Source organism: Pyrinomonadaceae bacterium (assembly GCA_036277115.1).
GTDB lineage: Bacteria > Acidobacteriota > Blastocatellia > Pyrinomonadales > Pyrinomonadaceae > UBA11740.
This window is the reverse complement of sequence record DASUNM010000024.1, coordinates 345,506-576,191: the sequence shown is the minus strand read 5'-3', so window position 1 is coordinate 576,191 and position 230,686 is coordinate 345,506. Positions and strand designations below refer to the sequence as shown.

Annotated in this window: 201 protein-coding genes, 2 tRNA genes and 1 riboswitch (1 of these 204 only partly in view); of the genes, 95 read left to right on the top strand and 108 right to left on the bottom strand. The window is 56.2% G+C overall.

All coding sequences use genetic code 11. The annotated features are described in order from the left end of the window. From VFX97_16025 to VFX97_16015, 3 genes are all read right to left on the bottom strand, one after another. On the bottom strand, positions 1-428 hold the 5' portion of the coding sequence (locus VFX97_16025; GenBank protein ID HEX5704709.1) for a cell division protein FtsL. Its footprint begins 31 nt before the window's first position; only the first 428 of its 459 coding nucleotides appear in the window; its start codon is at positions 426-428; its stop codon lies off the left edge, out of view. Positions 429-472: 44 nt separating this feature from the next. Further along, the gene (gene rsmH, locus VFX97_16020) at positions 473-1,432 is read right to left on the bottom strand and encodes a 16S rRNA (cytosine(1402)-N(4))-methyltransferase RsmH (GenBank protein HEX5704708.1); all 960 of its coding nucleotides are present in this window, start codon (positions 1,430-1,432) and stop codon (positions 473-475) included. Positions 1,433-1,584: 152 nt separating this feature from the next. After that, positions 1,585-2,025: a hypothetical protein gene (locus tag VFX97_16015; protein HEX5704707.1), complete on the bottom strand. Its 441-nt coding sequence runs from the start codon at positions 2,023-2,025 to the stop codon at positions 1,585-1,587. 191 nt (positions 2,026-2,216) lie between these two features. On the opposite strand from VFX97_16015, the gene VFX97_16010 reads away from it, so the two are divergent. Then, positions 2,217-3,005, top strand: coding sequence for a ZIP family metal transporter (locus VFX97_16010; GenBank protein HEX5704706.1), 789 nt, complete (start codon positions 2,217-2,219; stop codon positions 3,003-3,005). A 61-nt stretch (positions 3,006-3,066) separates the two neighbouring features. On the opposite strand, the gene VFX97_16005 is transcribed toward VFX97_16010, so the two are convergent. The 9 genes from VFX97_16005 to VFX97_15965 form a co-directional block, all read right to left on the bottom strand. Next, entirely contained in the window at positions 3,067-4,563 is a 1,497-nt protein-coding gene (locus tag VFX97_16005; protein HEX5704705.1) for a hypothetical protein, read from the bottom strand. A gap of 18 nt (positions 4,564-4,581) precedes the next feature. Next, a complete protein-coding gene (locus VFX97_16000) occupies positions 4,582-5,247 on the bottom strand; it encodes a TlpA disulfide reductase family protein (GenBank protein HEX5704704.1) in 666 nt (221 codons plus the stop codon). A gap of 421 nt (positions 5,248-5,668) precedes the next feature. Then, positions 5,669-6,187, bottom strand: coding sequence for a hypothetical protein (locus VFX97_15995; protein HEX5704703.1), 519 nt, complete (start codon positions 6,185-6,187; stop codon positions 5,669-5,671). Beyond that, positions 6,187-6,465 carry a EutN/CcmL family microcompartment protein gene (locus VFX97_15990; GenBank protein HEX5704702.1) on the bottom strand — a complete coding sequence of 93 codons (279 nt, stop codon included), beginning with the start codon at positions 6,463-6,465 and terminating at the stop codon, positions 6,187-6,189. The genes VFX97_15995 and VFX97_15990 overlap by 1 nt, the downstream gene beginning before the upstream one ends. 78 nt (positions 6,466-6,543) lie before the next feature. Further along, a complete protein-coding gene (locus VFX97_15985; protein HEX5704701.1) occupies positions 6,544-6,819 on the bottom strand; it encodes a EutN/CcmL family microcompartment protein in 276 nt (91 codons plus the stop codon). Between the two features lies 1 nt (position 6,820). Beyond that, positions 6,821-7,099: a EutN/CcmL family microcompartment protein gene (locus VFX97_15980; GenBank protein ID HEX5704700.1), complete on the bottom strand. Its 279-nt coding sequence runs from the start codon at positions 7,097-7,099 to the stop codon at positions 6,821-6,823. After that, positions 7,096-7,383 carry an ethanolamine utilization microcompartment protein EutM gene (gene eutM / locus VFX97_15975; protein HEX5704699.1) on the bottom strand — a complete coding sequence of 96 codons (288 nt, stop codon included), beginning with the start codon at positions 7,381-7,383 and terminating at the stop codon, positions 7,096-7,098. The genes VFX97_15980 and eutM overlap by 4 nt, the downstream gene beginning before the upstream one ends. A 98-nt stretch (positions 7,384-7,481) precedes the next feature. Further along, the gene (locus VFX97_15970; protein HEX5704698.1) at positions 7,482-8,303 is read right to left on the bottom strand and encodes a class II aldolase/adducin family protein; all 822 of its coding nucleotides are present in this window, start codon (positions 8,301-8,303) and stop codon (positions 7,482-7,484) included. 1 nt (position 8,304) lies between these two features. Next, positions 8,305-9,144: a redox-sensing transcriptional repressor Rex gene (locus VFX97_15965; GenBank protein HEX5704697.1), complete on the bottom strand. Its 840-nt coding sequence runs from the start codon at positions 9,142-9,144 to the stop codon at positions 8,305-8,307. On the opposite strand from VFX97_15965, the gene ruvA reads away from it, so the two are divergent. From ruvA to VFX97_15940, 5 genes are all read left to right on the top strand, one after another. Continuing rightward, positions 9,143-9,769: a Holliday junction branch migration protein RuvA gene (gene ruvA, locus VFX97_15960; GenBank protein ID HEX5704696.1), complete on the top strand. Its 627-nt coding sequence runs from the start codon at positions 9,143-9,145 to the stop codon at positions 9,767-9,769. The two genes, VFX97_15965 and ruvA, sit on opposite strands and share 2 nt — an antisense overlap. Positions 9,770-9,871: 102 nt before the next feature. Beyond that, positions 9,872-10,915: a Holliday junction branch migration DNA helicase RuvB gene (gene ruvB / locus VFX97_15955; protein HEX5704695.1), complete on the top strand. Its 1,044-nt coding sequence runs from the start codon at positions 9,872-9,874 to the stop codon at positions 10,913-10,915. A 70-nt stretch (positions 10,916-10,985) separates the two neighbouring features. Further along, positions 10,986-11,927: a YihY/virulence factor BrkB family protein gene (locus VFX97_15950; protein HEX5704694.1), complete on the top strand. Its 942-nt coding sequence runs from the start codon at positions 10,986-10,988 to the stop codon at positions 11,925-11,927. A gap of 15 nt (positions 11,928-11,942) precedes the next feature. Next, entirely contained in the window at positions 11,943-12,980 is a 1,038-nt protein-coding gene (gene queA / locus VFX97_15945; protein HEX5704693.1) for a tRNA preQ1(34) S-adenosylmethionine ribosyltransferase-isomerase QueA, read from the top strand. Positions 12,981-13,187: 207 nt separating this feature from the next. Beyond that, positions 13,188-13,739, top strand: coding sequence for an N-acetyltransferase (locus tag VFX97_15940; protein HEX5704692.1), 552 nt, complete (start codon positions 13,188-13,190; stop codon positions 13,737-13,739). 2 nt (positions 13,740-13,741) lie between these two features. Here VFX97_15940 and VFX97_15935 read toward each other — a convergent pair whose 3' ends face one another. Together VFX97_15935 and VFX97_15930 are read right to left on the bottom strand one after the other, a co-directional pair. Next, on the bottom strand, positions 13,742-14,326 hold the full coding sequence (locus tag VFX97_15935; GenBank protein HEX5704691.1) for a GTPase domain-containing protein: 585 nt from the start codon (positions 14,324-14,326) through the stop codon (positions 13,742-13,744). A gap of 12 nt (positions 14,327-14,338) precedes the next feature. After that, positions 14,339-14,818, bottom strand: a complete 480-nt coding sequence (locus VFX97_15930) for a roadblock/LC7 domain-containing protein (GenBank protein HEX5704690.1) — start codon at positions 14,816-14,818, stop codon at positions 14,339-14,341. A gap of 334 nt (positions 14,819-15,152) precedes the next feature. Between VFX97_15930 and VFX97_15925 the strand changes: the two genes are divergently transcribed. The 4 genes from VFX97_15925 to glmS all read left to right on the top strand — a co-directional run bounded on the left by VFX97_15925 (position 15,153) and on the right by glmS (position 20,462). Further along, positions 15,153-15,980 carry a tetratricopeptide repeat protein gene (locus VFX97_15925; GenBank protein HEX5704689.1) on the top strand — a complete coding sequence of 276 codons (828 nt, stop codon included), beginning with the start codon at positions 15,153-15,155 and terminating at the stop codon, positions 15,978-15,980. 91 nt (positions 15,981-16,071) lie between these two features. Beyond that, positions 16,072-17,100, top strand: a complete 1,029-nt coding sequence (locus tag VFX97_15920; GenBank protein HEX5704688.1) for a gluconeogenesis factor YvcK family protein — start codon at positions 16,072-16,074, stop codon at positions 17,098-17,100. 16 nt (positions 17,101-17,116) lie between these two features. Beyond that, positions 17,117-18,538, top strand: a complete 1,422-nt coding sequence (glmU, locus tag VFX97_15915; protein ID HEX5704687.1) for a bifunctional UDP-N-acetylglucosamine diphosphorylase/glucosamine-1-phosphate N-acetyltransferase GlmU — start codon at positions 17,117-17,119, stop codon at positions 18,536-18,538. Between the two features lie 61 nt (positions 18,539-18,599). Then, positions 18,600-20,462 (top strand): glutamine--fructose-6-phosphate transaminase (isomerizing), encoded by a 1,863-nt coding sequence (glmS, locus tag VFX97_15910; protein ID HEX5704686.1) that lies wholly within the window; start codon positions 18,600-18,602, stop codon positions 20,460-20,462. On the opposite strand, the gene VFX97_15905 is transcribed toward glmS, so the two are convergent. The 3 genes from VFX97_15905 to VFX97_15895 form a co-directional block, all read right to left on the bottom strand. After that, on the bottom strand, positions 20,463-21,302 hold the full coding sequence (locus tag VFX97_15905; protein HEX5704685.1) for a phytanoyl-CoA dioxygenase family protein: 840 nt from the start codon (positions 21,300-21,302) through the stop codon (positions 20,463-20,465). A 99-nt stretch (positions 21,303-21,401) separates the two neighbouring features. Then, complete coding sequence (locus tag VFX97_15900) at positions 21,402-22,529, bottom strand: hypothetical protein (protein HEX5704684.1); 1,128 nt, start codon at positions 22,527-22,529, stop codon at positions 21,402-21,404. A 334-nt stretch (positions 22,530-22,863) separates the two neighbouring features. Further along, positions 22,864-24,105 (bottom strand): hypothetical protein, encoded by a 1,242-nt coding sequence (locus tag VFX97_15895; protein ID HEX5704683.1) that lies wholly within the window; start codon positions 24,103-24,105, stop codon positions 22,864-22,866. A gap of 445 nt (positions 24,106-24,550) precedes the next feature. On the opposite strand from VFX97_15895, the gene VFX97_15890 reads away from it, so the two are divergent. Continuing rightward, on the top strand, positions 24,551-27,391 hold the full coding sequence (locus VFX97_15890; protein ID HEX5704682.1) for an insulinase family protein: 2,841 nt from the start codon (positions 24,551-24,553) through the stop codon (positions 27,389-27,391). A 19-nt stretch (positions 27,392-27,410) separates the two neighbouring features. Further along, positions 27,411-28,034: a hypothetical protein gene (locus VFX97_15885; GenBank protein HEX5704681.1), complete on the top strand. Its 624-nt coding sequence runs from the start codon at positions 27,411-27,413 to the stop codon at positions 28,032-28,034. A 69-nt stretch (positions 28,035-28,103) separates the two neighbouring features. Here VFX97_15885 and VFX97_15880 read toward each other — a convergent pair. Next, positions 28,104-28,179 (bottom strand) — tRNA-Thr (locus VFX97_15880). 243 nt (positions 28,180-28,422) lie between these two features. On the opposite strand from VFX97_15880, the gene trmFO reads away from it, so the two are divergent. The 6 genes from trmFO to VFX97_15850 all read left to right on the top strand — a co-directional run bounded on the left by trmFO (position 28,423) and on the right by VFX97_15850 (position 35,015). Continuing rightward, on the top strand, positions 28,423-29,772 hold the full coding sequence (gene trmFO, locus VFX97_15875; protein HEX5704680.1) for a methylenetetrahydrofolate--tRNA-(uracil(54)-C(5))-methyltransferase (FADH(2)-oxidizing) TrmFO: 1,350 nt from the start codon (positions 28,423-28,425) through the stop codon (positions 29,770-29,772). A gap of 5 nt (positions 29,773-29,777) precedes the next feature. After that, positions 29,778-30,827, top strand: a complete 1,050-nt coding sequence (locus VFX97_15870; GenBank protein ID HEX5704679.1) for a VWA domain-containing protein — start codon at positions 29,778-29,780, stop codon at positions 30,825-30,827. A 61-nt stretch (positions 30,828-30,888) separates the two neighbouring features. Next, positions 30,889-31,836, top strand: coding sequence for a tyrosine recombinase XerC (gene xerC / locus VFX97_15865; protein ID HEX5704678.1), 948 nt, complete (start codon positions 30,889-30,891; stop codon positions 31,834-31,836). Positions 31,837-31,915: 79 nt separating this feature from the next. Then, entirely contained in the window at positions 31,916-33,370 is a 1,455-nt protein-coding gene (locus VFX97_15860) for a DnaJ domain-containing protein (protein ID HEX5704677.1), read from the top strand. Positions 33,371-33,382: 12 nt separating this feature from the next. Then, positions 33,383-34,063, top strand: a complete 681-nt coding sequence (locus VFX97_15855) for an HD domain-containing phosphohydrolase (GenBank protein HEX5704676.1) — start codon at positions 33,383-33,385, stop codon at positions 34,061-34,063. Positions 34,064-34,097: 34 nt separating this feature from the next. Continuing rightward, the gene (locus VFX97_15850) at positions 34,098-35,015 is read left to right on the top strand and encodes a hypothetical protein (GenBank protein HEX5704675.1); all 918 of its coding nucleotides are present in this window, start codon (positions 34,098-34,100) and stop codon (positions 35,013-35,015) included. 99 nt (positions 35,016-35,114) lie between these two features. On the opposite strand, the gene VFX97_15845 is transcribed toward VFX97_15850, so the two are convergent. From VFX97_15845 to VFX97_15835, 3 genes are all read right to left on the bottom strand, one after another. Continuing rightward, positions 35,115-35,426: a zinc-ribbon domain containing protein gene (locus VFX97_15845; protein ID HEX5704674.1), complete on the bottom strand. Its 312-nt coding sequence runs from the start codon at positions 35,424-35,426 to the stop codon at positions 35,115-35,117. A gap of 84 nt (positions 35,427-35,510) precedes the next feature. Next, on the bottom strand, positions 35,511-36,455 hold the full coding sequence (locus VFX97_15840; protein ID HEX5704673.1) for a histone deacetylase: 945 nt from the start codon (positions 36,453-36,455) through the stop codon (positions 35,511-35,513). 111 nt (positions 36,456-36,566) lie between these two features. Next, on the bottom strand, positions 36,567-38,033 hold the full coding sequence (locus VFX97_15835; GenBank protein ID HEX5704672.1) for a tetratricopeptide repeat protein: 1,467 nt from the start codon (positions 38,031-38,033) through the stop codon (positions 36,567-36,569). 85 nt (positions 38,034-38,118) lie between these two features. Between VFX97_15835 and VFX97_15830 the strand changes: the two genes are divergently transcribed. Beyond that, positions 38,119-38,454, top strand: a complete 336-nt coding sequence (locus VFX97_15830) for a PilZ domain-containing protein (protein HEX5704671.1) — start codon at positions 38,119-38,121, stop codon at positions 38,452-38,454. Positions 38,455-38,494: 40 nt separating this feature from the next. Next, a tRNA-Glu gene (locus VFX97_15825) sits at positions 38,495-38,570 on the top strand. 206 nt (positions 38,571-38,776) lie between these two features. Here VFX97_15825 and VFX97_15820 read toward each other — a convergent pair. The 5 genes from VFX97_15820 to VFX97_15800 all read right to left on the bottom strand — a co-directional run bounded on the left by VFX97_15820 (position 38,777) and on the right by VFX97_15800 (position 43,503). After that, positions 38,777-39,469, bottom strand: a complete 693-nt coding sequence (locus VFX97_15820; GenBank protein HEX5704670.1) for a PEP-CTERM sorting domain-containing protein — start codon at positions 39,467-39,469, stop codon at positions 38,777-38,779. 267 nt (positions 39,470-39,736) lie between these two features. Continuing rightward, positions 39,737-40,810 (bottom strand): phosphotransferase family protein, encoded by a 1,074-nt coding sequence (locus tag VFX97_15815; protein HEX5704669.1) that lies wholly within the window; start codon positions 40,808-40,810, stop codon positions 39,737-39,739. Between the two features lie 5 nt (positions 40,811-40,815). Beyond that, a complete protein-coding gene (locus tag VFX97_15810) occupies positions 40,816-42,018 on the bottom strand; it encodes an acyl-CoA dehydrogenase family protein (GenBank protein ID HEX5704668.1) in 1,203 nt (400 codons plus the stop codon). A 139-nt stretch (positions 42,019-42,157) separates the two neighbouring features. Next, positions 42,158-43,150 (bottom strand): MvdC family ATP-grasp ribosomal peptide maturase, encoded by a 993-nt coding sequence (locus VFX97_15805; GenBank protein HEX5704667.1) that lies wholly within the window; start codon positions 43,148-43,150, stop codon positions 42,158-42,160. 176 nt (positions 43,151-43,326) lie between these two features. Next, positions 43,327-43,503 carry a microviridin/marinostatin family tricyclic proteinase inhibitor gene (locus tag VFX97_15800; GenBank protein HEX5704666.1) on the bottom strand — a complete coding sequence of 59 codons (177 nt, stop codon included), beginning with the start codon at positions 43,501-43,503 and terminating at the stop codon, positions 43,327-43,329. Positions 43,504-43,953: 450 nt separating this feature from the next. Between VFX97_15800 and VFX97_15795 the strand changes: the two genes are divergently transcribed. Further along, positions 43,954-44,736, top strand: coding sequence for a hypothetical protein (locus VFX97_15795; GenBank protein ID HEX5704665.1), 783 nt, complete (start codon positions 43,954-43,956; stop codon positions 44,734-44,736). Positions 44,737-44,856: 120 nt separating this feature from the next. Here VFX97_15795 and VFX97_15790 read toward each other — a convergent pair whose 3' ends face one another. The 12 genes from VFX97_15790 to VFX97_15735 form a co-directional block, all read right to left on the bottom strand. Continuing rightward, complete coding sequence (locus tag VFX97_15790) at positions 44,857-45,699, bottom strand: alpha/beta hydrolase (protein HEX5704664.1); 843 nt, start codon at positions 45,697-45,699, stop codon at positions 44,857-44,859. Positions 45,700-45,722: 23 nt separating this feature from the next. Then, on the bottom strand, positions 45,723-46,598 hold the full coding sequence (locus VFX97_15785) for a PhzF family phenazine biosynthesis protein (GenBank protein ID HEX5704663.1): 876 nt from the start codon (positions 46,596-46,598) through the stop codon (positions 45,723-45,725). Positions 46,599-46,748: 150 nt separating this feature from the next. Then, positions 46,749-47,204 carry a RidA family protein gene (locus VFX97_15780; protein HEX5704662.1) on the bottom strand — a complete coding sequence of 152 codons (456 nt, stop codon included), beginning with the start codon at positions 47,202-47,204 and terminating at the stop codon, positions 46,749-46,751. 235 nt (positions 47,205-47,439) lie between these two features. Then, complete coding sequence (locus tag VFX97_15775) at positions 47,440-48,240, bottom strand: PhzF family phenazine biosynthesis isomerase (GenBank protein HEX5704661.1); 801 nt, start codon at positions 48,238-48,240, stop codon at positions 47,440-47,442. 74 nt (positions 48,241-48,314) lie between these two features. After that, positions 48,315-48,722 (bottom strand): Rid family detoxifying hydrolase, encoded by a 408-nt coding sequence (locus tag VFX97_15770; protein HEX5704660.1) that lies wholly within the window; start codon positions 48,720-48,722, stop codon positions 48,315-48,317. A gap of 159 nt (positions 48,723-48,881) precedes the next feature. Further along, the gene (locus VFX97_15765) at positions 48,882-49,802 is read right to left on the bottom strand and encodes a 2-dehydropantoate 2-reductase (GenBank protein HEX5704659.1); all 921 of its coding nucleotides are present in this window, start codon (positions 49,800-49,802) and stop codon (positions 48,882-48,884) included. Further along, the gene (locus VFX97_15760; protein ID HEX5704658.1) at positions 49,803-50,606 is read right to left on the bottom strand and encodes an MOSC domain-containing protein; all 804 of its coding nucleotides are present in this window, start codon (positions 50,604-50,606) and stop codon (positions 49,803-49,805) included. Between the two features lie 120 nt (positions 50,607-50,726). Then, a complete protein-coding gene (locus VFX97_15755) occupies positions 50,727-51,980 on the bottom strand; it encodes a hypothetical protein (protein HEX5704657.1) in 1,254 nt (417 codons plus the stop codon). A gap of 22 nt (positions 51,981-52,002) precedes the next feature. Beyond that, positions 52,003-52,446: a gamma-glutamylcyclotransferase family protein gene (locus VFX97_15750; protein HEX5704656.1), complete on the bottom strand. Its 444-nt coding sequence runs from the start codon at positions 52,444-52,446 to the stop codon at positions 52,003-52,005. A gap of 404 nt (positions 52,447-52,850) precedes the next feature. Continuing rightward, positions 52,851-54,161: a hypothetical protein gene (locus VFX97_15745; GenBank protein ID HEX5704655.1), complete on the bottom strand. Its 1,311-nt coding sequence runs from the start codon at positions 54,159-54,161 to the stop codon at positions 52,851-52,853. 55 nt (positions 54,162-54,216) lie between these two features. Continuing rightward, on the bottom strand, positions 54,217-57,684 hold the full coding sequence (locus VFX97_15740) for a hypothetical protein (GenBank protein ID HEX5704654.1): 3,468 nt from the start codon (positions 57,682-57,684) through the stop codon (positions 54,217-54,219). Positions 57,685-57,746: 62 nt separating this feature from the next. Further along, on the bottom strand, positions 57,747-59,507 hold the full coding sequence (locus VFX97_15735) for a hypothetical protein (protein HEX5704653.1): 1,761 nt from the start codon (positions 59,505-59,507) through the stop codon (positions 57,747-57,749). 205 nt (positions 59,508-59,712) lie between these two features. On the opposite strand from VFX97_15735, the gene VFX97_15730 reads away from it, so the two are divergent. From VFX97_15730 to VFX97_15715, 4 genes are all read left to right on the top strand, one after another. Then, positions 59,713-61,680 (top strand): winged helix-turn-helix domain-containing protein, encoded by a 1,968-nt coding sequence (locus tag VFX97_15730; GenBank protein HEX5704652.1) that lies wholly within the window; start codon positions 59,713-59,715, stop codon positions 61,678-61,680. A gap of 44 nt (positions 61,681-61,724) precedes the next feature. Further along, positions 61,725-62,543 (top strand): helix-turn-helix transcriptional regulator, encoded by an 819-nt coding sequence (locus tag VFX97_15725; protein HEX5704651.1) that lies wholly within the window; start codon positions 61,725-61,727, stop codon positions 62,541-62,543. Between the two features lie 92 nt (positions 62,544-62,635). Next, positions 62,636-65,950 (top strand): PDZ domain-containing protein, encoded by a 3,315-nt coding sequence (locus VFX97_15720; protein ID HEX5704650.1) that lies wholly within the window; start codon positions 62,636-62,638, stop codon positions 65,948-65,950. 67 nt (positions 65,951-66,017) lie between these two features. After that, the gene (locus VFX97_15715) at positions 66,018-66,359 is read left to right on the top strand and encodes a hypothetical protein (GenBank protein ID HEX5704649.1); all 342 of its coding nucleotides are present in this window, start codon (positions 66,018-66,020) and stop codon (positions 66,357-66,359) included. 1 nt (position 66,360) lies between these two features. Here the strand turns inward: VFX97_15715 and VFX97_15710 are convergent, their stop codons facing one another. Beyond that, a complete protein-coding gene (locus VFX97_15710) occupies positions 66,361-66,729 on the bottom strand; it encodes a DUF4345 family protein (GenBank protein ID HEX5704648.1) in 369 nt (122 codons plus the stop codon). A 337-nt stretch (positions 66,730-67,066) separates the two neighbouring features. Between VFX97_15710 and VFX97_15705 the strand changes: the two genes are divergently transcribed. Then, the gene (locus VFX97_15705; GenBank protein HEX5704647.1) at positions 67,067-67,957 is read left to right on the top strand and encodes an FTR1 family protein; all 891 of its coding nucleotides are present in this window, start codon (positions 67,067-67,069) and stop codon (positions 67,955-67,957) included. Between the two features lie 93 nt (positions 67,958-68,050). Here VFX97_15705 and VFX97_15700 read toward each other — a convergent pair whose 3' ends face one another. Beyond that, positions 68,051-69,610: a long-chain-fatty-acid--CoA ligase gene (locus tag VFX97_15700; GenBank protein HEX5704646.1), complete on the bottom strand. Its 1,560-nt coding sequence runs from the start codon at positions 69,608-69,610 to the stop codon at positions 68,051-68,053. A 136-nt stretch (positions 69,611-69,746) separates the two neighbouring features. Between VFX97_15700 and VFX97_15695 the strand changes: the two genes are divergently transcribed. The 21 genes from VFX97_15695 to VFX97_15595 all read left to right on the top strand — a co-directional run bounded on the left by VFX97_15695 (position 69,747) and on the right by VFX97_15595 (position 92,741). Beyond that, positions 69,747-71,225, top strand: a complete 1,479-nt coding sequence (locus VFX97_15695) for an aldehyde dehydrogenase family protein (protein HEX5704645.1) — start codon at positions 69,747-69,749, stop codon at positions 71,223-71,225. 17 nt (positions 71,226-71,242) lie between these two features. After that, a complete protein-coding gene (locus VFX97_15690; protein ID HEX5704644.1) occupies positions 71,243-72,346 on the top strand; it encodes a tetratricopeptide repeat protein in 1,104 nt (367 codons plus the stop codon). A 1-nt stretch (position 72,347) separates the two neighbouring features. Next, positions 72,348-72,713, top strand: a complete 366-nt coding sequence (locus VFX97_15685) for a hypothetical protein (protein ID HEX5704643.1) — start codon at positions 72,348-72,350, stop codon at positions 72,711-72,713. 76 nt (positions 72,714-72,789) lie between these two features. Continuing rightward, the gene (locus VFX97_15680) at positions 72,790-73,470 is read left to right on the top strand and encodes a hypothetical protein (GenBank protein HEX5704642.1); all 681 of its coding nucleotides are present in this window, start codon (positions 72,790-72,792) and stop codon (positions 73,468-73,470) included. Between the two features lie 66 nt (positions 73,471-73,536). Further along, positions 73,537-74,079 (top strand): hypothetical protein, encoded by a 543-nt coding sequence (locus tag VFX97_15675; protein ID HEX5704641.1) that lies wholly within the window; start codon positions 73,537-73,539, stop codon positions 74,077-74,079. Positions 74,080-74,091: 12 nt separating this feature from the next. Next, complete coding sequence (locus VFX97_15670; protein ID HEX5704640.1) at positions 74,092-75,396, top strand: aspartate aminotransferase family protein; 1,305 nt, start codon at positions 74,092-74,094, stop codon at positions 75,394-75,396. A gap of 41 nt (positions 75,397-75,437) precedes the next feature. Further along, entirely contained in the window at positions 75,438-78,218 is a 2,781-nt protein-coding gene (locus VFX97_15665) for a pitrilysin family protein (GenBank protein ID HEX5704639.1), read from the top strand. 320 nt (positions 78,219-78,538) lie between these two features. Beyond that, positions 78,539-81,235 (top strand): prolyl oligopeptidase family serine peptidase, encoded by a 2,697-nt coding sequence (locus VFX97_15660; protein ID HEX5704638.1) that lies wholly within the window; start codon positions 78,539-78,541, stop codon positions 81,233-81,235. 212 nt (positions 81,236-81,447) lie between these two features. Continuing rightward, a complete protein-coding gene (gene hydA / locus VFX97_15655) occupies positions 81,448-82,824 on the top strand; it encodes a dihydropyrimidinase (GenBank protein HEX5704637.1) in 1,377 nt (458 codons plus the stop codon). Between the two features lie 107 nt (positions 82,825-82,931). Then, positions 82,932-83,621, top strand: coding sequence for a hypothetical protein (locus tag VFX97_15650; GenBank protein HEX5704636.1), 690 nt, complete (start codon positions 82,932-82,934; stop codon positions 83,619-83,621). Between the two features lie 195 nt (positions 83,622-83,816). Beyond that, a complete protein-coding gene (locus VFX97_15645) occupies positions 83,817-84,257 on the top strand; it encodes a hypothetical protein (protein HEX5704635.1) in 441 nt (146 codons plus the stop codon). A gap of 202 nt (positions 84,258-84,459) precedes the next feature. Continuing rightward, positions 84,460-86,034: a hypothetical protein gene (locus tag VFX97_15640; protein HEX5704634.1), complete on the top strand. Its 1,575-nt coding sequence runs from the start codon at positions 84,460-84,462 to the stop codon at positions 86,032-86,034. 10 nt (positions 86,035-86,044) lie between these two features. Then, positions 86,045-86,473, top strand: coding sequence for a hypothetical protein (locus VFX97_15635; protein ID HEX5704633.1), 429 nt, complete (start codon positions 86,045-86,047; stop codon positions 86,471-86,473). A 28-nt stretch (positions 86,474-86,501) separates the two neighbouring features. Then, positions 86,502-87,227, top strand: a complete 726-nt coding sequence (locus VFX97_15630) for an SIMPL domain-containing protein (GenBank protein ID HEX5704632.1) — start codon at positions 86,502-86,504, stop codon at positions 87,225-87,227. A gap of 3 nt (positions 87,228-87,230) precedes the next feature. Beyond that, entirely contained in the window at positions 87,231-88,754 is a 1,524-nt protein-coding gene (locus VFX97_15625; GenBank protein HEX5704631.1) for an NCS1 family nucleobase:cation symporter-1, read from the top strand. Positions 88,755-88,813: 59 nt separating this feature from the next. Beyond that, a complete protein-coding gene (locus tag VFX97_15620) occupies positions 88,814-89,683 on the top strand; it encodes a nitrilase-related carbon-nitrogen hydrolase (GenBank protein HEX5704630.1) in 870 nt (289 codons plus the stop codon). 23 nt (positions 89,684-89,706) lie between these two features. Next, complete coding sequence (locus VFX97_15615) at positions 89,707-90,015, top strand: nucleotidyltransferase family protein (protein HEX5704629.1); 309 nt, start codon at positions 89,707-89,709, stop codon at positions 90,013-90,015. Beyond that, positions 89,996-90,346, top strand: a complete 351-nt coding sequence (locus VFX97_15610) for a DUF86 domain-containing protein (GenBank protein ID HEX5704628.1) — start codon at positions 89,996-89,998, stop codon at positions 90,344-90,346. Before VFX97_15615 ends, VFX97_15610 begins: the two co-directional genes overlap by 20 nt. Then, a complete protein-coding gene (locus VFX97_15605; GenBank protein ID HEX5704627.1) occupies positions 90,343-90,729 on the top strand; it encodes a RidA family protein in 387 nt (128 codons plus the stop codon). Before VFX97_15610 ends, VFX97_15605 begins: the two co-directional genes overlap by 4 nt. Positions 90,730-90,804: 75 nt before the next feature. Continuing rightward, positions 90,805-91,905: an NAD-dependent dihydropyrimidine dehydrogenase subunit PreA gene (gene preA, locus VFX97_15600; protein ID HEX5704626.1), complete on the top strand. Its 1,101-nt coding sequence runs from the start codon at positions 90,805-90,807 to the stop codon at positions 91,903-91,905. Positions 91,906-92,471: 566 nt separating this feature from the next. Beyond that, on the top strand, positions 92,472-92,741 hold the full coding sequence (locus VFX97_15595) for a hypothetical protein (GenBank protein HEX5704625.1): 270 nt from the start codon (positions 92,472-92,474) through the stop codon (positions 92,739-92,741). A 191-nt stretch (positions 92,742-92,932) separates the two neighbouring features. Here VFX97_15595 and xth read toward each other — a convergent pair whose 3' ends face one another. From xth to VFX97_15560, 7 genes are all read right to left on the bottom strand, one after another. After that, positions 92,933-93,700 carry an exodeoxyribonuclease III gene (gene xth, locus VFX97_15590; GenBank protein ID HEX5704624.1) on the bottom strand — a complete coding sequence of 256 codons (768 nt, stop codon included), beginning with the start codon at positions 93,698-93,700 and terminating at the stop codon, positions 92,933-92,935. A gap of 67 nt (positions 93,701-93,767) precedes the next feature. Then, positions 93,768-94,952, bottom strand: coding sequence for a M20 family metallopeptidase (locus VFX97_15585; GenBank protein HEX5704623.1), 1,185 nt, complete (start codon positions 94,950-94,952; stop codon positions 93,768-93,770). A gap of 98 nt (positions 94,953-95,050) precedes the next feature. Further along, positions 95,051-96,163: an o-succinylbenzoate synthase gene (menC, locus tag VFX97_15580; GenBank protein ID HEX5704622.1), complete on the bottom strand. Its 1,113-nt coding sequence runs from the start codon at positions 96,161-96,163 to the stop codon at positions 95,051-95,053. A 169-nt stretch (positions 96,164-96,332) separates the two neighbouring features. After that, a complete protein-coding gene (locus VFX97_15575) occupies positions 96,333-100,580 on the bottom strand; it encodes a hypothetical protein (GenBank protein ID HEX5704621.1) in 4,248 nt (1,415 codons plus the stop codon). Positions 100,581-100,585: 5 nt separating this feature from the next. Next, entirely contained in the window at positions 100,586-102,118 is a 1,533-nt protein-coding gene (locus tag VFX97_15570) for a toll/interleukin-1 receptor domain-containing protein (protein ID HEX5704620.1), read from the bottom strand. A 148-nt stretch (positions 102,119-102,266) separates the two neighbouring features. Next, positions 102,267-102,737, bottom strand: coding sequence for a hypothetical protein (locus VFX97_15565; protein ID HEX5704619.1), 471 nt, complete (start codon positions 102,735-102,737; stop codon positions 102,267-102,269). 139 nt (positions 102,738-102,876) lie between these two features. Continuing rightward, the gene (locus VFX97_15560; protein ID HEX5704618.1) at positions 102,877-103,710 is read right to left on the bottom strand and encodes a DUF4190 domain-containing protein; all 834 of its coding nucleotides are present in this window, start codon (positions 103,708-103,710) and stop codon (positions 102,877-102,879) included. A 289-nt stretch (positions 103,711-103,999) separates the two neighbouring features. Between VFX97_15560 and VFX97_15555 the strand changes: the two genes are divergently transcribed. Beyond that, a complete protein-coding gene (locus tag VFX97_15555; protein HEX5704617.1) occupies positions 104,000-106,303 on the top strand; it encodes a TRAFs-binding domain-containing protein in 2,304 nt (767 codons plus the stop codon). After that, positions 106,300-108,153 carry a toll/interleukin-1 receptor domain-containing protein gene (locus VFX97_15550; GenBank protein HEX5704616.1) on the top strand — a complete coding sequence of 618 codons (1,854 nt, stop codon included), beginning with the start codon at positions 106,300-106,302 and terminating at the stop codon, positions 108,151-108,153. The genes VFX97_15555 and VFX97_15550 overlap by 4 nt, the downstream gene beginning before the upstream one ends. A gap of 15 nt (positions 108,154-108,168) precedes the next feature. On the opposite strand, the gene VFX97_15545 is transcribed toward VFX97_15550, so the two are convergent. The 7 genes from VFX97_15545 to VFX97_15515 all read right to left on the bottom strand — a co-directional run bounded on the left by VFX97_15545 (position 108,169) and on the right by VFX97_15515 (position 114,641). After that, complete coding sequence (locus VFX97_15545) at positions 108,169-108,618, bottom strand: SUF system NifU family Fe-S cluster assembly protein (protein HEX5704615.1); 450 nt, start codon at positions 108,616-108,618, stop codon at positions 108,169-108,171. A gap of 12 nt (positions 108,619-108,630) precedes the next feature. Further along, on the bottom strand, positions 108,631-109,212 hold the full coding sequence (locus VFX97_15540; protein HEX5704614.1) for a hypothetical protein: 582 nt from the start codon (positions 109,210-109,212) through the stop codon (positions 108,631-108,633). After that, positions 109,212-110,477: a cysteine desulfurase gene (locus tag VFX97_15535; GenBank protein HEX5704613.1), complete on the bottom strand. Its 1,266-nt coding sequence runs from the start codon at positions 110,475-110,477 to the stop codon at positions 109,212-109,214. The genes VFX97_15540 and VFX97_15535 overlap by 1 nt, the downstream gene beginning before the upstream one ends. Before the next feature lie 20 nt (positions 110,478-110,497). Continuing rightward, the gene (sufD, locus tag VFX97_15530) at positions 110,498-111,862 is read right to left on the bottom strand and encodes a Fe-S cluster assembly protein SufD (GenBank protein HEX5704612.1); all 1,365 of its coding nucleotides are present in this window, start codon (positions 111,860-111,862) and stop codon (positions 110,498-110,500) included. After that, on the bottom strand, positions 111,825-112,604 hold the full coding sequence (sufC, locus tag VFX97_15525) for a Fe-S cluster assembly ATPase SufC (protein ID HEX5704611.1): 780 nt from the start codon (positions 112,602-112,604) through the stop codon (positions 111,825-111,827). Before sufC ends, sufD begins: the two co-directional genes overlap by 38 nt. An 81-nt stretch (positions 112,605-112,685) precedes the next feature. After that, positions 112,686-114,122, bottom strand: coding sequence for a Fe-S cluster assembly protein SufB (sufB, locus tag VFX97_15520; protein HEX5704610.1), 1,437 nt, complete (start codon positions 114,120-114,122; stop codon positions 112,686-112,688). 30 nt (positions 114,123-114,152) lie between these two features. After that, the gene (locus VFX97_15515; protein HEX5704609.1) at positions 114,153-114,641 is read right to left on the bottom strand and encodes an Rrf2 family transcriptional regulator; all 489 of its coding nucleotides are present in this window, start codon (positions 114,639-114,641) and stop codon (positions 114,153-114,155) included. 163 nt (positions 114,642-114,804) lie between these two features. Here VFX97_15515 and VFX97_15510 point away from each other — a divergent pair, with 163 nt between their 5' ends. The 7 genes from VFX97_15510 to VFX97_15480 all read left to right on the top strand — a co-directional run bounded on the left by VFX97_15510 (position 114,805) and on the right by VFX97_15480 (position 122,624). Next, on the top strand, positions 114,805-115,656 hold the full coding sequence (locus tag VFX97_15510; protein HEX5704608.1) for a hypothetical protein: 852 nt from the start codon (positions 114,805-114,807) through the stop codon (positions 115,654-115,656). 303 nt (positions 115,657-115,959) lie between these two features. Beyond that, entirely contained in the window at positions 115,960-117,924 is a 1,965-nt protein-coding gene (locus tag VFX97_15505; protein HEX5704607.1) for a hypothetical protein, read from the top strand. 11 nt (positions 117,925-117,935) lie between these two features. Beyond that, positions 117,936-118,784 carry an ion transporter gene (locus tag VFX97_15500; GenBank protein ID HEX5704606.1) on the top strand — a complete coding sequence of 283 codons (849 nt, stop codon included), beginning with the start codon at positions 117,936-117,938 and terminating at the stop codon, positions 118,782-118,784. Positions 118,785-118,964: 180 nt separating this feature from the next. Continuing rightward, on the top strand, positions 118,965-119,093 hold the full coding sequence (locus tag VFX97_15495) for a hypothetical protein (protein ID HEX5704605.1): 129 nt from the start codon (positions 118,965-118,967) through the stop codon (positions 119,091-119,093). 147 nt (positions 119,094-119,240) lie between these two features. Then, the gene (locus tag VFX97_15490) at positions 119,241-119,864 is read left to right on the top strand and encodes a hypothetical protein (GenBank protein ID HEX5704604.1); all 624 of its coding nucleotides are present in this window, start codon (positions 119,241-119,243) and stop codon (positions 119,862-119,864) included. Positions 119,865-119,897: 33 nt separating this feature from the next. After that, positions 119,898-122,111 (top strand): catalase, encoded by a 2,214-nt coding sequence (locus tag VFX97_15485; protein HEX5704603.1) that lies wholly within the window; start codon positions 119,898-119,900, stop codon positions 122,109-122,111. A gap of 63 nt (positions 122,112-122,174) precedes the next feature. Then, the gene (locus VFX97_15480; GenBank protein ID HEX5704602.1) at positions 122,175-122,624 is read left to right on the top strand and encodes a CHRD domain-containing protein; all 450 of its coding nucleotides are present in this window, start codon (positions 122,175-122,177) and stop codon (positions 122,622-122,624) included. Between the two features lie 62 nt (positions 122,625-122,686). On the opposite strand, the gene VFX97_15475 is transcribed toward VFX97_15480, so the two are convergent. Both VFX97_15475 and VFX97_15470 read right to left on the bottom strand, forming a co-directional pair. Further along, positions 122,687-122,983, bottom strand: coding sequence for a hypothetical protein (locus VFX97_15475; GenBank protein ID HEX5704601.1), 297 nt, complete (start codon positions 122,981-122,983; stop codon positions 122,687-122,689). 48 nt (positions 122,984-123,031) lie between these two features. Beyond that, positions 123,032-123,493 carry a hypothetical protein gene (locus tag VFX97_15470; protein HEX5704600.1) on the bottom strand — a complete coding sequence of 154 codons (462 nt, stop codon included), beginning with the start codon at positions 123,491-123,493 and terminating at the stop codon, positions 123,032-123,034. A gap of 716 nt (positions 123,494-124,209) precedes the next feature. Here VFX97_15470 and VFX97_15465 point away from each other — a divergent pair. Genes VFX97_15465 through VFX97_15455 form a run of 3 tightly spaced genes read left to right on the top strand, consistent with a single transcriptional unit; the run spans position 124,210 to position 127,159 of the window. Beyond that, the gene (locus VFX97_15465) at positions 124,210-125,358 is read left to right on the top strand and encodes a hypothetical protein (GenBank protein HEX5704599.1); all 1,149 of its coding nucleotides are present in this window, start codon (positions 124,210-124,212) and stop codon (positions 125,356-125,358) included. A gap of 9 nt (positions 125,359-125,367) precedes the next feature. Continuing rightward, a complete protein-coding gene (locus VFX97_15460; GenBank protein ID HEX5704598.1) occupies positions 125,368-126,123 on the top strand; it encodes a zinc-dependent metalloprotease family protein in 756 nt (251 codons plus the stop codon). A 1-nt stretch (position 126,124) separates the two neighbouring features. Further along, the gene (locus tag VFX97_15455; protein HEX5704597.1) at positions 126,125-127,159 is read left to right on the top strand and encodes a hypothetical protein; all 1,035 of its coding nucleotides are present in this window, start codon (positions 126,125-126,127) and stop codon (positions 127,157-127,159) included. Positions 127,160-127,221: 62 nt separating this feature from the next. On the opposite strand, the gene VFX97_15450 is transcribed toward VFX97_15455, so the two are convergent. The 12 genes from VFX97_15450 to VFX97_15395 form a co-directional block, all read right to left on the bottom strand. Further along, positions 127,222-128,556, bottom strand: a complete 1,335-nt coding sequence (locus VFX97_15450) for an amidohydrolase (GenBank protein HEX5704596.1) — start codon at positions 128,554-128,556, stop codon at positions 127,222-127,224. Positions 128,557-128,790: 234 nt separating this feature from the next. Next, a complete protein-coding gene (locus tag VFX97_15445; GenBank protein HEX5704595.1) occupies positions 128,791-129,207 on the bottom strand; it encodes a cytidine deaminase in 417 nt (138 codons plus the stop codon). After that, positions 129,204-129,836 (bottom strand): uridine kinase, encoded by a 633-nt coding sequence (gene udk / locus VFX97_15440; protein HEX5704594.1) that lies wholly within the window; start codon positions 129,834-129,836, stop codon positions 129,204-129,206. The genes VFX97_15445 and udk overlap by 4 nt, the downstream gene beginning before the upstream one ends. 107 nt (positions 129,837-129,943) lie before the next feature. Then, positions 129,944-130,786 carry a purine-nucleoside phosphorylase gene (locus VFX97_15435; GenBank protein HEX5704593.1) on the bottom strand — a complete coding sequence of 281 codons (843 nt, stop codon included), beginning with the start codon at positions 130,784-130,786 and terminating at the stop codon, positions 129,944-129,946. Between the two features lie 98 nt (positions 130,787-130,884). Continuing rightward, complete coding sequence (locus tag VFX97_15430) at positions 130,885-131,832, bottom strand: ABC transporter permease (protein HEX5704592.1); 948 nt, start codon at positions 131,830-131,832, stop codon at positions 130,885-130,887. A 478-nt stretch (positions 131,833-132,310) separates the two neighbouring features. Beyond that, positions 132,311-133,417 (bottom strand): ABC transporter permease, encoded by a 1,107-nt coding sequence (locus VFX97_15425; GenBank protein HEX5704591.1) that lies wholly within the window; start codon positions 133,415-133,417, stop codon positions 132,311-132,313. Between the two features lie 97 nt (positions 133,418-133,514). Further along, the gene (locus VFX97_15420) at positions 133,515-135,032 is read right to left on the bottom strand and encodes an ABC transporter ATP-binding protein (GenBank protein HEX5704590.1); all 1,518 of its coding nucleotides are present in this window, start codon (positions 135,030-135,032) and stop codon (positions 133,515-133,517) included. A 120-nt stretch (positions 135,033-135,152) separates the two neighbouring features. Then, positions 135,153-136,262, bottom strand: coding sequence for a BMP family ABC transporter substrate-binding protein (locus tag VFX97_15415; protein HEX5704589.1), 1,110 nt, complete (start codon positions 136,260-136,262; stop codon positions 135,153-135,155). Next, positions 136,262-137,578: a thymidine phosphorylase gene (locus VFX97_15410; GenBank protein ID HEX5704588.1), complete on the bottom strand. Its 1,317-nt coding sequence runs from the start codon at positions 137,576-137,578 to the stop codon at positions 136,262-136,264. The genes VFX97_15415 and VFX97_15410 overlap by 1 nt, the downstream gene beginning before the upstream one ends. Before the next feature lie 54 nt (positions 137,579-137,632). Then, complete coding sequence (gene ispF / locus VFX97_15405) at positions 137,633-138,115, bottom strand: 2-C-methyl-D-erythritol 2,4-cyclodiphosphate synthase (GenBank protein HEX5704587.1); 483 nt, start codon at positions 138,113-138,115, stop codon at positions 137,633-137,635. A gap of 55 nt (positions 138,116-138,170) precedes the next feature. After that, complete coding sequence (gene ispD, locus VFX97_15400) at positions 138,171-138,866, bottom strand: 2-C-methyl-D-erythritol 4-phosphate cytidylyltransferase (protein ID HEX5704586.1); 696 nt, start codon at positions 138,864-138,866, stop codon at positions 138,171-138,173. Between the two features lie 4 nt (positions 138,867-138,870). Then, positions 138,871-140,001, bottom strand: a complete 1,131-nt coding sequence (locus VFX97_15395; GenBank protein HEX5704585.1) for a TRAM domain-containing protein — start codon at positions 139,999-140,001, stop codon at positions 138,871-138,873. Between the two features lie 96 nt (positions 140,002-140,097). On the opposite strand from VFX97_15395, the gene VFX97_15390 reads away from it, so the two are divergent. Together VFX97_15390 and VFX97_15385 are read left to right on the top strand one after the other, a co-directional pair. Beyond that, positions 140,098-140,514 carry a hypothetical protein gene (locus tag VFX97_15390; GenBank protein HEX5704584.1) on the top strand — a complete coding sequence of 139 codons (417 nt, stop codon included), beginning with the start codon at positions 140,098-140,100 and terminating at the stop codon, positions 140,512-140,514. 137 nt (positions 140,515-140,651) lie between these two features. Then, on the top strand, positions 140,652-141,587 hold the full coding sequence (locus VFX97_15385) for a polysaccharide deacetylase family protein (protein ID HEX5704583.1): 936 nt from the start codon (positions 140,652-140,654) through the stop codon (positions 141,585-141,587). Positions 141,588-141,640: 53 nt separating this feature from the next. Here the strand turns inward: VFX97_15385 and VFX97_15380 are convergent, their stop codons facing one another. The 8 genes from VFX97_15380 to VFX97_15345 form a co-directional block, all read right to left on the bottom strand. Continuing rightward, positions 141,641-142,453 (bottom strand): metallophosphoesterase family protein, encoded by an 813-nt coding sequence (locus tag VFX97_15380; protein ID HEX5704582.1) that lies wholly within the window; start codon positions 142,451-142,453, stop codon positions 141,641-141,643. A gap of 11 nt (positions 142,454-142,464) precedes the next feature. Then, positions 142,465-143,370: a diacylglycerol kinase family protein gene (locus VFX97_15375; protein ID HEX5704581.1), complete on the bottom strand. Its 906-nt coding sequence runs from the start codon at positions 143,368-143,370 to the stop codon at positions 142,465-142,467. 10 nt (positions 143,371-143,380) lie between these two features. Further along, positions 143,381-146,620 carry a hypothetical protein gene (locus VFX97_15370; protein ID HEX5704580.1) on the bottom strand — a complete coding sequence of 1,080 codons (3,240 nt, stop codon included), beginning with the start codon at positions 146,618-146,620 and terminating at the stop codon, positions 143,381-143,383. A 275-nt stretch (positions 146,621-146,895) separates the two neighbouring features. Then, positions 146,896-147,603, bottom strand: coding sequence for a hypothetical protein (locus VFX97_15365; protein ID HEX5704579.1), 708 nt, complete (start codon positions 147,601-147,603; stop codon positions 146,896-146,898). A gap of 239 nt (positions 147,604-147,842) precedes the next feature. Continuing rightward, positions 147,843-149,210, bottom strand: coding sequence for a DNA repair protein RadA (gene radA / locus VFX97_15360; protein ID HEX5704578.1), 1,368 nt, complete (start codon positions 149,208-149,210; stop codon positions 147,843-147,845). After that, positions 149,207-149,941 (bottom strand): alpha/beta hydrolase-fold protein, encoded by a 735-nt coding sequence (locus VFX97_15355; GenBank protein ID HEX5704577.1) that lies wholly within the window; start codon positions 149,939-149,941, stop codon positions 149,207-149,209. The genes radA and VFX97_15355 overlap by 4 nt, the downstream gene beginning before the upstream one ends. A gap of 11 nt (positions 149,942-149,952) precedes the next feature. Continuing rightward, a complete protein-coding gene (locus tag VFX97_15350) occupies positions 149,953-150,306 on the bottom strand; it encodes an arsenate reductase family protein (protein ID HEX5704576.1) in 354 nt (117 codons plus the stop codon). A gap of 115 nt (positions 150,307-150,421) precedes the next feature. Continuing rightward, positions 150,422-151,687 (bottom strand): Glu/Leu/Phe/Val dehydrogenase, encoded by a 1,266-nt coding sequence (locus tag VFX97_15345; protein ID HEX5704575.1) that lies wholly within the window; start codon positions 151,685-151,687, stop codon positions 150,422-150,424. 283 nt (positions 151,688-151,970) lie between these two features. On the opposite strand from VFX97_15345, the gene VFX97_15340 reads away from it, so the two are divergent. Continuing rightward, positions 151,971-152,780: an energy transducer TonB gene (locus tag VFX97_15340; GenBank protein HEX5704574.1), complete on the top strand. Its 810-nt coding sequence runs from the start codon at positions 151,971-151,973 to the stop codon at positions 152,778-152,780. Positions 152,781-152,862: 82 nt separating this feature from the next. Then, positions 152,863-153,033, top strand: coding sequence for a hypothetical protein (locus tag VFX97_15335; protein HEX5704573.1), 171 nt, complete (start codon positions 152,863-152,865; stop codon positions 153,031-153,033). 77 nt (positions 153,034-153,110) lie between these two features. Here the strand turns inward: VFX97_15335 and VFX97_15330 are convergent, their stop codons facing one another. From VFX97_15330 to ligD, 4 genes are all read right to left on the bottom strand, one after another. After that, positions 153,111-155,360, bottom strand: a complete 2,250-nt coding sequence (locus VFX97_15330) for an exo-alpha-sialidase (GenBank protein HEX5704572.1) — start codon at positions 155,358-155,360, stop codon at positions 153,111-153,113. A 174-nt stretch (positions 155,361-155,534) separates the two neighbouring features. Beyond that, positions 155,535-156,533: an ATP-dependent DNA ligase gene (locus VFX97_15325; GenBank protein ID HEX5704571.1), complete on the bottom strand. Its 999-nt coding sequence runs from the start codon at positions 156,531-156,533 to the stop codon at positions 155,535-155,537. A 148-nt stretch (positions 156,534-156,681) separates the two neighbouring features. Then, positions 156,682-157,347, bottom strand: coding sequence for a class I SAM-dependent methyltransferase (locus tag VFX97_15320; GenBank protein ID HEX5704570.1), 666 nt, complete (start codon positions 157,345-157,347; stop codon positions 156,682-156,684). Between the two features lie 74 nt (positions 157,348-157,421). Then, positions 157,422-158,420 carry a non-homologous end-joining DNA ligase gene (gene ligD / locus VFX97_15315; protein HEX5704569.1) on the bottom strand — a complete coding sequence of 333 codons (999 nt, stop codon included), beginning with the start codon at positions 158,418-158,420 and terminating at the stop codon, positions 157,422-157,424. A gap of 295 nt (positions 158,421-158,715) precedes the next feature. Between ligD and VFX97_15310 the strand changes: the two genes are divergently transcribed. The 3 genes from VFX97_15310 (at position 158,716) to VFX97_15300 (ending at position 164,476) form a co-directional block, all read left to right on the top strand. Then, the gene (locus tag VFX97_15310) at positions 158,716-163,437 is read left to right on the top strand and encodes a DEAD/DEAH box helicase (GenBank protein HEX5704568.1); all 4,722 of its coding nucleotides are present in this window, start codon (positions 158,716-158,718) and stop codon (positions 163,435-163,437) included. A 448-nt stretch (positions 163,438-163,885) separates the two neighbouring features. Beyond that, positions 163,886-164,086: a hypothetical protein gene (locus VFX97_15305; protein ID HEX5704567.1), complete on the top strand. Its 201-nt coding sequence runs from the start codon at positions 163,886-163,888 to the stop codon at positions 164,084-164,086. Between the two features lie 39 nt (positions 164,087-164,125). Then, entirely contained in the window at positions 164,126-164,476 is a 351-nt protein-coding gene (locus tag VFX97_15300) for a YtxH domain-containing protein (GenBank protein HEX5704566.1), read from the top strand. A gap of 8 nt (positions 164,477-164,484) precedes the next feature. Here VFX97_15300 and VFX97_15295 read toward each other — a convergent pair whose 3' ends face one another. After that, positions 164,485-164,859, bottom strand: coding sequence for a hypothetical protein (locus VFX97_15295; GenBank protein ID HEX5704565.1), 375 nt, complete (start codon positions 164,857-164,859; stop codon positions 164,485-164,487). 70 nt (positions 164,860-164,929) lie between these two features. Here VFX97_15295 and VFX97_15290 point away from each other — a divergent pair, with 70 nt between their 5' ends. Continuing rightward, a complete protein-coding gene (locus VFX97_15290; GenBank protein ID HEX5704564.1) occupies positions 164,930-165,199 on the top strand; it encodes a hypothetical protein in 270 nt (89 codons plus the stop codon). 30 nt (positions 165,200-165,229) lie between these two features. Here the strand turns inward: VFX97_15290 and VFX97_15285 are convergent, their stop codons facing one another. The 5 genes from VFX97_15285 to VFX97_15265 all read right to left on the bottom strand — a co-directional run bounded on the left by VFX97_15285 (position 165,230) and on the right by VFX97_15265 (position 169,938). Beyond that, positions 165,230-166,327 (bottom strand): type IV pilus twitching motility protein PilT, encoded by a 1,098-nt coding sequence (locus VFX97_15285; protein HEX5704563.1) that lies wholly within the window; start codon positions 166,325-166,327, stop codon positions 165,230-165,232. Positions 166,328-166,435: 108 nt separating this feature from the next. Beyond that, positions 166,436-167,662 (bottom strand): pilus assembly PilX N-terminal domain-containing protein, encoded by a 1,227-nt coding sequence (locus VFX97_15280; GenBank protein ID HEX5704562.1) that lies wholly within the window; start codon positions 167,660-167,662, stop codon positions 166,436-166,438. Positions 167,663-167,674: 12 nt separating this feature from the next. Then, a complete protein-coding gene (locus VFX97_15275) occupies positions 167,675-168,418 on the bottom strand; it encodes a prepilin-type N-terminal cleavage/methylation domain-containing protein (protein HEX5704561.1) in 744 nt (247 codons plus the stop codon). A gap of 15 nt (positions 168,419-168,433) precedes the next feature. Next, positions 168,434-168,928 carry a prepilin-type N-terminal cleavage/methylation domain-containing protein gene (locus tag VFX97_15270; GenBank protein HEX5704560.1) on the bottom strand — a complete coding sequence of 165 codons (495 nt, stop codon included), beginning with the start codon at positions 168,926-168,928 and terminating at the stop codon, positions 168,434-168,436. A gap of 14 nt (positions 168,929-168,942) precedes the next feature. Then, positions 168,943-169,938, bottom strand: coding sequence for a hypothetical protein (locus tag VFX97_15265; GenBank protein ID HEX5704559.1), 996 nt, complete (start codon positions 169,936-169,938; stop codon positions 168,943-168,945). A 421-nt stretch (positions 169,939-170,359) separates the two neighbouring features. Between VFX97_15265 and gcvT the strand changes: the two genes are divergently transcribed. From gcvT to VFX97_15225, 8 genes are all read left to right on the top strand, one after another. Further along, on the top strand, positions 170,360-171,481 hold the full coding sequence (gene gcvT / locus VFX97_15260; GenBank protein ID HEX5704558.1) for a glycine cleavage system aminomethyltransferase GcvT: 1,122 nt from the start codon (positions 170,360-170,362) through the stop codon (positions 171,479-171,481). Between the two features lie 57 nt (positions 171,482-171,538). Next, entirely contained in the window at positions 171,539-171,928 is a 390-nt protein-coding gene (gene gcvH / locus VFX97_15255; GenBank protein ID HEX5704557.1) for a glycine cleavage system protein GcvH, read from the top strand. A gap of 4 nt (positions 171,929-171,932) precedes the next feature. Next, on the top strand, positions 171,933-173,279 hold the full coding sequence (gene gcvPA / locus VFX97_15250) for an aminomethyl-transferring glycine dehydrogenase subunit GcvPA (GenBank protein HEX5704556.1): 1,347 nt from the start codon (positions 171,933-171,935) through the stop codon (positions 173,277-173,279). A 67-nt stretch (positions 173,280-173,346) separates the two neighbouring features. Next, complete coding sequence (gene gcvPB / locus VFX97_15245) at positions 173,347-174,915, top strand: aminomethyl-transferring glycine dehydrogenase subunit GcvPB (GenBank protein ID HEX5704555.1); 1,569 nt, start codon at positions 173,347-173,349, stop codon at positions 174,913-174,915. 15 nt (positions 174,916-174,930) lie between these two features. Further along, positions 174,931-175,254, top strand: a complete 324-nt coding sequence (locus VFX97_15240) for a hypothetical protein (protein HEX5704554.1) — start codon at positions 174,931-174,933, stop codon at positions 175,252-175,254. Between the two features lie 12 nt (positions 175,255-175,266). Next, positions 175,267-175,836 (top strand): zf-TFIIB domain-containing protein, encoded by a 570-nt coding sequence (locus tag VFX97_15235; GenBank protein HEX5704553.1) that lies wholly within the window; start codon positions 175,267-175,269, stop codon positions 175,834-175,836. A gap of 157 nt (positions 175,837-175,993) precedes the next feature. Then, positions 175,994-176,362: a hypothetical protein gene (locus VFX97_15230; GenBank protein ID HEX5704552.1), complete on the top strand. Its 369-nt coding sequence runs from the start codon at positions 175,994-175,996 to the stop codon at positions 176,360-176,362. After that, the gene (locus tag VFX97_15225) at positions 176,359-177,060 is read left to right on the top strand and encodes a hypothetical protein (GenBank protein ID HEX5704551.1); all 702 of its coding nucleotides are present in this window, start codon (positions 176,359-176,361) and stop codon (positions 177,058-177,060) included. The genes VFX97_15230 and VFX97_15225 overlap by 4 nt, the downstream gene beginning before the upstream one ends. Here the strand turns inward: VFX97_15225 and VFX97_15220 are convergent. The 11 genes from VFX97_15220 to VFX97_15170 all read right to left on the bottom strand — a co-directional run bounded on the left by VFX97_15220 (position 176,960) and on the right by VFX97_15170 (position 191,273). Continuing rightward, on the bottom strand, positions 176,960-178,861 hold the full coding sequence (locus tag VFX97_15220; GenBank protein ID HEX5704550.1) for a PQQ-binding-like beta-propeller repeat protein: 1,902 nt from the start codon (positions 178,859-178,861) through the stop codon (positions 176,960-176,962). The genes VFX97_15225 and VFX97_15220 overlap by 101 nt on opposite strands. A 290-nt stretch (positions 178,862-179,151) precedes the next feature. Continuing rightward, positions 179,152-179,568, bottom strand: a complete 417-nt coding sequence (locus tag VFX97_15215; protein ID HEX5704549.1) for a carbonic anhydrase — start codon at positions 179,566-179,568, stop codon at positions 179,152-179,154. Positions 179,569-179,640: 72 nt separating this feature from the next. Beyond that, positions 179,641-180,261, bottom strand: coding sequence for a hypothetical protein (locus VFX97_15210; GenBank protein ID HEX5704548.1), 621 nt, complete (start codon positions 180,259-180,261; stop codon positions 179,641-179,643). After that, on the bottom strand, positions 180,258-180,734 hold the full coding sequence (locus tag VFX97_15205) for a hypothetical protein (GenBank protein HEX5704547.1): 477 nt from the start codon (positions 180,732-180,734) through the stop codon (positions 180,258-180,260). Before VFX97_15205 ends, VFX97_15210 begins: the two co-directional genes overlap by 4 nt. A 45-nt stretch (positions 180,735-180,779) precedes the next feature. Beyond that, positions 180,780-181,232: a hypothetical protein gene (locus VFX97_15200; protein HEX5704546.1), complete on the bottom strand. Its 453-nt coding sequence runs from the start codon at positions 181,230-181,232 to the stop codon at positions 180,780-180,782. A gap of 127 nt (positions 181,233-181,359) precedes the next feature. Beyond that, complete coding sequence (locus VFX97_15195; protein ID HEX5704545.1) at positions 181,360-181,710, bottom strand: glyoxalase superfamily protein; 351 nt, start codon at positions 181,708-181,710, stop codon at positions 181,360-181,362. Positions 181,711-181,799: 89 nt separating this feature from the next. Beyond that, complete coding sequence (locus VFX97_15190; GenBank protein HEX5704544.1) at positions 181,800-182,063, bottom strand: DUF3303 family protein; 264 nt, start codon at positions 182,061-182,063, stop codon at positions 181,800-181,802. 147 nt (positions 182,064-182,210) lie between these two features. Next, entirely contained in the window at positions 182,211-184,361 is a 2,151-nt protein-coding gene (locus tag VFX97_15185; protein ID HEX5704543.1) for a lysylphosphatidylglycerol synthase domain-containing protein, read from the bottom strand. A 122-nt stretch (positions 184,362-184,483) separates the two neighbouring features. Beyond that, positions 184,484-187,192 carry an alkaline phosphatase family protein gene (locus tag VFX97_15180; protein ID HEX5704542.1) on the bottom strand — a complete coding sequence of 903 codons (2,709 nt, stop codon included), beginning with the start codon at positions 187,190-187,192 and terminating at the stop codon, positions 184,484-184,486. Positions 187,193-187,293: 101 nt separating this feature from the next. Further along, positions 187,294-189,504, bottom strand: a complete 2,211-nt coding sequence (locus VFX97_15175; GenBank protein ID HEX5704541.1) for a hypothetical protein — start codon at positions 189,502-189,504, stop codon at positions 187,294-187,296. Between the two features lie 140 nt (positions 189,505-189,644). Continuing rightward, on the bottom strand, positions 189,645-191,273 hold the full coding sequence (locus VFX97_15170; GenBank protein HEX5704540.1) for a trypsin-like peptidase domain-containing protein: 1,629 nt from the start codon (positions 191,271-191,273) through the stop codon (positions 189,645-189,647). Positions 191,274-191,466: 193 nt separating this feature from the next. Here VFX97_15170 and VFX97_15165 point away from each other — a divergent pair, with 193 nt between their 5' ends. The 9 genes from VFX97_15165 to VFX97_15125 all read left to right on the top strand — a co-directional run bounded on the left by VFX97_15165 (position 191,467) and on the right by VFX97_15125 (position 198,535). Next, a complete protein-coding gene (locus tag VFX97_15165; GenBank protein HEX5704539.1) occupies positions 191,467-191,910 on the top strand; it encodes a (2Fe-2S) ferredoxin domain-containing protein in 444 nt (147 codons plus the stop codon). Positions 191,911-192,028: 118 nt separating this feature from the next. Continuing rightward, complete coding sequence (locus VFX97_15160) at positions 192,029-192,484, top strand: hypothetical protein (protein ID HEX5704538.1); 456 nt, start codon at positions 192,029-192,031, stop codon at positions 192,482-192,484. Positions 192,485-192,507: 23 nt separating this feature from the next. Then, positions 192,508-192,831: a hypothetical protein gene (locus tag VFX97_15155; protein ID HEX5704537.1), complete on the top strand. Its 324-nt coding sequence runs from the start codon at positions 192,508-192,510 to the stop codon at positions 192,829-192,831. Between the two features lie 184 nt (positions 192,832-193,015). Beyond that, entirely contained in the window at positions 193,016-193,486 is a 471-nt protein-coding gene (locus tag VFX97_15150; GenBank protein HEX5704536.1) for a (2Fe-2S)-binding protein, read from the top strand. Positions 193,487-193,488: 2 nt separating this feature from the next. Next, positions 193,489-195,900, top strand: coding sequence for a xanthine dehydrogenase family protein molybdopterin-binding subunit (locus tag VFX97_15145; protein HEX5704535.1), 2,412 nt, complete (start codon positions 193,489-193,491; stop codon positions 195,898-195,900). Positions 195,901-195,981: 81 nt separating this feature from the next. After that, positions 195,982-196,851, top strand: coding sequence for a xanthine dehydrogenase family protein subunit M (locus tag VFX97_15140; GenBank protein HEX5704534.1), 870 nt, complete (start codon positions 195,982-195,984; stop codon positions 196,849-196,851). Between the two features lie 120 nt (positions 196,852-196,971). Beyond that, entirely contained in the window at positions 196,972-197,415 is a 444-nt protein-coding gene (locus tag VFX97_15135) for a carbon monoxide dehydrogenase subunit G (GenBank protein ID HEX5704533.1), read from the top strand. Positions 197,416-197,489: 74 nt separating this feature from the next. Then, positions 197,490-197,897 (top strand): hypothetical protein, encoded by a 408-nt coding sequence (locus tag VFX97_15130; protein HEX5704532.1) that lies wholly within the window; start codon positions 197,490-197,492, stop codon positions 197,895-197,897. A gap of 80 nt (positions 197,898-197,977) precedes the next feature. After that, a complete protein-coding gene (locus tag VFX97_15125; protein HEX5704531.1) occupies positions 197,978-198,535 on the top strand; it encodes a Uma2 family endonuclease in 558 nt (185 codons plus the stop codon). A gap of 5 nt (positions 198,536-198,540) precedes the next feature. Here the strand turns inward: VFX97_15125 and VFX97_15120 are convergent, their stop codons facing one another. The 3 genes from VFX97_15120 to VFX97_15110 all read right to left on the bottom strand — a co-directional run bounded on the left by VFX97_15120 (position 198,541) and on the right by VFX97_15110 (position 202,631). Further along, complete coding sequence (locus tag VFX97_15120; protein HEX5704530.1) at positions 198,541-199,350, bottom strand: 5'-nucleotidase, lipoprotein e(P4) family; 810 nt, start codon at positions 199,348-199,350, stop codon at positions 198,541-198,543. A gap of 73 nt (positions 199,351-199,423) precedes the next feature. Then, positions 199,424-201,019: an aminopeptidase P family protein gene (locus VFX97_15115; protein HEX5704529.1), complete on the bottom strand. Its 1,596-nt coding sequence runs from the start codon at positions 201,017-201,019 to the stop codon at positions 199,424-199,426. A gap of 55 nt (positions 201,020-201,074) precedes the next feature. Next, a complete protein-coding gene (locus VFX97_15110) occupies positions 201,075-202,631 on the bottom strand; it encodes a protein kinase (GenBank protein HEX5704528.1) in 1,557 nt (518 codons plus the stop codon). A 182-nt stretch (positions 202,632-202,813) separates the two neighbouring features. On the opposite strand from VFX97_15110, the gene VFX97_15105 reads away from it, so the two are divergent. After that, positions 202,814-205,684, top strand: a complete 2,871-nt coding sequence (locus tag VFX97_15105) for a UPF0182 family protein (GenBank protein ID HEX5704527.1) — start codon at positions 202,814-202,816, stop codon at positions 205,682-205,684. Here the strand turns inward: VFX97_15105 and VFX97_15100 are convergent, their stop codons facing one another. Continuing rightward, positions 205,685-206,515, bottom strand: a complete 831-nt coding sequence (locus VFX97_15100; protein HEX5704526.1) for a TRAP transporter TatT component family protein — start codon at positions 206,513-206,515, stop codon at positions 205,685-205,687. A gap of 82 nt (positions 206,516-206,597) precedes the next feature. Between VFX97_15100 and VFX97_15095 the strand changes: the two genes are divergently transcribed. From VFX97_15095 to VFX97_15075, 5 genes are all read left to right on the top strand, one after another. Continuing rightward, positions 206,598-207,260, top strand: a complete 663-nt coding sequence (locus VFX97_15095; GenBank protein HEX5704525.1) for an HAD family phosphatase — start codon at positions 206,598-206,600, stop codon at positions 207,258-207,260. 88 nt (positions 207,261-207,348) lie between these two features. Then, positions 207,349-208,947, top strand: coding sequence for a lactate racemase domain-containing protein (locus VFX97_15090; GenBank protein HEX5704524.1), 1,599 nt, complete (start codon positions 207,349-207,351; stop codon positions 208,945-208,947). A 4-nt stretch (positions 208,948-208,951) separates the two neighbouring features. Further along, positions 208,952-209,461 carry an ankyrin repeat domain-containing protein gene (locus tag VFX97_15085; GenBank protein ID HEX5704523.1) on the top strand — a complete coding sequence of 170 codons (510 nt, stop codon included), beginning with the start codon at positions 208,952-208,954 and terminating at the stop codon, positions 209,459-209,461. Between the two features lie 16 nt (positions 209,462-209,477). After that, on the top strand, positions 209,478-213,905 hold the full coding sequence (locus VFX97_15080; GenBank protein HEX5704522.1) for an AMP-binding protein: 4,428 nt from the start codon (positions 209,478-209,480) through the stop codon (positions 213,903-213,905). A 107-nt stretch (positions 213,906-214,012) separates the two neighbouring features. Next, positions 214,013-215,095 carry an NAD-dependent epimerase/dehydratase family protein gene (locus VFX97_15075; protein ID HEX5704521.1) on the top strand — a complete coding sequence of 361 codons (1,083 nt, stop codon included), beginning with the start codon at positions 214,013-214,015 and terminating at the stop codon, positions 215,093-215,095. Positions 215,096-215,862: 767 nt separating this feature from the next. On the opposite strand, the gene VFX97_15070 is transcribed toward VFX97_15075, so the two are convergent. Then, on the bottom strand, positions 215,863-216,291 hold the full coding sequence (locus VFX97_15070; protein ID HEX5704520.1) for an ester cyclase: 429 nt from the start codon (positions 216,289-216,291) through the stop codon (positions 215,863-215,865). A gap of 89 nt (positions 216,292-216,380) precedes the next feature. Then, positions 216,381-217,334 carry a diacylglycerol kinase family protein gene (locus VFX97_15065; GenBank protein ID HEX5704519.1) on the bottom strand — a complete coding sequence of 318 codons (954 nt, stop codon included), beginning with the start codon at positions 217,332-217,334 and terminating at the stop codon, positions 216,381-216,383. Positions 217,335-217,462: 128 nt separating this feature from the next. Between VFX97_15065 and VFX97_15060 the strand changes: the two genes are divergently transcribed. Next, positions 217,463-217,921 (top strand): hypothetical protein, encoded by a 459-nt coding sequence (locus tag VFX97_15060; GenBank protein HEX5704518.1) that lies wholly within the window; start codon positions 217,463-217,465, stop codon positions 217,919-217,921. A 32-nt stretch (positions 217,922-217,953) separates the two neighbouring features. Here the strand turns inward: VFX97_15060 and VFX97_15055 are convergent, their stop codons facing one another. From VFX97_15055 to VFX97_15045, 3 genes are all read right to left on the bottom strand, one after another. Then, complete coding sequence (locus VFX97_15055; protein HEX5704517.1) at positions 217,954-218,907, bottom strand: lysophospholipid acyltransferase family protein; 954 nt, start codon at positions 218,905-218,907, stop codon at positions 217,954-217,956. Beyond that, positions 218,904-222,428 carry a methionine synthase gene (metH, locus tag VFX97_15050; protein ID HEX5704516.1) on the bottom strand — a complete coding sequence of 1,175 codons (3,525 nt, stop codon included), beginning with the start codon at positions 222,426-222,428 and terminating at the stop codon, positions 218,904-218,906. The genes VFX97_15055 and metH overlap by 4 nt, the downstream gene beginning before the upstream one ends. A gap of 156 nt (positions 222,429-222,584) precedes the next feature. Then, a riboswitch (SAM riboswitch) is annotated at positions 222,585-222,660 on the bottom strand. 73 nt (positions 222,661-222,733) lie between these two features. Then, positions 222,734-223,546 carry a hypothetical protein gene (locus VFX97_15045; GenBank protein HEX5704515.1) on the bottom strand — a complete coding sequence of 271 codons (813 nt, stop codon included), beginning with the start codon at positions 223,544-223,546 and terminating at the stop codon, positions 222,734-222,736. Positions 223,547-223,717: 171 nt separating this feature from the next. Here VFX97_15045 and coaD point away from each other — a divergent pair, with 171 nt between their 5' ends. Both coaD and VFX97_15035 read left to right on the top strand, forming a co-directional pair. Beyond that, complete coding sequence (coaD, locus tag VFX97_15040) at positions 223,718-224,293, top strand: pantetheine-phosphate adenylyltransferase (GenBank protein ID HEX5704514.1); 576 nt, start codon at positions 223,718-223,720, stop codon at positions 224,291-224,293. Positions 224,294-224,296: 3 nt separating this feature from the next. Then, complete coding sequence (locus tag VFX97_15035) at positions 224,297-225,499, top strand: pyridoxal phosphate-dependent aminotransferase (protein HEX5704513.1); 1,203 nt, start codon at positions 224,297-224,299, stop codon at positions 225,497-225,499. Between the two features lie 161 nt (positions 225,500-225,660). Here VFX97_15035 and VFX97_15030 read toward each other — a convergent pair whose 3' ends face one another. Together VFX97_15030 and VFX97_15025 are read right to left on the bottom strand one after the other, a co-directional pair. Continuing rightward, entirely contained in the window at positions 225,661-227,196 is a 1,536-nt protein-coding gene (locus VFX97_15030; GenBank protein HEX5704512.1) for an energy transducer TonB, read from the bottom strand. Between the two features lie 223 nt (positions 227,197-227,419). Continuing rightward, positions 227,420-227,995, bottom strand: a complete 576-nt coding sequence (locus tag VFX97_15025) for a sigma-70 family RNA polymerase sigma factor (protein ID HEX5704511.1) — start codon at positions 227,993-227,995, stop codon at positions 227,420-227,422. Between the two features lie 368 nt (positions 227,996-228,363). Here VFX97_15025 and VFX97_15020 point away from each other — a divergent pair, with 368 nt between their 5' ends. Next, the gene (locus VFX97_15020; GenBank protein HEX5704510.1) at positions 228,364-229,755 is read left to right on the top strand and encodes an insulinase family protein; all 1,392 of its coding nucleotides are present in this window, start codon (positions 228,364-228,366) and stop codon (positions 229,753-229,755) included. A gap of 50 nt (positions 229,756-229,805) precedes the next feature. Further along, the gene (gene ubiE, locus VFX97_15015; GenBank protein HEX5704509.1) at positions 229,806-230,522 is read left to right on the top strand and encodes a bifunctional demethylmenaquinone methyltransferase/2-methoxy-6-polyprenyl-1,4-benzoquinol methylase UbiE; all 717 of its coding nucleotides are present in this window, start codon (positions 229,806-229,808) and stop codon (positions 230,520-230,522) included. Positions 230,523-230,686 lie beyond the last annotated feature (164 nt).

The window sequence follows — 230,686 nt, the reverse complement described above, 5'->3', positions numbered from 1 at the left end:
GGCTTGGCGACGGCTTTCGGGTTCTTTTCCGTTTCTCGCTTCCCCGGCTTCGCGTCCTTACGAACCGTCAGCGTCTCAACCGTCTGCGAGTTGTTCGCTCCCTGTCGCAAAGGATCGACTTGCGCCGGTTGCAGCGTCTGCATTCCGAGTTGCTTTGCTAACTGTTCCAAACGCGCCGGGTTCGCGGCTTCTTCGCGTTGCAAAGTCAGTCGCCGCTTGTCCTCGGCCAGCTGATCACGCTTACGACGCAGGTTCTCAGTTTCATAACCGAACTTGAGCGCTGCGAAGTGTTGTCGCCCGGCGTAAACAAAACCGCATGTCAGGGCGAGACCAACCACAAGCAGTAAACCAAGTCGGAAGAATGCATCTTTGTCCTTCTCGCGACCGACGGGTGCATTTCGATGTTTTGAGGGTAAGCGCCGAACCATATCCGGGTCTCCTGAATTGGCCTGGCTCCAGCAAAGGGAAGGAACTAAAGCCTGGCCGCTACTCTTAATTTCGCGCTGCGAGCTCGGGGGTTCTCAGCAATTTCATCTTCGGCCGGGGCCAGGGGGCGTCGAGTCAAAATCTCGATCGCCTGGCGCGCTCCGCAAACGCATTGCGGCAGACGCGGCGGACACTGGCAACGACCGGACAGCTTTAAAAGCGTTCGCTTGATAATGCGATCTTCAAGCGAGTGAAAACTGATTACCGCGAGACGGCCGTGCGGCTCTAAAGCATCAAACGCGTCAGCTACGAATTGGTCGAGGCCTTCGAGCTCGCGATTGACTGCGATGCGCAACGCTTGAAACGTGCGCGTGGCAGGGTGGATCCTCCGCTTTTTACCTCCGATTGCGCGTTCGACCAGCTTCGCAAGTTCCGTGGTCGAGGTTACCGGCTCGCCGGCTTCTCGTCTTTCGACGATGCGCCGCGCGATGCGTCGTGAGTGACGCTCTTCACCGTATTCAAAGATGAGGTGCGCAATTTCTACTTCAGAAAGACGACCGAGCAACTCTGCCGCCGTTTCGCCGCTCGACATATCCATACGCATGTCGAGTGGCGCTTCGTGCCGGAAGCTGAATCCGCGCGAGGGCGAATCCAACTGCAACGATGAAACGCCGAGGTCGGCAAGAATACCGCGCACTGCTTTGACTTCCGCTGTCGCGAGGACCCGCGTAAGTTCACGAAAGTCAGCTCGTACTGCGCGAAAGCGGCCACCGAATTCCGCCAGTCGCTCTCTCGCCCACCGAAGCGCTTCTTCGTCACGATCGATTCCCAGCACTTGCGCGTCGGAAGTTGTTTGCAGAATTGCTTCGCTATGCCCGCCCAGGCCTACCGTGCAATCAACAAACAGTCCGCCGCGCTTAACTGCGAGCGACTCGATCGTCTCTCGAAGTAGCACGGGGCGATGGCCTTTGTGACTAAGCCCCTGCCCCCCAAAGGCCATTGCCATCACCACCGCCCCGTGATCTCGTTCAAAGAACTAACAGGTAGCACAGACTTTAGTCTGTGGCTCTGAGCTAGTTGTTTGACCAAGGGAATTAAGGGTTCGAGTCCCCCCTTCGGCACCACACCCCTTCTCTCGGTGAATGTCTGTGCCACATCTCAAATACCTAACCGCGCAATCGCTGCTTCGTCTTCCTCGGTGTAGGGATCTGCGAGCATGCGCTGCTGGAACTTGTCCAGCTCCCAAACTTCCAGGTACGACAAATAACCGAGCACTGCGACGTCGCCGACAACCTGCGCGCTCTTTCTCAGCAGCGGATGAATCAGGACGCGACCCTGGGTGTCCATCACCGACTGCTGACCGTAGTAATTCGTTCTGTCAAGGAACTTGCGTCTTGCCGGATCCATTGAAGGCAGCAAAGACAAACGCTGCTCAATCGCTTCCCACTCCGGCATCGGGTAGATGCGTACGCAATCACCCGTTAAACTGGTAACATACAGCGCCGAGCCGTACTTCTCTTCGACGTAACGACGAAACAGGGTCGGCACTTTGAGCCGGCCCTTCGAGTCGATTCGCGCTGTGTAATTGCCTCGGAGCATCCGAGTTCAGAATTGAGATTAAAGGAGACGGCTCTACGAATCGCGCCAGTTTTTCTTTGATTCGTGTCGTTAAGGCCACCTCGCTCCACTTCACTCCACCGGCGCATCCTACGCCGGTATGTAAGGCCTGTCAAGAGTTTTTACAGATTTTTTTGTGGTAGTCTGCGGCGAGCTTTTCTTCGCAACGCATAGTGACTGGAATCCTGGGACTGCTGGCCGTTGGGGCCGTCGCCGCGCTGGCCAATCTGGCTGGCGGCCTGCTCATCGCATCATCCGATGTCTATCGTCCGGGGGCGAAGCTTTTAAAGTATCTGGTAGCGCTCGGCGCCGGCTTCATGCTGGCCGCGATCTTCATCGAGATTCTGCCGGAAACTTTTGTGCTCTGGACCGATGGAGCTGGATCAGACACTGCCGAGGGAATCGTCGGCGCGACTACTCTCCTGCTCGGCGGCTATCTTTTGATTCAATTTTTCGAACACACCGTCGCGCCGCATTTTCACTTCGGACCTGAAACGCACCCCGAACATTTAATAAAACCTTCGGCTGCTTATGCGGCCATCGGCGGACTAACTATCCATAGTTTCTTTGACGGCGTTTCGATCGCGGCGGCGTTTCTGGTGAACTTCCGCGTCGGACTCTTAGTGTTCATCGCCATCATGCTACATAAGCTGCCGGAAGGCTTCACCGTCGCATCGATCATGTTGGCGTCAGGGAGATCTTCAAAGAAAGCCGCGGCCGCGGCATTGGCAATCGGTGCGGCGACGTTCGCCGGCGTGGCCGGAGTAGCGTTGATGAGCGAGCGCTTCACCGGCGCGGTGGCTTACGCGCTTCCCTTCTCTGCGGGTGTGACTTTGTACGTGGCGGCTAGTGACTTGATTCCGGAGGTCAATCGTTCGGAAGAAAAGAACCCGATCGTTTCAATCGCAGTGTTTGCGGGAGTTGCGATGTTCTATCTGCTGCACCGGCTGATTCCGCGATAATACTTCACGCAATTAATCATTTGGTAAATACCCGCTTGCGTTGCGCGTTTATTAACCGGGTTTAGAGCTGCAAATACTTGGCTTTTGCATTCAAGCGAATAGTTGTGTTTGTCGATTCTGTCAGAATACTGAGCCAAGTGTTCTTCTTACCTGCTAGCTCTGGGCGAGAGAGGAGCCCGCTCACGTGTAGGAACCAATCAATGCGGCTTTCTTCTTTTATGCTTGAACTCGTTAAATACTGCTGGTACCGCCTGAAAATGTTTTCCTTCAATGGTCCCTCGGGAACGCGGCCCAACAAACCTGCATAGAGAACACACTTTTGATGAAAGACTGCCAACTCTGAACTCTCTTGAGATCCACTCCATGATTCCAACTGAGAGAGATAATCTTGTACCCTTTGCTGCCACGCGGCTGATTGCTTCTCACTGTCTGAAACCGATTCACCTTCAGGACCCCAACTTAGTTCTTTGCTTTTCCGAAGCATTGCTCGAGCTTCGTCGGTTTCCCAATACTTCAGGAATTTTGGCCCGGCTTTCGTTTCCGCTGGTTTCAGTTCGTCACGTGAGAGCTTATTGTCAAAAAGGAAGTTTGCATCACTGATATAGCTCGGCGCGGCTTGTTCATCGAACGCCGCATTGTCGACGCATCGTGCGGCTGTCAGGTTCCCTACCAGGTAAGTCCGGTAGGCCTTTAATAAGTCTTCGCTCTGGTTCTCATGCTGATACTGGACACGCGCCAGTTGCAATATGCCCCGTGAGATAGGTTGACGACTGATTGAATAAGAAAAAGACCGATCGTCACCCGAAATCTTTTTGAGAGCATCACCAAAGGCCCTTACCAGAAAGTAGTGTTCACGAGGGGAAGTTTTGAACCGCAACAGCAATTCGATAACAGGGCCGACCTGTGCCGGTGCAGTAATCGCCCTGACATAGGGAACAATGTATTCTGCTCTCACCCCGGATTCGATCTCGTCCGTGCTAAAACCTCGCTCGGCAACCGCGATCAGGCTTTCGTAAAAGGTAGCTACCTCATAGACCATTGCGTCGCTGCAGTCTAATGGAGCAAGTTTGAGATTCGGGGACATCTGGGACAACAGTTCGCGAGCCCGCTGTTTATCCAGAGGCAACATCGCTCTGACAATACGACTCCTGAGAGATAGTCGATCGATTTCTAAGTCGAAGGCGTACGAGCGATACCCAGAGTCAGTGTCGACTGATACCCCCGGGAAAGGAATGACTTTCCGTCGGACGTCGGCTTGCGCCTTTTCTGAAAAAAGAAAAGCTTCTTCGAGCAACTCTTTTTTCCATTGTCGGTCAGTGACCTTTTCAGACTGTGCGATTCGATATAAGAGGCTGGCAGCAAACTCGGAGGGAATAGTTCGCGCTGCACTTACAAAAGTTTCTATCTCTACTGATCGCGAGGGCGTCGGCTTTTGATCTTTGGATTGTTGGGAAGGCACTTTCGAAAGCACTTTGGTGTTTTCGGCGTAAACGCTGAAAACCAATAGCGCCAGCAAGAGCTGTGACCAAATCTGGATTGTGTGGGCTAACATATTCATGGGAGTCAGAGCGTAAACTTAGCGTTCTATTACTCCGGGCAGTTTAATCTCGAGAAACTCCTCGATCTCCGCTCTCCGCTCCGCTCCATAAGCTCCTCTCCAGATTCTCACAACCCGGCCTTCGGAAATAATTAGGGTTGTTGGCGTTGCGACGAAGTCATAACTCAGGCGGGTAGTGTCAGACGGGCTGTGATAAACGGGAAAATTAATCTCGTTACGGCGGATATATTGATCGAGCTGCTTTCCATCTAGAGAAACTCCGATCAACCGGTAGCGATTTCTAAGCTGCTCATCAAGCGACTTGATGTTTGGCAGGTTTCGCTCACACCAATCGCAATCGGGCGTAAATACGTAAAGCACAGTCGGAAGTTTGGTGTCGGAATAAAGCACCGAATGGCGACTGCCCTGTAAGTCTAAGACTTCAAGCGGCGAGGCCATATCATTTAGACGGACCTTTTTTGGATCTCGAAGCAGCGCGACTGTATGTCTAAGACTGCGGACCGTAAGCGCGAGGCTTACGTTCAAAAAGACAGACAACACCAAAAGCAACGTTAAGAAGGCGGTGTGGGCCCCCCTCGACGTGACTTTGTTAGTAAGCACCTTAAGCCGGTCACGCATGGTAGTTGGGCCGGCATCGGGTGTTTCGGTGCTGCCTGAAGCGAAGTCTTCGACTCGTTGATTCATCTGACACCAACGCTCCGCTGATCCACCGGGTCCTTGATGTCAGTCGCACGAATCCTTACAGTAGTTGGGTTTGTTTTGCGAGCATGGTGCCTGGTTGATGCCAGGGTAACAACACTGCTGGGTGCCGCCCGTCTTAGTTCTTATCGTGCAGTCCTCCCCAAAAGAACAGCATGCAACTGCACCTACGGGAGTAGGTCGTCCCAATTGGATGCCCGAAAAAATCATCGCTCCCAACAACGCAACGTACAGCAAGAGTCTGGCTTTGCTAAACGGTTTCATACCAAGCCCTCCTAAGGTAGTCTGCAGATGCAGGTAATCGGCTGTGTAGGCGCGAGGGTGCCGTACCATACAGCGCCGTACATCGCCTGTCAATATGAAATATTGCGTTTAGCAAATATACTGATCGCGATGGATCTGCGCGCTAAAACCCGCGCGTGTTGCACATCGCGCAGTGGTCGCAAGGCTTGCCGCTTGGATCGACTGAGCACTTCTTCTCTTTCTCAAAGAACTCAACTAATTCAGCGACCGTCGCTTCTTCGATGCCGAAGCGTTCCTGGCTGGGATGATCTACGGCTGGGGGATTTAGGATTGCGGATTGCGGATTGTCCTGACCGAGCATGGCCGACAGTCGACCGAGCCAGGGTGATTGCGTCGCGGGGATAAACTGGAAAAACTCCGATGACTTTTTCGCCGAATCTGGGGAAGGCTGCACAACTGAAGCTGCAGGAGCGACCGACGACTTCGATCGCACCGGCGGTCCGGAAGAAATGAAGTCGATCACGCGGGCTCGTGATGGTTGGGGAGGGTCACTCAGACCGGTTTCCGGCCCGAAAGATCCGTTTTCGTGCTGGTTCCGTTGCGCACTGCCCGCATCGCCTGACGCTACCCGCCGCGCCACCCGCTCAGCAATCAGTCTTACTCGATCGTCTTCTGTGGACATTAATCTTTTAATAAATCGATGTAATCAACCACACCTACAATTGCTGAATCGATCGCGGCGCCGGCTTTCCCCGTCGCAGCCGTTGAAGCACTCCAGCCTTCCTGAACCACCAGGACCGTGTCGCCCACGCCGGCATCGACTGAGTCGAGCGCCAATATTGTATGACCAGTCAGCTCGCCTTCGGGCGTCATCTGTTCGCACATCATCACCCGCGCGTTTTCGTAGCGGTGATTCTTTTGCGTCGCGACGACGTTGCCTAAAACTTTGGCGATGATCATTCTTCAAAAACGTCCATTGTCAGTTGTCAGTTGTCAGTTGCAAAAAAGAACAACTGACGACGGACTACTGACCACTGACTAACCACAACACACATGACTATCCGAATCCACAATCGCGATTATGGTGCAGTCGGTCGGCGTGTCTTCGCGCTTGAACGGAAAGCTCGCTTCCTTTCCGCGACACCAGAAGACCAGCTCGCCCACACCCGCGCCCGCCGCGTCAACCGCAACCATTGGTTTGCCCTGCGGCTTTAAATCTTTGTTGAGGGATTGAACGACCATGAGCTTGCGATTACGCAGCGAGTCGTTCTTGACGGTGGCAACAACGGTTCCAATGACGCGCGCCAGTTGCATTTCAATTCTCGGGAGCCATGATATCGACCGTATCTATCACCCCAACTACGGCGGCATCCACTGGGGCGTCTTTCATGTTCTGCGCCAGCCGCGCGCTGGAACCCGCCACCACCAGCACGCGCTCATGAAATCCTGCGCCGACAGTATCAACGGCGACCACATAGCCGCTTGTGTCCGATCCGTCAAGATTGATGGGCCGAACAATGAGCAGCTTCTTTCCTTCCAGCCGTTCGTCTTTTTGCGACGCCACGACTGTGCCGATAATCCGGGCGATGATCATGCGCGCGCTTGGTTCGTAATCGGCATCGCTTCGTCGACGCTGCCGTGGGGCCGCGGGATCACGTGCACGCTTACGAGTTCGCCCACGCGCCGCGCCGCCGCGGCGCCGGCGTCCGTCGCCGCTTTTACCGCCGCAACGTCACCACGCACGATCGCCGTAACGAAACCCGCGCCGATTTTTTCGTAGCCGACTAAAGTGACATTAGCCGCCTTGACCATCGCGTCGGCCGCTTCAATCATCGCGACCAGGCCCTTGGTTTCCACCATTCCGAGTGCTTCTTGCATTCAGTTTCTCCTGTGAGAATTTAAGACCGTAAATCGTTAATGGTAAATCGCGAATAGGATAACACGGTGTTCTCTATTTACGATTCACGACTGACGATTCAAGATTCGTTCAAACGCGCGGCCTGACTCAAAAGCTCAACCAGCTCTTCGCGCGAAAGCGAAACCCGACCCGCTCCGTTTGATTGCGAGAGGCTATGAGACCGCGCCGCCGGCCGATCGCCTGTGGGACACGTCAGATTCGTTTCGTGCAAATAACCGCAAGCCTGACACCGCGCGCTTTCGCCGAGATATCCTGAAGCCTCACGCACGTTGATTAATTTCTCGATAGCGTCCGGTGAAAGGTTTCGCGAGCCGCCGAGCACGCGCGAAAGGATCGAAATCTTCGCCGTATGTTCCAACGTCTCCAGACGATCCCACGCCTGCCAAAGATCGTTTCCGTACGCGACTGCTCCATGATTCGCCATCAAAAGCGCGTTGTGATGTTTCACTAGGGGCCGCATCGCATCGGACAGCTCATCGGTCGAAGGCGTGCCGTACTCCGCGAGCGGCACACAACCCAGCGTCAGGATCACTTCGGAAAGAATCGGTTGGTCGATCGCCAGTCCGGCTACGGCGAACGCAGTACCATGTGGCGGATGCGCGTGACAGACTGCTTTCACGTCCGGGCGCTCGCGATAAATCAAAAGGTGCATCGCGAGTTCGCTCGAGGCCTTCTGATTATTAAGCGCGCGGCCTTCGAGATCTGTGACTGCAATCAGATCCTCCGTCATCCGGCCTTTGCACGTCATCGTCGGCGTCGCCAGAATCCGTCCATCATCGAGCTGCACACTCACGTTGCCGTCAGACGAGACGACGTAGCTGCGCTCGTACATCAGATGACAGACTTTGATGAGATCGCGTCTGGCGGTTTGCTCGTCCATTCTAGATTTCGTGGGTCTGCCGCTTGTGGGCGCTGTTGGCGTCATTTGTGCGCGCGCTGTTGGTCACGCGGGCGACGCCCGGTTGCGCGAGAAAATACGAGAGCGACTCAAGCGACGTGGTCAGGTCAACCGTCTTGACCTTCACGCCCAGGCGCGACGTCAGGGGCGCTGGAGCAAAATTCAGAATCGCTTTTACCCCGGCCGCCATGATTTGATTCAGCACTTTCTGAGCGGCACGCGCCGGTACGGCGATCACTGCAACGTCAATGCCCTCGTCGCGAACAAATTTGGCGAGGTGCTTCACGTCGTGAACGGCCGTGCCGTCAGAACCAACTTGTTCACCGATTTTGGACGGGTCGTTATCGAATAGCGCGACTACCGAAAAGTTCGACTTGGAAAGTCCGTTGTAATTCGCCAGCGCCGTTCCCAACCGGCCGGCGCCGATGATGCCGACGCGATGCGGTTGATCCAACCCGAGAATCTTCGTCAGATGGAGTCTGAGGTCTTCGATGAAATAGCCGGTGCCGCGGACGCCAAACTCGCCGAAGTAGCCAAGGTCTTTGCGAATCTGTGCTGAATTCAGATTGAACTGCTCGGCGAGGTCCTGCGATGAGACTGTTTTGATTCCTGCAGCGGCCAGCTCGTTCAGGCAACGCAGGTAAACGCTCAGGCGGTTCGTGGTGAGCTCTGAAATCTTTTCTTTCTTCATCACGCGCGTGCCGTCAAAGTATAACGCCGCATCGCCTGCGCGCGAAACTTCCATTTGCGAAGGCAGCGGTGCTTCGTGAATAATCGCGACCGTATTCCCTCTCCGTTTGGGAGAGGGAACCGCGCAGTTCATGATCGCTCATCTTTCAGGAACACTGCTTTCCAAGCAGGCGACCAATGTCATCGTCGATGTCGGCGGTGTCGGCTATGACGTCGCGATCCCGCTTTCCACGTTTTATGACCTGGGCGAAATCGGCGAGCCGGTCCAGCTACGTGTTTACACGCACGTGCGTGAAGACGCGCTTCAGCTGTACGGCTTCAAGACCGCCCGCGAGCGCGAACTGTTCCTGCAACTGATTTCCGTGAACGGTGTCGGCCCGGCCCTGGCCATCAAGCTTCTTTCCGGCATGAACGCCGACGAGATGATCGCGTCGATTCGAACCAACAATTTGGTGCGGCTGGTCGCGATTCCCGGCGTCGGGCGAAAGACCGCGGAACGCCTGGTCGTCGATTTGCGCGACAAGATTGCCGCGCTGTCTTCGCCGGCTCTGGAAGAAGAGTTCGCCGCGAAAGCCGCGGTGGAAGGCGCGCCCACGACGACTGAAGCAATGCGAAATGATGCAATGTCGGCGCTGGCGAACCTTGGGTATCAAAAAGCGGCGATTGAAAAGGCGGTGAAGAACGCCGTCGATGAAGGTGGCGAACTTTCCGTCGAAGTAATTCTGCGGCGCAGCCTGAGATCGCTGGCGAAAGTTTAGTGGCACAGACTTCAGTCTGTGATTCTCCCTGTTGGATCCACAGACTAAAGTCTGTGCCACAGTTGACCGTTACACTTCTCGGATTCACAATTCAGATCGCCCATGCCGAAAGCCACCAGAGCTGAGGAAGCGCTGAGCGCAATTCCGACTGAAGAAGATCGTCAATACGATCTTTCTCTGCGTCCGTCGAAGCTCGCCGAGTACATCGGGCAAACCAAAGCCAAGGAAAATCTGCGCGTCTATATTGCCGCCGCGCGTAAACGTCGTGAAGCGCTCGACCACGTTTTGCTCACCGGTCCGCCGGGGCTGGGCAAAACCACCCTGGCGCACATCATCGCCAACGAAATGGGGGCGCAGCTTCGCTCTTCGTCAGGTCCCGCAATGGAAAAGGCTGGAGACGTCGCGGCGTTGCTGACCACGCTTCAGGAAGGCGACGTGCTTTTCATCGACGAGATTCATCGGCTGATGCCGGTGATCGAAGAAAAACTCTACCCGGCGATGGAAGACTTTCAGTTTGATTTCATCATCGGTCAGGGTGTTGGCGCGCGCTCAATCAAGCTCGACATACCAAAGTTCACGCTCGTCGGCGCGACCACGCGCGCCGGGCTAATCAGTGCGCCCATGCGCGCGCGGTTTGGTATCAATTTTCATCTCGATTTTTATTCCCACGAAAATCTCGAAACGATCTGCAAGCGTTCGGCCAGCATCCTGAACGTCGAACTTGACGATAGCGGCGCCCAGGAGATCGCCAAGCGCGCGCGCGGGACACCGCGCATCGTGAACCGCTTGTTGCGGCGCGTGCGCGATTATGCGGAAGTCGATTACGACGGACGCATTACCCACGAAGTCGCGAACGACGCCCTCAATCGCATGGAAGTTGATACGTACGGTCTCGACGAAATGGACCGTAAGCTGCTGACGACAATCATCGAAAAGTTCGAAGGCGGGCCGGTCGGCGTCGGCACTTTGTCAGCCGCGATTCATGAAGAGAAAGACACGATTGAAGAAATTATCGAACCGTACTTGATTCAAATTGGCTTCCTGAATCGCACCCCCCGCGGCCGGATGGCGACACAACTTGCCTATCAACATTTTGGCGCCCGCGCGACGGGCCAGCTGCGCCCCACGTTGTTTGATTCCCCCTGAATCTATAGTTTAGAGACGGGCGACCGCTCGTCCTCACATTTGGCGGGCAGTAGCCCGCCGCTAAACGTAGATGGCTATTTCCAACTCAACCTCAGATCGTTTGAAGAGAATCTCTCGTCAATCGTTCGGCGTGCGTAATCGCTCGCCGTGGCGTCGCATACTCTCGCACGCCGTTCATCAATTTCATGAAAACGATTTGTTCACCTCGGCCGCGGCGATGAGCTACTTCGGATTGATGACGCTGTTCCCGGCGCTGCTTTTGTTGCTGGCACTCGGCAACCGGGTGGCCGCGGGCACGCAAATGGTTTCGCGCGTCGTCCAGGTTTATCCCGGCTCGAGTAAGTTTCTCCAAGAGACGATCACATCCCTGTCCGGCATCAGCACGGGCGCCATCATCACCTGTGCGGTTGTCGCGCTGTGGGCCGGATCGTGGGTGTTCGCGGTGGTCGAGCGCGCGCTGAATCGCGTCTGGGGCACCACCCATCGCACATTTCTTCACGGGCGAGCGACGACCCTGGGAATGATTGGATTTGTCGGTCTGCTCTTATCGCTGTCGGTGCTTACGACATCGGTGCTCGTCTATTTTCGGGAAGTAGCGGGCCGTGTTTCCCCTCGTCAACTCGAAAACTACCCGGTGCTTTCGACCGCCGGCAGCGTGTTTTGGCAGATTGTGTTCGCAGTGGTTAGCTTGCTGGTTACTTTCATGCTTTTCGCCATCGTGTACAAATTCATGCCGAACGCGTACGTCAGCGTGCGCGACACGATTCCCGGTGCAATGATTGGCGCGATGCTGTGGGAAGCTTCGAAGTATGGCTTCGCGTGGAGCCTGAATTACTTTCACTACGATCAGATTTACGGTTCGGTCGGGGCGGTCGTTGCTGTGCTTACCTGGAGCTACGTTTCCAGCCTGGTCCTGCTGTTCGGCGCCCAGCTCACCGGCGTATTTCATCGCGAGCACATCGACCATTCAATCGCACCGAACGCGCCCGTGCCGTCCGCATCGTATTCCTGAATCACTGCCGGTCCCGTGCAGATATCTGACTTCGATTACGAACTACCGGAAGAGTTAGTTGCTCAGCATCCGCTGCTGGAACGCGACGCCTCGCGCATGCTCGTGGTGGATCGGGAGCACCAAACACAGACTGATGAGCAGTTCGCTTCCCTGCCGAAGTATCTGCGCGCCGGCGACTGTCTGGTCCTGAACAATACAAAAGTGTTTCCTGCACGGCTGATGGGCGAGCGAGTGCCGAGCGGTGGCACTACCGAAGTCCTCCTGTTGCGTGAAGTTGAACCTAACCTTTGGCAAGTTCTCGCGCGGCCGGCTCGCCGGTTGCGCATCGGAGCTCGAATCAGTTTTGGTAACGGACGGCTGCAAGCGACGGTGACCGCCGCAAACGAAGATGGCACACGCCTCATTCAGTTTGAGCCGCGTGATGACTTCCTGAACTTGATAGCTGAAGTCGGACAGCCGCCGCTGCCGCCGTACATCAGACGCGAAGGTGCAGTTGACGCGGAAGATCGCGAGCGCTATCAAACGGTCTATGCCCGCGAATCAGGCGCCATCGCCGCGCCAACGGCCGGACTGCACTTCACGCCGAAGGTTCTCGATGAAATAAAGAATGCCGGGGTTTCGATCGCTGAAATCACACTTCACGTGGGCTACGGCACTTTCGAGCCGGTGCGCGTCGAAGAAGTCTCAGAACACCGCGTGCTTCCGGAAATGTTTTCAATCACGGCTGAGGCCGCTGAAATCATCAACCGGGCGCGTGCCTCCGGCGGACGCATCATCGCGGTGGGGACAACCACCACGCGGGCACTCGAGTCGGCAGTTTCGGTTGACGGAGAAATCACTCCGGGCTCGAGCACCGCAGACCTCACGATTACGCCTGGCTATGAATTCAGAATGGTTGATGCCCTCGTGACGAACTTTCATTTGCCCCGGTCGTCTTTGCTTCTGCTCGTGAGCGCTTTCGCCGGCCGGGAGCCAGCGCTCGCGGCATATCGCCACGCGGTCAGCGAGCGCTACCGTTTCTACAGCTATGGCGACTGTATGCTGATTATCTAGCGGGGACGCGTTGCGGTACGCACGACTCGGAGTGCTGCTCATTTTATCCGCCCCGAGCACGCCAGAGGCGTGCGTACCAAAGGCGCCAAACCGCAAAGAAACGCAACGTAAGACACTCCTCCTCTTGCCATCGCGTGACTGGACTTACGCGGGCAGGTATAATCCCCGCCACCGATTCAGCGCCCAGCAGAGTGCATATTCGGGTTTATGGCTGTCTTAAAGAAATTCAGACCCAAGTGGTGGTCGAGCAATCGAGAGCGAACGGCGGTTACCGTTCCCACGCTCGCGCTCGTGCCGCCCACGAACGCCCATTACGACTTGCGTCCGCTGACGATGGGCCAAATCGACGAATGTTGGCAGTTGGATCAGCGCTGCTTTCTTGATGGCGAAGCCTACAGCCGCGACACTTTTGAATACCTGCTCGGGTCACCCGAATCCGTTTCCTATCGTGTTGTAACGCAAAACAGCTCCATGGCCGGTTTCGTCATTGGCCTGCTTGAGCCTGACCACACGGGTCATATCACGACGATTGGGATCGCCCCGGAACATCGCCGCCGGCGGTTGGCAAGCTGCTTAATGGATCGCGTCGAAGATGGATTTCGGCGCCGTAATGCGAGAATCGCACGTCTGGAAGTCAGGGCGACGAACGTGTCCGCACAGAAGCTTTACCTCAGCCTCGGTTACAGCGTTACGCAACGACTGCCGAAATACTATTCAAATGGCGGAGATGGCTTGTTGATGGTGAAGCCGCTCGGCTGAATCTAGCTCTTCCGCAATTCCGTTAGAACCTGTTTCGCTACAGCCTTCAAAGTGTCGAAGACACCGACGCCGGATGAAGCGACCGCTTCAACGACCGGCTCGCCCTTCTTTTGCAGTTCCGCAGTGAGATCTTCCGCGGGAATGATGTGGGGCAGGTCGCGTTTGTTTAGCTGCAGTACGTACGGAACTTTCATCAGATCGAAGCCGTGCACTCTGAGGTTCTCTTCGAGGTTGTACAGCGATTCTATGTTCGCGTCCATCCGCTCTTCCTGCGAGTCAGCGACGAACACCACGCCATCGACACCTTTCAGAATTAGTTTGCGAGAAGCTTCGTAGAAAACCTGGCCGGGGACTGTGTAGAGGTGAAAGCGCGTCTTGAATCCGCGCACGGTGCCGAGCTCCAGGGGCATGAAGTCAAAGAACAGAGTGCGGTCAGTTTCAGTCGCGAGGCTGATTAGCTTGCCTCTGGCCTGCGGCGCAGTCGCGTCGTAAATGTGCTGGAGATTTGTGGTCTTCCCGCACAAGCCGGGACCGTAGTAGACGATTTTGCAGTTTATCTCGCGCGAAGCGTAGTTAATGAAAGTCATGGCTTGATGGATTTAGTTTTGCACGAAGAGGCTGTCGATCTCTTCGTCGGTGATTTCACTGAAGGGCAAGCTGGATGAAGCTCCGGGGGCTTGTGATTCGCGTTCAATTTCCGCGAAAGCCGTCGCCAGTTCCTGGGACACTTGCTTCGAACGAAGCTTTACCAGGCCGAGGCTGGAGCGCTGGTCGAAGACGACCACGAGGAGCACGCGACCGATGACGCTGATGTGAATGCTCTCTTTGTCGCCTTCATGCGAGAGCGTGGGAAATTCCTTTTCGCCGATCAACTTCGCCATGCCGCCGGTGGCCGCCACATTTCCGGCAACCAGTGACGCGAGACTGGTGGTATCCAGGTCGCCGACCTCGCCGTGGGCGGCGATCTGCTGACCGTCCTTCTCTACAAGCACGACCACCCGCGCCGCCGCGTCCAAACGCAGTCTGGCCAACAGCGCCTTGATGTGATGGTAACGCTGCTCTCGGATTAGAATGGGCATACTGTCAGGTGACTTCGAGCGGAGCTCAGTTGATGAGTGGCCAACAATGTTGCAACGGAGTGAGGGGCAGGTTCGGGCTAGATCCGCCTTGATTTCTGTGGCTCCCGGCGGGTCAAAACCGGACACGGGGCACCACGAGTCACCTTAACACGGCGAAGATTGCGGCATCAACCTGTTTTTCGGCCGCAGCCTGACGGCCATCATTGTTGAACGCTCCCGCCCCAAACTGCCCACAAACCCTATTCTTTCATTGAATTAGGGCCAGACCTGTGTTAAGCTCCGCCCCTTAACAGGCGGCGTTTGGGTACCTTTAGGGGTTTCAGTATAAGTCACGATGAGTAGTCCGGAAAAAAGACTTCCGTCACGTTCAACAGCTCGCTCGGCGGCCAAAGGCGCCGGTGCGCGGAAGCGCGTCGCCAAATCAACGCGGTTGAAGCCGGCTACCAAACGTTCGCCTGCCGGTAAGGCGCGCGCGAACAAAGCAACAAAAGTTGCATCGAGCAAGAAGGCGACGACAAAGCGTGCTTCAGCGAAGCCGGCCGCGAAATCTCGCGCTAAGGCGACGCCCAAGCACGCGCCCAAAGTCACCAAGACACCGACTCGCCGCGTAGCCGCGAAACCGATTCTCCGCCCAGTTATTAAGAAGCCGTTACCGCCGCCGCCCCAACCAACCTTTGAAGAGGCGGCAGCGCTTACTGCTTTTGAATCGGCGCACAAGGAATTCACGCGCGGCCGGTTTGCGGAAGCCCGCAATCAGTTTCGCACCTTGATCGAAAAGTACCCCTCGGTATCCGAAGTTGCTGCCCGCGCCAGAACTTATCTCGCGGTTTCCGAAGCTCGGTTGCGCACGGACCTCACGCCGCCGCGCGATGCTGACTCGCTTTACGATCGTGGTGTGATTGAATTGAACCGGGGCGATTATGTGGCGGCACAGGAACTGTTCGAGCGCGCGTTGAAACGCGAGCCTGAGGCTGCACACATTCATTACGGGTTGGCCGCCACCCGCGCGCGCCTCGGCGCCATCGATGGCGCGTTGAGGTCCCTGCGAAGCGCGTTGGATCTGCAACCAAAACTGCGAATCCGCGCCCAACGCGATCTGGATTTGAATTCCCTGCGTACTGATCCTGAGTTCGATCAAATAGTTTTCCCTCCGGCTGAGTGACATCCTCCACCTTCGCGGTTCAATCCGATCTCTATCCGTGCCGTTTGCTTTCAGGTATATTTGCCCGTGGGAGTGTTAAGCTCGCGCAAAAATGAACGAGATAATCTCGAATCGTGGCGTTAGGCTGGTGGCGATCGGCGGAGGAACCGGTCTCTCGACTCTTCTGTCCGGATTGAAGAAGTTTGTGGGCCGGCGGAAAGATGACGTCTGGTTGGAGTCGCTTTCGGCCATCGTCACCGTTTCTGACGACGGCGGGAGTTCGGGCCGCCTGCGTGATGAACTTCAGATGCTTCCGCCGGGTGATATACGCAACTGCATGATTGCGCTGTCAGAGGATTCGACCCTGATTTCGCGCCTTTTTCGGCATCGTTTCGGCGGTTCAGGCGATTTGGCCGGCCACAGCTTCGGCAATCTTTTCCTCGCTGCTCTGGCGGACGTTACCGGCGACTTCGTTGAAGCCGTACGGCTTTCTTCAGAGGTCCTGGCCAGCAAAGGCCACATTTTTCCGGCCACGACCACGGATGTGCGACTGGTGGCGGAACTGGTAAACGGGCGAACGGTTCACGGCGAAACGCAAATCACTGCGGCGAAGTCCGAAATTCGGAGCCTGCGGCTTGAGCCGGATCACTGCGAACCGCTGCCGGGTGCGCTGGCCGCGATTCGCGCTGCCGATGTGATTACCGTGGGGCCTGGATCGCTCTACACGAGTATCTTGCCAAACCTGCTGGTTTCAGAAGTACCTGACGCCATCGCGGAATCAGGAGGAATCAAAATCTTTGTCACCAACCTGATGACACAGCCCGGAGAGACCGACGGTTTCGACGCGCAGAAACATCTGGCGACCGTCAAGAAGTACGCTCCGCAGATTCAGTTTGATTACGTGTTGTTGAATGACCGGAGTATCACTGAGCACCAGGCCTCGCTGTATGCGGCTGACGGCGCGTTCCAGGTAACCTGGGCTGAAGCGAAACCAAGCACCAACGGAACGGGCTACGGTGAAATCGTCCGCACGAACTTGCTCGAGGAGGGCGAAATGGTGCGTCACGATCCTGATCAACTGGCGCGTGTCGTGCTGGCCTGCGGCGCACAATCGCCTGTGCCTCTGCCGGTAACAGTCTAACCACGCAAATACGACCTTGCAGAATTCCTCAAATCCTAATCCGAGCGACGGACAAAGTGTTGACGTGCTGATCATGGCGGCCGGCCTGGGCACGCGCATGAAATCGAATGTCGCGAAAGTGCTGCACAAGCTTGATGGCCGTCCGTTAATCTCGCATGTCTGCCGAAGTGCGCTAGCGCTCAACCCGGGGAAGGTTGTCGTAATTGTCGGTCACCAGGCGGAAGAAGTCCGCGCAATCGTCGAAGCCGAGTTTGCCTCAGACCGCGAAAGAATCGCGTTTGTTCATCAACTGAAACAGCGTGGCACTGGCGACGCGGTGATCGCCGCTGAGAATGAACTGCGCGGCGATAATCGGACCGTGCTGGTGTTGTCAGGTGATGTGCCGCTCATTCGACCGGGCACGCTGACTAAATTGATCGATGCTCACCACGCGGCGAAAGCAGCTTGCGCGCTGCTCAGTGTTAGACTGGAAAACCCGACCGGTTACGGTCGCGTCATGCGGGACGACGCAGGCGGCTTTGTGAAGATCGTCGAACAAAAAGACGCCACGGAAGACGAGCGCCAGATTCGCGAAATAAACGCCGGCATTTATTGCTTTGAAAGCGCAAAGCTGATAGACGGGCTCAGTCGCATCAAACCAAACAATGCACAGTCCGAATTCTATCTGACCGATGTGCCGGCGATCCTGAAAGCGGACGGCGATCACGTTGCTGTTTACCTGCACGGCGATGCACGCGAAGTTTCAGGCATCAACACGCGGGCTGAACTTGCCGAATTCGAAAACCTGATGCGCCGGAACACGATTCGGCGAATGATGATCGAAGACGGCGTGACATTCATCGATCCTTCCCATTCCTATGTCAGCAGCGATGCAAAGATTGGCCGCGACTCAGTGATTCATCCCGACGTGCATATTCAGGGCAGGTCGGTCATTGGTGAAGCTTGCGAAATCCAACAGGGATCGCGCATTGTGAATTCGCAGATCGGCAATCGCGTCACCATCAAAGACCATTGCCTGGTCATGGATTCGCAAATCGCCGATGACTGCGCCGTCGGACCGTTTGCGCACCTGCGCATGAATGCTCAGATGGACGAACGGTCGGTCGTCGGCAACTTTGTCGAAGTGAAGAAATCGCGCATCGGTCGCGGCACGAAGAGCATGCATCTGACTTATCTTGGCGATGCGACGATTGGTGAAGAAACGAACATCGGCGCCGGCACGATCACGTGCAATTACGACGGGAAGAACAAACACCAGACGATCATTGAAGACCACGTTCACATCGGCTCAGATACAATGCTGATCGCGCCGGTGCGCGTCGGCAGCGGGGCCTCAACCGGCGCCGGCTCGGTTGTTACCAAGGATGTGCCGCCAAATACCCTGGTCGCCGGTGTGCCGGCCAAGGCAATCAGAAAAGCGGACGACGATTCGAAATGAAAAGGCGGCGGGATTCGCCGTTTTTACTGCTCGCTGCTCACGACTTACTGTTTACTAACTTATGTGTGGAATAGTCGGATACGTTGGAAACAAACCGGTGGTGCCGTTGATCATCGATGGTCTGCGGAAGCTCGAATACCGCGGCTATGATTCGGCTGGCATTGCCGTCGTCAACGGGAACAATGAATTACAGATTCGCCGCGCCGAAGGAAAGCTGCGCAACCTGGAAGCGGCGTTGCAGCAGAATCCGCTTAACGGCACTTATGGTGTTGGCCATACGCGTTGGGCGACCCACGGGCGACCGACCGAAGAGAACGCGCATCCGCACCGCGACTGCACGGGCCGCGTAATCGTCGTTCATAACGGCATCATCGAGAATTACCTGAAACTAAAAGAAGAACTCCGGCAGAAGGATCATGAGTTCGTTACCGAGACTGACACCGAGATCGTGGCGCACCTGATCGAAGAGTATTTGAAGCAGGGCGCTGATTTCGAAAAGGCAGTGCGCGAGACCGTGCTGCGACTCACGGGCATCTTTGCCCTCTCGATCATCTCGGCCGATTACCCGAATACGATTATTTCCGCGCGTCAGGGTCCGCCGGTGGTCATGGGCCTTGGCGATGGCGAATTTTTTGTAGCGTCCGACGTTCCTGCGATTCTCGAACACACGCGCGATGTCTTCTTTCTGGCCGACGGCGAGATCGCCGTCATGACAAAGGACGGCATTCGCGTTAGCGACTTCAGCGGCAAGGAAGTTCAGCCCGAACAGACGCGCATTACGTGGGATCCGATTCAGGTCGAAAAGGGCGGCTTCAAGCATTTCATGCTCAAGGAGATTTATGAGCAGCCGCGCGCGGTACGCGAAACCGTCGAGGGACGAATCTCGCACGCGACCGGCCGCGTATTCCTCGATGAAATGCGCAACATCAGTGAAGACGAGTTCAAGAGTTTTAATTCCATCAAGATAGCCGCATGCGGAACCTCCCTGCACGCGGGTCTGGCCGGCAAGTACATGATCGAGCAGCTCGCACGCGTTAACGTTGATGTTGATTACGCGTCGGAATTCCGTTACCGCGATCCCGTTCTCGACGACAATACTTTGCTCCTGGTGATTACGCAGTCTGGTGAAACGGCAGATACGATCGCCGCCCTCCGCGAAGTCAAAGAACGCGGCGCCAAAGTTCTCTCAATCTGCAACGTGCAGGGCTCGATGATCACGCGCGAAGCCGACGGCACGATCCTTACGCATGCCGGCCCGGAAATCGGTGTCGCTTCAACGAAGGCTTTTACTTCGCAGATGATCGCGCTCTATTTGTTTGCGCTCTACCTGGGCCAGCTGCGCGGAACATTGAGCGATGAAGAGAGTCTCGAGCATGTGCGGCAACTGGCCGAACTGCCGGTGAAGATGGAGCACCTGCTGAACCAGTCGGACGCGATTGACGAGCTGTCACGAGAGTTCTTTCGCGCGACCGACTTCCTTTACCTCGGCCGCGGCATCAATTTTCCGATTGCCCTCGAAGGCGCGCTGAAGCTGAAAGAGATTTCCTACATTCACGCCGAAGGCTATCCGGCGGGTGAAATGAAACATGGGCCGAACGCACTGATTGATGAGCGGCTGCCTGTGATGTTCATCAATACGCGTGAAGTGGGGAATCGTTCCTCAGAGCTGCGCTACGAGAAGACGCATTCGAACATTGTGGAAGTAAAAGCACGTGAAGGCATCGTGCTTTCCGTCCTGACCGAAGGCGACACGATGTCTTCAGTCGTTTCCGATCACGTAATTTCGGTCCCGGAATCGAGTGACTTGCTCTCGCCCTTGCTTTCGATCATTCCGCTGCAACTGCTCGCTTATCACATCGCCGTGCGACGCGGATGCGACGTCGACCAGCCACGGAACCTCGCGAAATCCGTAACTGTCGAGTAACTAGAATCCTCGCGCCGGCATCTCAGCGGATCGCTGCAACCAATTCTCAGTCGGATAATTTACTGAAGCGTCGATGACGTGCAGGGTGTAGGCGTGTCGCGATTTGGGCGAGCGATTTTCGCGACTGAGGTGCGGAAGCTGTGGATGCAGCACGATCAGAGTTCCCTTCTCGACTTCCAAAGGCCGCAGGTTGTCTTCCGGCCAGGGCGCATCGTCAAAGATTTCAAAACGAGTTCCGCCGGCTTCGGCTCTTACGAATCGCGACTTCAATCCCAATCGATGCCCGCCGGGAATCACCCACAGACAACCGTTGTCGATCGTCGCATCTTCCAGCGCAAACCATAGCCCAAGCATCCTTAAGGGCTCGGTGTAAAGAAACGTTGCATCCTGATGGCAAGTAACTTCGCCGCCGATCTTCGGCTGCTTGAAGATGTACATCGATTGCAGCAATAACGGCTGGTCAATTCCCAGGTCAGAGACGAGTTCTTTGATTTCGCCGCGCCGGGAAAACTCATCGAATACGGGATCGAGATCGTGCAGCGCGTGCCCAATCTTATTGATTGACATCGCCGTCGCTTGCCGGAAACTGCCGTCCGCATTGAATGCGTTCTCTTCAAAGAAGAATCGGATTTTGTCGCCCGACTCGAGGAAGTAGTCATCGCTCGTCCGCGTTTGCTCGCGGGTAGAAAAGATGGAAACGACTTCCTGCGGATCGAATTCGCGCACTAACTCTTCGGCGCGGTGTCGCAAACGATCGCAGACCGACAGCTTCACAAAATTCGGGAGCGCTAAGAAACCGTCGCGTTCGTAATCCTCAAGTTGTTGTGAACTGATCGACAAGTTCGATTTAAGCTCGTGAGGACTCAGATGACCGTCGCAATTCCCGCTGACGACTTGTTAAGTTTCTGGTCGTTGGGAGCCCGAATTCTGCGAGAGCAGTCACGCTGATTCCTCGAAGATCTTCTTCAGGTCTGTGTTATTTTTGAAAAACGCCTTCCCAAACTGAACGCTGTCCCTGGTGGTATCCGCGCTTGAAAGGTATTTGTCTTTCATGGCCGCCAGGTTGGCTCTCACCTGCTGCCGCATGGCCTTTACCGCCTCGTTCGAAGTGTTTACCGTGCCGTGGTAAAAGTGGAACAGGGTCCAAATCATAATCGCATAAGCGCATGTATTCGAGGAAAAGCAAGTCAGTGACCTTTGGCGTTTATCCTTGAGGCGCGCGGTCCTTTGCATGAAAACCAGTGCCCCATATTCGAAATAGATCAACATAAAGTCCGCATCCGGCTCGAAGCGCACCACCGTGGCCGATGGACTTCGCAGTTTCTGAGCCAGGTCCTTCACTCCAATTTCTTCTCCGCGCAAGAGACTGTGAAGCAGCGCCTGCTCTTCACTGGACATTCCTTTTCGATCGAGCGTTTTCTTGTAATGTAGTGGCGTGCCTTCAAATTTCGACAGGGATATCACCATTCGACGCGGCACTTGCGGTGCCCCCGTCTTAGGCGGATGCGCTTTGTCATAAACCTCTTCCAGCAGCCGCTCAGCCAGACCGCGGAAGACGAAGGAGATGTTTGCCGCTTGTCCGTCGAATCGCAGACCGGACTTCCCCCTGGTTCCGATGAGGCCAAGAATAAAATCTAATAAAGCTGAAAGGTGAATCTCGCCTCGCAGGTGAATACTGAGACTTGTTGACCAACCCAGGGCCGAGACGTAAATTCTCGGACGAATTGATCCGGTAAAGCCCAAATCGTCCGCCAACGTGACGATTGGCTGGCGGAGGCTGCAAACAAACGGCGCCTGCATTTGCCACACGTCCGGCGCGCCCTCCGAAAACAAATTGAGATAGTTCTTCCAAAAGTGATTTTTGGTTTGCGCGTGCTGCGACAGCGGGTGAACGTCAAAGGACTTCGTGAGCGTTGATTTTGCGTCGAGATAAGTTTTTCGATAGGCAGCTGGTTCAACCAAAAACCGAAATCTCTCTTGCAGACAATTGTTAAAGGTCAGCGGTCTGATTGTTGTATGCACATCGAAGATGTAAAGGTCGATTCCCTGAAACGGTATCTCTAACATGTCCCACTGCCTCCCTTCTCAAATTATGATTGCCACGCCGAACGTTCGATTGACTTTGTTTTCGGGCGCGTTATAGCATACGGCTGGTGATGTTTCGTAGGGTGGTAACACCATACAAAGCCGACCTACGGGTCGAAATAGCGCTTAGCGGGAGCTAGCCCTTCGAGGCGCTTGCACCCGGCTCCGGAATTGACTGTCCGGGCCGTGTAGATGTGGATAAAACCACAATTCGCTTCCGCCCTTCGGGGCGGTGGCGCTAAATGAAAGAATGTGACTGCTAAACATTCGGGAAACTAAACTATCGCGCCACTCGCAAGGGTGGCGCGATTCCTTTTTACTTCAAAGGCGGCGCTTCCCAGTTTTCTTGATCTACAGCCGCCGACGCAACTTCGGCCTCTTTCCACTGCATGAATGTCACTCCGGAAGGCTCGAACTCTCCATCGGCGTTTATTGTTTGGATCTCTTCAATAGAATTCAACAAGCCCTTTTCTGCCGCCAATGTCACCAGCGCGCGCATCTTTTTAGACGCTCGAAGTTCTACCAGACGGGCCTTGACCGTCTCGTCGGCAAGCTTCGCATTGATAACGAAGGAACCCACCAGCGAATAGATTCGCTCACTCTCAGCGCTACCCTGCTTGGCAAAGAATGTCAGCGCCCCCAGCGCCCCGATGTACCGTTTGCCATTCTTCAGCAGGATCAAGGGCTTGTTAAGTTGAGCTTTGTCAGGAAGCTCTAACAGTTTTCCAAGGAGACTTGCTTCACTCTCTTCTAATCTTATTTGTTGCTCCAGTTTCGCAGCGGCCACACCGGCCGCGCGCCGTGCTTTTTCCTTTCGGACCAGCAGGTCCCCGCCCCCAACCGCGACTCCTGCCACCAAACCAGCGGCCGACAAGATTAGTAACTTCTCCATGCTGATGCCCCGGCTAATGTCTGAAATGTGCAGCCATGTGCCGATGAACATGAGCACGATTGAAACAAAAACGCTGTAGATCATTTGATTACTTAATCCTTCGAGGCTCCACGGCGCGCCGAACAATTTGATGATCCACCAGAAAACCAGCCCCGGGACGATGAACCCGGCCAGCGCCAGCGGAATACCGCCCACGCTTTCGCTTCCGAGAAAGCTTATTTTGATCGGCTTCTCGGCACTGACGAATGCGGAAGCCGTTACGTTGTTCCGTTCCCAGCGATATTCAACCGTAAACAAGCTGTTGTAATCTCCGACTTCGATCGTGGAAGCAGTGCGAAGAAACAACCGCCGCCGCAACGTCGATCTAGCCGAAATAGCTCCGAGATCCAATGATTGCCCAGCGGACTCACCCGAATCCTTCTTACAAGGCTCGCTGGACCATGTAATAAAGGAAGGCCCCGCAATCGTCAGGGTGGTTTTCAGCTCCTCTTCCGAGTTATTGACCAGGAGCAACTCGACGCTTGAGCAATCGTTTTGACGGATATTTTGACGCTCGAAGGAAATCGTCAAAGACGGCGGGGCCGGTGGTTGAGGTGTGTCTGGTTTGTTTGCCTTACTGTCAACGCTCGAAAGAAATATCCAGAAGACTAGGAGGATGCAAGCCATAGGTTTTCACCGCGGCAAATGGCCAGACCGAATCAGGCTCGAAGATCAAGACGGCAAAATGTCTTTGAAGTCTGGAAGTAAGAGAACGGCCCAAATAGCCGCCAAAACCTACTATGATCAAAAGACGCCTGTCAATTCGCTTGACCCCTCGATGAACGACGTGAAGCCAACAAGACTCTTCCAATTTAGGTGTCCCTTTCGCTCCAGATTTCGTTTTGGACGTGCTCGTGGAAATTCATTGCAGCAATAGTTGCTTGGCTTTGGTATTGCTGAAGCTGTTCTTCGTTAAGCAAGTCAGCCATTGTCCAAACTTGCGACACGCAACGTCAACGGTGAATTGCTTCCCCTTCGGGCCGATGTTATAAAAACTCTCGAGTCTCCCTGCTCTGCGAACTCGTCTGGATCACACAGATAAGCTGATCATTTTTCTAATTTGGAGAAGAACATGAACTCTCGGCGTCCTCTTCGTTTATTCCTCATCGCCACCGTCGTTTTAACCAGTGTCTGCCTCGCCGGCGTTGGAACTCAACTCATTCGCGCTCAGGCATTGAGCGACGCAATGCCGGTGGATCCGAAAATCATGATCGGTACCTTGCCGAACGGCATCCGTTATTACATCCGGGCCAACAAGAAACCTGAAAAGCGCGCCGAATTGCGGCTGGTCATAAAGGCCGGCTCAATTCTCGAAGATGACGATCAACAGGGTCTCGCGCACCTGGTTGAGCACATGGCTTTCAACGGCACGAAGAACTTTCCGAAAAACGAAACGATCAGATTCATGGAGTCGCTGGGAATGCGATTTGGCGCGGATGTAAACGCCTACACCAGCTTCGACGAGACGGTTTATACACTAACAGTGCCGACCGACAAGCCCGAGACGATGGCGAAGGCAATGCTGATTCTTGAAGATTGGGCGCACAACGTATCTTTCGACGCCGCAGAGATTGAAAAAGAGCGGGGCGTCGTCATGGAAGAATGGCGACTCGGTCAGGGCGCCAGCATGCGCATGCTGCAAAAGATCTTCCCCGTCATTCTAAAGGGCTCGCGCTACGCCGATCGCTTGCCAATCGGCAAGCCCGAAATAATCCAAAAGGCGAACGTTGAACGAATCAAGCAGTTCTACCGGGAATGGTATCGGCCGGATTTGATGGCAGTAGTTGCCGTTGGCGATTTTGACAAGGCGGCAATGGAACAAACGATCAAGAAGCATTTTGGCTCAATACCTGCCGCAACAAAGCCGCGGCCGAGACAGCAATTCGACGTGCCTGATCGGGCAGAGACTGCGTACGCGATCGCCGCGGACAAAGAAGCCGGCGGCACCGTAGTTCAGCTCCTGACTTTGCTGCCGTCACGCGCAGAAGGAACGGTTGGCGCTTATCGGCAAAAGACTGTCGACAACTTGTTCGCGAGCATGCTCACCGCGCGATTCTCAGAAATAGTTCAGCAACCCAATGCTCCCTTTTTCAATGCCGGCGCAGGACGCGGCGCTTTCTTCGCGCGCACAAAAGATATTGCGTTTCTTAGCGCTCTGGTAAAGGACGACGGCATCGAGCGCGGACTGGGCGCGTTACTAACGGAAGCCGAAAGAGTGACGCGCTTCGGGTTCACTGCCACTGAACTCGAGCGACATAAACAGGACACGCTGCGAAACTACGAGCAATACGCGCTGGAAACGGAAAACACCGAATCTGCCAGCCGCGCCAACGAATACGTGCGGCACTTTCTGGACGACGAAACGCTGCCCAGTCCGGCCGATGAGTATGCTTTGCACAAACGTTTTCTGCCGGCAATTACACTGGACGAGATCAATAAACTTGCCCGGGAATGGTTTCCCGATCGCAATCGCATGGTCATCGTCCAGGCCCCCGAGAAAGCCGGCGTCGTTATCCCGGACCAGGCAAAGCTTGCCGCGGTCCTCAAATCCGCCGCGACAAAAGATCTGAAAGCTTATGTCGATGCCGCATCCGGCGCGAGCTTACTGGATTCGGCGCCTACGCCAGGCAGCGTGATCAAGACCACGGCTAAAGAGCCCATCGGCATCACGGAATTGGAGCTGTCGAACGGCGCGAGAGTCATACTTAAACCCACAACTTTCAAGGAGGACGAAATCCTTTTCCGCGCGACCAGTCCAGGGGGAACGTCGCTGGCGGGCGATAGCGATTACGTTCCTGCGAGTTGGGCCACCTACGTGGTGACGTCCGGTGGCCTGGGTAAATTCAATGTTGTAGATCTACAAAAGATGATGGCTGGTAAGATCGCGACTGCCGATCCGTTTATCAGCGAACTGCAGGAGGGACTGAGTGGAAGCAGTTCGAAGAAAGATTTAGAACTGCTGTTTCAGCTAATTCATCTGCGTTTCACACAGCCGCGCGCGGACGAAACTGCTTTCAATGTGCAGGCCACGCATTTGAAGACGCTGTTGGCCAACCAGAGCGCCGTGCCGGAATTCAACTTCGCGAAAGAACTACAGGCCGCAAGATTCCAAAACCATCCCCGTCGACTAGTGCCGACATCGGAAACGATAAACCAATGGAACCTCGAAAAATCGATGGCCTTCTATCGGGATAGGTTTGCGGATGCCAGCGACTTCACCTTCGTTTTCGTGGGTAGCTTCGATCTGCCGACGATAAAACCTTTAATCGAAAAATACCTGGCGTCATTGCCTTCGATCCGCCGGAAGGAAACCTGGAAGGACGTCGGGGCGCGTACCCCGACCGATGTCGTGGTAAAACGAATAGAAAAAGGCGTCGAGCCGAAGAGCCAGACTGCGATAGTATTCAGCGGCCCCTTCGAATATAACGCTACGAACCGCGCCACAATTCGCGCTATGACCGAGATTTTGCAGCGACGGCTGCTGGAAACGCTCCGCGAAGAGTTAGGCGGAACCTACAGCGTCAGCGCCGCACCAAGTTACGAAAAGTTTCCGAATCCAGGTTACTCGATAACCATAAACTTTGGCAGCGCGCCGGATCGCACGGAAGCTCTGGTCAAACGCGTCTTCGACGAAATCGAGAGCTTCAAGACAAACGGCCCAACCGAACAGCAATTAAAGGATCAGAAAGAGACGTTGCTGCGCGAATTCGAGACCAACATCAAATTAAATAGCTACCTGTTGAATAACATTTCGTCGCGATATAACGTCGGTGAAGATGTAGCCGGCTTATGGGCCGTCCCGGACTACTACGGGAAAATCGACAAGGCGACGATTCAGCAGGCAGCCAGGACCTACCTCAACCCGAAGCGTTATGTTGAGGTCAAGTTGTTCCCGGAAAAGAAAACAAACTGACTAAGTCGAAGGAGAGCCCATGAACCGAAAGTTGATCCACATAGTACGGATGTCGGTCCTGATCGCCGCAGCCGTCTCAGCAACTATCTTTTCAACCTCAAAGGTGGCAACGAGCAACAAAGCAGCTGCGCCACCCATGTTCTGTGCTTGCTGTGCTGATGACGGCGAATGGTACCAGCGGGCCGAACGGCTTACTGCGGAGATGCGAAAAGAGATTAACCGGGTCAACTTCTCCGAAGCCAAGAATGGAATGAGCGGCTCGGAGGACGCGCCATTTTCAGACGGCGAGTTTGAATTGACGCGCTCGAATGATATGCGGCACTGGCAACTGAAGTACGTTGGGGCTCAGGAAAAGAGCGGCTCTCTCACGCTACCCATCCCGTTACGCCTGGTGAATTTCGGCGCCGATGTTCATGATGGCCAACAAGGCGGCGGCGGTGGGCCGCTGCTCTACAAAGAATGGCGCTTTGATGGATCAGCGACCGGCACCGGCGTGTTCAAGACATGGAGAGGCGCAAAATTCCGTCTCGTCCTCCAGGGCCGAGGAAATCACTGCACCCAGGCCGAAGATTTCAAACACTGGAATCTCTCAGTCAATCACAGGTCGACGTCGCTGTCGGTTTATGGAGCGGTTGTGAGATAGAGCTGTCGGCGGTGGCATCTTCGTTGTTTGGCTTCCAATTTCGAGACACTCACCGGAGAGGTGATCTATTGGAGCCGGCTACCGGAGTCGAACCGGTGACCTTGCGATTACGAATCGCACGCTCTACCAACTGAGCTAAGCCGGCACATCGAAGTTTTGACTATACGAATCGGCGAAATTCAGGTCAAGCTTGGGGGCAACAAATCAGCCACAGATTACAATGAGATAGGGCGATCATGCTACGTAATCTCTATCCCCTCTCCGCAGCGGAGAGAGGTAGCGCGTGAGATTGCAACGCGCGCTCAACCCCTCCCCTAACCCCTCCCCGCACGCAGGGAGGAAAACGAACGCGCACCGGAATCTGCAGATAAACGTCTCACACAGCATCATGAGCACCATCAACATCATTGGCGGAGGATTAGCGGGCGTCGAAGCCGCCTGGCAAGCCGCCGCAGCGGGGGCGCGCGTCAAGCTGTACGAGATGCGCCCGGTGCGCCAGACACCGGCGCATCGCACCGACAAGCTTGCCGAGATTGTCTGTTCGAATTCGCTGAAGTCTGACGAGCCAGGCTCGGCGTCGTACCTTTTGAAAGAAGAGTTACGCCGCGGCGACTCGCTCGTAATGCGCGCGGCGCAACATGCCCGTGTCCCGGCCGGAGCGGCACTCGCCGTCGACCGGGAACGGTTTGCCCACTACATCACGGCGGAAATTGAATCCCATCCGAATATCGAACTCCTGCGTGACGAAGTTACTTCGATTGCGCCGCACGATTTTTCAATCATCGCGACCGGCCCGCTGACCTCCGACGCATTGACCTGGGAAATCATGAAGTTGACCGGCGACGATCAGATGTACTTCTACGACGCCATCGCCCCGATCATCGCCGCCGACTCAATCGATCATTCGATCGCCTTCAAAGCTGCGCGCTACGGAAAGGGCGGCGATGATTATCTGAATTGCCCTTTTAATGAAGAAGAATACGCCCGGTTCTATGGCGAACTCATCGATGCCAAGAGCGTCCCGTTACAGCGCTTTGAAGAGACCCGTTGGTTCGAAGCATGCCTGCCGATTGAAGAACTCGCGCGCCGCGGCGTGGACACTCTGCGATTTGGGCCAATGAAACCGGTGGGCTTGAACGATCCGCGTACCGGTCGTGAGCCGTATGCTGCCGTGCAACTGCGCCAGGAAAACTTGATGGCTGACGCCTACAGCATGGTCGGCTTTCAAAATCATCTCCGTTACGGCGAGCAGGCGCGCGTGTTGCGCTTGATTCCCGGCCTCGAACGCGCCGAGTTTCTCCAGTTTGGGCAAATCCACCGGAACACTTATATCAATGCGCCGCGCGTCCTGCGGCCAACCATGCAGATGCGCGAGCATCCAAACATCTTCTTTGCCGGGCAGATTACCGGCGTCGAGGGCTATGTCGAATCGGTGGCGATGGGATGGTTGGCGGGACAGAATGCCGCGCGGCTTCTGCAAGACAAAGAACTTTTGATCGCGCCGCCGCGTAGTGCGATTGGAGCACTCGCACGCTATGTCTCAACGGCCGAGACAAAGAATTACCAGCCGGTGAACATAACGTTTGCGCTGCTTGAACCGCTGTCGCCGGAGCAAGCCCGTTCAGTTCGCCGGAAACGCGACCGGCACATGCTGCAAGTGAAGCTGGCTCTCCAGGAGTGGGACCTATGGATGCAAAGCGTGAGAGAACAGCAGCCGGCACTCGCGGTCGTTACTTAACTTTGATGCAAGTTCCCCCAAGTCCTCATGTTCGTCGCGCGCGACTTCTCAGTATTGCGATTGCCGTCATCGTAATTGTTGCGCCGCTGACAATTCAATCTCAATCCGGCCGTCAGAAGGATCCGAAGACTGCGAACGGCAATAAGTCGTCGCGCCCATCGTCGACCACCCCAATTGCCGATCCTTCGAACATGAACTCGGACGAAGGGGATGATGTCCTTCGCGTAAGTTCAAACCTGGTGCCGGTACCGACTACCGTGGTTGATAGTCGCGGCGCTGCGATTACGACGCTGACACTGGATGATTTTGAGTTGCGTGTGGACGGTCAGATACATGCGATCAGCGACATAAATCGCTCGGAAACGCCCGTGCGGATGGCGATGCTGTTCGACAACAGCGGCAGTCTGAGCGCCTCGCGCGAGTTCGAAAAACATGCGGCCGTGCGGTTCTTTGAAAACGTAATGCGCCCCATCGATGAAGCGGCCATCTATTCCATCTCCACCGACGTGCTGCTGTCGCAACCCATGACCAACAATGTTCGAGTTCTGCAACGAACAATTGAGTCGTTCGGAAAGGCGGAGGGTTCCACGTCGTTGTACGACGGCGTGTTTGCCGCTCTCACTTATCTGAGACCCTTCAGCGGCCGGCGCGTGATCGTGATTGTCTCAGACGGCCGCGACACCACCAGCCGTCACGATCACGATTTCGATGCAACGCTCAGAAGGCTGCAAGGCGACGAATGCCAAATTTATGTCGTGCAAACCGGACTCTATGACAACGCGAATGTGCGCGATCTGGCCGCTGAACGTCGCATGCACGAGTTCGCAGCGCAAACGGGCGGCGCGGTTTACATTCCGAAGAACGTTGACGACCTGGACATCGCCTTCACGCAGATCGCAGCGGACCTGGCGCAACAGTATGTGCTGAGCTACTACCCGCCTGAGGACAAACGCGACGGCCGCTATCACAACATTTCAATTCGCGTGAAGGACAGGAGCAACCTGCGGATTCGCGCGCGCAAGGGATTTCTAGTCAAAAAACGCGAACGGGTGTAGAGTGGCCGCAGCGTCGGCTTTCCGGCTGATGCACACCTGACAGCCTGCCCCCTCGCTCCGGATGCTTAACCATCTTAGTACGCAGTTTCTCGATCACCTGCGCTACGAACGCAACGTCAGCGTTCACACGCTGCGCAACTACGAAAGCGACCTGCAGCAGTTCGTCGCCTATCTGGTCCCGCCGGAACCAGCAAACGGGAATGGGAAGAAACGAGCGCCGGCTCCACCTGCCGAGCCCGATATCAAGCAGATCGATCACCTCACGATTCGTGAATGGCTGGCCTCGCTGCACTCGGACCGGAAAAAGAAATCATCGATCGCGCGGAAGCTCGCGGCGCTGCGGACCTTTTTTCAGTTTCTCGTGCGCGAAGGCGTGATTGAATCGAACCCCGCGAAACTGGTCGCGACTCCCCGCAAAGAAAAGAAGCTTCCGGTTCACTTGTCCGTCGAAGACGCTGTTCGATTTATTGAAACGCCTGACGCGGAGACACATTTTGGCAAGCGCGACCGCGCAATTCTTGAATTGCTTTACGCTACGGGCGTGCGCGTATCCGAGCTGGTGCAATTGAATCTCCGCGACATCGATTTCAGTAACAAGCTGCTGCGCGTTTTCGGCAAGCGGCGCAAAGAGCGGATCGTCCCGTTCGGTGAACCCGCCGCGAAGGCCTTGCAGGATTATCTTTCCGTGCGCGAGCAATTCCTCATGAACGCGCCGGCGACCAAGCGCGACGCGCAGCCGCTAATCCTTAACTACCAGGGCACGCGAATGACGACTCGTTCAGTGGGCCGCTTGATCGAGAAGTACATCAAACTGTGCGCCGGCATTCACGACATCAGCCCCCACGCGTTGCGTCATTCATTTGCGACACACCTGCTCGACAGCGGCGCCGATCTGCGCGACATCCAAGCCTTGCTTGGCCACGCGCGGCTTTCGACTACGCAGGTCTACACGCATGTTTCCATGGAAAAGCTGATCGAGGTCTACGATAAAACTCACCCTAAAGCCTGACGACATCGCGCTCGGTAGAAATTGCGGCTTCCGCACCACAGAAGCCGTGCGCTATGATTTCTGATTGGCCGGCGCAACCATGACCAAGGCAACTAAAGGCGAGCTCGCTCAGAAACCTGTTGCGGAACTGATTCGTGAAATCGGCGAAGCTTCAGCTTCGGGCGCGCTCAGACTCTCCCGCGACCGAGCGAAAGCAGTCGTGTATTTCGAGAGTGGCGACGTCGCTTTCGCGGCTTCGAACATTCGCACCCATCGCCTGCTCGAATTTCTGAAGCGTACCGGCATCCTGGATGAAAGCGCGGCCGCCTCGTTCCCGCCAAAAGCGACCGATGATGAAGTGCTGAATATCCTCGTGGAGAGTCGCCGCATTCGTGCAGACCGGGTCGGCACCATTCGGGCTGGTCATGTCGCGGAAGTTCTGCGTGGCGTTTTGCTCTGGACCGAGGGTGACTGGGAATTCGATCCACGCGTGCGTATTGCCGGCGACACGCGTGTGGCGATTGATGTGCGCCGGCTGCTGCTGGAATCGACGCGCCATCTGCCCGCAACTTACCTTTTGTCACGCTTTGCCGATACGTCCGAGCGGCTTGAACTCGCGCAAGCCAATGGCCAGCAACCAAGTTTGTTGCCGGCCGAAGCCTTCGTGCTTTCGCGCATCGACGGCCCGACGACGGTCAACGACTTGCTGTCGGTGAGCGGGATGAACGCGGAGGAAACGTTGCAGTCGCTTTACGCTCTCGCTATCTGTGGCGTAGTTAAGCGCGCCGCGTGGGCGACACCGCAATTCGAAGGCAGCGCCGGCGCAAAGGTGCCGGTGAAAAGCGAAGCCGGCGCCGATGAGCAACTCGGTACGCTCGAAGATTTCTTCGCCCGGGCCGAAGTGGCGGCCACTTACTACGACTTGCTCGGCGTGAGTCATCAGGCGAGCGCCGACGAGATCAAGAACGCGTACCATTCTTTGGCGCGCCGCTTTCATCCGGACCGTTTCCACCAGGCCGACGCGAAACTTCGCAGCCAAATCGAAGCTGCGTTCGCGCGCGTCGCACAAGCCTACGACGTACTGGGCGATCAATCGTCCCGCGCCACTTATGACGCACAGTTTGCTGTCCCGGCGTCTCCGTCAGGTTCAAAAGGGGCGACCAGTGAGGGCGGTCCGGCTTCCCCGCAAACAACGACGGAGAGTCGCGCTGAATCGAGTTTTCAAAAAGGTGTTGCCGCTACTAATCAGCGCCAGCTGCAACAGGCAGTGAGATTCTTTGCCGAAGCCGCCAGTATTGAACCGCGTTGCGCGCGCTACCGCGCTGAATATGGACGGGCGCTCATCAGCGATCCAAAGACGAGACGGTTGGCCGAATTCGAACTGAAAGCCGCCATAGCCCTCGATCCGGATAACACTTCGTATCGAGTCGCGCTCGCGGAACTCTACAAAGCCCTCGGGCTACGCCGCCGCGCTGAAGGCGAATTACAACGCGCCTTGACTGTGGATCCAAAAAACGCCGCGGCACGAACTTTACTGGCGAGTTTGAAGAACTGACACGACGAATCTATGCCGCTAATTGAAACCAACGACGTCGATCAGGTGGCGACGATTGAGATTTTCAGAGACCTGGCGGCTGAGGCTGATCAGTTCGAGCAATATTCGCATCCGCACGCGGTACGGGTCGCGGCGATCGCCGAAGAAATTGGCAAGTCTTTCAGTCTGGGTTCGCGCGACCGGTTTTCGCTGCGCGTGGCCGCGCTGGCGCACGATCTGGGCGAGGCGGCGATGGCGCGCGATTACATCCAGGGACGTGGGCCATTGAGTGACGACGAGCGCATCGATCTCGCACGGCATCCGGTGCTTGGCGAACGCGAAGCGGCCGATGCCGGAGCTGATCGCGGCGCGCAATTGCTGGTTCGCTGGCATCACGAATGGTGGAACGGCAGCGGATACCCCGACGGCCTGCGCTTCGAACAGATACCACTTGGAGCCCGCATCCTGCGCGTCGCCGACGCCTACGCCGCTTTGACGGATGATCGGCCGTTTCGTCCTGCGCTCTCGGAGAAACAGGCGCGTGAACATCTGCTCGAGTGGATTGGTCTGGAGTTCGATCCGGGAGTGGTCAAAGCGCTGCTCTCGCTCGAACCGTTTGACGAATTGCGGAGCTACTATAGAGAGGACACGCCCCCGGATCTGCCGGGCATTGCTGACGATTTGCTGGAGCGCATCGACCATTTGGGGACATAGTTTGCACACTCAGAACGGGATCAATACTGGAGGCATGAGCTGGCTCGGATTCGAACTGAGCGTGCTCCGCCGTTTGAAATTTCAATCCGTGGCGCTGCCCCTCGCGGGCGAGCCGCACCTCGGGCAGTACTTGAAACGTTTAAACGTGAGTGTCGCCGCGAATGATCCGGCGGAATGGTCGTGGACAAAGTCGACGGCTTTCATTGAAAACAACTTGGAAGTACTGACGGAAGCCGACATTGATCTTGTTTTGGCCGACGCCTACGTCCCGGCGAACTACTTTAAGAACGCCGCGCTGCTGTCCTGGTTCAACGAGACTGACGCGTGGTGGTTCGATAACGTACGCGCGAATGCCGATAAGCTTCAATCACCTTACAAGCGTGCGCTGGCCCTCACGCTTGGGATGGCCGTTGGCGACTACGTTTTCTCGTTCAATCTTGAAACCCGGGATCTGCGTCAGCCGCTTTCTCTGTCGAATGTCTTTCGCAGGTTGTGGCGCACTCTCCCGCCGCCAGTTGATAACCGGCTGAAGAACAAAAGCACCAACACGCCGGTGCGAAGTTTTGTCGCCGAGACCTTCGACACGGATCTGCTTTTTATCCGGCTGCCGCATCCGCCGCGCGCGACCGACAGCCGCAACGCGCGCGTGCTTTCATGGCGCGAAGAGTGGCTGCGACAGTCGCGTGCTTCCCGCGACAATGGGCATTTCGGCAGTGCGCGGTTGGCGGCGCCGGTCGAAACGAAGGAACAGTATTTGAGGCTGGTTGAGGATCTGCTGCACATTGCCGCCCATGTCCCGACCTGGGCCATCGCCGGCATTAGCGACGGATTTATTTCGACCGATGAATTGGTTGAATGCGTCGCCGACGCCCGAAAAATCGACGCCGTCTACACAAAAGATTTTTCGGAGTTGCTCGGATTGAAGGCAGTCATCATAACGGCCGGCGCGTGAAGCGATGAGATCTCAGATTTCAGATCTCAAATCCCAGAGCTCAGATTTGAGATCTCATCGCCCTACGGTCGGGCTTCCACCGAAAATGTTTACTACACGTTACGCGCCGCGTTGAGCGCGGCTCGCGGCAAAGCATTCGCCGCATAAAACCGGTCGGCCCGCCTGAGGCTTGAACGGAACACTGTCGCCCTTTCCGCATTGATCGCAAACAATCTCGAATCTTTCCCGCTCACTGCCACCGCCGCCGCCTCGGCCCTGGCCCGGACCGCCAAAATTTTGGCGGCGCGCGTCGCGGCATGGCTTGCAGCGCTTCGGATGAGTCAGTCCCCGTTCACGATAATAGTCCTGCTCTCGCTCAGTAAAAGGAAAGGTTGATCCGCACTCGGCGCAATTGATATCCAGATCTGGCATGGGCTTCTCCCGTGGGTTTATCTGTTGAACGTTTGCGCAGAGTGTACTCTCGGAGGCGGGAACTGTACAGAGGAATTCGAAGGCTCAGGACGCCTGAAGTGCCTTCACATGCGCCCGTACTGTCTGGCCGAGCGTTCCGAGGTTGTAGCCGCCTTCCATGCACGAGACAAGACGGCCCGCGCAGGCGTCTTTCGCCCAATCTTTCAGCACCTCGGTCATCTGCACGAAGTCAGTGTCGGTCAGCAGTAACTGGCCGAGCGGGTCAGCCGTGTGCGCGTCGAAGCCTGCTGAAATCAGAATCAGATCGGGCTTAAACCTCTCCGCCATGTCGCCCACGGCGGCTTCGAACGCGCGCCGCTGATCGGTCGTGGGCGTCATTGCCCGCAGCGGCACATTCAAGGTGTAGCCGCGCCCGCGGCCGTGACCCGTTTCGTCCCGTGTTCCCGTGCCCGGATACCACGGATACTGATGCATGGAGAAGTAAAAAACCGATGGGTCGTCGTAGAAGATTCCCTGCGTTCCGTTACCGTGATGAACATCCCAATCGAGAATGGCAACGCGCTCGATTTCCTTGTAACGCTGCTGCGCGTAGCGCGCCGCGACTCCGACATTATTGAAGAGGCAAAAGCCCATGGCGCGATCGGGCGTCGCGTGGTGGCCGGGCGGCCGGACAGGAACGAAAGCGTTCGCCGCGTCACCCTGCATAACTGCATCGATGGCCCGGCAAGCCGCTCCGGCGCCGCGCAAGGCGGCGTCAAGTGAATGCACCGATACCGTTGTGTCTGAATCGAGATAACCGGTGCCTTCATTCACGACTCGCTCGACACGTTTGAAGTGTTGTGGCGTATGGCAGGACTGAATCTCGGTGCGCTTCGCCTGGTCAGCTTCAATCTCCACCGCACTCGACCAAAGTTCTGCGTCGCCACGCAGTGCTTCCATGACCACGGCGTAACGCTCGGACCGCTCAGGGTGGCCGGGGCCGGTGTCATGCTTTTCAAAAACTGGATGATGAACAATAGCGGTGGTCATCAAAATGAGTTTCCCGATTTACTCGAATAGTTTAGAGGCGGGCTACCGCCCGCCTTCATAAAGACCGGCGGGCAAGCCCGCCTCTAAACGAAATCACCTCGTCTAGACGAATCATTTACTGATCGCAGCGTAGAGTTTGTCCGCCCGCGCGCGATCCAACCGTTGAAGGACTCGATACTGTTCCAGCGCGCGGCTTCGGTCGCGCATGTTGACGTAAGTAACGCCGAGGTTGTAATGCGCGAGCGCGTAATCCGGCTTGATGCGAATCGCCTCGCGAAAACTCGCCACCGCTTCGTTGTAACTGCCGATATTTAAATAAGCGTAGCCAAGCTCCTGATACGCTTCCGTGTATTCCGCTTTCAGGCGAAGCGCTTCACGCAGCGGCGCGAGGGCCTCAGGAAAACGGCCCAGATCGTTGAAGGCCCACCCGACGTTGTAGTGGGCCGTCGCGTTGTTCGGCTTTAGACGCAAGCCCTGCTGATAGGCGCGAATCGCATTCTCACTCTGGCTCAGGTTGTAGTAGTACAAATCGCCCAAACCGAAATACGGCGGGGCGTAATCAGGCTTGAGCCGGACCGCCTGGTTGTAGCTGCGCATCGCGTCGTTGAACCGTTCCAGCTTTCGATACGCGTAACCGAGTTCACCATGTGCTTCGGCGTAATCAGGCTTCAGACTGACAGCCCGCTCGAGCTGGACGATCGCTTGCTGATACTGCTTCAGCTCATTGTGCGACCAGCCGATGTTGTAAACCGCCGTCGCATTGTTCGGCTTGATAGTGAGCGCCGTGCTGTAAGCGCTAATGGCTTCCGGATATTGGCTGGTGTTGTAGAAATACACGTCGCCAAGTCCAAAGTACGGCTCGGCGTAATCTGATTTGAATGAAATTGCCTGACGATAAGAGCTAATCGCTTCCTGATAACGTCCCAGACGGCGGGAGGCGTAACCTAACTCGAAATGAGCCTCCGCGTAATTGGGTCTCAGGGTAATCGCGGTGCGCAGCGGCGGCACCGCCTCGGCATACTGTTTCTTTTCATTAAATGTCCAACCCATGTCGTAGTACGCCCGCGCGTACGATGGGTCGAGGGTGACCGCGCGCCGATAAGCCAACAGCGCTTCGTCATAGCGTTTTAGATTGCGATACGAATAGCCAATCTCTCCGTACGCGATCGCGTAATTTGGATTCAGCCTGATCGCCTGCTGCAACGCTGTCAGCCCCTGCGCATATTCATCACGCTCGTTGTAGATCCAACCGATGTGATAGTAAGCCGACGCGATCGGTTTTAGCTGGACTGCCTTCTGATATGCCTCGAGCGCATCGTCGTACTGTTCGGCCTTAAAAAGAATGTCGCCTTGCTGGTCGTATTGCTCAGCCGTGAGCGCGCGAACCGCGGGCCGCGTACGGCGCGGCGCGACGGCCCGAGCTGGCGCGCGACGGACGCGGACGCTGCCTCCACGACCTGAGTCCGTGGAAGTTGCGCTGCCCGAAGTCGACCCGCCCCCAACTTCGTGTTGGGCGACAGCGACCCCACATGTCAACAGCACCAGCAAAGTTGAGGAAAGAGCGCGAAGGCTAAACATGGCGACGATCTCCTGTGCTATAAGTAGCGCGATTCTTGAAGCGCTTTGAAACTACGCGCAGTGATTATAAGTTGAAGTTCTGCTCATGCAAGAGCGTCGTCAAGCTGAACGCATTCGTCTGAACCTGCCGGCGCGCTGGCAAAGTTTATTGACGCAGGATCGAGGTGGAATTTGCGATCTGAGCGCGAGTGGCTGCTTCGTGCTAACTGCGGGTGAAGTTAAAGCAGCAGAACTGGTGCGACTGGAAATAGACTTTGGCAATCATCTGGTCTTTGCCTGGGGGAAAGTCGTCTACCGGGTGGCGGACATGGGCTTTGCTTTGCGATTCGTTTTCAGCGAAGAGAATGAACGGCGCGCGCTGACAAAACTGATTGAGAAGCTTCAAAGCGAGTCGTTTGACAGTGTCCCGCCTGTCAGTTAACTTAACGGTTTCGTTCTCTCACCAAAAATCAATTCTGTGCGTCCCGTTCGTCTAGTGGCCTAGGACACCGCCCTTTCACGGCGGCGACACGGGTTCGACTCCCGTACGGGACGCCAACTTCCCTGCCCCTCCTTCCCATCGCATCGCCATCACTCAAGCCAACTGGCCGGTTTTTTCGTAGCATTGGGCTGCGAACGGCAATACGAAGAACCGAGGTTATTAAGTCAGACACACTTTTACTCTGCTAAGTGCATTCCTGGTCCGGGTACGTGCGTTTAGAAAAACCGCAGCTAAATAGTTAGTGAAAGTTTATGAGGTAAGTCTAGCGCCTCCTACGGCGCAGCACCGACCAACCTGCGAGGCCGGCACTTAGCAGCAGGATCGTAGCCGGTTCGGGCACGGGGTCAAACTGCACTGACCCTGAAGTCATTTGGAAATTGACGAAGTTAGGGCGATTGAATTGATCAAGAAACACCAGCGCCGTCCCTGCGGCTTCAAACGATAAACTGAAGATTACTGTTTCGGCTGGGTCGGGCGGTATAAATAGGTTCCCGACTATGTTGGTGCCAACCATTGTACCCGACATGGTAAAGGGCATCGAGAAAACGATCTCACCGCGGTCGGTGGTTGTGGGAACGATTGCACTCCCCATCCAGTTCACGCTTCCGCTGTTAAATCGGAAAGGAGGATAGCTTGTACCATTGACGACCAGGCTGCCCGGCGCTCCGAAGGTAAAAGCCGTGGCGGGTACGGAGGAATTCAGACTGAATGTTGCCCCAGTTGTGCATTGGCCCGAGGGCCCAGGGCAACCCTGAAGAGCGGGGGCGAGGGTCTGCGCAAGGGCATCGGTCTCGAACTGGAAGTTAGGTCCGGTTAGGAATAGACTCAAAATTGTCCCGCCCGTGGCACCTCGGCCGCCCGTCAGCACGAAGGTATCGGCGCGGGCCGTGGTGGCGGCAATGAAAAACACGCAAACGCCGATAACGGCGAGACTGACTCCCTTAAGATAACCCATTTGGGAGGCTCCTTTGATTCCACTGTCTTTGCTTGTAAGTGAGACACGCCTAATAGCATCAAGTCTTCAGGTTTTCAATCGGATTATGGCCTAACCAGTACTCCACTCGCGGGTCCAACTAAACGCCCAATAAACGGTTCTCGTTAGTCCTTCAAGTGCGTTAAAGCGCTATCCATGCCGCTAAGTCCCGTGAACTACAATTGGTCGCTTCCCTTTCACGGCGGCGACCCCGACCAGTCGGGGTTCGACTCCCGTACGGACGCCAACTCAAATTATTCCACCTTCAACCGCTCTCTCTGCCTGCCGGCCGCAAGCCTTGACCAAGCTTCCCAGCCCGGCGAAGCGTGAATCCGTCGTAAGGCCTTGCTTATATCGAAAATAGATCTGTTGCACGATTACGGCGATCTTCAATAAGCCGTAAGCGTAGTAGAAAGTGGCATCGCCTATTTCGCGGCCACTCTTCTCAGCGTAGTAGTCAACCACCTGCTTGCGACTCAGGTTTCCTGGCAGTCTCGTCAAGACAAACCCGGATCGCTGCCACTCTTCAGAATCCGTCGACTCTACCCAGTAACCAAGTGTGGTCCCAAGATCCATCAACGGATCACCAATGGTAGCCATCTCCCAATCAAGGACCGCAATGACCCTGGCAATGTCCTCTGATGAGAGTACGAGGTTGTCGTACTTGTAATCGTTGTGAATCAGAGCTCCAGGCGAGTCGTGGGGAAGATGTGTGCGCAACCAATCAGCAAGTTGATCGATTTCGCGAACATCGTCAGTTTGGGCATTGTAATATCGCTTGGTCCACCCTTCGATCTGACGATGCACATAGCCTTGTGGAGATCCTAAATCACCCAATCCCGCTCCGCGATAATCGATCGCGTGAATTTCAACCAGGTTTTCAACAAATGCCCTCGAAAGGCGGCGCATAGTTTGAGGCGTCAGCTCGGAGCCTTCTGGAGATTGGGCCCGCAGGATGATTCCGCGCACTCGCTCCATCACATAAAACGGTGCACCGATAACCGTCTCATCTTCACAAAACAACAACGGCTCGGGAACCTTTGGATAAACAGGATGCAGATGTGAAAGTATCCGAAACTCTCGGCCCATGTCGTGGGCCGTCTTGATTTTTGCCCCGATCGGCGGGCGTCGAAGAACGAGTTGACGATCGCCAAACTTCAAAAGATAAGTGAGATTCGAAAACCCTGAGGGGAATTGCTTTACCGTAAGCGCGGCTTCCAGGTTGGGGAGATGCGTACGCAAATACGATGCAAGGTTCTGTTCGTTTAGTTCTTCTCCAGCGCGAACACCGCGCGGCTGATCAATGAACGAGGACTCTTCCATGGCTGCTACAACTTCATGCCGTATCGTCGCAGAGCCTCTCGGGCGACCACCGTTTTGTGAACTTCATCCGGCCCGTCGTAGATTCGTGCTCCTCGTTCGTGTCGGTACCAGTATGAAAGCAGCGTGGCGTCGGTTAAGCCAAGCGCTCCATGGACCTGAATGGCGCGGTCAAGCACCTGCTGCAGGATCCCGGCGACGTAGAATTTGATTAACGAAATTTCCGAGCGCGACGCGCTGGCGCCCAGCTGATCAATTTTTGAGGCAACATCAAGAACCAGGAGCCGGGCAGAGTTTATTTCAGCCCGACTCTCGGCGATCCACTCCTGCACGTTCTGCTTTGTCCCCAGCAACACACCGGGTGCCAACTCCCTTTTCGCTGCATAGTCACACATGAGATCAAACGCCCGCTCACATATTCCAATCCAACGCATGCAGTGATGAATTCTGCCGGGCCCGAGTCGTTCCTGAGCGATCTGAAATCCTTTACCTGCTTCGCCGAGCAAGTTCGTCCGAGGCACGCGACAATTCGTGTATCGCACCTCTGCATGACTTGCGTAGTCGCTACCGTCCTCGCCCATGACATTGATGTTCCGCACTATCTCGAAACCCGGCGTAGGTATGGGAACGATTATTTGACTCGCCTTCCCGTAGCGACTGGTCGAATCCGGATTGGTGTTGGCCATCACGATCGCAAAGCTCGCACCTTCGGCGGAGGAGGTGAACCATTTGTGACCGTTGATGACGTAGTCGTCGCCCTCCGTAACGGCTGTGGTGCTCATCCAGGTCGGATTCGAACCTGGGTGTTCGGGCTCAGTCATCGAAAAGCAGCTGCGAATCTCTCCTTGTATCAGCGGCCGAAGATAGAGGTCCTTCTGGGAAGCCGTACCATGAGTTATCAATATTTCGGTGTTGCCGATGTCGGGCGCCTGACAGTTGAATAAATAGTGACCCAGCGGCGTGCGACCGAGTTCCTCACTGACCCGCGCAAATTGAGAAAGAGTTAGTCCGAGACCGCCGTACTCTTCCGGAAGGTGGGGGGTCCACATCCCGGCGGCTTTAACTTGAGCTCGCTTGGATTGCAACGCGGGCAGGAGTTCACGGAAAGGCTGGCGCAGGAAAGACTGTTCGAGCGGGTAGATCTCGTCCCGCACAAAGGAACTTATCCGCGAAAGAAGTTGATCGAGTTCGGTTGTGGACAGCTCAGGCATCGACGACGCAGTGAAGCACAGCCGCGGTATGACTGGCAACTGAAAGGCAGACACCTAACGTCATCGCAAAGCTGTTGTCGCTTTTCTTCAAAAGTAAATTGAAGGTTGGACCTCGGGTCTTCTGCCTCCGGCCTATTGCTTACTGCTTACGGGTTTCGAGGAGCGCTTCGGCGATGGCTTCCGAGATAGGAAGGCCGAGGTCTCGTTCGAGCATACCCCATTCGCCAGAGGGGTTAACTTCGAGGAAAACGTGCTCGCCCGACGGAGTACAGATGAGATCAACGGCCCCGAAGACGAGACCGAGTTCCGACATCAATGCCAGCAGGCCGCTTAAGACCTCGGCGGGAAGCTGGGCCGTCTCCCATCGACATTCGCCGGCGGCGGCGCGCCGCCAGTCGGTATGCCCGCGCGACGTACCACTCGCGTCGAGCGCGCCTACGAAGGCTTCGCCCGCAACCCACGCGACGCGCAATTCGCGCGCTTTCGGAATCAACTCTTGAAAGACCATCGGGCTATGCCGAAGTGACTCCGCCGAAGCCAGATCTTCTTCGCGGAGGCGGCTGGTGTAAACGAAGGCCTCGACAGCGTCCATGCTGACGGTGAGCGGGCGGAGGAGCTTCGCCACGGTTTGGCCTTCAGTCTCTGCGAAAAACTGTCGAGCCGCGACGGGGTCGTTGGTGACGAGAGTACGCGGGACGCGCAGGCCAGCGCGCGCGGCGAGTCGGAGCTGTCGTTGCTTGTTCTCGGCGGCGCCCTCGCGCTGGAGGTCGTTGACCCAGCGCACATCGTGGAGCGCGTCGAGAAAGCCTTCAAGCGCGGCGGTGGACTCCCGTATGCACATTTCGCGATAACGCTCATCGAGGTCGTCGGCCATACGCGGCGACCAAAGCTTACGGGCCCACACGGCGCGCACCTCCGTGGTGGAAATCTGCTCGCCCACGTCCGTGAAAAGGTACGCGGCGCGTTCATCGCCCGCGCGAGCCGAAAGCATGACGGACGACGGGAAGAAATCTGTGTTGAAGCGAATGGGGCGGGCGCCCCTGCGCGCAAGAGCCTGCGAGACGAGATCGATGGTGTAGAAATCGCCGCCGTGCGTCAACATGAGAACGGCGTCGCGCGCTGTTGGATTCATGCGTCGGAGGTGAGTAGTTAGAAGGTGCGGCCCCCGTCTGACGAGCCTCGTGCGACGATGGAATGCTAGCCGCGAATGCTTCGAACGAGGGCCGGATCCTTCTGTTAAGGGCGCCGGCCGTGCGCGAGATTCGACACGACCGGCTTTTCGGCGACCGTTTGGAACGGACTTTTTATTTATTCGTTGTTGCCTGACGTCAATTCAAGTCGTTGGTCGATCTCATCCCTGTCGGACGGGTACTTGAGCGTCATTTTGCTAACCTCGGGGGTGGCTTGGGCTTCGAGAAAGCGCGCGAAGAACGGCAGACTCTGCTCGGAGTCTTCGGGGATGCGTACTTCTGTCTTATCTGGCATTGAGTGATCTCCTTAAGGGGTTGAAGTGTGCATTGCGAGTACGAACTCTAGACGACACCTGTGATGCGTCGAAAGCGCTCGGGGTTACTCGCGAGTTTGTTAAATCTGACGCCTGAAGATTTTCCAATATGCCGGAAACGAACAGCTCAGGTTTGGAATCAGAATCAATCGCCTCTCCAATGCGTTGATCGATGGCATAAGGCGACCTTTACTTCTCAGTATTTTCTTGATGATTGGCTCCGCGTGTTCGTCGATGATTGCGCGCAGCAAGTCATCTGAGACAGCTTCCGACTTGGCAGCCAGGGAAGGAGCCAGGATCGAATCTGAACTGTCGTCTTTGGGTTCATGCTGTATAAGGAATGGCGGGCTGCAGGTATTTAGACGGATCAAACGCTAAAGTCAAAGAATAGTATTGAAACTCATGATGATTTTCGATTTGAAGAAATGAAAATGAAGAGCCTTTGCCGGATATGCGTGGTGTTGATCGTACTCGGGACTTTCGTGTTTCTTCGTAGTGCCTCAGCGCAGGAGAATGCCCAAGGGCCGAGGAAGTTCGATGACTTTGGGTACATGAGTCATGAGAATTACTCCGCACGTCTGGACAATATCGCCATCGCTTTGCAGAACGAGCCCAACGCGCAGGGTTACTTCATCTTCCATAACGGCGCGAAATCGCTTCCGGGCGCAGCGCTCAGATACGTAAAAAGACTGCAAAACTATTTGGCGGGCCCCAGAGGCATTGAGCCCTCGCGCCTGGTCCTGTTAGAGGGCGGGCGGCGGGAAGAAATTACGGTCGAGTTTTGGATCTCACCGCCGGGAAGCCCCTCGCCCATGCCTGACCCAGCAGTTTCCGCTGAACCCAGCACCATGAAGTCATTCTTGTATGACAGCTACAGTTTTGACTGCGATCGTTTGTTTCAAACAAAGTTGAAGGCTGCCGACTATTTTGACGATTGTGGTTACTCAGGAATGTCGTATGAGGATCAGTCCGCGCGCCTCGACGGATTTATTAAGGCGATCAGCCAGACGCCTGGAGCGAAAGCGCGCCTCGTCGTCTATTCGCTGCCACGAGACGCGCGCCGAAAGGTGCAAACGTTCATTCAAGGCGAGAAGAACTATCTAACGAGCAAAGGCGGACTGCACGGACCCGGAATTGAAGTCACGTCTCGAAAAGCACCGAAGTATCGATCAGTAGAGTTGTGGATTGTTCTCCGCAAGACTCCGGGAAGCTAACGCGTGACGCAATGGAAGTTAATCGCCAGGGACCGCGTCGGCGATCTCTTTCTTCATAGTACTGCTCGTAGCTAACGTGGTATTGCCGGGCTTGGATTCGCGAGTCCCGGTTATCCGATGTTAGACGGCTGAGTTCTGGTGAGGCATGTGCACGAACTCGCCCACAGCCCGAAATGTTTCGACCGGATTGTCGTAAAACAGGAAGTGCGCGCTCGAGGGAATTTCCTGAACCTGTACCTCACTCGCCCGAAGCCGGGGTAAATAGGAGAGGCGCTTATTGGCTTCGCCGTAGAGGAACAGACGCGGCACGGGCAAACCGATGAACTCTTCGAGGAGCCGCCCGGAATCGGACTCGGCCACCGTCTCAAACGAGTAAGCATGATAGCCGCGGATGTCGACGTTCAGCGCCATGTTGTGCGCGATCATCTGGTCGCCGGTGTCGCGTGACGCGCGCAGATCCCCCATCATCCGCCGGAACTCCGGCTCGAACGAAGCGAAGTCGTGCGGGACGACCTGTCGCGAGAACAGGCAGTCTTCCGATGACAAGTTTCCTTCGAAGTTGATATACCCCTTAATTCGCCCGATGCCGTGACGACGCATTTGCAACAAGGTGATCAGTCCGCCCATGCTGGCCCCCGCCAGAAAGTAGGAACCGGGCAGCAACTGATCCGCTACGGCCTGCGCCATGTCGGCCAGGGCGCTGACGTCGAGATCGGCGTCCGGGTCAAACGCGGCGAGGCCGGTGCCAGGCTGGTCGAAAGTGGCCAGAGTGCAGTCGGCCAAGGCCGGACTTTGGAAGGCGGCATAGAAGTTTTCCTTCGCGCCACCTAGCCCGTGAACAACGAGGATGGCCGGGCCGCCAGTTCCCTCGCGGTAGAGGTAGGGCAGCGAAAACTGCCGGCCACGCCATTCGACGACTAGCCGGTCGAGACGTGGGAGGTTTGTTTGTATCGGGATATGCATATTATTTCGCCTGCCGCCGGGCGCTAGAGTCTCATTCTTCCTTCCGCAATTGCGGTGACGTGGCCGCCGACATAGATTTCCTCCGCTTGCTTGTTACCGGCAATCCTTACGTGCAACAGACTACGGCGGCCCATCTTAGTGCCCTGTTCACTGATAAAACGCGTTTCGGAAGCACCCGTAAGCAAGCCGTGTTTAATCATGAAGGCAGCCAAAGGCCCGGTGGAACTCCCGGTTGCGGGATCTTCGGGGACGCCATAGTCAGGCGCGAACATGCGCGAGTAAGCGCCCTCGCTCGTTTGAGAGAAGATAAAGACACAGAACGGTTCGCTTTCGCCATCTCTTAGGATCTTCATGCCCTGCGAATCCAGCCAAGTCCGATCGACTGCTCCTTCATTCTTGAGACCAACGAACAATGTCGGGTTCCCGGCATTCAGAAGCTGTGGCTCGACGTCGAGCAAATCATCTGTCTCGATTCCGAGGGCTTGAGCACAAAGCGAACGATCAAAGATCCTCCCTTCGGAAATCGGCGGGGTAAGCAGCCAAATCATCGGACGCTCACCATGTTCAACCCAAATCCGAACTGGGCCGACCTTTTCCTCGAGGCAAAAAGAGTCACGATTGTGTAATGCGCCCTCGTCCAGCAAAACGAAACTCGTGCCGATCGTTGGATGACCCGCAAAGGCCATCTCTTTCTTTGGCGTGAATATTCGCACCCGCGCCGCACAGTCCGGATTCTCCGGGGGCAGGACGAAAGTGGTCTCAGCCAAATTCATCTCTCGCGCAATCTTCTGCATGATCGCCTCGTCAAGCTGAGACGCATCGGTAAACACTGCCAGGGCGTTTCCCTCCAGAGCTTCAGTTGTAAAGACATCCACGATTCGATAGTGCAGCAAGGGCATCGCTAACTCTCCAGGTTTAAGAAGCTAACTCGTTTCAATCGCGCCGGCGCTCGAGACATCAGAACAATCTTACCCAACGCACCCGACTCCATTACGCCCCGATGACTCTGGCACCTTCATCGCCATGACCTCACCATTTGATTTTCATGGCTATTCCACTTCCGCCACCAAATCAATCTCCACACACGAACCGAAGGGAATTTGCGCTACCCCAAACGCGGCGCGCGCGTGTTTGCCCCGGTCGCCAAAGACCTCGACCAAAAACTCTGACGCACCATTCGCGACCAAGTGCTGTTCCGTGAACGAAGGATCGCTATTCACCAGCACCAATAGTTTTAAAATCCGCCGAACTTTTTCGAGATCGCCCAGAGCACCATGTAGGGTTCCGAGCAGATCGATTGCCACCCCTCGGGCGGCATCCTTTCCCTGTTCGGTGTTAAGTTCGCGGCCTAACTGTCCGACCCACGGTTTACCGTCGATCCTCGCAATATGACCCGAAACAAAAAGCAATTGGCCGCTGCGCACAAAAGGTACGAAAGCCGCCACGGGTTGCGTCACCTCAGGGAGGTTGATGTTGAGAGCCTTGAGTTTTTCATATACCGACACCGCGGTCACCTCCATAGTTTGATGTTGAGTCAATGACGGAGCGAACTGTGCTGCCTAGTAGTGCCCTAAGCTGGGTTTTTCTCTGTGTCTCTGTGAACATCTCTGTGACTCTGTGGTGAAGCTTTTCCTGACCATTTTCAACCCAGAGACACGGAGTTCGCACAGAGACACCAGGAAAGAAATTAGGACACCCTCGCCGTCGCCTCACATCCAGTGTTCCGCCGTCACCCTAAACCTAAACGGCGAGCCGGCCTTCGAAAACAATGACGGCCTGGCCCTTAATCTTTAACCTGCCGTCTTTCAATTCCACCTCCATGAAACCGGTTCGCTTTGACGCTTGAAAAGACCTCATTTTTGTTTTGCCCAATCGCGACGACCAATATTTTGCCAGGAAGGTGTGCGAACCCCCGGTCACCGGGTCTTCATTTGTGCCGCTCCACGGCCAGAAGTACCGTGAATGAAAATCATATCCGTCTGAACCAGATGCCGCCGTGACTAAAACGCCATTGATGGATTGGTGCGACCGAAGCAAAGCCGTAAAATCCGGCTCTAATCCAGCCACCTCATCGGGGCTCGCTAATTCCAGCAATAAGATGTGGGTTTCTTCATTGTAGGCGACGTTACTGACTGCTTTAACCCCGAGCGCCGCGAGCAGGGCCGGCGGCGCTTCGGCGGGTAGTGTTTCGTAAATGGGAAACTCCATGACGATTTTGCCGTTCGACGCTTGCGCGGACAATTCGAGATTCCGACTGGTTAGGAAGTGAACCTCGTTTAGTCCCAAAGTCGAGAAAATCACTTTGGCGGAGCCTAAGGTCGCATGACCACACAGGGGGATTTCCACCCTCGGCGAAAAATATCGAATGGAATAAGCGCCCCGGTTCTTCAGCGGGTGAAGAAAAGCGGTTTCCGAAAGGTTCAACTCTTGAGCGATGTCCAACATGCGTTGATCCCCTAATGGCGACTCAACCATACAAACGCCCGCCGGATTCCCCTTGAATGGTGTGTCTGTGAAAGCATCGACAATGAAGGTTTTCATTCTATGAACCTCCGCGTTGTTTTCCGTCTGTAACGACCGCTCGCATCGCAACCAGTATGTTTACGAAGCAATGCTTATTGACCACTAACGCTTTGAGTGTGCCGGCTGCGGTGAGCGGTGACTTCGATCCCGACCAACGCTCCGAAAGGCATCTTGACCTCTGGTGTGCTACGTACTGGATACGGCGCCTGGAACACGGCGGCGTACACGCTATTCATAGCGTCGAAATCCCCGATGTCGGATAGAAAGACTGTCGTGCGTACCACGTCCGCCAGCGAGAGCCCAAGGCTTCTCAAAATATCGGCAACGATTTCCAGGCAACGGGTGGTTTGGGCCCTTATGTCACCCTCGATGAGTTGGCCCGATACTGGGTCTCGCGCGATCTGACCAGCGAGGAAGACGAAATCCCCGGCCACGACGGCGTGAGAATAGGGTCCGTACGCGGGCGGGATGCTCGTGTCAGGGAAGGTATAGTGTTCCATGTCGACCTTTCACGTTCGTGCACGAACCAGTTGATGAGATCTCCTCCAGATGGTGATGCAGGTTGTGCTGATCCAAATCATCCCACCGAGCTTCCGGCGTAAGATCCCAACTTGAGGGATGCAATGAAGCGCTCGGCCGCTTCATAACCGCCCCGGCTATTAGTTTGAACGGCTTAATTCCGATTTCATTCGCGTTAATTCTCCGAGTAGTTTGGTTTCCGTCACCGCGTTTTCCTGGTTCAATATTCGGGCGATGTTGACGATTTCAAAGTTTAGCGTTTCGATTTCGGTTGGTCGCTTGTTGTTAATGTCCTGCAGCGTCGAGATAAGCTGTCCGTCCGAAGATTTGCTGATTAGCAAAAGCCTTTCAACGACTTCATCCGCTTCGAGATCGATTCCGTTTTCTTTGGCAATCGCCACGCATTCGGCGATGACTCTTTTGGCGATGTCGAGAACCTGCGCTTCGCGATGAAAAATACCGTTGTCAATTTCGAGCAGCGGGCAAATCGAATTGAAAACGCTGTTGATGATCGCTTTCGTCCAGATGACGGTTTGAATGTCGGTTTCGGTTTTGAACTGAAATACGGGAGAGTTCAGTTGCTCTACCACCGACTGTAAATTCGCCTTGCTGCCTTTGATGATGCCGATGGGAGAAATTGTCACCGGCTTAAATCTGATTAGGTTGGTGGAAATCGCTTGGCTGGCGACAAACAAGACGCAGCGGTAAACTTCGGGAAAATCACGGTCAATAAACGGGCGTTCGACTCCCAAGCCGTTCTGCAAAATGACGAGCGGCGAATTCTTCGCTTTGGCTTCGAGCGTGCGCGCCAGATTGTCGTTGCCAAACGATTTGGTGGTCAAAACAATGATGCCGTCGAGGGCGGAAAAGCGGCTGAAGGTGCCGACTTCAATCTCCGCTTCGAGTTTGGCGCCGTCGTTCGTGACGACTTCAATTTTTTCGACCGAACGCGAACCGTCGTCAACGCTTCCGCGCACGAGGACAACATTCTTGTTGCTGAGTTTGAGTGCGACGGCTAAAGCTTTTCCAATCGCTCCGGCTCCGATGATAAAGATCTTCATTTATTCGCTGGTAAAAAATTTGTTCTGGTTCAGCAGAACCGTGTCGCCCGTGACAATCTCGCCGCTCCCGATGACTTCTCCGTAAATGCCCATTTGAACGTGCCCGAACGATTGCTGGAGGTGTATGAGGACGTCCAAGTCACACTCCGCGGTCGCAGGGTTCACCGTAGTCGCGGCGCATCGGGTTATGCGCGAGACGATATGTAGCCTTGCTTGCGCGACCGTGATTTCAGAGCCCACCCAATCGAACTCGCTCCAGGCGGGCAAGCCATCAATATAGAGGTTGGCGCGAAAGCGAATCGGATCGACGGGTACCCCCACCACCTGCTCAAGGGCTCTGATACTCGCCAGGTTCACCACCGAGACGTACTGGTACGTGGTTGAATTGGGCTTTTGTCTGGCATCAGAGAAGGTATGGCCGGCCGCCTCGACGACCCTGGGCGTACCGTTCACAGAGTCTCTCAGAAAATCGGCGAAGAACTCGTTAATCGAGTCCCGCTGCGATGGATCGGCTATCTCGGCCTTCAGGAGCAATTGACCATCGCGCTCGATCGTGAAATAGCCAGTCTGCTCGTCGAAGCGCGTCCGAAGCTGAGCGAGCTTTTCATTCCGCATCAGCATGAGGAAGTTGGTCTTCGGCAGCCAAGCGGCACGAGTGGGATCAAAGTCTGTCGCTGCATGGGCGAGGGCAAAGCGCCGATCTTGAGGGAGACACTGGCCGACTGTGAGCATCACCCGCTCCAGGTCTTCGACACTCAGTCCTTTCACGGGGTAACGGCAGATTCGAACGACGCTAATCGACATTTTCGGGATTCTGCATTTCGAAGTGTAATCTCAAAGCGAACTAACGCGCCACGGGCGGCGCACCAACGAAAACCCTAACCGGACAAAGCAATCGAGAAACAGCGCTGACCCCGGCACACTTTACCTGAGTCTGATTGCGTTTCTCGGGCGATAAACCTTCAACGTGACTTCCGGGAACAGTGGATCGGAAGCTTTGAGCAACGATTGCGGCCGACCTTGAAGGTAGCGATCGAAGAACGCCAGAATATACGCATTGGTAATCGCAAGGGCGCGTTCGGCGTTGATCTCTATGTTGCTGTAACGCTCAGGCGCAATAAACGGCATATCACTAAAGCTGTTATGCATTGCGCCCTTGACGGTGACTAGATAAACGCCGGAAGACATTTTGCTGAAAGTCTTCTCCCTTCTCTGCTCCGCCTCCTGTGCCTGTTTATTAGCTTCTTCCCGCGTCTGGTTGGCCGTTCTTAATTCCTCGTCCGTTGGCGGAGACTGCAGCCACGGCGCGATTTCTTCAATGTGCATATAAGGTTGCCGGATACCTTTCTCCATTACAGCAGGAGTTAATGAGTAGCCGTCGAGGTTGAGACAGGCACGGAATCGACCGTCTAATAAACAAGCGTGCGGCGCGGCGATAGCGCCCCGAGAGTGCCCAAATACTCCGACGTGACGCAAGTCAAAGCGCCCAGCTAAACCGATGTCAGCTGCGTTCTTATTTATTCGCTCCAATTCATCCAGCACAAAAACCAGGTCCTGAGCCTGGATGACTGCTTCTTCCACACGCGCTCCCGGACGCTGATTTCGTTGCGATTTGTTCTGAATGATGCGACCGTCGGGCATTTTAAGGGCGGAAGAAAAGAATGGTGAATCGACGCCAACCACGATATAACCGTGGCTTGCCAGGTTCTCCAAAAAAGCAGTGTAGTGCGCCGACACCCTTCCCAATCCGTGAGAAAAAATAATCACCGGATACCGCTTTATGGCGCCGGAAACTTTCACGCGGGTAAGTGCGTGCGAGCGTGTCTTCATCAATCGCTCAATTCCCACGAACGAATAACGAAAGACCTCATCATCCGGCAACGAATCAACATATGGGGCAACTGCTCCGCCCGTAGGTTCGGCGGGATACCATACTTGAAATAACACTTCCCGGTGATCTGAAGGATCTTCGGTAAAAGGCTCAAGTCTTGATGTGTCTATGCGGTGAAAACTCGCCCGACCAACTCTAAAAGAGCCGGTCGGTGCCGGAAGCACGATCTCGGCAGCCGATGCATTTTGCCCGGATGAAACAGAGTCAGGCGCCACCGTCTGCGCGAACGAATAGATGAACAACCAGAAAAGGAGAACTAGCGTCAGTCGATATTTCCGAACTTTCATTAGTTTTACCTTGTTCACTCGTTCACTCTTTTGGTCCAAACGACTCCACGAGTTCCGCGTACCATTCGGGAAGGCCGGCAGCTCTGACCGCCTCTGCTAGTTCGTCGACATATTCTTTCGTCGCCAACGCGTCGTCCATGTGAGGTGCGATATAGCAAAGCACCGGCCTCACTGTGCCGTCGAACGCCTCGGCCAGCACGGGTTCGGGAAAGTACTTCAGATCAAAGAGTTCATCGAGGTCCGAATAAAGTTTGGCGAGATCTTCATGAGTGACTTCGGTCATTACACCGTAAACACAAGAGCGCTCGGAGCGCATGACGTTTCCACGGGGACGAATGGAAAGCTCATAACCGTTCAGCCTCGCCGGGACGATGCGGCCCGGCGTTACGCCGTGCTCGCTCAATACGCCAGGGCTCATGAACAAGCCATAGAAGAAGACCCAAACGTGCATCAATGTCTTTTGCATCCTTTCCAGCGTAGTGGTGTTCCAGGGACCCGACGAGGCTCCGCCAGCGTCCGATCCACTATTGATACGTAATGGCGCAGCCTAGCAGGTCCGCTCGACATGAGTAGAGCGATTTGTTGTAAAGCGCGCTTATCCAGCCGTGAACTGAGCGAATAGGAAGGTGAGTGGTGGGAAGACTAGAAGGGATTCTTCAAGTAGCGGCTGCAACTCGCGGTAGTGCAAACAGACCAGCGTAGAAAGTAAGTCGGCTTGACAGTTGGTCAGATCGAAAAGGTGAATCATGACGAAAGCGTCGAGTGAACCGTCCTCAACGCTTCGCCTTCTGTTCTTAAACTGGTGGAAACTATTACCAATTCTGTTGCGAGCGTTGCGCCAGCTCGATTCACGTACGGACGCACCGACATTTAGAGCGCGTTCAAGAAAGCCACCAAATCGGCTCTCTCTTGATCGGTGAAAACGAAACCGAAGTGAACCTCGTAGTGGCGGACAACGCTTTCGATCGTCGGAGCAATGCCGTTGTGAAAATAAGGGGCGCGCGCGGCCAGCGCCCGTATCGTGGGCGTCTTGAAGCGACCCAGATCGTTCCAGAGCCCGGTGATTTGACCTCGGCCCGCATCTGTCAGCTGGCGAATTTCCCCAGTTGTTCGGTTACGGAAGGTGTATAGAGGTAGGTCCGGTGTGCGCGCCTCAGCGGAAGCTGTGCGAACGTCGAACAGAAGATTGTTGATGTTCGTGCCGTTGTTCGCAGAGTTATGGCAACCGCTGCAGCTGCGTCCGCCGGCGTTGGTGGTATTGAAGAGTTCCTGGCCCCGTGCAATCTGCGCTCGTCTTGGGTTCCCGTGATTGGCCCATGCGTCAAACAGATCGAATCGGCCTGCGAGCTTCGGCATGGTGGATAACGCCTCGGGACCGCCGCGCGCGCCCTCAGAGTCGAGGCGCCCAACGCCAGGGACAATGAGTTGGGCGGTAAAGAGCGATTCTTCGAAAGCTACGATATCAGCGATCACCTCCGGCGGCGCCGGCGCACCCTGCTGACCACCGGTTACGTTGCGCGCCGCTTGATTGAGAAGTCCGACATGCTGGTCGGAGCCGACGCTGTTCCCGCCGTCCCAGTTGATAGTCGCGCTCCCCTGCGCGAAGTTGATGGTCGGCATCGCGCGTCGCCAATGAACGAGCCGGGTCAGGTTGGCATAACCGTGCGGATCCTCGACCGCGATCAGCTCCCACTCAGAGTTTGCTCGCGGAGTTCCGCCTCTGCGAAACACACCGCGGCTCAAGAGCATGCTATAAGCGGCGAGCAAATCCTCGACTGTTGGGTTCAGCGGGATCGCACTCGGGTTGTTGGCGTCCAGCGGATTGAAAATTGGGTGCGTGCCTTGAGACTCATCAAACAGATGTTGCAGTGTGCCGGGGTTAATGCTCCAGGCCTCTTCTGGAATATGACAGGACGCGCAGCTGCGACCATTCGTGCCCTGGGCCTGAAAGTACTCGCCGGTAAGATTGACGAAGCCCTGCGTGCTGAAGGTCGCCGCCTTCCCGCCCGGGTTCTTCACCGGGTGGTTGTTCGGGATGCTCTCCTCTGAGAGAGGACTGATGGCAACCACCCTCTCGTTGCCAAAACGATGTACCACTAAGCCGATCGAACCCAATAATGCAGCCATGGCCACCGTTATTTGGATTCGATAGCCGAAACTCCGCGAACTACGTGTCTTCATCGCAATGTCCTTTCTTTAACGAGACTGACAACTTCCATTTCCAATGGTGCCGCCCCTAATTTGTCGTTGAGCGTCGAAGCTTGAGAGTCGCTTCTGGTGTGCCGGCTTTCGTGATGCGTTCGACCTCCATAGAAAAACCAAACGACGGCACCGGCTCAGGTCCCTTCGCCCGCGCCCAAGCGTCGAGATAGAACTCAGTCCAGAGGCCAGGGCTTAGCGTTCCCTGATTGCCAAAGGAGTTGAGCCATGCGTAGCGCGGGTTGTGACCGAGGTTTCGAGCTACCTCGAGGAGTTGGTTCGTGCGAGTGTGTGCACCGTCGGCGGCATTCACGAAGCATGCGTACATCGCATCCCATGCTGGCTTAGTTTCGATCGTAAAGACCTGAGGGTTCGGCGGTCGCGGGCACGACCCGATGTTAATCAGAAAACTCATGAACGCCAGACGCTCGTAAAGGATCTGCTCGATCCACGGTCGTTGCACGGCCTGATCAGGAGCGACACAAGATCCCGAGGCGTTCTGCGGGCAATACTGCTCATAGTAGTAATCGATCGACTCGGTCTCTGACACCGGAACCGTCCCCGCCAAAAGCGACTTAAAGCGTTCCGACCGCACGGTCGAAGCAAAAGCAGCGTGGGTTGGCTGTCGATGCCAGTTATTGAATTCGGTTGCGAAACTGCCGGGGTAATTCCCTCGATCATCGAAGCGTGCGTTCGCTTGCGGATGAAACGCGGCGTCACGTGCAAGGAAAGGCTGGCCTAATACGGTTGTGGTTGTTGGATCACTTAATCCCAGCGGGCCATGTCCGGCTGTCTTTGGCCAACCCCCAGGCGAGCCTTTGACATAGGGCCACAGAGACGATGGTCTTTCGGGAAACGGCGTTTCGGGTGATGCGGGCGTCACCTCCGGCGGCCGATAGGTAGGCGTCGCATCGAGGAGCGTGACCGCGCTCGGTACGGGATTCTCCCCGATTATGGGATACGCGAAACCCCAACCGTAGTCGCGATCGGCCAAGCCGAAAGACTCGTGCGGCAATGTGAACAAGAACACCACGTCATCGAGCGTAACTCCCGAGTTGGGATCGGATGCGGCCGCGAACGCTCCACCGAAATCAACATAGTTCAGCTGGATCACCCCCGCACCGTACGGATAAGAAACGTTGCCGCGTAACAACCGTTCTATCGGAACCTGCTCATGCGTTGCACTTCCCGTGTAGATTTCAGGGTGAGCCCAAAACGTGGCGTACTGATTGGCGAAGTATCCAACGACGCCATCGCTGTATGTGTAGGTGGCCACGTCCAGATAGCCGTTAAGTTCTTTCGGATGCTGCTCCTTAAACGCAATTTCGTCGTGTGTATTGTTACCTCGCAGTTCAAAGAAATAAGCCTGGGGAAACGGTGAGGTCTGCTCGACAACCACAAAGCCGGCCCCCTGATTGAACTCGGTGAGCAGACCCTGCCAACGGCGAACGTCTTCTCCCTCGAAATCGCTGACTAAGTGCTTCGTGGGTTGGGCCGGCGTACCAAGGTAGACGTCATCGATCCACCAACCAAAGTCCTGGGACGGGTTGATACCTGAAAGCCCGTAGCCATTAAAGTTGAAGCGCAGACGAAACTTCGCACTGGGCGGGAGGGGCAATGGGACGCGCTCGAGAATCCAGCCGTTTGGACCAAACTGGCGACTGTCGCCAGTGAGGGCTGGGGCTCCAAGATCTTCGCCAAAGTAGTGATATCCCGCGCGCTCAGGCTGAACATACGTGTTAGTGGTCTGACCGGCCAAAGAGGTCCAACTGTTACCGTCATCCGTTGAGATCTGGATCCAGCCGAAATCATACCCAGGAGGGTAGAGACCCCGGTTGCCGTGAAGACCGTATTTTGTCCAAAAGGTAAGGACCGGCTGGTCGAGGTCCGCCGGTATCTCCAGGCTGGTTTCCATCATGCGACTGCCGCCCCATGGTCGTCCTGACCAAACCATGCGGCGTGTTTCCGGACCGGGGCGCCAATACCCTGACGGGTTGCCTGCAGCGTCACGCTGCGGAAAAAGGCTGACCCGCTGTGGCGGGAGGTTCACCTTGAGGATCTCGGGCTTCGGATCGTTAGGACCGTGACCCAGATGCTCGACGAGGTCAATGCGACGCTCGTCGCCCGGCGCGAGTTCACGCGGGCCGGCGCGGCCGTTATCTTCGGTGAGCGTGACTTCGACGACGTTCCCCCAACCGAGTTTGCTTCGGTTCATCGGATCGAGGCCGGCGGCCTGTTGTGATCCACGCGGCACCAAATCTGGCCCACCTCCCGACCCATAGGAGTAATTCATAATAGTCGTCGCGAAGCCGCTCCCATACCAGCGATTCAAAGTGGAGGGCGACATTCTCCCAATTACATTGAACCGGCCGGACTCTCCGGGAGACTGGGCAAAATCACTCGTCATCATGTGGCTGAGGCCGAGGTTATGGCCGTACTCGTGGGCATACAACGCCACATCGTCATCGCGCGTCTGGTCTTCGGGGAGGCCAAACCATGCGTGCCAGGGAGCTTGGCTAGCTCCGAAGTGGAGTCCAACCATGCTGATCGCCACTGTCGCGATTGCCGCGTGAGAACCGTCCGGGAACTTATCGTTGGTGATGGCGGGCGCCTTGTCGTAGACCGTTGGCCCATAACCTCGGTATGTGTGCCCTTCACCCATGGTCCAATAGTCGTAGTAGTCCAGGACAAACGAGTAGGGAGTCATGATGAAGATCGGGTCCGCCCAACCAAACTCATCTGCGCGCTTGGTGAAATCAACAATCGGATCAACTTGCTGAAGGATCGCCTCAACCATCGGCGCCGAGTCAAAGGTCATGTGTGGCACGAGGACGGTGTGAATACTGCTGGCATCGCCTTTGATGACGAGCTTTCCACCGGATTCACGAAAGTAGAATCCGGCGACTGACGCGGGATCGCGATGGTCAAAGTTTTTCCCGAAGACCTGTTCTGCAATCGCTTCCTTGGTGGTGGGAAAACCCGGACGATCGAAACGCACTGGCCCATACCAGGGTTTGTTGAAATCCTGCCGGTGGGTTGGTGTTTCCAGAAAAACAAGGAGCGGACGATGAACAACCGTACCTCGCTTCTCTTGCTCAGCGCGTTTCAGGGCGCGCCAGGGCCGCGTGCGTCTACCATGTTTATCACGCAGCACGAAGCCTTCCAGGGCACGTGCTACAGGATTGTCTTCTTCCGCTACGAGGCTGCTGAGCGGATTGGCGGTGTCGGCCGCACACGACAAGTTGGGTGTCGCGGGTTTTTGGGTCGCGCCCGGCACGGCGTGTAGTGGAGAGCGCGCCGAATTCTCTTTGGCGGCAGCCAGCTTAGCTTCGGACAGAGACGGAAGGCGCCGCACAACGTCGTCGCGGTGTTCCGTCAGGACAGATAGCGCAGGGCGTGGCGCCTGAGCGTCCACGCCTGCGTTGATCATCGCCACCAGCGTCAGGGCCAGAGATGTAATTACCGCAATGGGCCTGAACCATCGTGCGGATCGTGTCTTATTCATCGCCGTTCCTCCTATGCTCGCGAAGCTCTTGTCGCTATCCTGTGTTGACTGCCCGCGTGGCTTTAGTACTGGTAAGTGTAGGTGACGCGGTAGGTCCCGTAGAGCCTGCCGTCATTGAAATAATCTTCGTGATCTTCCACGGCACGCAGCACGCGTCCCCGCTCGTTGTAGTCAGCGACAACGGTCAGACGCGAGTTGATCACACCGTTGATCTCCGCATCGCTTTCGTCGACTGTTCGCACTACATTGCCCTTGCCGTCATATTCCCAGGTTAGCGTGTCACGATTACGGAAGGGCGGGTGATTCGGATAAAAATCCTCCGTGTCCTCGACACTTTGGAGTTGCTGGTTTTTGTTGTCGTAGACCCAGGTGATGACCCTGCGAGAGTCGATGCCATCCACACTATCTTCAGACTCACTGTCGACCTCTTCGGCATATCGCACGAGATTGCCTCTGACGTCGTAGGAGAGAGTGCCAACTTGAGAGAACTTGAAGTCAGGGGATTTGAGGTCGTCCGTGACCCTAATGAGCCTGCCCTTATCGTCATAAGTGTTAGTGCCAATACTATGGTTATCAGTTACGCCGTCGCCGTCCCAGTCGACTGCAGTTTCGTATCGCACGACTTCACCTCGCCGGTCATACGAGACATTCTCAATCGTGTGGAACTCGTTCACGCCGTCCCCGTCGTAATCGATTGACCACTCAAAACGCACGACCTCACCCCGGCTGTCGTATGTGGTACTGGTCATTTCACGGGAGTCCATCACGCCATCGAAAGGGTCGTCCCACTCCAACACCAGGCGCACTACGTTGAGGGTATCGTCGTATGAAATATTAAGGAGGGCTTGCGCATCGATCGTGCCATCGGCGCCGTCATCGTAATCGCCGGTGCCGCGCACGCGTCTGTCCTGTTCGTCGTAGAAATATTTAACCGTGCTTTGATAGTCGCGACGGCCGTTGCCGTCCTTGAACTCGGACACCATACTCACGAGATTGCCGCGGGCGTCGTAGGTATAGAAAGACCGTGATCGCTGGTCGATCGTTCCGTCCATATTGTTGTCAGTCTCGTAATCTTCTTCCACGAGCCGGTCCTTGGCATCATATGAGGCTTGAAACACAGTGCGGGCAATGTAGGAGCCAGCGAAATCGCTGACATGCCGAACGAGGTTTCCGCGCCGGTCGTAAGTGTAGGTATCCGAGTAGTGGAATTCCCGCCTGTCGATGACTCCATCGACGTCTAAGTCGCTATGGAAGCTGCGCTCTATGAGATTGCAATCCTCGTCGTAGGCGACGGTGGAGACTTCCCGGTGGTCGAGCGTCCCATCGGTTTCATCATCGTAATCCCGAACCATGCGAAGGTTGAGCCCCTTGTTCCCGTCAGTCTTGCATTTCAAGCGCTCGCCGGTGATTTCGTCATACCGGGTCTTCTTTTCCTTGAAGGCGCTTCCCGCATCGCTATCTGTCTGCTGCTCTTGTGCCGTCCGCGTCTTCGCGTTCGCTCCGCTTTTTTCTTGAAACAGATTGCCCACGAGTGACCCGTTGACGTTGTCGTGCGGAGTGTGGCGCTCGCGGAGTTTGTCAAAATGTTTTTTGGTTTCCTCGCGGTGCTTCTTTACCCGCTCGCGCGTCGTGGTTCCTCGCTGGGTGGCGGACGAGCGCTTGGAAGGGAGCGCCACTAGTTCTAATGCCAGGTTTTTGTAGGGCTCTTGTCCGCGAATCGGTACCTTTTCAGTTACCACCGACTCAATCCCGTCTTGGGCCGGCGTTGGTGTCTGAAGTAACAAGCTCAGCGTTACTAACAGTGCGTAGATAAGTCTCTTCATCTGGCGCTTCCTCCCCGTCTCGATCTGCGGCGATTGCCCCCGCCAAATATCGCGGACTACAATGAGTGCAGTTGGCCTCTTCAAAACCGCGGTTAAAGTTTTCGACTTGTCGGGATTGGGGGAGCAGCAAACTACCCCGGCGGCGGTTGGAACGTCCTTAGAAATCGCCTGAATTCTTCTGAAAGAGTTTCTGAAAGCGGCAAAGTTGGGCAAAGAAACGCACTTATACGAATTCGGTCCGTTCCGGCTCGACCCCGCAAAGCGCCGTCTGCTGCGCAATGGTGACTTGATTCCGCTTACACCAAAGGCTTTCGACACACTTCTAGTACTTGTCCAGCAGAGCGGGACTACCATTGAGAAGGACGACTTGATGGAAAGGGTCTGGCCCGACGCGGTGGTCGAGGAAAATAACCTCAACCAAAATATTAGCGCCTTAAGAAAGTCTCTTGGCGATAGCCGTCAGGAGAGTCACTACATCGCCACCATTCCCGGGCTCGGGTATCGCTTCGTCGCGGACGTGAGAGAAGTAGACGCCGGTGCGGGCGGCGCTGTGAAAGTCGAAACGGCACCGCAGATTCCGACAGTTGATCATTCATTAGTGCCCGTCACCGACGCACGCGAAGTAACTCCTTCTGAATCCGCCGGTGTAACGGCGTCGTCGAGCACGGTTCCAGTGCCGGCAACAAAGGCCACACGACGCCGGGCATTGCGCCTGGCTCTCTTCATAGCTGTGCCTTTGCTTCTGGCCGCCGCCGTGTACTTCATGTTCTTTCGAACACGAGGTACGCCCGCGCGGACAGCCACCAGCTCAATCGCGGTTCTCCCGTTAAAACCGATCAGCACGGGCCGCCGCGACGAGCTTTACGAAATCGGGATTGCGGATTCCCTGATTCACCGGCTCAGTTCAATAAAAGGATTCGTGGTGCGGCCCTTGAACGCGACGCGCAAATACGCGGATATCAATCAAGACCCGGTTGCGGCCGGTAAAGAGCAGCAAGTCGATTATGTTCTCGCCTCCAATTACCAATTGGCTGACGGAAAAATCCGGATTACGTCGCAGCTCTTCAACGTTGCCACCGGGCAGATCGAAGATACGTATAAAAGCGAAAAAGACGCGCGCAACGTTTTCGCGATGCAGGACGCAATTGCAGGCGACGTTGGAAATTTCTTGCAAGCGCGGTTCGCAACTACCTCGAGTAGCGAAGCGGCAAAGCGCGGAACCAGCAATCAAGAAGCTTATCTGCTTTATATGCAAGGAATGTATTTGATAGACAAAGAAAGCGCCGCCGATTCAAAACGCGCAATCGAACTTTTTGACGCGGCCCTGTCACTTGATTCGAATTATGCCAAAGCCTGGGCCGGCAAGGCTCGCGCTCATTGCGCTTACGCGCATAACGGCGGCAGTTCGCCGGATGCTCAGTTTGCCCAAGCCAAGCCTGCGATTCAGAGGGCCTTTGAGCTCGACGCGAATCTTGGTGAGGCTTACGGCGTGCTCGGCATCATTAGAGCTGACTATGATTGGGATTTTTCGGACAGTGAAAAGCACTTCGTTCGAGCAATTCAGATCGATCCGAATGCAGATGTCGTTCATCGGTGGTATGCCAATCGTTTAGCCGGATGGGGACGCGCGGATGAAGCGATTGCCAGAATCAAGACTGCCGTTGACATTAATCCCAATTCCCTTTTTCATCAGATTCACTACGGGCGAACTCTGTACTTCGCCCGCCGCTACGATGAGGCAATAACCCAGATGCAGCGCGTAATCGAAATGGATTCAAACCGTCCCGCGGCCTACAGCACTCTCTGGCGTTCGTATCACATGAAAGGTGATCAACCGCGCGCTTACGAATCTTTTATGACCTTTCAGCGGTTGATCGGAACGAAAGCCGAAGTGCTTAGAAGCTACGAAAGCTCATTTGCAAAGAGTGGCTGGCAAAGCGTTCTACTCAGGTACTTCGAAGTTCTCAAAGTTGAAGGTGGCGTCTCCAGCGCCTACAGTAAGGCGGTTTTGTCAGCGATGTTGAATCAGCGCGACCAGTCATTCCGCTATTTAAATGAAGCCGTGGAGAATCGTTCGTTAGCGATTTCTCAACTCAACGGCGACCCGGGTCTCGATTCATTACGCGACGATCCGCGCTTTGCCGAATTGGTCAGGCGGGTTGAATCGAAGTGAATGCTGTCGGATTGCGACCTTACTCTAGACTTAATTTGAAGCTTATGGATTCATCACGGCAAGCCGCTGATCATTTCGGAGTACAGAGATGTTTCGAACTCCCCGCGGTCACTCTCGCAGTCGTTAACATAGACGACGACTTGGGAACGCGGGTCGGCTGGCACTATCACGAGAATCCTCACCTGACCTTCATCTTGCGCGGAGCCGTGATCGAAGGCACGAAGCAACAGGTCTACCAGTGTTCCCCGGGTGAGCTACTTTTTCATGGCGCTTTCGAGCCGCACTACAACGCGAAGTTAGCCGGATGCGCCCGCTGTCTGCATGTCGATTTTCATCAGGACTATCTGAAGACCATCGGCGCGACCAGCAGCAAACTGGACGGCATCTTCAGCATTCGGAATCCACAGGCCAAAGTTGCCTGCTATAGACTTTTTAGCGAAGCTGTCATTTCGGACGATCTTTCCGCTACCTCAGTGCAAAGCCTGTCGTTAGAGATTCTCGGGCAATTACTTTTCAACGACCGCAGGGAACGGTTCGCGCGACCAACGTGGGTCAAAAGGTTGGAAGAGATTCTGAGCTTCGACTACGCGGAAAAACTTTCGCTCGAGAAGCTGTCACGTGAGCTGGCAGTTCATCCCGTGCATCTCTCGAGAAGTTTCTCTCGCTATTTCCACTGCACGCTTGGTGAGTATGTGCGGAACATTCGCGTCGAACGTTCACTCGAACTGATGCCGCGCAGAAATTTGACGCTCACGGAAATCGCGACGACTTGCGGCTTCGCAGATCAGAGCCATTTCACGCGGTCTTTCAAACAGATCATGGGCGTCAGCCCATCAACCTACCGAAGACTCCTCGCCGGCTAAAAGTTAAATCCGTTCTATTTTTGCGCCTGGGATGGTGATAGCTTCTCGGCTAACTCCCCAAGCGCAATACTCTGACAAAGTGGATTCACAACATGCCTTTAAGAAGACTCATCAACCTGATTTGCGCCTCCGCTATGATCTTGTCAGCCGGCGTCCGGGCTCAAAACCAAACAATTGAAACTGATTCAGCTGGCCAAAACGAGTCGGTTCCCTCCCGAACTGCGTTGAGGGTCACCGACAACTCCGTTTCCACTCAGACTCCGCAGACAGTGCTGAAACAGTATCCAGCGATCAGCCGCACTCATGTCGCGTTCGTCTTCGCGAATGATGTCTGGTGCGCGCCCAGGGCAGGCGGTGTCGCAGTTCCGCTGACCGACGCTCCCGGAATGAAAAACAATGTGCTGTTCAGCCCGGACGGAAAAAGCGTTGCCTTCGGTGGCAACCTGGAGGGCAATTTTGAGATTTACACCATGCCCATTGCCGGCGGCGCCCCGACCAGAGTCACGCACCTGCCCACGGGAGAAGCGGTAACCCAGTGGACTCCCGACGGAAAACTTCTCTTTTACACGAACAGTCTTTCGTTCGTTAACCTTGCGATGCAGTTGTTTACCGTGCCCGCCACCGGCGGATTACCTAAGCGGCTGGCCGTGCCCTACGGAGCCGAAGCCGCGATCAGCGCTGATGGTGAAATGGTGGCTTACACGCCTAACTGGCCGAACACTCTGAACGACAACTGGAAACACTATCGCGGCGGCATGGCCCTCGATATCTGGTTGTTCAATCTGCGAACAAACGAATCGCGCCAAGTCACAAATTGGGAAGGTACCGATACGAAGCCCATGTGGCGCGGGGACGTCCTCTATTATGTCTCCGATGCCGGGCCGGAAAGCCGCCTGAATATCTGGGAATACAACATCAAGACAGGCGCGCGAAGTCAGGTCACGCGTTTTGACGAATACGACGTCAGGAATCCTTCAATCGGCCCGGGTCAAAACGATCAAGGCGAAATAGTTTTCCAGTATGGCCCTGAGCTTTATCTCCTGGACCTCGGCACGCGCCAATCACGTGTATTGGAAGTCCGGATTTCTGAAGAGCAGCGTCGGGTCAAGCCGGCGAATGTAGATGCGAGCAAACTCCTCAATGGCGGCAGCATCTCTCCCCACGGCGATCGGGTGGCCGTGAGTGCGCGTGGTGATGTTTGGGTCGTCCCCGTGGCGAACGGTTCGCCACGCAATCTGACGGCGACAAGTGGCGCGTTTGAACGCGACCCGGTGTGGAGTCCCGATGGAAAATCGATAGCTTATTTCTCTGACGCTACCGGGGAATACGAACTCTACGCCATCAGCGCGGACGGATCTTCAGGCCCACGCCAACTGTCACGAACCGGTTTAGGGTTCAAGTCGAATCCAGTTTGGTCGCCGGATTCGAACCGCATCGCATTTACCGATTACACCAACACGATCTTTATTCATACGATTGCCAGCAATGAAACCCGCCGAGTTGACATGGACGAATGGGGCTCCGAACCGCAGGTCAACTGGTCTCCCGACTCGTCCTGGCTGGTCTATAACAAGCTGGGTGAAAAGCCGCTTCGCTCGATTTGGCTCTACGACGTCGACCGGCGCTCGACACATCAGGTCACTAAAGGGGCCTTCGACGACAACACCCCTAGGTTCGACCGGGCGGGCAACTATCTCTTCTTCTTAAGCACGCGGAATTACTCTGGGCCGACCTTCAGCTTCGCAATGCGTCAGTTCATCTATCCGAATGAAGATACTCTGGTTGCAGTTCCGCTTCGAAAGACGATTCCTTCGCCCCTCCTCCCTGACCGCGCAAACAATCAATCTTCTGGGAACCCGCTCATTGACCTTGAAGGAATTGAAGCACGCGCCATCAAGTTACCCATCGAAGGCTGGGGCCTGGACGGTATGGCGATTAGGAGTGAGGGAAATCCGCTCTACATCCAGATTAAGGTCGGGTCCACGCGCGCGCTTAAGACATTCGATTTGAAAACGCAGAAAGAGACAGTGGTCGCAGAAGGGGCCAGCAGTTTCAAGTTGGCGCAGGATGGCCGTCACGCTCTGGTTTTCACGGGCGGAACCGTGAGCGTCGCCGACACTGCTTCGAATCCGATATCGCTCAAACAAGTTTCTCTTGCCGGAATGAACGTCGAGATCGACCGCCGCGCCGAATGGCGACAGATATTCAACGATCATTGGCGACTGATTCGCGACTACTTCTACGACGAGAAGATGCACGGGATCGACTGGCCGCTGATGCGCCGGCGATATTTGGCCATGGTGGATGCCTCCATGACGCGCGAAGACGTTAACTTCGTGCTGAGCGAGATGATTGGCGAACTAAGTGTCAGTCACGCCTACGGCGGTGGCGGCGATGTAGAACAAACGCCGAGAGTTTCGCCGGGCATGCTGGCGGCGGATTTCGAGCTTGATCGCGGCGCGTACAGAATTACCAGGATTCACGAAGGCGCGGCCTGGGACACAAACACACGCGGACCACTTAGCCAACCGGGCATCATGATCAAGCCTGGGGATTACTTGCTGGCCGTTAACAGTAAGCCGGTCGATACGGCGAAAGATCCCTGGGCAGCCCTTGTCGGAATGGGTGGCACTGACACGACGCTGACGATAAGTGATAAGCCGGTAATGGATTCGACCGCGAGACACGTGGTCGTAAAACCCTCGCCGGCCGAAATTTCGTTTCGCTATCAGTCCTGGATCGAAGCGAATCGCTCGTACATCGCAAGAAAGACCGGCGGTCGTGTTGGGTACATGCATCTGCCCGCTTTCGACGCGATTGGATTGAATTCGTTTGTCACCCAGTACTATTCACAGACCGATAAAGAAGCGTTGATCATCGATATTCGATGGAGCCACGGAGGCTGGCTGCCCGACATGCTTAACAAACTAATGGATCCGCGCGTCTTCAGTTACCTGGGAGGCCGCTTCAGTAAGGATCGCGCATTTCCGGCTCGCGTCCACCGCGGTCCAAAGTGCGTGCTGGCGAGCGGCATGTCGGTGTCAGCCGGGGAGAATTTTGCGTACATCTTTCGCAAGTTCGGCGTCGGGAAAATCATTGGTACCAGAACCGGAGGACTTTTCGTCGGTCTGAATGGAAACCCGAGCCTGCTCGATGGCGGCTACTTCAACATTCCAAACGCTCCATTTTATGAAGAGGACGGTACCTGGCTGATCGAAGGCCACGGCCTGGACCCTGATATTACCGTCATTAACGACCCATCGAAATTGGTCGCGGGAGTTGAACCGCAATTGGACGCCGCGATCAAACAGATGATGGATGAACTCAAAACGAAGCCGTTCACTAAAGCGCCCAAACCGGCGCCACGCGATCGACGACGTGGGATTGTGAGTCAGCCAGAAAAGTAGGGTTGGCCATCCCATTCTTCACAACATTTAACATCCTCACCTCCGATTATCGGAGTAACATTCCGTCGTGCGTAACAGGGTGTTGCTGCTCTTCGCGTTTGTCGCCTTCGTCGCCGGCGTGTGTCTCCTGCTGAAAGCATCGCACTCACGCACTTCCGCATTTACGCAGTCGGCTATTTCAACCGCAGAAGATTCGACTGCTAATTTTGACAAGACGATTAAGCCAATTCTCCAGGCGCGGTGTCAGCCCTGTCACTTTCCGGGCGGAAAAATGTATGACGAATTACCTTTTGACAAGGCGGAGACTATTACCCGGCTTGGAACGAAACTCTTTGGGCGGATTAAAGACAAAAAGGAGCAACAAGTGATTCGCGAGTTTCTCGACGCTTCTAAATCCGAATCCAAGTAGGTTAGATCTTCGCGGCCACCCGATTAACGACCGCCATCAGCAACAGGATCAAAAACGGCACTGTGTTGTACAGCGGACTTTTCCACGACAAGTGTCCGTTAAAAAAATCCAACCAATGAATCGCGGCGAGCAGGAACGCGAACAGCGTGAGGAAGTAATGCACCGCGGTGCGGCGATCTTCGTTGAAGATGCACCACACGGACATCAGACCCAGAAAAACTCCTAGGGCTCCCTGCTCTCGAACGAGATGAGAAATTGGAAACTGAGCGGCCTCGGGGACAATGGCTTGCGGACGGATTAACGCCCCGAAGCCGTAAACCATCGCGAGCACCCCAAAGAGCCCGTAGATAATGGTGTTCAGCTTTCGCACGGGACGGATTCTATTCCCGTGCCGTCGCTAACTCAACTGCTTCTATCCAGCTTTGCTCAAGAGTGGTTAGGGCGTCCAATACGACAGCAAGCTGCGGAGCGGCGGAGGTAGTTAAGCCCAAGGCGAGGCTTTGCGAGCCTTGGGTAGCGGATGCGCAAAATTGTTTGGAGCCGCGGAGCGGCGACCGATAAGCCCCCTGAGTTAGCAGGCTTTGAAGCTGCAATCCCCACCCTCATGAACCTGCTGCAACAATCTCTTTCGCCCGCTTCGCGGGCTCGGTGCCTCATTCCTAGAAATTGACAATCATTTTCAACTTGAGCAATACTGCTGAGGCAATTTGCGGTCCCGGTCGCAGCCGACTCTGCATCACGCAAAGGATTCTGTCGTGCTTCAGTCATTCATCATCGTACTTCGCGAAGGGTTCGAGTCATTCCTGCTCGTGGCCGTTATCTTTTCGTATCTGAAAAAATCGGGTCGTCCGCAACTCTCGCCGGCCGTTTACTCGGCCATCGGCGTGGGGCTCGCCATCAGCGCGGCACTCGGTTACCTGCTCTACCGCATGCAGACAGGAGACCCGGAATTAATGGAGCAATGGGTAGGCCCGAGCGTGGCTGGCTTCTTCGCGAACGAAGCGCTGCGTGAAGGAGTGCTCGGACTTGCCGCCATCCTCATGGTGATGTCGCTCGTCATTTACATGTGGAGAACGGGCGCGAACTTGAAAGAGCGAATGGAGCATCGCCTGGGCAAGGTTTCGGTTCGCCCCGGATGGATGGCTTTCGCGGGAATTTTTCTGTTCACCGTGCTGATGATCAGCCGCGAAGGAATGGAAACCGCGCTGATGCTTTTGCAGGTGCGCAGCCCGCGTTTGATTTGGGGAGCGGCGCTCGGATTAATCGCTACGATCGGGATGGCCCTGGCGTGGGCGCGCTTTGGGCATTTGATTAACGTGCGCCGGTTCTTTCAGGTCACCGCCATCTTCCTCGTGCTGTTCATGATTCAGGTTGGTATCTATACCTTCCACGAATTTTCCGAAGCCGGCGTCCTGCCAAACAGCGAAGCAATTCATACGGCGACTGAGAAATTTTCACCCGACGGACTCTACGGCCAGTGGTTTTCCATTGTGATGGTCGGCGTGTGTGGGCTTTGGTTGCTGGGCGCCTGGATTATTGACCGAGCTCAGCCGAAGAAGCATGCCGACATAAGACTTACAGAAGTCAGAGAAGTCTAATGCCGCATCCATGTTTGAACGAGAAAGGCGACGTGCTTACGTCGCCTTTCTTGTTTTTACGCTCGCCTAAGTCCAGCCTATTAACAGCTTCGTCTACTTTTGAAATTGTTCGACGAGGACACGCTTCAAGAGCTTACCCGTCGGCCCTTTCGGAATGTCTTCGACAAAGCGAACTGTCTTCGGGCATTTATAGTCCGCGAGCTTGGATTTGCAGTAATCGATCACTTGCTCTTCGGTTACTTCCGTTCCGTTCTTAAGCACGATAAAGGCCGCAACCTCTTCCCCGTAGAGCGGGTCGGGCACGCCGATTGTCGCAGCGGCTGCAACCGCGGAATGTTCGTAAAGCACTTCGTCAATCTCGCGCGGATAGATGTTCTCACCGCCGCGAATGATCATGTCTGATTTGCGATCAACGATATAGAAGAATCCCTCCTGGTCCCGATAGCCAACGTCTCCGGTGTGAAACCAGCCACCCCGAAAGGCGCGTTCATTGGCTTCCGCATTCTTGAAGTATCCCTTCAGAATGTTTTCACCGCGCAGCACGATTTCGCCCAGTTCCCCGTCTGGGACTTCTCGGTCTTCTTCGTCAACGACTTTCATTTCATTTCCGATTGTCATTCCACACGAGCCGGCGCGACGGCGCTCATCAGGTGGATTGAACGTTGATCGGCAGGTCGATTCAGACAAGCCATAACCTTCGATCACGGGACAGTTAAAAGTCTCTTCAAATTTCTTCATCACTTCGGCGGGCACCGGCGCTGAGCCGCACATCGCAAACCGAAGTTGATCCGTTTTCAGTTCGGCGGGCACCCCGTGGGGATAGGTGTTCAGTAACATCGACAGCATCGTCGCCACTGAACCGAACGAAGTGATTTGGTAATCCGAAATCACATTCCAGAATTTCGACGCAGAGAATTTTGGACTGATTACGCTCGAGCCGCCGCCGTACAGCGCCGACATGGTCGTAACCGAGACGGCATTCATATGAAAGAGCGGCATGATCGTCAGCAGACGATCGTTTTCGGTGAAACTTAACCAGTCACTGATTTGCCGCGCGTTCGCGATCAGGTTGCCGTGCGTCAGCAGACAGCCTTTCGGTTTTCCGGTCGTGCCTGACGTGTAGATGATGATCGCATCGTCGCTGGGAGCGCAGGCCTCGGGCGTGCCGGCAGGCCTGAGGCCTGCGCACCCACGCGTTGCCGCTTCTTCATCATCAAACGTGATCACTGATTTCAAATGGGGCAACTCCCCTTTGATGTTCTCAATTCGCTCGCGAAACTCGGAAGAGACGAGCACCGCTTTTGCCTCAGAGTTATGCATCACAAACTGCGTCTCTTCATCTTTTAAGAGCGAGTTTACCGGGCCGGCGAGCGCGCCGAGCTTCCAACACGCGAAGTACGCGATGATGTATTCAGCGCTGTTCGGCATCAGGAGACTGACGACGTCGCCCTTCGCGACCCCATGTGATTGCAGCATCGCGGCCGCCCGTTCAACTGCCGCAGCGAAGCGCGCGTAACTAAACTGGCGTCCGTCGGCCTCCGAAAACAGGAACACTTTTTCCGGCGCGTTTTGCACGCGATCGGCGAGCAGCGCGGCAATATTCTCCGGCTCATCGACGGGCTTTTGCCCGGCGCTTGGCGTGCTGTCATTCATGCGGATGCGATGATATATTAGCGCGCGCTTTCAGGCATAACCTTACCGGCCGTGAATCGTAAATGGTAAATCGTAAATAGAAACTGAACAGCTGTCTTTCTATTCACGATTTACGATTCACTATTTACGATCACTCATGGAAACTTATCGCAACTTCATAAACGGGAAGTGGGTCGAGTCCGCTTCATCGAAATCAGTCAACAACATCAATCCGGCAAACACCGACGACGTCATCGGCACCGTTAAGCAGGCGGCCCGCGAAGAAGCCCGCGCTGCCGTCGAAGCCGCCGCCGATGCCTTTCAATCATGGCGCAGGACGCCGGCTCCGGCGCGGGGAAAGATCGTCGCGAAAGCCGCGCGCTTGATGGAAGAAGCGAAGGAAGAACTCGCGCAACTCCTGACTCGCGAAGAAGGTAAGACTATTGGGGAGTCACGCGGCGAGCTCCAGCGCTCGATCAACGTCGCGGAATTCTGCGCCGGCGAATCGCGCCGGATGAATGGCGAAACAATTTTTTCCGAGCTACCGTCCAACTTCGTTTACACAGTTAAGCAGCCATTGGGCGTGGTCGCGTGCGTCACGCCGTGGAATTTTCCGGTGGCAATTCCCACCTGGAAAATTGCGCCGGCACTTGTCGCCGGGAACTCGGTCGTATTCAAACCGGCGACGCTGACACCCGGCACCGCGGTTCGCATCGTGCAGCTATTCGAGGAGGCAGGAATTCCACCGGGCGTTCTGAATCTTATCCTCGGATCAGGCTCGGAAGCCGGCGATGAAATTATCGGACACCCGGCGGTAAAAGCCGTTTCGTTCACCGGCTCGAATGGTGTCGGTATTCGAATGTACGAACAGGTCTCGCGGCGCGGCGCAAAATGCCAGTGCGAGATGGGCGGAAAAAATCCGGTGGTGATTCTTGAAGATGCCGACATGGCTCTGGCCGTTGAGAACACGGCCCAGGGCGCGTTCGGCTCAACCGGTCAGCGTTGCACGGCGACCAGCCGCGCGGTCGTCGTCAATCAAGTCGCCGACGAATTCGTCGAGCGGGTTACGAAACGCGCACAGTCAATGCGCATCGGCCACGGCAATGATCCGCAGACCGAAATGGGACCGAGTGTTGACGAGAGTCAATTCAAGACGGTGCTCGACTACATCAACATCGGGCGTGAAGACGGCGCGACAATGACCTGCGGCGGCGAACCCGCGACCGGCAACGGCCTTGACAAAGGTTATTTCGTGCAGCCGACGGTCTTCGATCACGTCACGCCCGACATGCGCATTGCTCGGGAAGAAATTTTTGGACCGGTCCTGAGCGTGCTGCGCGTCAAAGATTTCGAAGAAGCCATGCAGGTCGCCAACGACACTGAATTCGGCCTCTCTTCGTCGATCTTCACAAATGATGCCGCGCGCATCTTTCGCTTTGTTGATGAGATCGAAACGGGCATGACGCACATCAACTCGCCGACGACGGGCGGCGAAGCTCACGTCCCGTTCGGCGGCATCAAAGGCACGGGCATCGGCGACCGCGAACAGGGATCGACAGCTCTGGACTTCTATACCGAACTGAAAGTAGTTTACGTGGATTACACCGGGCAAAAACGCGAGGGCAACTTGTACTGATGAGATTTTTGTGGCGGATGAAAGCAGCCGGCCTTTGCGCGACGATCCTCGCCGCTTGCGGCGCCGCCACCACGGTTATCTGCCAGTCAATTGCGACGCCAACGAAGTACAGACTTTCAGTGCCCGAGAAAAATTGGGCCTTAGAATTAGTCCTGCCGACGATTGACGTCAGTTACAAGTCACCACCGAATTTGCCCACACCTTCGTTTGTTCGTCCTGTAGAAAGTCTCACCAGGAACCGCATCGCCTTGCTGTTCGCAGTGCAAGTCCGAAAGGACCGGGCAAATCCGGGTCACTTGTTTGTCCGGGTCATGCCCGGCGTCGAGGGGATGAGCGCCGACGATCTTCGATCGTTCACGTTGAAGAAACTCACGCACCAGCCGCGCGACCTTAAAACATCGCAGCACGATCAGTTTCTCGTCGCCTCGTATAAGACACAAAACCAGCCGCTTAAAACTGTGATCGGCACAACCGTAACCGAGAACTATCTGGGACCGCGTTTCACGCGCCACCTGGAAGCGTATTTTGTGAGAGGTGATGTGAGCGCGACGGTGACTCTCACCGCGACAGCTTTCGAACGCGAAGATGAAGAGCAATTCTATTCGCTATTGCACTCTGTCCAATTTGTGGACGTCGCAACGCCAAACAACAGCTTCGACTATTACCACGTCGGTCGCTCATGGCATTTCCAGCAAGAACATGCCCGCGCTTTAGAGGCTCTGGAAACTGTAGTGCGTCTGGAACTAGCGGCGCGCACCCTTGATGCCACCTTGTGGCGAAACCTGGTGACCATGGGTGCCGAATCTGCCACGGCGCTGGGCCGGCTGAATAAGGCCGTCGAATTCCTTCAACTCGGAGTACACGCGGAACCAACCAACACGGAGCTGCTGATGGACCTGGCACGCACATATGCCAGGCTGGGAGACACCGGAAAGACTCTCGCCACCTTACGCACGCTTTTTCCTTTAATGAAACAGGAAAAGGAAGTCTTTGAGAACACCAAGTTTCCGGGAGTGGCTTCCAGCAGCATGTCGCTGCCTGACATCAGCAGAGATCCGGCATTCAAAGAGTTGATGAAAGATAAATCGTTCCGCGAAGCAGTTAAGGATTTAAAGAAATAGTATGGATTCCACTCAACTCTTCAATTTGCTTCAGAGTTACCTGGAACAATTGCCGTCTTTTTTGGCGTTGATAGCGGGCATTGTCTTTGCGATTACGCGCTGGAAACACCACCCAAGAGTCGCGATGGTCGTGGTCATTGCGCTGGGGTACCTATTACTGCACTTGGTTGTCTTCACGATTGTTTACAACGTAGTTCCCCGCTGGGTTATTAGATCCTCGGGAAGCTACGAAGACTTTCGCACAGTTATCGATCGCACCTATTTGATTCTTGGCCTGGTTTCGAATGGCGCTGCCGCCATTGGGTTTGGTCTGTTGCTGGCCGCTATTTTCATGCGCCGCACGCCGAAACCTGTAGCGGAAGTCTAATCCGTAATTCTCGGTACGCAGGCTTCTGGCCTGCCGGCACGCGAGAGGCGTGCGTAGCAACAACGATACGAACCACATGGCATTGAACCAATGTCCGGCATGCAGTCGAGTCTACGCTGACGTCGGGCTGAAGTTTTGTCTCGACGACGGGACGGAACTCGTCTCGACCACGCCGGAATCCGAGCCTGAGCCTACGGCGGTCATGTCTGAATCCGAAAACAACATGCCCGAAACGATCGAGGCCTCACCGCCGGTTATCGCCGCTGATGAACCCAAAATTTCGTCGCCGGTCGCGGCGCCCGGCGCACCTACCCGCAGCCTCGTTCCGTTGCTTATTACCATCGCAGTGTTGCTGGTGATTGGCGTGGTTGTGCTCATCGCCTACGCGGTCTTACCGGCCGGCGAAAATATCTTCTCGTACTTTCTCACGAGGATTGCGCGCCGACTGCCAATGCTCCTTTTGGCGCTGGGCGGAATCATCTTCGCCATCATGCGCTGGAGACTGCATCCGCGCGCCTCGCTGATGACGGTTATAGCGCTGGGTATTTCTCTGGTGGATATGGTGGTGTACACCCTGATTCTGTATTGGCTGCCGAGCATCGTTGAGCCGATGCGGATGTCGACATCAGCATCACGTTTCTTCTATTCAGTCGTTTACTTCATTGAAGACATTGTCATGGCCGTGACGATTCTTTTGCTGGTCGCCGCCGCCTTCACTAACCGCAAGGCAAGACCAGGTGTGAACGCCAAAGTTTAGAGGCGGGAGTTGCTCGCCGGCGCGCGCAAATTAGCTGATAGGAACAAGGTAGGTACGGTAACAAACATGAAAATTATGAATCTGGGACGAGTTGGTTTTTGCATTTTAGTCTGCGCGGTCTGCGTCTCGGCGCAAGCGAATCGAAGCGTCTACACTAACCTCGGAGAGAAAAGCTGCCGGACAGTCAGAGCTGACGCATCCGAAGCCGGCTCGTACGTTGGTATTTGCGCCGGCGTCGGCGGTTACAAGTTGCAGGTCGAAGAGGGTGACCTGCGCCAAAACATTCAAGTCATTACCCCGGGCGGCCAAAAACATTCGCTGGATCTTTGGACCGTCGTCGGATCTAATTTTTCGAGCCTCGGTGAAAAGGCTGAGTGGCGCGTCAGGACCCAGCGAGGCAAGGTTGTACCTGTTGCGCTAATCGTCCGCTACAACCTCAGCAGCCCCGAAGATTCCACAAAGATCACATCCTATTTGGCCGTCGCCAAAATTACGGTTTCCAAGTCCTGCGTCACGGACAAGATCGCACCCGGCGCTGACGCAAACCTGGCCGCTCGAGCCGCCGCCGATAAATCTGCCGGTAAGCCCTGTCTCGAAAGCGGTAACTAACCGAAGATCATAATGAGCACTCCAGAACCAAAACCGTCGCAGTCTGACCCCGTCCGCAAACATAAAGAGTTTCTCTTTCCGGCGGTCGCGACTTATTACGAAGAGCCGCTGGCGCTGGTGAAAGGCGAAGGCGCTCACGTTTGGGACGACCAGGGCGAGAAGTACCTGGACTGTTTTGGCGGGGTGCTCACGGTCAGCGTCGGTCACGCAAATCCGCGTGTGAACGAAGCCATCATCAATCAAGTCAACACCATCTCGCACACGTCAACGCTTTACTGCAACCAGCCGCAGTCGGATTTGGCTGAGAAGCTTGCGCAGATTACGCCGGGCCGCTTGAAGAAATCTTTTTTCACTAACAGTGGCACCGAAGCCGACGACACGGCGGTGCATGCCGCGAAGCTCGCGACCGGCCGTCACGAGATCGTTGTGCTGCGTCACGCTTACAGTGGCAGGTCGGCAACTTCACTATCTGCGATGGGACACTCGACCTGGCGACCTCTGCCACCGCAGGTCAGCGGTTTTGTGCACGCGCGCGCGCCGTATTGTTATCGCTGCCCGTTCAAGCTTACCTATCCGGAATGCGGACTCGCCTGCGCGAATGACATTGAAGAACTAATCATGACGACGACGACCGGCGAGATTGCCGCTTTCATGGCTGAGCCGATTCTCGGAGTCGGCGGGTTCATCGTGCCGCCGCCGGGCTACTTTGAACGCGCGGTTGAAATCACGCGCAAGCATGGCGGGCTCTTCATTGCTGACGAGGTGCAAACGGCCTGGGGACGCACCGGCGACAAATGGTTCGGCATTGAAAACTGGAATGTTGAGCCGGACATCATCACGTCCGCGAAAGGTCTCGGCAATGGAACGCCGATCGGAATCACGGTCGCGACACCGGAAGTGGCCGATAAGTTTCCCGGTCTGACGTTCTCAACCTTCGGCGGCAATCCAGTTTCGTCCGCAGCGGCGCTCGCTGTAATCAAGGTGATCGAAGACGACGATCTGAAGAAGAATTCCGCGGTGGTCGGCGGCTACTTCCGCGAAAAGCTTGAAGGCTTAAAGGAAAAATACCGGACGATCGGCGACGTGCGCGGCATGGGGCTGATGCAGGCCGTGGAACTGGTCAAAGATCGAGAAACCAAGGAGCCCGATCCGCAATCTGTCGCGCGCGTTTTCGAGGAAACTAAGAAACGTCGCGTGCTGGTCGGCAAAGGCGGACTTTACGGGAATGTAATTCGCACCGGCATGATGCTCAACTCGACGAAAGATCATGTCGATGAATTAATCGAGGCAATGGATGGAGCTTTTGCCGCTGCCTAGTGCGCGGTAAGACCTGCTGGCTTGTAAAGGAGAATGAGAAAATGAGAAAAGCGAGATTGTTTGCGATTGTGCTGGGACTTTCACTGGTCCTGCCGGGTTTGGCTGCGGCCCAACCAAAGAGTGGCGGTAACCTGCCGCCGGTCAAATATGAGCAATTCACTCTGCCCAATGGGCTGAACGTGATCATGCACGTCGATAAGTCGACTCCAATCGTAGCGGTCGACCTCTGGTATCACGTGGGCTCCAAGAACGAGGTGCGCGGGCGCACGGGCTTCGCACATTTGTTCGAGCACATGATGTTTCAGGGCTCAAAAAACTACAACGACGATTATTTCAGACCGTTGCAGGAAGCGGGCGCAAACATTAACGGATCAACCAACGCCGACCGGACGAATTATTACGAGATTCTCCCGTCCAACTTTCTCGAGCTGGCGTTGTTTATGGAAGCCGATCGCATGGGTGGCCTGCTCGACGCCATGACGATGGAAAAGCTCAACAACCAGCGCGACGTTGTGAAGAATGAAAGACGTCAGAGCTATGAGAATCAGCCTTACGGAACGGCCCAGGAAAAGATCGCCGCGATCATGTACCCGGCTGATCACCCCTACCATTGGACCACGATTGGCTCGCTCGACGATCTCACCGCCGCCTCAATGGAGGACGTGAAGGCTTTCTTCCGTCAGTACTATGTGCCAAACAACGCCTCGCTGGTGATTGCCGGAGACTTTGACACGAAGAAGGCGCGCGGCTGGGTGGAGAAATACTTTGGTCCTATTCCGCGCGGTGCGGCTGTGGTTCGCCCCAAGCCCGCGGCGCCGAAATTCGACGCTGAGATTCGCAAGAGTGTGGAAGACGACGTACCACTGCCGCGTCTCTACATGATTTGGCATACCGTTCCTCGCTTTGCCGGAGACGACAGTGCGCTTTCTATGCTCGGCTCGGTGCTGTCTTCAGGGCGCAACTCGCGGCTGCAAAGCAATCTGATGTATGGCAAACAATTGGCCCAGGAAGTGGGGGCTTTTCAACAATCGCGCGAAATCGCGGGATCTTTTTCGGTGACCACCACGGCGCGTCCGGGAAAATCGCTCGATGAAATCGAGAAAGAAATTCTGGCCGAAATTGAACGAATCAAGAAAGAACCACCGACCGCGGAAGAGATGGAGCGGGCCTTGAATCAGATCGAGTCTCAAGCCGTTTACGCATTACAAACCGTTTTCGGACGGGCCGACCAGATGAATAACTATTTCACCATGCGCGGCCGTCCCGACTACTTCCAGCAGAATCTGGATGAGTTTCGCAAGGTCACGGCAGCCGATGTTCAACGGGTCGCCCAAACGTACCTGACCGACAAGAAGCTCGTAATGAGTTACGTTCGCAGACAGGGCGCGGCGCAATCTGTGGCGCAAAACTCTGCCAACACGCCAACATCAACCGCTGCCAAGCAGAAGGAGGAGCCGGATTCTTCGAAATTGCCAAAACCGGGTCCCGATCCGAAACTTGTGCTGCCGAAAATCGAGAAAAACAAACTTTCAAACGGTCTGGAGGTCTGGCTGGTTCATCAGAACGAACTTCCGATTGTGTCGATGAACCTGGTGGTTAAGACCGGTGGTACTGCTGACCCGAAGGCCGGCGTCGCTAATATGACGGCCTCTCTTCTGGATGACGGAACCAAGACGCGTTCCGTGACTGAGATTTCAAAGCAGCTTCAATCAATCGGCGCGCAGCTTAACACCGGATCAGATTGGGATTCGTCGAACGTGAGCTTGCTTACTTTGACCAGGAATCTGGACAAAGCTCTGGAAGTCTTCTCGGACGTGGTGGTTAATCCCACGTTCCCGGAAACCGAGTTTGAAGTCCAGCGTCGCCGGAATGCCGTGCAGTTTCTGCAGCGCAAGAACAATGCGAACCAAATTGCCAACATCGCTTACAGTTCTTTGCTCTACGGGAAGACTCATCCCTATGGCAGACCGTTGGCGGGCGATGAAGAGTCGCTCAAGGCGCTCACCAGAGATGACCTGCAAAAGTTTTATGACAGTTACTATCGGCCCAACAACTCAGTCTTGATTGTGGCTGGCGAAGCCGATGCGAAGACGTTGATGCCGAAGCTGGAAAAGGCTTTTGAAACCTGGAAAGCATCCACGGTGACGGCAACTTCGGTGCCACCTGCGCCGCGGTTTGAGCAACCTGGTATCTACATCGTCGACAGGCCTGGCGCCGCACAGTCGGTGGTAACGATCGGTCAGATCGGAGTGGATCGGAGCAATCCCGATTACTTCTCTCTGTTGGTGATGAACTCCATTCTGGGCGGACAGTTTTCGTCTCGCGTAAACATGAACCTGCGCGAAGATAAGGGTTACACCTACGGCGCGCGCAGCGGGTGGAGTTTCCGCCGAGGGGCCGGACCGTTTTCCGCCTCGGCCGACGTTCAGACCGCTGTTACCCGGGAATCCATCCAGGAGTTCATGAAGGAACTCAATGGCATTCGCGGCTCAATTCCGGTGACGCAGAAAGAGCTCGATTACAATAAGCAGAGTATTATTCGGCGTTACCCGGGTGCTTTTGAAACTGTGGGCCAAATCTCGAATCAGTTGTCCAACCTGGTTGTGTTCGGACTGCCGGATAGTTACTTCAACGATTACATCGCTAAGGTTAATGCCGTTACCGTGGCGGACGTCAATCGGGTAGCGAACAAGTATCTCGACCCGTCCAAAATGGCGATTCTGATTGTTGGCGACCGCAAAGTAATCGAACCGAAGTTGAAGGAACTGAACGGATTCACGATCGCCTACCTGGATGTTGACGGCAGACGAGTAGCCGAATAGGCAGGATTCGGCCCCGAGTACGCGGCACAATGTAGTTTCGCTCCGTAGGAGCGACCTGTTTGTAGAGCATGCGCATTTGCCGAGTTTGTCGCTCCGTAGGAGCGAGATAGTCTGTGGCTCAACTGCGAAACCGAGGAAGTCACAATTATTTCGCTCCTAGAGGAGCTTCGCGTTATTGAGAGGGATTTCTATAGACATTTCGCTCCTAACGGAGCGAAGTGCGTCATCCGGATTCTCTGAAACCGTTCTCCCCAACTGTGCGTAATAGTTTCTTCGCTCAGTCTCTATATCTCAACCACCACCAACGAAAGAGGTAATTAATGAAGTTCTTGAAGTTTCGCACCGCCTTTTTGGCGCTGGCCGTGGCCGTCGTTTGCCTCGGTTTTTCGACAGCATCCCGCGTTTTGGCGCAGGCGCCGCCACCGCTAATCGATCGCGAATTATTCTTCGGCGACCCCGAAATCTCGGGCGCGCAAATCTCACCCGACGGCAAGTTCATCGCCTTCATCAAACCGCTGAAAGGCACGCGCAACATCTGGGTCAAGCGCACCGAAGAGCCTTTCGATAAAGCGAAGCCGATTACGGCCGACACCCAGCGGCCAATTCCACAGTACTTTTGGAGCCGCGACGGCAAGTACATCCTCTTCGTCCAGGACAAAGGGGGCGACGAAAACTATCTCGTGTACGCCGTTAGTCCTGCTGACGCGCCGGCCGCGGGTCAGGAAGTTCCTGTCGCGCGAAACCTGACGGACATGAAGGGCGTGCGCGCTCAAATCGTGGGTGTGCCGCGCACTGATCCGGATGCGCTCTACGTGTCCATCAACGATCGAGATAAAGCCTGGCACGATCTCTACAAAGTGAAGATCTCGACTGGAGAGAAAACTCTGGTCCGGGAAAACAAGGATCGGATCGTGGGCTGGACGTTTGATCTCAAGGATCAGCTCCGGCTCGCCACGCGCGTGGCAGACAATGGCGACACTGAGGTGCTGCGGCTCGACGAAAAGGGCTTCACCAAGGTTTATTCGTGCAACGTGTTTGAGAGCTGCGGTCCTGTCCAGTATCACAAGGACGGGCAACGCGTGTATTTCACTACCAATAAAGGCGCGGACATCGATCTCACCCGATTGACGCTATTCAATCCCACGACGGGAAAAGAAGAGCATGTGGAATCGGATCCAATGAAGCGCGCGGACCTCAGCGATATGTCCTTTTCGGAAGTCACTGATGAACTGATCCAGACGACTTATGAAGACGACCGCAATCGAATTTACTGGAAAGACAAGGGCTACGAAGCCGACTACAAGCTGGTGCAGAGCAAACTGCCCGGCAAGGAAATCGGGTTCGGTTCAGCCACTAAAGACGAACAACTATTCCTGTTGACCGCTTACAGCGACACCGATCCAGGCGCACGATACCTGTTCGATCGACGGACGAAAAAGCTGACGCTGCAATATCGAAGTCGCGAAAAGCTGGACCGCGAACACCTCGCGCCAATGAAAACAGTCCGTTATAAGTCGTCCGATGGCATGGAAATTCCCGCGTATCTGACGCTGCCAAAAGGCGTCCCGGCGAAGAATTTGCCGGTGGTGATCAACCCGCACGGCGGGCCCTGGGCGCGTGATTCCTGGGGCTACAACACCTTTGCTCAGTTCTTCGCGAACCGCGGTTATGCCGTGTTGCAGCCTAACTTCCGCGGTTCGACCGGCTACGGAAAGAAGTTCATCGACGCCGGTAACAAACAGTGGGGCGACAAGATGCAGGACGACATCACCTGGGGCGCGAAATACCTGATTGCCGAAGGGATTGCCGATCCGAAACGTATCGGCATCATGGGTGGTTCTTATGGTGGCTATGCGACGCTCGCGGGGGTGACGTTCACGCCTGACCTGTACGCGGCGGCCGTTGATTACGTCGGCCCGTCAAGCCTGATTACTCTGCTCGAATCGATTCCGCCCTATTGGGAAGCCTTCCGGCAAATCTTCTACAAGCGCATGGGTGATCCTTCGACCGCGGAAGGCAAAGCGCAGCTCGAACGGCAGTCGCCGATTAACCACGCGACCAAGATCAAGACTCCGCTGCTCGTCGTCCAGGGCCAGAACGATCCGCGCGTGACGAAGCGTGAAGCGGATGCGATCGTAATTGCTCTTCGCGAGCGAAACTTCCCGGTCGAATACATCAACGCGCCTGACGAAGGCCACGGGTTTGCCAAGCCAGTCAACAACATGGCGATGATCGCCACGACTGAGAAATTCCTGGCGAAGTTCCTGGGCGGTCGTTTTCAGGAAGATGTGAAGCCGGAAGTGGCTGCGCGTCTGAAAGAAATCACGGTTGATGTGAAGACCGTGACGCTGCCGAAGAAGGTTGAAGCAACTGCGAGTGCGCCGAAACCCTCAGCAGACTTGCAACCCGGCTCTTACAGCTACAAAGCCGTGATCGAACTCAGCGGCCAATCCATTCCGCTGACGATTACGACTGACATCAAAGATGCAGGTGAGAACTGGGTGGTGACGGAGGTTATTGACACGCCTCAGGGCCAGCAAAAAGACGTCGCGACGATCCAAAAGAGCACTCTCGCGCTGAAGCATCGTTCGTTCACCCAGGGGCCGGTGACAATTGAGCTCGATTTCACGGGCAACAAGATCACCGGTACGATGAATGCGACCGGACAACCTCAGCCGATCGCCGTTGATCTGGAAGGACCGGTGTTTGTGAACGGTGCCGGTTCGTTCGACATCATTGCGCGGTTGCCGCTCGCGGCCGGCTATGCGACCACGTTCCGAACCTTTGACGTGCAGAAGCAGAAGGCCGGGTTGAAACAACTAAAGGTCGTCGGCGAGGAAAGCGTAACGGTTCCGGCGGGCAAGTTCGAGGCCTATAAACTTGAGATCGTCGCGGCTGACAACGATGCCGACAAGCAAACGATTTGGATCGCCAAGGACTCGCGCAAGGTCGTCAAGATAACTGCCACGCTTGTGAATCTGGGCGGAGCGTTATTGACCAGCGAGTTGAATCAGTAAGACGTCATTTCCAACAACTCTTCGGCGGCCGGATCGTTTTGATCACGGCCGCCTTTTTTTTATCGATTGATTTATTTCTTCCTTAGCTCTATAACTTTTTCGCTCCTAAACGGAGCGAGATCGAGGACGCAAGGGCACGCGGAAGTCCGAAGTTTTCGCACATCAGGCAACGCCGCAAAAACACAGACATTTAGAGACAAAGTTTAGAATCCATGAAAACACTCATTCGTAACGGCCAAATCGTAACCGCAACCGACAACTACAAAGCCGACGTCCTGATCGAAGGCGAAATTGTTTCCGTCATCGGCGCGAAGCTGGACATGGAAGCTGACTTGACCATCGACGCGAGCGGGAAGCTTCTCATTCCCGGCGGCATCGATCCGCACACGCACATGGAACTTCCCTTTGGCGGCACGACGGCCTCCGACGACTTCACTACCGGCACCATCGCGGCGGCGCACGGCGGCACCACGACCATTATCGACTTCGCCGTCCAGTACAAAGGCGAGTCGCTGCTGCAGGGCGTGGACAACTGGCACAAAAAAGCCGAGGGCAAGTGCGCGATCGATTACGGCTTTCACCTGATCACCACGGAACTCGAGGACCGGCAGATTGAAGAGATGTACACAGTCATGGACGAAGGCGTGACCAGCTTCAAGATGTTCATGGCTTATCCCGGCGTGTTCCTGGTCGATGACGCAACGATCTTTCGCGCGATGTCGGCCGCCGGGCAGCGAGGCGGCCTAATTTGCATGCATGCCGAGAATGGCATTGTCATCAACGAGATCATCAAACACGCCCTGGCCAAAGGCCACACCGCGCCGAAGTACCATGCGCTGACTCGCCCGACCGTTGCGGAAGCCGAAGGCGTGCATCGCGCGATTGCGATTGCGGAAATGGCCGAGGCTCCCGTTTACATCGTTCACTTGTCGTGCGCGGACGCTTTGAATCAGGTTCGCCAGGCGCGCGATCGTGGGATTCCGGCCTTTGCCGAAACCTGTCCGCAGTATCTTTTCCTTTCCATCGATGATTACGGTGATGGCTGGGACGGCGCGAAGTACGTGATGACGCCGCCGCTGCGCGAGAAATCAAATCAGGATGAGCTTTGGAAAGGTTTGAAGATGGACGACCTGCAAGTCATCTCAACCGACCACTGTCCGTTCTGCATGAAAGAGCAGAAGGAACTCGGCAAGGATGACTTCACCAAGATTCCGAACGGCGCGCCCGGCGTCGAACATCGCGTGCCGCTGATTTACACCGGCGTGGTGGAGAATCGCATCTCGCTGAACCGTTTTGTTGAGCTCACCTCGACTGCCGCGGCGAAGATGTTCGGGCTGTTTCCCAAGAAGGGCACAATCGCCGTGGGGTCTGACGCGGACATCGTAATTTTCGACGCCAATAGAGAACAGACCATCAGTGTGAAAACCCATCACATGAACGTCGATTACAGTGCTTATGAAGGCCGGACCATCAAAGGCGTCGTCGAAACAGTCCTTTCACGCGGCTCAGTCGTGATCGACAAAGGCGATTTTAAAGGCAAGGCCGGCGCGGGCCAGTTTCTGAAACGCGGCGAGTGTGTGGCAATCTAAATTGCCTTTTGGAGTGCGCCGGCTTGACGGCGCTTTGATTTCGCTTTCGCTAACCTCAGCGCTCGAAAAGGCAGAAAGCGGCGTCGAGCCGCCGCACTCCAAAGACGATGCACGACACTCCTCGCAACCTGCGAAACAAGTGCGCGCAATGCGGACTGGTCAACGCTGCCTCTGACAGTGTCTGCCGGCGGTGCGGCGCTGAACTCGCTCCTGAACCGGTCGGGGCCAGATCGGTGGACGAGGCCCCGCCGAAAAAGACCCGCGGTTTCCTGAAAAGAGTTACCTGGATCATTGGCGCCACGCTGATTCTCCTGGTCATCTTTTACCTGTCTCTATTGCTTACTTCCGACGGGCTCCAGACCGCACAGCGCGAGCAGGTTGATCGCTCAATTGCCATCCTGGAACAAAAGGGCTTCAGTAACGAGGTTTTCGTTCTCAAACGGCTGGCTTCGTTTCGCACGTCTGACAATTGGCTCAACGCGTACGTCGGGCACCGTGATGCTTATGCGGCCACAAACTTCCCTTTCGAAGTAGTGACTCTTTACTCGGACTTCTTCAGCCTCCCGATTGACGACACGGAACGCGCGGCGGTCCTGCTGCATGAAGCGCGACATCTGTTGGGTGACGATGAGGACGCGGCGCTGGAGCTAACGTGGAAGAGTAAGAGACAGCTGGGCTGGACCGAGGATAAATATGGCCAGACACTCGTTTGGGACGCGACGGAAGACTTGACGCGACCACGGTTTGCGTACATGTTTTCGTGCGGCGCCGATGGACAGGCGGATTGTTACCGGTAACCCGGTTCAGCTAATTGATAGAGGAGTTAGCAGCCCGCTGAAGCAAAGGATCATTTTCCATTAGTCATCTTTCATTTTTCAGTTGTCATTGAGATTCATTCGATTGACATCTTTCGATCAAAGCGATGAATGGAAAATGATAAATGACAGATAACAAATGAAAAATGAAAACCGAGTATTCCGAGAGGGCGACCAGTGAAACCTATCATCACCTTGATTGCTTGCCTGACTGCTTGGCTCGTGCTGACGCCGAGTGCCCACACGCAAAACCCAAAGATCGTCACTGCCGCCCAAGCCAATGGCGTCTACTCTTCGTACGACAATGAAATCCGCATTCTCGCGCTCGGAAAAAACAAACTGAAGGTCCAGTTTGATGGCGTCTATCACACCATTTCGAAGAGCGTGAATACCGGCTACGCGAGCGGCGAAGCAAGCATCGAGGGCAACGTTGCCGTGCTTGAGCTGCGCGAGTGGGGCCCGTGCAAAATCACCATGGTCTGGCTGCGTGGCAACAGATTAAAGGTGACGCAGGAAGGAGACTCTCCCAACTGCGGTTTTGGACACAACGTGCGTGCGGACGGAACCTATCGCAAGATTCGCGGTGGAAAGCCGAAGTTTGAGCCGCCTCCGGAATGAGGTTAGCGACGTCACCGGCATGAGTCAGAACCGCCTGCGGTAGCGGGCGGTTGATCTCAAGAAGCTGCTTGATCACCGCCAAGATCAACCACCCGCTACCGCAGGTGGTTCTGACAAAATAACTTGTCGCGTCACGCCCGTTTCCCTTACTATGCACGCCTTGCTGTTTCCTTCAAATCAGTCTTACTGAGGTTAATCGCGGATGCTGGCAATTCTCTTCTCCTGTTTTGCCCTTCTCTTTTTTGGACAGGCTCCACCAGGACAACAACCGGCATCAACTCCGCCAGCCGGGCCGTCCCCAGCAGCTTCGCCGGGAGGTTCGGCATCGGGACAGCAACGCGGCGCGCCGGAACGGCCGGCACCTTCACCTGAAGAACCTCCGGTCGTAACGAAACATGAAATTCGGATTGGCGCCAGAACGCTGCGCTACACGGCGACGACCGGCATGATGCCAATCAAGAACCGCGACGGCGAGACCGAGGCGCGCCTCTTCTTTATGGCTTACACGCTGGACGACGCGGGCAATCGCGCGCGACGGCCGCTGACATTCTCTTTCAATGGCGGGCCCGGTTCTTCTTCGGTTTGGCTGCATCTGGGCACGGTTGGTCCGAAGCGCGTGCGGATGAATTCAGACGGCGGAATGCCTGCGCCCCCGTTTGAATTGGTGGACAACGAACACACGTGGCTCACGCAGAGTGATTTGGTCTTCATCGACCCGGTCGGGACCGGCTACAGCCGCGCCGCCCGTCCCGATCTGGCGGCGAAGTTCCTTGGGTTGCAGGGCGACATCGAATCAGTCGGTGAGTTTATTCGGCTCTATCTGACGCGATACGAGCGCTGGGCGTCGCCTCTGTTCCTGGTCGGCGAAAGTTACGGGACGACGCGTGCGTCAGCCTTGTCGGGTTATCTGATTGACCGCGGCATTGCCTTTAACGGCATCATGCTGGTTTCAGCGATCATGAATTTCCAGACGACCGCGTTCGCGGCGGGAAACGATCTGCCTTACACACTCTTTTTACCGGCGTATGCCGCGACCGCGTGGTATCACAAGCGGCTTCCGTCTGATCTTCAGTCAAGACCGCTGACGGAAGTTGTCGCGGAAGTTGAAGACTGGTCCCTCAATCAATACACGGTGGCGCTGGCCCGTGGCGATCGCTTGTCGCCGCCACAACGGCAGGAAGTTGCTGCGCGTCTGTCGCGCTACACGGGCCTGGGACAAAGCTTTTTTGATAATGCGAATCTGCGCGTCAACCTGAATCTGTTCCGGAAAGAACTGCTTCGGTCCGAGCGCCGATCGATCGGCCGTCTCGACAGCCGATTCAAGGGCTACGATTCGAATTACTCGACGGACAGTCCTGAGTACGACGCTAGTGAAGCGGTAATTCGATCGCCTTACACCTCGACCCTGAACAACTACGTGCGGCGGGACCTGGGTTACAAAACGGATCTCGAGTACTTCATCCTGGGCGGTGGCTTCACCAGTCCGTGGAACTGGGGCACGAACAACAACTATGTCGATACGAGTGTGGCTTTGCGGAATGCGCTGGCGAAGAATCCTTATCTGAAGATTTTCGTGGCGTGCGGCTACTACGATATGGCGACGCCCTTCACCGCCGCCGAGTACACCATTCATCACATCAGCATCGATCCTTCGCTGCTGCGAAATTTCTCGACCGGCTATTACGAAGCCGGCCACATGATGTACATCGATGAAAAGTCGCACGCGAAGCTGCGCGCGGACATCGGCAAGTTCATGGAAGATTCGCTGAAGCGGTAAGAGAGCACCAATGAAGGTTTTCGCTGCGGTACTACTGGCCCTCACGTGTTGCTGCGTGGTTCTTCCGCAGCCCAAGATTGTCACGGCGGCGCAAGCAAACGGGACTTATCGTTATCGCGCTAACGAAATCAAGATTCTTGCGCTGGGCAACAATAAGCTGCGCATTCAGATGGATCTTGCCTGGGAATACAAGTCGCCGAACGGCCCGACGGCCAATGTCGGCCAGGCTCACGGCGAGGCGACAATCGAAAATGACGTCGCCACTTTTCGGCCGGAGGGAACCGAAGACTGTACGGTCACGATAAAGTTTCTCCCCGGAAATAAAATTCGCGTGAGTGAGGATCACATGCTCAACTGCGGCTGGGGATTCAACGTAAGTTCAACCGGCACCTACCGGAAGACTCGCGCGGGCAAACCTAAGTTCGACGAAGATCGATAGTTCGGCATCGATACGCAAAGAGGTTCTGATGAAGCGATTACTGCTCTTATCTCTCATTTTCTGTGCCTGTGCGGTGCAGGCGTTGGCCCAGAACAACATCGAACCGCCATTAATTACCGTCACCGGTCAGGCTGAAGTACGCGTGCCTCCCGATGAGGTGCTCTTCACGCTCGCCGTCGAGAATGTCGATAAAGACATGCTGGTCGCGAACAATAAAACCGATGAGAGCGTGAAGCAGATCCTGGCGATTGCCCGCAAGTACGGCGTCAAGCCTGAGGACGTGCAGACCAGTCAAATCAGTGTCCAGCCGAAGTACAACACCGACGACATGGAATACGAGGCACGGCGCGGCGTAAAGCGCGTGCTCATCGGCTACCAGGTCTCGAAAACTGTGGCAGTCAGACTGCGTGACATCACACGGTTTGATGAAATGCTCGCGGACATCCTGAAAGCCGGCATTACGCGCTTAAGCAACCTCGAGTTCCGTGATTCGCAGATCCGGAAACATCGTGACGAAGCGCGAAGAATGGCCATTCGGGCGGCGCAGGAGAAGGCCCGACTTTTAGCCGGGGAGATTGGTCAATCGATTGGGGCGGCGTATTCGATTACCGAAACCAGCCGTGATGTCGTGCCCCGAGCCGCAATGCAAAACGTCTCGACCGAAGCTGATGCGGCGGCTGAGAGCGAATCCGCGCTTGCTCCGGGAACACTGTCGGTCACTGCGCAGGTCACCGTCCGATTCCGTCTTCAATAAACTGTGACGAAGCATAACGAAACAATTCAACACCCCGATGGTCGGGTCGAGCTGAAGCCCGAGGCCTTCGACGAAATCAGCCGGAGCCCGCTGTTCAATCACGACCTGGCGCCCGTCAAAGTTGCTGATCGCAACTGGACCACGTACAACTACGCGGCGCTGTGGATCAGTATGGCGCACTGCATCCCGACCTACATGCTTTCGTCCGGCTTGATTGCCGCCGGCATGAACTGGTGGCAGGCGCTAATCACTATCCTACTCGGCAACGTGATAGTGCTGATTCCGATCCTGTTGAATTCACACCCAGGCACAAAGTACGGAATTCCCTTCCCGGTCTTCGCGCGCGCTGCTTACGGAACGTATGGCTCAAACCTGCCGGCGCTGATGCGCGCGATTGTGGCCTGTGGCTGGTTCGGAATCAATGCATGGATTGGAGGCGAGGCCCTCCATGTTTTTTTTAGCGCGCTGGTGCCGAATTGGCATAACTTGCTGGGCGGGGAAATCGGGGGACACACGTCGACCGAGTGGCTTTCGTTCCTCCTGTTTTGGGCCTTAAATATTTACATAATTTATCGCGGTATGGACCTGCTCAGGAAAGTCGAGAACTGGGCAGCGCCTTTTGTGCTCATCATGACGGCGCTGCTTTTGGGCTGGGCGGTTTGGAAGGCGAATGGGCTGGGCTTTGTTTTTCATCAACCGAGCAAGTTCGCAGGTTGGAGTGATTTTCGACCGGTCTTTTTTCTGAAACTCACCGGAATGATCGGTTTCTGGGCCACCCTAAGCCTGAACATGCCGGACTTTACTCGATTCGGACAGAGTCAAAGGCAACAGGCGGTCGGTCAGATCGTCGCGCTGCCTACCACGATGACCGTGTTTGCGGCGATGAGCATAATTATTACGTCGGCCGCGATGGTCATCTTCAGCCACCTTCCGGCCGATCAGCTAAGCCAATTATGGGACCCGATGAAGCTGGCAGGTCAGTTCAGCCAGTTTTGGGTAATCGCCATTTCTATGTTCACCGTGGTGGTCGCAACCGTGGCGGTTAACATCGCGGCTAATGTTGTTTCCCCCGCCAATGATTTCGCGAATGCATTTCCGAAATGGATTTCGTTTGCCACCGGTGGACTCATTACCGGCATTATTGGAATCCTGATGCAGCCCTGGCGCCTGCTTGAAAATCCGGCGCGCTATATCGACGGTTGGCTGGTGGGCTATTCGGGAGGCATGGCCGCCATCGCCGCTGTCCTGATCGTCGACTATTGGCTGGTGCGGAAGAAGAAACTGCAGCTTGGCGACTTATATCGCAAGCGGGGTGTTTACACGTACTGCGGCGGTTGGAATTGGCGAGCAGTTCTGGCGACGTTGATTGGCTGTGCCATCGCCTGGATCGGACTGTTCGTCCCCAGACTGAGGCCGATGTACGACTACGCATGGTTCGTGGGCTTTGGCGCGTCAGCACTCGTTTACTGGGCACTGATGACGCTGATGCCGCCGCCCCAGATTGTGCCGCAAAGCGAACCGGCCTAACATGCACCAATTCCCCGTCCTCTTACGCAGGCGGGGCTGACAAATTACACGGAGTCTATATGCCAAGAAAAGTAAAATGCGGATTGATTCAGGCAACGAATGCGGGGCCGACCGATGCGTCGATTGAAGAGATCATACGGCTCAACGTTGAAAAGCATGTCGCGATGATCGAAGACGCAGCGAAGCAGGGCGTCCAGATTCTTTGCATGCAGGAAGTCTTCACCACCCCTTACTTTTGCGCCGAGCAACAGACGCGCTGGTACGACGCGGTGGAGAAGATTCCCGACGGGCCGACGACGAAGTTGATGCAGGATATTGCTCGGAAGCACAACATGGTGATCATCGTGCCGATTTACGAGGAAGAGATCACCGGCATCTACTACAACACCGCGGCCGTGATCGATGCTGATGGCAAGTACCTGGGCAAGTACCGTAAGAATCACATCCCACACGTGAATCCCGGCTTCTGGGAAAAGTTCTACTTCCGCCCGGGCAATCTCGGATATCCAACGTTCGACACGGCGTATGCGCGTATCGGCGTTTATATCTGCTACGACCGCCACTTCCCGGAAGGCGCGCGCGCGCTGGGATTAAACGGCGCAGAGATAGTCTTCAATCCATCGGCGACTGTAGCAGGCTTGTCCGAATATCTTTGGAAGCTGGAACAACCCGCGCACGCCGTGGCGAACGGGTATTTCGTGGGCGCGATCAATCGCGTCGGACACGAGCAGCCCTGGGACATCGGCGAATTTTACGGCCAGAGTTATTTCTGCGATCCGCGCGGGCAAATCATCGCGCAAGCCCCGCGCGACGAAGACGCGCTCGTCGTCGCGGATTTGGATCTCGACCTGATTCGTGAAGTCCGCAACACGTGGCAGTTCTTTCGTGATAGACGGCCGGATTCGTACGGACAATTGGTGGCAGATTAGCGGTCGAGATAATAAGAGCAACCATGATTGAACGAAAGACAGACTTGTTTGCCCTGCTGGCTGAACATCAAGATGAACTCAGGCGGTTTGGCGTAAGACGTTGGGGCTTATTTGGATCCTTCAGAAGCGGTAAGCAGACCGACAGGAGTGACGTCGATATTCTGGTTGAATTCGAACACGGGAAAAAGTCTTTCGACAACTTTATGCAGCTGGCAGCCTTTCTCGAGCAACAGATTGGGCGACGCGTGGAACTTGTGACACCTGAATCGTTAAGCCCCCACATTGGCCCGCATATTTTGCGCGAGGTGGAGTATGCCTCCAGTAGTAGCTGAGTTCCTTGAGCACATCATTGATGAGCTGAACTATCTTTCCAAAACGGCTCAAGGAACAGACAAGAAATCGTTTCTACATGACGGCACATTACAACGCTCGTTCGTTCGCAGCATTGAAATCATAGGGGAGGCGACCAAGCAAATCCCAGATTCGCTTCGACAGAAACACCCTGAGATCGAATGGCGCGTAATGGCCGGGATGAGAGATCGACTGATTCATAGCTACTTCGGTGTAGATTATGAAATAGTTTGGGATGTCGCTACCAATAAGGCTGGTCAATTGATCCCGCGTTTTGTTGAGATTCTAGCGGCGGAACGAAACCAGGGATGACTGACCGAGAACGAATCTCATCCGGCGCGAAATGGGAGTCGATTGTTGGCTATTCACGCGCGGTGAAAGTCGGCAGCCGAATCTACGTCACCGGCACTACCGCCATCGATGATCAGGGTGAACTGGTTGCTGTCGACGATGCTTATGGCCAAGCGAAGCAATGCCTGACCAACATCGAAAAGGCTTTGCAGCGTCTCGGGGCAGGATTCGAACACGTGGTGCGCACGCGCATGTTCGTCACCGACATTTCGCGGTGGGAAGAATACGGCCGCGCGCACGGAGAAGTCTTTAGCAGCATCATGCCGGCCACGACAATGGTTGAGGTGAGTGCGCTAATCGATCCGCGAATGCTGATTGAAATAGAGGCGGACGCAGAAATATGAGTGGCACAGACTTCAGTCTGTGAATGCTCGACGGAAACCACAGACTGAAGTCTGTGCCACGAAACAGGAGTTGTCATGGACCTTTCAATTACCGTCAACGGAATCAAATTCCCCAATCCCTTTCTTTTAGGTTCTGGCCCGCCGGGAACCAACGCGCGCGTACTCGCAAAGGCTTACGACGCCGGCTGGGGCGGCGCCGTGGCGAAGACTGTCAGCCTCGAGTCCAGCAAAGTCGTCAACGTAGTGCCACGCTACGGCAAACTTCGCTCGCGCACCAACGGCGAAGTGATTGGGTTTCAAAACATCGAACTGATCTCTGATCGTCCGATCGATGTCTGGCTGGAAGAGTTCCGGCAAGTAAAGAAGGATTATCCGAACAACATCCTGATCGCCTCGATCATGGAGGAGCACGCCAAAGAGCGTTGGCAGGAACTGACAAAGAAGGTCCAGGACACGGGTGTCGACGCTTTCGAGCTCAACTTCTCATGTCCGCACGGCATGACTGAGCGCAAGATGGGTTCTGAGATGGGTGAGCATCCTGATCTCACGGAAGAAGTCACGAATTGGGTAAAGGAAGTCTCCACGATCCCGGTCTGGGCAAAGATGACCCCGAACATTACCAACATCCGCGAACCCGCGCTGGCGGCAGTGCGCGGCGGCGCCGATGGAATCTCAGCCATCAACACGATTCTTTCCGTCATCGGCGTGAATCTCGACACGCTGCGGCCGATGCCCACGGTTGAGGGCTACACCGTTCCCGGCGGTTACTCGGCGCAAGCGGTAAAGCCGATCGCGCTGCGGATGGTTAGCCAACTCGCATTGGGTTTGCCTAAAGAAACTTCAATTAGTGGCATTGGCGGTGTGGAAACAGCTCACGACGCGATCGAGTTCATGCTGCTCGGGTCGTCGACGGTACAGATTTGTACCGGCGTCATGCTTCAGGGCGTAAAGATGGTCGATGAGCTTCAGGCGGGCCTGGCGAAATTCATGACCGACAAAGGCTTCAACTCAGTCGAGGAGATTGTCGGCAAAAGCCTGCCGTACTTCTCAACGCACATGGAGCTGGTCGCGCGCATGAAGGAAGCCAAGCGCCATAAAGCCGGTGAGGCCTCGCGCGATAACGAGTGGGCGCAGAAAGATATCACCGAAAAGACCGCTGAACTCACTTCGAATTGAGCTTTTTCAGTCGGACGGTGCGTCCACAAATAGCGCAAAAAAATATTTACTGATTACCGGCAACCCGCTATACAATGCCGCCCGCGATGTTGCCTCAAACTGACTTCTCGGCGATAGCGACGCTATTGCGTGATCGCAAGTTTGGATTGTTATTGACTGGAGCGTTGACTCTCAACGTCGCGGCTATCGCACTGCACCTCCCAAGTTGGCAATGTGCCTTTCTACAAGTGACAGGCCTTCCCTGTCCGGGATGCGGCTTGACGCGAGCCTGCTTGCTGTTGCTTAAGGGTGACGTTGGCGAATCGGTTCAGTTTCATGCGTTTGCACCAATCTTTGTCGTGTTCGTCGCAATCTTGATCATTTGCATGCTTCTTCCGAGAGCCGTAACCAAACCGTTCATCGATAAAGCAGAGAGGCTGGAACGTCAGACTGGCATAACCCTAATAATTTTGGTTGGTCTAATTCTCTACTGGCTGACGCGGTTGCTTTTGTTTCCGACCGCGTTCTCGCAACTGGTTCGAGGCTAAGACGTTTTTCACTACTCACCCGACTGAAGGAGAAACGAAATGGGAATACTCATTTGGATAGCGTTGTTAGGATGTATCATTTGCCAGATTATCGTGGCCATCAAGATTTTCCAGAATGACGGCGCCCTCAAAGGAATAATCGCGCTGATCTGCGGGCTGTTTGGTCTCATCTGGGGATGGATGAATGCGGCGAGGCTGGGCGTCAAGAACATCATGATCATCTGGACGCTGCTGATCGTTGTCTACGTTATTCTCGGCGCGATAGGCGGATTTAACTTCAGTTACAGTCTGGGAACACCCACTCCCTAAGGTCGCAAAATCGGCAATTGCTTTATGGCCGGCTTAGCTAGCTCTAAGCCGGCCCGCGCCTGGTCGAGCTTTTGCGACAACCGTCGCTTGATCTGACGAGCGCCTGTGATGATGCTTGGGCTCATATGGCGTGTCCTGGCGGGTCGGTTGCTGAAAAATGAGTCAGCGCCAGCGCCCACCGAATCTACCGACTAGCTAAACTCGGCCACGACCGGCGCGTGATCGGACGGGCGTTCCCAACTGCGTGGTTCTTTATCAATCCAGGTCTTTAGGCTTCGCGAGGCTAACGGCGCCGAAACCCAAACGTGATCGATTCGCAGGCCGAGGTTGCGACGGAACGCGCCGGCGCGATAGTCCCACCACGAATAATGCCCGCCCGCTTCGGTGTGCATGCGAAAAGTGTCGGTGAAGCCCCAGTCTTTAATGTGCTGAAGCGCTTCCCTTTCCGCGGGGCTGAACAGGATCCGGTTTTGCCAAAGCCGCGGATCATGCACGTCGCGCTCGTCGGGCGCGACATTAAAGTCTCCGCAAAGCAGAACTGGAGTGGACGTGTCGTAGCTTTGATCGAGCAACTCGCGCAGCCGCTGCATCCACTTCAGCTTGAATTGAAACTTGTCTGAGCCGACGACCTGCCCGTTCGGGACATACACATCGACGATGCGAATGCCCGCAACGTCGGCCGCCAGCAGACGCGAATGGCTGGTGGCGTCGTCTTCGGGATAGCCGCGCTGAACCGAAGCGCAACCCGCTTTGGAAAGGATCGCGACGCCGTTGTAGCTCTGCTGGCCAAACAGCACACAGTCATATCCCGCGGCTTTAATTTCAAGCAGCGGAAACTTATCGTCCGAACACTTTGTTTCCTGCAGGCAGAGAACGTCCGGCTTCTCTTTTTCCAGCCAGCGGGTGACGTGCGGCAAACGCGCGAGGATTGAGTTGACGTTCCAGGTAGCGATTTTCATTGAGTTTCAAGTTCCAGATTTCAAGTTTCAAGTTTGTTCGAGCGAACCCGAAACTCGAAACCTGAAACTAAAGCGAAGCGATAAGTCCCGCCAGCATGGCCGCGCGCGTCGCGATGTTGTCCGTCATAATGTGCTCGTGAGCGGCGTGCGCGCCGTCGCCTTCAATCCCTAATCCGTCCAGGACCGGGACGCCCAGCGCGCCAACGAAATTTCCATCTGAGCCGCCGCCGACGCTGGTCTCGCCCAGTTCAAAGTCCAATCTTGCGGCGAGGCCGCGGGCAAGCTCAAAAAGCTCGCCAACCTTCGGCGTTCGCTCCAGCGGGGGGCGATTGATTCCGCCCGTGACTAATACCTGGGCACGCGGGTCAAAGGGTTTCAGATTCAGCACGTCTGACTCAACCGCAACGCCCAGGTCTACAGACGTAAACCGCATGTCTACTTCCGCAGTCGCCAGCGCGGGAACGACATTCGAAGCCGTCCCGCCGTTAAGAATCGTGACAGTGACATTCGTGCCGTTCGCCGGATCATTCAATTCGTGCAAGCGGACAGTTTGCCGTGCAAGTTCCAGCACGGCGTTGACGCCTTTTTCCGGATCGAGGCCGGCGTGGGCCGCGCGCCCGTGGACCTCGACGGTGAACATCCCGGTGCCCTTTCGACCTGTCTTTACGCGACCTCCGCTCGCCGAAGGTTCGAGCACCAGTGCGGCGTGCGCATTCCGCGCCTCAGCTTCGACGACGGCGCGGCCGTGGACGCTGCCGCTCTCCTCGTCGCACATGAGAAGCACAGTAATTGGACGAGAGGGCCGGGTGCCCGTTGCTTCAAACGCGCGCAGCAGTTCGAGCGCGAGCGCGCAATTCGATTTCATATCAAAGATGCCGGGTCCGTAGATGCGATTCCCATCCGTGCGCCACGGACTTTTCATTATTGAACCGCGCGGGTGGACCGTGTCGGTGTGGCCGAGAAGGACAATCGGCCTCTCTTGATTGATATCCGCGAATGCAGTGATGCGAACGTGCTCGCCGAAACCGGGAAACGCAATTCGCTCAACTGAATTTACTGCGGCGATGGTCTTCGCCTGGGCGACAACGAGGGAAACAACGTCTCGGCTGCCTGCTTCGTCGCCCGAAGGAGATTCCGTTTCCACGAGCGCGCGAGTGAACGCGAGCAGATCGGGCTGGCGAGAAATGAAATACTCGCGGAGAAACTTCAATTGTTTATCAGGAGAGGTCATTAGCGTTTTCATTCGCTTCATTCCCCCTCTCCGCGTGCGGAGAAGGGGCAAGGGGGGAGAGGTTGCGCGTCGTAAAGCCCCTCCCCTAACCCCTCCCCGCGTGCGGGGAGGAGCATCCGTCAGGCGGAAATTGTTTCTAATCGGATAGTGAGGCGATCGATGCGCGCCTGATTCACTTCGAACCCGATGCCCGGTTTGTCCGGCGCTTTAATCGTGCCGCTCGGCGAGACTGTTACGGCAGGATCGATCACATCTTCGTGCCAGTAGCGCGCGCTGGCCGAAACATCGCCGGGCAGAGTGAATCCGGCCAGCGTTGACATGGCGATGTTGTGCGCGCGGCCAATGCCGGACTCGAGCATGCCGCCGCACCAAACGGGAATGTCTTTCTCACGCGCGATAGCTTCGACGCGCTTTGCCTCGGCATGCCCGCCAACGCGGCCGAGTTTCACATTGATGATGCGACACGCGCCCAGGGCGATCGCATGTTCAGCGTCCGCCGGTGTTTTGATCGATTCATCGAGGCAAATCGCAGTGTTGATTCGTTTCTGCAAATCCGCGTGATCGAACATGTCATCGTGTGCCATTGGCTGTTCCAGCATCATCAGGTCGAATTCGTCCAGCCCCCTGAACAGGTCAACATCATTCAGCGAATAAGCCGAATTCGCGTCAGCCGAAAGCCGAATTTGCGGAAACCGCTCACGCACCTTACGCACGATGTCGATGTCCCAACCCGGTTTGATCTTGATCTTGATTCGCTGGTATCCGGCGGTTACTTCCCTGTCGATTTTTTCCAGCAGCGCGTCCGGTGACTCCTGGATTCCAATCGAAACGCCGCAGGCTATTTCTTCCTGTACCCCGCCGAGATGTCGCCACAGAGGCTGGCCCACGCGTCTCGCTTCCAAGTCCCAGCATGCGGTTTCGATAGCGGCTTTGGCCATCCGATGGCCGCGCACACTTTTCATTAAATCGAAAACGTCAGCGGCTTTATCAATTTGCTTACCAACAACCATGGGCCCCAGAAACTCTTTCAGTGTGGGCCAGGCAGTTTCGGCCCATTCTTCGGAATAGAAAGGGCCTTCACCGGCGGTACACTCGCCCCAACCCTCTGCGCCGTCGCCGTCAGCAACCCGCACGAGAATTATTCGGCGCGTGGTAGTCCGGCCAAAACTAGTCTCGAAAAAGTGAATGAGAGGAAGGTTTATTTCGCGAAGTTCGATTCGGGAAATCAGCACTGAGGGATATTAGACGGAAAAAGACCCGTTTGTCAGCCTTCGTGCGTGTCAGAACCGAGAGCGGTAGCGACCGGATCGACACATTCTTCAGTCACAGCGGATTGAAGACTATATTTCATCAAGGAAGTCTCTCGATCCGGTCGCTACCGCTCTCGGTTCTGACACCTTACTAATTCGGCTCGCCGACCGCCCATATCGCAAATGTGCGGCCAACTCTCACGTCCTGTCCATAGTGCGTCGCAGGATACTGCCACATCTCGTCGAGCATACTCTGCACATCAGCGCGCGTCGCATTTTGCATCACCTGAAGCATGGTCTTGTCCTTGAAGCGGCCCTTCTTGATCACCGTCTTCATCAGGTCGATCGTGGAAAGACGCTCCCCGGTGCTTTTGATCTCGGCCACGATTTCGTCGAGCACGCGATTGAACGTTTCGGCACTGACGTCCCGGTAAAGCATCCGATAGTCCGCGAACACTTTCTTTCCGTCTTCGCTGGTCAGGGCCACGTGGAACTTCGTCAGGCCCCAGAGATTTGGTCGATCGCCAAGCGGCGGAACGCGCATACCCACTTCGACCATATCGCCGACACGTACCATTTTGTCCCCGGTCGGATCGTCCATTGTGATCTGCACGGCTGCCGACTCACGTTCGACGTTGGAGACTTTGGCGGTGCCGATCTTTTGCACCTTGCGCTCTTTATCATCGACCTTGCTGTAAATCGTCCACAGCGTTCCTTCTTCGCCGGCGACAACGCCATCATCCGTGCCGCGGTCGATAGTTACCTCGCGAGTTTTGCCCGCGCCTTCTTTAATGCTCAGGATCCGTCCGCTGATTTTCTCCTTATTGGCGTCGAGCAGACGGGTAATCTTCGAATTGACCACCGCCATGTCGCTGGCGATTGCGCCGGACTTATCTGAACCGGCGACGGCCGACAGCGTCCGCAGCGCTTTCTGATAGGTCTGATAAGCGTCTGCCTTCTTGTCCTGTCTCAACTGACGATCGCCAATGTGACTGTAACCGTCCGCGAGGTGGCGAGCGCGTTCGATCTCACTGACGCCCAAACCCTTTTCCGTGCGTTCGCGTTCTTCGTAGTACGTCGGATTGTCGCTCTCGAGCGCGATTGCAAGATTGATCGACTTAAGAGCATCGCGATGTTTCCCGGCTTTGTTTTGGAGAGTTCCGAGCCGGTGATACGTGCTCGCTGAAGGGTCGAGCGCGGCGCTGCGGCGCAACAGTTCGATCGCTTTCTCAGGCTCCGCTTCGGCGATCATGTCACTGAGCCCTGTCATGGCCCCCGAATTTGCCGGCCCCAGTTCAATTGCCTTCTGATAATAGAACTTGCGCTCGTCCTCGGTGGTGATTCCACCGAGATCCGGACCGAGAAAACTCCACCAAAGGTAAACCACCGGCTTGTATTCAGGGCTTTGCTCAGTCAGCTTCAGTAACTTCGCAAAGTCCTCGCGCGCGCCGGCCGTGAATCGCTTTTGATCTTCTTCCTCTTTCCAATAGCCGGCCCAGTACGCGGCGCGTTGCCGGTACCGCGCGCGGGATAACAACAGCTCGACATTGCTCGGTTCGCGTTCGATTGCCGAATCCAGCAACGCCACGGCTTCCCGGTAACGGCCGATCGACGCCAGTTCGTTGGCCAGGAAAGTCTTGGTCCGTGCGTCAGTCTCACCGGCAGGCGGATTAGAGCAATCGATGTGCGCCGAAGTCTTCGGCAGCCTGGTGATCTCTCGATCGACCCAACGCGCTAAGCCCGTGTAACGAGCATCCTTATTTTCACCGTGCTCACATTGGAATTTTTTATAGTAGTAACGCGCCCAGTCGTCGTAACCAGCTTTGCGCCACAGGTGCGCATGTATCGCCCAGGCGCCGTAATCCTTCGGCTCTTTCCTCATCTGCATCCACGCCCAGTTCATCGCCGTCAGGTAACCTTCGACCGAAGGGTTCGCGCGTGCCGCATGCTGATCAGCCGCCGCGAGCTTCGCTTCGAAGTCCGCGCCGCCGCGAAACGCTTCGATGGCGGCAAGTTCGTAGTAAAGCGCCGCGCTGAATTCGTTGCCGTCCGCGTAGATAACGTTTCGATGGGTGGCTTGCTTGATGTCGTCCGACACCTCGCTGTCAAACACGCCGTCGAAGTAGCCCGGCCGGTACCATTCGATTGCTTTCTGGATCGAGTTGGACGCCGCGGCATAGTCCTTCAAGTTCGCCTGCGTAACGCCGAGGTTCAGGTGGTTGAGCGAGTACTGCGGATCAATTTCACGAATTCGTTCGAAATCTTTCAGTGCCTCATTCGTCTCAAAGCGAATCAGGCTCATGTACCCGCGGTTCGTCAACGCATTCAGGTTGTCGCCGAAAACCTCCAGCACCTTCGTCGATTCATTTTTCGAAAGATCCGAGCGGCCAATTTCCGCGAGCGCCGTCGCGTAATAGTTGCGCCAGTAGGCAGCTTCTTCCGGTGAAGCCATGTCAATCAAGCGTTCGGCCAGCGTGTTTATGTTCGACTTGTCGGTCAGGCTCTGCTTGCGCGCACGCATCGCGGCCCGAAGCGACTCGAGCGCGGACCGTTCGGCTTGTTGACGCCTTTGTTCGGCAACCAACTGCGCCTGCCGCGCCTGCGCGGTGGCCGCTTCCGCCTTGATCCGTTGTTCCTCGGCCAGCTTCGCCGCCTCTTCCGCGCGTTCCTCTTCTTCCCGGGCGGTCTGTTCGCTGGCGACCGCACGCTTTTCGCTTTCTACGGCGTTGTTCTTCTCTTTGACGGCTTCCGCGCGCGCTTCGTCGGCGCGTTTCTTTTCTTCCAGGGCTTCGTTGCGCGCGGCCAGGGCTTCGTTACGCGCCGCGTACGCTCGATTGCTCGCATAAAGAGCAAACCCGCCGAATCCGGCGGCGATGAAAAACAGGACCGCGAACACCGTCGCGACTATTCGCGTCTGACGCGCTTTCTTTCTGCGCGCGCTTTCGCGTTCAGCAATCTCAGCTTCCTTCGCTGTCTTGCTGGCGTCGATGAACGCCATCGCCGTTTCGAATTCCGGATGATAATGCCGGGCCCAGGTCGCATTTGGGCGATTCTCTTCACGCCAACGCAGCGCCAACGCGAGATCCGGATCGTGCCAGAGTCCGGCGCGTCCTTCGCGATGCAGCAAAGCTGTGTCGGCGATACGGCGATAGATATTTGCCGAACGAGCTTCTTCGTCCACCCACTTGCGCAGGCGCGTCCAGCCGCGAATCAAGCTTTCGTGCGAAATGTCGATGAGTGAATTTTCGTCGAGCGCCACACTGGCCGGCGGCATCAGAAAAGACCGGCCCTGCTGCCGGAAGGGTTCGATAACCGGGATAATCTCCGCGGGTGTCGCTTCGGCAATGGCGGCGATTTCGCTGACGCGAGTCGGACGGCGGATCTCGCGGTTGTCAGATCCTTTCTCAGTCAAACTCTTGAAGAGTCTTTCCGCTAAAGCGCGCTGGCGATCATTTGGCAGTTCGGCGTACGCCTCATCGGCATGACGCGACAAGGCTTCGGTCATCGTGCCGACGGCTTCGTAATGACGCAGATCGATGGGTTCGCCGTTGCGTCGATCGTCAATCCACAGGTCCCACGTGCGCATCAGCGCGTGCTGGAGGAGCGGCAAGTGATCGGGATCGTCTCCGACGTCGTTTAGCAAACGATTGACCAGGCGTCCGGCGATTTCTCCGCCGCCGACGGCGACCGGACCGGTGATCGCTTCGCGACGCTGATCGCGCGTCATGCGCGGGATCAGATATTGGCCGTCGTTGATGGCTTCCGGCAGATCGCGGAACTGCGAACAATCGCCGAGAAAATCCGAACGCATCGTGATGACGATGTAAACCGGAACGTCTACTCGTTTCTTTGCTTCCAAAAGCAGTTTGATGAATGCCGCTGACTCGTCTTCAGGCCCGGTGCCTTTGGACATGCGACGGAAACGGAAAATCTCTTCAAACTGATCGACGACTACCAAAAGGTTCTCGTTCGCAGGCATCCGTGCCTGGCGGGTGGCTTCCACTAATCCAAGCGCGCTCCGGCGCAATGTCGCTTCAACAATTGTTCTCTGCAACGCGGCGTCATCATCATCATCATCATCGACGCTTCCCAGCACCTGAGGATTCGACAGAGCTTTCGCCAAATTGCCAATCGGATTGTGGCCGGGGCGGAACAACGCGACGCGCCAACTGGAACCGGCGTCGGTCATCAAGCCGCCGTACAACGATGGCAGCATGCCGGCGCGCACCAGCGAAGACTTGCCGCTGCCCGACGTACCGAGCACGGCGAGAAAGCGGCTGCGCCTTAGCCGTCGTAAAAGCTCATCAGACTGTCCGTCGCGTCCAAAGAAGAGATGGTCTTCCGTGGACTCGAACGGGCGCAATCCGGGAAAGGGATTAGTAAAACGCTCGTTAGTCATTGCCTCTACCTTTTTGCCCTTTGGATTTCCTCGATGAATGGCTGAAGAGAATCGGGAGTGAAGTCGCCAAAGTTTCTGAGCAGCAGCGCTTCGCGGGTGCGATAACGCTGCTTCGCCGGATTTTCTGGTGGGCCGGCGTAAATTGCCTGCGCCAGCATCGGCTTCGTGCGTCCGTAGCCCGGACTCTTTTGCAGATCACGGAGCTTCGTGCGCAGCCAGCCTTCGCTCGCATTGCCGTAAAAGATCACGACCGCATCGCAGATCAAAAGACTCTCTTTGTGATCCTCGCGGACTTCCGCTTCGTCGCCTTCGAACAGCGGAAGCGTGACCTCAAAACCCTGGTTGTAGAGATGTTCCTCGACCGGCGCGATGGCGTCGTAGTCCTGCTTGTCGCAAACAAGATAAACGCGGAGCGGTCCTTCCTGGGTCTTGTGACCGTTTCCGTTTCCGTTTCCATTTCCATTTGCGGCCACCGACTTTGGTTTCGGTCTCAGCTTGTCCTGAATATAAGTTTTTAATTCTTCGATCGAGGTTTGCAGGACGTCCGCGCCTTTTTGTGCAGTCGCGTCACATTTGAGGAATTCGATAAACTGGCGCTGGCGCTCCTCACGCGTTTCCAAGCCTTCCGGCAGCCAAATAAGACGCGCAAAGCCGTTGGCCGCGGAGCCATTACCCTGGCTTCGCTCGGCGGCCAAATCGTTTTGCAGGCAGACGACTGAACGATCGGCGGCTTCCGGAATCACGCCATAGTTCGCGCCAATCAGATGAATTGAGAGCTTCGACGATTCGAGATAGTGCCGCACGTCCTCTTCGAGTTCCGGCCCGTTCAACGGCAGCGGCCGATCGGGAATAACGACATGACCGCGCTCCTGAAGCTCACGCTTGATATTGTCGCGTTGCGGGGAAAGATCCGATGAAGTCTCTGCCAGATAAATCGTTTCGCCCGACGTCTCCTGGAAGACCTGCACGTCCGGACTGGCTTCCCGCGCTTTTAGCGATTGCAAAAGCGTGGCGATGTCCTGGGCCACATCATCGATCCTCTGCCAGTACTCAATGGCGTGCGGACCGCTTTCGGCGGACAGCTCGCGCGCGCGATGATCGTCCATGTAGTAGAACTCATAGCCGGTCATCCCCTGCAACTCAGGCGGATGCTTTTCGAGCGGCACGTAAATCTTTTCGACTTTGAAGATGCGCGCTTTGTTTCCCAGCCGCACGCCGCCCGTCTCAGACGCGATGCCCGAAAACATCTGCATCTCGCGACGGCACCACTCCGAATTGATGTAGCTGGGTGAAAGGATCGAAATCAGGATGGCGACTTTGGGAATCTGCTCGACCAGCGTGTCCGCGAAATACTCATTACCTTGCAGACGCGGGTCGCGCCAAATTGCTGCCTTGGCGCCGAGATGGACTTGCAGCCGGCGCTCGAGCGCCTGATGAAACACATCGACCCACCCGCGCTGGCCCTCCAGGAGCGCCTGGTTGTCGTTATGGGCGTAACTGATAAAAATGTCGTCTTCGTAATCCGGGAGAAAGCTCATGGCAGCCTCCGTAACGGCAGACGCGAGGGCGTTGCAGATTTTGCGAGTTTATACCACAAGTCGGGACAAACTGTCTGCCTTGAGCACGCAGATCTGGAAGACTTTCAACGGGCGGGAGCTATGCTTAAAGAGTCTCAGAGCACAGCACCTAAGGCGAGCAGCGTAGATGGTCATCTTTCGCAGCCGGAAAGTAGCTGATACTCATGACCCTTCCTTGAATTACTTCGTATTGAAGTCCTGCTTTTTCATCCGTGTAGTAGAAATACGGCGGGCCGTGTCCTTCATTATCGGTTTTTTTATATTTGGCCTCGTCAAGCTTCAGATCAACGAATCGCAATTCTCTCTTCGGCTGTAGAGTGATTCCTATAACTGTGTCCCGCGGCACATTCCAGATTTGAAAACCATTTGGAGCACACGGTGGGCCGCTGGCGTACATAACGGTTACCCGTTCGTCAGTGGTCTCATAGTCGGAAAGGCTGCCACCATATTTCTTGTGGGGACCTAACAGCTTCTCAACGTCTGCTCGAGTCGAACGCAAAGGTACTATGGTGCGCCATTCTTTCGGAGCCAGCGAAATAGTCGCCCCGCACGCAAGCGCCAGTAAGAAAACAACTTTCATCGGGCGTCCCTAACGTCGGGGTACTTTAACCTTAGAATATCATCCCGAAAAACTACAGCCGCCTAAGGGCGCTCCTCTTTGGAACCCGTTAGCGGCTGTTACTTCGACCCGGTGTTGACGTGTCTTAAGCGTTAACCGGTCACTCTTCTATGGTCCGTGAACGGCGTGACGCAGAGCGATTCGACGGATTATCGCGCTCAAAGTTTACCGGCGGATCGTATTTTGTTGCCTCCATTCCCTGACTATCCGCGGCGCGAATAACCCCGGTCTCATCCATAAAGAACGAACGTCTACCGGAGTATGGATAGCTGACGGGAACCGCAACGACCGTGAACCCTGGCGAACCGTCACCTGTGTCTTTCACGGCTTCAACTTTAAACTGATAACCGCTTCGGGTGCCGCTCGCCAAATCAGAGTCAATTAAATAGTCTCGGTGAAGATCTTTGATGTCTCCGAAGTCGCCGCGACCCGTCGTTGATTGATACATGCCTTCAGCGGCGTGAATCTTTCTTAAGGACGCTATGGTGGAACCTTCGTTCGCTGCTCGTCGTGAAGCCTGCAGATTCGGAAGCGCGATCGAGAGAATAACTATGACCGGAATCAGAAGCACACCCGAAGCTATATTCATGATCAACCCGGTCTGGGCAAACGATTTGCCGCCGTACATGTGGGGATAGCGCTTGATGTAATTCAGCGCCACCACTGAGATCACGATTCCGACAATGATCGTAAAGCCGAAGATGCCCAGGAACAGAAAATTCAGAATCCCGAGAACCATCGCGGTTACCGCCATCTTCTGGTCCAGGTCCCGCTTAAATCCGCCTGGGGGAGGCGCATAGTAAACAGTCTCACTGGGTCCTGACCCATCCGAAGGGTAATCCGGTTGCGGTGTCAGTTCGGCGCCGCACTTCTTGCAGGACTCAGCGTCGGCCCAACCGACAAATCCACACTGTGGACATTTCGTGCTTTTCATAATCGAAACTCCTTATGGAAGATCAGCGATGGCTATCGCATTGAGGAACGGGGAAGAAGATGTTCGCTGGCTCTTGGAACTATCTTTTGGTGAGTTAATTTCCAGTGGATCCGGAAATTGTCTGCGGGCGCGGGGTTCGCCCGGACAAGGTTTTATGATAATTGGCGCGCTGGAAATGGGTCAACAAAAATCTCCAAAACGCAGATTTTCCTTCTAAATGCACCGCCACCTGTGGGCGCTGGCCGCGTGCATCACATCGGCTATACTAGGCCCGTCACTTCGCCTAATCATGCACACGCCGGAACGCGATCTTCCAAAAAACCTGCACGAACTGATCGAAAGTCTCGCTGAGAATACCTACAACATTCACGCGCGGCAGCGGTTGGCGAATGCCAAGTCGTCAGCTGCCCGTTCGGCGACGGCGTTCCCGCCCTACGAAGAACTTCCGGACGCGGAAAAGCAGGACCACCGCAACACCGCGGTCGAGACGCTCAAGCTGATTCTCAATCGGGGCTTCAAGCTCGAGCCGCCGAAATTGGCTTTACCGAGTGAAGAAGGGAAAGGGCCGAAAGCGGCAGAGACGGCGACCCTCGCTTTGATCGATGCAGTGAACCTGCCGAGCGCAATTGCGCTGTGGCTGTCGCATGATCCGGAAGAGTGGGCGCAGACACCGGAGATTTATCGCCGGCTGGGACGGCGCGTGCTGAAGTTGGGCGAGCCGCTTTTGGCTTACGACATCCTGACTGAAGGTTTGAAGAACGAGCCGGCGGATGTGGGGATGCGCCAGCAAGTCGCGCTGTCGTTGGCGCGGAGCGGGGCAACGCAACGGAGCAACGCGATTCTGACGCAGCTTCGCGCCGAAGGTCACCGTGATGAAGAGACGCTTGCCATCCTCGCGCGCACGCACAAAGACCTGTGGACGCACGCGACGGTAAAGACTGAGCGCACCCGCCAACTAAAGCTCGCGCATAAGTTTTATCTGGAGTCCTACAAGCTGAATCGCGGTTACTACTCGGCCATCAACACGGCGACGCTGGCGCTGCTGCTTGGGAAGAAGGACGAAGCGGGTGCACTGGCGCAGCAGGCACGCTCAGCGTGTCTCGCGGAAATAAAGACGCTGCCCGCAAATTCTGAGCATCGCTACTGGCCCCTCGCAACTCTCGGCGAGGCCTGTTTGATTCTGCGACGTTTCAGCGAAGCAGAAGATTGGTATGCGCAGGCCGCCAAAGCGGGACGCGGAAATTACGCGGAGCTGAGTTCGACGCGTCGCAACGCGCGCCTCCTCCTGAACCATCTGCAACGCGATTCGACGTCAATCGAACAAGCGCTAAAGATTCCAGACATCGTCGTGTTCGCCGGGCATTTGATCGATCAGGCCGAGCGCGCCGCGCCCCGATTCCCTGCTCAACTTGAACCGGCAGTGCGCGAGGCGATTCAAAAACAAGTAAAGAAAATCGCACCCGGCTTTGGCTACGCTTCGGGAGCATGCGGATCGGATATTTTGTTTCTCGAAGCGATGCTCGAGCGCGGGAGCGAAGCGAACGTCGTGCTGCCGTTCGCGAAGGAGCAATTCATCCAGGACAGCGTGGCATTCGCCGGCAGCGAGTGGTTGCAGCGGTTCGAAAGCGTGCTCGAACGTGCGACGACTGTGATCACCGCGTCCAGCGAACGAATCGAGGAAGGCAGCATGTCTTTTGAATACGCCAACCTTCTGCTGTATGGACTGGCCGACATTCGCGCACGTCAATTGGAAACCGATCTGGTGCCCCTCGCGGTCTGGGATCAGAAACCCGGAGATGGTCCGGGTGGCACGGCCAGCGCAGTCGCGCATTGGAGGAACCTCGGCCGGGACGTTCAGGTAATCGACCTGGCGAAGATACTTAAGCGCGGGATGCCCGTTGGCAGCGGCAAACAACGCAGCGTCTCCCCCTCTCCGCGTGCTGAGCGGGGGTTGGGGGGAGAGGTTGCGACACGCGTCAACCCCACCCCCGACCCTTCCCCGCATGCGGGGACGGCGGAGACCCTCCCCACACGCATCATGGCGATGCTCTTTGCCGACGCGGTGAATTTCAGCAAACTCACCGAGCAGCAGATTCCGCTCTTCCTGAATCACTTCCTCGGCGCCATCGGAAAACTGATTTCGACTTCACCGCATGCGCCTTCGATTAAGAACACCTGGGGCGATGGTCTCTACTTCGTCTTCGCGGACGTCCGCGACGCCGGCCTGTTCGCGTTGGATCTGTGCGAGCTAATGGTGAGCACAGACTGGAGCAAGAAAGGACTTCCGAAGGCGATCAATCTGCGCATCGCACTTCATGCCGGGCCCGTTTATTCCTGCGTCGATCCGGTGACCGGCCTTGCGAGTTTCACCGGCACGCACGTCAGCCGCGCCGCGCGCATCGAACCCATCACGCCGCCGGGCCAGGTTTACGCGAGTCAGGCGTTCGCCGCGCTGTCCGCCGCCCAAGGCGTTACCGAATTCACTTGCGACTACGTCGGCCAGACTCCCCTCGCGAAAGGCTACGGAACCTTTGCGACCTATCACGTGCGCAACGCTAATACCCATTCACGCGCTTCAAAACGGACTAAATGAACGATTCGGATTTCAAATACTGGGCCTTCATCAGCTACAGCCACGCCGATGAAGAGTGGGCGAAGTGGCTGCACAAGTCGATCGAGACTTATCGCGTGCCGCGCAAGATCGTTGGCCGCGAAACTGCGCAGGGTCCAATTTCGAAACGGCTTTTCCCTGTGTTTCGTGATCGGGAGGAGCTGCCTGGCGCGTCCGACCTCGGTGGCAAGCTGCAGGACGCGCTTACGAAATCGCGTTCGTTGATCGTCATCTGCTCACCCAAGTCCGCAGTTTCAAAATGGGTGAATGAAGAGGTGAAGACCTATAAGTCATTCGGGCACACGGGCCGGGTCTTCTGTCTGATTACTGACGGTGAACCGAACGCGGCGCCGGACAGCGGGCTGCTCGAATGTTTTCCGCCGGCAGTTCGGTTTCGGGTAACGCCCGACGGCCAGGTCACAACCGAACCGGCCGAGCCGATCGCCGCGGACGCGCGTCCCGGCAAAGATGGAAAAACAAATGCGCTGTTGAAGCTGCTCTCCGGCGTGATGGGTGTCGGGTACGACGAATTGCGCCGCCGTGAACGTCAACGCCAGCGTCAGCGGCGGATGCGTTTTGCGGCTCTCGGTGTCTTAGCGCTGTTTTTGATGGCCATCGGTTACGTGGCCGTGGCTGATGCGGGTCTGAATCTTCCCGCCAGCGCGCGCATCCGCAGGGCCCTGGATCGAAACGAAGCTTCGGTATTGCGACCCACGCGAAGCAATGCTGAGATTCGCCAAGGGGCTTCCACAATGCGATACGAGCTGGCTCAAGCGCTGAAGCGTGGTCAGACTGCGAAGGGTGGAATTCCTTCCAGTCTCAACCCTGCGGCAAAACCGTCATTCGAATATTGGTCGAATGGTCAGGCGTTGACCGCGGTATTTGCGACGCCGGAACTTTCTGACGCGGACGCGCGGCAAGTTCTCAAAGGCTTTGAGGAACATTTCGAAGCCGGGTCGACAATCGAAGGTAGAGATGGACGGAAGTATGGCTGGATCGCGCACCCAAGAGAAAAGCGGACGCAGGCTGAGCCGGCCATCTGGACCGTTGCCGCTTTGGCCACAGCACTTGGGCGTCCAGGGTTGTTGACGGGACAAGACCGCGAGCGTGCATTGAGGCGACTCGCGTATGCGCAGGAGTCTCTAAGAATTTATCGGCCGCTTGAGAATGGCGGCTGGAACATGTTTCCGAATCAGGAAGAGCCAGCTCTCAATAACGTTTACACCACGACCCTTGCTTTGCTGGCTTTGCTGGAAACGAGAAAAGCGAATCTCCCCTGGGAAGGCAGTGTCGAAAAACGTGATCAGCTGCTGAAGGCGACGGCGCAGTGGCTAGCGGATGAATATGACGATAAAGCCAGCCCCGCCGGTTGGCATGCGAAGAGTGAAACACATACCGCGGCCATCGATGGTTTGACTCTGCAAATCTATGGTGAACTCTTACGGGCTGAAGCCGAAGCCGGGTTTGTCCTTCCTGCTCGCATAGCCAACCAGATACCTGAGTACCTGGCGAAGTGCGTCGAGCGCGATTTGAACTTTCCCTCCGATAGCGGTGAGTTCGCGGCTATCTTCACCGACCATCTTGGGCAGACATATATGGCGCGAGAGGCTTTGGGGTTTCTTTGGTATCCGTGGGCGATGAACTCAGCCCAACTTTGGCTGCTGCGGGCGGAGAAGCTGGGAGCGCCGAAGGAAGACCAGGTGCGTGTCAGGCGCGCGCTCGGTCACCTGGTCAACGGCTTGGGAAACGACGCGGTTAGCAAGTACAAATCGGAATGGACGTTTCAAGCAGCGGAAACTTTGTATGGGTTATCGGCGATTCCGCCGCAGTAGTGCGATTGGATATTTCTATTCAGTGGTCGCGGTGTTCTCGCCTTCCAGCGCGGCGTGCATTGTGTGCCACGAAAGCGTCGCGCACTTAACTCGCGCAGGATAATCACGTACGCCGGAGAAAATCTTCAACTTACCGAGCTGGTTCGGTTCGGTTTCCTCGTCCAGCTCACCCATCGCCATGCGATGAAATTCGTGGAAGAGAGCTTCGGCTTCAACCTTCGTCTTTCCCTTCACTGCCTGCGTCATCATGCTCGCCGAAGCTTTCGAAATCGCGCAGCCTGAGCCCTCGAAGGTGACTTCCTTCACCTGGTCGTCTTCAAGTTGGAGATAAACATCCAGTTGATCACCGCAGAGCGGGTTGAAACCCTGCGCCGACCGGTTCGCATTTTCGAGCTTACGAAAATTGCGCGGCTTCTTGTTGTGATCGAGGATCACTTCCTGGTAAAGGTCGGAAAGTTCGGACATTTTCGTCAGGCGTTATTCCCAATAAGCGAATGAATCGAAGAACTGCCGTACATCAGTTGGGATATTGGATCTGTTTGAAGCGTCAACTGCGTTGCGATGCGCTGCCAACGTATATAATCGTCGACCGACAACAAATACTCGCATGTAACTGGTTCGTCCTACCCCATCAATTACAAATTCGGTGCCCAACCCGCCGTTGAGGTAAACATCTCTTTGGCTGAGCAGCGTCCTTCCTTCCCCGGTCATGCCGTTGAGGCCGGCGCGATACGCCTTTCTGAAAGCAGCCTCATTGATTGGCACGATGCGGTCGAGGTCGCTATAAAAGACGTTCCAGCTTGTATTAGGCTCAATAACCCTCAGACCAACGGCGCTTACGACATTGTTATCGACTTGAGCAGGGCCGGGAAAAAGAATTCTAAAACGCCCCTTATCCGATATGGTTTCCCGCCAATTGGGAATCGCACCAACGCGAGCTTTCCTAATCGCCTCGAATCTTGTGAGGGGGACTCTTTTCTGTCCGCACACGAGCGGCGAAACAATCAGCACGGTCAGCGCCGCTACAAAGACCCGACGCTTACTGCTCTCCTCGGGCATCAACCAAATACCTCAATCACCTTTTCAATGGCGAGCACCAACTCATCCGCTTCTTCTTTCGTATTGTAAAACGCGAACGACGCGCGCGCCGTCGCCGGCAGATTGAATCGCTTCATCACCGGCTGCGCGCAATGATGGCCGGCGCGGATGGCGATGCCCTGCTGATCCAGAATCGTGCCAATGTCGTGCGGATGAACGTTTTCAATCGTGAATGACAGCACGCCGAGTTTTTCGCGCGCCGTGCCGATGATGCGGACGCCTTCGATCGCCGACAAACGCCTGGTCGCGTATTCCAGTAGTTCATGCTCGTAAGCGGCGGCCTTTTCCTGGCCGATGATGTGCAGATAATCGATGGCGGCGCCCAGGCCGATTTGCGACGCAATCGCGGGGGTGCCGGCTTCGAATTTATTCGGGAGTCCGGCATAGAGCGTCTTTTCAAACGTGACGCTCTTGATCATGTCACCGCCTCCCTGAAACGGATTCATCTTTTCGAGCAGATGCTCCTTGCCATAGATGACGCCGCTGCCGGTCGGCGCGAACATCTTGTGGCCGGAAAAAACGTAGAAATCGCAATCGAGATCTTGCACATCCACGCGCATGTGCGGCACCCACTGCGCGCCGTCGATTAAGACCGGTGCACCGTACTTGTGCGCGCTGTCGATCATTTGCTTGACCGGATTGACAGTGCCCAGCGCGTTCGAGACGTGGCCGATCGCGACGAGCTTTGTCTTCTCGTTGAGCAACGCTTCGTATTCATCGATCAGCAACTCGCCCGCATCATTCATCGGGATGACGCGCAGCCGCGCGCCTTTCTCTTCGCACAGCATCTGCCACGGGACGATGTTGGCGTGGTGCTCCATCGCCGAGATGATGATTTCGTCGCCCGCGCCAATGAATTTCCGGCCATAGCCGTGCATCACCAGATTGATGCCTTCAGTCGCGCCGCGCACAAAGATGCATTCCTTCACGTCGCGCGCATTGATGAAGCGCTTCACCTTTTCGCGCGCGCCTTCGTACGCGTTCGTCGCCTTCATGCTGAGGTAATGCACGCCGCGATGAATATTTGAGTGTTCGTATTTAAGGTACTGACTGCCGCGCTCAATCACTAACTGGGGCACCTGAGAGGAGGCCGCGTTGTCGAGATACACAAGCGGCCTGCCGTTCACGCTCGTGCTCAGGACGGGAAAGTCCTTCCGGACACGTTCAACGTTCCACTCGTCGCGTGGCTTTGGCTTTATTGGAATGAGTTCTTCAACAGCAGCCATTACTTTTTTTGGGCGGTCTTCTAGTCGTCAAGCGAGGTGCCCAGCCGGTTCAGCACGAACCGGTTGAGTTCAGCCCTGACTGAGTCAATTTTGATCCGCTCGATCACTTCCTCGGCAAAGCCATACGTCAACATGTTGCGCGCCAGCGCCGGATTGATGCCGCGGCTCTCGAGATAAAAGAGTTCATCCTCGCTCAGTTGTCCGACGGCCGCGCCGTGCGCGCACTTGACGTCGTCGGCAAAGATTTCGAGCTGGGGTTTTGTATCGACGCGCGCTTCGTCAGACAGCAAAAGGTTCTTGTTCGTTTGCTGCGCGTCCGTCTGCTGCGCGCCATGCCGCACAAAAACCTTCCCGTTAAAGACGGCGCGCGACTTGCCATCGAGCACGCCCTTGTAGAGTTGGCGGCTGGTCCCGTGCGGGTGCCGGTGATCGATCAATGAATGTGTGTCGCTGTGCTGCTCGGCGCCAATCAGATAGAGGCCGTCGACGGCGCAATGACTGCCCTCATCGTCGAGCTTTACTTCAATGCCATGCCGCGCCAGCAGTCCGCCGAGATTGATGCTGGTTATTTCGTAGGCTGAATCGCGGCCGGTTTTGGCTTTCGTAGTCGCGATATGAAAAGCGTCCGCGCTCTCGCGTTGAATGCGATAGTGATTGATGCGAGCGCCGGGTTTGACGTCGACGTCGATGACCGCGTTGGTCAAATATCGCCCTTCGGTCATGCCGGCGTAAGACTCAACTATCGTGGCCGAGCTATTTTCCTCAGCCAGAATATGCACGCGCGGAAAAGACGCAGGCGTATCACCGTTCGTCGTCTCCGAAATGAATAGCAGATGAATCGGAACGGTCACTTCGACGCCGCGCGGTATCAGGAGGAAGGCGCCACTGACAAACAGCGCGGCATTGAGGGCCGTAAACCCGTTGTCGTGGCTGCCATCGAAATGGGAACTCAACTGTGATTCGTACTCAGGTTGAGTTACCGCTTCGGCCAAATTCACCACTACGACGCCCGCCGGCAGGCCTGAAACCGAAGAACTCTCACGCTGAAAGACTCCGTTTACAAAAACGAGGCGACTGTCGCGCGCTTCTTCGAAGGTGAAGCTGCGCAGCTCGCCGTTCAGGGAACGCGTCGGACCAAAAGAAGGGGTGAACGCAGCTCGCGCAATCGGCGCGGTGCTGGTGTATTTCCATTCCTCTTCACGTACGGTTGGGAAGCCGACGCGATCGAACTCGGCGAACGCGTCCTCGCGAGCGCGGCGCAACCAGGCAGGCGCGCCGGATTGCTGTCTAAGCAACTCGCGAAACGCCGCGTCGTAAACGTTGGTGTGTGCGATTTCGGCAACCATCTTATCTTGCGGCGGGCGCGCTAACGGCAGGTTTCCCATTGCTGTTCTTCAGCCAGTCGTAGCCCTTCTCTTCCAATTCGAGCGCCAATTCTTTACCGCCCTCTTTCACAATGCGGCCGCCCGAGAGGACGTGCACGAAATCCGGAGTGATGTAGTTCAGCAAACGCTGATAGTGCGTGACGAGAATTACGGCCTTGTCAGGGCTATGAAGTTTATTGACGCCTCCGGCGACGATGCGCAGCGCGTCGATATCCAATCCCGAGTCCGTTTCATCAAGCACCGAGAGTTTCGGATCCAGGACAGCCATCTGAAGAATCTCGTTTCGCTTTTTCTCGCCGCCGGAGAAGCCTTCGTTCACTGAACGCGTCATAAAGCTCGCATCCATTTCCACGATTTTCGCTTTTTCCTTCAGCAGATCCTTGAACTCAAGCGGATCCAGTTCTTCCTGACCGTGATGCTTCTGCTTTTCGTTGTAGGCCAGCCGCAGGAATTGCGCATTCGAAACGCCCGGCACCTCAATCGGATATTGAAACGCCATGAAGACGCCTTCACGCGCGCGCTCGTCGGGCGTCATGTCGAGTAGGTTCTTGCCGTCGTAAATAACTTCGCCGGCGGTCACGTTGTATTGCGGGTGGCCGGCGAGCACTTTCGCCAGAGTCGATTTACCCGAACCGTTCGGGCCCATGATGGCGTGCACCTCGCCTGGATTAATGGTCAGGTTGATGCCTTTCAGAATCTCGTTGCCATCAACCGATGCATGTAAGTTACGTATTTCTAACATTCACTTCTCCAGAAACAGCTTTCGTCGTTGGTCTTTGAAAAACCTAAATGCTTTACACAAAGCCAAAGACCTAAGACCTTCTTAACCAACCGATCCTTCCAACTTCAGCCCCAACAAACGCGTTGCTTCGACGGCAAACTCCATCGGAAGCTGCAGGAACACGTCCTTACAAAAACCATTGATAATCAAACTAACGGCGTCTTCCTGCGAAATGCCGCGCTGCATCAGGTAGAACAACTGCTCTTCGCTGATGCGCGAAGTTGACGCTTCGTGCTCGACCTGCGAGCTGTTGTTCATCACTTCGATATACGGGAAAGTGTTCGCGCCCGCGTTCGATCCAATCAGCATCGAATCACACTGCGTGTAGTTCCGCGCGTTCGTAGCCTTCGGCATGATCTTCACCAGCCCGCGATAGCTGTTGTTAGCGTGACCGGCTGAAATGCCTTTCGAAATAATCGTCGAGCGCGTGTTCTTTCCGAGGTGAATCATCTTCGTGCCGGTGTCGGCCTGCTGCGCGTGGTTCGTCAGCGCTACGGAATAGAACTCGCCGATCGAGTTATCGCCCAGCAGAATGCACGATGGGTACTTCCAAGTGATTGCCGAACCAGTCTCAACCTGCGTCCACGAAATCTTTGAATTGACTCCGGCGCATTTGCCGCGCTTCGTCACGAAGTTGTAGATACCGCCCACACCATTCTCATCACCGGCGTACCAATTCTGCACGGTCGAATATTTAATTTCCGCGTTGTCGAGCGCCACCAGCTCAACTACCGCGGCGTGTAGCTGGTTCTTATCGAATTGCGGCGCGGTACAGCCTTCGAGATAGGAAACGTACGCGCCCTCTTCGGCGACGATCAGCGTGCGTTCGAATTGGCCGGATTCAGAGTTATTGATGCGGAAGTAAGTCGAAAGCTCCATCGGGCAACGTACGCCCTTGGGAATGAAGCAGAAAGATCCGTCAGAAAAGACCGCGCTGTTCAGCGCCGCGTAAAAATTGTCGTTCGTCGGCACCACTGAGCCGAGATACTTCTTAACAATCTCCGGATGTTCAGTCACAGCCTCGCTGAACGAGCAGAAGATCACGCCGTGCTTTCTCAGTTTTTCTTTGTAAGTAGTCGCGACCGAAACGGAATCAAAAACCGCGTCAACCGCCACGCCCGCCAGCTGCTTCTGTTCTGACAAAGGAATGCCAAGCTTCTCGAAGGTGCGCAGCAATTCCGGATCGACTTCATCCAGACTTGCCTTCGTCTCTTTCTGCTTAGGCGCGCTGTAATAGATCATGTCCTGGTAATCGACCTCAGGAAAACTAAGGTTCGGCCAGCGCCGCGGCTCTTCCATCTTGAGCCAGTTGCGGTAAGCCTTCAGACGGAAGTCGAGCATCCACTCGGGCTCGTTCTTCTTTGCCGAGATCACCCGAACGGTGTCTTCGCTCAGGCCGCGCGGAATCGTCTCGGATTCAATGTCGGTGACCCAGCCGTATTTGTATTCTCTGTTTGCGAGTATTTCAGCAGTGCTCATAATTCAATCTCAAAATTGAAATCTGAAATTTCAAATAGCATTTCGCATCGGTCCTAGTCGTGTTTGCAAACTCTGAATTTGATGCAGCGCCGCATCGACGGTCGCTTCGGTTCCAATCAGTTGCGCCAGAGTGATCTCCGACAGAGCGCTCTGGACGATCTCATGCAGTCCCACGATGACCGGCCGGATGCCGCAGTCGCTCGTGTGAATGCAGGTGTCCAATACCCCCGCGTGCGTCTGGCAGAAACGATCGACTGTGTCCTCATCGAGCACGCGGATCACTTCGCTCAAACGAATCTCAGAAGCAGGTCGCGCCAGGGTGTAACCACCGTGTGCGCCGCGCTGCGATTGCACGAGGCCCGCCTTAACCAAAATCCACATGAGCTTGCCGGCATTCGCGGCTGACAAACCTTCGCGTTCGGCAATCTGATTCAGCGTGAGCGAGCCGCCGGAAACCTCTTCCCGGGCCAACTGCACGAGGCAGCGCAAACCATATTCTTCCTGGGCGGAAATCTTCATTTTTGACGTTTTATTTAAATTTCCGCCTGATTATAGCATTCTTTACTTTTTAATCAAGTTTCGAAGAGAGTGCAGACCGGCGCCCCTTGATCGATTCTTACGATCGGCGTGATCAAACGGATATAGAATCTGCTCGCCCGAAACCAACTGTGGTGAACTTCCGATGTTGCCGTCACAAATTTCCCGTTCGTCCGCGAAATCAATCCGGCCTCGTAAGCCTTCATCGCGGCATTTAGGTGAGGAGTCGCAGCGGCGCTACGAAACTATTGCGGCTAATCGGAAGTACAGGCACTTTACGAAAATTCCCTCACGCATCACTCGTTGCCTCGACTATTTCGGCGTGGACTGTGATTCGGTCGCCGTCGAGAGGCGTTTGCGCGCGTATTACCTCTTCATTGGAGTCATTGATAATGCCATTGATTCCGGACAGTGGGAGGTCAGCCAAATAGTGCTGCGCCAGTTTGAATCGCCGACGGGCTTCGACCAAGCAAGCAATATTTCAGAAACTGTGCTGGTAACGGAAAGACTGCTGAACGAAGTCTCTGACGAGACATATCCCGAAGTGCTCAGCACACTTCACGCGTTGAGTGCCGCAGTCGAGCATGAGCGAAAAGCAGCTTCGATGGCGCAGTACATCGAAGCGCGCAAACGTGTCGGACAATTAACCGCGAAATCATCGTTCTTGTTGATTCGCCCGTTATTGAGCACTGGGAGCGGCCGAATCTGTCACTTCATGGAAAGAGTCGGTGAGATAGGCTGCCTGGTTGATAGCGTCATCGATCTAAACGGAGACCAGCGCAGCGGTTTGCTCAACTTCCAAAGCACGCGATGGGAATTCATTCTCTTGTTGACGTGCGCAGTCAAAAGTGGCGCCCAATTCTCAATCAGGCATCCACGCTTACTCGGTTTGTTCCTTGAAGCGGTCATCGATATTCTGCGCGATCGGCCACGCGCTCAGGACCGCTTCAAGCGACTGCCGATCCCCACTAAGAGTGCGGCGACAACGACTCCGTAGAGAAACAGTCCGGAGGGTAGTGACCCAATTTCAAAAAATCTCTGTGTGACTCTGTGGAAACTCTGTGTCTCTGTGGTGAATGGTCGTAAAAAAACTATCACCACAGAGACACCGAGAACCACAGAGCCTGCACATAGAAAAGCAAAACAGGGCCCGACCAATCTGGTGACACTCTTTCTGTAAACCTTGCGGCTTGCAGTAAGATAGTTTTTTCCTCCAACACGCTTTAACAAAAACAACCGTCCGAGGAGTTGCACGCTGCCTACGACTGTTCACGCGCGCTTAGAACGATCCAAACGCCCATTGAGCGGGTTCAAACGATGGCTATTCGCCGGATGGGTCAAGGAGGTCGAAGGACCATTCGAACGCGAAAAGGAACATCATCGCCGTCACCCTTGGTACAAGGTGATGTGTCTGACGGGCGTGGATTATTTTTCGACGCTCGGCTACCAGCCCGGCATTGCGTTTCTGGCGGCCGGCGCGCTCTCGCCCATCGCGACAATCATCCTGGTTCTGTTGTCACTCGTGGGTGCGTTGCCGATTTACCGGCGCGTCGCCAGTGAAAGTCCGCACGGCGAAGGCTCGATCTCGATGTTGGCCAACTTGCTTTCATGGTGGAAAGGCAAGTTCTTCATCTTGATTCTGCTGGGATTCGTGGCGACTGACTTCATCATCACGATCACATTGTCGGCCGCTGACGCTACCGCGCACATCGTCGAAAATCCCCTCGTGCACGACACGCTGCAAAGCTTTAATCACACGGCCGTGAACGTCGGTTTCACTATCGCCCTGATTGCGTTTCTTTCAGCCGTCTTCCTGAAAGGCTTCAAAGAAGCAATTGGAATCGCCGTCGTTTTGGTGGTCGCGTATCTTTTGCTCAACCTCGTTGTCATCACTGTGGGGTTGGTTCACATCGCGCAAAACCCTTCGGTGATTCCAAATTGGGAGCGAATGTTGATGGGTCATCCCCGGGTCGGCGGAAACTGGTTGATGATCATCGGCATCGGCCTGCTTGTGTTTCCTAAATTGGCCCTCGGCCTTTCCGGATTTGAAACCGGCGTCGCCGTCATGTCGCTGGTGCAGGGTGACCCTGGCGATACAGAAGAGGCTCCGCGCGGCCGAATTCGAAATACGAAAAAGTTGTTGCTTAGCGCCGCGTTAATTATGAGCTTCATGCTCATCACCAGCAGTTTTGTCACGACGCTGCTGATACCACCCGAAGAATTTCGTCCCGCCACTGCCGCGCTGCCTGCCGGTGAAGCTTCCGGCCGCGCGCTGGCTTATCTCGCGCATGAATATCTCGGCAGTGTCTTTGGCACTATTTACGACGTCAGCGCGATTCTGATTCTTTGGTTTGCCGGCGCGTCGGCGATGGCCGGGTTGCTGAACATCGTCCCGCGTTATCTACCGCGTTATGGCATGGCGCCCGAGTGGACGCGCGCGATGCGGCCGCTGGTAATAGTCTTTACGATCATCGCTTTTGCCATCACGGTAATCTTCAAAGCGGACGTCAACGCGCAGGGCGGCGCTTATGCGACCGGTGTTCTGGTTTTAATGACCTCTGCCGCGGTGGCCGTCACGATCTCAGCAGTCCGTCGCAAGCAAAGGCTTTGGGGCCTCGTTTTCGGTCTGATCACGCTGGTCTTCGCTTACACGACGATCGTGAACGTGATCGAACGTCCCGACGGGATCAAGATCGCAAGTTTCTTTATCGGTCTGGTTATTTTGGTTTCCCTGCTCTCGCGACTTGCGCGCTCCACAGAATTGCGGGTCGATCAATTCGAGATTGACGAAACCGCCGATCGCTTCATCAACGAAGCCGCCGCCAAAGGCACGATTCGCATCATTACCAACCGGCCCGAAGAAAGTAATGAAGATGAATACCGCCGCGAAATGGCCGAACACCGCGAAGACCATAACCTTCCGAAGCGCGATCCAATCTTGTTCCTCGAAATCGAAGTCTGCGACGCGTCAGAGTTTGCGCGCACGATGAAAGTTGAGGGCAAGGACATCGGCGGATATCGCGTCTTGCGCGCTGAGAGTGCCGCCGTGCCGAACGCGATCGCCGCTTTTCTGCTTTACCTGCGCGATCGCACGGGCAAACTTCCGCATGCCTACTTTCACTGGGGCTCGGGAAATCCAATCGCCTATTTATTTGACTACGTAGCTTTCGGAAAGGGCGACACCGCGCCGGTCACCCGCGAAGTGCTTCGGCAGGCCGAGCCGGACGAAGAAAACCGTCCTGCCATACACGTAGGCGGATACTGAATCAATTAACGATGAAGCGCCGTGCGTCCGAAAGAGTAGAGCCGACGGAAGCGCCCTCGTCCGGGCGGCGTGCACGTCTCCACGAAATTGTTTTTGAGTCTGAAACTAGAGCTGGCCGCCTTTTCGACCTCGCGCTTATCTGGCTGATTCTCCTCAGTGTCGCCACCGTTATTCTCGAGAGCGTCCGTAGCGTCAGAGTCCAGTATGGAGATCTTCTTTACACACTTGAATGGGTATTCACCCTCTTGTTCACCGTTGAATACGTGCTGCGCCTGCTGAGTGTGCGCCGTCCCCTGCGATACGCGACAAGTTTTTTTGGCGTCGTTGATTTGCTCGCTATCATTCCCACCTATCTCAGCATCTTCATTCCCGGCAGCCAGTATCTACTGGTGATTCGCATCCTGCGTCTGCTCCGCGTTTTCCGGCTGCTGAAACTTTCCGAGTACGTCACGGAAGCTGACACGCTTCGCACGGCATTGCATGCAAGCCGTCGCAAAATCAGCGTCTTTCTCTCGGTCGTGGTGCTGCTTGTCGTCGTGATTGGTTCACTAATGTACGTAGTGGAAGGCGAAGCACACGGCTTCACAAGCATTCCCGTGAGTATCTATTGGGCAATTGTGACGCTGACGACCGTAGGCTATGGTGACCTCTCGCCCCGCACGCCCTTAGGCCAAATTCTCGCATCACTCGTGATGGTAATTGGTTACGGCATCATTGCTGTTCCCACCGGCATCGTCTCGGTTGAGCTCGCACACGCAACGCGACAACAAAGAATGACAAAGCATTTGTGCCCCGCCTGTGGAGCTGAGGGTCATGACCCTGACGCGGTTTACTGCAAGTACTGCGGCGCAAGTCTATGAAGTGATCGGCTCCTCAACGATGCTTCCTCAACCTTTGTGGCATCGCAGTTGCCCCTACCGTCGGCGACTAGATCAATCTGTCCGAAATGCAGGCAAGCAATACGTACTCGAAGGATTGCGTCTAGAAGTTGTGCATTAAAGAAGCCCTCTCGAATTGCTTTCACAATCAAGGAGGAACTTATGGGCGACCAACAAAAAGAAAATGAAGGCGGCGGCGGTGAACAAGGTGGCGGCGGCGGTCAACAAGGTGGCGGCGGTCAACAAGGTGGCGGCGGCCAAGGTGGTGGTGGCGGCCAGGGTGGCAATTAGCTCCCAGCCTTTTTGAATCAAGGGGGTGAGTACCCTGACTCACCCTTGTTCCTGGCGCTTAACATCTGAGCGCCAGGCAAAACTCACGACTCGCGCGTGCGCAGTCAATCGAAAAATTAATTACCAAGCAAACTTAGAGGAGAAATCATGAATACGACCGAGTTGAATACGGCTCAAACCGTGGAGCTGCTTTATCAGGCGTTGGAAACCGAAAAGGGTGGCGTTCAGATCTACACCACGGCGCTCCGTTGTGCCCTTAACAAAGATCTGCGTGAAGAGTGGAGGGAATACCTCGAGCAAACGAAAGCGCACGTGCAAGTTGTCTCAGAAGTGCTCAAATCCTTGGATCTCCCGCTGGACGCAGAAACTCCGGGACGGAAGATTGTCCGGCACATCGGGGACTCGCTGGTGAAGGCGATGGAAATGGCATTGCGCGGGCCGGATCTGGCCGCGGCCCAGATCGTCGCCGCTGAGTGTGTAACGCTCGCCGAAACAAAGGACCACACAAACTGGGAACTTATCGGCGAGTTGGCTAAGAACTCCAGTGGCGAGATGGCCGCCCTGCTCAAAGAAGCGCACACGCACGTCGAGCCTGAGGAAGACGAACATCTTTATCACACACAGGGATGGACGCGCGAGCTTTGGATCGAAAGCCTCGGCATGCCGGCAGTGCTGCCGCCGCCTGAGGAAGTGAAGGACGTCAAAACCGCGATCGAAGCCGCGCGCGCCAAGAAGAGCCGCGCGAACAAAGCTCAGGCCAAATCAGCTTAACGAGCACTACTGAACAAATAGCGAAGGGGAATCATGCCAGCGAAAAAAGCAGCGAAGAAAAAGACAGGCGCGCCTCGCAAAAGCGCCATGTATGCAAAACACAATCAGGGCAAGCCGCCTGACGACAACCTCAAGCGAATCGATCTTCAAAAGAATATCGAAGACAGCGCCGGAGAGTTTCTCACTACCAATCAGGGCCTCCGCATCAGCGACAATCAGAATTCATTGAAGGCGGGTTCGCGGGGGCCGACCTTGATGGAAGACTTCATCTTCCGCGAAAAGATCACGCACTTCGATCACGAACGCATTCCCGAACGGGTGGTGCATGCTCGCGGATCCGCCGCGCACGGCTTCTTTCAGGTTTACGAGCCGATGACCGAACTAACGCGGGCTGATTTTCTACAGGATCCGGGGGTACAGACGCCGGTTTTTGTGCGCTTCTCAACCGTGGCCGGTTCGCGCGGATCAACTGACCTGGCGCGCGACGTACGCGGATTTGCGGTGAAGTTTTACACGCGTGAAGGCAACTACGACCTCGTCGGAAATAACATCCCCGTCTTTTTTATTCAGGACGCGATGAAATTTCCCGATCTGGTCCACGCCGTAAAGCCAGAGCCGCACAATGAGATTCCGCAGGCGGCGTCGGCTCACGATACCTTTTGGGATTTCATTTCCCTGATGCCTGAGTCCATGCACATGATTATGTGGGTCATGTCAGATCGGGCGATTCCGCGAAGCTTCCGCATGATGGAAGGGTTTGGCGTCCATACATTCCGTTTCGTAAACGAACAAGGTAAAGCGCGTTTCGTGAAGTTTCATTGGAAGCCTTTGCTCGGTGTGCACTCGGTTCTTTGGGATGAAGCACAGAAGATCTCCGGTAAAGATCCGGACTTTCATCGCCGCGACCTTTGGGAAGCGATCGAGAGCGGCGACTTCCCCGAGTGGGAGCTTGGCATACAAATCGTCGAAGAACGTGATGAGTTCAAATTCGAATTCGATCTGCTCGATCCAACCAAAATCATTCCCGAAGAGCTGGTCCCGGTGCAGCGCATTGGCAAGCTAACGCTCAACCGGAATCCGGAGAACTTCTTTGCGGAAACTGAACAGGTTGCTTTTCATACCGCGAACATTGTTCCCGGCATCGACTTCACGAATGATCCGCTGCTTCAGGGCAGGCTCTTTTCTTACCTCGACACGCAATTAATTCGATTGGGCGGTCCGAATTTTCACGAGATACCGATCAATCGCCCGATTGCGCCGCTGCACAACAATCAGCGCGACGGCTATATGCGGCAAACAATCAATCGCGGCCAGGCAGCGCACGAACCGAACAACACGCGCGGTGGTTGTCCGTTTCAAGCCGGCATGGACATGAGTGGCTTTACCAGCTTCGCCGAAAAGATTGATGCCCGAAAGATTCGCGAGCGCAGTGCAAGCTTCATGGATCACTTCAGTCAGGCGACGATGTTCTTTAACAGCCAGACTGATACTGAAAAGATTCACATCATCCGCGCCTTGCGCTTTGAGCTGGGCAAAGTCGAGACCCCGCCCATTCGTGAGCGAATGTTGGGTTTGTTGGCGCATATCGACAAGGGCCTGGCTGAGTCAGTGGCGCAAGGCCTTGGTCTCGCCGTCCCGCGCACTCTTGAACAACCTTTGAACATGAGCATCCCGGAGGATACCGATCCGAAAAAAGTACAACCCAAAAAGCTCATCGACTCAGTCGAGTATTCGTCGGCGTTGCGACAGATTGATAATCCGAATTTTCCGGCCGACTCAATCAAGACGCGAAAAATCGCGGTGCTGTTAGCGGATGGTTTCGACGATCAGTCGGTTGAAGATTTCAATCAGGCGTTGTTGACGGCCGGCGCTGTGCCCAAAACGGTGGCGCCACGGCTCGGCGTGGTCACGGGCGCCAACGGGAGACAATTAAAAGTCGATTTCAGTTTTCTAACCGGCGCCTCGGTTTTGTTTGACGCCGTCTTTGTGGCGGATGGGGCCGCCAGCAGCGAAGCTCTGTCCGCCGAACCCGACGCGCTGGAGTTTGTTCAGGAAGCTTTCAAGCACCTTAAAACAATTGGCGCCGGGGGCGCTGGTGTTGAGTTCCTGCGCACAGCGCTCGCAGAAAAGATGAGCGACGGAGACAAGGGATTGATAACAGGTGATGGAAAGATTGCCGAATCTTTCATCGCCGCCGTCGCTCTTCACCGGCACTGGGAGCGCGAGCAGGTCACATATCCAATTTAGAGGTTCGCGCGGAATAACCGGGGCGCCGTGAGGGGCCCTTAAACACGATAAGAGGAGGAAGATATGCGTAAAGTAAGTTTGTTTATCGCTGCGATTGCTTTGACTAGCGTCGCAGTCTTCGGCTTAGTCCTGGCTCAGGAAAAGGATCAGGGCGGTCGCCCCCTGAAGGCTACGCTGACCGGAGCAGCCGAGGTGCCTGGGCCCGGTGACCCGGACGGCGCGGGCAGCGCTAAAATCACACTCAACCAAGGTAAGGGCGAAGTGTGTTTCGAACTCACCGTTTCGAACATCGCGCCGGCCAGCGCCGCGCACATACACTCAGGCGCGCCGGACGCTGCCGGCCCCGTCGTCGTAACCCTGACGCCGCCGCCGGCCGAAGGCTCGTCGAAAGGCTGTGTCAGCGCGAGCGCCGATCTGATTAAAGAAATCAGACAGAATCCGGCGAACTATTACATCAACGTTCATAATGCGGACTTCCCGGACGGCGCCGTTCGAGGACAACTTTCCAAGTAGGACTAATAGGAAACGGCCAGAGTCGGGGTAGCACGGCCACACGGTCGTGCCCCCCGACCATCTCACTTCCGACGGAACATCAACAGAACGAGAGAAAACACTAAACCAACCAACAACCATTGGATTGAAAACACGAGGAAAAAAACCAACTCGTTTCCGCCATGTACGTTTCCCGCCGCAATAGCGGAGATTATTCCTGGGATCAGGTTCAGGCTGCGCCAAGCGTTAGGCAGGCCGACATTCCAGAGGAAATACTCCCTGGCCGGGGAGGTCTCGCCAAATACCAGCCAGTTAACGGCAAAAGCTGCGAGCAGCGTTAGAGCCGAAACCGAGAGGTGAAAGATTCGTCTCCGCGACATACATCGTGACTCCTTTAGCCGGCCTCGTGGCGACAGACACCTTCGAATTTAGTAGCCCCGGACGTATCCGTCTTTGTGGGATAAGTTCGTTCCCCAATTCCCGCCGCGTTCAAAGTGAACAAGGTCCACCCAAACCCTTGGTGGCAAACCAGGGTCAGCCTCCAGTGGCATCTCGTGAACATCGCCAGGTCGCAGAAGTTGCCGTTCCGGGAGCGGATTAGTGTAGTTAATCCCGTACGGGTATGGTTTGTCGTCGCTATCCCAGCCCCGACAACGGCATGTATGTCCCAATGAGAAGCCGCGAATGGTTTTCGTGCTTACGTTTTCGACCTGGACAAGGTAGTGATCGAACGAAACTTTCGAATTGGCGGGTTGGATTGAAGACACCGTAATCCGCAAAGGCTCCCTCTGTGCGTGCCACGTGCGGATCTTGGAAACAACCATCCATGCGCCAACCGCGATGAACAAAGCAAGGCTGGCAACGCCAAGATAAACAAGTGATCGCTTCATGTGTCCTCCTTCTGCGATCAAGACGCCCAACGTTGAATTGACGCAGCGGCGCGATTTCACGCATCACTCATGACTCATCACGCATCACTGCATTTCAGGCTCCCGCCGCTCGCGTCCAACGATTTGTTCGAGCGCCCCTGATTGTAACGCGCTACTGGTTTGTCGTTAAGAGAAATGCAGCCGGCGTGTCAGAACGGGGAGCGGTAGCGATGGGATCATCCACCCAATTCGGATGTCTGCGTCAACAAGTCGCGAAGCGACGACAGATGGCAGCCCAGGAGTGGGGTCCCCACGCGGGCATCCCGCGTGGCATGCTTGTGTGAGCGCAGCGAGCGGAACCCTGGGATCACGTCCCCTAAGAATCCCAAGCCCGCGAAGCGGGCGACAGACGGTTGAACATCGCGAACCTGTTATTTATTACGCCCCTAACAGGGCGCGGAAATCTTTTTATACTTGATCGCATGACGAAGCGGCCTTCGATGATGACCGTGCGACTTCATCTTCACTTTGCACGTCCACGCCACTGCTCGCTGATAGGAAGCGTTAAGCCTCCAGGGAATCTGATTCATTGCCGGAGCGCCTGACTGACTCAGGTGTTAATAAGAATCATATTGATGTACGACACAGGATTTCCAATCGTTGACTTCCTGGCGGCTTCGAGATAAGTTCCGAATCAAATCCTAATCCCCAAGTACCGGTAAAGAAAAGGCGTCTAAATGAGCGAAACTATAGATCAGTTATTGAGTATCACTGATGGTGCCGGCAACTCTACCATCAACCTGGACGGGACGACCGGCGACGTTACTGTCGGCGGCGGCGGCATGATGGGAAACGTTGTCGTGCGAGGTTCGTCGGACTCCGATCGGATTCGCCTCGACTCGGGGAACAGCAAGATCACTTGTAACGAAACCGACGGGACTCCGCTGGTCGAGATCGGCGGCGGCAGTGCCGGCACGGCGCGGATTTGCCTCGCCGGATCGGATAACAAAATCGTCATCAGGGACGCCGACAGCAACATCCTCGCGCAACTCGGCGCGAATGCGAACCTCATGCTCGGCGGCGGCGACGACGATGGTGATGTGACCCTCAAGGATTCCGAGGGAAACATTCGAATTCATGCAGGCGGCGGGCTAGGGATAATTGAGCTGAAAAACGAAAACGAGGTTAACCGCGTTGAATTGAGATCGGAGGGTTCGATCGCCGTAGGGGGAGGCAGCAGGCATGGCGAGTTGACTGTCCTTGGCGCTGTCGGTACCCAGAGGATTCGCCTCGACGCTTCAAATAACAACATCGTTTTGAAAGACGAAGACGCGAACATCGTTGCTCAGCTCGGCGAGGACGGCAATCTCGTTCTTGGCGGCGGGGCCTATGACGGAGACATCAAGGTCAAAAACGACCAGGGGACTATTACGGTGGAGATCAGCGGCAACGACGGGGACATCCTGCTCTTTAACGCCGACTGCGCGGAAGAGTTTGATCTGAGCGCGTCGACGGTGGATGCCTCGCCTGGGACCGTCCTGGTGTTGGAAGATGACGGGCGACTCGTGCCTTGCCTGGCAGCTTATGATCGCCGCGTCGCCGGGATCGCGGCTGGGGCAGGCGAGTATAAACCGGGTCTCGTGCTCGACCGTCGCGTGACCGGCTTTAAGCGGATCGCGGTCGCGCTCATCGGCAAAACCTATTGCCGGGTCGACGCGGGTTATGGCCCGGTAGTTGTGGGTACGCCACTAACCACTTCGGCGACACCGGGGCATGCCCAGGCGGCGGCCGACCCGCTGCGCGGTTTCGGCGCCACGATCGGCAAGGCGCTCGCGCCGCTCGCAAATGGATGCGGCCTCATCCCAGTTCTCGTTTCTCTGCGTTGAGGTGCGAATATGGCCTCGCTCAAACAACTACTCAGCTGCATCGGACAAAGCGGTCACCCGCTGTCGGTTGTTAAAGACTTCTTCGGCTATCATGACAGTTCCGGAAACGCCTTCGTGCCGGCTCCGCCCGCGAATCCGTCATCGCCAAACTTTACCAAAGTCTCCGTTCTCGATCAGGTGAAGCTCCTGCAAGGCACGCACTTTCACCTGAACATCATTCTGGTTGGACACGAGCTGTTCGCGGCGACGGATTGGGGAAAGATCTGCTTTGCCATTCACATGATGCGTTACATCTACGGCAAAGTCGGTCTCGGTGTAGGGCGCGTGCATTGGGGGTCTATCTCCGCAGCTGAGGCCGGCGCACTGGTCACTCCGGACAGCGCCGCGGACTGCACCGAACTGACAAACGGGTGGAGCGCGGAGCCTGATGGAATGGATCTGTTTGTCTGCACTGATATGCGCTTCGCTGGTCGGACCGGGCAGCCCTGGGCCAACAACCCGAACAATTATAACCCGGGACACACGTGCGATAAGGACAGCAATAAGCACAACACAGGATCGGTAGCGAACCTCTCTTACGGTGAACAGTACGTTGGTAATACTTTCGCCCATGAGATCGGGCACTACTTCGGATTGGGACACATTGAGGACGAACCTGACAATTTCATCGGCGGGGAGGACGGGGCGTCAAACAGCTCGACGGGCATCCATTCTTTTCAGGGTGACTTCATGAAGCTGCATTGCTTCATGGTGGGAGGGTGCTGACATGGCTGCGGTCACGCTAGCGAGCTTGCTCGATTACAAGCACTCCATTCCGCCCGCGCTCATTCGCGCGCTGGGACCAGAAGATCGCGGGACGATCGTGGACTCCGCCCGGCGATCCGGCGGTGAGTTACCGCGGGGTAAAGCCCTGCGCTGGCTGGCGATGCTCGGCGGAAACGAGCTGAACGACGTTTTACGAGGAATTTTCGAGGATCCGAATAAGGATGAAGTTATCCAGTCGGTGGCCGTCGAGATCATCGCCCGCATCGGCGGTGCGTCCGCCGAGGATTTAGAACGACGGTATGCCCAATTGATCGCGTCGGCGCGTAGCCCTGTGCTCCGGGCTCGCATTGCCACGCTGCTTGGTCGAGTAGGTACTTCCGCTTCGCTGCCGGTGCTGGATCTGCTCGCCCGCGACGAGTCTTCTGGTGTTAGTAGTCGTGCGCAGGGCGCGCGGTCTCTCTTGCGGCAACGGATCGGTCTTCCCACTGACGAGATGGATGATGCAGTCTTCGCCCCGGTGGGCGATGCGACGCCGGTTCCCGTGACGCCCGCGACCAGCGCAATGATCGAGGAGGCGTTTGATCACATCAACTGGTTTCTTCGCGACGTTGAGTTCGATACGAAAAGCGTGGACCGAATGGAGTGCCAAAGTCGGGAGTTGCTTGTTTTTAAGAGCCGAGCGTTGGCGAACAACGGTGGCGAAGCACTTAAGCGTGGCGGAATGCTCGCATTGATCGCCGGCCGTGATCAAGGCGACCTGGTTTGGGAAGTTGATTGGCTGATTGGCGCGCAACCGGACCGCACAGGCCGAGCAATCATCGGCCGCACTCCCAGCGGCGCGGCCGTTTGGGCGGGGCACGTCGACCAAGCCACCAGGACCTTTGAGCTCCGCACACTCTCTGGGAAAGGCCCGACCGTCAGCATCAACGTGACCATCTCGGACGGCCGCGCTGTGGTTGGCGACATCCGCCGCTGGGACGCGAAGCTCGCGCCCCGAAAGTCGATCGCCAATGCTGACTTCGCCAGGCACGAATGAGTGGGAGCCCGAGGACTGCTCACCACCGGGCGCCCTGAAACTACTTGCCGGCGTACAAATCGCTACTCTTCCGGAAGCGTCTTCATGCCCACGCTGCGCACGACTTTGTCGCGGTAACGCCGGGCGTCGGCTTTGATGGCTTCTTCGTTCAAGGTCAGCAAGCGGCGGTCGCGCATGATGACGCGGCCTTCGATGATGACAGTACGGACGTCATCGGCTTTGGTGGAGTAAACCAGATTTGAATAGATGTTGTAGTACGGCGTCTGGTTAAGCTCGTTGAGATCAACCACCACCAGGTCGGCGCGCTTCCCTTTCTCGATCGAACCTATTTCCTTTTCGAGATGCAGCGCGCGCGCGCCACGAATCGTCGCCATCTCGAAAGCCTCTTCCGCCGTCACAACTTTCGGATCGTTGCTGAACAGTTTGTGCAGCTTCGCGGCCGTGTCGATCTCTTCCCAGAGACTCAGGTCGTGGTTCGATGCCGCGCCGTCAGTGCCCAAACCTACCGCCAGGTTTTCTTTTAGCATTTGCGGAACGGGCGCCACACCCGAAGCCAGCTTCATGTTCGACTGCGGATTGTGAACCATGCCGACGCCGTGTTTCTTCAGCAGATTCAGCTCGTTCGCCATCGGCCAAACAACGTGCGCCGCGATAACGCGATTGCTCAGAAAGCCAATCCGGTCGAGATAAACAATTGGTGGCGCGCCTTTGGCCTTAATGCTGTCATCAACCTCACGCTTCGTTTCCGAAATATGAATGACAATTGGACAGCCAAGGCGATCAGAGAGGGCGCGCGCAGCTTTCAAATGATCTTCGGAAACCGTGTACGGCGCGTGCGGGGCGATCGCGGGAACAATCAGAGCGTTCCCCTTCCATTTCTTCACGAACCGCTCTACGTAGGCGAGCCCTTCCTCGTACGTCTTGTTATCGGCGACCGGAAAATCAATGACCGTTTCGCCCAGCACGCCGCGCACGCCGGCCTTGAACGTCTCGTCGGCGATCGCATCTTCGAAGTAATACATGTCGCAGTAGGTCGTCGTTCCCCCGCGAATCATTTCGGCCAGGCCGAGACGTGTGCCGGCGCGAACAAAGTCTTCGGTGACGTTCTTCGCTTCCGCCGGAAAGATGTACTTGGTGAGCCAGTCCTGCAGGTCCAGATCGTCGGCGATGCCGCGGAACAGCGTCATCGGCACGTGCGTGTGCCCGTTGATAAGACCGGGAATGACGACCTTGTCCGTCGCGTTGATTACTTCGCGCGCCGCGTAGTTGCGTTCAATTTCAGCCGCGCGCCCCACGGCCACAATGCGCCCGCCTTTCACGGCCACGCCGCCGTTTTCGATTACGCGGCGCGAGCCGTCCATCGTGACGATGGTGCCGCCTTTAATGATTAAGTCCACAGCAGTTTTCCTGCGCTGGGCAATCGCTTGGATTGGCAGCAAAGACAATATAAGGAAAAGCGCCGTAGGCGCGAAATGTTTATAGCCCGCGAAGCCAAACAGCTTTGGTCGCCTCCGAGTGGAAGGAATCTCGATGAACCGAGATTCCTCCAACTCGGAGAAAACACTTTGCAAACCTCGCCTTGCTATAAACATTTCGCCGCTCTGCGGCGCTTCGTTGGCTCTCATTTCGACCTACTTCTGCGGGCCGGAATTCTCGTTCAAAAATCTCGCATCAAACGCCTTCGGCAATAGCTCGCGAATATCAACCACTTCGTTTTGGCCCTTCAGATTCGCGAGTGTGATCTTCGCCTCCTTGCAATACTCCCAGATGATTTGCCGGCAGGTCCCGCACGGAGGCGTCAGTTGTTCGGTATCCACCACCACGACGAGATCGGTGAAGTCGCGCTCACACTCGGACAGAGCTTTCCAAATCGCGACGCGCTCAGCGCACACGGTCAGGCCGTAGCTTGCGCTCTCAATATTGCAGCCGGTGTAGATCTTTCCTTCGGTAGTGCGCAGCGCTGCGCCCACGAGAAAGTTCGAAAACGGCGCTCGCGAACAGAGCCGCGCGTCCGTCGCCACCTTGATCAAGTTTTCAGTTTCGCTCAAATCTGGCCTCCAACTTTGACATCTCTTGCCAGCCTCTCGCGAATCTTTCCGCTAATCAAGTCGACGCTCACAAGATTATGACCACCTTCGGGGATAATTACGTCGGCAAAACGCCGGGACGGTTCGACAAACTGCATGTGCATCGGGCGGACGGTCGCCATGTACTGCTCAATCACCGAGTCCAGAGTTCGGCCACGCTCGGCGATGTCGCGGCCCAGACGGCGAATGAAGCGAATGTCGTCCGGCGTGTCGACAAAAACTTTGATGTCCATCTGTTCGAGCAGCCGCGGCTCGGCAAAGATCAGAATGCCTTCGACAATGACTATCGGCTTCGGCTCAACGCGCGTCGTCGCCGGCAAGCGCGTGTGCGTCTTGAAATCATAAATCGGCAGCTCGACTGGTTCGCCGGCACTCAGCTTCTTCAAGTGATTTACCAGCAGGTCGTTGTCGAGCGCGTCCGGATGATCGAAGTTCGCCGCATTGCGATAATCGAGCGGCATGTCTTTCAAGTCGCGGTAATAGAGGTCCTGCTGAATGAAGACGACTTCATCAGCCCTGACCGATTCAAGAATGCGATTCGCGACCGTGGTCTTACCAGATCCAGTTCCGCCACAAATACCGATGATCATAAGAAATAGTCAGTTGTCAGTTGTCAGTTGTCAGTTGTCAGTTGTCAGTTGTCAGCAAGCATCACATGGTCTTTCAACCGACCACTGACTACGGACCACTGACCGTTTTAGGATAGTTTCGGAATCACCCTTCTCAACAGTTCCGTAAACTGTTCCCGCACTTGTTCGCCGGTAGCCATCACCTGACTGTGATCGACCGGCTGATCTGAGACCCCGGCGGCCAGATTTGTGATGCACGAGATACCCACAACCTTCATGTCCATGTGGCGCGCGACGATTGCCTCAGGTACCGTGCTCATGCCCACGGCATCAGCTCCCAGGGCACGCACCATGTGAATCTCAGCCGGCGTTTCGTAACTTGGGCCGGTCAACGACGCGTAGACACCACGCCCCATTTTCATGCCCATCGCACGCGCTTCCTTCAAAACGATGTCCTGCAAATCATGCGCGTAAGTATTGGACAAGTCCGGAAAGCGCGCGCCAAAACGTTCGTCATTTGGCCCAATCAGCGGATTCACGCCCAACAAATTGATGTGATCGGTAATCACCATCAGCGAGCCCGGCGTGAACTCGACGTTGAGCGCTCCGGACGCGTTTGTCAGAATCAGCGTCTGCACGCCGAGCAGCTTAAGCACGCGAATCGGAAACGTGACGTCTTCCAGCGAGTAGCCTTCGTAAAAATGAAATCGTCCCTGCATCGCGGCGACAGCCGACTCGCCAATCTTCCCGACAACCAAACGACCCGCATGCCCCTCGACGGTCGCGCGCGCAAAGCCGGGTATTTCGGCGTACGGAATCGCAGTCGCGGCGGACAGTTCATCAGCGAACCCGCCCAAACCGCTGCCCAGAACGATTGCGACCGGGCTTTCGGTTTGTGTGCGGCCGCGAATCATGCGCGCAGCTTTTTCTGCGCGTTCATAAAGTGATGAAGAGACTGGTTCTGCTGACATGGTGACCTGAGCCATTACAACAATATCTCACTCAAGAGTACAAGCTTCAGCGTGCTCCATCGGTTGCGGAAAACCTGAAGATTGAACTCTGAACGAATCTACCTTTCCTTTTCGTAGGGAATGCCGATCGCTTTCGGGGCGCGCGATTGGCCGATGAAGCCGGCCAGCACGATGATCGTAACGACGTAGGGAATCATCTGAATGAATTGGACTGGAATGTCTTCACCCGAGGGAAGTTTGGCAACGCCCTGCATTTGAATCGTTAAAGCATCGGCGAACCCGAACAGCAAACAGGCGAGCATTGTTTGTACCGGCCGCCACTTGCCGAAGATCAGGGCCGCCAGGGCGATGAAGCCGCGACCGGCGGTCATGTTGCGCGTAAACAGTGATGACTGGCCGATCGAAAGATACGCCCCGCCGATTCCCGCGAGCGCGCCGGACAGGATTACGCCGATGTAACGAATGCGATTGACGCTGACGCCCGCAGCATCGGCGGCCTCAGGATTTTCGCCCACCGCGCGCAGACGCAGGCCAAACGGCGTGCGATACAAAACGTAAAAGGTAAGAGCAACGACAATCAGCGCCAACACGGTCACGATCGAAACATCCGTGAGTACGCGCCACTGCGGCAGAAACCCCGGAAGCAGATGCGACAGCTCAGGCAGAAGATTCTCTTGTGGAATCTGCGGCGTGGAGCCTGAAGAAAGAAACAGCGCACCGCTCAGCACGGCCGGCAAACCGAGGAACAAAATGTTGATGCCCGTGCCGGTAACGACCTGGTCCGCCTTGAAGCGAATGCATGCGACGGCCAGCACCATGGCCACCATGGCGCCGGCAACCATTCCGCCGAGCAGGCCAACCCACGGATTGTGCGCATAGTAAGTGACCGACGCTGCAGTAAAGGCCCCGGCCAGCATTAGTCCTTCGAGCGCGATGTTGATGACGCCGGCCCGCTCAGAATACAAACCGCCCATCGCCGCGAGCACGAGCGGCGTCGCGAGTCGCAGGGTTGAAAACAGAAGGGCAAATGTAAAGAGTTGGCGCATGCTGGTCAGTTGTCAGTCGTTAGTCGTCAGTTGTCCTCACACCGAAACAGGCACTTTGCCAATCGACTTGAGATACGAGTTAAGCTTTGGCGCGAGTTCGTCGACCAGCGGCCTAAGAGCTTGAATATCTTTATCCTTTAGCAACTTCCGTCTATACGCCCCTCGCAAAAAATGCGTTTCGTTTAAAGAGCCCCTCGCAATTCTCACGAACCTTCGATTGTCCACGAAAGTTCCGCGACCGGTTCCTTCAGCGATATTTGCTCCGATGCTGTCGGCTGCTCTCACAAGTTGTTTTCCGACAGTATCGCGCGCGAATACATTCCACTTCATGACGATCGTCCAGATTTCATCAGCGAGTCTTTCCGAAAACTGATAAACGCGAAGACTCTCAAAAAATTAGTCTTAGCCATCTAGCTTCCTCCTGGGAACGAGAAAACAACTGACTACTGACAACTGGACAACTGACTACGGACGTCGTTCATATCTTCGCTCGTCTCAATAATCCAAACTTCTTCAGCGGCCCACGGAACATAGCCTCAGCGGCGACAAAGATGATCACAATGCCTTGCAGCATGTCCACGATATCTTTGGAAACATGCACCGTGTAGGCATCAACAAAGATTCCCCCTCGCAACAGAATCGCGAACAGAATCGCCGCGAGAAAAACTCCGACCGGATGATTGCGGCCCAACAACGCGACTGCGATCCCGACGAAGCCATAGTTCGCGGAAAAGCCGTCGTAGTACACGTAGCGATAGCCGAGGACTTCGTTAATTCCCACCATGCCAGCCAACCCGCCGGAGATCGCCATCGCCAGAATGATCTGCTTCCGGATCGAAATGCCACCGTATTCAGCGGCCGAAGGATTCTGTCCGGTGGCCCGGATTTCATAGCCCCAACGCGTCTTCCACAGCAGAAGGTAAACAAACACACACGCGAGAATCGCCAGAATAAACGACAGATTCAGCGGAATTCGCTCGGGCAGTCCCGGAATAAACCTACCCAGCCGGGAAATGTGTGCGCTGGGACTGATGGGCGCCGTCTGCATGATCGGGTCGCCCGGAACCTTATAAAAATACTGTGTGAAGTAACTGACCAAAGCGACCGCGATGAAGTTCAACATGATCGTGTTGATAACTTCATGCGATCCGAATTTAGCTTTAAGCAGGCCCGGTATGCCTCCCCATATCGCCCCGGCGACAATCGCGGCGATGCAGCAAAGCGGCAGCAGAATAATTCCAGGAAGCTGCACGAACTGCGAGACAACCGTATTCGCTGCCGCTGGAGCTCCAAACTTGAGGCCCACCCACGCCGCGGCAAACGCACCGATATAGAGTTGACCTTCCGCGCCGATATTTAAGAGGCCACAACGAAAAGCGACCGCCACCGCGAGGCCCGTAAAAATTAAAGGAGTTGCATTGAAGAGGGTGTAGCCGATGCCATCTGGCCAGGAAAAAGCGCTCCCGAACATCAACTTGTAAGTCTGGATCGGATTGTCACCGATAATGAGAACCACGATGCCGCCGACAACTAAGGCAGCCACAACGGCGATCACGGGGAACAAGATTTCCTGTAAGAGTTTCATTTGGAATGAACTTTGTGCTTTGTACTTGGTGCTTTATTACGCTAATCCGCGTTGACGCGTTTGCTTAGCAACGGATCAAAGTACAAAGATCAACGCACTAAGATCTTCCTCCTCCGGTCATCATCAAGCCTATCTCTTCGTTGGTGGTCACCTTCGGATCAACTTCCCCAACGATCTTTCCCTCGTGCAGCACCAACAGACGATCAGAAAGCGCCGTCACTTCCTCCAGCTCAGCCGAAACCAGTAACACTGCGCAGCCTGAATCGCGCAATTCCACAATCTTGCGGTGAATGAACTCGATCGCGCCGATATCAACACCGCGCGTAGGTTGTGACACCAGCAAAAGCTTTGGCGGCAGCTCGAATTCCCTGCCGATGATTAGCTTCTGTTGATTGCCCCCTGATAGCGCGCGCGCATGCAGGGCCGGATTTGGCGGTCTCACATCGAAATCGCGAATGACCTGCTCGGTCCGGCGTTGTATTCCTCGTTCGTTAAGGATTATTGCACCCGGTCCCATCACTGCGGGCTTCCGATAGTGAACACCCAGGATCGTGTTTTCTCCGAGACTGGAATCCAGCAACAAGCCGCGCCGGTGACGATCTTCAGGCACGTGCGCGATGCCGAGTTCCTTTCGTCGTCGCGCATCCGAGCGCGTAATGTCCTGGCCCTCGAAACTAATCGTGCCGGTGATGTGAGATCCGGGGATCAAGCCGGCCAGAGCTTCGATCAATTCCGTCTGCCCGTTACCTTCGACGCCGGCGATGCCCACGATTTCTCCGGCCCGGATTTCAAGCGAAACTTCGTTCAGGCGCCTGGTTCCGTCACGCCCCAGGATGGAAAGACCACGCGTGCTAAGCACGGCGCCCGCGGGTTTGGCATCAGGTTTCTCGACTCGCAAGAGCACCTCGCGGCCAACCATCAGGCGCGCCAATTCAGCTGCGTTAGTCTCGCGCGTCTTAACGTTTCCCACCACTTTGCCGTCGCGCATCACCGTTACGTCGTCCGAAATCGCAAGCACCTCATCCAGCTTGTGCGTGATGATTACAATCGTCTTTCCCTGGGTGCGCATCGAGCGCAGGATCGCGAAGAACTCCTCGACTTCCTGCGGTGTGAGCACGGCCGTGGGCTCATCAAGGATCAGCAACTGCGCGTGACGGTAGAGTGCCTTAAGCAATTCAACGCGCTGTTGCTGGCCGACCGATAGACTTTCAATGGTGGCGTTCGGATCGACCGCGAGTTTGAATTCATCTGAAACTCTGCGGATGTCTGCGACAGCTTTTTGTAGATCGAGCGAAGCTGCGCTCCCCGGTTCGGCCCCGAGCACAATGTTCTCAGCGACAGTCATCGGTTCAACCAACATAAAGTGCTGGTGCACCATACCAATGCCGGCCGCAATCGCGTCATGCGGCGTGCGAATCTCGCGTGGCTCGCCGTTTATCAGAATCTCGCCGCTGTCGGATGTGTAAAAGCCATAAGCGATCCGCATCGCGGTCGATTTGCCCGCGCCATTTTCACCGACGATGGCATGAATGGTTCCGGGCTCAACCTTGATGCTGACTGCGTCGTTGGCGAGGACCGCACCAAATCGCTTTGTGATGTTGCGTAACTCAATCATTAGTTACTAGTCACTAGTCAGTTGTCAGTTGTCGAGTTTCTCAAGATTCGTTTTAGCCATTTCGCTTCCTCTAAAGGACGAGAAACAACTGACGACTGACCACGGACGACTGACGATCTCTCATTGAGTCATTCGATCGATCACTGTGATTTCCTTGGCGATAATTTTCTTCTTGGCTTCTTCCGAAGCTTTGATGGCCTCTGGTGAAACAAGCTTCTCGTTGTGAGTATCCATCACATAACCAACGCCGTCGCTTTCCAGCCCGAACACGTGAAAGCCTCCCTGAAACTTTCCTTCGACGACATTCTTCACAATGTCATAGACCGCGTTATCCACCCGTTTGATCATGCTGGTCAGCACAAATCCCGGCTTCACCATGTTCTGGTTGGAATCGACGCCGATTACGAAATGTGTCGCGCGGCCGTTCGCGGTTCCCGCTTGCTCGACTGCGTCGAACGCGCCGAGTCCTGAGTTTCCGGCCGCGGTGAAGATCACGTCAGCGCCTTTACTAATCTGCGCGAGCGCAATCTCTTTTCCCTTTCCGGGATTGTTCCAGGCCGCGTCCGTGACGCCCACGTAATTCTGGATGACCTGTATGTTGGGATTCACCGATTTGGCGCCCTGCTCGTACCCGCCTTCGAACCGGTGAATCAGTCCGATGTCCATTCCGCCAATGAAGCCGACAACGCCCGTCTTTGAAGTCATGCCGGCAATTATGCCGACCAAATAGGAACCTTCATGCTCTTTGAAAACGAGCGAGGCAACATTGGCTCTCGGGGTCTTGCCGTCGTCTTCAAAAATCACGCCATCGATAATCGCAAACCGGATGTTTGGATAATCGCGCGCCACGCTTTGCATGATCGGGCCCTGCGCGAAACCGACGCCGATGACCAGATCGAAGCCGCGTTCGGCAAACGCGCGCATCGCCGGCTCGATTGAAGTCGGATTGCCGGGCTCAACATCACGCAGCACAACGCCGAGAGCCGGTTTGTCATTTCCCTGCGAGTCCTTGCAAGGCTGGCCGTCAGGTTGCTTACCCGTTTCGGCGCACTTCACCCCGACCCAGGCGGCCGCATTGAACGAACGGTCATCTTTGCCGCCGATGTCGAAAACAATTCCCACGCGGATATTTTTTGGATCTTCAGCGGCGTCGCCCGTTCGTTGACAAGCCACGCTACCAAAAACCAGGAGCGCGACAACGGTGAGCGCGATGAGTGCTTTCAATTTCATTAGTCGATCACTTCTTTGACTAGTTGGGGTGGCTCTACTGGCGACTCGCCTATTTCATAAGCTGCCTGGATACGCGCGGCCGCCGTTTCGCCGCGGGCTGAATCGTCGCAAAAAACGACGCCGATGGAATCACCGGCGCGAACCTCATCGCCGATCTTTGTTTTGGTAATGAAGCCGACCCGCGGATCAATTTTGTCTTCGATGCGCACGCGGCCACCGCCGGCCTCGGCGATGGTATGTCCGACTTCGGCGGTACTAACTTTCGTGACAAACCCGGAGCGCGGCGATTCTACCTCAAACGCTTTGTCTGTCAACGGCAGAATCCGCGTCGGATCGTCACAGACGCGGGGCTCGCCACCCTGGGCCGCGACATTGGCGCGAAATGTCTCAAGCGCCGCTCCGGATTCGTGGACTCGTTTGATTCGATCACGCGCGGCCTCAATAGTATTTTCCAGTTTCGCCAACACCACCATCCGCGCCGCGAGTTCGATTGAAAGATCGAGTACCGGTCGCGCCCCTTCATCGATCTCTCCGCGTAACAGGTTGATGCACTCGAGCACTTCGATGGAGTGCCCGACCGCGCTGCCCAGCGGCTGATTCATATCCGTAATCAGCGCTTGCGAATGCATGCCGAGCGAGTTGCCGGTCTTTACCAGCGCCTGCGCCAACTGCTTAGCCTTGGCCGGGTCGCTCATGAAAGCGCCCGAGCCGGTCTTCACGTCGATGACCATTGCATCGAGACCTGCTGCGCCCTTCTTCGAAATGATTGAGCCCACGATCAAGGGAATGGCTTCCACGGTCGCGGTCGCGTCGCGCAACGCGTAAAGCTTTTTGTCAGCCGGGGCTATCTCTTTCGTTTGTCCGTTCATTGCGAAGCCAGTGGTGTCGAGCACGGCCCGGAATTCCTTCAGCGATAAGTTCACCCGATAACCCGGAATTGATTCCAGCTTGTCGAGCGTCCCGCCCGTGTGTCCGAGGCCCCGTCCGGAAATCATCGGCACGCAGACTCCAGCCGCAGCCGCGAAGGGCGCAATTAAGAGAGAAGTTTTGTCGCCGACGCCACCCGTGGAGTGCTTATCAACTTTTGGCTTGGGAATATCTGAGAAGTCGAGAATCTCTCCCGAATGCAACATCGCTTCGGTGAGCAGGGACTGCTCGGCGTCAGTCATGCCGTTCAAAAACACGGCCATCAGCCACGCGGAGATTTGATATTCGGCGACATCACCGCTGGTGACCCCTTTGACGAAAAACGCGATCTCATCGCGCGACAATTCCGCGCCGTCACGTTTCTTGCGAATGATGTCCTGAGGTCTCAAGTCTTTGTTAGGAGGTCAGTACCGGGAGCGGTAGCGGCCGGGTCCGACTTAATCTCAACTCTGCTTTGACATTAGCAAGACTACTGCCATTGCGCTCACGGCTTCACCGCGACCGACGGCATCCAGTCCTTCACCTGTCTTCGCTTTCACGCTGACGCAATCGACGTCCACGCTCAAGGCCCGCGCAAGATTGACCCGCATCGAGCCGATGTATTCGCGCAATTTCGGGCGTTCCAACATGACGGTTGCGTCAGTATTGACGACATGAAAACCGCGCGCTTCCACTCTCTTCATGACGTGCGCCAGCATGTCAAAGCTGTCGGCATCTTTCCACCTGGGATTGTTGTCGGGAAAGTGACTGCCGATGTCACCGTCGGACATCGCGCCCAACAGCGCGTCGATCAAGGCGTGCGCCAACGCATCAGAATCGGAGTGGCCCTCGGCGCCGAGATCAAAAGCAATGCTGACGCCGCCGAGAATCAGCGGACGTCCGGCGACAAGGCGATGCGTGTCCTGACCGATACCGATGCGAAACATGACGTTGTCAGTTGTCGGTGGTCAGTTGTCGGTCGATCGTGCTTCTTGCAACTGACTACTGAGCACGGACAACTGACTTTAAGATTGCCTCACAAAAAGCTAAATCTTCTTCGTTTGTAATCTTAATATTTCGAGCGCTTCCTTCAACCGTAACGACTTCAACGCCCAGCCGCTCAACTAACAAACTTTCATCCGTGATCTCCAGTCCCGCGGATTCCAGCTCATCAAGCTTTTCGTACGCGCGTTTTAGAATCGCGAATCGAAAGCCCTGTGGCGTCAGCGCTCGTCGCAATTCAGCGCGGGAGACCGTTTCAATTATCCGGCCGTCTTGAACTCGTTTAATGGTATCAGCAACCGGCGCCGTAAGAACCGCTGCGCCAGTCTCTCTGGCGGCAGCCACAACCTGGTCAATCTCCTCAGGGGTCACGAACGGACGCACGCCATCGTGAACCGTCACAATCTCCGCATTATCGATCGCATTAAGTCCGTTGCGCACCGACTGCGCCCGGGTGGCGCCGCCGGCAACAATCCGGCCCGATTTCTTTAGCTCAAACTGCTGCGCTAGAGACTCAAAACCCGCCGTGTCTTCGGCGGGTAGCACCGTGATGACTTCGTTGATTTCCTGACAGCGCTCGAACTGACGGAGCGTATGAATGACTACGGGGACGCCGCGCAACTCGAGGAACTGTTTAGGCCGCGCGCCGCCGAGTCGCGTTCCCTTCCCGGCAGCCACGACTATGGCGACGTTCATGCGGCTACGATTCCGTGTCCGAGATGCGCGTCAGGGCCGGGGCGGACTTCACTTCCCGCAACGGCCGGCGCGAGCGTTCCCCGTTTCCCGCCGCGTCTCCGTCGTCCCACAACCGTCCAAAGATCATTTTGCCCGCCGTCGTTTGCAGCACGCTGGTCACGGCGATGTCCGCATTCTTGCCAATCAGCCGGCGCGCGTTATCGACGACGACCATCGTTCCGTCATCGAGGTAAGCCACGCCCTGGTTGTACTCCTTGCCTTCTTTCAGGATGAATACGCGCATCGCTTCGCCCGGCAGCACCACCGGCTTCAAAGCGTTAGCCAGCTCGTTAATGTTCAGCACGCTCACGCCACGTAACTGCGAGACCTTATTCAGATTGAAGTCGTTCGTGACGATCACCGCGTCGAGTTGTTTGCCTAACTCGATCAACTTCAAATCAACTTCGCGTACTGACGGAAAGTCCGTTTCGACAATCTGGATATCCAGCGAGCTGTTATTTCGCAGACGGTTCAGCATGTCCAAACCGCGCCGCCCACGTTGTCGCTTGGAAGAATCAGGCGAGTCCGCAACCTGCTGCAATTCGCGCAGAATGAATTGCGGGATGATCAGCGTGCCGGTCAGGAAACCTGTCTCGGCCACGTCCGCGATTCGCCCATCGATGATGACTGATGTGTCGAGAACTTTGATGTCGCGGCGCGCCGCTTTATCGCTGAAGATCCCGCCGAGGGCCGACAACTCGAGGTAATCGCCTTTTGCGGCGCCGACCATCAAACCGACGTACGCCATAAAAAACGTGAGTGCCAGCGTCAGGAAGGTCTTCGTAGTCGGTGGCACCGCGAGCGATTCCTGGCTGCTAATCAGCGATCCGATCAGATACGCGCCGATAATCCCGAGAATCGATCCGACGGCTGCTCCAATCAGCGTCTTCAAGGACGAGCGCCGAATGCGCATTTCGAAGAAGATTATGGCGATGGCCACCAGACCGGCGGCGGACGCAGAATAAACAGGATGTCCCGGGATGGGATGAAGGACATACCCCGCGGCCACCAAAATCGCAGTAAATATGAACCTTATAAGGACGACATCAAAGCGCATGATGCGGCGAAGTTTAGCACGCTGTAGGCCGCCCGTCACCGATTATTCCTGAGCCGTGGGCCAAACCTGCAAGCGTTGTCGGCAGTTCGGTTCTAGCCTATGATGGCGGCGCCGAAACCGGACCGGGAGGTCGATGTGAGCGAACGCAAATACCGCCAACGCGGCTACATGGACAGTGATCGAGGGCGTGAGGAGCCCAAGCCCAAGCAGCCGCCGCAACAGCACGACCGCGAAGGGCCACGCTCTCCGCGGATGATGGCCTATGGCGAGAAGGTGAAGTGTTCGTCGTGTAGCGCGGTCGTTCCCACAAACCTCAGCGCCGACAGTACGTGTCCGAAGTGCAACTCAGACCTGCACACCTGCCGGCAATGCGTCTCTTTCGATCCCGCTGCACGTTTTGAATGTCGCAAACCAATCACCGCGCGCATCATGAACAAAGGCGGCCGCAACATGTGCGAACTGTTTGCCTCGCGAACGGTCATCGAACGCGAGACATCTTCCGGTAAGCCCACCGACGCGCGGCAAGCATTCGCGAACCTGTTCAAGAAGTAAGGCGCGTGCAGGCACCCCAGAGGCGTACGTACCGGCACTACCCCCGCTTGAACACTCTTTGCTGCGAATCTCGCTAATGATAATGCGGGGGTCATGTGAAACCGCATCAGTCAGCTTAAGCACGCATCGGAGAAAATATGAATCGCAGAGACTTCGTAACTACCCTAGGCATAGGCGCCGCGGCATTGGCCATGCCGGGGATGACTTTGCCATTTTCGGATTCGCGGCCGCAGCTCGCGATCACGATCGATGATTTCAACCTGTTTCGCGCGCCACAATCAGTCGCCGAAAAGCGTAATCGGGCGCTGCTCGCCGCTTTGCGGGCGCACTCGAACTTAAAAGCTGGAGCGTTCGTTGCCGCCAGGCACGTTGATAGTGAAGCGGGGAAAAGCCTGGTCCGGGAATGGGGCACCGCTGGACACATGGTCGCCAATCACACGTATTCTCATTGGTACTATCACAATCGCACCTTTGAGGAATTCGCGAACGATGTAGTGCGTGCCGAAGCGGTACTCAAGGACCTGCCCGGGTTCACGAAGTTCTTTCGTTTCCCGATGCTGAAGGAAGGCAACACGGTCGAGCGCAGAGACAAGATGCGCGCCTTCCTCAAGCAACGCGGATATCGAATGGGCTACGTAACGATTGACGCTTCAGATTGGTACATCGATGAGCGTTTGCGGGCGCGGCTCGCGTCCGATCCGAAGGCCGACGTGAACGGTTACAGAGACTTCTACTTGAATCACCTTTGGGAGCGGGCCACCTACTATGACGCTTTGTCCCGAAAGGCGCTGGGTCGGAGCGTCAAGCATACTCTGCTGATTCATCACAATGTGCTTAATGAATTGTTTCTACCCGACGTGCTCGACATGTTTAAGAAGAAGAGCTGGAAACTTTTCGACGCGGTGGATGCTTTCAAGGATCCAATCTTTTCAGCGGCTCCGAACATCCTGCCCGCCGGAGAAAGCATAGTTTGGGCGATGGCCAAAGAATCAGGGAAGTTCGAGGACGTGCTGCGCTATCCCGGCGAAGACGGCGACTACGAGAAAGCGCAAATGGATAAGTTGGGCTTGTAGTCCCGTTGGGTACGCACGCGTCCCGCGTGCTGGCACGCCAGAGGCGGGAGCGCTCACTCAACTCGCGTCCAGCCTTCGGGCGCATGAATAAATCTTTCTTCATTCGCCCGCGCGAAGCTGACGCCGGCAGAATCCCAACCGAAACGTTCGACCACAATTTCAGGGTGTTGAATCCGAATCACATTGAATGAGTTTACTTCTCCGCGACCTCGCGTTGAGATCGCGGTGCCGGCCTGCACAACCAGCGCTGAGTGACCCTGAATGTTGTAGCGCTTCGCCGTATTTCCGGTGTGACTCACGTGAAGATGCCCGGCGAGAAACAGATCGGCGCCGCATTCCGCCAATCCCGCCATCGCCATCTGGGCGCGCCCCACTAAATCATGGTCCTCATAGCCCGTGGGTAAGTCGAACGGGTGATGCGTCACCAGAATCTTGACCGCTTCATCGGGCAACGCACAAAACTTTTCCTTTACGTGGTTCAGTTGTTCCTGGTTGATGCGGCCGCCTTTTACCACGAGTGAACGCGCGGTGCTGACACCGATGACGATCAACTCTTCGTCAGCAAACGTCGGGCGCAGATCGTCAGTGATGTACCGGCGAAACTTATCGAGCGGCCGAAAGAAACGGTCAAAGATATTGTAGAGCGGCACATCGTGATTACCCGGCACGACGATCTTTGGTTGCGGCAACGAATCTAAAAAGGCGCGCGCCTCCTGAAATTCATGGGACCGAGCCCGTTGCGTCAAGTCTCCTGACACCGCGACCAGGTTCGGATTTAAGTCGCGAATCGTCTTAATTAGCGGATCGACCAGCCGTGGATCACTGCGACCAAAGTGCAAGTCAGAAAGATGAACGATTGTTCTCACGGGATTAACTCTCAATCTCGTCGCGAATCCGGTACCACCACACTCAACGCGCGCGGTCGGATCCGGTATTCCAGCGGCGTCTGCAGGATATCGACTTCACCGTCCATCGCCACCCGGGCGCGACTCGATTTCGTGGCGATGGTGACTTCACGCGCGCTCATGGCCATAAAATCTTTTTCCAGGTGCAGCCGGCCCAGCAACGCCCGGAGAGCCAGTCGAACCAGTCCGAATCTGCCCGTGCGCCTGGACATGTAAAGACTTAACTCGCCGCCATCCAAACGCTCGCGAGTGCCGATGTTGAGTCGCTCCATTACGTACTGATTATTGCCGACGAACACGAACGGCGTTCGCGTCGTCACCGGTTTGCCATCGACACTGACGCGCACGCTCACAAAGGGATAACGTCGCAGGGCTGCGATCGCGGCCCAGACAAATGCGGGCCACTTGCCCCAACCGAGCCGCTGCTGCTTTTCACGTTCGCGCACGAGCGTAGGATACAAGCCCAGCGTAGAGTTGTTGAGGAAGGTTCGCCCGTTCACTTCACCGACATCAACCTGAACCGGAGAGCCGGAAACGAGGTTCTGCGCCGCCTCTTCAAACTCGGTTGGGATTCTTAGATCCTTGGCAAAGTGATTGAGGGTGCCGAGTGGGAGTACGCCAAAACTTTTCCCGGAATCGATCAGCGCTGAGGCAACCAGACTAATCGTGCCGTCACCGCCGCCGGCGACGATCATTTCGTAGTCTTCTTGCGCGGCTGCCTGCGCAAGCGGCCCGACTTCATCGGGAGCCTCAACGACAACTATGTCCGCCCTCGCGCCGGCAGCCTGGAAGATTTCGCTGAGGCGCTGACGGAGCGTGTCGTCGAACTGTCCGCCCGCGCCAGCGTTGATGAGGATTTTGGCGTGGCGAGGCTTCATTCATCCGATCTTAGGGACTCGGCGGCTTTATCACAATCGCCGGAATGTTCTGGTCCTTCACAACCTGATTGAATGCGGGCACGTCAGTCTTCACAATCTGCGACAACTTCATCAATTGTGCATCGATCTTCGCGGCGAGATCGTTGTAGACCTCGACCGATTGATCGTTCGGGGGCGACTCGCCGCGCGAGACTACGCCGAGCAGCGCCGCCAGTTTGTTGTTCAGACGAATCGGAAAGTTCAAAGGATCCTGGTTGCTCTGGTTTTTGGTTTGATAGAGCGTCTCTTCGACTTCCGTAAGCTTCTTAGTCAGAACGTTGCCGGTGTCGGCAATCGGTTTGGACTGCGAGCCGACGCGCTTCACCAGATCGTCCACTTGCTTCTTGATCTCGCGAATCTGGATGATGGCGTTGTGCGTCTCAGTCAGTTTGTCGCGCATCTTCAAAGACAGATCAAGCTGCTTCGCGTAATCCGCGGCGCTCAGTGTCAGACGTGGATCGCCTTTGACAGTGAAAGTTTCCGTCAGCGTCTGGCCATCAACCGTCAGCTTCACCTGATAGTTGCCGGGCACAATGCGCGGCCCTTGAGTTTGCCCGGCCCACAAAATCATTCCCGGAAAACGCACAGCTTCCGGATAACGCATGTCCCAGACAAATCGATTCAGACCAACATCAGTCGTCGCGCGCGCGGGCGCGCCACCGCCGAAGCCGCCTTCTTCGGCGGGTGGTTGTGCGGCCGCGGGTTGGCCGTCGGCTGACGGCCGTGGGAGCCGCGTCGTGAATTTGTTGATTGACTTGCCGTTCGCGTCGAGAAACTCGAGCACCAGATCCGTGGTCGGTTTTGCTTTCAGCGAGTAGTAAACGACGACTCCGTTCGCGGGATTCTTACCGATCGTCGCAGTCACCGGGAGTGGTCCCCCGCCGCCACCCGGCATTCGGTATGCGTCCTTCGGTTTGAAGAGTTTAGATTCCGATGCCGCGCGGAAACCGCCCGCGTCCATTAGCTGATGCACCATCGGCAGGTCATCGAAGATCCAGAATGAACGTCCCTGCGTCGCCGCCACTAACTCCTTCTCACGTTTGTGAACTGCCAGGTCGGTAATCGGCGTGACCGGCAGATTGAACTGCATCGATTGCCAGTTCGCCCCATCGTCTAACGAGATGTACATCCCTGTTTCGGTTCCCGCGTAAAGCAATCCGCGCTTGTTCGGGTCTTCGCGAATCACGCGCGTGAACGCACCATCCGGAATCCCGTTGGTGATCTTTCTCCACGACCGACCAAAGTCGCTCGTTTTGTACAAGTAAGGTCTGTTGTCGTCGTGCTTGTACATAGTCGCTGCGACGTAGGCCGTGCCCGCATCAAAAGGCGAGGCATCAAGCGAATTGATCTGAATCCATTCCGGCATGATGTCTTTCGCAGGCGTGGCGTTCGTCCAGTTCTTACCGCCATCGCGCGTCACGTAAACCAAGCCGTCGTCCGAACCGGTCCAGATAGTGCCGGCCTGCACCGGCGATTCCATCATCGTAAAGATCGTGTCGTAGTACTCAACGCTGGTGTTGTCTTTGGTGATGGGCCCGCCGGACGGCCCCTGTTTGGACTTGTCGTTGCGCGTCAGGTCGGGGCTGATGATCTCCCAGCTCTGGCCTTCGTTAGTGGTTTTGAAAACGACATTGCCCGCCGTGTAAAGCGTGTTCGCATCGTGCGGCGAAAAAACGATTGGAAAATTCCATTGAAAGCGGTACTTCATGCCTTCGGCGCCGCCGCCCATGGGATTGTCGGGGTAGACGTTGACGTCTCGCTCCTGACGCGTCCGATGATCGTAACGAGTCAACAATCCGCCATACGAACCGGCAAACACGATGTTGGAATCTTTCGGTGAAGGGGCAATCCATCCCGACTCGCCGCCGCCGACGTCCCACCAATCGCGCTCAGTAATTCCACCTTCGGACGTGCGGCTCGCGATGCGGATTGTCGAGTTGTCCTGCTGCGCGCCATAGATGTTGTACGGAAAATCGTTGTCGATCGCGACGCGATAGAACTGCGCGGTGGCTTGATCCTGCTCAGTCCAACTTCGGCCGCCGTTGAATGAGACGTTCGCGCCGCCGTCGTTGCTGTTAATCATCCGGTTGGGATCGTCAGGGGCAATCCACAGATCGTGATTGTCGCTGTGCGGCACGCCAAGGGTGGTAAAGGTTCGCCCGCCATCGTTTGATTTGTAGAAGCCTACGTTGAGCACGTAAACGGTGTCGGGGTTTTTCGAGTCGGCGTAAATGCGCGTGTAGTACCAGGCGCGCTGGCGCAGAGTTCTCTGCTCGTTCACCTTCGTCCAAGTGCGGCCGCCGTTGTCCGAGCGAAACACGCCGCCGTCTTCGGCTTCGACGATTGCCCAGACACGTTCCGGGTTCGCGGGCGAAACTGTGATGCCGACTTTGCCGACCGTTCCGCGCGGCAATCCCTGGTTGCGAGTAATCTCAGTCCAGGTATCGCCGCCGTCAGTGGATTTGAAAATGCCGCCGCCGGGACCGCCGCTCTCCAGCGTCCACGGCTTTCGATAGACTTCCCAAAATCCCGCGTACAGAACATTCGCATTCGACGGATCGATGATTAGATCGATCGCGCCGGCTTTGTTCCCGCGCGACAGGACTTTGTCCCAGGTCTTGCCGCCATCTTTCGATCGGAAAACGCCACGCTGCTCGTTTGGACCAAAGGTGTGGCCAAGCGCCGCTACGTAAACGATGTCCGGATTCTTTGGATGTACGCGCACGCGACCGATCTGGCGCGTGTCTTCCAGCCCGACGCGCTTCCACGTTTTGCCGGCGTCTGTGGATTTGTACACACCGTCGCCATGCGAGACGTTGCCGCGAATCGGCGACTCGCCCATGCCCACGTAAATCGTGTTCGGATCGGAGTCCGACATTCCGATCGCGCCGACCGAACCGGTGCCAAACACGGAACCATCGCTGATCGGCTCCCAATTGATGCCGCCGTCCGTGGTCTTCCAAACGCCACCACCCGTCGCACCGAAGTAATAGACCATCGGTTGCGAAGGAACTCCCGCAACCGCCGTTACGCGCCCGCCGCGAAACGGTCCGATCGAACGCCATTGAAGAGCCTTTAGCGCATCGGCCGGGGCTTGGGCCGCGGGGGCCGGCGCTGGTCGCCGTTGAGCGTTGACGGAAGTTTCAAGCCAGGCAAGCGCCCCGAAGAGCAGGGCGGCAGCAGCAAAAGTCACGAGCGACTTTCTAAACATGGGATGGGCTCCTTAGTTTGTTTCAAGAATGGCGGTGAACGGCGCGGAAGATACTAGATCTTGAAGTGAGTTGCCAAGAGTGAGGACGCAATGGCCCGGTTCATAACGCGCCGTAGGCGCGAAATGTTTATAGCTGGATGATTCAATTTGTCTATTTTGAGGGTGGGACGAATCCCGCCGTGACGGGATTCGTCCCATCCTCAACTCGCCACAATGTGATTGCGAACTATAAACAGCTCGCTGCTACGCAGCGAAAAACAATCAGAACAACTCACTCAGCGCACCCCTTGGCCCGGCCCCCTGAGCCCTTGGCGCTCTGATCGAGCTTTGTGATGCTTTTCCGCTGCTGAACAGTAGATCGACCATCGATGCTTTCCGCTGGAACACGCGTCGTCACCGGCGCGAACGACGCCCAGAAACAACCACTGATACAGCGCTGATTCTTCCGCAGTGAATCTCAACCACCGTTGGTGAATCATCTGGGCCGTTTGTTGCTGCGTCATGATTCGCTGACAATCGGGGATAATCTCGAAAAGCCGTCTATCTCCGTCTTTACCAATCGCTCGACCCGGCTGGAAGTTGGTTCGCTCAAATTGAAAGAAGGGCTTTGGCTTGTTATCCGCCTGCCCGTAACCAAGCTGAACGAGCCATTCTGCGAGCCGCTCGCGTAATTTTTCTTCAGGGTAAAAAGTCCCTTCCCCAAACAATTGCCTGACCACTGCCTGGATGGGCGCGCCGGGAGCGGATGACTTGATGATTTCCCAATAATCGAATTCCAAACCGGGAACGCTTGTCTGATTTGCCTGCAAAGCTTCGATACCAACCGCCGAGTGGCTATCCGGCGAAGTTGATTGTACAAAGCGAAGGAAGTTGTGCTCGCGCAAATACCAAAGAGAAATTATTGGTAACTCGTAGTAGAGATGGATACTGCTGATTTCAACGTCCGGTTGGCAGGGAGGGTTTAGGCCTCGGTTCGGCTCCACTGTTTTATCAATAAAATAAGAAGGGAACAGCGCCATCGCCAGACTTCCGGAAAGGGGCGGTGCTTGAGATTGGGCAGCTTGGTCCGGCGCCTCAACAAGCGGCCGGCCGTCACGTCCGCAAAATCTGGCGCCCGGATCCTCAGATACTGTTTGGCAGTGCGTACAAATTTTCATAAGAGTCGGCGGTATCTATCGGCTTGCCGATGCTTTGTTTTGTCCTTTGTGTTTGGTGGAACCCACTAGAAGAATTCAGCCAGCGCTTCGTCGACAGAACGCACGCCGACCACGCGCAATCCAAGCAGCTTCTCCAAACCCGAAGTGTTCGACGCCGGCATCACGATCTTCTTAAACCCGAGCGCCTGAGCTTCGCGCGCACGCACTGATGCTTGGGAAGCGCCGCGAACTTCGCCGGTCAAACCGACTTCGCCAAACACTGCCGTATGCGCATCGATTGGTTGATTGCGAAAACTGGAAGCGATTGCGGTGACTAAACCGAGATCAACCGCAGGTTCGTCAACGTCCAAGCCGCCGGCAATGTTGACGAACACGTCGTCGCCGAGAAGCTGCATGCCGGCGCGTTTTTCCAGCATAGCAATCATCAACGCGACGCGATTCTGATCGACGCCCTGCGTCATGCGCCGGCCGGTGCCGTACTTGGAACTGGAAACGAGCGCCTGAATCTCAACGAGGACCGGGCGCGTACCTTCCATGCACGCGGTGACGACCGAACCGGCCGCATCCGCGGGACGCTCAGCCAAGAACATCTGCGAAGGATTCGCGACCGGCGCCAGGCCGGTGTTCGTCATTTCAAACACGCCGACTTCATTCGCCGCGCCGAAACGGTTCTTCGTCGCCCGCACGATGCGGTGGTTGTGATGGCGCTCGCCCTCGAAATACAAGACTGTATCGACGATGTGTTCGAGGGCACGAGGACCGGCAATCGATCCTTCCTTGGTCACGTGGCCAATTAGAAAGATCGGAACGCCGCGAGTCTTTGCGAGCAAGAGCAGTTGTGCGGCAACTTCGCGAATTTGGGAAATCGAACCGGGCGCTGATTCTATTTCCGAAGAGAAGGTTGTTTGGATTGAATCGACGATCACTGCGGACGGTTTTACCCGGTCGATTTCGCGCAGGATATTCTCGAGATTTGTTTCCGGCAAAAGCAGCAAGTTCGGCGCGGCAATTCGCAGACGCTCGCCGCGCAACTTGATCTGGCGTTCCGACTCTTCGCCGGAGACGTAAAGGACGTTGGCGCCACTTGCGCTTAGCTTGTCCGCAACTTGCAGCAGCAAAGTGCTCTTACCGATTCCCGGATCGCCGCCCAGCAGAACAAGCGTTCCCGGCACAATGCCGCCGCCGAGCACTCGATCAAATTCGGTGACGCCGGATGAAACGCGCGTATCGTCCTGTGATTCGATCTCGGCGTAGGAAATCGCTTTCGCTTCGCGCAGCCGAAAGCCCTCACGTCCCGCGCCCTTCTTCGTTTTAACGACGCGCTCTTCGACCAGCGAATTCCACTCGCCGCATTCGGGACATTTGCCCAGCCACTTGCGCGACTCGTAGCCGCAGGATTGGCAGAGGAAGATTGTGTTCGCACCTTTGGTCATCTGAAGGTGTGCTTCACGTATCGAGGGTCATCTGCAAGTTTCTGTTCTTTGAGAAAAGCCCAGGCCGCCGCATTGATCTTCGGAGCCTTATCGTAATACCAGTGATCGTGGCCCTCCATTTCAACCAGCTGCGCATTGAAGCCGTTGCTGTTGAGCATGTCACGCGTGGCCCTGACGTTTGCGAGCGGAACTAGTCGATCAACCGTCCCCACGGCGATGTGGATTGGGATTTTGCGTTTGGCCCACTCGACCAGCGCCTGATCTCTATTGGTGAGCCCCCCGGCGTGGATTGCCGTCGCGGCAAAATATTCTGATTCGTAAAGCGCCATGTAAAGCGCAAAAGACGCCCCCGCCGAATGACCGAAGATGTATAAACGGCGAGCGTCAATCGGGTATTTCGACTGAAGTTCGGTGATCAATTCATAAAAGAAGTCGGGGCCGTCAACTGGAGAAGACCATCCTTGAGAATTGATGGCATCGGGACCGACCAGGATGATTCCTTCCTTTTTCGCGAGGTCTTTCCATTTGTCCACCAGTGAAACCCCGTTTCGGCCGGAACCATGAAGCAACAGCAGCAGCGGCGCGGGACGATCCTTCGTGAGCTTGTCCGGAACAAACAGATAATAGGCGCGAGCCTTGCCGCCCAGTTTGGTTATTTCTTTCTGAACTTCCTGGCCAAATGCAGTCGACCCGGCTAGCAACATGAGGAGGATGAGGATGGATCGCTTCATAAGTTGAACTCCTAAAGCAGGGCCTTTACGTTTTCCGTCGGTCGTCCCAGCACCGCTCGGTCACCTCGCTCGACAATGGGCCTTTGAATCAAATCGGGATGCTTGACCATTAGCGCGATGATCTCATCGTCGCTCAATTCCCTTTTGCCAAGGTTGAGTTCGCGATAAATAGATTCGCTGGTGCGCAAAAGCTCGCGCGCCTTCATTCCCATCTTCCTGAGTAACCCGTGCAATTGGTCTTCGCTCAAGGGATCGATGTAGTAATTGACCTTGGTAAAGTCAAAGCCCTGCTCGACGAGAAACTTGTTCATCTCGCGACACTTCGTACAAGTGGGTTTTTCGTAAACGGTGATTCTGTCTGCCATATTCATTTGGAGTGCGGCTGCTTGACGCCGCTTTTAATAGTCGTCGGCTACGCTGCTGATATGACAAGGCAGCTTCATTCGAGAAAGCGGCGTCAAGCCGCCGCACTCCAAATTCCTACGGGAATATTCCCCTTACCCGCGTCGCTTCGGCCACCCGATCAATCGCCAGAATGTAGGCGCCGGTGCGCATGTCCACGCCATAGTAACGCGCTTTCTCGTGCACTTTGTGAAATGCGTTGGCGATGGTTTCTTCCAGCGTGCGGTTGATGCGGTCTTCACTCCAGAAGAACGAGTATTGATCCTGCACCCATTCATAGTAGCTCACCGTCACCCCACCGGCATTCGCCAGAATATCCGGAATCACAATCACGCCATCGTCTTCCAGGACGCGATCGGCGCCGGGAGTGGTCGGGCCGTTGGCCAGTTCCGCGATGATTTTTGTTTTGACCTTGCCCACGTTGCCCAGCGTGATGCTGTTTTCCAGGGCCGACGGGCAAAGAATATCGCATTCAATTTCGAGCACCTCGTCCGGAGCGATCTCACGGCAACCTCGCAGACCACGCAACGCGCCGGTCTCCTCTTTATGTTGCAGGGTGGTGGTCATATCGAGACCACTTGCCGAGTAAACGCCGCTCTTGGAATCACAAGCGGCGATGACTTTCGCTCCATCCGCGGCGGCCAACCGCGCAATGATCGAACCCGCATTACCAAATCCCTGCACGGCCACGGTCGAATTCTTCAAACTTATTCCTCGGACTTTGCAGGCTTCGCGCAGCGCATACAAAGCCCCGCGCGCGGTCGCTTCATGGCGTCCCTGGGAACCGCCCAGCGACAAAGGCTTGCCGGTAACCACGCCAAGTTCGGTGTGACCGCGAACCATCGAGATCGTGTCCATGATCCAGGCCATGGTCTGCGAGTCGGTGTAAACATCAGGCGCGGGAATGTCTCGATCCGGGCCGATAATCGGCGCAATCTCGAAAGCGTAGCGGCGCGTCAAGCGTTCGAGTTCGCTCATGGAAAGACTCTTCGGATCGCAAACGACGCCGCCCTTCCCGCCACCGTAAGGGATGTTCACCGTCGCGCATTTCCAGGTCATCCACGACGCCAATGCTTTGACTTCATCGAGCGTGACGTTCGGGTGATAACGAATGCCGCCCTTCGCGGGCCCGCGGGCAATGTTGTGCTGCACGCGATAGCCCTCGAAAACTTTTGTCTCGCCTCCGTCCATCTTCACCGGAATGGAAACGATCAGTTGACGCTTCGCGCTGCGCAGCACGTTTCGCATCGAGTCTTCCAGCTCGAGATAGTCCGCCGCGCGGTCGAACTGCTGCTTGGCGATTTCAAAAGGATTTAGCTCTTCGACTGGTTGGGGCGTAGCCATGATTACTACCCTCCTTGAAGATCAGGGGTGCTAAGGCGGCGCTATCCTAATGGAATCAGGCAGGAGTGTCCAAATTAAAAGACTGTGCTTTGTACTTCGTGCTTTGTTCTTTGTACGCCATTCCAGCTTGATCCTTTCAACTCATGACATGCGAACTAAGTACAAAGGACGAAGTACAAAGAACAAAGTACATTCTTTGGGGAACAAACCAGGAGAATTCAGTTTCTAAGTTTGCAGCTTCTTCGACCCGAACACGGCACCGGCAAGACAGGAGGAAGCCAGGATGTTTACCAATCTGATTGAGTCGAGTGCCGACAAGTCGGCATTCAAGCGCCGCAGCTCGTTCTTTCTCGCCACGGTGGCCAGCTACGCATTGTTTCTGTGCGGCGCAGGTGTCGTTGGTGTTCTGACCTTCGATGCGCAAGTCGAAGCGCAAACGACGGACATGCTGGTGGAAATGTGGATCCCGCCAGTGAACCGTGCCCCGGAACCTGAACGGCCTCGCGATTCCCCGCCGGTTCACAGACCGAGACAGGCCAACGCTCCCGTTGACCGAAATATCACTGTGCCTGAAAGAACAATAGGAGTGGCCCCCACGAACGATCCGACGCGTGTGCCTGAAAAAGTTGGCACTGAGGCGTCAAACGTGCCGTCAATAAGGGGACCTTTTTCGATTACTACTCGAAATGTGAATCCGCCATCTGGAATTACTCCGGATACGTCCGCATGCGTAAGCTGCACCGGTGGCACACCAAAAGTTGTCGAGACGGTGATCCCACCTATTCCCCCGACGCCGCCGAAACGCACGGTCACTGTGAGCGAGGGAGTTATTCGGGGGAATGCCATCGAACTGCCCAGGCCGACTTATCCGACTATAGCGAAGCAAGCGCGGATTCAAGGGCCCGTGAACGTTCAGATCGTGATTGATGAAACGGGCAAGGTCATCTCGGCGCAGGCTGTGAAAGGCAGTCCAATGCTAACTCAAGCAGCAGTGGATGCTGCACGTCGGGCGCGCTTCACTCCGACAAAACTGGGTGATCAACCGGTGAAGGTGCAGGGAGTGATTACCTACAATTTCCTGCTGCAGCAATAAGGCGTTGCGGCACTGTGATGAGTTGGGACCGCCTGCAATTGTAGGCGGTTCAACTTTTAAGAGATGCTGTTACAATCTCCACATGCCAAACCAGGACGCTGATAAGAAGGACCGCGAAACGAAACGCGGCGAGCACGACGAGAAATCGAAGGAGCAGCAGAGCACCTCTGAAGAAGATCGCGAAAAGAGAAAGCTTCCTGAACCTCCGGGTAACCTGCGCCGGCGCGCGGAATGGTTCAAGAAGCGCCACTGAGAAGTCAGTACCACCTGCGGTAGCGGGTGGTTGATCCTGGCTCGAAATAATCGGCTGTCTAAAAGACCAACCTGACCTTACTTCAGCTTAATCCGCCAGATACTTCTTCCGTAAGTCGCCGCACTCAACGTCCCGTCCTTTTCGTGATAGACGAGATCAACGATCATCGCATTCGGCAGATTCTTGCTTAAGTTCGTCCACGTGCCTTCCTTTGAATCCAGCATATAGACGCCGGCGTCGTTAGCAACATAGATCTTTTCGGGATCGTCCTGGCGGATGATGGCGGCGTGATGTGGGACATCGGGGAGCTGTCCTTTGTCGATGTCTTCCCAGGTGCGGCCACCGTCACGCGTGCGAAAGACATGTGAGTGACCAAAGTTCGCGACGGTGGCGACCACAGTGTTTTCATCAGTCGGATGACTTTCGAGCCGCGTGATTGTGTGACCGGGAATCGTCGAACTGGAAAGATTGGGGCTCCATTCCGTTCCGCCATTCGCACTGCTAAAGAAGCCGCCGTTTTCCGTGCCGACATAAACATGCCTTGGATTGGCGGGCGCGACCTCGATTGCCGTAATCGAACTACCGTCCAGCTTTGGCGAGACCGCAAGCCACGTTTCGCCATCGTCATCAGAACGCCACACGCGATGCGATCCGGTGAAGACTCGGTTCGGTCGAGCAGGATCGACGGTGATGTAGCACATCCAAATCGCACGCTTTTCACTTTCAGTCGCCGGCGGCGAGACATCCCGGCGGCGCCCGCCCCGATACCTACGAATGTCCAGGTTGTAGCATGAGCAGTAGAGATGACTCGCATCCTGCGGGTCGAACACCAGCCAGCCGCCGTCGCCTTCGTAAATCTGAGTGAACGCTGAGCCGTCGCCCGTCTTTGTGATTAGCGTTCCATTGTCCTGGGCGCCGCCGCCATAGAAACGTCCATCGCTGGGCGCCACATCCAGGTCATAGAACATCGTGATCGCCAAACCTGCGCTGCGATTGCTCCACTTGCGCCCGCCGTCTTCGCTGACGTCCAAGCCGCCGTCGTTCGCATCGTAAATCAGACCCGGCGCCGCCGCCGGCATTAGGACCGCATGATGATCACCGTGGGCGTAATTTGAGTCACCGCGAAACGCGTCCCAGTGAGTCACCCGGCGCCAGCTGTCTCCGCCATCTTTGGTCAGGTGCAGGTCGACGCCGCCGCAGATCACGTAATTGTGATCCGTGGGATGAACAGCGATCGTGTTGTTGTAGGAAATCTGATCCTCATCGTCGAATTGCTTCTTACTGATTTTCGTCCAACTTTCGCCACCGTCGGTGGTCCGAAAGACGCCCAGCATCAGGTCGCTTCTTCCGCTGTTCTCAGTCGCCGCAAACGCGTACATCACTGCGGGCTTTGAGCGGCTAATCGCCAAACTGGTGCGCCCGAACAGTGCGGGATCGGGAAGACCGTTGGTCAATTGATGCCAGTCTTTGCCGCCATTAACTGAACGCCAGATGCCGCTGCGCGATCCTTGTTCCGTGAAAGTCGCAAACACGACACCACGCTTCGCAGGATGAAAAACAATCGAATGGCACCAGTAGTTCTGCGTTGAGATGAACGTTTCGCGCTGCCAGCTCACGCCGCCATCGTATGAAGCGTACATGCCGCCCAGGCTATCTGCCTCAGCACTAACTTCACCGAAACCAACTCCGCCAATCAGGAGATGTTTCGCATCGAAGGGATCGATGGCGATGACCCCGATGGCGCGCGGGATTCCGGTGCGATTTGTGGAAGCAAGTAACTGCCAACTGCGTCCCGAGTCCGTGCTGCGATACAGCCCGACGCCGGGATAACAGTCGGCAGATAGATTGGCTTCGCCGGTGCCGCAGTAAATGATTTCAGGATTGCGCTCGTCGATGGCGAGCGCGCCGATGTTCAGCACATCCTGATCGTTCCAACATGATTTCCAAATGCGGCCGCCGTCGGGACTGTGCCAGACGCCGCCTGCGGCCGCGCCCAGCCAAAGACGTTCCGGATATTTTGGATGACAGACAATGCTCGTAACTCTGCCGCCAATGTTGTAAGGACCGACGCATTCCCATTTGACATCGACATCCTCTGCCGGGGTCAGACGCTTTTTCGCACGCGCACGTTCGCGCACCAGCCGGTTAATAGGCGCTTCGCGGACGGGCCACGACGAACGCGGCTGAAACCATTTACTGCGCGCCTTGTGACTTGTCAGACGAATCTTCGGGGCCTTGCGTTTCGCCGAAGACTCTTTCGCAATTTCATTTTGCGGCGGCGATGCCTTCTTCGTAGCACCGGCCTTCCTGGGTGGTTTCTTTGGCATGTGTTTGATTGATGCTTGTTGTTTGCGGGACGGGCCGGATGCGAAGGAACAACCAGCGCAGGCGCTTGAGACGGCCGGATAAAACTGGCCGAGACGCGCCGATCTAAATATCTCAAGGCCAGAAGGCTGTCAATGTTTTCAGCTTGATAGGCATGCGCGGCCCCCGCCGCTCAATTATTTCAACTGATCGAAGGTGCACTGCCGGGGATCCTTGTCGGGCCGCCAGCGAAGAAACCTGGTGCCGTGGCGAAAGCGGCCACCGGTGAAATGATCGTACTGGACTTCGACGACGAGCTTGGGAGCCAGCGGTTGCCACTCAGCCGATCGTTCGGTAGCCCAACGACTCGGGCCCCCAGGAGCGTTGCCGGTGAAGCCGGGCGGCTTAACCAGCTTTTCGAGTTTCTTCGTGAGCGCCGGTTTTTCAGCCGCTTTGAAACTCGAGCTGAACCCGCAGTGATGCAGCAAACCATCTTTGTCGTACAAGCCGAGCAGCAGCGAGCCCATTACCTTGCCTTTTTCCGCATAACGAAATCCGCCGACTACGCAGTCGGCTGTGCGCAGGCGCTTGACCTTGACCATGCCATGACGGTTACCGCTCTGGTATGGCATGTCCGCTCGTTTCGCTATGACGCCATCGAGATCGACGCCCGCACCGCGCAGCCAATCCTTCGCGATCTTTAAGTCCGACGTGCACGGCGACAGTTCAATCGATTTGTGCTTCGCAAAATGCTTCTTCGCGAACGCGTCGAGCTTCTTTCTCCGTTCCTTCAATGGCAGATCGACAAGCGATTTGCCACGGTCGTCAACCAGGAGATCGAAGACGATCAACTTGGACGGAGTCTCCTCGGCCAGCTTCTTGATGCGACTGGCGGCCGGATGAATACGCATCAATAAATCGTCGAAAGAAAATTTGCCCTTCACCGGCACGACAATCTCGCCGTCGATGACAAATTGCTTTGCCTTCAGTTTTCCGAGCGCCTCAACCAGTTCGGGAAAATAGCGACCAAGCGGCTGCCCGGCCTTCGATTGCAGATCGACTGTCGCACCGTCGCGAAACGCAACGCAGCGAAAACCGTCCCACTTCGGCTCGTATTGCCACGCGTCGCCGGCGGGAAGCTGCTCGACAGACTTTGCTTCCATCGGCAGGTAAGGTTGTTTGAGAGGTAGCGTCATAAGGATCGTTCTATCCGACGTGTAGCGTCGATTTGAGTTTAGCCCGGCGTTTTAACGCCGGGATCGCGGCAACCGTCTTTTTCTAGTCGCGTTAGCGACGTCTGACATCAACCGTCGCTACGCCACGAAATCTGCCCATCGCCCTCGCTCACGGTCGGGCTTCTGACGCTTGCTTCAATCCAAACCATTGAAAAGCCTTCGCCGGATTCCCGTTCATCGTGCGCACATCGATGTTGTCCAGCGCAACCGTGCGGAAGTCGCGCGTCAGTTGCTCGAACCAACATGGATCGTGGTGACGAACTGTCACGCCTTCAGGCAAATCAAATACTCCGTAAGTGCCGTACTTCGCTTCATCACGGTCATATCGCTCGCGATTTCGCTCGTCGGTTTGCAGCCAGAGGTCGCTGATGTAAAGCAAGCCGCCAGGTTTTAGCACGCGTTCAATCTCGCAAATGACGGCCACCTGGCCTTCGTCACTGGGCACGCAAGTGAGAACGCTGAAAAGAAGCGTCGCATCAACGGATCGATCGGGAAGCGCCAGAGACGGCGGGTTTGTGATCTCTTGAAAAACGATGCCCGGATAACGAGCCCGTGCCGCCGCCACCATCGCGGGCGCCGGATCAAAGCCGATTAGATCTTGATAGCCGTGTTCGAACAGAAACCCCAGGGCGCGACCGTATCCACAACCAAAATCCAGAATGCGACTCTCCGAGGTTAAGTATTGACTGAGCCGGTCGATGTTCACCGGGTGCGCGAAAGGCTTAGCGGGACCGACATCATTCCAGTAATCGATTTGCTGATCCAGGTTCGTCATGATGCAGCGCAGTGGCACCGACTTTAGTCTGAGTTTTCTCGATGGATTCACAGACTAAAGTCTGTGCCACTAATTCACTTCAGGAACGCCTTCAGATCAAAACGCTTTCGTTTATCTAACAAAGGCTTCCAGAGATCGCCGAGCTTATCAAATCTCTTCCGCACGTTGCCGAGATGAAAATCCTCGATGCGAACTCCCTTTTCGATCTCTTTCCACGTCACCGGCGTCGAGACAGCTGCTTTCGGCGTCGGCCGCACTGAATAGATCGAAGCCAAGGTCCGCCCCCAGGCGTTCTGATTGTAATCGACCAGCACGCGCCCTCTGGGACGCTTAGCGACTTTGTAAATCGCCGTGATCAATTCCGGATTCGCTGACGCCAAGTGGTGACCAATTTCTTTCGCGAGTGTCCAAACCTGCTTCTGCGTGGGACCCCGCACAATCGGCACGTAGATGTGAATACCCTTTGAGCCGGTCGTCTTCGCATATGACGGCATCTTTAGACCGTCCAGCGCTTCCCGGACAACCAGCGCCGTCTCTAAGACATTTTCCCAAGTCGCGCCCGGCACGGGATCGAGATCGAAGTGCATGTAGTCAGGCCGATCGACGTCGTCACAGCGCGCGTACCATTGGTTCAAATCGATGCAACCGAGATTGATTACCCAAAGCAGCGCCGGCAAATCCTGAATGATTGGAAAGTCGATGATGTTTCCTGAGCCGTGCTCGATCGAGCACAGCTCAATCCATTCGGGCCGCGGCGACGGCGCGCGTTTCATGAAAAAGAATTCGCCGGCCGCGCCGTTTGGATAACGCTTCATCACCATCGCGCGGTCCTGGAGATGAGGCAGGAGCACATGCGACACGTCTGCATAGTATTGAAGCAGATCGCGCTTTGTGATCTTCAGCTCCGGCCAAAAAGGCTTCTTGAGATTTGTGAGCCTGACGGTGCGGCCTGACAGCGTGACTTCAAAGTGTTCGGCGTTCTTCGGGATCTCCACGCGCTTTTGCGTCGCGCGCGCGCGCGGAGCCGCCGTGTGTTTGGCTGGATGATAATCGCGAGTAGCTTTGGTCGCCATCAGTCCAAAGATTTACACAGATTTGCACAGATAAGAAACGGCCACCTTCAAGTAGTGTCCTAATTTCAATTTTCTCTGCGCAGTCACTGCGACCTCAGCGTCTCTGCGGTGAAAAGTCTTCAAGAATACTCACCGCCGAGGCGCAGAGGACGCAGAGGGGGCGCAGAGATTTCAAAAATTCGCTACCCAGCCTTCGTCTCCTTTTTCTAATCTGTGTTCATCCGTGTAATCTGTGGATTCGAACCTTCTTTCAGAGCTTAACGCCTTGTTTCATTCATGGTACACTGGCCGCCCCATGAAAGCGCTTGAGTCATTTCACCCAGCGGTTCGCGACTGGTTCCTGAAGCAGTTCCCTGCGCCGACTGAGCCGCAGGCGGAAGCCTGGCCGGCCATCAAGTCCGGAAAACACACGCTAATCGCGGCGCCCACCGGATCGGGGAAAACTCTCGCGGCGTTCCTTTCGGCGATCGATGACCTGGTTTGGAAAGCCGTCGCAGGAACGCTGACTGATGAAACCCAGGTTGTTTACGTCTCGCCGCTCAAAGCGCTCAGCAACGACATCAAGATTAATTTACAGGAGCCGCTGAACGGAATTCAGCAGAACCTGGAAGCCGCGGGCGTCACTGGCGTGGAAATTCGCACGTTCGTGCGCACCGGCGACACGCCGGCGAAAGATCGCACGGCCATGACGAAGAAGCCGCCCCACATCATCGTCACGACGCCGGAATCGCTTTACATTCTGCTGACGAGCGACGGCGGTCGCCGCATGTTGAGTACCGTGCGCACGCTGATCGTCGATGAGATTCATGCGATGGTGGACGACAAGCGCGGGTCGCACTTGTCGCTGTCGATTGAAAGGCTCGAGGCCCTGGTCACGGACCGGTACGCAGGCCTCCGGCCCGCTGAGGATCAGGAAGCAGCCGGGACGGCTGCGTACCAGGAAGCAGGCGGGACGCCTGCGCACCCAGACCTTGTTCGCATCGGCCTGTCCGCGACCCAAAAACCAATCGAAGAAGTCGCTCGCTTTCTGGTCGGCGCCCGAAACATCGAAGCAGATGGCGCGCCGCGGTGCACCATCATCGACTCTGGCCACGTGCGCAGGCTTGATCTGGCGATCGAAGTTCCGAATTCGCCGCTCGAATCGTTGATGTCCAACGAGGTCTGGGAAGAAATCTACGATCGCATCGCCCAACTGATTCGGCAGCACAAGACGACGCTGGTGTTTGTGAATACGCGCCGCATGGCTGAACGCGTCGCGCGGCATTTGGGCGAGCGGCTGGGCGACGAAAACGTCACTTCTCATCACGGCAGCCTGGCGCGGGAGATTCGTCTGGCTGCCGAACAGCGTTTGAAGTCAGGCGAACTAAGCGCGTTGGTGGCGACGGCTTCGCTCGAACTGGGCATAGACATCGGCGCAGTCGATCTGGTGATTCAGATTGGTTCGACGCGCGCCATCTCGACCTTGCTGCAACGCATCGGCCGTTCGAATCACACGGTCAGCGGCTTTCCGAAAGGGCGCGTCTTTCCGTTGTCGCGGGATGAACTCGTTGAGTGCGCGGCGCTGATTGACTCAGTCCGGCGCGGTGAACTCGATCATTTGGAAATTCCGGAACAGCCGCTCGATATCCTCGCGCAGCAAATCGTGGCGACGGTCGCGCCCGAAGAATGGACCGAAGACGCTCTATTCGAGATGGTCACGCGCGCTTATCCTTTCCGCAATCTCAAGCGCGAGAAATTCGACGAAATCATCCGCATGCTTTCGGAAGGATTCACCACGCGACGCGGCCGCCGGGGCACGTATCTCCATCATGACGCCGTTAATCAGCGCATTCGCGGCCGGCGCGGCGCGCGACTTTCCGCCATCACCAACGGCGGGGCAATTCCCGATACGTCCGACTATCGCGTCATCCTTGAACCGTCCGAGACATTCGTCGGCACGCTGAACGAGGACTTTGCGATTGAGAGTCTTGCCGGCGACATTTTTCAACTCGGCAACAACTCGTACGAAATCAAACGCGTCGGCGCCGGTGAAGTGCGCGTGCTCGATGCACACGGGCAGCCGCCATCAATTCCTTTCTGGCTGGGTGAAGCGCCCGGTAGATCGGAAGAATTGTCGGTGTCAGTTTCGCGACTGCGGGGAGAAATCGCCGGGCGATTGGAGCAGAACGAAGATGCGGACGAGGACGTCCTGACTCCCCTCCCCGCAAGCGGGGAGGGGTTAGGGGGTGGGGTGGCAGTGCCCGGCGACCCGGATAGGGGAATAGAAACGCGCGTAATCTATGGTTCCGCACTCCAGTACCTTGTTAATGAGCTCGGTCTTTCACAAAGCGCGGCGGAACAAATTGTTGAGTATCTCGCGCTGACGAAAATTGCCTTGGGCACCATGCCGACTCAGGAGCAAATCGTCGCTGAGAGGTTTTTTGACGAGAATGGCAGCACCCACGTCGTCATTCATGCGCCGTTCGGCAGCCGGCTGAATCGTGCGTGGGGGCTCGCGCTCCGCAAACGATTCTGTCGCAGCTTCAATTTTGAGCTGCAAGCGGCGGCGACTGAAGATTCGATTGTACTCTCGCTTGGACCGACTCACAGTTTTCCGCTCGAAACGATTTTCAAGTTCCTGAACTCTAAAGGCGTGTGCGACGTGCTGACGCAGGCGCTGCTGGATGCGCCGATGTTCAATATTCGTTGGCGCTGGAACGCGACCCGCGCCCTCGCAATTCCGCGCTGGCGCAGTGGCGGCAAAGTCGCGCCGCAACTTCAACGCATGGCCGCCGAGGATTTGCTGGCGCTTGTCTTTCCCGATCAGCTGGCGTGCGCGGAAAACCTGACTGGACCGATTGAAATTCCGGCGCATCCCCTGGTTGAGCAAACTGTGCGCGACTGTTTGGAAGAGGCGATGGACATTCGCGGGCTTGAGCGTCTGCTGCAATCGATCGAGCGGGGCGAGAGGACACTTATCGCGCGGGAAATGAACGAGCCATCGCCGCTTGCTCAGGAAATCTTGACGGCGAAGCCGTATGCATTTCTCGACGATGCGCCGGCGGAAGAGCGGCGCACCCTAGCGGTCATGAATCGGAGGTTTCTCGATGCTGAGACCGCAGCCGATTTGGGCCGGCTGGATCAGGCGGCAATCGACCGCGTACGCGAAGAAGCATGGCCGTATGCTGAGAATGCGGACGAGTTGCACGATGCCCTGATGCAGCTCGGGTTCATGACGGTCGAAGAAGGCCGGAAGAGTGGTTGGGAAGAGTTGTTTGATGAGCTGGTGCGTGATCGCCGGGCGACTGTGCTGCAGCCTTCCGCCTGCGAAACACCGGGAGGATCGCAGACTGAATTCTGTGCCGCTCACCTCTGGGTTGCCGCAGAACGTTTGCATCAATTGCGCGCGGTTTATCCGGACGCGACTCTAAATCCCCAAATCCAGCCACCGGCGAGTTACGCAAACGAGACCTGGACGCCTTTGGAAGCGCTCGTTGAAGTTCTGCGGGGGCGACTTGATGGACTCGGTCCGGTCACTGTTTCTCAGCTCGCTGATTCGTTTTCGCTGCCACCAAACCAAATTGAACAGGCTTTGGCGAAGCTTGAGGGCGAAGGATTTGCGATGCAGGGACAGTTTACGCCTTCGAACGGTACGCAGGCGTCCGCGCCTGCTCAGGAAGGGCGCGAGGACGCGCGCGTACCAACAGAGTGGTGTTCGCGTCGTCTGCTCGCCCGAATTCACAGCTACACGCTGAACCGCTTGCGCAAAGAGATTGAACCGGTTTCGGCAGCCGACTTTATGCGGTTCCTTTTCGTCTGGCAAAAGGTCACGCCTCAGCACAAGGTCGAAGGCCCGCAGAGTGTGGCTGCGATCCTCGATCAACTGGAAGGTTTCGATGCTGCGGCTGGTTCCTGGGAATCTGAAATCCTGCCGTCGCGAATTACCGATTACGACCCGGCGTGGCTCGACGCTTTGTGTCTGTCGGGCCGGCTGACGTGGTTGCGTCTGTCGCCGCCAAAGATTTCTCCTGAGAAGACGACCAGTTCGTCGCCGGTGCGCAGCACTCCCGTTGTACTACTCAATCGAAAGAACGTACCGACCTGGAGCAAAGCGTTTCCCGCTCGTGAGAACGGAACGAATCTCAGCACAAATACACAGACGGTTTACGATTACTTGAAAGAGCACGGCGCGTCATTTTTCGTCGATATCGTTTCCGGCACGAATCTTCTGCCGAGCATGGTTGAAGAAGCTTTGGGTGAGCTCGTCTTTCGTGGGTTACTCACCGCCGACAGCTTTACGGGTTTGCGCGCGCTGCTGACACCCTTGAGCAAGACTACCAGTCGAGCGATTGAGAGCCGGCGTCGCCGCCGCAAGCCTGTCTACAGCATGGACGAAGCGGGCAGATGGGTGATCGTTCGCGCCGGTACACCGGCAGTCGGTACGCAGGCCTCGGGCCCGCAAAAAGGCGGCGATCAGCACGCCAGAGGCGGGCGTACTGAGGCGGATCGTGAATCACTCGAAGCCGTCGCAATGAAACTGCTGCAACGATACGGCGTCGTATTTCGAAAGCTGCTCGATCGCGAATCAATTAACATTCCGTGGCGAGACCTGCTGCGCGTGTTTCGGCGTTTGGAAGCACGCGGCGAGATGCGCGGGGGTCGATTCGTCGGCGGGTTTTCAGGTGAGCAATTCGCCTCGCCGGACGCGGTGCATCTGCTCCGCTCGATTCGCCGGACCGAAGCCGACGGATCCATGGTCGCGATCAGTGCCGCCGATCCTCTAAACCTGCTGGGCATTCTCCTCCCCGGACCGAGGTTGCCGCAGGCGGCATCGAATCGTCTGTTGTATCGCGACGGCGTTCCCATCGCCGTACTCGAGGCCAAAGAACTTCGTTTTCTAATCGAGATGGATGCAGCCGATCAATGGCAGGCCCGCAACGCGCTCTTGCGGCGACGCATGCCGCCGAAAGTGCGCGCTTACCTGAATCAAAGTGGAGGCACGGCTTCTCCCGCGACAGTTTCCCGCCTCACGCATTGAATCCGACTTGGCTTTGCCTCAAAGTCAGAGAGTTCAAGTCTCTTATTCACACCGGGCTTCAGCCTGTTGATCTTTGGCCGGGAGAGATCCATGAAACCGTTTTAACGGTTTTTCCATCGAACCGAGATCTTGATTATTGTCCAGCGTCTTCGCCGGGAGAAACCGTTGAAACGGTTCCTTTGCCTTAGCGGCTGTGGATCACCGGGCTGAAGCCGGTGTGAATGACAGGCAAAACCTGCAGACCGTAAACTTTCAGATCTTTACGGCAAAGCCTATCTAACCTCTGACCTCGCCTCTGACCTCGAGCCGCTGCCTAACGGCATCAGGATTGCACTCCAATTGGATTAATCGCGTTTTCAGGAGGCGCAGTGGATCATTCGCGAACACTTTCGCCAATCGTGTTCGCCAAGGCTACATGCGCGATAAATTTTCATAAGGAGAGTGCAAGATGGCTTCAGACAAAACAAGCAAACGAGAACTAATCGACACCGGAACAGACAAGCGTTTCGTCAGACGGGACGATAAAGGTCGTTTCGACGATGTCGTGGATGTCGGCAAATCGCTGACTCAGGACCGTCGTCAACAAGCGGAAACGGAAGTCGAACCTGGCCAGGGCGATCGCGGCGATCAAAAACGACGCTCTGAGTAAGTCGGCGTGTAATAACCTGAATTAGAAGAAGGAGTGTTTATGAATAAGAAAATTGCTTTGGTTGGCGGTCTTGGATTGGGCGCCGCATTAATGTACCTGTTCGATCCCGATCGCGGCCGGGGACGCCGGGACTCGATTAAGGAGAAGGCCGAAGGCGCAGCTAACAAAGCCGGCGAATACGCCGAAAAAATGTCCCGTGACATACGCGATCGCGCCTCCGAGGTCGTCGCAGAAGCTAAGTCGATATTCAAGGGTGCTGACAATAAGTCAGACCTTAACGCTGTTGAGGATGACTTCGCGTCGTTGCACAGCACGCCCGCGCCATTCGGTTCGGAGCCCTCGACACCCGGTAATCTTTATCCGAGTGTTGGCGAGCCTCACGTACCGTAATTTCAATACTAGTCTGCAGGAGCGGGTGGGGTTAGCGGCACCGCCGCTGACTCTACCGGTTCCGCTTTTTCTATCGCCAGATAGATTGGACCGGCGCCGAACAACTCGACCATCCACGATCCGAATCCGCGCTTGTTCCAGATCCTGTAGTGCGCTTGCTCGCCGGGCTGGATTTCAAACTCGATATTCCTGCTGTGAAATGTGTTGTCTGCGCGAACCGTATGATTGCCTGGTTCGACATCGATGACCAAAGCTTTCCCACTCTTGAGCACAGTCAACTCTTTACCATCGAGCGCGAGCTTGATTCCCCGCGCCAGATGATTGCCTTCGTCATTGTGCGTAATCCGCAGTTGGCCCTTATGAGTCGTCGCTTCCGCAGTCATACGCTAATGTTAGACCTGGTTACGAACAAAGTCTCTGAGCTATTGTCAACAAGGCTTTTCTGCGGACTCTATGGAAGCTTTAGGCTGCGAGACATGCCGGACCATTCCCGACTTTGCCGCGGCGAACCTGCGTGAAGGCGAGGTATTGCCCCGCGGCGTCGCAGGCCTGGTGGATGCCTATCCCACCCCGGAGGGATTCTGGGACACGAGTAAGGAATACGAGATTACTAAGAAGTGTCCGCAGTGCGGCCAACTCTTCACGTATCATTACTCTTACGAGTTTTCGGTAGGTTACGTGGAAGAAAATGTGTGGATTGAACGCCACCAGAAGTCGAGCTAGTGCGGAACAAATCGCCGCGGTCCCGAGCAGTTAGTTCACAGCTGAACTGCCTGCGACTCGCGGCGTGTTAGTGATGCCGGACATCTGTTTGGCCGCGCTGCGCCGGCGCAGGAAGTTCATCCCGTCTTCCTTCGAAATCAATCCCTTGTTAATCAGGTCGTGGGTGGCCGTTTCAAATGTGGCCATGCCGAGACCACGACTGGTCTGCATCACGGTCGCGATTTGATGGGTCTTGCCTTCGCGAATCAGGTTCGCGACGGCCGGGACATTGACCATCACTTCCATCACCGGAACTCGACTTTGTTCGCCTGAGCGCGGCAATAACGATTGAGCTACCACTCCGCGTAAACTCTCGGCCAACATCACACGAATCTGTGACTGCTGCGTCTCGGGAAAGACGTCGATGACCCGATCGATCGTCTTGACCGCGCTGTTGGTGTGCAAGGTCGCAAACACCAGGTGGCCGGTTTCGGCAGCGGTAATGGCGAGTGAAATTGTCTCGAGGTCGCGCATCTCGCCGACGAGAATGATGTCCGGATCCTCGCGCAGCGCCGCGCGCAGTGCCGCTGCAAAGGATTTCGTGTGGCTGGCGACTTCGCGCTGACTGATCAGGCACTGGTGGTTCTCGTGGACAAATTCGATCGGGTCTTCGATCGTGATGATATGCGACTGCTGCCGCATGTTTATTTCGTGGATAAACGCAGACAGAGTCGTGCTCTTGCCTGAACCCGTCGGCCCGGTCACTAAAATCAAGCCCTCGGATACGTTAATCAGATCAGACAATTGGTCCGCCAGGTTCAATTCGGAGATTGTTTTAACTTGTTCAGGAATCAGCCGGAAACAAGCTGAGATCCCGTGACGCTGCATAAAGACGTTGACGCGAAAACGTCCCACGCCCTGGAGTGGATAGCTAAAGTCCAGATCCATCCGTTCATTGAAGAGCTCCTGCTGGCTGTCGCTAAGAACTTCGAAGATCAAACTCTTACACGTGTCAGCCGACACACTCTTGTAGTTTTGCTTGACCATTTCCCCGTTGATGCGCATGAACGGCGCAGAGCCACTGGTGAGGTGCAAGTCGGAAGCTCTCTGTGAGCGCATGAGTTTGAGGAGGTCGTCGATTCTGGCCATGTTTTTTCTCGCTAAGGGCAAAGCCGGCGTGCAACCAGCGTGAAGGGAAGGGTTTGAAGGAATAAGGTGGGAGATCCTGTTCAGTTTAGTATTCGTGAATCCGTCAGTTTAATGTTCGTGAATGCCGAGCACGCGCGGACCGGTCGTGTTCATGGCTTGTCGCAGGGCGGTCGAGTCGTACTTCATTGTAGAAGTACCACCACCGTTGGTGTCGAAGAATGGTGGGAGGAAACCGCCGGTTGCGTTGAATCGAGCCACCGCCATGGCTCCGTAAACATCCCCGTTGCCGCCGCCATCTCGCTCAACACGTCCCTCTCCAAGGACCAGAATCAGCCCATTGAAATTGGGGTTGCCGGCCATCGTCAGAGTACCGGTGACAATCAGCAGTCCGGATCCGCCATCCAGGTCGCAATCCCCATCGACGAAGGTAAAGCCCTCGGCATTCCCGTCGAATGAGGTGAAATAACGACCCTGAACGATCGCGTCGGCTTTTTGCTCTGCGACAAACAAGCGGGCGTCGTTGACGTTTTGCAACCACACGGGCAGCGATGAAATATCGATTTTAGCGGCCTTTGGAAGTTCTACAGTCTCTTTCCCGTCGGAAGCCTCTTCGATCGCCAAGTCACCATCGCAGGTCGAGCCGAACGCCGGAAGAATTGTGGTGCTAGTGTTGTCGTGCCCCGAATAATCCTTGGCATTACTGTCGCCGATGTCAAAAGTCATTGCCGCGCAATCGTCAGCGCCGCGCATCATCAGCATAGCGGGAGCGTTGTAGTCAAAAGTCGTGCGGCGAATGATGGCTTCCATCCGTTTCTCCGCTCCCTTCGGCCCAAAGCCTCGGACACGAATCAGGAGTCGCGATGGTTCAACGCCATTAGCCGTCCCATCCGGATCAAGTATTTGAACCGAATACGCCAGGCCGTTCAGCGGCGAGTAATTTGCGGTCAGCGGCACACGATTATCACCATTGGCCCCCACATAACTGTAGTTCAGCCATCCGGACAAGCGCGCCGTGGTGCTGTTGTCGCCCGGCAGATTGGAGCTCGCCGCCGTTTTGGCGCGAAGAAAAGTGATTTGGCTGCCGGCGGGCATGCCAGGCTGTGGATTCACGTTGCCCCGCAAAATGTTGAGGGTGTCCTGAATGCCGGCCTCGGCGCTGTAATACGCCTGCCTCTCAGCGGTAGCATCGATCGCGGTTCGGTTCGACAAGCTGGTGACCAGCACCAGTGCCCCACCCGTCGCCAGCATCAGCGTTGACATCATCAACACAGTTATCAGCGCGGCGCCTCGTTGGCTTTTGTCTCGACCGTTGCTTTGGACGTTCTGAATGTTCATCGCAGTCTCCAACTAGTAAGTTGTCAGGTTCGCATTGCGCAGTGTGACGTCGCTGGTTAACAGAAGGTTATGCGCCGGTTGATATCCGGGGCTGCCCGGCGCGCCCGTTTCTGATTGCTGCACACAAACAGCGATTACCACGTATCGCGCGGCTGCGGGCGCCACCTCAGCGGCTGAGGCGTTCTCGATGTCACAGCAGCGCGCGGCCCGACTCGTGCCGCAATTCGGTGTGGTGTAAGTAACCCTTTGCGCGAAGTAGTGCACTCTCATCCGGTCGAGACGATTTGCCACCACTGTCGATTCGGGGCCGTCCTGGGCATACGGATCGTAGCGGGCCAGCAAGGTGGTAGTTCCCGCCGGGTGAATGAAGTACTTAACGTCTTCGCCGGAATCCCAGCCCGGCTCGCCTATTCCATTTCTGGCTGCGGCGGGAGCGTCCGTGTCGTATCTGTTCAGGTTGGCGCGCACGCGAATCATGCTGTTGCCGTTTCCATCTACCACCGAATCCTCCGGCACAATGCCGTTGTCGTTGATATTGAAACCGGCCTGTGCAATTTCACGCGACATAATATTGATGGCCCGCTCGGCATCGGCCAATGCGTCGACATTCTCGTTTGAGCGTGTGCGCATATTCAGCGATTGCGCGAGCAATGTGGTCGCCACGGTCAGCACCAACAACGTGATGGTCATCGCGATGATCAATTCGAACAATGAGAAGCCGTCTTCCGATTTTTTTGTTCTCAATCTTTTGCTCATGGAATTAACCTCTCCTCAAAGTGCACGATTAGGACCAACCACCGGGGACGTCCGCTGAGAAATAATTCTCACCGATCCAAACACCGACGTAGTATTGCGCGCCACACTTTCACTGTCGCTCCAGGGAGTGACGCGGACCTCGATCGTCTTTGTCCGCGCCGTCCCCGCCTGGACGTTCAAATCGGTGATCGTAGTCACCACCTGGTAACTTCGGCCTCCGCGCGTAAGCGTGCTGGTAAGCCCGTTGACACCTGTGGCATTCAGCGCAGCGTCATTGAAGGCAGCGTTTTTATATTGTTCCATCGTCTGTTGTGCCACCGCCATCGAGAGCTCGCGATCCCGGGCGCTGCTGTTGTTTCGCGCGGCATAGAAGAAGCACGCGGCTACTCCTAAACCGGCGATGGCCAACACCACCAACGCGATGGACGTTTCGAGCAACGTAAAGCCCGCTTCGTTGCTTCCAGCTGTGCGCTGCGTCTTGCGTTTCGGAAATGAAAATTTGCGATTCACAATTATCTCCCAGGTTACGGAACCGTTATTTCAACGGTCTTGGATGTGCAGCCGGTCGCTGAGAATGTGACTGAACCGGACTGCTTCTTGACCGTAATCGTGAATGATCCGGCAGCGGTGCCACTGACGCTTCGCGAAGAAGGACTGACCTGAATCTGACCGCTGTTACTCGAATTCGCATTGATCGTGCCGGTGCCGGTTACGTTGGTGCGGTTCACGCTAACCGAGGCCGAACCGTCCTGGACGATCGTGATTGCGTCCGGAGCGTTAATTACACAAGTCCCAGGCGTCGGCGATGCGGCCGGTGACGGCGATACGCCCGGTGACGGCGACGTAGTTGGCGTCGGGCTCACTGTCGGCGTCGCCGTGGGCGTCGCAGTTGGCGTTGGCGTCGGGGTCGGACTCACTCCCGCTGTTGGTGACGGACTTGCGCCTGGCGAAGGCGACGGCGATGGCGAGCCGTACCCGGAGCCGGGCGTCGCACCGGGCTCAGGCAGCACACTGCCGCCCGTGCCCGTTATCGCGGGGGCCGGAACTGAAGCGTCAAAGAATTGCTCTGTATCAAAGGTAACGTCGCCTGATCCGGTGACATGTATGTTTACCTGGTTCCTGCCGTTGTCAAATCCGAACGACTCTTCCTGCGGGATGCGGCCGCGCCAGTCGAACGCGATGGTTTTTATCGTAGTAAAGGTGACCCCCTGCTCGAGATCGAAATTCCGGGTGCTGACCGCCCCGAAGCCGTCCCAATCCAGGGTGATGGCGTAGGTGTTGTTGTCGAGAACGGCAACCGTCGCTGCGTTGGCGGGCGCAGCATGCCGGCGGACGGAGTCTGCACGCGATTTTTCTACATAGGCTGCGAACTGTCGCGCCGAGTTTACAAGACGAACGTGATCGCGGGCACGCGTGATGCCAACTACCGCGAAACCCGTGATGATCATCACCAGGGCAACCGTGATTACCAGTTGTAGTATGCTGAATCCGCTTGCGTTGATGCGTGCCGTTCTTTTCATAATCTTGGTCGGCGCCTTTCCGTCATTTCAAGTGCCCTCTGCAGAGGGACGGGCGCTGTTACTTGGCAATGACCATGCCAGCTAACTTCACGCGGGTTTTGCTGAGGATTTCTGCGAGTGTGCCGCAGGATGGCAATTCAGGCGTAACTTCGGGTGACAGTGAGTGGAAGTTCGCTTCCCAACCAATGTCGCAAAGTCCAAAGTCCAAAGTCTAAGGAAAGCCCTCCCTCTGCCCTAACCTCAAACGTCGCCGCGTTTTTAGTCCGGGCTCACACGGGAGGGCAATCGACCTTGGACATGTGACGTTGGACATTGGACTTGTCCGGGCGTTGGACTTTGGAGTAACCCGCATGTTAGTTTCCGAATTTACCGGATCGTTTATTGAAAATACTTCCCTCTGCAAGTGAGGTTTTGCGCACAAGTGTCAGCACCCGCAGTTGATTTGAAACGAACACCGCTAAATGAAGCGCATCGCCGCCTGGGCGGACGCATGGTTGAGTTCGGTGGCTGGGACATGCCGGTTCAGTATCCCGCCGGCACCGTTAACGAACACGTGCGCACGCGCACACGTGCGGGGCTGTTCGACGTTTCGCACATGGGCGAGGTCGATGTCCGTGGGCGCGATGCGATTGCCTTCGTTAATCGACTGACGTCGAACGATGTTTCGAAGTTAGTAGATGGTCAGGCGCAGTACACAGCGTTAACGACACCGCAGGGCACGGTGATTGACGATTTGCTGGTCTACCGCATGGCCGAAGATCACCTGCTGCTGGTGGTGAACGCGGGGACAACCGACAAAGATTGGGAATGGATCAAATCGCACCACGCCGGAGAAAACATCGAGTTACGCAACGCGAGCGCTGAGTATTGCCAACTGGCGCTGCAAGGTCCCGAAGCAATTTCAATTCTCCAACAGCTAACCGAAACCAACCTGGAAGAGATTAAGTATTACCACTTCACCCTGGGCAAGGTTGATGGAATTGACGCGATCATTTCGCGCACCGGTTACACAGGTGAAGACGGTTTCGAGGTTTACGCCGCCCCGGAAAAGGCTGAACAACTCTGGAACAAGATTCTCGACGCGGGAAACTATGGAACCGATGAGGGCGTGATGCCGTGTGGCCTCGCCGCGCGAAACACTTTGCGGCTGGAGGCGGGCATGGCCCTGTATGGCCACGAGATCGACGAGAACACCACGCTGCTCGAAGCAAACCTCGGCTGGATTACGAAACTAAACAAAGGCGACTTCATTGGCCGCGAGGCGCTTGCGAAACAAAAAGAGGAAGGCATCAAACGGAAGTTGATCGGTTTTGAAGTCACCGATCGCGGCATCGCGCGTGATGGACAGGACATTCTGGTAAACGGCGAACGTGTCGGCCGCGCTACTTCGGGAAGCCCGGCGCCTTTCCTGAAGAAGAACATCGGCATGGGTTACGTGCCCAGGGAACTTTCGGCGGTTGGCACTGCGATCGAAATCGATGTGCGCGGACGGATGGTCGGTGCGCAAATTGTGCCGCTGCCTTTTTACAAGCGAGCTAAGTAGTAGTAATTTTGCTGACTTCTGATTTTTGATTTTTGACTTCTGATTCGAGGAGAGTCAATGGCTAACGTTCCCGATAATCTTCACTACAGCAAGGACCACGAATGGGTCCGCGTCGAAGGCGACACGGCGGTGGTCGGAATCACTGATCACGCTCAGGAACAACTGGGCGACGTGGTTTACGTCGAACTACCGAAGACGGGCGAAACGTTTCCGGCGCACGAATCATTCGGCTCAGTCGAATCGGTCAAAGCCGTGTCGGAAATTTTCACGCCCATCTCGGGCACCATCACTGAAGTGAACGATTCACTCAACGACGAGCCCGAAAAAGTGAACAAGGATCCGTACGGCGAAGGCTGGATGATCAAAATAAAGATGAACGCCGCCGGCGAAGTGGACAGCCTTTTGACCGCCGCCGAATACGAAGATTTCACGAAAGCCGAAGAGTAAAGCGTTGCGCTACATTCCCAACTCGCCCGACGAACGCGCCGAGATGTTGCGCCAAATCGGTGTCGCTTCAATAGAAAACCTATTCGATTCAATTCCGGAGGAGCTGCGGCTGCGCGGCCCTTTGGCGGTTCCGGCCGCGCTTTCGGAATTGGAGCTGTTGAAGAAATTCGATGCGATGGCGGTCCATAACGAAGCCGCTCGACGCATCAGCTTCCTCGGTGGCGGCGCATACTCGCATTACAGTCCGACGATTGTTGACCATTTGATTTCGCGTTCAGAATTTTTCACCGCCTACACGCCTTATCAGCCGGAGATTTCCCAGGGCACGCTTCAGGCAATCTTTGAATTTCAGACTCTCGTGTGTCAGTTAACGGGGATGGATATCGCGAATGCGTCGATGTACGACGGCTCGACCGCGATGGCCGAGGCCGTCTTGATGGCTGAACGGGTGACGAGACGTTCGAAGGTCATCGCGTCATCCGCGATTCATCCTGAGTACCTGCAAGTCGCGCACACGTATGTGCAGCACGCCGGCATTGAACTACAGCATTCGCCGTATTCGACTGAGACCGGGGCGACGTCGGCGGACAGTTTGACCGGCCTCGACGACAAAACGGCGGCGGTCGTGGTGCAGTCACCAAACTTCTTTGGCTGTGTCGAAGACTTGCAGGCTCTGGCCGACAAGGCTCACGCGGTTGGCGCATTGCTGATTGTGGTGGTCACGGAAGCGATTTCGTTTGGTTTGTTGAAGTCGCCCGGCGCTTGCGGCGCGGACATCGTCGTCGCCGAAGGGCAGTCGTTCGGCGTGCCGCTTTCTTTTGGCGGGCCTTACGTGGGCTTGTTCGCGACACGCGACAAATACGCGCGCCAAATTCCCGGTCGCCTGGTCGGGGAGGCTTTCGATGCAAAAGGTCGCCGCGGCTACGTGCTGACACTGGCGACGCGCGAACAACACATTCGCCGCGAGAAAGCCACGTCGAACATTTGCACAAACGAAGGACTGATCGCACTGGCGGCGACAATCTACCTGGAAACGATGGGCCCGCGCGGCATTGAAGAAGTCGCGCAGCAATGCGCGCAGAAGGCGCATTATGCCGCGCGCAAGCTTGCGGAAATCGAAGGCTTCTCGCTTCCCTTTTCCGCTCCGTTCTTCGACGAGTTTGTCGTAAGCGGCCCCGGCGAGGCAGCAACGCTCCTGGCAAAGCTCGCGAGCGAAAGAGGAATCGACGGCGGAATCGCGTTGTCGCGTTACGACCCGCGACGGCCCAACGATTTTCTGGTTTGCGTGACCGAGACGAACACACGCAAAGATATTGATGCGCTGGTCAGTTCATTACGCGAATTGGTTTAGAGGCGGGCTACCGCCCGCCATCAATCGAATGAAACAGCGGGCAGTAGCCCGCCTCTAAACAATCGGAATGAGTATTACCAAGGTCACTTCTCACATCAGCCCTAACGAGCAACTCATTTTCGAGCGCTCGCAGCCCGGACGCGCGGGTTTCAGTCTGCCGCCCCTGGACGTGGATGAGACGCCGCTCGAAGAGATGATTCCGCGCGAACTCCAACGCGATGACGCGCTCGCCGGCATGCCGGAAGTCACTGAGGTAGACGTGATTCGTCACTTCACGCGCATTTCCACCTGGAATTATTCAATCGACCTGGGCATGTATCCGCTGGGCTCGTGCACGATGAAGTACAACTCGCGGCTGAATGAGAAGGTCGCGCGGATCGCCGGTTTTGCGAATCTTCACCCACTCGCGGCTGAGGCCGAAGCACAAGGCGCCCTGGAAGTTATCTACGAGCTTCAGCAGCACCTTGCAGAAATCACGGGCTTGCCGGGCATTTCGTTGCAACCCGCCGCCGGCGCGCACGGCGAGATGACCGGCATCATGATCATCCGCGCGTTTATCGACGCGCGCGACGGCAAGGAGAAGTCGGCGCAACGTCGCACGATGCTGATTCCCGATTCCGCCCACGGTACGAACCCCGCTTCAGCTCATCTGTCAGGTTTTACTGTTAAGACCATCAAATCGACTGCGGAAGGCCTGACTGATCTCGATCACTTGCGCGAACTGTGTGCGCACGGCGAGGTCGCCGGCTTGATGCTGACTAACCCCAACACGCTCGGTCTGTTTGAAAAGAACATTCAACAGATTTGCGACATCGTTCACGACGCCGGCGGTTTGGTTTACATGGACGGCGCGAACATGAACGCGCTGGTCGGTGTGGCGCGACCCGGGGACATGGGCGTCGATGTAATCCATCTGAATCTGCACAAGACTTTTTCGACACCGCACGGCGGCGGTGGTCCGGGTTCAGGCCCTTGCTGCTGCACCAAAGAGCTCGAACCGTTCTTGCCGGTGCCGCGGATTGTTCAACTGAGCAATGGTGAAGTCAGTACCGGGAGCGGTAGCGACCGGGTCTTCAAATTGGATTTCAACTACCCGCAATCGATCGGCCGCGTGAAAGCGTTCTACGGAAACTACGGCATGATGCTGCGCGCGCTCGCTTACATCCTGACGCACGGACGAGACGGATTGCGCGAAGCGACTGAGGCCGCAGTGCTGAATGCGCGCTACATCGCGCATGGCCTGGTGTCAGATTACGAAAAACCCTTCGATGGCGCGCCGATGCACGAAGTCGTCTTCACCGACAAACGCCAGGCGCGAAAAGGCGTGCACACGCTCGACATTGCCAAGCGTCTGATCGATTACGGCTTCCACCCGATGACAATTTATTTTCCGTTGATCGTTTCCGGAGCCATGCTCATCGAGCCGACGGAATCAGTCGGCCATCAGGAACTCGATCAATTCATCGAGGCCATGCGTTCGATTGCGAAGGAAGCTTTGGAGGATCCGGAACTCGTTTTAAACGCGCCGCACTCGACTCGCATCGGACGCCTCGATGAAGCCGCGGCCGCGCGCAAGCCAGTGCTTCGTTGGAAGCCGGCGCCGGCGGAATCCCACGCAACCGCTACCCAGTCCTAAACGCGGGAGACGAACATGTCCGCACAACAACCCTGGACCGGCATTCAGATTGAAACCAGTTTCTTTCCCCTCTCGTTTATTCTTTACGCGTGCACGCCGACTATCATCATTGATGGTGAGGCGACGCGACGCGCCTGGGGCATACACAGCTTTCCCACGGCCGGCGGCTTGCACAACGTGAGGATCTTTTTTCACTACTTGTGGATGCCGACGTGTGGTGATGCGTCAATCAACGTTGTCGTCCAACCCAACTGCGTTCACCGGATCGTTTATGAAATGGGGCCGTGGATGCTCTCGCCAGGATCAATCAGAGAGTTGCCGCCCTTTCGCTTTCAATAATCTTCAAGCTTTATGGATTCCAAAAATAAATTGAATTGCCCGGTCGATAAAAACGCCGAACTTTTGCGCACCGAGCTGGAGCCGAATCTCTCGTCGTTCAGTTGTTACGAATGCGAAGGCCACTGGATTCGCGGCAAAGAGTATTGGGCCTGGGTCGAAGAGCATGCCACGGACCGCGCGGAGCAGCTGCATGAAGAGGAAACGCTTTCGCTGGCCGAACCGGGAGTGCCGGTTGATTGTCCGGAATGTCGCTTTCGCATGGTGAAGTACCTGGTCGGGCGCGGGCTCGACTTCTCGGTCGATCATTGCGCCGGCTGCAAAGGCATTTGGCTGGACCGCAACGAATGGGAAGCGCTGAAGAAGCGCAATCTTCACGACGATCTGCACGGCATCCTCACTCAGTTCTGGCAGGCGGGCGCGCAGCGCGAGCAGCGAAAGAAGCGTTTGCAGCAAATCTATGTTGATCGGTTCGGCGAAGAAGACTACGAAGAAATCAAACGCATCCGGCATTGGCTGGACACTAAGACAAATCGGGTAGAGTTGATCGCGTATCTCACCGACAAGGATCCTTACGAGGTGTAGAACGCTCGCGTGCGGTCAGTACCCGGAGCGTTAGCTCCTCTCCGTTTGGGAGAGGTTCGGTGAGGGTGCGCAGCATAGCGACGGGATCAGGTGAGTCTCAACACGTCGCTTTCCGGTCGCTATCACGATTTGTCGGGATACTGACACGGCGAACATGATGCAACGAGCAACAGCTTATTTCACATTGCTGACACTAGTGTCTGTTTTCGTCGATGGCTGCACCAGACAAGGACCCTCCCACGCGCGTAGCGGCGTCGTACATGGCTCAACCGCACGCGGCGAGAAAACGCGGCACATAGTGGAGGCAAAAGCCGGTCAGACTCTGGAGGTGAACATCACCTCTGACGAAAACAATGCGGTCTTTCAGGTCTATCTTCCCGGCGAGAACGGGACATTGCCCGGCGCCGGTGAAATGGATGACGCGACGAAGTTCTCTGGCAAGATTCCGTCCGATGGAAGGTACCTGATCGCAGTCGGCTCGACGCGTGGCAACGCAACGTACAAGTTGGACTACTCAGTTAAATGAGACGCATTGTGTTTCGTTCGATTGCCATCGTGCTGGCGCTGCTGGTCGGCGCATTACTGTACGACCTGTATTACCCGCGCACGGCGAAGATGCGCGAGTTCGATCCGAACGAGGTGGCGCGGCTCGAGACCGCGATGTGGCGTTCGTACTATGACAAGAAGCAAGTGCAGCTTTTTAATCAGTTGTCGGAACTGCTGCGCACGCAATATCACATGCCGCTGGTTCGCTCGAACCAGGTTGCTTACTACGCCGCCAACGCGGCTTTTGCTTTCAAAGACGGTAAGACCCAGGCTGACTATGAAAAGGCCCTGCCGGAGCTGGTCAAGTTCTACGGCGCGATTCGCCAGATAAGCGACATTCCGTTCGACGTGGATCGCGTCGCGCGCCTGGAACTGCAATGGTGGATTATTCATCGCGAGCGCTGGAAACGCGGAACCGAAGAGCTGCCGCGCGCCCTCGCGGAACTTCAGTCAGCAATCTATGGAGTGCCGGTCGAGCGAGTATTGGAGCATGGCCGTCTGCGCGCGGAAGCCATGAAGATTCGCGACACGAAAGCGGAAAACGGCGCCGCCATGACTGAAGAAGATTGGTCGAAGATTACTGAGTTGCTGCGACAGTCGTGGCATTCTCTGGCTGTGGCAGTGAAAACTTCGACGAACCTGACGCCACCGAGTAACCAAGCAAGCGGTTCCCGCTAGCCGAAAACAGGATCCCCACAACTTCGTCCGTAACGAACCGCTCGTCCAGGTCTTTAATGCGAACGGCGCGATCAGTCGCACCCGTGTGAATGTTGACGCCAGCCAAACCGTTTCCATCAACGCCTTTGAGATCGGTGTAGAAATACATCCGATCTCCACGCAGCGCCGCCAAACGCTCGCGATGCCACAGGAATCGCGAAAGCCTTTCAAGCTGCCGGGCTGGATCCAAACGATCGAGCAGACGTTCTTCGATATTCACCGACGGTCGTCTCGTCAAACGCTCGCGCACTGCGATGTTCGGGAGGTTCGGCCGCATGCGCGACGCGACTCCGAACGCGCGAAAACGATTTGTCACGTACGAACGAGCTGAGTTCGTGGCCAGGGCCTGCAAGTTGGAAAACGATGAGCGGCCGGCCAAACCTGACCAACTTAAAGACGAACTCAGGGACGATAAGCCGCGCGCGATCTGCACTCCGCGAAATGCGGTCGTCGCCACGCCGCCGTAGCGGAAATAAACCGACGCGGCGCGCGCCGCCACTGCGGCGATCGTGCGCAAAAGGCCTCGGCCCGGCGGCGAGTACTTTGCACGCCAGACGCTGCGACCGGATGCGTGATCGAACGCGGCGATCTCTTCACGTCCGCCGATCACAACTTCGTTCCGTTCGTTAAGCAGCGCGAACGCGGCGCCTTTGATTTTGTGGGGCGCGTGGCTGCGTCGCTTGCCGTTTGCGGTGTCAACCGAGATCACGTCGTCGCGATCCGCGATCACAATCGTGCCCGCGTCCGGAAGGACGATGTTTGTGATTCCCTTGTCCGCGCCTTTGTAACGCCAAAGGACCTTTCCGGTTCGTGAATCGATGGCGCTGACTCCATACGGCCCGCGCTCGACAGTTTCGCCGTCCTTCAAACGCGTGAACTGGCCGCCGGTGCGCGCGTAGATAACTCTGCCGGCAAGCACGAGTTCCGGCGTCATCCCAATATCTTTGGCTTCCCATTCGACCTCGCCGCTGTCTCGGCTAATCGCGCGCACGTGGCCACGTCCCGAGGTGTAAATGAACGCTTCGTCGCCGACCGGCGCGGCTTCGGTCAGCGCCAATCCACCCTCGTTAACTTTGTATTTTTCGCGCGTGCGTTCCTTGCCGTTGCGCGCTTCGAACGAAGTCGCGCCTTCGTAGAACAGGTAAAGCCGGCCGCTAATAAACATCGGCGGATGGTAATTGTCGAGAGTGAATCCCACGTCTTCGTTTTCGCTCCAACTCGTGGGCATCATCTCGATGTCGCTGCCCAGTTCATGTTTCCAAATCTCATCGCCGGTCGATAGATCAAGCACATGAACCATCGGCTTTCGTTTTAAGCCGCTGCTCGCCTTCCCTTTCGCGTCCCGCGCAAGCACGACCGCGAGCAAGTTGCCGTCAATGTCCACGGCCATCTGCATGACCGCGCCCTTCAACTTCTCGCTCTGCCAAATCGGATCGCCAGAAAGAATGTCGATGGCCTCGATGCGCGTGCGCTTGTCTTTCTCAAAACTGAGCAGCACCAGATCGGTTCCCGGCACCGGCGCAATCTCGTTTTCATCCAGCGTCGCGTCTTTCCGCCGCCACAGGACGTCGCCGGTCGCGCCATCCACCGCGTAGACAGATTTCTTCGTGCCGACAATGACCGCGCCGACATCTGTCGGTTGATAGAAACGAATTGTTTCGTCGAGTTTGGCCGACCAGGCCTGCGCGTTCACGTCAACCCCGCCGAGCACCAGAAGAAGCAAAAAGACGAGTGTGCGAATTGAATTGCGAATAATGTTCATGACTAACGACGAGTTTAGCTCAAGTCCAAAGGAGAGATGATGGCGGGAGAATTCGAGTTGCCGCTGGCAACTGACTCTTTCACCTCACGAAAGAGCGGGGGCAAGCCCGCTCCTGACCCCGAGCCGATTAGATTTGAGATCGCTTCCCAACTCTGAATGGCTTTCAACGTTAAGCTTCGCGTAAGTTTAGGAGTCTCAGGGTCAGGAAGGTGGGCTTGCCCCCGCTGTTTTTCCCTTCCTGTGCAAAGCTGCTTTGGATTGGCAGGCACCGGTGGTTAAGCGACTGTCAGTCACAAACCGCCTGAAACCTGTTGCTTTTCCTGACTGTCCCAGACCAATTCGACCGAACCCCATTCGTTCAGCCACAGTCCGAGTACGCGCACACCCAAATTGTACGAAAGCAGCACGCGCACGCCTTCGAGTATTTGATCGAAATGCTCTTCGCGATCGGCGTGGTTGGCCGCGCAGTCGTGATGGCCGCACAGCGCGACCACCGGCGACGCGTGATGCTTCACTGAGAAAGTCACCTTGCGCATGATTTCATCGACTACGTAGGTGGATTCCTCGCTCAGGACTTTGTCAGGACCCGGTTCAGTAATCAGATCGACATATTCAACGTTCGTGTGCAGCTTCATCCAGTCGGCGACTGGTTGCTGTACACGTCCGTCAATACAGGTGATGGCGGTGGCGAATTTGTGACGAGTCATGCGGTTTCAACAAACCGCAATTTTACCTGAGCGCGGTTAACAATCAACTTCGCAGGCCGGACGAGAGTAGCATCACGGTTGCGGAGTGAGCTTGTCGATCTCTCTTTCGATCAACGGATTCAGTCGTTGCCGCAATCTCTGAACCAGCCCGTCGGCCTGGCGAACTTCTTCATCAAGGCGCGTGCGGTTTTCGGTGGTCAGAGCGAGCAACGCGACGTAGCCGCGTCGATCGGTTTCCAGCACGCGGCGACGCGTGTCGCGTAATTCGGTGGTACGCGTGGTCCCGTAAGGGTTCAAGGTGCGTTCGACGTTTTCGGGCCGCGCGTCTTCGTCGAGTTGCGCGATGCGCGTGCGATAGAGAGTTTCCTTTTCGATTAGCTCCAGGAGGTGCCTACGTAACATCTCAGCGCGCTGTTCGGCCTGGACCAGCAGAGTAAAGCTGCTCGAGATTCTCCCTTGCGCTTCGGCCGCGACATCTTTCGCCTTGTTGAATACGGGAATCAGCTTGTCGGCGATGTCGTTGAGCGTGGCGTCGAGCGACTGTACAGACGTTCGCAGCATGCCGATTTGTTTGGCGACGTCGTCAGATGAACCGCCAGTCGCCGGATTGGCCGTCGTTTGACCGGCTGCGACTGTGGCGGAAAGTACGAATAGGGAAACCAGCATTGGTATGCTTGAAAGTCGAATCCTCATTGCATCTTCTCCTTATCGAAAGTCTCCTTATACACCTGACCGGGAACTATTTCTGCCTCAAAGTATCCTTCCGCGCGCACCGGCTGTCCCGCGATGCGCCGCAACATGACAATCTGCCCGACGTGCGTGAGAGCGTCGCCAACAGGACCTTGCACAAGTTTCTCAACCGGGCAGGCGAGCGGCGCACCGGAGGCGAGATACGAATCGAGATTTGTCGCCGCTGAAAAGAACCGCGCAATGTCTTTTTCCCACGGCAACGGTTCGGACGTTAAGTAAATCAGCTCACCCTTCATTAAATAGAGCGAGCCTTCCAATAAATCACCGATGTGCGCCAGCAGTTCACCCGGCGTGCGCGTCGTGTTATAGGCGCGAAACGAGGCGAAGTCGGGCGTCGCACCTGATATCGCGACGCCACCGCGATACACTACGGTAGCGACCAAGTGGCGTAACAATTCCCGTTTGGTGTCTGGCATAGTCAGCGCCCTACCAGAGCTCGCTCGATTCAACCGAACACCAGTCTACACGGCGTCTTCAGGACTCGTCTTCTTCACTAGACTTCGGCGTTTTTTTAAAACTCCCGCCACGATTCCTACGCAGTACAAGATCATAGTATTCAAACCCGCCCCGGCCACAATGACTCCGACTGAATCTTCGACACGTCCTGAATTAGAGAGCTGGCGCATCAGCCAATGTCCGACCGCGCTCCAGGGCAAGGTGAGAAGAAAGCTTGATCCGTACGAGATAAAAGAAAGTCCCGAACCGGTCGAACTGGCGGCGAGCAAAAGTAACAGCACTGCTACCGGGATGAGATATGGCAGGGCAAAGTAGATAGCAGGAAGTTTTTTCTGAGTCGACGATCTGCGGAACCGCGAGGCGGTGGTGGCGATGACTGCGATACCCACCACCAGCGCCACCAGCCCGGGGATGAAGAGCACTGTAATGGGATCACCGTGGAAGAACGCGAAACGCAAACTTAGCTTCCTTTACGGTAGAAGACCAACGTCAGTTGAGCGGCGCTGAAAAGCAAGGGTGAAAAAGGAAAGATGAAGGCGGGAATTTGTCTTCATTCATCCTTCCGGACTTCATCCTTGCTTTACGCTAAGTCATCGGACCCATAACGAAGATCGTATTTCCAAAGGGATCGATGACGTCGAAGGTCCGTGCACCCCAAGGTTCATTACTGGGTGGCCGGCGGATCTCAACTCGGTCGCGCCATTCATCGTAGTACGCATCCGCATCTGCTACTTGCAGGGAAACGCACGCCTCTCTGCCATGACCGGACATGGGGCAGTCAAGGGTCAGCGAGATATTGCCACGATTTACGCCCAGGAGACCGGTCGTGCCGTCCTCCGTGGCTTCAAAGTTCACATCGAAACCCAGTCGATCGACGTAGAACTCCTTTGCAATGCGGAGATCGTCTGCGGGTAGAATTGGTATGGCTTTTTCCATTTTCAAGCTCCCGGTATAGCTTTATTTCTCCTTCATCCTTCATCCTTGCTTTTCGCCGCTCTGGTCCGACGAGTTAATTGGCCGCGCGTTCACAGCAACGAGGAGACCTTTTCAGCCGCCTCCTTTGAGGAAATGACGCGGTAAACCTCAAATTCAACAAGATCTTTCCAGTTAACGAGCCATTCGTCGAGATATTCGGGATGATCCGTCTCCATCAATTGAAAGCATAGTTGCAGTTTTTCATCGACCCAGCTCGATACGTATTCCAAGCCCTCCGGAGCGAGTCGTCCGCGATCCCGAAAACGTCGATATACGGGTACAGGATCCTGGTTCTTAAAATGTTCGACGATCATGTACAGCAACGCGGTTCCTCCAAAGCGCAGAGCCCAATTGTTACCACCGTTAAAGAACCGCGGCACGACTAAATAAGAGCGCGGGCCGCGGCATAATCAGCCTGGCAAGCCAAACTCTCGTCGACGCGCGCTCGGCCCGCAAACCCTTCACTCGTAACTCAACGCATCAACTGCATCCTGGCGGGCGGCGCGCAAAGCGGGATAGAGCGCGCCGATTGAGCCGCCGATCAAACCGACGACGAGGGAAATCGCGATCCATTTTGGCTCGATGTCCACGATCAGAGACGTCGAACGCATTACGGTCACGCGCAAGAGCATCGTGAGAACGACGCCGATGAAAACACCGAGCACGCTGACAATAATTGCTTCCTGCTCAATGACCCAGGCAATTGAAGCTTTCGACATGCCGAGCGATTTGAGAATGCCGATTTGCCGCGTGCGTTCAGTTACGGTCGTGTACATCGCGAGCAGAATCACCAGGGTGCTAATTGTCGCGGCGACGCCGATGACGACTTTCAGAAAGATGTTCAGCGCGGGGACGGCGCCCAGGTAAATCTCAGGCAGGTCACGGGTGAAGATGATTTGATCGTCAGGAAACTTTTCTTTGATACGCGCGGCCACCTGATCCTGGAGCGCTGGATCGTTGCAGGCGATCAGAATCGCGTTGCAGCGGTTCTCGCTGCCGACCTGGTCCTGCATCGTCGCGAGGGGAATTTTCAGGCTTCCACCGCCTGATGGTTCATAAACTCCGACGATGCGAAAAGGTCGTTCGTAGATCGTAACCGTCGAACCGAGTTCCACCTGATTATCGGCTTTCCATTGCGGAGGGATGATCACTTCGTCACCTTTGTCAAGACCGCGGCCCTCGCGAATCGTCAGACCAGCTAACGCAGCATAGTCGTCGAACGGAATACCTTCGATCAGACGCGAGCCAAAGCCGCTATCGCTGCGATCGAGGCTCTGGCCGATCGGCACCGCCGTGCGCACGCCTTCGACGCGCCGGAGTTCGTCCGCATGAGCGACGGGAATCGTAAAAGATTGCGCGCCGCTCAGTCCGAGCGTTCCGGCGGGGCGCAGAAGAATTTCGGCGCCAATTTTTGCTTCACGCCGGCCCCGTTCACGCAAAACGCCGTGCGCCAGGCCGACAGTGAACACGACCAGCAAGACACCGAGCGCGATTCCGGCGATGCTGACCGCCGTGCGCGCGGGACGATGGGCAATGTTTGAAAGTACGAGGCTGTCGGCAAGCTTTTGCAGACGCGGACTGCGGTGCAGCAGACTCGCCCAGGCGTTCGGCACGGCGCGCGAGGTCAGCACGAGCATGCCCATAACGGTCCAGAAAATGATTGCGGCCTTGCGAACGATGGCCAGTGCGAGACCGATCGCCGTCGTATAGCCGAGCGTCTTCAGAATGATTCCGTTACCGGTTTCGTACACGCCGATCGTGCCCGGGACAAATCCAAACGCGAAGTTAATGACTTTCGTCAGCGACTCAATGATGTAAGCCGCGCCGGCGCTGGCTGAAAAGCCGAGGAGGCGCAGCGTCATATACACCTCAACCACGCTGCTGATGTGCGCCGCGACATCGAGACCAATCATCGTCAAGAACGCCGCGCGCCGTCGCTTAAAGAACGCGTAAATGGTCAGCTCGACGCGATAGATGTGATGCCGGCGCGTTCGAAGAAACCTGGGACGAAAGCCTTTGCGGCCCAGCTTGTCGATGAGCGAGGTGACCAGCGTCGCCCGCCGACGGGTGGCCAGCGCGGCGGCGATCAGCCCGAGAAATGCGATCGCGGCGATGAGGATTAGGACTTCCCGCGCAACCGGCGGCACCGCGTAGGTGAGGAGCATCAGCAGCGCGCCGCCGAAAATCATCAGCACAACTGAGAGGTTGTACAAAAGGTTATCGACCACCAGCGCCGGCACGCCGTGCACCAGCGGGACTCGCTTTCTCAGGAGGGCGATTTTCGTCGGTTCGCCAAGCAGTGGACCGGCAAACGTGAGGAAGCTCATCGCTTCTCCACCGAGTCGCGCGGCGAACGCCTGCATGAAGCTAAAGCGGCGATGCTCAGCCGGTACCGAAATGCGCATCGAGATGGTCCGCAGCACGTGGCGAAAACCGTTGAGCGCGACGATGATGAAGAACCCAAAGCCGACCCGGCTCAACGCCGTGAAGATTGGTTGCACGCCAACGCGCCGCACGACGTACCACAGCAGTAGCGCGCCGAGCACGAACGCGACGGCCTGGCCCCAGGCAATCATGCGTTTGGTACGAGCAGATTTGGAGGTATCGGTCACTTAACTCTCAACTCTCTGTTAATGAAAGATCAGAACCGCCTGCGTCAGCGGGCGGGTTGATCTAAAGCTACGATCCCCGTGACGATTTCAACCCACCCGCTAACGCAGGTGGTTCTGACTGGCTACCGGTTGTTCTGACCTGTGACCTCAATAACCACACGTCCCGGAAATCTCACAAAGCCGCGCTTCGCTAATTCTTCACTGGGCCGGTTGTCGCTTTGCAGCCTTCCGGTCAGCGCCAAAATTGTGGGCACGACACTCAGGCTGTCGTAAGGTTCGTTAACCGCGAGTCCGCGCGGCACGCCATTGCCGGCAAGCATGAACGTTGATTGCGTCGAAACGCGGAAGAACGATCCGTGATTACCGCCGGGATTGAACCCGCGCACGTCGAAATTCCAGTGGTTATTCGCGAACACCTGCAAGTCAGTCTCCGCCAGACGGCGCTGGCGGCGACGCAGTCCGCGCAATAATCTTTCGTCTTCTGAAATTCCGTGGCCATTCACGTCCGTGCCAGGCGCGACGTGCAGCGTGAACTGTTCGTGCAATCCAATCAGCGCGTTAGAGTATTGCGTCTTGTGCAGCGCGCGCAACCACTCGACGTCGGAGTGCCAATTGTTGAGCCACGCCGCACGATCGCCACCATTCGTGTCCAACCGGGCATCTTCGAAAATGCGCAGCGGCAAGTCCGCCCGCCAATCGAGACGCTCAAAACCAATGGTTCCCTGTTCGTCCTGCGTCAGGCTGGCAATCGGCAGATAGCGCAACTGAAGCTGTCCCGTCCCTTCGCCACGCGGAAGGATGAGCACCTGCCGATCAGGACCGCCATAAAGCCAGATGGGATCGCCATCCGGCCGCAAGTCGTCCGATAACAATGAACTCAGCCACTCGCGCGGAATGCGTGTCGCGAGAAAATCGACGGGCGCGTTCGCGATGCCGGGCTGCACATTGTTCCGCACTGTCTGCCGCTTTATCAGATCGAAATAATTAATGCGCACAAAGCTTTTTTCGACGTCGAGTGAACCATCACTCTTCAGTACCAGACCCTCGCTCCCGAGCCCGACGACATAGTTCTGCAAGTTGTGGATCGAGTTCCGCGGGCCCATCGCGTTCTTCGGAATCAATTCTTCGATCTTCAGCTTCGCCGGCGAAAACGTCTCAGCATGAAGTGACAGCAAACGCCGCATTGCGCCGACGTACGCCGTATACTTCGCCGCCATCTCAGTCCATTGCGTGACGTGGATACAGATGCGGCGGGCATTGTCGTCGCGGCCCATCTCTCGATCTTCAACGGTGAACTTTTTCGGCTGTGACTCGCAGCGGGCGCGCTCGGTGTCAGTCGCGCGACGCAACGCGTCTACTTCGTGATCAATCTGCGAAAGTTCCTCGCCCAAAGCCGTTCGATTCCGGGCAATCACCTCAAAGAAGGCGTTCATCGCCGCGCGGCGTTCCTCCGTCGCGAGGTTTTTCCGCTGCAACTGCTGAAGCAGAATATGCAGCACGTTCAGGTCGCTGTTCCGAAAGTGCAAACCGGCGCGTTCGTTGCCGTCGAAATCCAAAAGCACCGTCGAATAATCAGTACTCTGCCCTTTCAGGTAATAGGTCTGCGACGTTGTCGTCACGATCGGCGGCACAAACGGATTGATGCCTTTAATCGCGTAATCCAGCAGCAGGCGACGCTTGGTGATGACGTGATGGCCGCCGCCTTCGCGCGTGCCGAGCAGCTTTACCAGATTGAAGCCCTGGCTGAGCACGCGCTCGTCCGTGTTGAAACCATGATCTGAGACGATAACGAAAACTGTTTCCGACGCCAGTGGACTCTTTTGAATGCCCGTCCAGATTCGTCCCAGCAGCGCATCAAATTGACGAAGCACTGCCAGGTGAGACTCGCGATCGTTCGTGTGGTGGGCCGCGTGATCAAACGCCATGTCGAACAGATCGAGATAGCGCATGCGCGGATCGTTCAAAGCTTCAATGAGCTCGCGTTCGTATTGGCTGAAGACTGCGTGACGAAAGTCGATGCCGACAACGAACTCCTGCGCCAGCTGCATGGGGGGCTTGGAAATCTGTGCTACCCCGGCGCGCTGCAAAGTGCCGAGTCGCGCGCCGCGACCGTAAAGCTGCGGGCCCGGCAGCCTTTGATAATTGTCGTACGCGTCCATCAGCAGAGGCAGGCCGAGTGAATCGATCACTTCGGTGCCTGGCATATCCACATTCCCGCGATACGCCTGCTTGAAATAGAACGGCATGAAATTCAGGTAGTCGTAGGTGTGAAAAATGTAGCGATCGAATTCGACGTTACCTTTGATTTGCAGATGGTGCCCCGTGTCGATCAACGACCATGAGGGGCCCGACAGGCTCATGCCGCGCACATAGAAGTTCGTGAGCCGCGTTCCGTTCTGATAGAAGATGTGCTCAAACCAGGGTAAGCGGCTCTTGCCCGTTTGCGGATCGCGCTCGCGCACGAAGCGATCGACTGTCTGATAAGGGAGACCGTCGACTTTCAAAAGGACGACACGCTTGGCCTGGGCTGGCGCGGATTGAGCGAGTAGAAGCAGAAAGAAGGCTACGACAATTGGACCCCCCATGCTTTGCACCGAAAAGTAACCAAAGCCGTTTCTTGCTCCCCTCTCTGCGTGCGGAGACGGGTTGGGGGTGAGGTTGGCCGCGCCCAACCCCTGCTCCTCCCCGTTTACGGGGAGGGGCAAACGAAAGAACTGTAAGCCACCTTCCGTGCTTCGACACAGCACCGCCCTGTTTACGCCCTTAACTGCTTCGCGCGAAGCGAAATCGGGATTTCGCTTCGCGCGAAGATAACCACTAATTGAAATCATCGGTCTATAAACATTTGGCCGCTACGCGGCCATAATCCACACCAAATCTCACTTGTGATTTCGCTTTCACCAAACGTGAACGCCTGGGCTACTTAAATCAATTAAGGCTGGCCAATCTCTGCCAAAACCGACTTCGCGTCGGCTGCTTTGATGCGATCGCCCTCGCTGACGGCTTTCCGCAAGCGCTCGGCCACCGACGTGCGCCACTCTGAATTCGGCTGCTGCTCGCGGAACAGGCGGAGCATCTCTTTGCGCGCCGTCTTGTCGTTAATGCGCGACAGCACGTCCAGACACAAGGTGCGCGATTCGCTGTCATTGGTGCGCTCGAAGACTTTGGCCGCAACCTTGGCCGCGGAACCGTTCGCTGCGGACGCATTGTCCGCTAAAAACCGAAGCGAGGCGCGCACATTCGGCAGCTCCCAGGCGACCTCGATCTGCGGCGTTGACCTGACAACTCGATCAAGCAACGCAGTGTGGTAACGAACCCGCCGCGCCAATTCCATTCGCTGCTTAAGCTCGGGCGACCCGTCTTCGCGATGAACGTAGCGACCGAACGTCACAATGTTCCCCAAGCCGAAGAGGAAACGCATCGCCGGCCCGTGCGCGAGTGAAACCATTTCTTCGCGGCGATCGCGTTCGACTTTTGCGGGCAAACCATTTTCACGCCGCGCAAATTCGACGAGCGCCGCATACTGCTTATGCGCCAGTTCAATCTCACTGTTCATGTCGTTCGACATCGGATTGAGCGAGACAGTTTCCAGACGCCGCTGAAGTTCATCGCGCAGCCTGGGATTGACCGTTGAATTGAAGGCGAGCACCAGCTTCAGTTCAGAATAGCTGCGCACACGCGACGGCTGATTGATGTCGATACCCCGCCGGCCGGTCAGGAAGGAGTAAACTTTGCGGCCCGCAAAGTAGGGCCAGTTACCAAAACTGGATATTGAAAGAACGTTGTTAGTGACGTCGTTGAGAACGCGGAGGGACATCTCGCGTTTTTTCGGATTCATACTGGCGCGAAAATCAATCAGTAGCGCCGGAATCTTCGGATGATTCAGCCCATACACCGCCAGCGGAATCATCTCGACGCGTCGGGCCGCATGCGTGTCAGTCGTGCGGCGATTCTCGGCATCGAAGTAACGCGTTTCGGAATAGCCGCTCCACTGTTTCAGGCGTTTGTCTTTCCACGGATTCGAAATGTTCAGGAACCGTCCGCTGAATCGCCGCCCGTTTTGCGCGACCACCTCATCTTTCGAAATCCAGAGCAGCGCATGTGTCGCAGTGCCATCCGGCATCGTCAACGGCTCGAAATAAAGACCGTCTGATTCGGCTTGCTGTCGCAGAAGCTCCCAATTGTGACCACTGACATCGAGCGACTTGGTGCCATAGCTTGTGACAGTCGATTCGTACTTGTCGGGCCCGTACAAACCGCCGAACGTATTGTTCGAAAGCAGAAGGCGCGCGCGCAGCTCAAGCATCTCGCCCGGCGCAAACGCCTGTCGCGTATCGAGGAGCGGTGTACTGCCGTCGTTGATTTCGCTCGTTGCAGGAGCTTCATCGACACGTTTGGCGAGGAACTCATTTTCATCGCGCGCGCGTTGTTCCAATTTCTCATACGTCCCGAGGATCGAGAGCGCTTGAGTGACGTGCGCCTTGCGATAGTCCGAAAGGTTCTGCCGGTACGAGCGACTCGATGCCTTCAAAGGCATACCGTACGTGTCAAAGAACGCGTTCTGCAGACCCCACCAGAAGAATCGATTCCAAGTGGCGCGCTTCGCGTGCGCGAGATTGAGAATAGGATTCGGCGGGCCGGAAATATTTTTCTTGTTGCCGACGCGCCGGTACAGGAACGGGATCGCCGCGGCGATGCGCTTTGTCATCGACGGCTGCGTGTACGTCAACATCCAAACGTAACGCAAGCGATCGTTTTCCGGGTTATCGTCGCCCAGCGTGTCGCGCAGAACGCTTACCAAAGGAACTTCCGGCGCGGACTTCCCGGTCTCTGCCAACCCGTCGAGCCGGCCGAAGATTGTCATCAGCTCTGCGCCACTTGATATCTGGAGACGTTCGACCCGGAACTGAGGCACCGGCTTGTTTGCTTCGGCCCCTTCCGCTTTTTCTTTGTCGGTATTCGCGACACTCGCGCTAACCGGCGGGTCTTCAATGGGAGAAGTTTTGGCTGCGGGTGCTAACCTGACCGCGGTCTGTTCAGGGGTCTGCGCAGGATTATCGCTCCAGCCGAGCGAAACAACTGCCAGCAAAACGAGTACGCGCACAACGTCGCGCCAGGGGAATTTGGGCCGGCTTCGATTCATCACTCTGAGGCTGCTACTCGGAAAAACGCTCCAATTTCAACAAAGTTCCTGCGCTTTAACTCTTCAATTAATCGAATCTCGACTGGTTCGGTGATTCGTTGGCAATCACCATGCCGTCCCCAGGGGTTTGGCCGCATGCCTCAATGAGTACTCCCCGGCCCTGCGTTGGAAGCTTCTTTCGGCTCTGCTTCGGGAGTTTCCGGCGCCTTCCATCCCGCGCGTTCCAACAAGGTCAAGGCGTACCGCACGGGCACTGCGAAATTCGACGCGGTGTTCTCCGTAAAAACCGCGAACGTTACACCAATTACGCGTCCCGACGGTCCGAACAGTGGCGCGCCTGAGCCACCTTCTCCGGTGCGCGCGTCGTAAACGATCTTCCGTGCGTTGAGATCGGTGATGTTGCCCTGAGTCATCAGCGGCTGAATATGTTTCGTCTGCGCGAGATAGCCGAGTGACGCCTCGACTGATCCGTAGCGCGCGAGAACTCCGCGCGCCTCATTCTCGTCGAGCAAGGCTAATAAGCGATCGGGGCCGTTCGGGTAACCCATCGTCACCACCATGTTGCCGACGACTTCGTTGGCGTCACCTTCCAACGGCAGCACCGGAACGTTTTGCGGGACATCTTTCACGTCGAGCGTGCACACGGCCACGTCATCGCGGCTTGATGCCTGCTTGAACTTCAGCCCCAACGGTTGAGCTTGATCCGGAAAGTAAGCGACCAATTTTTTCAGACGCGGCAAACCACGCACAGTGCTATTCAGACTCTGCGCGCGATCGTCGGAGTCCCAGGGCCGCACGACGTGACGATTAGTGAGCAGGTATCCGTTACCGACGTGAAAGCCTGTGCCGACAAAATCGTATTCCGCGATCGCGCCGTTGCCTTCGGGCGTCAGCGTCGTCGAGTCTGATCCTGACTGAACATTATTGCCCGATTCGTTTGCCTGTGATTCCGGATATCGCAGCTCCCGGCCGGTGCCGGCTTCGACAAACACATACGAGCCGTAGATCAGAGCCACGCCACTACCGTAATCGGCGCGCAGCTTCGCCGCCAGCGAAAGGCTGCGAATGATGTTGTTGTTTGACTCGCCCAGTTGCTTAAGTTGCTGGTTGGTTCGTTCCAGCTCAGCTTTCGCCGCTTCCGTTTGCGCGCGCAGGTCGTCATTGATTCGCCGCGTCCGGCGCAACTCGTTGACCACTCCGAAGCCGATGTAGAGCGAGCCAATTACCAGCGCGATCAGAATGGCGAAGGCGATAATTTTCGTGCTTGGGTTTATCTCGCGTACCAGTTCGCGCGTGAACTCGCGCAGGAAGATCTTGGCGTCATCGCGGCGTGATGAAGTCGAAGCTTCCATCGCCGCCTGCTCAATGAAGGGCGCGACGTGCGCGCCGCCGCGACGGCCCGGCACGAGCGCGGCGTTTGCCTGGATTGGGAAAAAATGGATCGAAGGCCCATTAGGTCCGATCCAAATTTCGTCGCCGTCATCGATGGTCTTGTTTGATCTGATCGGCCGTCCGTTGAGGGTTACTTCCAAACTTGATTCGTAGCTGGCGATGCGATAGACGCCGTTCGCACGGGCCAACTCGATCACCGGACCGGTGGCTTTGGCTGCCGCAACCTCAGGCAAGCGAATCTTCACGTCGCACTCGTCCGTAGCGCCGATCGTAATTCGGTCGGCCATCACGACCTCAGTCGAGCGATCGTTCAGCGACGAGATGTGAATGACCACGCCGTCGGACTTGCGTTCAGTGATTTTGCGAAAAGTCTGCATCCGCTTAGTAAATTAGGCGCCCACCACCCGTCCCCGCCCTATATCCGCGGCGTCGGTCAGTGGTCGCCCGTGTGCAAATGAATCTTACAATGAAAATAGCTGCACGCAAAGAACTTAAAGCCGTTTGGAAGACGCGCGTGGACGGGCGGTTTGCCAAATAAAACGACGCAATCGTTCGTGATAGGATGATGCCATGCCGCAAGCTGAGTTTATCGAAGATTTTGAAAGGCTGCGCTCTCTCGCACCGGTAACGGCCGCGCCGCTCAGCCACCACGTGTTCGTTTGCACCGGCAAGTCCTGTTCGTCCCGTGAAAGCGCCGCAGTCCGTGATGCTTTTGAACACGAGTTGAAACAGCGAGGAATCCTTTTTGGCAAAGAAGCGAAGGGTAAGAACCCGCAGGGCAGCATCATTGTCACTGAATGCGCATCAGTTGGCTTCTGCTCGATCGGGCCCACTGTCTTGATCTATCCGGATGGAGTTTGGTACGCACAGGTGCAGCCGAAGGATGTAGCCGAGATTATCGAGGAACACCTGCTAAACGGGCGCGCCGTTGAACGACTCGCGTTGATGCGAGTGCCCGGTGTTCCAAATGCCAGTAACGAGCAACCGACGAATGTCGGAGACTGGGAAGTCTAGCCGTCACTGAAGTTATCACTCTTCTCTCTGAGTCTCTGTAAAGTGCTCGGGGCCTCTGTGGTGAAATGTGTCAATAACAACTCACCACAGAAAAACTGAGATCGCACAGAGACACGGAGTGGCCGCCTCGACAGCAGCCAGCACACGTGATATTGACGCCACGCAGATGCCGCAAAAGCCTCTGAAAGCACTCGGATTCGCCGTGCTGATTTGGATTGTCGGCTTTGTCTGGGGCAGCGTCGTCTTCATGACGCCGGCGCTGAAAGCGACCCCGCCGATTCCTTACATTTCAAACAATCCGGCAATTAGTTTTCCGATATTGTTGATTTGGATTCCGCTGATTTACTTTCTGGCGAGAGCCTACTTGTCGAGGGTCAACGATCCCGATCGCGAAGGATTCAAGCTTGGCCTTATCTTCGCGGGGACGAATTTCATTCTCGACCTGGTTGTGCTGGTGCTGCTCCTGAAGGCCGGCGCAGGCTATTTCGCCGCAGCCTCCATTTGGTTTGCGTACTTTCTTTTGCTAATAATTCCATGGCTCACGGGCCGGTCGCTGCAAAAGGCTCTACCGTGAGATTCATTTTCGAGAGGACAGACATGGCTTACACACATAACGAACTGAAACACAAAACGCTGGCTGAGCTGCGTGACATCGCGAAAGACATCGAGCACGAGGCGGTGCAGGGCTATACGCAACTTAATAAAGAGCACCTCGTCGTGGCTCTATGCAAAGCGCTGAACATCGAGATGCACGAGCACCACGATGTCGTCGGCATCGACAAAGCCGCGATCAAGACTCGCATCAAGGAACTCAAGAAGAAGCGCGACGCGGCGATAACGGCGCACGATCGCGTGCAGTTGAAAAACGCGCGGCGATCGATTCACCGTTTGAAGCGACAGATTCACAAAGCAACGGTGTGATCACCAGGATGACAGACGTTTAGAGGCGGGGCTACTGCCCGCCTTCTTATTTGTCGTGATGAGCGGGTGGTGGCCCGCCTCATCCAATCATGGTTGAAATGTGAATTGACTTTCCTCACGAACTGGCATAGAAAACCGTCCAAGTTTCGCCTTCCGGAAAACAGAATCAAAAGTGAGGTAGCTCATGAAGCAGGCTATCAGTATCAACGTCAATGGTGTCGATCACGCATCAGAAGTCGAGCCGCGCGTCTTACTTGTGCACTTTCTCCGCGAGGTGCTCGGACTGACGGGCACGCACGTCGGTTGTGAGACTTCGATCTGCGGCGCATGCACCGTACTGCTGGATGGACAGGCGGTAAAGTCGTGCACGGTGTTCGCAGTGCAAGCAGACGGGACCAACGTCACCACAATTGAAGGCCTCGCCGCAAACGGTCAGTTGCATCATGTGCAGGAAGGGTTCTGGGAATGTCACGGCTTGCAGTGTGGCTTCTGCACGCCGGGGATGATTATGACTTCGACCCAGATCATCGATCGCAACCCGAACCCTTCGCGCGAACAGATTCGACACGGCCTGGAAGGCAATCTCTGCCGCTGCACCGGATATCAGCACATCGTCGAGGCGGTGGAATACGCGGCGAAGAAAGCGAGCGCATAGGTATGGCTGATAAGTATGTTGGAAAGCGCATTAAGCGCACGGAAGATCCGAGACTCATCAAAGGCCTGGCTCATTACGTTGACGATATCCGTTTGCCGGACACGCTGCACGTTGCGTTTGTGCGATCCATTTACGCGCACGCGCGCATCACCGGCATTGACACGACTGAAGCTTTGAAAATGCCGGGCGTGGTGGCGGTCTACACGGGCAAGGACATCGCCGAAAAAGTCGGGCCGGTGCCCTGCGCCGCGGCGCTCCCCGGTTTGAAAGTGCCGGATTATCGTGTGCTCGCGACCAACAAGGCGCTCTTCGTCGGTCATCCGATCGCCGCAGTCGTCGCTACAGACATGTACACCGCGCGCGATGCTGCTGAGGTCATGTACCCAGGCGTGATGGTGGAAGAGTTGCCTTTCGTCGGCACGCCGATCGACGGAGTAAACACTAACACCCTCCTCCACGAACACTTCGAGGACAACATCGCTTACAAATTGACGTCTGGCGAAGGCGACATTGACGCGGCGATGAAGGCAGCCGACAGAATCGTTTCTCAAGAGATGATTCACCAGAGGCTCGCGCCAATTGCGATGGAGCCGCGCGGGGTACTCGCCAGGTATTTCCCCGGCGAAGAGGAACTCACTGTTTGGTCATCGACGCAGATTCCGCACCTTTTGCGCACGCAACTAGCTTTGATGATCGGTATTCCGGAAAACAAGCTGCGCGTGATCACGCCGGAAGTTGGCGGCGGTTTCGGATCGAAGCTGAATGTTTATGCGGAAGAAGCCTTGCTCGGCTGGATTTCAGTTCAGCTCGGTAAACCGGTGAAGTGGATCGAGTCGCGGCGTGAAAATGTGCAGGCGACAATTCATGGCCGCGCGCAGATTGGCACCGTGGAAGTCGGCGTGAAAAACGACGGCACAATTACTGGCCTGCGTTACAACGTAGTTGCCGATCTTGGTGCTTATCACCAGCTGCTGACGCCGGCGATCCCCACGCTCACCGGCTTGATGCTGAGCGGCGCTTACCGAATTCCCGCGATTCAGATGAACGTCACCGGTGTTTTCACGAACAAGATGTCCACCGACGCCTATCGTGGCGCGGGCCGGCCGGAAGCAACGTATGTCGTCGAACGCGTGATGGATATTGTCGCGCGCGAACTGAACATGGATCCGATCGAGGTTCGTCGCAAGAACTTTCCTGCGGCAAGCGAATTCCCTTTCCATGTGGCCACCGGGTTGGATTACGACAGCGGGGACTATGAAGGTGCTCTGGCGAAGGCACTCGATCTTTCGGGTTATCAAGAGTTGCGCGACGAACAGAAAAAAGCGCGTGAGAACGGCAGGCTAATCGGAATCGGCCTGTCGAGCTATGTCGAGATTTGCGCGCTCGGCCCGTCGCAGGCGATGCCGGCCGGCGGCTGGGAAAGCGCCACCGTGCGTATTGAACCGACCGGCAAAGTCACGGTTCTCACCGGCGCGTCACCGCACGGGCAGGGACAGGAAACTTCGTTTGCGCAAATCGCGGCTGATGAACTCGGCGTCGATCTCCACGACGTGACGGTCATTCACGGCGACACCGGCATCGTGCAATACGGCATCGGCACCTTTGGCAGCCGCGCAACTGCGGTCGGCGGCACAGCCGTGCTGATCGCAATTCAAAAACTGAAAGAGAAAGCTGCGAAGATCGCCGCGCACATGTTGCAGTGCGAAGCTTCTGGGATGAGATTTGAAGCAGGCTGCTATTCGAGGGAAGAGGCCGCGGCTGCCGCAGCGACGGGAAAATCCGAGCCTGTCGTTCCGGTCGGTGAAGGTCCAGCCGGAGCTTTGAACGATATTCCGACGCCCACGAATGGACGTTCGAAGCTGACTATTCAGGAAATCGCTCTCGCCGCGCACATCGCGAAGGAGCTCCCGCCGGACACTGAACCTGGCTTGTCGGCAACGTACTTTTTTGAACCGAAGAATTTCACCTTCCCCTTCGGCACGCACGTCTGCGTCGTCGAAATCGACAAGGACACCGGCGAGACAAAGATTATCCGGTACGTCGCCGTCGACGATTGCGGCAAAGTGATCAATCCGCTGCTTGTCGATGGCCAGGTCCACGGCGGCATCGTGCAATCGATTGGTCAGGCGCTCTACGAGGAAGTGATTTACGACGAGCAAGGTCAACTGATCACCGGCGAATTGATGGACTACGCCCTGCCGAGGGCTTCAAACATGCCCTGGTTCGAACTTGATCGGACCGAGACGCCTTCGCCGGTGAATCCGCTCGGCGTAAAAGGTGTGGGCGAAGCGGGAACGATCGGGGCGACGCCGGCAATCGTGAACGCCGTGGTTGATGCGTTATCGCCTTACGGCGTAACGCATATCGACATGCCGATTCGCCCGGAAAAGGTGTGGAAGATTATTAACGGATGATGGGAACGCGGACGCCCTCGTCCGCTGAGTTGTTGACACGGTAATGCGGGCGAGGCGCCCGCGCTTCAAAAAGAGGTCATCATGATTCCAGCAGAATTTGATTATGTCCGCGCGAAGACGCTCGATGAAGCATTGTCCCTGCTCTCGCAAAATGAAGAGGCCAAGATTCTCGCGGGCGGACACAGCCTGATCCCGGCCATGAAGCTGCGTCTGGCGCAGCCGTCGCTGCTCGTGGACATCAGCCGCATTCAGGATCTGAGTTACATCCGCGAAGAGAACGGTCAGATTCGCATCGGCGCGATGACGACACATTACCAAGTCGAATCGTCAGACCTGCTGAAGAGTATTTGTCCGCTGCTGCCGGATTGCGCTTCACACATTGGCGACATGCAAGTAAGGAACAAAGGCACCATTGGCGGGAGTGTCGCGCACGCGGATCCGGCGGGTGATTGGCCGGCTGCGATAATCGCCCTCAACGCCGAGTTGGTAGCGGCCGGCAAGAACGGTGAACGCACGATCGCGGCCGACGACTTCTTTGTTGACATGCTGACGACGGCGCTTGAGCCTGGCGAGATTCTGCGCGAGATTCGCATCAACAAAACGAACGGTCGGACGGGACATGCCTACGTGAAGATGCCGCATCCCGCTTCGGGTTTTGCGGTGGTCGGCGTTGCCGCGAATCTATCATTCAACGGTGGCAGCGACTGCAAGTCGGCGAGTATCGGCATCACGGGCGTCTCTTCAAAAGCCTATCGCGCAGCGGGCGTCGAAAACGCGCTGACCGGCGCGGCCGTGAACGACGAAACGATTTTGAGCGCGGCGAACCACGCAACTGACGGGGTTGACGTTAACGGAGACGTGTTTGCTTCGGACGAATACCGAAAGCATCTGGCCGCGGTTTACGTGCGGCGTGCGATCGCCGCGGCAATGCAGTCAGTACCATCCGCATGAGTGGGTTTAGAGCGGGCTACTGCCCGCCATCGTGATTTTTAGAAAGCAGATCTTGACTGACTTTTACAGGAGGCGGGCGGTAGCCCGCCTCTAAACTGTCCTGAGGATTGATGCCATTTCATGAAAGTTGACGCCACCTACGAAATTAAAGCCCCGCGCGAACGTGTCTATGCGGCACTGATCGATCCCGAAGTTCTTCGTCTGGTTATCCCCGGCTGCGAATCACTCGAAAAAGTTGACGAGAATCACTACAACGCGACGATGAAAGCCGGCGTCGGCCCCATCAAAGGAACTTTCACAGGCGACGTCCGTCTGGAAGACATGCGCCCCCCGGAGCATTACCGCATTGTCGTGCAAGGCAAGGGCGGCGCGGGATTCGCGAAAGGTTCAGCCGATTTTGATTTGGAAGAGAAGGACGGCGGCACGCTGATCAGGTACGTAGGCGAGATGCAGATAGGCGGCACGATCGCCGGCGTCGGCCAGCGCATGATTCAAGGCGCGGCCAAGATGATGGCCACGCAGTTCTTTGCTAAACTCGAAGCCGAAGTTAAGAATCGCGAGTAACCCCCTCCAGTTCCCCAGGCAATTTCCCCGAACCAGGAAGATTAACCACCCGCTAACGGAGGTGGTACTGACTAATGCCTGCGCTCCGCTTTCAGATTCTTGAGCTGCTTCTGCTGGCGATTCCGATTGCCTGCGTCGCCTGGACGGTGACTCACGAAGAGGTCTTTCGCGAGCCGCGTGAGTTCTGCAAACGTCGCAGTCAGAATTGCCGTCGTTGGTACGAAAGAAAATTCTTCTATCTGTTCACCTGCGAGTACTGCTTCAGTCACTACATCGCCGCCGCGTTCCTGATCATCACGCGCTTTAAGTTGCTGTTTCCGGATTGGCGAGGCTATCTAATCGCCTTTTTTTCCCTCGTGTGGATTGCGAATCAATACATGAGCGTTTACAACCGGCTCCGGCTCGATATCAAAACCGAAAGACTGGAAGGTGAGATCAAAGAGGAAGAAGCGGCGACGGCCAAAAAGAACAACCATCGATAACCCGGAGTCAGCCTCCCGATGCCAAATTTTTGCCACTGACAGCCGTGTTATACTCCGCGCCGTTCAACATCCCAACAATCATGTCAGCCAACCTCAAAAATCACTTCACGGTCAGTGAATACGAACGCATGGGCGAGACCGGAATGTTCCCGCCCGACGCGCGCGTCGAACTGATTGAAGGAGAGATAATTGAAATGTCTCCCATCGGAAGTCGCCATGCGGCGTGCGTTAAGCTCGTGGGCAGGATTCTCAACCAACATGTCGGCGCAGACGCGATCGTGAGCGTTCAGGATCCCATTCGGCTAAACGATTGGTCTGAACCGCAACCCGACGTAGCCATTTTAAAGTTTCGCAAGGATTATTATCGCGAGGGTCATCCAGGGCCGGATGACGTTCTGCTGGTGATCGAAGTTGCCGAGACAACGGTCAATTACGATCGCCACGTGAAGATGCCGCTCTACGCGCGCGCCGGGATTTCCGAAGCTCTGTTGTTCAACTTACCTGAAGATCGACTTGAGTATTTCTCGCGGCCGGAATCGGGGATGTATCAAGTCAACCGCATTCTCAGCCGCGGCGAACGGTTTGAATCAACGAGCGTCCCCGGGCTCACGCTCGACGTCGAAACCAGCCTCGGCTAAGGCGCCTAAAAATCCTTCAGCGTATTCCTTCGCTTCTCCGCCTTCTGCTCCTCAGTCAATTTAGACGGGTCGCCGTACATCGCTTCTTCCCAAGCGCCGTACATCACGTTGGGCAGAACGATAAACCGGCTACCGAAATTAGATTTGTTCTGAGTAGTGGCGGCAAGCCGACTCTCGATTGTTTTTCCCAGTTCGAAGATCTCTGCGAAGTCATTCAAGTTGTCGCCCATTAAAAGCACGACGCGATGCCTCCTGGCTATGCCATCTCGCCGCGGTTGTTTACTCGAGACGTCAGTCCGCACGAGCACGGTCTCGTCACTGACATCAGGGAAGCCCACTTTCTTCAGATTTTGCGCCGTGCACTGCTTCTCTGATTCGCGACGATTGGTGACATAGAACACGCGCACGCCGCGCGAATTCGCGTAGCGGAGAAACTCAACGGCCCCCGGAAGCGCTGCGGCTTGAGCTTTTTCACACCAGGCGAGCCAGGATTTCGATTCGTAGGCCGTTCTTGTCTTAACGGTCATCGCCTGATACGGACTGTTATCGAGCACGGTTTCGTCAACGTCAACGATCACCGCGCGCCGGACACGCCGGTTACGATTTGCGCGCAGATCCTGATCCAGTCGCAGACGCGCCAGTGCGAACGCCTGATATGCCAACGCTCGCCACTCGCCCGACGTCTGCGTCCAGAGGATCCCGCCGACCTGATGTTCGTTATCGATCTTTTGGGCTGAGGCGGCTGAGACCAGTGCCAGAGACAGCGCGCCGGCAATAGCAATCTGACGGATCAATAGGCGAAACGTGTATCGCATCAGTTGTCCTCCAATGTGTCCTCGCAAAAAGGCGGGCAGCAGCCCGCCTTGAAGAGTTAGATTGTTTTGAACGTTACCGGCTGCCGCCTTCGCGACGCGCGCGCGCCATGAATGCTTCGATATCCGGAATGCTGCGCGCCAGGGCCGCGGACATCCACTTCACGCCGGTCTCCGTGACCAGCATGTCATCTTCGATGCGCACCCCGATGCCTTTGTATTTCTCAAACGCCGGGCGCACGGCTGCGATGAATTTTTCCATCTCAGGCGTCTTCGGCAAATTGTCGAGCGCATCTGGACGTATGTAAATACCCGGTTCGTTCGTGAACACCATGCCCGGTTCAAAGGTCGCGCCGCCGCCGACATCGTGAACGTTCATGCCCAGCCAGTGCGACGTGCCGTGCATAAACCAGATCCGATATTGGTCAGTGTTGCGATCGGTAATCAGACCAAGCTTGAGCAGTCCATCCTTGATTACTTCCGTGGCCGCATTGTGAACCTGCGAGAGATTGGCGCCGGGTTTCGTTACCCGCGCGCCTGCTTCCTGTGCGTCGTAAACGATCTGATAAATCTCGGCCTGCTCTTTCGTGAACTTGCCGTTGACGGGAAACGTTCGGGTGACATCCGCCGTGTAGTGCTGATATTCCGCGCCGACGTCCATCAGCATGAGTAGCCCCGAATGGACTGGTGCCTGCGATTCATTGTAATGGAGCGTGGTGGCGTTCTTGCCGCAACCCACGATGTTCGGATAACCCCAATTGTCAGCATTGCGCAGCTTGAATGTGTAAAGAACCTGCGCATCGACTTCGTATTCCCATTTCGCCTGTGGCGCGAAGGCCTGTGCGCGCTGATGAGCTTCGATGCTGATGTCGATCGCGTGTTGCATGACTGCGAGTTCCATGGGGGACTTGCGGAGACGCAACTGTGTAAAGATTGGCGAAGCGTTCTGCACGTTAAAGCCGGAGTCTTTCGGCCACGCGCCGGCAAACCGTTGCTCCTGCCGGTACTCGCGGCTATCACCTTCGCGCGGGAAATTCAGAAGGTAGAGCGCGCCCTCGTTTTTCTGCGCAGCCGCGAACAGCGGCGCCATTCCCTCACCGTTTGTCGTCGCTGATTGGGTGGACGAGAGCAAAATGTTTTCCGGTTTCGGGTGGTACGACTCGCGTTTGCCCAGCGCGGCGACAAAGGGCGCAAACTCGCTCGCTTCCCAAATCTCTTTCACGCCGGACAGCTCGCTGGCCTGTTGCGGACTGTACATGTAACCGTCCCAAGTCTCGCGCAAAGCATTACGGCGCGGCAGAAAAAGAATTTCAGGCGTGGCCGTGCCCGGCATTAACACAAGCACAGATCGTTTCTGATTCAAGTGCGTCAGGTAAAAGAGGTTGTTCTCCTGACGAAAGTGATAATCGACGTCGTTTGCATATACGCGTGGCTCAGCGCTGAAGAGAACGAGGATCGACTTTGGTCCGATGGCTTCCGCAACTTTCTGACGACGGGTCGCCAACTCGGCCTGGCGCTTCGCGGTGTCGAATACCGGCGCCGGCGGAGCAACGCGAATGACCGCAGGTTCAGCGGGAAGCGCAGACGTTCCAGTCGAGAGCGGTGCAGCCAGAGCGACTACGGCCAGGGCGGTAACAAACAGCAGGGATAATGGGCGGCGAAGTGTCTTCATCGATAAACCTCTAAATATTTCTTGAATGCCTTGCAATCAGAAAACGGGTCGACCATCAAGGCCGCGGACGTCTTCGGGGAAAATTGGGTCGCGTTCCAGCAGGAAACACTCGCGTACGGCCATCGGGAAAAGTGACCACCGTCGAGCCGTCCGAGCGTCTCTCGACTCGCGTACCGTTTGGAAAGGTTTGAACCGGTGGCGGCGTCGGTCGTGGCCGCCGGTCCTGTGGTGGACCGAAATCGATTAATGGCGGTTCTGGAGGCCGACGATTCGTATCGGGCCCAGGGTCGCGTTCGTTCGCCACTTGAGGCGTCGCCTTTACGGCCGGTTTCGTCGCGCTGGTCTGTTTGACGCGCTTGTCAGCGTCCGCAGTCGGGTTGACGTTCTTCGGCTTTTCGGCTTGCACGTCAGCCGCGGTTGTTGTCGTGGTCGGCGCCGGTTCGGCGGTCGGCGCCGGAGTCGCCGCCGGCAGGGTAGCTGCCGCGTCTGACTTCCGTGCGCGATAAATGAGGAATCCAGCCGCGACACCCACGATCATCAGAAGCACGACCGCAGCGGCCAACCACATGCCACGCGAGCTTAGCGAAGTGGATTGAGCCAGCTCTGCGCCGGCAATCTGGCTGCGAACCTTTGTTGCTTCATCGGCGAGCAGAGTTTGCGCTTCGTTCCCGGCACCCTGCGTTCGCTGTCCCGCCACTTGAGTTCCCGCGGCAGGCGCAACCATGTCGGGGCGCGTCGTGGCCCCCGTCGCAGTCAGCACCGTTGGCATCTCGCCCAGCGCGCCGGTCGATGCCGAACGCAGCGCTTCGCGCATGGCTCCGGCTGACTCGTATCGGTCGTCGCGTTTCTGCGACATGGCAGTTTGCAGAACCTGAGCTACCGCGCGACTAACGTTCGGCGAGACCGAATCAGCCGGCGCCAGAGGATCTTCCATGCCGTTGACAACCGCAGCCGCGCGACTGAGCGCATCGGGCGGCTTCACGTTCGTGATCAGGTGATAAAGGGTGGCCGCCAACGCGTAAATATCGCTGCGCGGATCGGTCCCGAGCCCCTGGACCTGTTCGAGCGGCGCGTAATTCGGCGTGTAGCCAAAGATGCTCGCCGAAGTCGTGACCACCGACATCTGGCCGCCCGAACCTTTCGCCAAACCGAAATCGAGCAACACAATCTGCCCGCGCGCGGTGAGCTTCAGGTTCTGCGGCTTAATGTCGCGGTGAATAATCTGCGGGTCCTGCGTGTGCAGGTAATCCAGCCCGTCGCAAAGCTGATCCGCCCATTGCAGAACGTCCGCTTGCGGAAACCCACTGCCGCGACGTCCCTGCATCTCGAACAGATCTTCGCCCGGGATGTACTGCATCACCAGAAACGCGCCTTCGTTTTCGGTGAAATGATCACTAACTCGGGGCAGCGCTTGATGATGAAGTCGCGCCAGCAGACGCGCCTCACGCTCGAACTGTTTCCGCAGCCTCTCGTCGGTAAACAGCGTCTCTTTCAGCGCGACGACGGTGTCCAACCGCAGATCGACTGCTTCATAAACCGCGCCCATACCGCCCTGGCCGAGCTGTCGCACAATTCGGTAGCGACCTTGTAAAACTGTTTCTGGCGCAAGCATCCGTTAACCCAAGTACCCTGAATTCGCCGGGAAGTTTAGCATTGCCTCGTTCGGCAAGGCTAACCTTTAATCACGCTTCCCTCGAACATTACACGACGGCGCGAAGGAATCGTTTCGCTTTTGACGGGCAACGGGCCCGGCCGGGTTTGCTGCACCTCGGAATATGAGTATGCTAGGCGTACTTGAGCACGCCCATAGAGTTCGACGACGACGATGACATCATCGACGTCACGCCCGACCAACCGCGACGAAAACGGCGCTGGTGGCCCTGGATTTTGCTTGCCGTTCTCGTGCTGTTGTTCATCGGCTCCCGCGCGCTTTCCATCTACGTGTCGGCGCTGTGGTTTGGCTCCCTCGGTTACTCGGACGTTTATTGGTACATCTTCAAACTGAAGCTCGAGTTGTTTCTGATCTTCCTGGTGCTGACCACCATCATTTTGCGCGCCGGTTTTTGGCTGATTGAAAGAGCGTTTGGGGCTTTCACCATCGGACCGCGCACTGTTCTGATTAATCAGCAGCCCGTGCAGATTTCGCCGGGACGATTCATACGTCCCCTGGCGTGGGTAGTCTCAATTGTTGCCGGTTTGATGTTCGGGCTGGGAATGCGCGCCGCGTGGCGCGACTTTGCGTTGTACCTTCACGCGCCGCAGACGCCACTCCCCGATCCGATTTTCAACCGGCCGGTCAGCTTCTACCTCTTCACGCTGCCAATTTATGACGCGGTTAGCTCGTGGCTGCTGTACCTCGCGGTAATTATCCTTATCGCCGTAATTGCCTACGCGTTACTCGCAGGGACGCAGGAGACGACGCTCGCTAACAGCAAGAGCGGGCCGGTCCGCAAACGCGCGATCACAATCATCTCGGTGGTCGCGGGCGCGATTTTACTAATCCTGGCGTGGAAGACTCTGCTGTCGCGATTTCCTTATCTTTGGCAGGACCATCAGATTTTTTCCGGCGTCAGCTACACGGAAGCGAACCACGTGCTGCCGGGCCTGCGCCTGGTCGCCATCGGGCTGGTAATCGCGGCGCTGGTCGCCGTGGTTAACGCTTTCACGCTGCGCAAGGTACGCGTGCTGGTTGCCGGGATAGCGCTGCCCGTCGCGGTCTACCTCGTCGCCGTCGTCTTCATTCCGGCTTATGTCCAAAACTTTGTCGTTAAGCCAAATGAACTAGGCCGAGAGTCGCCGTACATCGAGCACAACATTGCGTGGACCCGCCGCGCCTTCGGTCTCGACAAAATCGAGCTGCGAAACTTCGAGGCAGAAACAACCGTTGAGTCGTTTGCGCTTCAGGACAATCGGGAGACCCTGGAGAACATTCGCCTGTGGGATTGGCGCGCGCTCCAGGACACGCTCAAGCAGATGCAGGCGATTCGCATCTACTACGACTTTCCCGACGTTGATGTCGATCGCTATCAAACCGGCGGGCGAACCAGGCAGGTCATGGTGGCCGCGCGTGAGCTGAACGTCGAGCGATTGCCGGAAACGTCGAAGAACTGGGTGAATCAACGCCTGATTTATACGCACGGCTATGGCGTGACGATGAATACCGCCAACGAGTTCACGCCCGAGGGTCGTCCGCGTTTTCTGCTCTCGAACATGCCAATCGAGGCGAAAGCCGATATCAAACTCACGCGGCCGCAAATCTATTTTGGGCAGGAAACGAACACGCCCGTTTACGTCAAGACCAAGCAGAAGGAGTTCGATTTTCCGCAAAGCGAGACTGAGGCTGCCTTCACCAGCTACGAAGGGACCGGCGGAATCCAACTCGGCAGCGGACTGAGGCGGTTGTTACTGGCGTGGGCCGTCGGTGATATGACGAAGCTGCCTTTCTCTGACGACGTAACTCCCGAGAGCCGGCTGTTGATCAATCGGAACATTCGCGAAATCGTCAACGGCCTGGCGCCATTTCTAATCTATGACCGCGATCCTTATACCGTAATCAGTGAGGATGGGCGGTTATTCTGGGTCGTCGACGCTTACACCGAAACGGCCAATTACCCGTATTCGCGTCACCATCAAATTGAAAGCAACCGGGTCAATTACATTCGTAACAGCGTGAAGGTCGTGATTGACGCTTATAACGGCACGACTAACTTCTACGTCTTCGATCCCGAGGATCCGTTGATTGCTGCGTACCGGGCGACGTTTCCCAGCCTGTTCCGCGATGCTAACCAGATGCCCGCGGATCTGCGCGCCCACATTCGTTATCCCGAAACGCTCCTGCGCGCGCAAGGCGACGTATACGGCCTTTATCACGTGCAAAACGGACGTGTCTTCTTCCAACAAGAGGACGCCTGGAGCATCGCCCAGCAGGCGACCGTCGATCAGCAGAACAAGAAACAGAATCACCCGATCGATCCCTATTTCGTGCTGATGCAGTTACCTGGTGAAGACAAGCAAGCGGAGTTCGCATTGATTCTCCCGTTCACGCCGGCCAACCGAAACAACATGATTGGCTGGATGGCCGGACGCTCTGACGGCGAGAACTATGGGAAGCTACTGGCCTACAATTTTCCCAAGTCACGCCTGATCGACGGGCCGCTGCAAATCGAAGCGCGTATCGATCAGGATGCCCAACTCTCCGCGCAATTTTCACTTTGGAACCAGCAAGGTTCCCGCGTCCTGCGCGGCCATCTGCTGGTGATTCCCATTGGCAAATCGCTTCTCTACGTCGAGCCAATCTACCTTCAGGCAGTAAATAGTCCGATGCCTGAATTGCGCCTGGTTGTCCTGGCCACTCAGGAGCGGTTGGCGTTTGGCCAATCGTTTGACGAAGCCATGGCTAATCTGTTTGGCGACGCAGGAAAACAAACAGCGGAACCGAAGCCGGCAGAGCAGAAGCCCGCCACTGGCGATCAAGCGAAGCCGGCCCCTACACCAGCCGCACCCACCACGACCGGCACCACGCAGCAGTTAATTAACCGCGCGGTTCAAGAGTTTGAGGATTATCAGAAACTGATGGCAGCCGGAAGGTATGCTGAGGCCGGGAAGAAACTGGAAGAACACAAACGCACCCTGGAAGAACTGAAACGCGCGTCCGGCAAGCCATAATTACGATTTCAATTTCGCCTCGAGCTCCCGACCTTCTCTCACCGCATCGCTATGCTCCGGCTCGAACCCCGGCGAAGGTTGGCTCTCGAACAAAGTTTTCAGTTCCCGTTGTGCATCTGGTATGCGCTTGGCTTCTGCATATGCTTCCGCCAGCCGCAGCCGCAAGAGCGCATTGTTCGGACCGAACTTCAGTCCCTTCTCAAGGTACTCGATCGCTTTACTGACATCGCCACCCAGAATGCGCGGGGCTTTTAGGTAGACCTGGCCCAGAGCCATGTAGGCACTGCCGGATTGGAAGCTTTCATCAATCTTCAGCACCGCCTCCATCTCCCGCTTGATGTCCTCGATCTCGGCAAGCCCGGCGAGCGTGCTAATTTCCGCATTACCACCGTAGTTTGCGCCGAGCCAAAAGTGACCTTCAGGCCGGTCATTGTTCAGCTTGACCGCCAGCTTTCCCGCTTCCGTACCGTCGTGAAAAGCCTTCTCCTGTTCGGTCTCGTCGGTTGTGTGACTGCCGAGGTAATAGTTGTACTGAGCCACCCTCCAGGCCAATTCATAGTTCGTGGCATGCTCGGCCGTCGCCTGGCGTAAAGCGATCAGCCCCTGGCGGACTTTCATAACGTCGGCCCGCTGAGCGTAGAGTTCGTCGGCCTGAGTGATGGTTTCGGCCGGCGAGCGGCCACTGGAGGGTGCCGAAACGGCCTGTTCCGCGGATTTGCTACAGGCTGACAGGCCAGCTGCGAATACCAAACTTGCCCCCAAAACGGCCAGTTTTGAAAGAATGTCGCGTTTAGAGAGGTCGCAAATGGTGCTATTGTCTAGTGTTGCCATACAGTGTCTTTCGCGCTTTCCAATTCTGACGGTCTCATGTATATTGGCTGCCCTGAAGCAATCCGAACACAACGGTAAACCAGTGAAGGCCGCGGCATTCTACGACCTCGAAGGGACCCTCGTCAGTACGAACCTGGTCCATACGCTCGGGTTCTATGCGCGTAACCAACCCGATCTGTTCCGCAGCTTCAAGAAGAGTGCCGCGACCCTTCTGAGTGTCCCCTTGTTCGCCGTGAGCGACCAGTATAGCCGAAAAGTCTTTAACGACCTGTTCTTCAAACGCTACAAAGGCGAGTCAGAGGACCGCATGCGTTACTTCTCCGAAGAGTTGTTCGAGAAGGTGCTCAAGCCGGCAGTCTTTCCCGGCGCTTTCGAATTGATCGAAAAGTCGCGCAGCCTGGGGCATCGTCAAGTCGTCGTCACCGGCGCGCTCGATGTTTCCGTTAAGCCGCTGATGGAGTATCTCGGCATCGACGATTACGTTTCGAATCGCCTGGAGTTCGTAAAAGGAATCGCGACGGGACGATTGCTACCGCCGGTTCTCGCGTCCGCGACCAAGGCTTCATGGATTCGCACGTACGCCGAACGGGAAGGAATTAACCTGAGCGAATCGTTCGCGTACTCAGACAGCATGAGCGACCTGCCGATGCTTTCGATAGTTGGTCACCCCGCAGCAGTCAACCCGGATTTGCGTTTACGACAAACGGCCCTGCACCACGATTGGCCGATATTGAATTTGAAATAGTCCGTGGTCCGGTCAGTGGTCAGTTGGTAAAAAGCAACTGAGTACCGACAAGCCACTGACGACTGACAACTGACAACTGACTAATTCCATGGCCCTTCAACTAAGAAAGAAAACCCACGAATCGATCGTTTACATCGATAGCGACAGCGCGCCGCGCATCATGCCGTCGGGTGAGGACTTTATCCTCGAAGACATTCCCGTCGGCACGCGCGTGCTTTATCCGAATCCGCCGCTCAAGGGTTTGCCTAATCGCGAGGCAGCGATTCGCTATGCGCTGAATCATCCGCTGGGTTGCGATCCTCTCTACGCGCAACTTGAGCCCGGCATGAAAGTAACGATCGCCATTGACGACATCAGCTTGCCGCTGCCGCCGATGGCTACGCCGGATATTCGCCAGACCATGCTCGAAGTTGTGCTCGATCTCCTCGGCGCCAACGCCGTGGATGACGTGCACATCATCATCGCCAATTCCCTGCATCGGAAAATGACTGCGTGGGAAATGAAGCGCATGGTCGGGCAAAGGATCTTTGATGCGTACTACCCGGATCGCTATTACAACCACGACGCTGAGTGGAAAGAAGGTTTGATCAAGATCGGCGAGACGCGACACAAAGAACCGCTGGTGCTGAACCGGCGCGCGGCGGAAAGCGATCTGCTGATTTACTGCAATATCAACTTTGTGCCGATGGACGGCGGCCACAAGTCCGTGGCCGTTGGCCTGTGCGATTACGAATCACTACGCGCGCACCATGATCCGCAGACAATTCGCGAGTCGGACAGCTACATGGATCCGGCGCGGTCAGAGCTGGCGAACAAATGCAACCGGCTGGGAAAGATTGTTGATAACGAGATGAACGTCTTTCACATCGAAACGGCCATCAACAATCGCATGTACGGCAGTGACATGGACTTTCTCCTGAAGAACGAAGACGACTTCACCGCCTTCGATCGCATGAAGTTCGAAGCCATGCGCTACACGATGAGCAAAATGCCGCGGCCCGCGCGTCGCAAGCTGCTGCACTCTCGGCCGGCCCAATACGAGATGACCGCGTGTTATGCCGGTAAGACGGAACCGGTGCACGAGAAGATCGTTGAGAAGGGATTTCAGCAGTACGCCATTCCGGTGCGCGGGCAGTGCGACATTCTGATCACCGGCATTCCTGACATTTCGCCTTACAACGTTTATTCGATTCTGAATCCGCTGCTCGTGCAGGTCATGGCGCTCGGTTACCACTTCAATTTCTATCGCAACAAGCCTTTGCTGAAGAAGGGCGGAGTGATGATCGTTCATCACCCGTGTTACGACCAGTTCGATCACAACCATCATCCCAGCTATATCGAGTTCTTTAACCGGCTGTTGCCGGAGTCGCGCGATGCTTTCTATCTGCGCGAAAAATACGAGCGCGAGTTCGCGAACAATCCGAGCTACGTCGAGATGTATCGCCGTGGCAACGCCTATCACGGCGCGCACCCGTTTTTCATGTGGTATTGGGGCGAAAACGGGCGGCAGCACGTCGGCAAGGTAATCGCGGCCGGCGCGGAAAACGCACACGTGCCCGCGATGCTCGGCTGGGACCGCGCCGACAACCTGACCGAAGCGATCGCGATGGCGCGAAATTACATGGGTAACTCAGCAGAAATTACGATGCTGCATCAACCGATGATTGGCATCGCCGACATGGAGTAAGGAAGTGATAATTCCAGTCACAATAAAAGCGTTTCTTCCAAAGGTTATCGCGTTTGCCGGCACGCTGCTGCTGTCTTTTGCAGTCCTGAACTTTGTGCCCAGCGCACGCGTGCGACGGCAGACCAACTTCGCGCGCGCGGCCGCCGACGGCGACCTGCAACGCATGCGTATGCTGCAAATGGCCGGCGTGAGCGTGAACTCGCGCGCGGGCTGCTGTTCGCCGCTGTTTCTTGCGGCTGGAGAAGGGCGGCTGAGTGTCGTGCAATATCTGCTCGATCAGGGCGCGGACATAAACGCGCGCGAACGCGGCGGACGGACGGCGCTCACTGAAGCGGCTTTTGCAGGCAGCAACCCGGTTATCAAAGAACTGGTTCTGCGCGGCGCGGACGTAAACGCGGTTTCAGACGTGGGTACGCCGCTCGACGTCGCCATGCAAGCGAACCACGCGCCGGCAATTGATTTGTTGAAGTACTACGGCGCCAGGCGTAGCTGCGAACTTCGCGGCGGTTGCTAACGGACTCCGAAAAGCGATGACCACCAATACACTTTCGCCAACCGAAATCTTCAGAGACCGCAGCCTGTTTCTGATCGGCGGCACGGGCTTCCTCGGCAAAGTGACGCTCAGCATGCTGCTGCATCGTTTTCCGAATATCGGGAAGGTTTACGTGACGGTGCGCGCTCGGTCGCAGGAGGAATCCGAAACGCGTTTTTGGAATAACGTTATCAGCGCGCCGCCGTTCAATCCGTTGCGCGAACGATACGGGTCCGCGCTCGATGGATTCATTCGCGACAAGGTCGCGATCGTGGGCGGCGATATCGCTGAAGACAACCTGGGGTTCACCGAAGAGGAAGCCGAACGCATCGCCAAAAATGTCGATGTCGTTCTCAACTCGGCCGGCAACGTCACGTTCAATCCAACTTTGGAGAGTGCTCTGCGCACGAACGTGGTCGGCACGCAAAACGTCATCGCCTTCGCTAAACGCATGAAGCGGCCATGCCTCGTGCACATCTCAACCTGTTTCGTCGCCGGCAATCGTTCGGGCTCGATTTGGGAAGACGATGAAGTGATGGGGTATTTTCCGCGCCGCGACGAACTAACCGGCGTCGAATTTTCAGTCCAGGAAGAGATTCGCGACTGTGCGAAGATGGCCGAACGCGCGCGTGAAGAAGCGAAGGACGCAATGATGGCGGCGTACTTTCGCGAGCAGGCGCGCAAGCGCCTCAACGAGGAGATGCGCGACGGTGATGATCCGGACGCGCTCGGGCTCGCGGTTGCGCGCGAGCGCAAAGTTTGGGTCCGCACTCGCCTGACCGAAATGGGCATGCAGCGCGCGGAGTTCTGGGGCTGGCCGAACATTTACACTTACACAAAGTCGCTTGGTGAACAGCTGGTGGCCGCCGAAACCGAAATGGTTCGCAGTGTCGTGCGGCCCAGCATCGTCGAATCCGCGAAAGACTATCCCTTCCCCGGTTGGAACGAGGGCTTCACGACCACGGCGCCAATCGTCTTTCTCACGTTTAAAGGACAACGACAGCTGCCGGCGAACAAGAAATTGATTCTCGACATCACCCCGGTCGATCAAGTGGCGGCGGTGATGCTTGCAGTCTCAGCTCAGGCATGCGTCGAACAACCCAAGCTCGTTTATCAGGCCGCGACCGGCGATTCGAATCCCAACACGATGGACCGGATCATCGGCCTGGTTGGTTTGTATCGCCGTCAGGAAGAGTTGAAGAAAGACACCGGCTTGCGCCTGTTTCGCGAGATTTCCGCGCGTTTCGAGCCGTTTCCGGTCACGCCTGAGCGTTTTGAATCGGCGTCGATTCCGCGCATGAATAAGGCCGCAAAGAAAGCCTCCGAGCTGCTCGACCGCGCGCGTCCGCGTTGGGGCGGCGGCCGCTATGAAGGCGTGATCAACCGGATGCAGCAGACTGTCGATCGCGTCGAAGAGCAGACTCGCGAAGCGAAAGAAGCATTCGAAATGTTTCTTCCCTTCACCGTCAATAACGAGTACGTCTTCCGGGCCGACAACGTGCGCGCCTTGTTCAATCGCATCAGTGAAGACGAACGACAGCTGCTGACTTGGAATCCGCATGAGTTCGACTGGTACGACTACTGGCTGAACCAGCATCTGCCGGGCCTGAAGAAGTGGGTGCTGCCGACGCTGGAAGAAGACATGCGCGCGCAGCCGAAACGCATCTACACCTATCGCGACCTGGTCGAGCTGTTTGAAACGACGACCAAGCGTCACGCGACGCGGGTGGCGATGCGGATTGAGCGCGATGGGCGCAAGGAACAATACACCTATGCCGATCTGCGCGAGTTGGCGACGCGCGCCGCGGCTTTCTTCGCGAGTCATGGAATTAAGTCAGCAGATCGGGTCATCCTCTTTAGTCACAATGCGCCCGAGTGGGGCATGAGCTACTTCGGCGTGCTGAAGGCCGGCGCGACTTGCATTCCGATTGACGCGGAAAGTTCGACAGCTGAAGTCGTCAATTTTTCCGGTGCGGGTGACGCAGCGGCGATTGTCATCAGCGCAAAACTGCTTGAAGAGCACTCCGATCTGCGGGACAAGCTAACCGCCGCCGGGCTGGAGGTTCGCGTCTGGACATTCGAGGAAGTGTTCGAGCTACCGACGCAGGAAGTGGAAGACGAGCGCATCGCGCTGCTGCCGCAACGCATCTCGCCGCAATCCGTGGCGTCACTCATCTTCACCTCGGGAACGACCGGCCGACCGAAAGGCGTGATGCTCTCGCATCGCAACCTGACGAGCATGGTCTCGATGCTCGCGTCCGTCTTCGACATGGATACGAGCGACGGGGTTTTGTCCGTTCTGCCGCTCCACCACACGTTTGAATTTTCGACCGGCTTCCTGACGCCGTTGAGTCGCGGCGCGCAAATCACCTATCTCGACGAACTCAACAGCGAGAGTCTCGCCAAAGCGATCAAGAACGGTCACGTTACCGGCATGGTCGGCGTACCGGCGCTTTGGGAACTGCTGCATCGCCGCATCAAGACTCGTCTGCACGAACGCAGCAAGCTGGTGGGCGACACAGCCGATCTGCTGATGAAGTTCAACGCCTGGCTGCGGGACAACACGCCGCTTAACTTTGGGCAGTTGCTCTTCTATCCGATTCACGAGGGGATGGGCGGCCGGGTCCGCTACTTCATCAGCGGCGGATCCGCTTTGAGCGAAAAAGTGCAGCGCGATTTTCAGGGGCTCGGTTTTACGATTCTCGAGGGCTACGGTCTGACTGAAGCATCGCCGGTTTTAACCGTGACGCGTCCCGATAACCGCATGCTTTCGGGCACGGTCGGGCGGCCATTGCCGGGCGTCCAAATCGACATCAAGAATCCAGACGCCAGCGGCGTCGGCGAAGTAATCGCGCGCGGCCCGAACGTGATGCTCGGATATTTCGGAAATGAGGAAGCAACGCGCGAAACGCTCGTCGATCGCTGGCTATTCACCGGCGACCTCGGCCGTTTGGATGACGATGGCAATCTGTATCTCGTCGGGCGATCCAAGGACATTATCGTCGACACGAACGGCAAGAACGTCTATCCGGATGAAGTCGAAGAGGTATATCAGGATTCGCCGTACGTGAAAGAGCTGAGCGTGTTCGGTCTGCCGGATGGTATCGGCGAAAAGGTCGCGTGCATTGTCGTGGCTGACAAAGAATATGACATCGCGCTTTCCGACGCAGAACTGCGTCTCAAGATCGAAGAACATTTCCGCGAAGTTTCGGCGCGGCTGCCTTACTACAAGCGCGTGAAGGTGCTGCACTTCAGCGATGAAGAGTTGCCGCGCACGGCGACGCGGAAAGTAAAGCGGCGCGAAGTTTTGAATATCGTGCAGCAGATGGAGGCGGGCCGATCCGGCGAAGTCGGATTGGAACGGGAAGAAGTTAGCGGTGACGCTGCGTGGCTGGCGGAGATTGTCGCCTCTGTTTCGAACCGATCGGTGCAGGAGATCACGATGAACACGCGCCTCGCCGATCTTGGCTTTGACAGTCTGATGTTTGTTGAGCTGGCGGCTGCAGTGGAAAACGCCGGCGGATCGCTCACCGCGCCCGAACGTTTGAACGAAGTTCAGGATGTTCGCGAACTACTATCCGTGGTCGATCGCGTCGCATCGGCCACCCGCCGCGAAGCGCCGCGACTGCGTCTGGACGCTGAGAAGGCCGACGAGATTCACGTGCCTGAAGCGGTACGCATCGCCGGCAACAAGATCGTCGAGATCGCACAACGCGCTTTGTACGAGCGCATCCTGCGTGTGAAGTACGACGGCCAGACGAATATCCCCTATCACACAAATTTCATCGTGGCCGCGAATCATCAATCGCATCTCGACATGGGCCTGGTGAAAATGGCGCTCGCCGACGCGGGTAAGGATCTGGTCGCGCTCGCGGCGGCTGATTATTTCTTCGACACGAAATACAAGCGCGCGTACATGGAAAACTTTACGAACCTGGTGCCGATGGAGCGCTCGGGTTCGTTGCGCCAGTCGCTGCGTCATGCGCGTTCGTTTCTCGACCGCGGCTACAACGCGCTCATCTTTCCTGAAGGCACGCGTTCAGTGACCGGCACGATGACTGACTTTAAACCTGTGGTCGGCTACCTGGCGCTGGCCGCGCGCGTGGGCATTCTGCCGATCTACCTGGAAGGAACCTACGACGCGTATCCCAAGGGCGCGACGATTCTGCAGAAACGCGATGTGGCGGCGCGGATCGGAAGATTCATTTCCATAGAGGACCTCGAAGAGATGACCAAAGGATTGCCGCGCGCCGAGGCCTACCGCTTGATCGCGGAACGAGTACGGCACGAGGTCGTGAACTTACGCGATCGCACGAATACAAAGTTCGAGCCTTCAGCCGTGCACGAACAATGGAAGGCCGAACGGCGGGCCGGCAAGCTGCGCATCGAAGCGAGCGACGAAGAGTACACAATGGTCAACGCTTAAGAGGAATAATCCACAGATTACAAAGACAAAAGGAAAGATGGACTCAACTGTGTGCGCGCTCGCTGAACTATTTCTTGAATCTGTGTAATCTGCGGATAAATTCTTAAATGCCCACCAAAACTCCAAAGAAACGCACCGCCCAAATCGTGCCAAAGAAAAGCACGAAACGGCACGCTGCCATCGTTAAGAAGGTGCCGGCGACCACGCTGATTACCGGCGGCACCGGGTTCCTCGGTTCGCATCTCGTACGGCAACTGGTTGAATCCGGCTCGAAAGACATTCGCGTGATGGCGACTTCGATTCCTGAGTGGCTCAACGGCCTGGGCGTCGATACTTTCGAAGGATCAATCACTAACGACGATGATGTGGCGCGCGCCGTCGAAGGCGTCACCGAGATCTATCACCTGGCGGGCAAGGTTTCGCGCGACAAAGACGACGCGCGTGAAATGTACAAGCTGCACGTTGAAGGCACGCGCCTGCTTTGCGACGCAGCGAAGAAAGCCGGCGTGCAAACAATCGTGCTCGCATCCAGCAGCGGCACGATTGCCGTCACCGAGAAAGGCGATGTGGTTCCGGATGAGAATTACAATCCGCCGCTCGATATCGTGGCGCGCTGGCCGTATTACGCGAGCAAGGCTTACCAGGAAATGGCGGCGCTCGAGCGATTTAGCGGCGACGGATTACGAGTGGTGATCATGAACCCGAGTCTGCTGCTCGGACCGGGCGACGATCGGCTCAGCTCAACCAAAGTCGTTCTGGATTTCATGGCGCGGAAGATTTCAGCCGTGCCCAACGGCGGATTGAACTTCGTGGACGTGCGCGACGCGGCCCAGGCTTTCCGGGTAGCGATGCAGAAGGGGCGTCACGGTCATCGTTATCTGCTCGGCGCGGTTAACTGGACGTTTGTGAAGTTCTTCGATCGGCTTGAACGCCTGACGAAAGTTACCTCGCCGCGGCTGGCGTTTCCTTCAAAATTCGCCGTCACCGGCGCGCACGTCATCGATTCCCTTTTCCGCCAATGGAACTTCTCGCCGCCGGTCAACGCCGAAGAGATCGAGATGGCGGAATACTTCTGGTACTTCAAGCACGATAAAGCCCGCCGCGAACTCAGCTTCATGCCGCGCGACCCCGGCGACACGCTCAACGATACCGTTCGTTATCTGCGAGAGAATTTTCTGGGTGGGAGGTGAGGTTTAAGGCTTCACTTTTGTTTTGCTGGACGCACTTCTGTTACATGATGGATCCAGCCCTTTGACTTCGACTTCCACGGTGATGGTCTGCCCCGCCAGAGTCTCCGTAGGAATTGAAACATAGGTATCTCGACTGCTGAGTTTCCTGGAAAGTTCCTCATCACCATGGACAGACCAAACGAATTTGAATGCTGATGACCGATGCATGACAACCTTGCAGGTAATAGGAGTTCCCTCCTTCACCTCGTCATAGCAAATCACGGAAATCGGGGAACAGAAGTTTTCGTGTGTGTGCGCACAATCCCGGCACTCCTGGACCTTTACGGTCACGGAGGAAACGACAGGACGTTTCTTATTGTCTCGAACTTCAACGGTCGCCGTGTAGATGCCCGGCGACACTCCAGTGAGATCCCAGACAACGTGGTTCCCCTCACCGACGAGCTTCCCGACTCCGGATGTATACGCGTAAACGGGATTTCGGAAACCGTCTGTTTGGGATATCAAAGTAACCTGCAGGTCATTGGCGGGACATCCGTCATAGATAGAGCGCATGCCGGGCGGACAAGGAATCATGACTAAGGTCTTCGAGGCATGTAGGACTACGGATCGCTTGCTTTTCAACCATTCGTTTGCGACCGCCCGTGATGAGATTGCAGAGGCGAGCAAGAAACATGTAACTGCCGCGATTAAGATCATGCGTATTCGTTTCGGCACGGTGTCACGCATGCGAACTCCGCTAGACTTCTCGTGAGACGGGAAAGCTCACCTCACCGGCCTAGCTGCCTATACATCTTCGCGAAATCAAAGTTGTTCCAGACCTCGACAAACATCCCATTTTCGACTCGCCCGATACCGATGCCGTCGAAGTCGACCATTGACTCAGTGGCTTTGAATCCGAGGCTGTCGCCTTCGTGCTTTCCTCTGACCGAGCAGCGCGCGGCCACTTTGTCACCTTCAGCCAGCACGTCTTCGACGACGACTTCGATGTGGGGAAACGCTTCACGAAACTGCGCGTGAAAAGGCAGGAAGCCGGTCGCGCCGCGCAGTGGGCTGTCGGAGTCTCCGGATAAACCGTGACTCACGCATTCTTCCGACATCATTTCGCTGATTGCTTCGGCGCGGCCTTTGTTCCAAACCTCTTCGAACCACCGACGGATGAGAGCTTTGTTGGCCTCTTGAGTGTTTTGTTCTGTCATGAGGAATCTCCTATTAGGTACGCACGCCTCTGGCGTGCTGCATACCACAGACATGGTAACCGGTGCAGCACGCCAGAGGCGTGCGTACCCTATGGAAACCGAACGCGCAATGCCTTCGGCACGATTTGAAAAGTTGATGGCAGCCGGCCGACAACCTCGCCATCCAATTCGACGCGTACTTCTTTTTCTTTGTTTGCCGGGCGGGCGACCACCTGCTTCGCGAGTGCATGCGTCACCTCGCTCATGCGCAGGTGGGCGCCGAGATACAGTCGCGGCGCATTCGTGAGCAAACGAAAGGAATTCGCATCGCCGATCGTGATGACGTCGAAGTAGCCGTCATCGAGCTTTGCATCCGGAGCTATCTTCATCGCGCCGCCATAGTAACGGGCATTGGCGACGCAGAATTCCGCCACGCGCAGACGGCGCTCCGCAGCTTCATCGATCTCTACCAGGACATCTGCAGGCGAAGCTGACAGCGTCGTCTGAACTGTCGCCGCCGCGTACGAAAGTTTGCTGGTGACTTTGCGCGGCGTAAACGCCGGCACCCATTTCTTCGCCTCACCACTGGCCGCCCGATCCAGGACTTCGGTGCTCATGCCGAAGCTGCCGACATTAATTGAGTAGCGTGTCTCACGCTCGCCGGCATCGTTAATAAACGTCACGCGCACTGCATCAATCGTGTGGGCGCGGCCGTTGCGGAGCGCGCGTGACGCCTCGGCGACGTTGTTCGAAATGCCGATACTGCGACGAAAGTCGCTGCCCGTGCCTGCCGGCAAGATTCCCAATTGAGATTCAGTGTTTGACTCGATGATTCCGTTTGCGACTTCCGAGATCGTCCCATCACCCCCGCAGGCGATGATAAGTTTCGTGCCCTGCTTTGCCGCCTCGGCCGCCAGCGAACGCGCGTGACCCGCGCTGTCAGTGAACGCCACGGTGAATGATCCAAAGTGCGTGCGCAGGTCGCTGGCAATCTTCGGCCATTTATCTTCCGTGGCGCCGTCGGCGGAAGCAGGATTGACGATTACGAGCGGTGAAGTTCCCAAAGTGTTCTCGCCTCACAAAGAGACCGAATGTTATAGGATAACCACTGAATTAGGAACACTCGCGCTGGCCGCAGTAAACTCCGTTGCGAAGTCGTAAGCGTGGCAGAGAAAAGCGAGGTCGTCTGAAGATGAAGTCTCACGGGAAGTTGATTGGCGCCGGTGTCGTGCTGTTTGTCGTCCTGGCGTGCAATCTCAGCACCAACAACAACCAAAAACCGACGAACACCGGCGGCAGCACGACAGAGCCCAAGGTTCTCGGCGAGTTTACCAATCGATATAAAATGGTGAACAAGTATGTGCTGGTGGGAAAAGGCCTGACGGATGCTCAACTTATCGAGCTGGCGAAAGACCTGCATCGCAAGGAACCCGCAGTCACGTTCTGGTTTCTGGATGACGACAGTAAGTCTGCTGAGATGATGACCTGGGTCCACGCCTACGCAGAAGGCGAGGCGGATACAACCGATCCGATTACTAATTGGATGAGTGATCACATCGTCGCTAATCTCCAACAGTACTTACGCGACGGCGGACGCTACTGGGCCCTTTCTAAAGGAATGATGGGCGACAAGATTGCCGAAATCGAATAATTGCATCGGTGTCACTCTTAACTCGCCACTCATCACTCATCACTCATCACTTTCCGATCAGCCTCACCGAGTTCCGCAATCTTACTCATGACGAACTCGCCGATCGCTTTGTATGTGCGCACGTGATCTTTCATCGCAATGAACTGCGATAGGTCAAGCCGCTCTCCAAAATGAATGCGAATCTTGGCGCCGCCGAACCAATTTCCCAAAACCTGTTTCGGCAAATGGTTCCCGAGGCCGGCGATGAATACGGGAATCACCTGCGGGTTCGCGTCTTTAATTAGTTTCCCGACGCCAGGCTGCGGACGCAGATACGAATACGGATCGTCATTCTTGTTGCGCGTGCCTTCAGGATGAAAACCAATCACGTTGCCGGCGCCTTCGCTGCTAATCTGGGCGAGCCGTCGCATCGAATACTTGTCGAATACTCGCTTTTCCGGAAGTGGGTTTCCTCCGGCGCTGAAAAACGGCGGGTACATCGACCACCAACCCATGACCAGATTCACAAACATGCCGAGCGGATTTTGATAATAAAAACGGCCGCGCACGGGAAAGAAAAGCTGCTTTTGCCAGGGTGTCTTGCGAAACAGCGTCGTCGAAACCACGTACATGTCAAAGAACGATCGGTGGTTGGCGACGAGCAGCAACGGGCGCGATTGATCGATGGCTTCAACGTGTTCAAGCCCGTACACGCGCATCAGGTTGTAAGTCGAAATATGAATCCAGCCAGCCCCGAAGAAGGTCTGGCACCAAGTCCAGAAACGCTTCCAGCCGCCCAGGTTCATGCGATGCGTGACGCGAAAGGCGAAACGCTCGAAAGGCGAGAGGACGGCGAGTTCTTCGGCAGTTGGTTCTAGAGGTCGTCCAATGTCCGACGTCCAATGTCCAATGTCCGCTCTAGCTTCGTCCGATCCTTCTGCTACGGCACGATCCGATGGGTTCGGATTACGAACGTTGGACTTTGGACTTTGGACCTCAGACATCATTCGATCGAGAAGTATCGCGCTTCCGGATGATGGATGATGATAGCAGAAGTCGATTGCTCGGGATCTAGTTGGAACTCTTCGGTCAGTTCAACATTAATGCGCGAAGGATCGAGCAAATCGAAAAGCTTCGTTTGGTCTTCCAGATTGGGACACGCCGGATAACCGAAGCTAAAGCGCGAGCCTTGATAGCCCTGCCGGAACAACTCATTCAAATTCTGCGCGTCCTTGCCGGCAATCCCGAGTTGTTCGCGAATCTGTTTGTGCCAGAGTTCTGCTAAAGCTTCGGCGCCCTCGACACTCAGCCCGTGAAAATACAGATACTCCGCATAGTTGTCGCTCTTAAAAAGCTCTTGCGAGTACTCGCTGGCGCGCCGGCCCATCGTCACCAGGTGAAAGGCAGCAACGTCGGTGCGGCCGGAATCGACTGAAGCGAAATAATCCGCGAGACAGAGATGTTTTCCCGCAGGCTGTCGCGGGAACGTGAAGCGGGTCCGTTCCGTCCTTCCGTCATCCTGATAAATGATCAGGTCATTGCCGGACGACTGGCAGCGGAAGTATCCGTAGACAACTTTCGGAATCAGCAAGCCGTGCTGCTCGCTACGCTGCTTGAGCTCTTCGTAAACGGGCCTGACGTGTTCGGCGACGATGGCCTGATATTCTTCCGCTGATTTCTTTCCCTGCTTAAACTGCCACTGACCTTTGAAGAGCGCGGTCTCGTTGACGTAAGTGAAGACATCTTTTAGCGGGATGTCATCAACGACGCGCGAGCCGAGGAATGGCGGATCGGGGATTGGCACGTCAGCGGCGACATGGGAGCGCGTGGTATGGGTCGTGTCCCCGCTCGGCCCCCAGGTGCGCACGCGGGTCGGCTTGCGGATGCCGAGTTTCGCTTCCTCACCAATCAACACTTCTTCTTCGCCATCATCCAAACCCACGGCTTGGTCGGACCCAGTCGCTACCGCTCCCGGTACTGACACTCCGCCATTCATCAATTTGTCCATCGTATGCAGACCGGCAAAAGCATCGCGCGCGTAATAGAGCGTGCCCTTGTAAAGCGACTTCAAATCATCTTCGACATAACGACGCGTCAGCGCCGCGCCGCCGAGCACAACCGGCACTTTGATGTCGCGCTCGTTCATCACCTCAAGGTTCTCTTTCATGATGAGCGTCGATTTGACTAGCAGACCACTCATGCCAATCGCGTCGGCCTTGTGTTCTTCGTGCGCGCTAAGGATCGTGTCGATCGTCTGCTTGATACCCAAATTGATCACGCGATAGCCGTTGTTCGTCAGGATAATATCGACCAGGTTTTTGCCGATGTCGTGCACGTCGCCTTTGACGGTCGCCAAAACCATCACGCCTTTCGAAGTCGCGCCGCCTTTCCTTTCCATGAAAGGCTCAAGAAAGCGGACCGCGGCTTTCATCGCTTCGGCCGATTGCAGTACAAACGGAAGCTGCATCTGACCGCTGCCGAAGAGATCGCCGACGACCTTCATCCCCTCGAGCAGAATGTTGTTGATGATGTCGAGCGCTGAGTATTGCTCGAGCGCCAACTTCAAATTGTCTTCCAGTCCCTGCTTCTCGCCATCGATAATGTGATACTTCAGGCGTTCTTCGACGGTTTCCCCGCGGGCTTCCTTCTTCTTCGATTTCGTAGTGACGCCTTCGAAAAGCCTGGTGAACTCGGTGAGCGGATCGTAGGTGCAGACATCCCCTTCAAATTCGCGCCGGTCGTAAATCAGATCGAGCGCGACCTTCAGTTGGCGTTCTTCAATCCGATTGAGCGGCTCGATCTTGCTGGCGTTGACGATCGCTGAGTCCAGACCCGCAGCCACCGCTTCATGAAGGAAGACTGAATTAAGCACAATGCGCGAGGCCGGGTTTAATCCAAACGAAACGTTTGAGACGCCAAGAATGGTGAAGACACCGGGAAGCTCAGCTTTGATCCGGCGAATGCCGTCGATCGTTTCCGCGGCGTTGCGACGATCTTCTTCGATACCCGTGGAAATCGGCAGCGCAAGTGGGTCAAAGAAAATGTCATCGGCGGGAATTCCGTACTTCTCGGTCGCCTGTTCGTAAGCGCGCTTCGCGATGTTGAATTTGCCTGCGGCGGTGCGCGCCATTCCTTCTTCGTCGATGGTGCCGATGACGACGCTGGCGCCGTACTCCTTAGCCAGATCCAGAACTTTGGCAAAGCGCGGCTCGCCGTCTTCATAGTTAGTCGAGTTCAGAATTGATTTGCCGCCGGCATGTTGCAGCCCTGCTTCCATCTTCTGCCACTCAGTTGAGTCAAACATCAAAGGAATCTTGACGTTCGTGACCAGCCGCGAAGCGAGTTCATGCATGTCTTTCTCGCCGTCGCGTCCAACGAAATCAACGTTCACGTCGAGCACGTGGGCGCCTTCGCGTTCCTGTTCGCGCGCCAGCGAAACCAAGCCGTCCCAGTCTTCCGCATTCAGCAAGTCGCGCATCTTCTTCGAACCGCTGGCGTTGACGCGCTCGCCAATGATGAGAAACGAAGTGTCCTGCCGGTAGGGCTGCTGGATGAATATTGACGACGAGGCGGCGGTGCGGGGCACATCGCGTTTTAGCGGCGTCAAGTCCTTCACCGCGTCAACAACCGCCTTCAAGTGCGCCGGCGTTGTCCCGCAACAGCCGCCGACAATGTTCACGCCAAAGTCGCGGGCGAAGTGCGCGAGGTCTTTGGATAACGATTCGGGCGATTCTTTGAAGACTGCGTGGCCGCCCACGTTTTCGGGAATCCCTGCGTTGGGAATGACCGACACCGGGAATTTCGAATTCTGACAAAGATAGCGAACGTTCTCAGCCATCTGTTGCGGGCCGGTCGCGCAGTTCATGCCGATCACATCAATCGGAAAAGGCTCGATCGCGGTGAGCGCCGCGCCGATTTCAGTCCCCATCAGCATCGTGCCGAAGGCTTCGATGGTGACCTGCGCAATCACCGGCACGCGCCGCTTCGACGCTTCAAACTCCTCGAAGATCGCCGCCAGCGCCGATTTGGTTTGCAAAATGTCCTGGCAGGTTTCGACAATCAGGAGGTCAGCGCCGCCGTCGAGCAGTCCGCGTGCCTGCTCGCGATACGACGCTTTCATGTCGAGGAACGAAATGTGACCGAGGGTCGGCAGTTTTGTCGTCGGGCCCATCGAACCCGCCACCCAACGCGGCTTTTCTTTGGTCGAGAAATCTGCGGCCACGCGTTTGGCTAGTTGGGCAGCCTTCACGTTCAAGTCATAAGCCAGATGCGCGATCTGATATTCCGCCAGCACGATTGAGGCGCCGCCGAACGAATCTGTTTCGACCACGTCGCACCCGACTTCGAGAAATCCCGCGTGAACGTTTTCGACGGCGTCAGGACGGCTGATCAGCAGATGTTCCGGACAGCCTTCGAATTGTGGGCCGCCGTAATCATCAACGGTCAGGTCCTGCGCGTGCAGGTTGGTGCCCATCGCGCCATCAAAGACGACGATGCGCTCTTTTAAAGTTTGAAGAAAAGTTTTCACTTGGCGATCTGTTTGGTCTTTGCTCTTTGGTCTTGGGCCTTAGGTCTTTCGCCGCGAGTTCAAAGGCCAAAGACCAAAGTCCAAAGACCTTCATCCAAGCAAAAGCCCCGCGCTGACAACGCGGGGCCTTTCTTTGAACCTTTTAGAAAGCAGCGGTTGAAAGACTCGCCGAGCTGTTTAGCGGATTGTTTTACGTGGCCGCAAGTCGCCTTAACTCACCACGTTTTATCAATCGTCATTGAAACATCGCCGGTCAGAAGTGTCAAGAAACGACTGTCCTGCACAGCAGATTCAAAAGCTTCGCTTCACGCGGATTCCGAGGCGGGTTTGTTTTCGGTTTTATCTGACGGATTCTCCACAGGGGCGCGCTCTTGGTCATGGTAGTTAAGCTGTTTTCTGGCGTTGCGAAAGACTAAATAGCCCAGAATCGCTGCGCCGATGCCGATCAAATTCCTGGGTGCATTCGGCCAAAGGCCTGTGGTAATTGGAAGCGAAAGCAGCCCGTGCGCTATCAGGAAAGACCAGCCGCCAAGCACCGCACCATAGATTAACGCCAGACCCTGGTCGTGCTTTACTTTCACCCCCAGGAACGTCATCAATTCAGGCTCCGTGGGTTCCGTGGGTTTCCCGTCACGTTCTTCACCACGGACCTTCCAGCCTTGAATTAGAGTTTTTGCAACCGCCTTTCTAACGTACTTCGGTCTTTCGCTAAAAAGTCCGGGTCCACTCTTGTCCGAAGTAGGGATAAGATCCAATCGGCCTTCGAGCGCTTTCGCGCGATGCATCGCCGCTTCGTAAAGCTGGCTGTTTCGTAATTCATAGACGGCGATCCCGAGCGTGGTCAGAAAACCCACCGCCCCGAAAACGATCCTGGTTGCGGGTAGGGCGTTATTTGGCAGGAGCGCATTTGCAATCGCGATGATGGCCGTCACAAAGACTAGACAACGAAAACGGATGTCCGTCAGAAGCTTTATGATCTCGACCGCGGTTTGGTAGTCGGCTCGGAGGGCGGCCGTGTCTTCAGCCGTGGTATCCGCGCTACGCTCGGCAAAGGATTTAGCGACTTGCACAACTATTGTCCCAATCTGCTCATATTCAAGCCGCTTTTGCTCGGACACATTGTTCGCTGGTATTCCAGATTGATCTCCATTGTGCATAGGTCAATTCACCTCAGACTAACCAGAAATCGGATAGATCAAGCCCGGCGCGAGCAAGCGGGGTCTTAATACTCTTTTCCACCCCGCTTATCAAACAGGCTGACGAACCGCCGAGGAATTATCTTTCGCGGCATGAAGACCGAAGTTCCCGCTTTTCTATTTACCATTTACGATTTACCATCTTCGCTCATGCGCCGCGCCATCTATCCCGGCTCGTTCGACCCCGTCACCAACGGTCACCTCGATATCATTCAACGCGGGTGCAAACTTTTCGACGAAATCATCGTTGCCATCCTGGTCAATCCTGACAAGACGCCTTTCTTCTCGGTCGAAGAGCGCAGCGAGATTCTGGCCGGCGTGCTCAAAGACATTGAGCAGGGTGGCTGCAATGTTGTCGTGGAGAGTTTCGAGGGATTACTGGTTCAGTATGCCGCCGAACGCCAGGCCAACGCGATTGTGCGTGGCATTCGCGCGATTTCAGATTATGAATATGAGTTGCAGATGGCTTTGATGAACCGGCGACTCGAGCCGAGTCTCGAGACTGTGTTCATGATGCCGGCTGAGGAGTACTCGTACGTCAGTTCGCGACTCGTCAAGGAAGTTTTTCACCTCGGTGGCAACATTGACGGGCTGGTTCCGCCATTGGTGGAAGAACGTATGCGTGCGAAGTCCAAAGTCCAAAGTCCAAAGTCCAAAATCGGAAACTAAGTTATGTCAGCTCCGAAGTTCTCTTCAGGCTTCCCAGTTTCAGAACGCGTCAGTGAGATGAAAGCGTCTTCGACACTGGCGGCGATGCAGGCGGCGGAAGCCATGCGCGCGGAGGGCGTCGATGTAGTCGATCTCGGAGCGGGCGAGCCGGATTTCGACACGCCGCAAAACATTAAAGATGCAGCGCTCGAAGCGATGCGCGCGGGACAAACCAAGTACACGCCGACGGCCGGCACCCGAAAACTTCAGCAGGCAATCATCGACTTCTACCAACGCGAGTTCAGCGCCGCGTACGAACGCAACGAAGTGATGGCGACGGCGGGAGGCAAGCAAGCGGTCTTTAATGCGGTCGTTTGCCTGATCAATGCGGGCGATGAGGTCCTGATTCCGAAGCCTTACTGGGTTACGTTTCCCGAGATCGTCACGTTCGCTCGTGGGAAGTCGGTTTTTATCGAGACGGAAGCAAATGACTTTGTGCTCACGGCTGACATGGTCCGCGACGCCATTACGCCGAAAACAAAGCTGATCATTCTAAACTCACCATCGAACCCTTCCGGTCGCATCATTCCGCCCGAGGAATTCGAGCGCATTCTCGAAATCATCGCCGAGCATGATGCTTACGCCATCTCGGACGAATGCTATCTGCGCTTTGTCTATCCACCGAACAAGGTTTTCAGCGCGGCATCTCTGCGGCCAGAATTGCGCCGCCGGCTCTGCATTGCCGGATCCTTTTCAAAGACTTACGCGATGACCGGGTGGCGCGTCGGCTACTCGCTGGCAAACGCGGACTGGACGCGCGCGATGCTGAAAGTGCAGGGGCATTCAACCAGTAACACAACTTCGATTGCGCAGGCGGCGGCCACCGAAGCTTTCAACGGCCCGCAGGAATCAGTCGCGGAGATGCTCTCTGAATACACGCGCCGCCGCGAGTGGTTGCTGAATGCGCTGAACGAGATTCCCGGGCTCCGTTGTCCGCGTCCGGAAGGCGCGTTCTATGCTTTCCCGGATGTGCGTGGCTGCCTGAAAGGCGAGCTGCAGTCTTCGGCCGATTTCATGAACGTGTTGCTTGAAAAGGAGCAAACTGTGGTTACAGATGGCGCGGGTTTTGGAGCCGATGGATTCATTCGGATTTCTTACGCGACTTCGCTGGATCGTTTGCGTGAAGGTGTTGAGAGGATAAAGCGAGTGGTCGCGGGCGGCGGCTAATTTGGAGTGCGGCGGCTTAACGCCGCTTTGTCGTCGACCAGAAGAAAGCGCCGTCGAGCCGGCGCACTTCAAAAATAAAAAGAGGCGGGACAAGTCCCGCCTCTAATCGTTTTCAAGAGCCGGCAAGATACCGGCATACCGCACGAAGGATGCGCGCGCTCCTAGTACAGATTGAAGTTGTATTCCAACTGCATCCACATCGAGACTGGATGCCCGTCCTTCATCGCCGGAGTGAACTTGATTTGCTTCGCCGCGGCGATGGCGCGCTCGGTTAAGCCATCCGGCAAACCGCGAATCGTGGAGATGTTCGTGACCGAGCCGCTCGACGAGAATACTGCGCGCAGCACCACGGTTCCGGTGATTTGATTCTTGCGCGCCGATTCCGTGTACGAAGGCTCAGGTTTTGACAGCACGCGGGCGCGGCTGCTCACTTCGCTGCTGCGGAAGATTCGGTTGTAGTCGGTTCCGCCGCCACCACCGCCGGGGCCGCCGCCGCCTTCACGACGCGGACCGCCGCCAGTGTTACCGCCTTCACCGGGCCCGAAACCGCCACCGGATCCGGATCCCACACCGCCACCGGTGCCGGTGCCAATCCCATTGCCCGTTCCCGGACCTGACGAAAGCGTAGTCGACTTCGACTTCGGATCGCCGTAGGCCAAATTACGAGTGTCGGGCGGAAATAGAACCGGATCGGCATCGAGCGTCGCCGGCATCGGCAAAGATGGATTCTTAATTGGTGGAGGATTTGGATTCGGAGCGACCACCTGCGGGACCGTCAAAGACGCCTGGGGCAGTTTGCCCATTGACGCAGGATCCGACTGTTCGCGGCCACCGCCACCGCCGCCACCTGCCTTAATCTTTTCAGCCTTGCTGCCACCACCGCTTCCCTTCGCCATGCCGGCGGTTCCTTCGTCGGGGGTGGGCTGTTCGTTCGGTATATCCGAAATCATCTGCGTCAGCTCGACTTCGTCTTCAGCAGCGGCCGCCGCAGCCGCTTGTTGACGCCGGTCGAGCAAGAACACGCCGCCTACCAGCAGAAACAACAGCGCGAACCCGGCGATAATGCCCGATAGCACGTTGCGCGAGTCTGACGGCTTAGCGCCCATCACGGCCGCGCCGCGGTCGCGGCTCAGCCAGGTCGCGAATACGCCAAGCAGTCCAACAAATCCGATGATTGCGGCAATCATCATCGTCTTGCGCGACGGTCCGGCAGTTTGAGTCTTATCGAGGAAGTAGATGCCAATTACCATGGCAATCATTGCGACCACAGAAAGGAGCGAAGCGATCACCACGTCACGGCTGGAGAAAAACTTGCCGGCCATCTTCCCGTAACCCTGGAACGAACGCTTCACAAAGCCAAACGGATCGCGCTTGAACTCTGGCCAGGTCAACTTATAGTTGTGCGCCACGTTCCCTAACTCGCCGGCGAGCCGTGATGTCAATCCTCTGTCTTCCAGGATGGTGAGGTGAAATTCGCCGATGTTGCCGGCGGCAACTGCCGAAGGCGCCGCTGACACATTCGCCGGAACGGCGAAAGCCGCCGGCGCCGCCGTCACTGTCTCAACAGGGGAAACCGTTTCAGCCGGCGCAGTCTGGCTGGCCGCGGCGACAGGCGCGGCGGTTAAAGGCGTGCCGTCTACCGGACAAAAGCTAAACCTGTCAGCGAATTCTTCCTGGCAAGTGTTACAAAATTTCATGTTTACTACCTCGCTATCCCGCTGGGAATAAAGTACAGAAACGGACGCCGTTTGGCTGGTACTTTGTTGATAAGCAGCCGCCACACGGTTGTCCAACGACGCGGGAGTTTCGGGGACTCTCCACTGCCGAAGTAAATCCTTCAGGTCTTCGTCCTGCATGAACTTACCGTCAAAATCATTCATCATAAAACTCCGTCGCTCATGCAGGCGGGTCTGCTAATGCTTATGCCCGCCTCAATGTAGCAGCTTCGCGACCGTTTCGGAAATATCTATCAAGCCTGACCCGAAGCTTCTCACGCGCCCGAAAAAGCCTTTGCTTGACCGCGTTCGCGTCCGCCCCGACCACTTCGCCAATCTCAGCCAGCGACAACTCGTCGTACTCAAAAAGCACTAGCGCCTCTCGCTGAAGCGGCGGCAGGCCGGCAATCGCCTCCTGCACTTCGGCAGCCAACTCCTGATCAAGCAGCCGTGCGACCGGTGCATGCCGCTCGGCCATTGCCGGTTCGTCGGCCAATTCGTCGATCGCCGTCTCGCGTCCGAAGCTGTGGTAACGCTTCGCCGCCAGGTTCCGCGCCGTCGCATAGATGTACGTGCGCAGCGACGCGCGGTTCGAATCAAACCGGTTCGGCTCTTTTATCAAGCTCAGGAAGCAGTCGTGCGCGACATCCTCAGCGGCTTCGGCCGATCCCAATAACCGATACGCAAAGCGAAAGATCGGGTCGCGATACCGTTCGTACAGGATCTGAAATGCGGTCGTGTCGCCGCCGGCTGCGCTCGCCAGCAGCCGTTCATCTGTCAACTGATTCGCCAAACAAGCTCGATCCTGCAGGAATTGCTTCCTACTAGTTATTACTGCCAATCGCCCGGAAGTTACGAAAATATCTTTGAGGCCGGCCCGAAAAAATGCTCGGCGGCATGCGAATTATATCCCGCTCGTGGCGCTTCAGCACATCGAAAAGCGTGCCCAAGGCCTTTCGGCACAGGGCTTTGATGCGCTTTTGCAACCTCGGGTTGACGCTCTTTTAGGCGACATCTAAACTCTTTGACGCCGCATCCCAAAAAGCGCTGTGGGAGCGCGGGCATTCTGCCCGCCAGCTTCCAAGTTACCGATTGAGAAACTGGGATAACCTAAGGTGAGCAAGGCCTGAACTCCGCAGCTTCAACCGAATGACCCGAAAAACACTGAAATCGTCGCTGCTTCGCCGCAGCATCATGGTTCTGCTCTTGCTCGCGGCAATTTGGCCGCTGCCTGCCAGGGCCCAGTCCGCGCCCGAGCCGGAACGCGAAATGCTCCTTAACGGCCTGCGAATTCTGTACTGGCCGCAGCCGGGCAATCCGAATGTTTTGCTGAAGCTGAGGATTCATGCTGGCGCAGCGTTCGATTTGACCGACAGAGCGGGAATGATGGCGTTGCTTGGCGACGCTCTGTTTCCCGACCCAGCCACGCGCGAGTATATGACGGAAGAACTCGAGGGACGGCTGGAAGTCACGACAACGCACGACACGATCGACGTAACTCTCATCGGCAAATCGAGCGGGCTGGAACGGATGATCGACTTCCTGCGCGGCTCTGTGCTGACTACGCAGTTAGGCGTCGAGAGTGTTGCGACCATACGCACCGCCCGCGTCAAACTGTTGTCTGAGAAACCGGCGACGTTAGCCGACACCGCCGACCAGGCGATCGCCGCGCGCGTGCTCGGAACATTCCCGTACGCGCGTCCCGCGACCGGAACCGCGGCAAGTGTCGCGAAGGTTGAACGCGCCGATTTGCTGCTGGCACGAGAACGGTTTTTGAATGCGGACAATGCCTCGCTCGCGGTTGTCGGTGGCGTTGAGAAGCCGAGGATGATGCGCGCGCTACGGCAATTGCTCGGACTCTGGGGAAAATCTGATCGAACCATTCCCCCAACATTTCGCCAGCCGGGCGCCCCGGACACGCGCGTGCTGGTCGTCGATAGCCCGGGGGCAACGAACGCGGAAATTCGGCTGGCCATTCGCGGCCTGGCACGCAGTGATAAAGACGCTCTCGCAGCGGACGTGCTGGCGCTAATTATCCGCGACCGTTGGAAAACGGCTGTGCCTGATTTATCTCAGGTTTCAGTTCGGGATGAGGCTCATGTACTGCCCGGTATCTTCGTTTTGAGTGCGTCACTACCAACCGGCAACGCCGCCAAAGCTACGACCGCGGCGCAGGACGTCATTAAGTCCCTTATCCAGACCGGCCCGACCGCTCAGGAGCTTGAAAGTGCGCGCGGTGCCGTGCTGAACCAACTATCAACCGAATTTTCGCAGCCGGAATCGATGAGTACGCATTGGCTGGACATGGATACTTTCAAGTCCGCGCGGCCGAGCACGGTGGCGACTCTGATTCGCAGTCTTACGCCGGCGGATATTCAACGCGTCACTGCCAGACTCTTCAAAGACGTCGCGATGGCCACGGTCGTCGCCGGCAACTCTGAACAACTCAAAGCGACCTTCACCGGCAACGTCGAAATCAAATCTGCGGTTGCGCCCGAAGCAAAACCGATCGATCCTGTCGTGCCGACAAAAAAACCCTGACGGATTTATTAACCCTATCGCAAGGCACTTGCAACCATCGGCCTCATGCCATGGGATTAACTGAACCTGCGAACAATTTGCCTGAAGATCACGCGCGGCGGGTGCGCGAAATGTTCGCGCGAATCTCTCCGCGCTACGATCTTCTAAATCATCTGCTGTCGGGAAACATCGACAGGAGATGGCGGCGACGGGTCGTCAGAGCATTAGCGCCGCTGCTGCCGGACAACGCACAAGTCCTTGACGTAGCATGCGGAACGGGCGACCTGAGCATCGAGTTCTTTGAAGCAAGCAAAGCCAAAATAATCGGTCTCGACTTTTGCCGGCCGATGTTGGATCTGGCGAAAGCCAAGACGCGCGACGTGCCACTGATAGAAGGAGACGCGCTGCGTCTGCCCTTCGCCGACGGCACATTCGACGCCGTCACGATCGGTTTTGGCCTGCGAAATCTTGCCAGCGTTCAAAACGGCCTGCGCGAGTTGCGTCGCATCCTGAAACCTGATGGATGGGTAGCCGTGCTGGAGTTTTCTACGCCGGTGCGCGGCCTGCGCGGGTTCGTCGGCTTTTACAACGCGCGCGTTCTGCCGCGGTTGGGCGGGTGGCTGAGCGGTTCACGCAGCGCTTACCAATATCTGCCGGATTCGATTTCGCACTTTCCGAATCAGACGGAATTGGCGGCGATGATGCGCGAGGCAGGCTTTGCAGATGTGAAGTTTGAAAATTTGACGGGTGGCGTAGCGGCTTTGCATTTGGGCCGCCGGACAGACTGAAGTCTGTATCACATAACGAGATTGGTTGGGCTCAAGAGGGCTGTCAACCAAAACAACGTAGTCCGTAGGATTTGCCAGTTGGTGGATGCGGTTGTCGGGGCCGCTACTGTCGACGAAGCAAGTCTCCGCGGGCTACGTTTGTTTTGGGAGCCCAGGCCTCCCGC

Bases quoted from the DNA above. Each gene is read 5' to 3' on its own strand.
- rsmH (HEX5704708.1), bottom strand. From the start codon at position 1,432: ATGGCAATGGCCTTTGGGGGGCAGGGGCTTAGTCACAAAGGCCATCGC.
- VFX97_16015 (HEX5704707.1), bottom strand. From the start codon at position 2,025: ATGCTCCGAGGCAATTACACAGCGCGAATCGACTCGAAGGGCCGGCTC.
- VFX97_16005 (HEX5704705.1), bottom strand. From the start codon at position 4,563: ATGAATATGTTAGCCCACACAATCCAGATTTGGTCACAGCTCTTGCTG.
- VFX97_16000 (HEX5704704.1), bottom strand. From the start codon at position 5,247: ATGAATCAACGAGTCGAAGACTTCGCTTCAGGCAGCACCGAAACACCC.
- VFX97_15995 (HEX5704703.1), bottom strand. From the start codon at position 6,187: ATGTCCACAGAAGACGATCGAGTAAGACTGATTGCTGAGCGGGTGGCG.
- VFX97_15990 (HEX5704702.1), bottom strand. From the start codon at position 6,465: ATGATCATCGCCAAAGTTTTAGGCAACGTCGTCGCGACGCAAAAGAAT.
- VFX97_15985 (HEX5704701.1), bottom strand. From the start codon at position 6,819: ATGCAACTGGCGCGCGTCATTGGAACCGTTGTTGCCACCGTCAAGAAC.
- VFX97_15980 (HEX5704700.1), bottom strand. From the start codon at position 7,099: ATGATCATCGCCCGGATTATCGGCACAGTCGTGGCGTCGCAAAAAGAC.
- eutM (HEX5704699.1), bottom strand. From the start codon at position 7,383: ATGCAAGAAGCACTCGGAATGGTGGAAACCAAGGGCCTGGTCGCGATG.
- VFX97_15970 (HEX5704698.1), bottom strand. From the start codon at position 8,303: ATGGACGAGCAAACCGCCAGACGCGATCTCATCAAAGTCTGTCATCTG.
- ruvA (HEX5704696.1), top strand. From the start codon at position 9,143: ATGATCGCTCATCTTTCAGGAACACTGCTTTCCAAGCAGGCGACCAAT.
- VFX97_15965 (HEX5704697.1), bottom strand. From the start codon at position 9,144: ATGAACTGCGCGGTTCCCTCTCCCAAACGGAGAGGGAATACGGTCGCG.
- ruvB (HEX5704695.1), top strand. From the start codon at position 9,872: ATGCCGAAAGCCACCAGAGCTGAGGAAGCGCTGAGCGCAATTCCGACT.
- VFX97_15950 (HEX5704694.1), top strand. From the start codon at position 10,986: ATGGCTATTTCCAACTCAACCTCAGATCGTTTGAAGAGAATCTCTCGT.
- VFX97_15940 (HEX5704692.1), top strand. From the start codon at position 13,188: ATGGCTGTCTTAAAGAAATTCAGACCCAAGTGGTGGTCGAGCAATCGA.
- VFX97_15935 (HEX5704691.1), bottom strand. From the start codon at position 14,326: ATGACTTTCATTAACTACGCTTCGCGCGAGATAAACTGCAAAATCGTC.
- VFX97_15930 (HEX5704690.1), bottom strand. From the start codon at position 14,818: ATGCCCATTCTAATCCGAGAGCAGCGTTACCATCACATCAAGGCGCTG.
- VFX97_15925 (HEX5704689.1), top strand. From the start codon at position 15,153: ATGAGTAGTCCGGAAAAAAGACTTCCGTCACGTTCAACAGCTCGCTCG.
- VFX97_15920 (HEX5704688.1), top strand. From the start codon at position 16,072: ATGAACGAGATAATCTCGAATCGTGGCGTTAGGCTGGTGGCGATCGGC.
- glmS (HEX5704686.1), top strand. From the start codon at position 18,600: ATGTGTGGAATAGTCGGATACGTTGGAAACAAACCGGTGGTGCCGTTG.
- VFX97_15900 (HEX5704684.1), bottom strand. From the start codon at position 22,529: ATGTTAGAGATACCGTTTCAGGGAATCGACCTTTACATCTTCGATGTG.
- VFX97_15895 (HEX5704683.1), bottom strand. From the start codon at position 24,105: ATGGCTTGCATCCTCCTAGTCTTCTGGATATTTCTTTCGAGCGTTGAC.
- VFX97_15890 (HEX5704682.1), top strand. From the start codon at position 24,551: ATGAACTCTCGGCGTCCTCTTCGTTTATTCCTCATCGCCACCGTCGTT.
- VFX97_15885 (HEX5704681.1), top strand. From the start codon at position 27,411: ATGAACCGAAAGTTGATCCACATAGTACGGATGTCGGTCCTGATCGCC.
- trmFO (HEX5704680.1), top strand. From the start codon at position 28,423: ATGAGCACCATCAACATCATTGGCGGAGGATTAGCGGGCGTCGAAGCC.
- VFX97_15870 (HEX5704679.1), top strand. From the start codon at position 29,778: ATGCAAGTTCCCCCAAGTCCTCATGTTCGTCGCGCGCGACTTCTCAGT.
- xerC (HEX5704678.1), top strand. From the start codon at position 30,889: ATGCTTAACCATCTTAGTACGCAGTTTCTCGATCACCTGCGCTACGAA.
- VFX97_15860 (HEX5704677.1), top strand. From the start codon at position 31,916: ATGACCAAGGCAACTAAAGGCGAGCTCGCTCAGAAACCTGTTGCGGAA.
- VFX97_15855 (HEX5704676.1), top strand. From the start codon at position 33,383: ATGCCGCTAATTGAAACCAACGACGTCGATCAGGTGGCGACGATTGAG.
- VFX97_15850 (HEX5704675.1), top strand. From the start codon at position 34,098: ATGAGCTGGCTCGGATTCGAACTGAGCGTGCTCCGCCGTTTGAAATTT.
- VFX97_15845 (HEX5704674.1), bottom strand. From the start codon at position 35,426: ATGCCAGATCTGGATATCAATTGCGCCGAGTGCGGATCAACCTTTCCT.
- VFX97_15840 (HEX5704673.1), bottom strand. From the start codon at position 36,455: ATGACCACCGCTATTGTTCATCATCCAGTTTTTGAAAAGCATGACACC.
- VFX97_15835 (HEX5704672.1), bottom strand. From the start codon at position 38,033: ATGTTTAGCCTTCGCGCTCTTTCCTCAACTTTGCTGGTGCTGTTGACA.
- VFX97_15830 (HEX5704671.1), top strand. From the start codon at position 38,119: ATGCAAGAGCGTCGTCAAGCTGAACGCATTCGTCTGAACCTGCCGGCG.
- VFX97_15820 (HEX5704670.1), bottom strand. From the start codon at position 39,469: ATGGGTTATCTTAAGGGAGTCAGTCTCGCCGTTATCGGCGTTTGCGTG.
- VFX97_15815 (HEX5704669.1), bottom strand. From the start codon at position 40,810: ATGGAAGAGTCCTCGTTCATTGATCAGCCGCGCGGTGTTCGCGCTGGA.
- VFX97_15810 (HEX5704668.1), bottom strand. From the start codon at position 42,018: ATGCCTGAGCTGTCCACAACCGAACTCGATCAACTTCTTTCGCGGATA.
- VFX97_15805 (HEX5704667.1), bottom strand. From the start codon at position 43,150: ATGAATCCAACAGCGCGCGACGCCGTTCTCATGTTGACGCACGGCGGC.
- VFX97_15800 (HEX5704666.1), bottom strand. From the start codon at position 43,503: ATGCCAGATAAGACAGAAGTACGCATCCCCGAAGACTCCGAGCAGAGT.
- VFX97_15795 (HEX5704665.1), top strand. From the start codon at position 43,954: ATGAAGAGCCTTTGCCGGATATGCGTGGTGTTGATCGTACTCGGGACT.
- VFX97_15790 (HEX5704664.1), bottom strand. From the start codon at position 45,699: ATGCATATCCCGATACAAACAAACCTCCCACGTCTCGACCGGCTAGTC.
- VFX97_15785 (HEX5704663.1), bottom strand. From the start codon at position 46,598: ATGCCCTTGCTGCACTATCGAATCGTGGATGTCTTTACAACTGAAGCT.
- VFX97_15775 (HEX5704661.1), bottom strand. From the start codon at position 48,240: ATGAAAACCTTCATTGTCGATGCTTTCACAGACACACCATTCAAGGGG.
- VFX97_15770 (HEX5704660.1), bottom strand. From the start codon at position 48,722: ATGGAACACTATACCTTCCCTGACACGAGCATCCCGCCCGCGTACGGA.
- VFX97_15765 (HEX5704659.1), bottom strand. From the start codon at position 49,802: ATGAAGATCTTTATCATCGGAGCCGGAGCGATTGGAAAAGCTTTAGCC.
- VFX97_15760 (HEX5704658.1), bottom strand. From the start codon at position 50,606: ATGTCGATTAGCGTCGTTCGAATCTGCCGTTACCCCGTGAAAGGACTG.
- VFX97_15755 (HEX5704657.1), bottom strand. From the start codon at position 51,980: ATGAAAGTTCGGAAATATCGACTGACGCTAGTTCTCCTTTTCTGGTTG.
- VFX97_15750 (HEX5704656.1), bottom strand. From the start codon at position 52,446: ATGCAAAAGACATTGATGCACGTTTGGGTCTTCTTCTATGGCTTGTTC.
- VFX97_15745 (HEX5704655.1), bottom strand. From the start codon at position 54,161: ATGAAGACACGTAGTTCGCGGAGTTTCGGCTATCGAATCCAAATAACG.
- VFX97_15740 (HEX5704654.1), bottom strand. From the start codon at position 57,684: ATGAATAAGACACGATCCGCACGATGGTTCAGGCCCATTGCGGTAATT.
- VFX97_15735 (HEX5704653.1), bottom strand. From the start codon at position 59,507: ATGAAGAGACTTATCTACGCACTGTTAGTAACGCTGAGCTTGTTACTT.
- VFX97_15725 (HEX5704651.1), top strand. From the start codon at position 61,725: ATGGATTCATCACGGCAAGCCGCTGATCATTTCGGAGTACAGAGATGT.
- VFX97_15720 (HEX5704650.1), top strand. From the start codon at position 62,636: ATGCCTTTAAGAAGACTCATCAACCTGATTTGCGCCTCCGCTATGATC.
- VFX97_15700 (HEX5704646.1), bottom strand. From the start codon at position 69,610: ATGAATGACAGCACGCCAAGCGCCGGGCAAAAGCCCGTCGATGAGCCG.
- VFX97_15695 (HEX5704645.1), top strand. From the start codon at position 69,747: ATGGAAACTTATCGCAACTTCATAAACGGGAAGTGGGTCGAGTCCGCT.
- VFX97_15690 (HEX5704644.1), top strand. From the start codon at position 71,243: ATGAAAGCAGCCGGCCTTTGCGCGACGATCCTCGCCGCTTGCGGCGCC.
- VFX97_15685 (HEX5704643.1), top strand. From the start codon at position 72,348: ATGGATTCCACTCAACTCTTCAATTTGCTTCAGAGTTACCTGGAACAA.
- VFX97_15680 (HEX5704642.1), top strand. From the start codon at position 72,790: ATGGCATTGAACCAATGTCCGGCATGCAGTCGAGTCTACGCTGACGTC.
- VFX97_15675 (HEX5704641.1), top strand. From the start codon at position 73,537: ATGAAAATTATGAATCTGGGACGAGTTGGTTTTTGCATTTTAGTCTGC.
- VFX97_15670 (HEX5704640.1), top strand. From the start codon at position 74,092: ATGAGCACTCCAGAACCAAAACCGTCGCAGTCTGACCCCGTCCGCAAA.
- VFX97_15665 (HEX5704639.1), top strand. From the start codon at position 75,438: ATGAGAAAAGCGAGATTGTTTGCGATTGTGCTGGGACTTTCACTGGTC.
- VFX97_15660 (HEX5704638.1), top strand. From the start codon at position 78,539: ATGAAGTTCTTGAAGTTTCGCACCGCCTTTTTGGCGCTGGCCGTGGCC.
- hydA (HEX5704637.1), top strand. From the start codon at position 81,448: ATGAAAACACTCATTCGTAACGGCCAAATCGTAACCGCAACCGACAAC.
- VFX97_15650 (HEX5704636.1), top strand. From the start codon at position 82,932: ATGCACGACACTCCTCGCAACCTGCGAAACAAGTGCGCGCAATGCGGA.
- VFX97_15640 (HEX5704634.1), top strand. From the start codon at position 84,460: ATGCTGGCAATTCTCTTCTCCTGTTTTGCCCTTCTCTTTTTTGGACAG.
- VFX97_15635 (HEX5704633.1), top strand. From the start codon at position 86,045: ATGAAGGTTTTCGCTGCGGTACTACTGGCCCTCACGTGTTGCTGCGTG.
- VFX97_15630 (HEX5704632.1), top strand. From the start codon at position 86,502: ATGAAGCGATTACTGCTCTTATCTCTCATTTTCTGTGCCTGTGCGGTG.
- VFX97_15620 (HEX5704630.1), top strand. From the start codon at position 88,814: ATGCCAAGAAAAGTAAAATGCGGATTGATTCAGGCAACGAATGCGGGG.
- VFX97_15615 (HEX5704629.1), top strand. From the start codon at position 89,707: ATGATTGAACGAAAGACAGACTTGTTTGCCCTGCTGGCTGAACATCAA.
- VFX97_15610 (HEX5704628.1), top strand. From the start codon at position 89,996: ATGCCTCCAGTAGTAGCTGAGTTCCTTGAGCACATCATTGATGAGCTG.
- VFX97_15605 (HEX5704627.1), top strand. From the start codon at position 90,343: ATGACTGACCGAGAACGAATCTCATCCGGCGCGAAATGGGAGTCGATT.
- preA (HEX5704626.1), top strand. From the start codon at position 90,805: ATGGACCTTTCAATTACCGTCAACGGAATCAAATTCCCCAATCCCTTT.
- VFX97_15595 (HEX5704625.1), top strand. From the start codon at position 92,472: ATGGGAATACTCATTTGGATAGCGTTGTTAGGATGTATCATTTGCCAG.
- xth (HEX5704624.1), bottom strand. From the start codon at position 93,700: ATGAAAATCGCTACCTGGAACGTCAACTCAATCCTCGCGCGTTTGCCG.
- VFX97_15585 (HEX5704623.1), bottom strand. From the start codon at position 94,952: ATGAAGCGAATGAAAACGCTAATGACCTCTCCTGATAAACAATTGAAG.
- VFX97_15575 (HEX5704621.1), bottom strand. From the start codon at position 100,580: ATGACTAACGAGCGTTTTACTAATCCCTTTCCCGGATTGCGCCCGTTC.
- VFX97_15570 (HEX5704620.1), bottom strand. From the start codon at position 102,118: ATGAGCTTTCTCCCGGATTACGAAGACGACATTTTTATCAGTTACGCC.
- VFX97_15565 (HEX5704619.1), bottom strand. From the start codon at position 102,737: ATGAAAGTTGTTTTCTTACTGGCGCTTGCGTGCGGGGCGACTATTTCG.
- VFX97_15560 (HEX5704618.1), bottom strand. From the start codon at position 103,710: ATGAAAAGCACGAAATGTCCACAGTGTGGATTTGTCGGTTGGGCCGAC.
- VFX97_15555 (HEX5704617.1), top strand. From the start codon at position 104,000: ATGCACACGCCGGAACGCGATCTTCCAAAAAACCTGCACGAACTGATC.
- VFX97_15550 (HEX5704616.1), top strand. From the start codon at position 106,300: ATGAACGATTCGGATTTCAAATACTGGGCCTTCATCAGCTACAGCCAC.
- VFX97_15545 (HEX5704615.1), bottom strand. From the start codon at position 108,618: ATGTCCGAACTTTCCGACCTTTACCAGGAAGTGATCCTCGATCACAAC.
- VFX97_15540 (HEX5704614.1), bottom strand. From the start codon at position 109,212: ATGCCCGAGGAGAGCAGTAAGCGTCGGGTCTTTGTAGCGGCGCTGACC.
- VFX97_15535 (HEX5704613.1), bottom strand. From the start codon at position 110,477: ATGGCTGCTGTTGAAGAACTCATTCCAATAAAGCCAAAGCCACGCGAC.
- sufD (HEX5704612.1), bottom strand. From the start codon at position 111,862: ATGGGAAACCTGCCGTTAGCGCGCCCGCCGCAAGATAAGATGGTTGCC.
- sufC (HEX5704611.1), bottom strand. From the start codon at position 112,604: ATGTTAGAAATACGTAACTTACATGCATCGGTTGATGGCAACGAGATT.
- sufB (HEX5704610.1), bottom strand. From the start codon at position 114,122: ATGAGCACTGCTGAAATACTCGCAAACAGAGAATACAAATACGGCTGG.
- VFX97_15515 (HEX5704609.1), bottom strand. From the start codon at position 114,641: ATGAAGATTTCCGCCCAGGAAGAATATGGTTTGCGCTGCCTCGTGCAG.
- VFX97_15510 (HEX5704608.1), top strand. From the start codon at position 114,805: ATGTTGCCGTCACAAATTTCCCGTTCGTCCGCGAAATCAATCCGGCCT.
- VFX97_15500 (HEX5704606.1), top strand. From the start codon at position 117,936: ATGAAGCGCCGTGCGTCCGAAAGAGTAGAGCCGACGGAAGCGCCCTCG.
- VFX97_15495 (HEX5704605.1), top strand. From the start codon at position 118,965: ATGGGCGACCAACAAAAAGAAAATGAAGGCGGCGGCGGTGAACAAGGT.
- VFX97_15490 (HEX5704604.1), top strand. From the start codon at position 119,241: ATGAATACGACCGAGTTGAATACGGCTCAAACCGTGGAGCTGCTTTAT.
- VFX97_15485 (HEX5704603.1), top strand. From the start codon at position 119,898: ATGCCAGCGAAAAAAGCAGCGAAGAAAAAGACAGGCGCGCCTCGCAAA.
- VFX97_15480 (HEX5704602.1), top strand. From the start codon at position 122,175: ATGCGTAAAGTAAGTTTGTTTATCGCTGCGATTGCTTTGACTAGCGTC.
- VFX97_15475 (HEX5704601.1), bottom strand. From the start codon at position 122,983: ATGTCGCGGAGACGAATCTTTCACCTCTCGGTTTCGGCTCTAACGCTG.
- VFX97_15470 (HEX5704600.1), bottom strand. From the start codon at position 123,493: ATGAAGCGATCACTTGTTTATCTTGGCGTTGCCAGCCTTGCTTTGTTC.
- VFX97_15465 (HEX5704599.1), top strand. From the start codon at position 124,210: ATGAGCGAAACTATAGATCAGTTATTGAGTATCACTGATGGTGCCGGC.
- VFX97_15460 (HEX5704598.1), top strand. From the start codon at position 125,368: ATGGCCTCGCTCAAACAACTACTCAGCTGCATCGGACAAAGCGGTCAC.
- VFX97_15455 (HEX5704597.1), top strand. From the start codon at position 126,125: ATGGCTGCGGTCACGCTAGCGAGCTTGCTCGATTACAAGCACTCCATT.
- udk (HEX5704594.1), bottom strand. From the start codon at position 129,836: ATGATCATCGGTATTTGTGGCGGAACTGGATCTGGTAAGACCACGGTC.
- VFX97_15435 (HEX5704593.1), bottom strand. From the start codon at position 130,786: ATGTCAGCAGAACCAGTCTCTTCATCACTTTATGAACGCGCAGAAAAA.
- VFX97_15430 (HEX5704592.1), bottom strand. From the start codon at position 131,832: ATGCGCCAACTCTTTACATTTGCCCTTCTGTTTTCAACCCTGCGACTC.
- VFX97_15425 (HEX5704591.1), bottom strand. From the start codon at position 133,417: ATGAAACTCTTACAGGAAATCTTGTTCCCCGTGATCGCCGTTGTGGCT.
- VFX97_15420 (HEX5704590.1), bottom strand. From the start codon at position 135,032: ATGATTGAGTTACGCAACATCACAAAGCGATTTGGTGCGGTCCTCGCC.
- VFX97_15415 (HEX5704589.1), bottom strand. From the start codon at position 136,262: ATGAAATTGAAAGCACTCATCGCGCTCACCGTTGTCGCGCTCCTGGTT.
- ispF (HEX5704587.1), bottom strand. From the start codon at position 138,115: ATGTTTCGCATCGGTATCGGTCAGGACACGCATCGCCTTGTCGCCGGA.
- ispD (HEX5704586.1), bottom strand. From the start codon at position 138,866: ATGAACGTCGCCATAGTCGTGGCTGCCGGGAAGGGAACGCGACTCGGC.
- VFX97_15385 (HEX5704583.1), top strand. From the start codon at position 140,652: ATGAATCGCAGAGACTTCGTAACTACCCTAGGCATAGGCGCCGCGGCA.
- VFX97_15375 (HEX5704581.1), bottom strand. From the start codon at position 143,370: ATGAAGCCTCGCCACGCCAAAATCCTCATCAACGCTGGCGCGGGCGGA.
- VFX97_15370 (HEX5704580.1), bottom strand. From the start codon at position 146,620: ATGTTTAGAAAGTCGCTCGTGACTTTTGCTGCTGCCGCCCTGCTCTTC.
- radA (HEX5704578.1), bottom strand. From the start codon at position 149,210: ATGACCAAAGGTGCGAACACAATCTTCCTCTGCCAATCCTGCGGCTAC.
- VFX97_15355 (HEX5704577.1), bottom strand. From the start codon at position 149,941: ATGAAGCGATCCATCCTCATCCTCCTCATGTTGCTAGCCGGGTCGACT.
- VFX97_15350 (HEX5704576.1), bottom strand. From the start codon at position 150,306: ATGGCAGACAGAATCACCGTTTACGAAAAACCCACTTGTACGAAGTGT.
- VFX97_15345 (HEX5704575.1), bottom strand. From the start codon at position 151,687: ATGGCTACGCCCCAACCAGTCGAAGAGCTAAATCCTTTTGAAATCGCC.
- VFX97_15340 (HEX5704574.1), top strand. From the start codon at position 151,971: ATGTTTACCAATCTGATTGAGTCGAGTGCCGACAAGTCGGCATTCAAG.
- VFX97_15335 (HEX5704573.1), top strand. From the start codon at position 152,863: ATGCCAAACCAGGACGCTGATAAGAAGGACCGCGAAACGAAACGCGGC.
- VFX97_15330 (HEX5704572.1), bottom strand. From the start codon at position 155,360: ATGCCAAAGAAACCACCCAGGAAGGCCGGTGCTACGAAGAAGGCATCG.
- VFX97_15325 (HEX5704571.1), bottom strand. From the start codon at position 156,533: ATGACGCTACCTCTCAAACAACCTTACCTGCCGATGGAAGCAAAGTCT.
- VFX97_15320 (HEX5704570.1), bottom strand. From the start codon at position 157,347: ATGACGAACCTGGATCAGCAAATCGATTACTGGAATGATGTCGGTCCC.
- ligD (HEX5704569.1), bottom strand. From the start codon at position 158,420: ATGGCGACCAAAGCTACTCGCGATTATCATCCAGCCAAACACACGGCG.
- VFX97_15310 (HEX5704568.1), top strand. From the start codon at position 158,716: ATGAAAGCGCTTGAGTCATTTCACCCAGCGGTTCGCGACTGGTTCCTG.
- VFX97_15305 (HEX5704567.1), top strand. From the start codon at position 163,886: ATGGCTTCAGACAAAACAAGCAAACGAGAACTAATCGACACCGGAACA.
- VFX97_15300 (HEX5704566.1), top strand. From the start codon at position 164,126: ATGAATAAGAAAATTGCTTTGGTTGGCGGTCTTGGATTGGGCGCCGCA.
- VFX97_15295 (HEX5704565.1), bottom strand. From the start codon at position 164,859: ATGACTGCGGAAGCGACGACTCATAAGGGCCAACTGCGGATTACGCAC.
- VFX97_15290 (HEX5704564.1), top strand. From the start codon at position 164,930: ATGGAAGCTTTAGGCTGCGAGACATGCCGGACCATTCCCGACTTTGCC.
- VFX97_15285 (HEX5704563.1), bottom strand. From the start codon at position 166,327: ATGGCCAGAATCGACGACCTCCTCAAACTCATGCGCTCACAGAGAGCT.
- VFX97_15280 (HEX5704562.1), bottom strand. From the start codon at position 167,662: ATGAACATTCAGAACGTCCAAAGCAACGGTCGAGACAAAAGCCAACGA.
- VFX97_15275 (HEX5704561.1), bottom strand. From the start codon at position 168,418: ATGAGCAAAAGATTGAGAACAAAAAAATCGGAAGACGGCTTCTCATTG.
- VFX97_15265 (HEX5704559.1), bottom strand. From the start codon at position 169,938: ATGAAAAGAACGGCACGCATCAACGCAAGCGGATTCAGCATACTACAA.
- gcvH (HEX5704557.1), top strand. From the start codon at position 171,539: ATGGCTAACGTTCCCGATAATCTTCACTACAGCAAGGACCACGAATGG.
- gcvPB (HEX5704555.1), top strand. From the start codon at position 173,347: ATGAGTATTACCAAGGTCACTTCTCACATCAGCCCTAACGAGCAACTC.
- VFX97_15240 (HEX5704554.1), top strand. From the start codon at position 174,931: ATGTCCGCACAACAACCCTGGACCGGCATTCAGATTGAAACCAGTTTC.
- VFX97_15235 (HEX5704553.1), top strand. From the start codon at position 175,267: ATGGATTCCAAAAATAAATTGAATTGCCCGGTCGATAAAAACGCCGAA.
- VFX97_15230 (HEX5704552.1), top strand. From the start codon at position 175,994: ATGCAACGAGCAACAGCTTATTTCACATTGCTGACACTAGTGTCTGTT.
- VFX97_15225 (HEX5704551.1), top strand. From the start codon at position 176,359: ATGAGACGCATTGTGTTTCGTTCGATTGCCATCGTGCTGGCGCTGCTG.
- VFX97_15220 (HEX5704550.1), bottom strand. From the start codon at position 178,861: ATGAACATTATTCGCAATTCAATTCGCACACTCGTCTTTTTGCTTCTT.
- VFX97_15215 (HEX5704549.1), bottom strand. From the start codon at position 179,568: ATGACTCGTCACAAATTCGCCACCGCCATCACCTGTATTGACGGACGT.
- VFX97_15210 (HEX5704548.1), bottom strand. From the start codon at position 180,261: ATGAGGATTCGACTTTCAAGCATACCAATGCTGGTTTCCCTATTCGTA.
- VFX97_15205 (HEX5704547.1), bottom strand. From the start codon at position 180,734: ATGCCAGACACCAAACGGGAATTGTTACGCCACTTGGTCGCTACCGTA.
- VFX97_15195 (HEX5704545.1), bottom strand. From the start codon at position 181,710: ATGGAAAAAGCCATACCAATTCTACCCGCAGACGATCTCCGCATTGCA.
- VFX97_15190 (HEX5704544.1), bottom strand. From the start codon at position 182,063: ATGATCGTCGAACATTTTAAGAACCAGGATCCTGTACCCGTATATCGA.
- VFX97_15180 (HEX5704542.1), bottom strand. From the start codon at position 187,192: ATGATTTCAATTAGTGGTTATCTTCGCGCGAAGCGAAATCCCGATTTC.
- VFX97_15175 (HEX5704541.1), bottom strand. From the start codon at position 189,504: ATGAATCGAAGCCGGCCCAAATTCCCCTGGCGCGACGTTGTGCGCGTA.
- VFX97_15170 (HEX5704540.1), bottom strand. From the start codon at position 191,273: ATGCAGACTTTTCGCAAAATCACTGAACGCAAGTCCGACGGCGTGGTC.
- VFX97_15165 (HEX5704539.1), top strand. From the start codon at position 191,467: ATGCCGCAAGCTGAGTTTATCGAAGATTTTGAAAGGCTGCGCTCTCTC.
- VFX97_15155 (HEX5704537.1), top strand. From the start codon at position 192,508: ATGGCTTACACACATAACGAACTGAAACACAAAACGCTGGCTGAGCTG.
- VFX97_15150 (HEX5704536.1), top strand. From the start codon at position 193,016: ATGAAGCAGGCTATCAGTATCAACGTCAATGGTGTCGATCACGCATCA.
- VFX97_15145 (HEX5704535.1), top strand. From the start codon at position 193,489: ATGGCTGATAAGTATGTTGGAAAGCGCATTAAGCGCACGGAAGATCCG.
- VFX97_15140 (HEX5704534.1), top strand. From the start codon at position 195,982: ATGATTCCAGCAGAATTTGATTATGTCCGCGCGAAGACGCTCGATGAA.
- VFX97_15135 (HEX5704533.1), top strand. From the start codon at position 196,972: ATGAAAGTTGACGCCACCTACGAAATTAAAGCCCCGCGCGAACGTGTC.
- VFX97_15130 (HEX5704532.1), top strand. From the start codon at position 197,490: ATGCCTGCGCTCCGCTTTCAGATTCTTGAGCTGCTTCTGCTGGCGATT.
- VFX97_15125 (HEX5704531.1), top strand. From the start codon at position 197,978: ATGTCAGCCAACCTCAAAAATCACTTCACGGTCAGTGAATACGAACGC.
- VFX97_15120 (HEX5704530.1), bottom strand. From the start codon at position 199,350: ATGCGATACACGTTTCGCCTATTGATCCGTCAGATTGCTATTGCCGGC.
- VFX97_15115 (HEX5704529.1), bottom strand. From the start codon at position 201,019: ATGAAGACACTTCGCCGCCCATTATCCCTGCTGTTTGTTACCGCCCTG.
- VFX97_15110 (HEX5704528.1), bottom strand. From the start codon at position 202,631: ATGCTTGCGCCAGAAACAGTTTTACAAGGTCGCTACCGAATTGTGCGA.
- VFX97_15100 (HEX5704526.1), bottom strand. From the start codon at position 206,515: ATGGCAACACTAGACAATAGCACCATTTGCGACCTCTCTAAACGCGAC.
- VFX97_15090 (HEX5704524.1), top strand. From the start codon at position 207,349: ATGGCCCTTCAACTAAGAAAGAAAACCCACGAATCGATCGTTTACATC.
- VFX97_15080 (HEX5704522.1), top strand. From the start codon at position 209,478: ATGACCACCAATACACTTTCGCCAACCGAAATCTTCAGAGACCGCAGC.
- VFX97_15075 (HEX5704521.1), top strand. From the start codon at position 214,013: ATGCCCACCAAAACTCCAAAGAAACGCACCGCCCAAATCGTGCCAAAG.
- VFX97_15070 (HEX5704520.1), bottom strand. From the start codon at position 216,291: ATGACAGAACAAAACACTCAAGAGGCCAACAAAGCTCTCATCCGTCGG.
- VFX97_15060 (HEX5704518.1), top strand. From the start codon at position 217,463: ATGAAGTCTCACGGGAAGTTGATTGGCGCCGGTGTCGTGCTGTTTGTC.
- VFX97_15055 (HEX5704517.1), bottom strand. From the start codon at position 218,907: ATGATGTCTGAGGTCCAAAGTCCAAAGTCCAACGTTCGTAATCCGAAC.
- coaD (HEX5704514.1), top strand. From the start codon at position 223,718: ATGAAGACCGAAGTTCCCGCTTTTCTATTTACCATTTACGATTTACCA.
- VFX97_15035 (HEX5704513.1), top strand. From the start codon at position 224,297: ATGTCAGCTCCGAAGTTCTCTTCAGGCTTCCCAGTTTCAGAACGCGTC.
- VFX97_15030 (HEX5704512.1), bottom strand. From the start codon at position 227,196: ATGAAATTTTGTAACACTTGCCAGGAAGAATTCGCTGACAGGTTTAGC.
- VFX97_15020 (HEX5704510.1), top strand. From the start codon at position 228,364: ATGACCCGAAAAACACTGAAATCGTCGCTGCTTCGCCGCAGCATCATG.
- ubiE (HEX5704509.1), top strand. From the start codon at position 229,806: ATGGGATTAACTGAACCTGCGAACAATTTGCCTGAAGATCACGCGCGG.